This window comes from Nocardia spumae, from assembly GCF_020733635.1.
Taxonomy (GTDB): Bacteria; Actinomycetota; Actinomycetes; order Mycobacteriales; family Mycobacteriaceae; genus Nocardia; species Nocardia spumae.
The window spans coordinates 114,721-345,406 of record NZ_JAJFZL010000001.1 but is presented as its reverse complement, the minus strand read 5'-3'; the positions used below and the strand labels follow the sequence as shown (position 1 = coordinate 345,406).

Below are 230,686 nucleotides of genomic sequence, written 5' to 3'. Positions count from 1 at the left end.
AGAAGTAATCCCCCTGGCGAGAAGCTCTGCCGGAAAGCCGCACTTGTCGTTGCCTGACTCTAGGCTCTAGCGCAACAGGCGAGTGCACAGCTGATCGCACCGAAGACCAGGAGGAACCATGGCAGGCGACACCGTAATCACCGTCATCGGCAATCTGACGGCAGATCCGGAACTTCGATTCACGCCCGCGGGCGCGGCGGTGGCCAACTTCACCGTCGCATCGACTCCCCGGGTGTTCGACCGCAACGCCAACGAATGGAAAGACGGCGAGGCACTGTTCCTGCGCTGCAACATTTGGCGTGAGGCCGCGGAGAATGTCGCCGAGAGCCTGACCCGAGGCGCTCGCGTCATCGTGAGCGGACGACTCAAGCAGCGCTCCTACGAAACCCGCGAGGGTGAGAAGCGCACAGTCGTCGAACTCGAGGTCGACGAGGTCGGTCCCTCCCTGCGCTACGCGACCGCGAAGGTCAACAAGACCTCGCGCGGTGGCGGCGGCGGTGGTGGTGGTTTCAACAGCGGTGGCGGCAATTCCGGCGGCAGTGGTGGGGGCTTCGGCGGCTCCAACGGTGGCGGTCGCGGCGGACAGGGTTCCGCAGGCGACGATCCGTGGGGCAGCGCTCCCGCGGCCGGCTCCTTCGGGGGCGGCCAGATGGACGACGAACCGCCGTTCTGAGACGGCTTACATATCGGGGCCCGCGAATGCGGCTCCCAGGCAAACGGAGTGAAGACCCATGGCCAAAGCACCGGCACGCGAAAAGGTGCTGAAGAAGAAGGCTTGCGCGTTCTGCAAGGACGACAAGAAGGCGAAGAAGGACGGCTCGGGCACCGGCGCCGTCATCGACTACAAGGACACGGCGTTGCTGCGCAAGTTCGTCAGCGACCGCGGCAAGATCCGCGCCCGCCGTGTCACCGGAAACTGCGTGCAGCACCAGCGCGACGTCGCCGTCGCGGTGAAGAACTCTCGCGAGGTCGCGCTGCTGCCCTACGTGTCCACGGCTCGCTGAGAACGGGAGGCAGACAATGAAGCTGATTCTGACTGCTGATGTGGACAACCTCGGTGCGCCCGGCGACACCGTGGAGGTCAAGGACGGCTACGGCCGCAACTACCTGCTGCCCCGCGGCCTGGCGATCGTCGCCACCCGTGGCGCCCAGAAGCAGGTCGAGGGCATTCGCCGGGCGCAGGACGCCCGCCGTGTGCGCGACCTGGGCCACGCCCAGGAGCTCAAGGCCGCTATCGAGGGCCTCGAGTCGGTATCGCTGTCGGTGAAGACCGCCGGCACCGGCAAGCTGTTCGGCTCGGTCACCGCCGCCGATGTCGCCGGTGCGGTGAAGACCGCCGGTGGCCCGGTGCTGGACAAGCGCAGCATCGAGCTGCCGAAGTCGCACATCAAGAGCACCGGCAAGCACACCGTCTCGGTGCACCTGCACCCCGACGTGGTTGCCAAGTTCGATCTGCAGGTTGCTGCCGCGGAGTGATCCTCCGCCCGTCGCCCTCGCGGGCAGCGGACGACAGCTCGTCGAAGACCATCCCCACGGTTCGTCCGCGGGGATGGTCTTCGCCTGCGCGCGTGTCGGCCGGTCGGGGGATGTGTTCACGGGTCTTGTCGCGTTCCGGACACAAATCGAAGTCGGCCAGATAGAGTTGCGAGAGATTTGCTCCAGCGCGACGGCGACTGTGCGTTCCCGCCGCCGAAGGTATCCGCGCGTTTTCTACCCAGCTCTCTGGGGATTTGTGGACAACTCGAAAAACCGACCGACGCTTATGTGATCTGTGTCATATCGCGCGAGAGCAGTGTTTACCCAACACGCCCGGCTGTTCACGTTCCGGGACACGCCGACACCATTTCAATCCACATGTGGGTAACTGGAAAAAGGCGTGTCTACCTGGTTATAGCCTTCTCGCATACCTAGTTGTCCCCAGGTGATGCACAGGGCCTACACAACAGCAGGTGAACTGTACCCAGTTTATCCACAGCTGTTTCCACAGGGCGGTTTGGCGATCCCCAGTTCGGTCCCTTAGGTTCATGTCCGCACCGTGACCGCGCGCCGGTAGCGCCGTGATTACGACGCTCCGACATCGTTAGCTGCAGACCCGGTGACGTCCGGTGTGACATGTCCCAACGTGTCGGTGCCCGGGCGTACAACAAGTCATCAATAAGGTCGAACCGGGTGCGCATGATGGGGCCGGTGCGATGAGAGAGGACGGTCGGTTCGAGTGGCAGTCGTCGACGATCGCGGGCACTCGGACTACAACGACCAGCCGGGTGAGGATTTCGGCCGGCAACCCCCGCACGATATGGCGGCCGAACAGTCGGTACTCGGCGGCATGCTGCTCAGCAAGGACGCCATCGCCGACGTGGTCGAGGTCATCCGGCCCGGCGATTTCTACCGTCCGGCCCACCAGGCCGTCTACGACGCCGTCCTCGATCTCTACGGCCGCGGCGAACCGGCCGACCCCGTCACCGTCGCCGCCACCCTGGACCGGCGCGGTGAACTCAAACGCATCGGCGGCGCCCCCTACCTGGTCACCCTGACCCAAACCGTCCCCACCGCCGCCAACGCCTCGTTCTACGCCGAAATCGTTGCGGAGAAGGCGATTCTGCGCCGCCTGGTCGAGGCCGGAACCCGCATCGTCCAATTCGGCTACGCCGGCGCCGACGGCCAGGACGTCGCCGAGGTGGTGGACCGCGCCCAGGCCGAGATCTACGAGGTCACCGAGCGCCGCTCCAGCGAAGACTTCATGCCCCTGGAGGAACTCCTCCAGCCCACGATGGACGAGATCGACTCCATCGCCAGCCGCGGCGGCATCTCCCTCGGCGTGCCAACCGGTTTCACCGAACTCGACGAGGTCACCAACGGCCTGCACCCGGGCCAGATGATCATCGTCGCGGCGCGTCCCGGTGTGGGTAAGGCATTGGCCCTGGACACCCCGCTGCCGACGCCTTCGGGCTGGACGACGATGGGTGCGGTCGCTGTCGGCGACGAGTTGCTCGACGCGCACGGGCAGTCCACTCGGGTACTCGCGGCAACGGAGACGATGACCGAACGCCCGTGCTACGAGGTCGAGTTCTCGGACGGGGCGGTACTTGTCGCCGATGCCGAACATCAGTGGCTGACGATGGCTCGATCGGGCGCGACGCGGCCCAGGGTCCGAACCACCCTCGAGATCGAATCCACCCTGCGCGATATGGCCGGCCAGCTCGATCACCGGATCCCGGCGACCCCGGGACGGCCGGAACGCCAGATCGTCGACGTCCGCAAAGTCGATACGGTTCCGGTGCGGTGCGTCGAGGTCGACAACGCCGACCATCTCTACCTCGCCGGTCGCTCCATGATTCCTACCCACAACTCCACTCTCGGTATGGATTTCATGCGGAGTTGCTCGATCAAGCATGGTCTGGCCAGCGTCATCTTCTCGCTGGAGATGAGCCGGACCGAGATCGTGATGCGTCTGCTGTCGGCCGAGGCGAAGATCAAACTCGGCGATATGCGCGCCGGGCGGATGAGCGACGACGACTGGACGAAACTCGCGCGGCGGATGAGCGAGATCAGTGAAGCTCCGCTGTTCGTGGACGATTCACCGAACCTGACCATGATGGAGATCCGGGCCAAGGCACGTCGCCTCAAACAGCGCCATGACCTGCGGCTCGTGATCGTCGACTATCTGCAGCTGATGACCTCCGGCAAGAAGGTCGAATCCCGGCAGCAGGAAGTCTCGGAATTCTCCCGAAGCCTGAAGCTGCTGGCCAAGGAATTGGAAGTGCCGGTGGTCGCGATCAGTCAGCTGAACCGTGGTCCGGAACAGCGAACCGATAAGCGCCCCATGGTGTCCGACCTGCGCGAGTCGGGCTCGCTCGAACAGGATGCGGACATGGTTATCCTGCTGCACCGGCCCGATGCCTTCGAACGTGACGATCCGCGCGGCGGCGAAGCCGATCTTATTCTCGGTAAACACCGCAATGGACCCACCGCCACGATTACCGTTGCGCACCAGCTGCATTTGAGCCGTTTCGTGGATATGGCGCGCGGCTGAACTCCGCCGACCTTCGGGTGGCACTCACATGGGCGCGTGGACACCGAGCCCGCGTTCCTGGGCGACGCTGAGTACCAGCGCCGCCGCGGCGGCGTCCTGAACCGCCACACCGACGGATTTGTAGAGGGTGAGCTGCCGATCGTCGGTGCGGCCGACAGCCGTGCCCGCCACCAGTTCGCCCAGTTCGGCGCGGATATCGGCGGCGGAGATGAGGCCGCGCTGGAGAGGTTCGGCCAGATCCCGGTTGGGTGGGATCGCTTGCAGTGCGGCGTCGCGGGATTCGACGAACAACAGGGCCTCGGCGATCGTCTCGTCGTCCACTTCGCGGCCGCTGGGGTGGTAGCCGACAGAGGTCACATGGGTGCCCGGCGCCAGCCAGGCCCGGCGGATCGCCGGTTCTGCGGCGAAAGTGGCGCCACAGACGACATCCGCGCCGTCGAGCGCCTCCTGGTAGAAGGGTGCCGCCGCCACCTCGACGTCGAGTTCGGCGGCCAGCGCCGCCGCCGCGGCAGCGGTCCGATCGCGATCGCTGCCCGCCACGCGAACCTGCCGGAACGGCCGCACCCGGGATACGAAGCGGGCGTGGGCGCGGGCCTGTACACCGGTACCCAGGATCGCAAGAATCTCCGAATCCGCGCGTGCCAGTAACCGGGCCGACAAGGCCGAGCACGCGGCGGTCCGGGCTGCGGTGAGCGAGGTGCCGTCCAGGACCGCCGCCGGAGTACCGGTCCGGGGATCGAACACCACGACGATCGCTTGCCGGACTGGGTGTTCGGTTCCGGTGTTACCTGGGAAGACGCTCACCAACTTGCTGGTCAGGGCTCCGGAGGAGGGGACATAGGCCGGCATGTCGAGCAATCCGGTGAAGGTTTCACCCGCAGCTACGACAGTCGCCGTCCGGTTCGGCGCGGACACCCGATCCGCGCTCAGATCGGCCATCGCTGGGCCCATCGCATCGATCAACGTGTCCGCATCCAGTGCCGATTCGACATCCGCGCGCCCCAGAACCAACATGCGGTCAAGGTAATCCGGAGGGGGGACATAAACCAGGCGTGGATCACATGACCACCCCGGCCGGCAACTCTTCGCGAGTCCTCTCCGCGGTACCGGATCTCGATGATCGCCGCCGGCCGGGGGGATGTGCCGAAAGTGATCGGCCCCGGCGTCGCGTCCTGTTCTTCGATCTCGCACCGACATATTTCGCTGCGGGGCAGAGAATCCCGCTCGAGTCGATGCGCTACTGCCACCTGGATCACACTCTTCGAGCACGCGTCGATCGCACGCGTTCTTCAGGCCGATCACAGCACGGAGTCCAGCATGACCGAGTCACTCATCCAGCTGCCCACCGCTGGAGAACCAGTTATCGACACTTTCGACCGCATGATCCGGACCGGGCCCATAGTGCCCTACGAACTGCCAGGTGGAATTCAGGCCTGGATGGCGGTCAGCCACCAGGCGGTCGGTGAGATCCTCGCCGGTGATGGCACTCTATTCAGCCATAGCGCGAAGAACTGCCCGGCGATGCAGGACGGCACCGTCCCCGCCGACTGGCCGCTCCGAGTCCTGACCGACGCCGATCACCTGCTCAACAAAGACGGCGCCGAGCACATGCGGATGCGCCGGGCCATCGCCCGCGCCTTCACCCCCGCCCGGGTCGCCCAACTCGAACCACGTATCCAGCAGCTGACCGACGATCTCATCGACAGATTCGCCGACCAGCCGGAAGTCGATCTCGTCGAGCACTTCACCATGCCACTGCCCGTTGGGGTGATCTGCGAACTTTTCGGCGTACCGGCCGCCGACCGGGGGAAGTTCCGCGGCTGGACCGCCACGCTGATCTCGCACACCAGCACCGGTGAGCAGACCCGGGCCGCCATGCAGGAGATGGTCGGCTACCTGACCGGGCTGGTCGCGGACAAACACAGCGCACCCGATGACGACCTCACCTCGGACCTGGTGCAGACCCAGCCCGAGCACGGAATCACCGATGCCGAACTGGTCGAAATGCTGTGGATCATCATCGTGGCCGGACACGAGACCACGATGCACCTGCTTGGTAATGCGGTGGTGGCCCTCTACACCTATCCCGATCAGCTCGCGGCGGCCAAGGATGGGGATCGCTGGGCCGACGTCGTCGAGGAGACATTGCGCTACCGGAACGCGGCTTGCGCCATGTTCAACCGGTATGCCTTGCAGGATGTCCGGATCGCCGGTGTCGATATCCCCGCGGGTGCGATCGTGGGCTGGTTCGCGGGGGCTGGACGTGATCCACGGAAGTATTCGAATGCCGATGTCTTCGATATCGATCGCGATGACATCGATCAGCTCGGATTCGGCCGCGGTCCGCACTTCTGCCTCGGCGCGCATCTGGCCCGGCTGGAATCCCGGATCGCGCTGGCCACCCTGTTCGGCCGGTTCCCGGAGATGCGCCTGGCATGTGATCCGGCGGCGGTGCCGTACGCGCCACAGTTCATGACCAACGGACCCCTCTGCGTGCCGGTGGAGCTCGGATCCCGCGACTGATCCGGCCCGAATCCCGGGCGGGGAGCTGTGAGAATATCGGGGGCCCACGATATTCCGTGGCCCACAGTCGAGCGGATACGCAGAGATGAGCACCAGACCGACAGAACAATCACCATGCGGTTCTCCCAGCTGACCGTCGCAAGCGCAGCGGAGTGGAGCGAGGTCACGGACCATCTCTTGACGGCGGATCATCGCTACCGTGATCCGGACAACTGGCGGGCCCGGATCACGGTTCAGCAGTCCTCGGGCTACACCCTGATGTATGCGCAGCAGAGCGGTGATCATCTGATGCACCGCGGCCGCTCCCACATCCGAAACAGTCCGACCGACGTGTGCTGGATCGCGTTCCCGATGCAGGGCGAATACGTGATCCGACAGCAGGACCGGCTCACCCGGGTACCGCCGCATCACGGGTTCCTCCTCGAGCTGGACGTGGCATGCCGGATACTGCAACCCGGTTCGACGACTTACGGGCTGCGCGTGCCCCGCAGGTACATCGAGCATCTGCTGCCCGCCCCCGGCGCGCATACGGTGCTCGATATGTCATCGGGTCTGGGCCGGGTCGTGCAGGGCATGCTCGCCACCACCCTCGCCGGACAGTCGAATCTGACGACGCCGCAATTCGATGCCGTATGCGATCGAATCACCGAACTGCTGTGTCTCATGCTCGTCGACGACATCGGGCCACAGCCCGACCATCTGGCCGAAACCGTCGAGGCCATAAGGAAGTTCGTACGAGAGCACATCGGGTCCGGTGATGTGCGGCTGCCCGCGGTGGCTCGTGAGCTCGGGTGGTCTCCCCGGCAACTCCGATCCGTACTGCACCAGTCCGGTACTACCTATCGGGAGCTGCGTCGTACCGAATCATTGCGCGCCGCACGCGATCTGCTGGCCCGTCCGGAACCCCGGTCCATCGCGGAAGTGGCTGCACGCTGCGGCTTCACGAGCACGGGGTTCTCCACCGCGTTCAAAGCCGAATACGGCGAGACACCCAGGGATTTTCAGCGCCGCCGGTCCGGAACCTCCTCCGCGGAGTCGCACCGCTCCTGACGCGAGACGTCGCCGAGGAATCGATCGCGCGCGGCAGGCGCACGAATTCAATTGGGGCGGTAGCGAGCTCGCAGGTGGAAGCGCTCGCCCTGCGGGCCCAGGATGCTCAGGAACTCCACCGGGCGATCGTCGGCGTTGCCGAACCAGTGTGGGAGGTGGGTGTCGAATTCGGCGACCTCCCCCGTGCTCAGTACGAGGTCGCGGTCGCCGAGCACCACTCGCAGCCGGCCGGTGAGGACGTAGAGCCAGTGGTAGCCCTGGTGGGAGCGAGGCGCCGGATCGCGGTGATCACCGCAGGCCGGGAGGATCTGGCGGAAGACCTGTAATCCGCCGGGATTGCGGGTGAGCGGGATGACGGTCATGCCGTCGCGGTCGAAGGGGCGCGGATATACCCGGGGGTCGCCGCTGGCGGGGGCGCCGACGAGTTCGTCCAGTGGAATCCGGTGGGCCTTGGCCAGCGCCAGCAACTGTTCCAGCCCGGGCTTGCGCTGTCCCGATTCCAGCCGCGACAGCGTGCTGACCGGAATGCCCGTCGCGGTGGACAGGGCGGTCAGCGTCCGCCCGCGACGACCGCGCAGCTCACGCAGCCGGGGCCCGATATCGGCCAACACGGCCTCGAACTCATCACTCACCATGTCACGGTGCCGGTCCCTTTCCCGGAGTGGCAACAGAATTTGCCGGATCGTCAAGCATGGGCGGAAGTGGCGCCTCGTCGTGTTTCCGGTCACGGGGTTCTTCCGGCTGGTAACACTCTGGGGCCGGTTCACGACACTGTCGGTGACAAACAACACGGCCCGTCGGGGGGCCTGTCCGTCTTCTTGTCGGATCGGAAATGGGGATCAGGACATGGCTCTTCGCGAGTTCATTTCGCGGCACCGCATCGCCTCGGCGGCGGCCGCACCAGCGGCTTTGGGGGTGGCCGCGATCGTGGCGGCCTCCTGGGGCCTGATGGCGACACCGGAGAGCAGGGATACCCGGCTCACCTCGTCGGTCACCGAGTGCCACGACATGGTGACCATCTCGGTGGCCGGGCGCAACGACAGTCCGGACCCGAAGAGCACCGCCATGTTGCTCGACGCGAACGGCAATCCGCTGCCCGCGGCGCTGTCGGGCGATTACAACAGCCACTGGGTCGATCCGGTGGTGAACGCGCCCGCCGACAAGGTCGATCCGGGCTCCTACGCCGCGGTGTACGTCGCCTATCCGGCGAATATGAACTCCTACGAGGACGCGGTGAACACCGGTGTCTCCAACGCCGAGCAGGTGATGCACGACATCGCCCAGGCGTGCCCGGACACCAAGTTCTCGATCGTCGGATACAGCGAGGGCGCCGATGTCGCGCGCCGGGTGGCGATGGGCATCGGCCATGACGAGCCCGGAGCCGACGGCAAATACGATGTCGTCGATCCGAAAAACGTACTGGGCGTGGTGATTCTGGCCGATGCGGGCCGCACCGCCGGTGAGGGCCCGTTCCCGGGCGCCCAGAATCCCTACGGCCACCCCGATGGATTCGATCAGAACTATCAGAACGGCAAGACCCCGATCTCGGGTCAGGGCGCACTGCCGGATCAGGCCGGTGACTTCGGTGCGCTGAACGGCAAGATCGCCTCCTTCTGCTCCGAGGGAGATCTGACCTGCGCCGCGCCGCAGAATATTTCGCTGCTCCAGCTGGCAGCCAACGTCGGCCGACAGCTGAATGTCGACGCACTGCAGAACGAGGGCCTGACCCCGGCGACCGGCCAGGACGTGGCCGTCGTACTCGGACAGATCGCGATGAACGCCTTCTCCTACATCGCCACTCAGCCGAACTGGATGGCCAGCGACGAGACCTTCCTGCAGGTGTTGCTGCGAGTCTCGGACCCTGCCTACAAGCCGGGGCAGACGCCGCCGAATCCAGCTCCGGCGCAGTCTATTTCGACCAACCAGATGGCTCCGCTGGCGTACCTTCCGCAGAAGGTGCTCAACGAGCTGATCGGCCTGATCGTGACCAACCAGAACACCATTCCGGTGATCATGAGCGACCCGTACCAGCTGACCCTGGGCCCGAACGGCACCGGCCATCACTTCGACTACTGGCGTGATTCCAACGCCGCCGACGGTAAGCCGCTGACCTCGGCGGAGTACGCGGCCGCCTGGCTGACCCACCTGGCGCAGCAGGCGCAGGCCGGTCAGCCGGTGGATACCAAGGCTCAGCCGACCGATGCCGATGTGGCCGCCGCCTACAAGACGGTGGCCGAGACCCAGGCCGCGCCGACCACGACGCCGACCAAGGCACCGACGGCGACGAAAGATCCCGCGGCGACCACGGATTCGACAGCGACCACGGATTCGAAGGCGACCAGCACGACGAGCCCGGCCCCCACGACGACGGATCCGGCGCCGACGACCACCGCTCGGAGTGAGACCACGACCCCCGCCGCACCGACCACCACTGTCGCACCGGCGGAGCCTCCGGCCCGCACTCAGGTCGCGGCGCCGGCGCCGACCACGGAGCCGGAGCGGCAGCACCAGCCGCAGCCGACCGTCACGCATCCGACGACGACCGCGCCGACCACCACCACACCGGAGCCGGTCGCCGCGGCGAAGTAGCTCGATCCACCGGCGGGGCTCGATCCATCAGCGGGGCAACGGCTTCGGCGAGTCGGCTCAGCTTCCGTCGCCCGGCAACCGGGGCATGATCCACTCCCCGTGCCCCGGTGCCGGAATCGCGGCGGCGTCCATGGTGAAGGTGACCGCGATGTGGCCGGGCCCCGGGTAGAACCGGGGCTCGGCCCCGTAGTGGTGGTAGCCGGGGCCGGTGATCTCCTGGCTGACCGAACCGCTGCGCCCGTTGTCGGTATTGGTCCAGTCGGCGGTGATGGTCACCCGGCAGTCGCCGACACCCCAGAGGGTGGCCTGGAAGTTGAGCAGCGCCGCGCCGCCGGGCAGCCCGCCGTACCCGACGCTGGGATCGATTCGGCCGACACACAATCCGGATCTGGACGTGGTGAAGATCGTATCCCAGGACTGCCCGGCCGGTGCGGCCGTGGCCGCGGGTGCGGTGGCCGTGATCGGTACCGTGGTCAGCGCGGCTGCCGCCAGCAGCCCGAAGATGTTGATAGCGCGCACGATTCTCCCCTCGTCGGGCGAACGGCGGCTCGCGCCCCGGTTCGCCGTGATCGGACGATCCTTCCGATCATCGCCGACCGACAGCGACGACACCCGGACAACCGCCGTGATCGGTCTCGGGCTCGGCGCGTCGGCCGCCGTTACGCGGTCGTGCGGTCGAGGACGGCGGCGGCGGTCAGCTCGACCGAGCGCACCCGGTCGGCGATCTCGGTGGCGTGGTGCACCGTGATCAGTTCGTCGGCACCGATCGCACCGGCGAATTCGTCGAGGTGGGACCGCACTTCCTCGGCCGTTCCGGCCGCGGTGTAGCGAGTCATCGAGGACAGTTGCGCACCGTTGGGTGAGGCGAGGAACGCGTCGATCTCCTGATCGGTGAAGGTGGCGGTCCCCGTGCCGCGCGAGATCATCATGCGGGCGCGCGCGCGGTAGGAGACGGTCTTCTGGGCGATCGCCTCGTCGTGGGTGTCGGCGGCGAAGACGTTCACCCCGGCCATCACGTAGGGCTGCGCCAGCTGCTCGGAGGGCTGGAACTTGTCGCGGTACACCTCGATCGCCTGATGCAGCGCATCGGGGGCGAAATGCGAGGCGAAGGCGTAGGGCAGGCCGAGATGGGCGGCCAGCTGCGCACCGAACAGTGAGGACCCCAGAATGTAGAGCGGCACAATACCTTCGGCGCGCGGCACCGCCTCGACACCGGGGATGCGGGACTGCCCGCTCAGATAGCCCTGGAGTTCGAGTACGTCCTGCGGGAACGAGTCGGCCGAATGCGGATCGCGGCGCAGCGCGAGCATGGTCTTCTGATCACTGCCGGGCGCGCGTCCGAGACCGAGATCGATGCGCCCGGGGAAGAGGGTTTCCAGGGTACCGAACTGTTCGGCGATCACCAGCGGGGAATGGTTGGGCAGCATGATGCCGCCGGCGCCGAGACGGATGGTGTCGGTCTGTGCGGCGACATGGCCGATGAGCACGCTGGTAGCGCTCGAGGCGATGGAGCGCATGTTGTGGTGTTCGGCGTACCAGACCCGCCGATATCCGCCGCGTTCGGCGGCGCGTGCCAGGGCCACACTGTGGGCGAAACTGTCGCGCGCGGTCGCGCCGGGAGCGACCGAAGCCAGGTCGAGGATGGACAGTGCGGTGGGCATTATGTCGCCGCCTTTCGTACGAGCGCGTGGTTCAGAGCACGCGGTGGAGTTGGTCGGTGAAGTGACCGATGCGGGCTTCATCGCGGCGGTAGAAGGTCCATTGCCCGCGGCGGGTGGCGATGAGGAATCCGGCACGCTGCAGCACCGCCAGATGCGCCGAGATGGTCGAGGCGGAGGTCCCGGCCTTGCGCTGGATCAGCCCGACACACACCCCGAGTTCGGCCGTCTCCGATTCCAGCTCGGGAAAATTCGCCCGCGGCTCCTTCAACCAGCCCAGTATCAGCAGCCTGGTCCGATTGGCCAGCGCCTTGCATTCGTCGAGTACCGCGCAGCCGGCCTCGCTCACCTCGAGCGGATCGCCGTCGGCGGGCGGGCCCTCGGCCCGCACGGGAGCGCCTCGCACAACCACCATCCTTCGGTATTTCGCTAATTAACGAATTTAGGCTCCGAGCGGCGGTCCGGCACTATGGCACTGGTCACTCCGACCTCAGCGGTTACGCGGCAGGACGGTCAGCACCCGCATGATGTGGTCGCGGAATTCCTTCATATAGCCCCGCAGGAAATCGGCGGTGCTCGCATCGGAGACGGAGCCGTCGGGCTGATAGATCTCGGGCCGGAACTGGATGTATGCCTCGGGCGCGGTCATCTGGCGCGCGTTCGTGAAGCTGAGGACCGCGCGCAGGCTCTGTTGTCCGACCGCGGTCCCGATCGCCCCGGGTGAGGCCCCGATGACCGCCGCGGGCAGGTGATCGAACGAATTCTGCCCCCAGGGCCGTGAGGCCCAGTCGATGGCGTTCTTGAGTGCGCCGGGTATCGAGCGGTTGTATTCGGGTGTGACGAACAGGATGGCGTCGACGGCCTCGATCGCCGCCTTCAGGGCACGGCCGGCGGGCGGATAGTCGTCGTCGTAATCGCGGTTGTACAGCGGCAGATCGCCGATCGGGATCTCGATGAAGTCGAGGTCATCGGGTGCGAGTTCGATCAGCGCCTTGGCGAGCACGCGGTTGATGGAGGAGGCGGACAGACTTCCGACGATGTAGCCGACGACATAGGTTCGCACCGGTCTTCCTTCCGGGTAGGCGGATCACGGTTCGCCCTCGCCGACGACCACCTGCCGCGCTTCCCGGTCGCTCGGCGATTGCTGTACCAGCTCATCAGTGACTGTAACCTGCTGCGATCCAGGATTGCCCCGGATCAGCAGCACCGGCGTCGCCAGCAGCAGCACCCCGGCCACCGCCAGCGCCGCCCGCGGACCGGCGAGCTGCGCCAGCAGTCCCCACCCTCCGGTGAGCAACGCGGTCGTGGCATTTCCGGTAACCGTCCACGCCGTCAGCACCCGGGCTACCCGATCGGATGCGGTCTGTCGCAGCCGATAGGTGGCCATCACCGGCATGAAGACGCCGATACACGCGATCAGACCGGATTCGACGACGATGACCACCAGCAGGCCCGGCAGTCCCGGCACGATGGCGGCCAGGCCGATCGGCCAGCAGGCCCGCAGCGTGCCCATGACGAGGAAGATCCGCCGCTGCCCGAACCGCCGCACCAGCGGTGCCGACGATCGCGAGCCGATAAGCCCTGCGATACAGGGAATTCCGAATGCCAGGCCATACTGCCACGGCGTGAATCCGAGGTGACCGAGCAGCAGCACCGAGAGCACCGGCGCATTCGCCATGATCAGCCCGTTGACCAGAATCGAATTGAGGAACAACGGCCGCAGGGTGGGGTGGCCGAGCAGATAGCGCCAGCCGGCCAGGATGTCGGCCAGGCGGGTGCCGGTCGTGGTCCGGCGCGGTTGCGGCTCGTGGGCGCGGATGCTGCTCAGCGTCACCGCGGACAGCAGATAGCTGCCCATATCCGCGATCACCGTGGTCACCGGGCCCAGCACGGTGATCGCGAAGCCGCCCAGCGGCGGGCCGAGTGCCGTCGTGGTCCAGGTGGTGGCTTCGAACCGGCCGTTCGCGACGAGCAGATCATCGTGTGGCACAAGCATTTTCAGATAGGCGCCGCTGGCGGCCCGGAATACGATCCCGGCGGCCGCGACCACGATCGACACGATCAGCAACTGCGCGAAGCCGAGCAGGCCGAGCGCGAAGGCGATCGGCACGCTGAGCAGGGCCACACACCGCACGACATCGGTCGCGATCATCACCGGCCGTTTGCGGTGGTAGTCCACCCAGGGCCCGAGCGGTATCGCGGCCACCGCCCCCACCGCCGATCCGGCCGCGGCCAGGGCCGATACCGCACCCGGACCGGCATGCAGCACGACGATCGCGATCAGGGGAAAGGCGTCGAGCGCCAGACTGGTGCCCAGCGCGCTCACCGCGTAGGCCGACCAGAGCCGCTCGAACTGCGGACCCAGCGAACGATTGACCACCCGAATTCCTTTGCGCATCGCACGGCTACCGGCCGAAGGCATCGAAACAATCCGCGACGGCGAGATCAAACAACCGCCTGCGCGGTGCCCACAACGAACGGTTGTGGGCATCGGATATCGCCGGAATTCCTGACCAGCGGGACGACATCTGCCGCGGGGGTCCTCGATCACCTACCGTCGAGCGCAGACGAACGCTGGGAGTGTGCGGTGACGAACTGGGACGAAGAGGTCGATGTACTGGTGGCCGGCTCGGGTGGCGGCCTGGCCGGTGCCTATACCGCTGCGCGAGAGGGGCTCTCGGTCGCGGTGGTGGAGGCGACCGAGCAGTTCGGCGGCACCACGGCGTACTCGGGCGGCGGCGGGGTCTGGTTCCCGTGCAATCCGGTGCTGCGCCGCGAAGGCGTCGACGACAGCATCGAGGACGCCCTCACCTACTACCGCGCGGTGGTCGGCGACCGGACCCCCGCCGAACTGCAAGAAGCCTACGTACGCGGCGGCGCGGGGCTGATCGAATACCTCGAGGCCGACGACGCCTTCGCCTTCCAGATGTTCCCGTGGCCGGACTATTTCGGTGCGGCGCCGCAGGCGCGCAACGACGGGAAGCGGCATATCGTGCCGAAACCGTTGCAGGCCTCCGCCTTGGGCGAGCTGTCGGCGGCGGTGCGCGGCCCGCTGGCCACCGATCGGCGGGGTGATCCGCAGCCGGAGTACCTGATCGGCGGGCGCGCACTGGTCGGCCGGTTCCTGCTCGGACTGTCCCGATTCCCGAACGTCGCACTACATCTGAATTCCCCACTGCTCGAATTGGTGACCGAGGACGGCGGCGTCGTGGGCGCGATCGTCGAACGCGACGGCCGGCGCGTCACGATCCGCGCTCGTCGCGGTGTGTTGCTGGCCGCGGGTGGATTCGAGCAGAACGACGAGATGCGGGCCCGCCACGGCGTACCCGGCCGGGCCCGGGACACCATGGGGCCCTGGGGAAATCAGGGCTGGGCGCATACCGCGGCGATCAGCGTCGGCGCCGATACCGATCTGATGGATCAGGCCTGGTGGTCACCGGGAATGATCCATCCGGACGGCCGGGCGGCCTTCGCGCTGTGGTTCACCGGCGGAATCTTCGTCGATCGCGACGGGCGGCGGTTCGTCAACGAATCCGCGCCCTACGACCGGCTCGGGCGGCGGATCATCGAGCGGCTGAACGATGCGGCGATGTCGCTGCCGTACTGGATGATCTACGACGACAGTGCCGGTCCGGTGCCGCCGGTGCAGGCCACCAATGTGCCCATGGGCGAACCCGAGGAGTACGTGCGGGCGGGGCTGCGGCACAGCGCCGCCACGCTCGAGGAGCTGGCCGAGGCGATCGGCGTCCCGCCGCAGGCACTGGTCGACACGGTCGAGCGGTTCAACGCACTGGCCGACCGCGGCGTCGACGAGGATTTCGGCCGTGGCGACGAGGCCTACGATCGGTCCTTCACCGAGGGGAAGTCACCGCTGATCCCGATCCGCAAGGGTCCGTTCCACGCGGCCGCGTTCGGTATCTCCGATCTGGGGACCAAGGGCGGATTGCGCACCGACGGCGCCGGGCGGGTCCTGGACGAATCCGGGACACCCATCGCCGGGCTGTACGCGGCGGGCAACACGATGGCCGCGGTGAGTGGAACGGTCTACCCGGGCGGCGGCAATCCGATCGGCGCGTCCATGCTGTTCAGTCACCTGGCCGCGCTGAACATGGCCGGCCGCTGAGCTACCGCTGATCGTCGTTCGCGGTGGGACGCGCCCGCACATGGGCGCGTTCCCCCTGCTTGCCGAACAGGCTCAGGAATTCGACGGAACGATCGTCGGCGGGACCGAACCAGTGCGGCACCCGGGTATCGAATTCGGCGGCCTCGCCGGGAGCCAGCGCGATGTCGTGTTCGCCCAGGATCAGGCGGAGGCGGCCGTTGAGGACATACAGCCATTCGTAGCCCTCGTGGGTCTGCGGATCGGGCTCGCCGCGGCGGTGTTCGGGATGGATGATCATCTTGTAGGCCTGGATGCCGCCCGCCCGGCGGGTCAACGGCAGCATCGTCATGCCGTTCCGGGTGATCGGGCGCATATGGATGCGCGGATCGCCGGTCGGCGGCGCGTCCACCAGTTCGTCGAGGGTCACCCCGTGCGCGCGGGCCAACGGTAGCAGCAGTTCGAGGGTGGGTTTGCGGTCGCCCGATTCGAGCCGCGACAGCGTGCTCACCGAGATTCCGGTCGTCGCCGACAGGTCGGCGAGTGTGGTCCGGCGTTGCCGGCGCAGTGCCCGCAGTCTCGGGCCCACGGCGTCGAGCGCTCGGTCCAGTTGATCGTCCATCGGTTCATTTTGCCATTTCGGCAAAGTTGTTTGCCGCCATTCGAGACCTTCGGGCACGGTGATCGCAGGAGGTGGTCAGGGTGACCGATGAGTTGAAGAGCAACTATGACGTGGTGGTGATCGGTGGCGGCGCGGCCGGGCTGAACGGGGCGCTGATGCTGGCGCGGGCGCGCCGATCGGTAGTGGTGATCGATTCCGGCGACCCGCGCAACGCACCGGCCGACGGGGTACACGGACTGCTCGGCCGGGAGGGTATGCCGCCCGCCGAACTGCTCGCGCGCGGCCGCGCCGAGGTCGGCGGCTACGGCGGCGAGATCGTTACCGGCGAGGTCACCGCGGCGATCCGCGACGACGGCGGATTCCTCGTCGAACTCGCCGACGGACAGACCACCCGGGCCCGCCGACTGCTCGTCACCACCGGATTGGTGGACGATATTCCGGATATCGCGGGCCTGCGCGAACGCTGGGGCCGCGATGTCGTGCACTGCCCGTACTGCCACGGCTGGGAGGTGCGGGACCGGCCGATCGGGGTGATCGCCAACGGGCCGATGTCCGTCCACGGCGCCCTGCTGTTCCGGCAGTGGACCGACGATGTCGTGCTGTTCACCCACACCTCGGACGCGCCGGCCGGGGAGGCCGCGGAGAAGCTCGCCGCCCGCGGGATACCGGTCGTCACCGGTGCGGTGGCATCGATAGATCTCACCGACGACCACATCTCCGGAGTGCGGCTGACCGACGGCACCGTGGTGGCCCGCGAGGTCGTCACCGTCGGGCCGCGAATGGTGGCGCGTTCGGAACTGTTGCGCAAGCTCGGCATCGCACCGGTCGAACATCCCTCCGGCGCGGGCGAATACGTGGCCACCGACGCGATGGGCCGGACCGATGCGCCGGGTGTGTGGGCAGCGGGCAATGTCACCGATCTGAGCGCACAGGTCGGGGCGGCCGCGGCGGGCGGGGCGTTCGCGGCAGCGCAGATCAACGCCGATCTGGTCGAGGAGGAGACTCGGCAGGCAGTAGCGGATCAGCGGGAATCGAAGGAGGCGTAGTGCACGAGGGCAACCACGATCACCACGGCACGGGGCACCCCGGCGGCTCCCCCGCAGCGGTCGACGGCGAGTTCACCCGGCACTATTGGGAGCAGCGCTATCACGGCGGCCAGTCGGCCTCGGAATCCGGGCCCAACGCCCATGTCGTCGCCGAATTGTCCGACCTCGTCCCCGGTACGGCATTGGACGCCGGCTGTGGTGAGGGCGCGGTATCGGTCTGGCTGGCCGAACTGGGCTGGCGAGTCACGGCCGTCGATATCGCCGCCTCGGCGGTGGCGCGCGGACGGGAGCGCGCGGACCGGGCCGGCGGACCGGTCGCGGCTCGAATCGACTGGCTCACCGAGGATTTGACGCGGTGGGATCCCGGCGTGGACTCGTTCGATCTGGTGTGCGCGTGCTACGTGCATCCGGTCGATTCCAACGATGCGCTGTTCGAACGACTGGCCGTCGCGGTGGCACCCGGTGGCACCCTGTTCATCGTCGGGCACGCCCCCGGTGATGAACACTCGGCCGCGCACAGCGAGGCGGCACACGTGCAGGTGACGGCCGAGGAGGTCGCCGCCGGACTGGATCCGCGGCACTGGGACATCCAGCTGACCGAAACGCGGACCCGTTCCGCGACTCGGGCCGACGGGGCGGTGATGACCATGCGCGACAGTGTGTTCCGGGCCCGCAAACGCTGAACCTGGGCCCCGCTGGACGGTCAGCTCGCGAACCGCTCGTGGAGCAGCAGTAGCCCGTAGGCGGCGATGGTCTGGGAATCGGTGATCGCGCCGTTGCGGATCATCCGCTCGACTGCGGTGCGCTCGAACCACTGCGAGCGCATGTCCTGCTCCTCGAGTTCCCGCTCGGGCTCGCCCGCGCTGATGCCGGTCGCCAGGTAAGCGTGCCCGCGCTGGGTCAGCGTGGCCGGGGCCGCGTCGAGCACACCCAGATGGGTGAGGTGGCGGGCGCGCAATCCGGTCTCCTCACGCAGTTCCCGGTGCGCCAACTCGGTCGGCGTACCGGTCTCCCCCGCGGGCAGCGCTCCGGCCGGGAATTCCCAGCAGCGTTGTCCGCGTGGGTATCTGAACTGTTCGACCAGATGCAACCGATCATCGTCGGACGGGATGATCACCGCGAAGTCCGAGCGATGCACCACGCCGTAGATTCCGGTGGAGCCGTCGGCACGGCGAATACTGTCCTCGCGCACCTCGATCCACGGATTCCGATACACGATTCGGGATGCGAGCGTTCTCACCTGTCCGCCTCCGGTTCCTGGATCACCTCGACGCCCCACCGAGCCTACGCGCCGCGCGCCGCGCGGCGCTCAGGACCCGCGAGCGCCGCGCGGCGCTCGGGACCCGCGCCCGAATCGGTACTAGCCTGGCCGGGTGAGCGCAGCGAATACCGCAGCCGTGGCCGCCGCCTACGACGACGTGGCCGAGCTGTATACGAATATGTTCCGCGACGCGATGGTCCAACGGCCTTTCGATCGCGCCTTTCTCGCACTGTTCGCGGATCTGGTGCGGGAGGGCACACCCGGCGTAGTCGCGGACGTCGGGTGTGGCCCGGGGCGGATCACGGGGCACCTGGACGGTCTGGGACTCCGGACCTTCGGACTCGACGCCTCCGCGGAGATGATCCGGATGGCCCGGGACGTCCATCCGCACTTGCGCTTCGACCATGCGCCCATGGAACGGATCGACGTCGCCGACGGCGAGCTGGCCGCGATCGTGGCCTGGTACAGCATCATCCACATGCCGCCGGAGCAGTTGCCGGATGTGTTCGCCGAATTCGCGCGCGCCATCGCCCCCGAAGGGCTGCTGCTGCTGGCATTCCAGGCGGCCGACGACGGTATCGCGTCACAGCCCTACGACCACCGGGTGGCGCCGGTCGTGCGATGGTCGCCGGTCCGGCTCACCGAATTGCTGCGCCCGGCCGGATTCGCGCCGGTGACGCACATGGTCTGCGCCCCCGGCCCGGACGAACGCACCCCGCAGGGATATCTCCTGGTCCGCAAGTCCGCCGGAACGGAGGCGGGCGCCGGCGATTCGTGATAGGCAGGCCTGATGCGCGACTCCCACGATGTCGTCATCGTCGGCGGCGGCCACAACGGCCTCGTCGCCGCCGCCTATCTGGCCCGGGCCGGGGTATCGGTCCTGCTGCTGGAGCAGCGCGATCGAACCGGCGGCGCGGCGGTGTCGGAGCGGCTCTTTCCCGGAATCGACGCGCGACTGTCGCGCTACTCGTATCTGGTGAGCCTGCTACCGGATCGGATCGTCCACGACCTGGGCCTGAGCTTCCGCACCCTCGGCCGCCGCATCTCGTCGTACACGCCCGTCGGTGACACCGGGCTCCTGGTCGATACCGCCGATCCGGACCGCACCCGGGAAAGCTTCCGCGCCGTCACCGGGTCGGATGCGGATTATGCTGCCTGGCAACAGTTCTACGGCCTGACCGCCCGTGCGGCCGAGCGCATATTCCCCACCCTGCTGGAACCGCTGCCCACCCGCCCGGAGCTACAGCGCGCGCTCGACGATTCCGAGGCATGGGAGCTGCTGTTCGATCGGCCGCTCGGCGAGACCATCGAGGCCCGATTCGGCAGCGACACCGTCCGCGGCGTCGTACTGACCGATGCCCTGATCGGCACCTTCACCCACGCCCACGATCCGTCGCTGCGGCAGAACCGCTGCTTCCTGTATCACGTGATCGGCGGCGGATCCGGCGACTGGAACGTGCCGGTCGGCGGCATGGGGGCGTTGACCGACGCGCTGGCCGCCGCCGCCCGCCGCGCCGGTGCCCACCTGCGCACCGGCGCCACCGTGACCGGAATCGAAACCGACGGCGGCACAGCGGAAGTGCGCTTCGACACCGCCGACGGCGCCGAGGTGGTGGCCGCACGGCACGTCCTGGTGAACGCCGCGCCGCACACTCTGGCCCGACTGCTCGGCGAATCGAACGGGCCTGCTCCCGAAGGCAGCCAGCTCAAGGTGAACATGGTGCTGCGCCGGCTGCCGCGACTGCGCGCGGATATCGATCCGGCCGACGCGTTCTCCGGCACCTTCCACATCGCCGAGGGGTACGACCAGCTGGAACGCGCCTACGGCGAAGCGGCGAACGGCCTCGTCCCCAGCGCGCCGCCCTCGGAGATCTACTGCCACACCCTGACCGATCCGTCGATTCTCGGCCCGGAAGCCGCCGCGCAGGGCATGCACACCCTCACCCTCTTCGGACTGCACACTCCCGCAAGTCTTTTCGACTCCGACCACAGCCGAATCCGGACGCGACTGCTCAACGCCACGCTGTCGGAATTGAATGCTGTTCTCGCCGAGCCGATTCAGGACTGCCTGGCCGTCGACGCCAACGGTGATCTCTGCCTCGAGGCGAAAACCCCCGTGGAACTCGACTCGGATCTGGGCCTGCCCCGCGGCCATATCTTCCACCGCGATCTGACCTTCCCGATCCGCACCGACGCCGACCCCGCTCCGGCCGCCCGCTGGGGTGTGCGCACCGGCCACGACAATATTTTCCTGTGCGGCGCGGGCTCGGTACGCGGTGGCGGTGTCAGCGGGATCGGCGGCCACAATGCGGCCATGGCGGTCCTGGAATCCAGGCGCCTCAGCTGACCACCGGAAGCCGGGTGCCCGGTTCGGACAGCCAGCGCAGCCAGTGCGGTCCGATGAGCGAGGCGATCTGCTCGTAGCCGGGCGCGTCGGGATGGTAGCCGTCACCTGCCCGCAATTCCCGCATCCAGATGTCGTTGTGCCGCAGGGGCTGATGGATACGCAGATAGGAAACCCGCTCCCGATCACAGATTTCGGTGAACCGATCATCCAGTTCCACGGTGCGACTGTTGTGTTCCGCGTCGGCACACGGTGGTGGCGCCACCACCAGCACGGTCCAGCCGAGTTCGGCGGACCGCCGGAGTAATCGGCGCAGATTGGCCGCCGACTCCTCCACCGGAACCCGGACGGCGCCGTTCTCCCACAGCGTGTCGTTGATTCCGAAGGAGAAGACCACGCGCGCGTCGGTCCCGGCGGTCAGCCGCTGGGCGCATTCGGCCTCCCAGCGGGCGGCGATATCGGAGGAGGTCTGCCGGCGCACCCCGAGGTTGTAATAGGTCAGCGGCACCCCCGCCGCGGCCGCGCGCCCGGCCAGCCGACCGGCCCAGCCCAGACACCCTCGGTCACCGACACCGGCGACCAGAGAATCCCCCACGAAACAGACCCGGACATCGCCTACCACCGTGTGATCCTGGCACAGACCGGGACGAACTCGGCGCGGTACCGGACAGGCAATAAGATCGGCACGGTTGGTCCGGGAGGGAGTTCGTATGTTGTCCGAGGCGCCGCTGCCACGGTGGTTCGTCGATCTGCTGGCGCATCGGCGCTGGATCCGCCGCACTCGTCCGTTTCCCCACGTCTATGTGCGCGATGTCTTCGCCACCGAGTTCTACGAGCGGCTGGCCGCGGAATTCGAACGGGTCCGCACCGATCGGGAGGAGCTGTTCGGTCCGGTTGCCGAGGGGTACGGCGCCTCCGGCGTGAGCCTGACCCGGTTGCGCAACGGGCCGCTCGAGGTCTTTCTGTCGCGGGCGTGGCACGACCTGATCGAACGAGTCGCGGGCGTACCGGTCACCGGCGATGTGGAGGGATCGCTGCACCATCACCCGCCGGGCAGTACCCGGGGCTGGCCGCACCACGATCTGGCCCCCGCCTGGTTTCCGGCGGCCGTGCCCGGTCCGGAGGAAGTCGGCCTGCCCGGCACCGATATCGATGTGAAGTCCGGCGATCGGCCCGCGGGAGTTCCGGCCCGCGAACTGGTGCGGGCCGTCGCGGTGCTGTTCTATCTCGGCAACAGCCCGTGGCAGATCGGCGACGGCGGGGAGACGGGGCTGTTCGGCGATATCGCGGGCGCCCAGGCGGCACCGGCGATGGTGGTTCCGCCACTGAACAATTCGATGCTCGTGTTCGAATGCACGCCGCGGTCCTGGCATACCTTCCTCGGCGCGAACACCGCCGCCCGCAACAGTGTGGTGATGTGGCTGCATCGGCCGAAGGAGCAGGCGGCGAGCCGCTGGGGAGGAGAGCGCATTGTCAACTGGTGAGACCACACGCCGGGTCTGTCTGCTGACCGGCGCCGGCGGACGCCTCGGGGACGCGTTCTGCCGCGCCTACTACAACAGCTACGACATCGTGGCGGTCTGCCGCAACCGGGTGCCCGCCGCGCCGTCGCAGGACGAGTGGTTCATCGATCCGCTGGAGCCGTGGAATCCGGTTCCGGAGAACGACTCCCGGATCTTCGTCGTCCGCGCCGATCTGAGCCGGCCGGGCGAGGCCGACCGGGTCGTCGATATCGCGCTGGCGAAGTACGGCGCGGTGGACCTGCTGGTGAACAACGCGGCACAGATGACGTTGCATCCGAACGGCCTCGTCGACGGCGAAGTCGCCCTCGACGGACTGGCTCCGGCGTTCACCATGAATGTCGAGGTGCCGTTGCGGCTGGCGACACGGCTGGCGCAGCGGTGCTGGCTGCACCGCGGGGACGAGAACCGGGCCCGCAATCGCAACATCGTGAACGTCTCGAGTCTGTCCGGCTCCCGGGTGTATACCGGCGGCCAGGCGATCTACGCCGCGTCCAAGGCCGCGCTCGATCATCTGACCAGGCATATCGCCGTCGAATTCGCCGAATTCGGGGTGCGCGCGAATGGCATCGCGCCCACCGCGTTTCCCGCACTCGTACCGACCGAGGTCGTCGCGGCGGCGATCGCCGAACTCGATTCCGGATATCTCAACGGCGGCATCTACGGCGTCGGCGACGACGACGCCGCGATCTCCCTCCCGCTCGAGCCCGCCGCGCCCAGTCCGGGACCGCCCGGGTGACGATGCGCCCGGTCGGTAGGCGAAGGGCCGGATTCCGAGGTGATCGGAGCTCCGGCCCCCGGGCAAGAACCACGCGACGGCGTCCGGCTCGCGTGGAGCGCACGCGTGCCCACCTGGGGGAACCCGGCAAACGGCGTGTTGCCGACGGGCGCTCCGGCGGGCTCCTGCATACTCACACCCGAGCCGACCCAGGGACCGACGCAGCTCCCTCGATCCGAAAGTTCCGATACGACATGCGAGTAGACGGGCGGGAGATCCCCGTCTCCGGCAGTCTGCTGCAGCCACGGATCCGGCGTACCAGCGACATCATTCGCGTGGCGCTCTCGGCCCTGCTGGTCGCGGTGGTGGTGGCCGGATCGCTGATCACCCGGCCGCGCTGGGAGGCATTGGAACGGTCGGTGTCCGATATCGTCGGCTTCCTCACACCCGAGCAGTCCAATCTGGTCTATCTGCTCTTCGGCATCGCGATCCTGGCGTTGCCGTTCGCGATTCTGGTGCGGCTGATCCTGCGCTGTCAATGGAAACTGCTCAGTGGCTACCTCGCGGCCGGGTTGATCGCGGTGCTCGCGCTGTCGATCACCGAGAGCGGAATCTCGGCGCCGCAATGGCATCTGGCGGTGCCCCGGCAGCTCGACACGTTCCTGTCCCAGTTCCTCGACGATCCCCGCTGGATCGCGATGCTCGCGGCGGGCCTGACCGTGGCCAGCCCGTGGCTGCCGGTGTCGTGGCGGCGCTGGTGGTGGACACTGCTGGGCGCGTTCGTCCCACTGCATCTGTTCGTGAGCCTGGTGGTGCCCTCGCGCGCGATGTTCGGGCTGGCCGTCGGCTGGTTCGTGGGTGCGGTGTTCGTGCTGGTCGTCGGCACGCCCGCGCTCGAGGTTCCGCTCGAGGCGGCCGTGCGAGTGCTGGCCGGACGCGGATATACCGTCACCGCCTTCACCGTGCTGCGCCCGGCCGGACCCGGACCACTGCTACTGAGCGCCGACACCGGACCGCACCGCCGGCTGGTGGTGGAGATGTACGGCCAGAACCAGCGCAGCTGGGGCATGCTGCGTCAGCTGCGGCGCTGGCTGACCTTCCGCAGCAGCGAGCGCACCCCCGCCTTCGCCTCGATGCGCCGCGCGGTCGAGCATCGCGCGCTGATGGGCATCGCGATCGGCGATCTGGATCTGGCCAGCAACAAACCGCTGACCGTGGCCGCGCTGAGCCGCGGCTGGACACTGTATGCCCACACCACCCCGAAGGGCCGCGGCCTGGCCGGCACCGACAGCGCGGTGGTCCTGACCAATGTCTGGCGCTCGCTGCAGCGAATGCACCGCGCCCAGATCTCGCACGGTGATCTGCGGGCCGAGGAGATTCACATCGCCGAGGGCCGGGTGCTGTTCGGCGGTTTCATGGCCGCCGAGTTCGGCGCCTACGAGGCGCGTTTCGCCACCGATATCGCGCAGTTGCTGCTGACCACGAGCGCGCTGTTCGGTGCGGACTCCGCGGTCCGCACCGCGATCGATGTGCTCGGCGAACAGTGTGTACTCGACGCCTCGCGGCGACTCACCAAAACCGGAATCGGCACCCAGGTGCGCAAATCGGTGCCCGAGGCCGGCGAACTCATGAAGACCGTGCGGGCGCAGGTCCTGCAGCAGACCGGGAAGGATCGCATCGAGGCCGCGCGGATCACCCGGTACTCGCGCAATCAGCTCATCCAGCTGGTGCTGCTGATCGGCCTGGTCTACGTGGCCTACCCCTACATCAGCCAGGTGCCGACGTTCTTCACCGAACTGCGCACCGCGAACTGGTGGTGGGCACTGCTCGGCCTGGTGATCTCGGCATCCACCTATGTCGGTGCGGCGATGGCGCTGTGGGGATGCGCCGGCGGATCGATCAACTTCCGCAACCTGCTGGGTATGCAGGTGGCCAACACCTTCGCCGCGACCACCACCCCGGCCGGCGTGGGCGGTCTGGCCCTGAGTGTGCGTTTCCTGCAGCGCAGCGGCCTGGGCGCGGTGAAGGCGACCGCCGCGGTGGCGCTGCAGCAGACGGTGCAGGTGATCACCCATGTGGCGCTGCTGATCCTGTTCAGTGTGGCCGCGGGTGTCTCGGCGAATCTGTCGCATTTCGTACCGAGTGCGACGGTGCTGTATCTGCTGGCCGGTGGTCTGCTCGGGGCGATCGGCGCGGCCATGTTCGTCCCCACTGTGCGGCGCTGGCTGCGCACCGAGGTCCGGCCGCAGCTGGCGGAGGTGGTGGGCGAACTGCGGACGCTGGCCCACCATCCGACCCGGCTGCTGATGATCGTCGGCGGTTGCGCGACGACCACTCTCGGCGCGGCGGGCGCACTGTGGGCGGCCATCGAGGCCTTCGGCGGTACCACCACCTTCGTGACCGTCACGGTGGTGACCATGATCGGCGGCACGCTGGCCTCGGCCGCGCCCACTCCCGGCGGCGTGGGCGCGGTGGAGGCCGCGCTGATCGGCGGGCTCGCCGCATTCGGGGTGCCGGCGGCGATCGGCGTGCCCGCGGTGCTGCTCTATCGGGTACTGACCTGCTGGCTGCCGGTGTTCTGCGGCTGGCCGATGATGCGCTGGCTCACCAGGCACGAGATGATCTGATCCCGCGCGCAGCGGGGACGGCGAGGGCCGCCGGGCGGAACCCGGCGGCCCTGTCTGGAGCGGTGTCGCGTGTGGTGCGCGCGAGTGGCTCCGATCCGGGCGGAGCGAGTCAGCCCGCGTACTCCTTGCGCAGCTGCACCTTCACGACCTTGCCGCTGGCGTTGCGCGGCAGCTCGGGCACGATCACCAGATCCTTCGGGTGCTTGTACCGGGCGAGATTGTCGTTGAGGAACGCCGAGAGCTCCTCGAGGGTGAGCGTTTCACCGTCGAGCAGTGCGACCACGGCCACCGGCACCTCGCCCCACTTCTCGTGCGAACGGCCGACGACCGCCGCCTCGTGGATCTTCGGATGCGCGAACAGCACATTCTCCACTTCGGCACAGTAGATGTTCTCGCCGCCGGAGATGATCATGTCCTTCTTGCGGTCGACCACCCAGACGAAGCCCTCCTCGTCTTGGCGCACCAGGTCGCCGGAGTGGAACCAGCCGCCGGCGAAGGCCTCGGCGGTCGCCTCGGGCTTGTTCCAGTAACCCTGCATCATGGTCGGGCCGCGGTAGACGATCTCACCGATCTCCCCCGGGGCGACATCGTTCATCTCGTCGTCGACGACGCGGGTCTGGATCGTCGGGATCGGCTGACCGACCGAGCCCAGTTTGCGCAGCGCGTCCTTTCCCTCGAGCACACAGGTGATCGGCGACATCTCGGTCTGGCCGAAGACCGCGACATTCTGTGCGTCCGGGAAACATTCGGCCATCGCCCGCAACACCGTCTCCGAGGCCGGAGCCGCACCCCAGCTGAGGGTCTCCAAGGCCAGCTTGCGCTGCTTCACGGTCGGGTCCTCACAGATCAGCTGCCATTGTGCGGGAACGCAGAAGGCGGTGGTGGCCTGTTCGGCCTCGATCGCATCGAGGAATTCGGTGGCGTCGAACGCGCCGAGCGGATGCAGCACGGTCTTGGAGCCGAGCATGAACGCCGGTGCGAGACTGCCCAATCCGGCGATGTGGAACAGCGGCGAGGTGCAGAAGCCGATGCTGTCCGGCGTCGCGTTCAGCGCCCGGATGCAGGTCAGCGCCTGGGCATTGAGATTGGCGTAGGACAGGATCGCGCCCTTGGGACTGCCCGTGGTGCCCGAGGTGTACATGATCAGCGCCGGAGTGTCCTCCGGAATGTCCTGCGGCACATGGGAGGCGCCGGTCTCGGCCAGGAAGTCGTCGTAGCCGATGACCCCCTCACCCGTGGTCCCGCCGATGACGATGCAGGTCCGCAGCTGTTCGCTCTGCCCCATGACGCCGGTGGCCAGCGGCTGCAGCAGGGCGTCGGTGACGATGGCGGAGGCGCCGGAATCGGCCACGATGTAGGCGACTTCGGGCGGAGTGAGCCGGAAGTTGACCGGCACCGCGATCGCGCCGAGGGCATTGATACCGAAGACGGCCTCGAGGTATTCGGTGTAGTTGAGGGCCAGAATCAGCACTCGGTCGCCGAAGCCGACGCCGCGACGCGACAGGGAGTCGGCGAATTTCCCGGACCGCTCGTGCAACTGCTTCCAGGTGGTGTCCTGCCCGCGGAACCGGAGCGCCACGGCGTCCGGACGCATCAGCGCATGGGTGGCGATCTGGTTGTTCCAGTGATTGCGCCGCGACCGGATCGGTTCGTCGGTCTGGACACCGGTGGTCATGCAGGAACTCCTCTCGGCCCGTCACAGTTCGCCCACCGGATGGCCCGATGGCGTCGTCGACGGCTGAACCAACTGCGAGAATAGCAACTAACTTTTTCCCGTGACAAGGGTTACATAGGAGAATCCCGGTTCACCGACGGACCTCGACATTCAGTCATTATTGGGCCATAACCAGGGCATTTCACCGGCAGTCCGGTCACACCTTCCGAACGCGAGACTTCCGGAAATGAGCAAACTGCCGCTCACATCCTGTTGTCTCCGGCGCGGTCGGCGTGCCAGTATCGACGCATCCGGGCAGGCCCGGCGCGCACGCGGCCGGGCACCCGAGGGGCGGCAGTCTGCGCAGATACCGGCATCGCGTCGTGCCGGAGATGCCGGGCGCGCGCGGCCCCGAGTCGTACCGCGGCCAGGAGGACAATCAGATGTTGCGCACCAGATTCACCGAGATGTTCGGTATCGAGCACCCGATCGTGCAGGGCGGCATGATGCACGTCGGCCGGGCCGAACTCGTGGCGGCGGTCGCCAACGCCGGCGGACTCGGTTTCATCACCGCGCTCACCCAGCCCACCCCCGACGATCTGCGGCGCGAGATCGAACGCACCCGCGAGCTCACCGACAAGCCGTTCGGTGTCAACGTCACGATCCTGCCCTCGATCAACCCGCCGCCGTACGAGGAGTACGCCAAGGCGATCATCGACTCCGGCGTGAAGATCGTCGAGACCGCCGGTAGCAACCCCGAACCCTTCCTGCCCCACTACAAGGCGGCCGGAATCAAGGTGCTGCACAAGTGCACCAGCGTGCGGCACGCGCTCAAGGCGCAGAAGATCGGCGTCGACGGCGTCAGCATCGACGGCTTCGAATGTGCCGGACATCCCGGTGAGGACGATGTGCCCGGCCTGATCCTGATCCCCGCCGCCGCCAAGGCCCTGGAGATCCCGATCGTCGCCTCGGGTGGCTTCGCCGACGCCCGCGGTCTGGTCGCCGCGCTGGCGCTGGGCGCGGACGGCGTGAACATGGGCACCCGCTTCCTGTGCACCGCGGAATCGCCCGTGCACCAGAAGGTCAAGGAGCAGATCGTCGCGCATACCGAACGCGACACCCAGCTCATCTTCCGCACCATGCGCAACACCGCGCGGGTGGCGAACAACGAGATCAGCCGCAAGGTGGTCGAAATCGAGGCCGCCGGCGGCGTTTTCGAGGATGTGCGCGATCTGGTCGCCGGCGCGCGCGGCCGCCGGGTCTTCGACGAGGGCGACCTCGACGCCGGCATCTGGTCCGCCGGTCAGGTGCAGGGTCTGATCGACGACATCCCCACCTGCGCCGAGCTGATCTCGCGCATCGTGGAGGAGGCCGAGACGCTGATCAACGCGCGGCTGACCTCCCTGATCGCCTGACGATCCACGTCGCGACGACGCGAGCCACGGCCGACGCACGGTCGTGGCTCGCCCGCGCCGCGCCGGTCGCCCCTTCACCCGATGTCGAGTTCTCGGCATAATCGCATCCGAACCCGGGCGTCGTGCGGGTGAGCACCGGATGCGGGGAGGAAGTTGTGGTGGGGCACCGGGAGCGGATCGGCACCATGACGGATGCGGCAGTGGCGGCGGTCGCCCGGTTGCTCGGCACCGGACCCGAATCAGTCTCGGCCACAGTTCCTTTCACCGATCTGGGGTTGACCTCCGCCCAGCTCGCCCGCCTCACCGCCGTTCTGGAAGACGCACTCGGCGTGGAGATTTCGCTGACCGATCTCTACGACCACCCCGATATCGACCGACTCGTCGACCATCTCGAGTTGCGATGACGATATCCGGACATCGCATGCCGCCGATTTCGATCATCGGAATCGGCTGCCGGCTTCCCGGCGCGTCCGGGGTGAACGAGTTGTGGCGGCTGCTGATCGAGGGCCGCGACGGTACCGGCGCGCCACCGCCGGATCGCGACGGCGCCGGCCGGGGCGGCTATCTGCCCGCGATCGCCGACTTCGACAACGACTGGTTCGCGATCTCCGATCGCGAAGCGGCACTGATGGATCCGCAGCAGCGGCTCGCCCTCGAGGTGGCCGTCGAGGCGATCGACGACGCCGGAATCGGATATCGCCTCGGTGGCTCGAATGCGGCGGTGCTGTTCGGCGCCTGCGGATTCGACCACGGCGCCGTCGTCCTGGGCGCCGGCGGCCGGGACGCGCCCTACGCGGTCACCGGCTCGGCGCTGAGCATCATCGCCAATCGGCTCTCCTACACCCTGGATCTGCACGGGCCCAGTGTGGTTCTCGACAGCGCCTGCTCGTCGTCGCTGGCGGCGGTGGATCTCGCGATCCGGCTGCTGGCCGACGAATCGGTGCCCTTCGCCATCGTCGGCGGGGTGAATCTGGCACTGCTGCCGCATACTTCGCACTATCTGGCCCAGGGCGGCTTTCTCGCACCCGACGGCCGATGCAAACCGTTCGACGCCGCCGCCGACGGCTATGTGCGCGCCGACGGCGCCACCGTGCTGGTCCTGCAGCGCACCGCCGACGCGCAGCGCGAGGGCAACCGCTGCTACGCCGATATCCTCGGCGCCGCAGTGGGTTCCGATGGCCGGTCGAACGGTCTGTACGCGCCCAACGGGCGTGCCCAGCAGCAGGTCATCCGCGCGGCCTGGGCGCGGGCCGATCTCGACATCCGCTCCGCGGGATACTTCGAATGCCACGGCACCGGCACTCCGGTCGGCGACGCCGTGGAGGTCGACGCCCTGGCCACGGCACTGGGTCCCGCCGACGGTGCGGTGAAGCCGTTCATCGGCTCGATCAAAGCGAATATCGGCCACCTGGAGGCGGCGGCCGGTGTCACCGGGCTGGCCAAGGTCGCGCTGAGCCTGCGGCACGGAATCATCGTGCCCACCATCAACTTTCAGCGGGAGAATCCGCTGCTCCGGCTGTCCGAGCGCGGATTGCGGGTACCCACCGAACCGATGGACTGGACCGCCGATCCGGGTGTGCTGCGCTGCGCGGGAGTCAGCTCGTTCGGATTCGGCGGCACCAACGCGCATGTGGTCGTGCGGGAATCGGCGCCCGCGCCCGTGCGCGATCTCGCGACGCCGGTGCTGATCGGCCTCACCGGGCGCGACGATGCCGAACTGCGCGCCACCGCCGATCGGTGGGCGTGTGAACTGGCGGCCGAGGCGCTGCCGTTGGCGGCGCTCGCCGGGGCCGGGCGCGCACTGCCCCAACCGATCCGGGGCGCGGTACTCGCCGACGATGCCGACGAGGCAGCCGATGCGCTGCGCACCCTCGCTCGCGGATCCGGGTCCGCACCCGCCGTACTCGGCGTCGGCGGCCGACGGCGTGGCCGGGTGTTGTTCCTGTTCTCCGGGCAGGGCGGGCAACATGCCCGAATGGGCCGGGAGCTGGCGGCTCGCTATCCCGAATTCGCCCGGGCGCTGGCGGAGGCCACCGATGCCGTCGTCGCCGCCGGTGGCCCGCGGGTGTGGACGCCGCGGCACGGATTCTCCGAGAGCGTGGCGGCCACCGACACCGTGCAACCGGCGTTGTTCGTCTATCAGGTCGCCCTGGCGCGCCTGCTGGCGGCGTGGGGGATCGAACCCGATGGGGTGACCGGGCACAGTCTCGGCGAAATCGCCGCCGCCGTGACCGCCGGGGCGCTGTCGCTGGGCGATGCCGCACATCTGGTCACCGAACGCGCGCGGCTGCTCGGCCGGCTCGATGGCCAGGGGACCATGGCGTTGCTCGAGGCGACACCGGAGCAGGCGCGGCGCCTGGTCGAGCCGCTACGCGCGGAGGTCGCGGTCGCCGCGGTGAACGGTCCACGCGCAGTGGTGGTTTCGGGCAGCACGCGCTATATGGAGACGCTGCTGCGCCGGGCCGAGCGGCGGCGCTACTACACCCGGCAGGTGCCGGTGGATTTCGCCGCGCACAGCCCGCAGGTGGAATCGCTGCTCGACGACTTCACCCGCATCGTGCGCCCGCCGGTCCCCCGGACGCCCCGCGTTCCGGTGTTCTCCACCGCACGTGCGGGCGCGATCATCGAATCCGACGCCATGGATATCGGATACTGGATCGACAATCTGCGCGGAACCGTGGAATTGGATGCCGCCGTCGACGCCGCCCTGGACCGCGGCTATACCGCGATCGTGGAGATCTCCCCGCATCCGGTGCTGGCCCCGGCGGTGCGCGAATATCCGGAGCTGGCCGATGCGGTCTTCCCGGCCGCCGATCGCGACGGCGAGGCCACCACGCTGCTGCGCACGGTGGGCGCGATGTACGTGCGGGGCCGGACCGTCGACTGGTCGGTGCAGGGGCCGGCCGCCGAGCCGGTCTTCGAGCGTATCTGGCGGCGGAAGACCTTCCCCCTGCTCACCCGTACCGCCGCCGACCCCGCGATCGAACGGCTGGACGACCACGTGGTGGACGGTGTGCCCACCGTACCTGCGGTGTATTGGGCACGGCGACTGCTGAATTCGGTACCGGGAACGACTCGGCTGGCGGACTTCTCCCTCGCGGAGCGAACGGATATCGCCGACCTGGCGGAGGTCGGCTACCAGGTCGGAGCCGACCTACGGGTGGTTCTCGGACCGGTGACGGTGGCCACCGCCCGGGTCGGCGCCGCGGCCACTCCGGCCGAGATACTGGCCTGGATGCGGCTGGTCGATCACCATCGCGCGGCCACCGACCGGCCGGCCGTCGATGTCGACGGGTTCTATTCGGATCTGCGACGGCGCGGCCTCGAATACGGTCCCGGATTTCGCCTGCTGCGCACCATCCGGGCCGGAAACTCCGCGGCTGTCGGTGCTTTCACCGCCACTCCGGTGACGACCGCCGCCCTCGACGGCTGCCTGCAGTTGATCGCCGCGGCGGCACGGGATCTGCTGCCCCCCGACGGTCCGGCCCTGCCCATCGGCATCGGGTCGGTGTGGATCTCCGATGTCCCACAGGTCCTGCTCACCGAGGCCTGCGCGGTCGTGCGGGAGCGCGCGGATACCGAGTTGGTCTGCGACGTGATCGCACTCGATCAGCAGGACGCACCGGCCGTGGCCCTGCTCGGTGTGCGAATCCGATTCGCCGGAAGGACTTCCGGTGCCGCGGCGCAGCAGCCGGCCGACCTCCCGCGAGCGATCGGCACCATCCCGTTTCCACAGCTCGCACCCTCGGCGCGAACGGCGACCTACGACCCCACGGTGGCGACCGCACCCGAGTGGGCCGCCTCGATTCTCCGCGAGGAGTACTGGGTTCCGATCACGGAAGAGGGTCCCGCGGTTGCGCATGCGCCCATCGCCCGCGCGCTCGTGGTCGGCGAATCGGATCTGGCCACCGCCGTGACCCGTGTCCTCGACCGCCGGGTGCCGACCCAGCGGGTCGCCCGCGAACCCGGCGCCGCCGCCGCACTACTGGAGGCGGCCGCCACCGGGCACGCCGATACCGCGATCGTGCTCGTCTGGCCACAGCCGTCCGGAAACCGCCACGGCAGTACCGCACCGGCCGCCGATACCGGGCGGGCCCTGCAGGTGCTGCAGCGCGCTGTCGCGGCCCGCGCCACCACGTCGGTGACAGTCGTACTGCGGGATCCGGCGACCTCGGAACAGAGTGCGGTCGCAGCCCTGGTGCGCAGCGTGCAGCTGGAGTCGGGCCGGGCGATACGCCTGGTGTGGTCGGACGGGGACGATCCCGGCGTCCTGGGTGATCTGGTGCTCGGCCGGTCCGGTCCCGATGAGGTGCGTGTCGAGGGAGCGACCGTCCACAGTCGCCGCTTCCGTCCGCTGGGCGGGGAACCCGCCAGCGTCCCGATTTCACCCGAAGGCACCTACGTGGTCACCGGCGGGCTGGGAGCATTGGGAGCGGCGGCGGTGCGCTGGCTGCTCGATCAGGATGCCCGTGATGTGGTGGTGCTGACGCGCACGCCCCGGCCGCTGCCGCCGTTGCTCGAGGGCGCCGAGGATCGAGTCGTCGTGGTGCGCTGCGATGTCGCCGACCGCGCCGATCTGGCCAACGCGCTCAACGACATTCGGGCCTGCGGGTCGACCGTCCGCGGCCTGATCCACGCCGCCGGCACGCTACAGGACGCCGAATTCGACGCTGTCACACCGGAATTACTGGCCCGGAATTTCGAACCGAAGGTCGATGCGGCGATCTCCCTGCTGGCGTTGACCGCCTGCGATCCCATCGACTTCACCCTGCTGTTCTCCTCGGCCACCGGACTGCTCGGCGCTCCCGGGCAGGCGGCCTACGCGGCGGCGAATGCGGCGGTGGACGCTGCGGCACGGGGGGCGCGTGGTCGTCCGGTGATCAGCATCGCCTGGGGCAGTTGGGATTCGGGGCTGGCCCGCGTGGCCGGCGGTGCCGACCATCTCCGCGATGCCGGAATCACACCGTTCGATGTCGCGCGGGGTCTGGCCGTGCTGTCGGCGGTGGTCGGCCGCCCGCGGTCGGTCGTGCTGGCGCTCGACTACACCGCCACCGGAGATACGTCCCCGGTGGGCTCGAGGCTACGGACCGTGCTGTCCCCCGATTCGATACCGGCGGTCCCGGCCCGTCCCGGTGCCGATACGGTCGCCGGCCCCGAGTCGCTGCCCGAGTCGGCGACGCCGCCGATCGGCGACGATATCCACCGAATCGTGCGGGCCACCGTCGCGGGCACGCTGGCCCGCCCGGTCGAATCCGTCGATCCGAACGCGGATTTCGCGACTCTGGACCTCTCCTCGCTGCTCGCCATCGATCTGCGCCGGCGCTTGGAGAGCCGGCTCGGGATCCGCATCGCGACCACCGAACTGTTCGAAAACCCCTCCGTCACCGCTTTGTCGGCAGCCCTCGCCGTGAAGGTGCCGCGGCAGGAGACACCATGATCGATGTCCTGGCGGCGGCCGTCGCCGACCGCGCCGTACTCGCCCCCGACGATCCGGCGGTCACCGCACTGTCCTATCCGGGTGGGAGATGTACCGGGGCGACGCTGTCGACGGCGGAGTTGCACAGTGCCGCCGGTGATCTGGCGGCCGCGATCCGCGAGCGCACCGCACCCGGCGATCGAGTCGCGATTCTGTGCGAGCACGGCCTCGACTATGTCATCGCATTTCTCGCCTGTCTCTACAGTGCCCGCACGGCGGTGCCGCTGTTTCCGGTCACGACGGGCCGTCACGAACAGCGGCTGCACGCGATCCTGAACGACGCTCGCCCACGCCTGAGCCTGGTCTCCTACGGCGCGCGCCTCCCCCACACCGAAGACCTGCCGATGCTCGGTGAACTACTCGCCGTCGATGTGCACGCCCGCTCCGACAGTGTCGTGCTGGATCGGATCGGCCCGCATCCCGCCTATCTGCAGTACACCTCGGGCTCCACCACGTCACCGGCGGGCGTGGAGATCTCGCACGCCAATCTGCGGGCGGCGCTGGATCAGTTGCGGGGCAGCCTGGAGGTGGTCAACCATCGTCCGTTGGTGAACTGGCTGCCGTTCTTCCACGATATGGGTCTGGTCTTCGCGCTCGCGCTGCCGCTGTACACCGGTGTGCACGCGATCACGCTGCCGCCGGCGGAGTTCGCCAAACGCCCGATCCGCTGGTTGCGCGCCTGCAGCGACTACCGCGCCGGCGCCACGGCAAGTCCGAATTTCGGCCTGGCACTGGCGGTGTCGGGCACCAGCGCGGAGCAGCGCGCGGAACTCGACCTGTCCGGCCTGGATCTGCTGCTCAACGGCGCCGAACCGATCCGGGCCGCCGCTCTCGCCGCGTTCACCAACACCTTCGGACCGCACGGCTTCCGGCATCGCGCCCATACCGCCGGCTATGGATTGGCGGAGGCGACCCTGGCGGTCACCATCTCCGCGGCGCACGCCTCGCCGATCTGTCTCGAATTCGACCGGACCGAGTTGAGCCGTGGCCGGGCGGTGCCCTCGGCGCCCGACGGTGACGGCGTCGCCCTGGTCGACTGCGGTATGCCGGCGGGGCAGACGATGCGCATCGTCGATATCGAGACGCTCCACCCACTACCCGACGATCGGGTGGGGGAGATCTGGGTGCAGGGTCCGAATATCGGCGCCGGCTACGCCGGGCTGCCCGCCCGGACCGAAGCCACCTTCGGCGCGGTACCGGCCGGGGAGTCCGGATCGTGGTTGCGCACTGGCGATCTGGGTTTCGTCCACGACGACGGGCTGTTCATCGCCGGGCGACTGCGGGACACGATCGTCATCGACGGCGGCAATCACTTCCCCGCCGATATCGAGGCGACCGCCGCGGGCGCGGCACCCGAATTGCGGACCGGGCATATCGCGGCCTTCGGTATCGATACCGGCGAGCGCGAAATCCTGGTGGTCGTGGCCGAGGCCCGGCCCGGCCAGATCGATGCGGCCGATATCGCCCGTCGGATCCGGACGGCGGTATCGAGCGGTCACGGGATCACCCCGGCGGAAGTCCTGATCGTGGCGCGCGGTGCGATTCCGAAGACATCGAGTGGAAAGGTGCGACGCGGAGCGTGTCGCGACCACTACCGCGCCGGAGGCTTCACGACGGTGACGACGAACGACAGCCGGGCATCCCTATTCGGGATCCCGGCCGAGTAGCCGATCGGTCTCGCGCCGTTCCCGTTTGGTGGGCCGACCCGAGCCACGGTCGCGCTTGGGCATAGCGGCGACGATCTCGGGGGAGGGCGGCGGCGGACTCTTATCGATGAAGCATTGCGTCGCAATCGAAGCGCCGACGCGTTTGGCGACCAATCGGACCACGACGACGATGCGCTCGATTCCGGCATTGCGGACCCGCACCTCATCACCAGGCTTGATCTGATGAGCGGGTTTGACGGCTGTACCGTTGACACGCACATGACCGCCGCGACATGCGGTGGCCGCAGCGGATCTCGTCTTGAACAGTCGGACAGCCCAAATCCAGGAATCGACCCGGACCGAAGCTGGTTCTGCCTGTGTCAGTTTCGCTCCTCACACTAGGCCCGGTGGATCACCACCGGGCCGTGCGTGGGCGTGAGCGTGAAACGACTCAGGAAACGCGACGTGCGGTGACGATCGAATCGGGATCCAGATGCGCGTAGCTGACGGTCTCACCCGACTGCGGCGCCTGAAGGATCTTGCCATCTCCGGCGTACATGGCCACATGGCCGCCGCCGTTCTGGATGACGAGGTCGCCGGGCTGCAGTTCCTGGAACGCCACCGGCTTGCCGACGTGCGACTGCTCGAAGCTCGTCCGCGGCAGCGCAATTCCGGCCTGCTTGTACGCCCACTGCACCAGACCGGAGCAGTCGAAGTTCGACGGACCGGAGGCGCCCCAGACGTAGTCGGAGCCGATCTTGCTGCGAGCCGCATCGAGCGCGACGTCGCCGATGCCGTGCTGCTGTTGCTGCGGCTGGCTGAAAAGCCCACCCATGGGGTTCGGCGCGGCGTTGGGGAGGCCGGGCGCGATAGCCTGCGAGCTCAGCGCCTTCTGAGCCCCTTTGATCTGGTCGGCGTGATCGGCGAGGGCCTGGTTGACCTGGCCCACCTGCTGATCGAACTCCGGGGCTACCGGAACGTCGAAGTTGCCGATGCCGGGAACATTGATCGTGGCCGCCATCGCCGGAATCGCCGGGATCGCACCGGTAGTCGCCGCGACCGCGCCGAAGACCATTGCACCCTTGACGGAATTCGGCAGCCGAGATTCCCGTTGCAGACTGTGTTTACCCACCGAGCTGAGTCTCCTGTTTCTTCCTTGCCCACGCGCCGACCGAGTTAGCTGACGGGTTCGGACCGGGAAGATCGGCCCTACCCCATCGACCTTGCGACCGAAGAGGATTCACCCCAGAAACCTGGGTCCCCGGTTCAGCGATCGAGCTGCCCACCCGATTGCTGATTAGGCGGTGACTATACGGGCCGCCCCTCCAATGAAGCGACATACTCCGCGAAGTCACGAAGAGATTACGACGGCACGGGGATGTTGTCCACCCCACAGCGCGGCGTGTCCGCCCGCGTGTCACCAAAAGGCCAGGACCACCCCCGATTACCGGCCGGCGAACCCAGTCTGCTACAGCAGGTCACAGGTCGACATCCGGCACGCTGCCCTGTTATCGAATCGAGTCGCCGCGGCGTTACACCCGAATCGGTCATTCCGCCGCCCCGCGACGAGCGACCACCTGCTCCAACGCCTCGATGCGCCGATGCGCCTCGGCCAGTTCGGCTTCCAGCCGGCCCAGCGCGATCACCAGCGGACCGACCGCCAGATCGGCCACCAGCTGCGGATCGTCGTATCCCTGCGCGATCGCGCCGAGGATATTGTCTCGAATGCGCAATGCGACCGGAGCGTCCTCGGGCACCTCCCAGGACCCGACCACGGCGGCCACCGTGGGATCCGACCGGTCCCCGGACTGCTGATCTCCCGAATCGGTGGACATGACCCTCCTGCGGACAATCCGGACTCCGAACAGTGACCAGCCTAGAGATCTCACCGGCGTCCCACCGATTCCGCGGGCAACCCCATTCGACTGGATAGCGCAATCTAGGACATCCCGTATATATCCCGAGATTTCGGGGAGAACGGGCTACGGTGTCAGGGCATGGACCCCGTGCGGAATCCGTATGCCCCGGGCGCCGGTCAGCGCCCACCCGAACTCGCCGGGCGTGACAAGCAGCTCGACACTTTCGATGTCGTCCTCGAGCGGATCTCCCGAGGCCGGCCCGAACGCAGCGTGATGCTCACCGGTCTGCGGGGCGTCGGAAAGACGGTGCTGCTCAATCAACTCCGTTCCACGGCGCGCTCACGCGGCTGGGGTACCGGAAAGCTGGAGGCCCGGCCCGACCAGGAGTTGCGGCGGCCGCTGGCCTCGGCACTGCACATGGCCGTACGCCAGATCGCGGTCGCGCATCGCAATCCCGAGATGGTCGACGATTTCCTCGGCATCCTGAAGGCGTTCGCGCTGCGCGCGACGGCCGACAAGGGCATGCGCGAGCGCTGGCAGCCTGGTATCGACGTGCCGGCCGTCACCGGACGCGCGGACTCCGGCGATATCGAGATCGATCTGGTGGAGTTGCTGCTGGAGGCCGCGCAGCTGGCCCGCGATATCGGCGTCGGCATCGCCGTGTTCATCGACGAGATGCAGGATCTCGGCCCCGCCGATGTCTCCGCCGTGTGCGGCGCCTGCCACGAATTGAGCCAGGAGACAGCGCCTCTGATCGTGGTCGGCGCGGGCCTCCCCCATCTGCCGGCGGTCCTCTCCGCCTCCAAGAGCTATTCCGAGCGACTATTCGGCTATCACCGCATCGACCGACTCGATCGCGATTCCGCGGACCGCGCGCTGATCGCGCCGGCCGAGCGCGAGGCCGTGGAATTCACCGAGGAAGCACTGAAGTCCTTATACGACAAGGCAGATGGATACCCCTATTTCGTTCAGGCCTACGGTAAGGCCACCTGGGATGTCGCGGCCCGCAGTCCGATCGGCGCCGACGATGTCGAGTTGGCGGCGCCGGCGGCCGAGGAGGAACTAGCGGTGGGATTCTTCGGCTCCCGCTATGAGCGAGCAACACCAGCCGAGCGGGAGTACATGCGCGCGATGGCCGATCTGGCCGGAGATGACGGACCAGTGCCGACCGCGGCCGTCGCGAAGGAACTGGGGCGCAAACCGGCCTCCCTGTCCCCGGCGCGGGACGGCCTGATCAAGAAGGGGCTGATCTACTCCGCCGAGCGGGGCACGATCGGCTTCACAGTGCCGCATTTCGGACGATATCTCCGCGGTGTGCAGTAGTCGGCCCGATTTCCTCACCGCCAAGGGCTACCGGCGAGTAACTCAGACTCCTACACTTTAATGTGATCCCGGTCACGTTCTAGGAGGTCTCATGGCGACAGCAGCGAAAGTCCACGCCACCGAAGAACAAGCCCGCGCACTGGTCGAGGAGTCGCGCGAAAGCACCTGGGCCAAACCGTCGTTCGCCAAGCAGATGTTCCTCGGGCGGTTCCGGCTCGATCTGATCCATCCATACCCCCGGCCGGGCGCCGAGGACGCCGAACGGACCGAGGCGTTCCTGCGCCGATTACGGGCCTACTGCGAGACCCTCGACGGCTCGGTGATCGAAGCCGAGGCGAAGGTCCCCGCCGACTACGTGCGCGGACTGGCCGAACTCGGCTGCTTCGGCCTCAAGATTCCGCCCGAATACGGCGGGCAGGGCCTGTCGCAGGTCGGGTACAACCGGGCCCTGATGCTGGTCGGTTCGGTACATCCGAGCCTGGGCGTCCTGCTGTCGGCCCATCAATCGATCGGGGTGCCGGAACCGCTGAAGCTGGCGGGTACCGAGGAGCAGAAGCGCGAGTTCCTGCCGCGCTGCGCGCGGGGCGCGATCAGCGCGTTCCTGCTCACCGAGCCGGACGTGGGCTCGGATCCGGCCCGGATGGCGAGTACCGCCACGCCCACCGCGGACGGAACGGCCTATGAGCTCGACGGGGTCAAGTTGTGGACCACCAACGGCGTGGTCGCCGAACTGCTGGTGGTGATGGCGCGGGTACCCAAGGGCCCCGGACATCGCGGCGGTATCTCCGCCTTCGTGGTCGAGGCGGATTCGGCCGGTATCACCGTCGAGCGACGCAATTCCTTCATGGGACTGCGCGGTATCGAGAACGGCGTCACCCGGATGCATCGGGTCCGGGTCCCCGCGGGCAATCTGATCGGCCGCGAGGGCGATGGCCTGAAGATCGCGCTGACCACCCTCAACGCCGGACGTCTCGCGATTCCTGCACTGTGCGCGGCGGCGGCGAAATGGTCGTTGAAGATCAGCCGCGGCTGGTCGGCCGCACGGGTGCAGTGGGGCCGCCCGGTCGGCGAGCACGAGGCGGTGGCGTCGAAGATATCGTTCATCGCCGCGACGACATTCGCCCTCGAGGCGGTGCTCGAGCTGTCCGGGACCATGTGCGACGAGGGGCGCAACGATATCCGCATCGAGGCCGCGCTGGCCAAGCTGTGGGCCTCGGAGATGAGCTGCCGGATCGCCGATGAACTGGTGCAGATCCGCGGGGGTCGCGGCTACGAAACGGCTGCCTCCCTGCGTAATCGGGGCGAGCGTGCGGTACCGGCCGAACAGTTGGTGCGCGATCTGCGCATCAATCGGATCTTCGAGGGCTCCAGCGAGATCATGCGCCTGTTGATCGCCCGGGAGATGGCCGATGCGCACATGGCCGCGGCCGGTGCGCTCGTGGATCGCCATGCGGCGCTGAAGGACAAGGCCGCCGCCGCGGTCGGCGCGAGCGGTTTCTACGCGAAATGGTTCCCGCAATTGGCGGTCGGCCGCGGTTCGCTGCCGGTGGGCTATGCCGAATTCGGCCCGCTGGCAACGCATCTGCGCTTCATCGATCGGGCGGCCCGCAAACAGGCCCGCGAACTGATGTACGCGATGGCGCGCTGGCAGGCCAAACTCGAATACCGGCAGGGCTTCCTGGGCCGCATCGTCGACATCGGCGCGGAACTGTTCGCGATGTCGGCGGCCTGTATGCGCGCCCAGGCCATGCGGGCCGACCACACCGCCGAGTCCGAAGCGGCCACGGAACTGGCCGATGCCTTCTGCCGGCAGTCCCGGCTGCGGATCGAGGCGGCGTTCGCCGCGCTGTGGGACAACACCGACGATGTCGATACCGCGCTGACCCGCAAGGTGCTCGAAGGCCGCTACGAATGGCTGGAGTCGGGGGTTCTGGACCCCAGCGAGGACACCGGTCCCTGGATCGCGGAGTGGGAGTTCGGCCCCTCGACCGAGGACAATCTGCTCGCCCCGTTCCTGCCCTCCACCCGCGCGGCGGCCGGAACCTGACCGTCGATCGGGAAATCTAGCGGTATCTAGTCAGCATTCTCGATATCGCTAGATTTCCCGATGGAAATTACCTCAGACCAGGTCGCCGAAGAAGATGCGCAGGTCGGCCGCATAGGCCTCGGCCTGATCCATGGCGATGAAGTGATGCCCCGCCGGATTGCCCTCGGGCCAGTGCACGATCTTCGCGGTGCGCTCGGCGAGCCGGCGGATACCGGGAGCACCGCTGTAGACACCGGTCGGGACCACATCCGACCCGGTGGGCCACGCGAATCCGGAGCTGTCGTAGTAGGACCAGGCGGAGCTGCCGAAACTCTGCGTGAACCAGTACAGACTCACGGTGGTCAGCAGCGTGTCCCGGTCGATGGCGTCGCCGAGCGGGCCGGACGCGCTGAAGTCGGTGTATTTCTGCACCATCCAGGCCAGCGCCGCGGCCGGTGAATCGTTCCAGCCGATCGCGAACGTCTGCGGTGCGCTGCGCAGCAGTGCGTGGTGATCCACTCCGTTGACCCAGTCCGCGGACATCATGGCCTCGTAGCCCGCGCGCTCGGCATCGGTCAGGAGCGGCACATCGGCCTCGGTGGGGAAGCCGAGTCCAGCGGTGATGTAGAGACCGCTGACCCGATCCGGGACCGCCTGCGCCATCGCGGTCCCCACATAGGTACCGAAGTCACCACCCTGCACCCCGAAGTGTCGATAACCGAGGCGATCCATCAGTTCCACCCACATCCGGCCGACCCGCTCGGCGCTCCACCCGGTCTCGCTCGGCGCGGCCGAGAAGCCGTACCCGGGCACCGACGGCACGACCACATGGAAAGCGCGGGCGGGATCGCCGCCGTGTGCGCGCGGATCGGCGAGGAGGTCGATGACCTCCGCGAATTCGGCGAACGTATTCGGCCAACCGTGGTTGAGCACCAGCGGCAGGGCATCGGGTTCGGGGGAGCGGACGTGGAGGAAGTGCACGTCCAGACCGTCGATCTCGGTCAGGTACTGCGGAAAGCGATTGAGTTTCGCTTCCTGTGCCCGCCAATCGAATGCACCGCGCCAGTAGTCGGCCAGTTCGCGTACCCGCGCGACCGGCACCCCGCGCCGATCCGCACCGGGCAGTTGCGGCGCCCACCGGGTCTCGGCCAGTCGCCGGTGCAGGTCGTCGAGGTCGCCCTGGGGGATGTCGATGCGGAACTCGCGGATTCGGTTGCTCATGACTCGAACACTATGCGCGCTGTAGGTCAGATCATGACCTAGTTCAGCATCGGATTTTCTATTGCCGTCTAGGAACTAGACTAGATATACGAATATTCACCTGCTCATACCCGCGCGGGGCAGTGCGCGCGACCTGGGATCCCCGTCCGCACAACAATCCGCAGCAGTTGTGCAACTTATGCATAACAGCAGGTTCCAGCGGCTAACACAGCGGCAATAACTAGCGAAATCCGGGCAGGAGCGGACTCTGCTAGGAGGACGTCATGTCCATTCCGATCGCCATCGCCGTCGATCATCGCGATCCGTCCCACGACGGCCACAGCCAGCGCGTCACCGTGTGCGCCGACGACGGCACGCCGTTGGCGGCCCGTGTCGTCGGCGCTCCGACCGCGGCGGTGACGGTGGTTTTCGTGCACGGCCACTGCCTGCGCACCGAATCCTGGTGGTTCCTGCGGGATCAGCTCCTGCGGCAGTGGGGGGCCGACACCCGCATGGTCTTCTACGACCATCGCGGACACGGCGGATCCGGCGCCGCCGATCCGGCGACCTACACCATCGATCAGCTCGGCCACGACCTCGACGCCGTCCTGCGCACTTTGGCGCCGGTCGGCCCGGTCGTACTGATCGGGCATTCGATGGGGGCAATGGTGGTTCTGGCCTATGCCCGGCTGTTCCCGGCAACGATCGGCACGCGCGTGGTCGGGGCCGGACTGATCGCCGGCGCCGCGGCGGGAATCACGACCGTGGGGCTGGGCCGGCTCCTCACCCGGCAGACGGTGACCTCGTTCCGGGTGGCCGTGCGGCGAGCGCCGCGCACGATGCGGGCCTCGAAGCGGCTGGGCCGGCGCCTGTTCGAACCGCTCGTGCGCGAGGCGAGTTTCGGCACCCGGCGGGTGAATCCGCGGATGGCCGCGCTGGCCACCGCCATGCTCAACGACACCCCGCTGCCGACCATGGCGCATTTCCTGGATTCGCTGATCCGCTTCGACGAGACCCCGACCCTGCGTCTGCTCGCCGATGTCCCGACCCTGGTCCTGGGCGGTTCGGCCGACATCCTGGTCCCGTTCGCCCACTCGGTGGTGCTGGCCGCCCAGCTCGGCAGCGCGGAACTGGTGCGACTCGACGGCGCCGGACACAGCGTGATCCTGGAACGCGCCGAGGAGGTGGCCGTGGCGATCGCGGCCCTGGTGGATCGAGCCACCGGAACCACGAGCGCCGCGGTCGCGATCACCTCATCGGTCACGACCGTCGCGCCCCTGGACGGACCCGCATCCGGTCCGCCGCTCGCCGCGGTCGGCTGACGGACGCGCCGACCGCTCGTCGGGACCACGAGGTGACGGACTCTTTTTCCGCTCCGACGAGCCAGAACGCAAAAGATCACGTACTGTGTTGTAGATCACGATGTGCGGTCCGTCACAGATTCGATCTTGCCGTTGGGCTCGACCGGATCACGGTGAACGGCCCGGAGGCACCAGGAGGTTTCGATGACACGCAGTGAGATCGAAGAGCTGCGCTTCGCGGTCGGGCAACTGCGGCAATGCGTCGGCGCGTTGCGAACCCACTACGGGGACGCCAACCCGGTTCGTCGCCTGGAGAACGACCTCGACCGATTGACCATCGATGCCGAGGAGTTCGAGAAGACCCCGCCGCCCGAGGTCGACGCCCGGCGCCAGCAGGAGGTCATCTACGTACCGGACAGCAAGTCCGACGAGGCCGCCTGGATGGGCGCCCAGGACGAGGGCCTGGGCTTCCATTCACGGCCGCGCACCAAGTAACCCAGGATTCACCAGGCGCAGCAGACCGTTGCGGCGGAGCGACTTTCGCCGCGGCGGTGCTGCCGCCCGCCGTGTCCACCCCTACCGCATTCGCGAAGAAGGTCCGAAGTAGCTCGTCATTCACTCACTGCCCAACCCCGGTAGGCGCCCAGAAAATGTGGCGCAAATCATAGGACGAGGCCCCGGTCGATCTTGCCGGGACCGGCCTCGAGTCATAGCTCAGGTGTCGTATGGTGCTCAGCATCACATTCGACGCCGGAGGTAACGATGACGTTCCACGGGGTAGACCAGCGAGGCAGCTTGCAGTGAGCGCAGCACCGACACGCGCCCCCGAGTCGGGCACGGGAGTTTTCAGCAAAGGCCGCGCGGCCATTTCGACACGCACCCTGCGAACCGACAGATGGTGGGTACCACCGCTGCTGACGGTGCTGGGACTGGCCGCATTCATCATCTACGCAACCGTCAGAGCCTTTGTGCGAACCGCATATTGGGTCGACGACTACCACTATCTGACGCCGTTCTACTCACCGTGCGTGAGTACGTCGTGCGTCGAGGGTTCGAGCCACTTCGGGCACTGGGTCGGCAATCTGCCGATGTGGATTCCGCTCGGTTTCCTGGTGTTGCCGTTCCTACTGCTGTTCCGTTTGACCTGCTACTACTACCGCAAGGCCTACTACCGGGCCGTCTGGTTCTCGCCGCCCGCGTGCGCGGTCGCCGAGCCCCATGCGAAATACACCGGGGAGACCCGGCTTCCGCTGATCATCCAGAACGTGCACCGCTACTTCTTCTACGTCGCGGTCATCGTCTCGCTGGTCAACACCTACGACGCGATCATGGCCTTCCACGGCCGGGACGGCGGCTTCGGCTTCGGGCTCGGCAACATCGTGCTGGTCGTGAATGTCGTACTGCTGTGGGCATATACGATCTCGTGCCACTCCTGCCGGCACATCACCGGCGGCCGTCTCAAACACTTCTCCGCACATCCGGTCCGCTACTGGATGTGGACGCAGGTGTCGAAGTTGAACACCCGGCACATGCAACTGGCGTGGACCACCCTGGCCACCCTGGCGATCACCGACTTCTACATCATGCTGGTCGCCAGCGGCACCATCTCCGATCCGCGTTTCATCGGCTGATATCGCCGAATGGCAACGCCTACAGAGCCCAATTCCTCAGTCTCTCAGGAGTATTCGTTTCATGCCTGAAGTCGAACGGCACAAGTACGACGTCGTCGTGATCGGTGCCGGTGGCGCCGGACTGCGTGCGGTGATCGAGGCCCGTGAACACGGTCTGTCGGTGGCGGTGGTGTGTAAATCGCTGTTCGGCAAGGCACATACGGTCATGGCCGAGGGCGGCTGCGCCGCCTCGATGGGCAACGCCAACGAAAAGGACAACTGGCAGACTCATTTCCGCGACACCATGCGCGGCGGCAAATTCCTCAACAACTGGCGGATGGCCGAACTGCACGCCCAGGAGGCTCCCGATCGGGTCTGGGAGCTGGAGACCTACGGTGCGCTGTTCGATCGGACGGCCGACGGCCGGATCAGCCAGCGCAACTTCGGCGGCCACACCTACCCCCGGCTCGCCCACGTCGGTGACCGCACCGGTCTGGAGATCATCCGGACCATGCAGCAGAAGATCGTCTCGCTGCAGCAGGAGGATTTCGCCGAGACCGGTGACTACGAGGCCCGGATCAAGGTGTTCGCCGAATGCACCATCACCGATCTACTCAAGGACGGTGACGCCATCTCCGGCGCCTTCGGGTACTGGCGGGAGTCGGGACGGTTCGTGCTGTTCGAGACACCGGCGGTGGTCCTGGCCACCGGCGGTGTCGGCAAGTCCTACAAGACGACCTCGAACTCCTGGGAGTACACCGGTGACGGGCACGCGCTGGCGCTGCGGGCCGGCGCCTCGCTGATCAACATGGAGTTCCTGCAGTTCCATCCGACCGGCATGGTCTGGCCGCCCAGCGTGAAGGGGATCCTCGTCACCGAAGGTGTCCGCGGTGACGGCGGGGTGCTCAAGAACACCGAGGGCAAGCGGTTCATGTTCGACTACATCCCCGCGGTGTTCAAGGGGCAGTACGCCGAAACCGAGGACGAGGCCGATCAGTGGTTGCGTGATAACGATTCCGCGCGCCGGACCCCGGATCTGCTGCCCCGTGACGAGGTGGCGCGGGCGATCAACGAGGAGGTCAAAGCCGGCCGCGGCACCGAACACGGTGGGGTGTATCTCGATATCGCGTCCCGACTGCCCGCCGACGAGATCCTCAAGCGGCTGCCGTCGATGCATCACCAGTTCAAGGAGCTGGCCGATGTGGACATCACCAAGGAGCCGATGGAGGTCGGGCCCACCTGTCACTACGTGATGGGCGGTATCGAGGTCGATCCCGATACGGGTGCGGCCACCGTGCCCGGATTGTTCGCCGCCGGTGAGTGTTCCGGCGGCATGCACGGATCGAACCGGCTGGGCGGCAACTCGCTGTCGGATCTGCTGGTCTTCGGCCGGCGGGCCGGGCTGGGCGCGGCGACCTACGTGGAAGGGCTGCCACAGCGTCCGGAAGTGTCGGACTCCGATATCGACGCCGCCGCGAAATCGGCACTGGCGCCGTTCGATCCGCCGGCCTCCGGTACCGGCGAGAATCCCTACACCCTGCACACCGATCTGCAGCAGACGATGAACGATCTGGTCGGCATCATCCGCAAGGAGCATGAACTCGAACAGGCCAACGGGCATCTGGGCGAGCTCCGCGATCGCTACGCCAACGTCACCGTCGAGGGGCACCGGCAGTTCAATCCGGGCTGGCATCTCGCACTCGATCTGCGGAACATGTTGCTGGTCAGTGAATGTGTCGCCCAGGCGGCGCTGCTGCGCACGGAGAGTCGCGGCGGGCACACCCGCGACGATCACCCGAAGATGGACGCGGATTGGCGCAACCGGCTGCTGGTCTGCCGGATCGAGCCCGGCAGCGCCGAGGAGACGGTGCCCTCGGTGGTGGTCACCTCGGAGGATCAGAAACCGATGCGCGAGGACCTGCTCGCCCTGTTCGACGTGGGCGAGCTGGAGAAGTACTACACCCCGGCGGAGATCGCCGCCCACCCCGCGGCCGCCGGATCATCCGCGAAAGGCGGTGAGTAACAATGGGTTACGATGCCCACTTCCGCGTATGGCGCGGTGACAACGACAAGGGCGAACTGCAGGACTTCACGGTCGAGGTGAACGAGGGCGAGGTCGTCCTCGACATCATCCATCGCCTGCAGGCCACCCAGGCACCGGATCTGGCAGTGCGCTGGAACTGCAAGGCCGGCAAATGCGGTTCGTGCTCGGCCGAGGTGAACGGCCGCCCGCGGCTGCTGTGCATGACCCGAATGTCGACCTTCACCACCGACGAAGTGGTCACGGTGACCCCGATGCGCACCTTCCCGGTCATCCGCGACCTCGTCACCGACGTGTCGTTCAACTACCAGAAGGCCAGGGAGATACCGTCTTTCACGCCTCCGGCGGATCTGAAACCGGGCGAATACCGGATGCAGCAGCGGGATGTGGAGCGGTCGCAGGAGTTCCGCAAGTGCATCGAATGCTTCCTGTGCCAGAACACATGTCACGTGGTGCGCGACCACGACGACAACAAGGAAGCCTTCTCCGGGCCCCGGTATCTGATGCGGGTGGCCGAGCTGGAGATGCATCCGCTGGACGTGGCCGATCGGCGGGAGGCGGCGCAGGAGGAGTTCGGGCTCGGCTACTGCAATATCACGAAATGCTGCACCGAGGTCTGCCCGGAACATATCAAGATTACCGACAATGCGCTCATTCCGATGAAGGAGCGGGTGGTGGATCGGAAATACGATCCGGTGGTTTGGCTGGGTAATAAATTGTTCCGGCGGTGAAATTACACACGGATATCGGATAACAGAAGATCAGGTAGCCGGTCGGTTCGCCGACCGGCTACAACATTGTCACGACACCGAGCGCGACTACCGCAACCAGTGCTCCTACCAGCAAGGATGAGAGCATGGCTCCGGTCAGCATGTACACCCCGACAGCCGATACCGCGAACAACATTCCAACGATGAGGCGTTCCACCCAGTCGCCCGGAAAGAGTCTGCGGTATCGAGGTGAGGTGTTTCTCAGCCCGCGGTCCACATCCCCCCGATTACCCACCGGCGGGAATCGTAAACATATGTTCGTTGCGTAACGGGTGTGGTTTCGTGATCTTCCGGTTCCACGAATTCGCCCACCGCCCGCGCCGGCCCCGGCCTCCGACGCGCCGAGGATCCGGACAGCTCCCGATCGCGCGCCGAGCCGAAGTGCCCGGCAGCGCAACCGGATTCACTGCTGGCGATTCGCCCGAATTCGACGCGGATCCGCGATTTCGGCCCGCGCGGGGCCGATCTGGAGGATGCTGGGAGTGTGCTCGCAGCGGGGCCCCGGAGTCGGCTCGCCGGGCACAGTCGGGTTATCGCATGCAGGAACGAGGAGTCATGGCTGTTCATGTCATCGGGTCGTCGTTGATGACCAGCGAGCTATCGCCCCGCCGCGGGCGCGGTATCGGCCACGGCCACGGCCACGGCCACGGGCGCGGTATCGGCCACGGGCGCCGGGCGTCGGCCACCTGGTCCGACCGTATCCCGGCCGGACCACACGATCCACCCGCACCACCACGCCGCCGGTCGGCGCCGGGTGTGGCGGAGGTGACCACATGCAGCTGACCAATCTGCACGTGCCGGTCGCCGGCCTGCTGCAATGCGGCGTCGATCCCGGCATCATGACGGCCGAACAGGCACATGCCGCCATGCAACTCCATCTGGACTGCACCGTCGACACCTGCGTGGTCCGGCGCCGGGCGCGCGCGGTGCTGGTCGCCCAGGGCCGCTGCGTCCTCGACGATCGGGCCATCCCGTGACCGCGGTACCGGGCGGGGCCCGCGCCGCGGTCCGATTACCCGGGGCCGGTCCCCGGCACGCCGCACACCGGCGAACGCGGCGCGGCGCCGCCTATATCTCCGCCACACCACCGCCGCAGACCGGGGGCGCACATCGTGCTCGACATTCGCGCAGATCCCGGCCGGACCGCTACGACCGCACCGTCATCGCGATTGCGGGATGGATGCTGGCAGTCCGGATCTCCCTGGTCGGAGAGCATGTGATCGACGAGATGTAGCGGTATGCGCCGGACGCTCGGGGATGACGCCCGGCGCATTCACCCTCGATTACCCCCTCAGCACTGGACGGACGGGGGGTTGCGGGCCACGCTGAGCCACCTATCCTTCTTCGGTAACGGGCGGGGTCCGCGTGATCAAGGTTCCTGCACGAACGTGAGAGGAACCGTATGGCCCCCAAGCAGTACGCGGAGGTCGAACGCTGGCCCGAGAGTCCGGAGGACGAGTACTGGCCCGATGAGCCGGGCGCACCGGACGATCGCTGGAATCCGGCGCCACCGCCACTGCGCCGCCGGCCACCCGACGCCCGGGTCACGGAACCTGCGGAGGAACGCTGGGAAACCACGCAGAGCCGAAGACGGGTGCCGCCGGCCGAACCCGACGAGGACCGCTGGGACAGCACTCCCACTCGGCGCCGCACCGGACGACTGCGGGTCGAGGTGCCACCCATCGTCAATCCCTATGCCGTCATCGCCCTCGTCGCGGCGCTACTCGGATTGTTCCCGGTGGCGATCGTCTTCGGGTTGATCGCCTTCAGTCATCCACGCGGCCGTGTGATGGCGATGTCGGCGCTGCTGCTGGGCCTGGCCGAGGTGCTGATTCTCGCGGCGGCACTGGTGTTGTCCGGTGTCACCTTGCCGCACACCACATTACGTACCGTACCGGCGGCGCTGAGCACCGAGACCGCGGGCTCGCATACGGAGAGTACCCGGGTCGTGGTGCCGACCACCGCCGCGGCTGTGCCGCCGGCCACCGCGTCCCCCACCACGACCGCGGCGGCCGGCCCGGTCTCGGCGGCCAAGGGCGAGGTGTGTACCCAGACGCAGGCCGGACTGCTCGGCGCCGCCTCGGACGGCAGCACGCTGCTGTGCCTTCACGGCGCCGGCGGCTACCGATGGACCGGGCCCTATCAAGTGTCGACGGCGGTCTTCGAGGGCGGCGCCAAATGCGATCCCACCCTGGACAAGACCGCCCGGACCCCGGACGGCCACGCGCTGGTCTGCGAAGGGCAGGGACGCAACAGCATCTGGTCGCTCTGGGTCGAATAGTGGCCGCGAGCCGACGCCCGGGACGAGGGCGTACCGTCCCTCACAGCGAATGTCCCGCGACATACAGGAGGACCGCCCAATGGCTGAACGCGTTGCCGTCGTTTCCGGCGCAGCACGGGGTATCGGAGCCGCGATCGCGACCCGGCTGGCACAGGACGGGCTGAAGGTCGGCGTGCTCGATCTGGACGCGGCGCACTGCGCCGATACCGTCCGGGCGATCACCGAGGCCGGTGGCCGGGCGCTGGCGCTGGGAGCCGACGTCTCCGACGAGACCTCGGTGGCCGCCGCGGTGACCCAGCTGGCCGAGGAGCTCGGCCCGCCCACGGTACTCGTCAACAACGCCGGCATCCTGCGCGACAACCTGCTGTTCAAGATGAGTGTCGACGACTGGGACGCGGTGATGAACGTGCACCTGCGTGGCGCCTTCCTGATGAGCCGCGCGGTGCAGAAGTACATGGTGGACGCCAAGTGGGGTCGCATCGTGAACATGTCGAGCAGCTCGGCCCAGGGCAATCGGGGCCAGGTCAACTACTCCGCGGCCAAGGCCGGTCTGCAGGGTTTCACCAAAACGCTTGCGCTGGAACTCGGTAAGTTCGGCGTCACGGCCAATGCCATCGCCCCCGGTTTCATCGTCACCGATATGACCGCCGCGACGGCCGAGCGTGTGGGCGTGCCGTTCGAGGACTTCCAGAAGGCGGCCGCATCCCAGATTCCGGTACAGCGCGTCGGTCGCCCGGAGGATATCGCACATACCGCGTCCTTCCTCGTCAGTGAGGGTGCGGGCTTCGTTTCCGGCCAGGTCGTGTACGTGGCCGGCGGCCCGCTGGACTGAGCGGCGCACACCGCCGGCCCGGTAGCGTTTTCCGATATGAACCGACGTGCGGTTCGTCGGGCCACGACGAGTTGGGTGCTGCTGGCCCCGAGCCTGCTCGGGATCGGCGTGTTCCTCGTACTGCCGATAGTGCTGGTCGCGTTGCTGAGTCTGTACAGCTGGAATCTGCTCGGCCCGCTGGAGTTCGTCGGCCTGCGCAACTGGCGCTCGGTCCTGACCGATGGCGAGTTCGGTCACGCCCTGCTGGTGACCGCCGCGCTGACCCTGCTGGTGGTGCCGGCGCAGACGGTGCTCGGCTTCGTGGTCGCGGCGCTGGTGGTGCGGCGGCGGGCCAGTGGTGGATTTCGGATGTTGTTCGCGCTGCCGTGGATGTGCGCCCCGGTGGTGGTGGGTGTGATCTGGCGATGGCTGTTCGCACCCACCGACGGTGCGCTCAACGCCGTGCTCGGCCGGCGCATCGATTGGCTGGCCGAGCCCGCCCTCGCGCTGCCCTCGGTTGCGGCGGTGAGTATCTGGTCGAACTTCGGCTATGTGGCGTTGTTCTTCGTCGCGGGGCTGCGCGCGATTCCGGAGGAGATCCATGAGGCCGGCGCCCTGGACGGCGCCACCGGCTGGCGGCGGATTCGCTGGCTCACGCTGCCACTGCTGCGGCCCACCCTGTTCTTCGTGCTGGTGACCGGGACGATCACCGCATTCCAGACCTTCGACACGGTGTACGCGCTGACCAGAGGCGGACCGGGGGACAGCACGAATGTGGTGGCCATGCAGATCTTCTCGGAGGCCTTCGACGCCGCGCGGCCCGGACGAGCGGCGGTGATGTCGATCGTCGTCTGCGTGATCATGGTGATCATCACCGTGGCGCAGCATCGGTACTTCCGCGGCAGGGCCGGGCATGACTTCTGAACCACGGCACCGGCGTTCGGCCGCACTGCGGTCGGTGTCGGCCTATCTGCTGTTGCTCGCCGGCGCGATGTGCACGGTCGCGCCGCTGGTCCTGGGCGCTCTCACCGCCGTGAAGACGCCGGGACAGTTCGCGGCCGAATCGCCCCTGGCCCTGCCGGATCCGGTCACCGGGGACAATTTCCGCGACGTCTTCGCGCACGGTTTCGGCCGCGCGGCACTGGTGACCGCGCTGATGACGGTGTTCATCACCGCCGGCCAGTTGCTCACCTCGATCCTCGCCGCATATGCCTTCGCCTGCACCGAATTCCGCGGGCGTGATCTGCTGTTCTGGATCTATCTGGCCACCATGATGGTGCCGCCGATCGTCACGCTGATTCCGCTGTATCTGATGTTCGCCCGGCTCGGTTGGCTCAATACCTTCTGGGCCCTGATCCTGCCGTTCGTCTTCGGCTCGCCCTACGCGATCTTCCTGCTGCGCCAGTACTTTCGCGGCATACCGGGGGAGATGCTCGGCGCGGCCCGGCTCGACGGCGCGAATACGCTCGATATCCTCGTCCATGTCGTGGTGCCGATGAGCCGGCCCATCCTGGCGACCCTGATGGTGATCACCGTCGTGACCCAGTGGAACAGCTTCATGTGGCCGCTGGTGGCGGGCTCGGGCCGCTGGCAGGTACTGACGGTCGCGACCGCCGATCTGCAGACCCGCTACAACGAGCAGTGGACGCTGGTGATGGCGGCGACCACACTCGCCATCGTGCCGCTGGTGGTCCTGTTCGTGGTGTTCCAGCGGCAGGTGCTGCGATCTCTCGCGTGGACGGGGCTGAAATGACGCCGAAGACCTCCACCCTGGCCGTGCTGTCCGTGGTTCTCGGCGCGGTACTGCTGGTGACGGCGGCGTTGTGGCTGGGCCGTGAGAGCGAGCCGTCGGGCCGCACTGTGGTGCGGATGCGCATCTGGGACGACGGTTTCGTATCGGCCTATCGCGGGGCGCTCGACGAATTCCAGCGGGCCAACCCGGATGTGGAGGTGCGGGTCACGGTGGTGCCCTGGGCGTCCTACCAGCAGAAGCTGCGTTTGGACGTGGCCGGTGGCACCGCCGACGACCTGTTCTGGGCGAACACGTACACCGACTACGCCGATGCCGGGAAGCTCACCGATATCGGCGCGCTACTCGGCCCGGACGCGGTGCGGCAATGGGATCCGAGCGCGGTCGAACAGTACACCCGGCACGGAAAGCTCTGGGCGGTACCGCAGTTCGTCGACGGCGGCACCGTGGTCTACTACAACCGCGATTTGCTCGCCGCCGCCGGAGTGGATCCCTCGGAACTGGGCGAGCTGACCTGGAACCCGCACGGACCGGATACCTTCCGGCCGCTGCTGCGGCGGCTCGCCACGGCCGCACCGTGGGCGTACAACGCCGCCAACGACTTCCAATCCATCGAACTGCCCTATCTGGGTTCGGCCGGCGGTCGATTCCAGGACGGCGATCGCTACGTCTTCGACAGTCCACAGGGTGTGGATGCCTTCGGGTATCTCACGGGACTGATCGATGCCCAGCTCACACCACCGGCCGCCGATACCCGCACCGGCAGCGATTTCGCGAAGAATGCCTTCCTGCAAGGCAAGTTGGCACTGTTCCAATCCGGTAGTTTCACGCTGGCCCAGATCGCGGAGCAGGCCCGGTTCCGCTGGGGTATCGCGATGATTCCGGCGGGACCGGCGGGTCGGGTCAGTACGAACAACGCGATCGGAGTCGCCGCCAACGCGAACAGCGCTCATCCCGAGGCGGTTCGACGCGTGCTGTCCTGGCTGGGCAGCCCCGCGGGTAACCGCTATCTGGCCGCCGGCGGGCAGACCATTCCGGCCGTGGTGTCCGATCAGCAGGTGTACCGAGACCATTGGTCCGCCAAAGGAATCGATGTCGCGCCGTTCTTCGACGTGCTGCGCGGACGGCGGATCGAATCCGGTGGCGGTCCCGGCTTCACGGCCGCGCTGCGAGCCGTCGACGCGATCTTCGACGAGATGTTCCTGGGCCGGATCCCGGTGCCGGAGGCGCTGTCTCGGGCCCAGGCGGCCGCGGAGGCCGCGGCCCACAGCTGAGCGGGAGGCGGTCAGATCCGGCTGTGGTCGACCAGTGGTGTGCGCGGACCGAAGGCGGGTTTGCGGGCCTGCCCCGAGATCTCGAGCAACCGGATCGCGCGATACCGGTGCGGCCGCAGCGGTTCCAGATATTCGACCATCGCATCGTCGTCCAACGGGCGGCCCAACAGGGTCCAGCCGACAATCGCGGACAGATGGTAATCCCCGACCGACAGGGCATCGGCGTCACCGAACGCGCGCTGCGCGATCTCCGCGGCGGTCCACACCCCGATCCCCGGCACCGTGCGCAGCCGCCGGGTCGCCTCCGCGGCGTCCATCGTCGCGGCGGCCTCCAGGCTCGCCGCCGTCCGGGCCGCGGTGACGAGCGTGCGGGAGCGCTGCGGATCGACATTGGCCCGGTGATAGACCCAGGACGGGATATAGCGCCAGGTCTCCGCGCTCGGCGGCACCCGCATCGGCGCCGGCGTCGGCCCGGGCGCGGGATCGCCGTACCGCCACACCAGCTTTCGCCATGAGGCACGCGCCGAGACGGTGTGTACCCGCTGTTCGAGCACCGCGGGCGCCAGTGCCTCGAAGACCAGTCCGGTCCGGAGCATGCGCAGACCGGGATGTCGGCGATGCGCTTCGGCGATGCGCGGATGGTCGGGTGCGAAGTCGCTGATGTCCTCGTCCACACACAGCATCCGCGGCAGCTGATCGAGGAATTCCGCGGCGCCCGGGCCCCAGGCCCGCGCGGCGACCCCCTGCGGACCGGACTGGATGAGGCGATAGGTCACCGGACCGGTGGGCATGCGCGACGCTCGCCAGTGCGCGCCGTCGGAGGTGACCCGATGACAGGGGTCGCCGTGGCCGCGGCGCAGCGGGGCCAGGGTGGGCGCGAGAGCGATGGTCCGCGGCGCCACGAGCGTGCGTCCGATGCCCTCGCTGTGTCCTGTCACCGCACCATTGTGCGCCGCGCCCGCGGCGAGGTCGCCGAGACGGGTCCGGACGGATCGGAGCAAGCGGTCGGCCCCGAGGGGCCGTCCCGGCGGTGGGAAGGTACGCCCGTGCCGGGTGCCTAGTCTGGAAAACGGTCACGCGTGGCAGGGGCGCGGAATTCTATGGTCTACGTCACGCGGACGAGCGGTCATGTAACGATATGATTAAGCACGCCGATTTCGCTGAAGAATGGTTTCAACAGCAATCGTTCGGCAATGCCACGACGGAGGTATACATGCTTACCAACATTCTGAATTGGCTGCTCGCTGCATGGGGCGGGGTTTCCGCCGGCAGCTCGGGCTACCAGATTCCTCCGGGCACCCTGCCGTTCGGCAGCTGAGCTCCGGCTTCCACCTGCGCCCGCCGCATCGAGTGCGACGGGCGTGCATGGTGATCCATCGTCCGACTGGCCAATGTGTGAATCAGGGTTCGGTCAGATATTGAGCCAGGTGGCGACCGGATCGACCGCCCAGCTGTTCGGCCTGGGTACGGCACGAGAATCCGTCCGCCAGTAGCGGACTCGCCGGATCCGCCGCGCGCAACGCCGGCAATAATTCGCCCTCGGCGACGGCCACCGAAATGTCGTAATGCCCGGATTGCATTCCGAAGTTCCCAGCAAGTCCACAGCATCCGCTAATTTCGGTGATATCCGCGCCGGTTCGCCGCAACAGTCGCCGATCGGCGTCGAAACCCGTCACCGCGTGCTGGTGGCAATGCGGCTGCACCACCACGGTGTCACCCGTGCGATCGGGCGGCGACCAGTCCGGCAGTTCCTCGAGGAATTCGGCGAGGGTGCGTACTGCCCCGGCGGTGGGCGCCGAGCGGGGATCGTCGGGCAGCAGTTCGGTCAGATCGGACCGCAGCACCGCGGTGCACGACGGCTCCAGGCCGATCACCGGACCGCCCTGCCGAATATGGTCGTCCAACGCATCGAGTCCGGCACGCAGGCGTTTTCGCGCACCGCCGAGCTGTCCGGTGGTGATCCAGGTGAGACCGCAGCACACCCGGCGATCCGGGATGCGCACCCGATATCCCGCCGATTCGACGAGTTCCACCGCCGCCCAGGCGATTTCGGGCGCGAAGGCATCGGTGAAGCTGTCGATCCACAACATCACCACCGGGCGCCGCCCGGGCTGCGCCGCACCGCCGCGCCGGGCCCATTGCCGCCGGAACGAGCGCGGCGCCAGGCGCGGCGCCGGCCGCCGCGGATCCATTCCGGCCACGCGCATCCCCGCCCGGCGCAGGCGTTCGTGTCCGCCGATCGCGTTGACGATTCGCGGCATCGCCGTCCCAGCGGCCAGCCAGCGCGGTAGTTGCCCGAGGACGTAATGGTCGATCGGGCGCGGGCGGCCCCGGTACTTTCGATACAGCGTCTCGGATTTGTAGGTCGCCATATCGACACCGGCCGGGCAGTCGGAGGCACACGCGCGACAGGACAGGCACAGATCCAGCGACTGGGCGACGGCCTCGTCGCGCCAATCCAGCGCACCCCGCACCACCTCCTGCAGTACCCGGGCCCGGCCCCGGGTGCTGTCGCGCTCATCGGCCGTCGCGAGGTAGGACGGGCACATGAACCCGCCGGTGGCGCGGGTATCGGCCCGGCATTTTCCGACGCCGACGCAGCGGTGCACGGCCGTGCCGATATCACCGTCCGCGCCGAAGGCGAATCCACCCGCGTCCGGGACCGGACGCAGACCGGCGACCCGCAGGTGCGCGTCCACCGGTTCGGGGCGGACCAGCACTCCGGGGTTGAGAATCTCGTCCGGATCGAAAAGGCCCTTGAATTCGGCGAATACACGCAGCGCGGCGGGAGAATACATGCGCGACAGCAGTTCCGAACGGGCACGGCCGTCCCCGTGCTCACCGGACGCCGATCCGCCGTATCGAACCACCAGATCGGTGGCGTCGTAGAGGAAGTCGCGGAAACGCTCGGGCGCCCGGGCGATCGGCAGATCCAGCCGGACGTGGATACAACCGTCGCCGATATGGCCATAGAGCAGGCCGTCCACCCGATGGTCCCGCATCAGGCGGTCGAAATCGCGCAGATAGTCACCGAGGCGTTCGGGCGGGACCGCGGCGTCCTCCCAGCCGGGCCAGGCCGGTGCACCGGCGGGTGTGCGCCCGGCGAGCCCGGCGCCGTCGGCACGGATTCGCCAGAGCCGGGCCGCCGTCGCCGCATCGGTGACGATCCGGGTGTCGAGTGCGGCGCAGGCCCGGATCCCAGCCGCCGCGGCCTCGTAGGCGAGTTCCCCGGTGTCTCCAGCGAATTCGACGAAGAGCCACGCGCCACCGGCGGGCAATTCGGGCACCGGCCGACCGTGGGCGCGCACCACGTCCACCAGACGCGCGTCCAACCCCTCGACCGCGACCGGCCGTCCTGCCATCACCGCGTTCACATCGTCTGCGGCAGTGGGCATATCGGGATAGCCGAGGACCGCGAGAGCCGTCGCCCCGGGCAGCGGCACCAGCTCGACGGTCGCGTCGAGGACCAGACCGCAGGTTCCCTCGGAACCCACGAACGCCTGCGCGATCGACGAGCCGCGCTCCGGCGTGAGGTACTGCAGGCCGTAGCCGGAGGCCTGCCGGTCGAACCGGCCCACGTCGGTACGCAGCACCGCCAGATTGCGACCGGTGAACTCCGCCAGCCCGGGTACTGCCGACAGCTCGGTACCGAGGCGGCGTTCAGCGCCCGTACCGTCGAGTATGCGCAGTTCACGCACGGTATCGGAGGTGCGGCCCCAGGACACCGCACGGGGTCCGCAGGCATTGTTGCCGATCATTCCGCCGAGAGTGCAGCGATTCTGCGTCGAGGGATCCGGGCCCAATCGCACCCCGTGGCGGGCCGCTTCCCGCTGCAGCCGGGACAGGACGACACCCGGTTGCACCCGGGCCCGGTGGCCGTCGATCGACAGCACGGCGTTCATGTACCGGCTGAAGTCGAGCACCAGGCCCGGCCCGATCGCATTGCCCGCCACCGAGGTTCCGCCACCACGCGCGGTGACCGGAACCCCCTCCTCGCGGGCCGCGCGCAACGCCTGCGCGACATCGTCGTCACCGCGCGGGAAGACCACCGCCGCCGGCCGCACCCGATAGTTGGACGCGTCCGAGGAGTACTCCGCACGCCGCCGCTCGTCGGCATCGACCTCGCCATCGATCCGGCCGCGCAGGTCCCGCACCCAGGAGTCGGTCATATCGCCAGCGTAGAACGCCGCGCTACCGCTCGGTTCAGGACGGGATCAGCACGATCTTGCCCAGACCGTGCCCGGACTCGCTCTCGGTCTGGGCCGCGGCGGCCGCGGCGAGCGGATACGTCCGGGCGGGGCCGGGCAGGCGGAACTCCCCGGCGGCGACCAGTCGCGCGACCTTCTCCACCACATCCAGCCCGTCCTTGCCCTGCCGGGAGAAGAACGCGACGCCCTTCTCGGCGGCGGCGCCGTCGGCGATGGTGATGACGCGCTCGGTGCCGCCGCGCAATTCGATTGCCGCGTCGAGGAATCCGTGTCCGGCGCAGTCGTACACCGCGTCGATGCCGTGCGGAGCCAGGGCCCGTACCCGGTCGGCCACTCCGGAGCCGTAGGTGGTCGGCGCCGCGCCGAGTGAGCGCACCAGCTCCTGATTGGCGGCCGACGCGGTGCCGATGACCGTGGCGCCGAAGGACCGGGCCAACTGCACCACGAACGATCCGACCGCACCGGAGGCCCCGTTCACCAGCAGCGTCTCTCCCGCCTTGATGTCGAGTTCGGCCAGACCACCACCGGCGGTGTTGGCGGCGACCGGAATCGCGGCCGCATCGGGAAAGGACAGGCCCGCGGGCTTGCCCACCAGCGGACCGCCGAGGGCGTAGTCGGCGTAACCGCCGCCCAGAGACCAGCCCAGCACCTCGTCCCCGGGCCGGAACGGGGCGTCGGGTCCGGCCGCGTCGACCACGCCGGCGATCTCGAATCCGGCACGACGGGGGAAGGCGCCCGGGCCGGGCATCAGACCGGCGCGCATCTTCCAGTCGGCCGGGTTGACCCCGGCCGCCCGGATCACGACCCGGACCTGGCCCGCCTCGGGCACCGGAATCGGGACCTCCACCTGTTCCAGCACCTCGGGCCCGCCCACGCGGTCGTATTGGATCGCTGTCATTCGATCGTTCGATGCCATGCTCACGACCCTAGGCCGGGTGGTCGCGGCACCGGCCGCGGCAGTGCGCGAGTCCTGGCAGAGAGGCCGGATTTCGCCCGTGGCGAACCGGGACTACTTGCTCTCAACCTTTGTTGAGGTCTTAATGTCGGTGGCTCGGAGTTGAATGGGGCTCCGACAGCGGAAGGAGATGCGGATGAGCATCGAATCGGTCGCGTGGAGTCAGCTGTACCGGCAGGCACATGCACCCCAGCAGCGGCGCGCTCTGCGTCGCGAGACGGCCGCGCGCATTCTGCGATTCGCTCGACCGCATCGCGCCCAGCTCATCGGGTTCCTGGTGTTCAGCATCGTGTCCGCCCTGCTCACCGTCGCGAATCCAGTCCTGGCCGGGCGCGTGGTCAACGACATCGTCGGACATGCCGCACCGCGTTCGGTTCTGACCCTCGCGGCGGTGATCGCGCTGGTGGCCGTCCTGGACGCGGCCCTGGGCATCGTCATCCGGTGGTTGTCGGCACGGATCGGGGAGGGATTGATCCTCGATCTGCGCACCGCGGTATTCGATCATGTCCAGCGGATGCCGGTCGCATTCTTCACCCGCACTCGTACCGGCGCGCTGGTCAGCCGGCTCAACAACGATGTGATCGGGGCGCAGCGCGCGTTCAGCACCACCCTGTCCGGCGTGGTGACCAATATCGTGACGCTGGTGCTCACCGTGGCGGTGATGGCCCGGCTGTCCTGGCAGATCACCCTGCTGGCACTGATCCTGTTGCCGCTGTTCATGCTTCCCGCGCGCCGGATGGGCACGCGGATCGCGAGTATTCAACGTGAGGCGGCTCAGCTCAACGCCTCGATGAGTACCCAGATGACCGAGCGCTTCTCCGCACCGGGCGCCACCCTGGTGAAACTGTTCGGACGCCCGGACCAGGAGTCGGCCGAATTCTTCGTGCGCGCCGGCCGGGTGCGCGATATCGGCGTGCGGACGGCGATGCTGCAGACGGTCTTCGTCACCGCGCTCACGCTGGTGTCGGCCTTGGCCGTGGCCCTGGTCTACGGACTGGGCGGCTGGTACGCGCTGCGCGGACAGCTCGACGCCGGCGCGGTGGTCGCGCTCTCGCTGCTGCTGACCCGGCTCTACACCCCATTGACCGCGCTGGCCAGCGCCCGAGTGGACATCATGTCGGCGCTGGTGAGTTTCGAGCGGGTCTTCGAAATCCTCGACCTGAAGCCGCTGATCGAGGACGCGCCGGACGCGGTCGAGGTGCCGGCGGGACCGGTCTCGGTGGAATTCGACGGCGTGGACTTCTCCTACCCGTCGGCGGACAAGGTGTCGCTGGCCTCGCTGGAGGATGTGTCCACTCTCGATCATCGGGGTGGTTCCACGGTGCTGCACGATATCTCGCTGCACGCCGAGCCGGGACGGATGATCGCTCTGGTCGGCTCGTCGGGCGCCGGTAAATCCACCATCGCGCAACTGGTTTCCCGGCTCTACGACGTGGACAGCGGTGCGGTGCGGCTCAACGGCGTCGATGTGCGCGACCTGAGCACCCGCTCCATTCAGGACACCGTCGGCCTGGTCACCCAGGACGGCCATCTGTTCCACGACACCATCCGCGCCAATCTGCTGCTGGCTCGGCCGCAGGCCGGTGAGGAGGAACTGTGGGATGCCTTGGAGCGGGCGCGGTTACGCGCCGTGATCGACCAACTGCCCGACGGTTTGGACACGGTGGTCGGTGAGCGCGGATACCGGCTGTCCGGCGGTGAGCGGCAACGGCTGACCATCGCTCGATTGCTGCTCAAGCAGCCGCGGGTGGTGATCCTCGACGAGGCCACCGCCTCCCTGGACTCCACGTCGGAGGCCGCGGTGCAGGAAGCCCTGACCGAGGCATTGGATGGGCGTACGGCGTTGGTGATCGCGCACCGGCTGTCCACGATTCGCAATGCCGACGAGATTCTGGTCGTCGAGGACGGGCGCATCGTCGAGCGGGGCGGCCACGCGGAGTTGCTCGGCGCGCAGGGACGCTACGCCGAGCTGTACCGCACCCAGTTCGCCGATGACGCGGCGGTCGTGGCGGCCTAGGGTCCGCGGGCGGCGAGGTCGAGCAGACCTCGCCGCCCGGCAGCGGAATCCGGTGTCACAGTTCGGCCGGAACTCCTTCCGGCACCTCGGTATCGGCCGTCCGCACGGACCGTTCGACCGATCGGCTCAGAAACACCGGTCCCAACGCCACCACACCGAGCAGTGCCCCGATCCACGCCACCGCCGGATAACCCATACCGCCGCCGATCGCCAGGCCGCCCAGCCAGGGGCCCAGCGTGATTCCCACATTGAACGACATCACATTGCCCGCAGCGCCCAGTGTGCCGGAACCGGGAGCCAGCCCGAACACCCGGCTGTTCAACACCGGATTCGTCCCGAAACCGAACGCTCCCAGCAGAAATGCCGATACCACCACCGCCGGCCAGTAGTGTGCGGTAGACGCGAGCAGTACCGAACTGAGCACCAGCCCCGAGAGTCCGATCACGAGATTGCGGGTCGGATGGGCGTCGGCGCTACGCCCACCGACGGCGATCCCGACCAATGAGCCGAATCCGTAGATGCCGAGAATCACCGGAACCCAGCTGTCGCCCACGCCGGTGGTCTCGGTCAGCAACGCGCCGAGATAACCGAAGGTGACCAGCAGTGCCGCCGTCGCCACCATGGTCGTCCCGTACAGCAGGGCAACCGGTCCGGTAGCCAACGCGCGCAGTTCTTTTCGCACCGATGTGACCTCGCCGGCCCGCTGATTCGGCACCGCCACCACGACCGCGATCAATACCAGGGCGCAGACGGCGGCCACTGCCCAGAACGCCGCGCGCCAGCCGAGTTGCTGGCCGATGAAGGTACCGGCCGGCAGGCCCAGAATGGTCGCGACGGTGAGACCGCCCGCCATCACACTCATCGCACGCCCGCGCGCGGTCGCCGGCACCAGCCCGATCACGGTGGCCGAGGCCACCGCCCAGAATCCCGCGTAGACGAAGGCGCCCACCACGCGGGTCGCGATCAGGATCCGGTAATCGGAGGTCAGCGCCGCGAGTGCATGGGTGACGATGAAGATCGCGAGAAAGGCCGTCAGGGCGGCGCGACGCGACCAGCACGTGGTGACGATCGCCGAAATCGGTGCGCCGATGAGCATTCCGACGGCGAACGCCGAGATCAACAGTCCCGCTTGCGGAACCGATACGCCGAGATCAGCGGACATCTCGGTGAGCAGACCCGACAACATCATCTCCGAGGTGCCCTGGGCGAAGATCGCCAGGCCCAATATGTATACCGCCGAGGGCATATCGTTTCCTTCCAATTTGGAACGGTCAGTTCAAAATGAGGGCGCGGTTCGGCCGCGGACGGCGTCGACAGCGGCCGACGACGCGGACAGAGGCCGGGCGCGCTAGGACATCAGAGACATCGCAGCGCGGTCTCGGCGATACCTCGCAGCGTTTCCCGCGTAGCGCCACCCCGGGCCGCCACCCGCATCCCGCCGATGGTCGCGATGACGAATTGCGTGAGATCGGCCGGATCGGCCCGGTCGTCGATATCGCCGGCGGACTGCCCGGCACGGACGACCGCGACCAGGGCAGCCGTGCGGCGATCCAGATCCGCACGCAGCAAGGCGGCGACCCCCGGATCGCGCGGCGCCATCTCGACAGTGGTGTTCACCACGAGACATCCCAGCGGATCGGCTTCGGGCGCGTCGACCACGCGCCACAGCACCGCGCGAATCTTGTCACGCGCGGTGTCCGGGCCGTCGAGCAGCGCGAAGGTGTCGGAGTTCTTGGACTCCATGTACTTTCGCAACGCACGCTCGAACAGATCGCGCTTACTACTGAAGGTGTTGTAGATGCTCGAACGGCCCAAACCTGTTGCCGCACAAAGGTCCTGGGTGGACGTGCCCTCGTAACCGGAACTCCAGAACGCCCGCATCGCCGCATCGACCGCGTCGGATTCTTCGAACTGCTTGGGTCGGGCCATGGAGCGACGGTAGCACATTTTGGATAGATCAGTACAGAATCGCCGCCGACGATCACCACGCGGTGGAGGCATGGTGATCGACCGGGATCAGAACTCGCCGGCGACAGCGAGAACGGTGCGACCGGAATGCTGTCCGCTTCGGATGGCATGCAGGACGGATTCGGCGGCGGTGACCGGGGCGATGTGCTCGAGCGCGGACAGATGTCCCGGCTTCAGATCCTTGCCCAGCCGTGCCCACAGTGCGCGGCGCTGTTCGATCGGGAAGTTCACCGAGTCGATACCCAGCAGGCTGACGCCACGCAGGATGAAGGGCATCACGGTGGTGGGCAATTCGGTGCCGCCGGTGAGACCGCTCACGGCCACCGAGCCGCCGTAGCGGATGGTGCTGAGGATGTGTGCCAGGGACTTCCCACCGACACTGTCCACCGCGGCCGACCATTGCGCCTTGCCCAGCGGGCGAGGTTTCGCATCGGGATCCTCCGGCAGGCGGCCGATGACCGCGGCGGCGCCCAGCGTCGACAACAGATCCCCGGCATCGGTCTTTCCGGTGGAGGCGGTGACCTCGAAACCGAGACCCGACAGGATATCGACCGCGACACTGCCGACACCACCGGTCGCGCCCGTCACCAGCACGGGGCCGTCCGCGGGTGTCAGCCCCCGATCCAGCAGCGCCTGCACACTCATGGCGGCGGTGAATCCGGCAGTGCCCAGCGCGGCGGCCTCACGGGTGCTGACTCCCTCGAGTTTCACCACCCACTCGGCGGGCACCCGGGCGTATTCGGCGTATCCACCGTTGTGCGCGACACCGATCTCGTAGCCGTGCGCGACGACCTCGTCACCGACCGCGAACGCGGGATCCTCCGAGGCGATCACCTCACCGGTGAGATCGATCCCCGGGATGATCGGGTAATTGCGCACCACACCGCCGCGCGGGGTGATGGCCAGCCCGTCTTTGAAGTTCGCACTCGAGTAGTGCACCTTGATCGTCACCGCGCCCGGGCCGAGGAAATCCTCGCCGACCTCCTCACGAGCCAGTGTGACGCCGTTCTCGGTCTCATGCGCAACCATCGCCTGGAACTGCATGCGTTCGAGCATAGGTGCCATCGATGCCCCGCGGCTATGGCGAAGATGATCTACGCACCCCGTGCCCGAGCCGGCCCCCACCGGCCGATCTCACCGCTCGAAGGCCGCGACGCCGACCGGCCCGACGCCGACGCAGACGTCCAGACCCGGTGTGCGCGAACCGATTCGCAGGACCTCACCGCTGCCCACCACGTGCACGAAGACGGTATGCACGCCCGCCCGCACCGGAGCGATCACCGGAGCGCCGTGTTCCATGGCGACCGTGATCCGGCCGTCCCGATCGGCGAAGTAGTTGATCTGCGCGGTCCAGCCGTGCTCGAGCATCGGACCGTCCAGCCACAACGCCATCGGCTGCGGGCCATCGATGCGATATCCGCACCCCGGCTCGGGCCCCGCGAGGATGCGACGGTTCCACCACACCGACGCGTCCACCAGCTCACCCTCGTCGGTGAGCATCCGCAGCCGCTCGGTGGCGACTCCGAACGCGTCCGGCCCGGCGATCGGCCCGAGGACCTGTGCCGCGAGATTCTGCGGATAGGTCATCGGGGTCAGGATCTCCCACGGCACCTCCTGCTCGAGCAGCGGTGCGCCGCCGGGCTCCGCGAATGCCGCTCGGGCGTTGGTGAGATAGGTGCGAGTCGGGCTCACCTGCCACGACCGGGTGAACGACACCGTGGTCCACATACTGCTGACGACGAACGCCACGATCAGCGCCACCGCGACCCGGCCGGGCCGGCGCGGCCACCTCGCCGATCGGTTCCCGCGCGGCGGGGCAGCCAGCAGTAGTGCGACCGCGGCGGCGAGCACCACCGCGACATCCGCCAGATAACGCAGCGATTGCATCAATTCCGCGGCCGTATTGGGCCCACCCCGGACCAGCACGATCGGAAGTTGCACGGCCAGTACGTATCCGGCCACCAGCAGCCACACCGGCAACACCCGGCGGCGCGTCCGCAGCGACAGCAGCACGACCAGTCCGACCAGCAGCCACGCGGGAACGACGGTCCATCCGGGAGGTGTGGCCCAGGGCGTCGACGGCAGCCAGCGCGCCCATACCCACGGCCCGCCCAACAGCGTCGGGACGATACCGAGCGACGTGGCGCTGTGCAGCAGCCGGCGCGTCCCCGCCAGACTCGTATCGAGCGCGGTGTGGTCGGCCAGGGTCAGATAGACCGCCACCCAGGCCGCCAGGATCGCCACCGAACCCAGCCACAGCCCCGCGCCCGCACGGGCGACCGACCGCACCGCCGCCGGACCACTGCACTCGGGTTCGCCCGTCGGCGGGCGCAGATACCGATCCAGCACCGCGACGGCGAAGGCGACGAACGGCACCACCACGGCCTTCTCGAAGAAGAGCAGACCCACGATCAACACCAGCACACCGGAGACGGCATAGCGCCCACGTCCGGTGCGCACCAGCAACACCGCGTCCGCGATCACCCAGGCCAGCGCGAACTGCAGCGGCAGCGCGTTCAACGACGCCGCCCACCACGCGAACGCCGGCAACGTCAGCGGACAGAACAGATAGCCGATCAGCGGGACCAGCACGACCCACCGCGGGGTCTGCCCGGGTCGCGCCGGGATCAGCACCAGCAGCATCCGCACCACCGCGATCGACGCGGCCAGCTGCAGGATCAGCATGGTGACCACCGGCCCGGCCCACTGCAGCGGCGCGATCTTCGTCACCACCCAGGCGGTGACGAAGGCCAGCGGCATGAAATGGCCGTCGTGGTCGTACAGCAGCAGGTCCGCCGACCACAGCGGATAGCGGTCCGCGCGGCCCACCAGGATGAGATCGTCCCAATAGAAGTAGCCCCGACCGGCCACCCGGCCGCGAAGCGCGATCTGCGCGACGACCAGCAGCGACGCCACCAGCAGGATCGACGACGAGCGGTGCGCGAACGACCGCGCGGCGCCGGTGGACCGGTCGCGCTGCGACGGATCCACCGCACTGTCGGCCACCGTCCGGGCGGTGATCACCCGGCCACCCGCGATCCTCGGGTGAGGCCGGGCGCGGAGAACATGACATCCCACCCTAGTGGCCACTGCGTCGCGGGCGGCGAGTCAGGAGGTCATTCGAAGGACGGTGCGCGTTTGCCGAGGAATGCGGCGATACCCTCGGCGCCGTCGGGGGAGTCGGCACAGGCGGCGATGAAGGCGGCCTCCCGCGCGGTCTGTTCCTCGAGCGTATGCGAGGAGCTGACCAGCAGCAGCTTCTTGACACTGGCATTGGAGTGCCGCGGTCCCGCCGCGAACTCCGCGACCAGTTCGTCGACGGCGGAGGCGAGCTCGGCATCGGGCACCACCCGGTGCAGCAGCCCCCAGTCCAGTGCGTCGGCGGCCGACAGCGTGCGGTTGGTGAACATCAGTTCCTGGGTGCGGCGCAGTCCGATCAGTCGCGGCAGGTAGTAGGAGGCGCCGCCGTCGGGGCTGAGTCCGGCCCGGGTGTAGGCCATGGTGAAGGCCGCGGATTCGCCCGCGAGCACCAGATCACCGGCCATCGCCAGGCTGAATCCGGCACCGGCGGCCACACCGTTGACCGCGACGATCAGCAGCGCGTCCATCCGGGCGAAGGAGGACAGCGCCTCGTGCAGATCGTCGGCCAGACCCTTGACGTACGCTCCGGCGCCACCGTCCTGGGCGGCCATCGCCTTGAGATCACCGCCGGCGGAGAAGAACTTGCCCGCGCCGGTCAGCACAACCGCCTTCAGAGCGGGATCGTCCACACACTGCCCCGCGATCTCGGCCAGTTCCCGGCCGAGGACGTGGTCGATACCGTTGGCGGCCTTGGGCCGGTTCAGGGTGATCCGGGCGACGGGGCCGGTCCGCTCGAAGGTGATCGTCTCGTACTCGCTCATGGGCTGCCTTTCGCTCGAGTCTGCGGGCCCAGCATGACAAACCGCCGCACGCCGTGCGACGCCGCCACCACCCAGGCATATCCGGCATCCGGGAACGGAAACGCCGGGCCGGTCATTGCGGAACGAGTTCGAGTCGTACCCCGAGCAGCCGGACCGGCCGATCGAGTTCGAAACGGTCGACGATCTCGAGGGCGACCGCCACGATCGCCTCGGCCTCGATCGTCGGTTCGGGCAGCTTCTTCTGCTTGGTACGGGTGTAGAAGGTGTTGGTACGCACGGTAACTCCCACCCGCACCCCGACCCGCCCCGCCGCGGCCATCTCCGCGGCGACCTCGCGGGCCAGTCGCGCCACCTGCGCCCGGACCTCCGCCCGCTCGGTGAGATCGTGCGGAAAGGTCTCGGATTTGCTGCGTCCCACCGGAATCCGGGGTTCGGTCACGACGTCGGTATCGCCCGCCCCGTGGCCCAGCACCCACAGGTAGGGACCCGTCGACGGGCCGAATTCCGCGGCCAGCACCCGGCGATCGGAAGCCGCCAGTTCGGCGACGGTGTTGATCCCCAGTGCCGACATCCGCTGTGCGATGCGCGTACCGATACCCCACAGCGCACTGGTCGGCCGATGTGCCATCAGCTCGTCCCAGTTCTCGGCGGTGAGCCGGAATATCCCGGCGCCTGGATGGGCGACGGCGACGGAATCGTTCCGGACATCCTCGTCCGTAACGGTATTCGGCTCCTCCCGCACACCCTTACCGACGGCCTTGGCGAATCCGGTGGCGAGCTTCGCGCGAAGTTTGTTGTCGCCGATGCCGATCGAGCAGGTGAGCCCCAACTCCGCTACGGCACGTCGGATCTCGCGGGCGAGCGCCTCCGGATCGTCGGTATCGGCGGCGAGAAAGGCCTCGTCCCAGCCCAGCACCTCGACCCGCACCGGGAAGCGCCGCAACACCTCCATCACGTCGTCGGAGGCCTCCTCGTAGGTCGTCATATCCAGCGGCAGGAAGACTCCCTCCGGACATTTGCGGAGTGCGGTGCGCAAGGGCATCCCGGCTCGCACGCCGAACGCCCGCGCCGGATACGACGCACAGGTCACGACTTTGCGAGGTTCGTTCGGATCACCGTTTCCGCCGACGATCACCTGCTGCCCGCGCAGCTCGGGATGACGGCGGAACTCCACCGCCGCCTGGAATTGGTCGAGGTCGACGTGTAACAGCCACCTGGCCACAGGTCCGTTCTTACCGCACCGGACCGACACCCGAGCGAACTTTCCCGGGCGCGCCTTGCACCCCTCGAAAAACAGAACTAAATTCTGGATATGAAGATTCGAGATCGGTTACTGCTCGCCGCCGAGCGGCAGTTCGCCGAACAGGGGGCGCTCGAAGCGACACTGAGCCGAATCCGGGAGGACGCCGGAGCCAGCGTCGGCGCGCTGTATCACCACTTCCCGGACAAGGCGGATCTGTACCGGCAGGTGTGGGCCCATGCGCTGGCCGACTATCAACAGTGTTTCTGGGCGAGCGTCGCCGACAGCGCCGATGCCCGGGAAGGAGTAGTCGCGGGGGTCACGGAGCACCTGCGCTGGGTCACCGACAACCGGTACCGCGCAACCATTCTCATGTCACCCCGGCCGCCCGGGGTGCGCGACAGCGACAGCAACCGCGACTTCCTGGTGTCGGTGGCGCGCTGGTGGCGTACCCACGCCCGCTACGGCGCGGTCCGCGACCTCGACTTCGACCTGCTGTACGCACTGTGGCTCGGCCCCGCCCAGGAGTACTCCCGGCAGTGGGTCGGCGGCGGTGTCACCGCGGCGCCGATCGATGTCGCGGAGGTGTTGGCGACGGCGGCGTGGACGACGCTGCGCCACGACGGACGCGCGTGACGACTTCTCGACCACCGAAGGCGGTACCCATGGATATTTCGACCCAGGACCGGGCGCGGGACGAACTCACCCTCGAGCAGGCGCGTGCGGTGCTGGCGGCGCAGCCGTTCGCCCGGCACGTCGGCACCGAGATCACCGAATTCGGAGGCGGTGTGGCGACATTGGTGGTCGGGCTACGGCCCGAGCATGCCCAGCAGTTCGGATTCGTCCACGGCGGCGTGCTGGCCTATCTGGCCGATAACGCGCTCACCTTCGCCGCCGGATCGGCCCTCGGCCCGAATGTGCTGACCGGGGGTTTCAGCATCACCTACCTGCGCCCGGCGCAGGGCGCGCGGTTACGCGCGCGGGCCGCCGTCACCGACGCCACCCGCCGCCAAGCCGTCACCCGCTGTGAGATCTATTGCGACACCGATGATTCCAGCACGCTGTGCGCATTGGCCCAGGGCACTGTCCGCACCGTCGACCGCACCGTGCGTGGCAACCGGCTGAGCCCTGTCCGCGATCGCACACCGGGGCGTCCCGGACCGGAGCACCGACCGTAGGATTTCGGCATCACGATCATAAGGATGAGCCGATGACCGACCCCTCGGACCGCCACCCGGACATCGCCCCCCAGAGCCCGGCACCCGCGGTACGCATCACCGACCACGAACGCGCCCAGGTGGCCCGCCAGCTACAACTGGCCCTCGGCGACGGCTCGCTCGATCTCGGCGAACTCGACCAGCGTCTGGCCGCCGTCTACGCCGCGCGCACCCGGGCGGATCTCGCGGCCGTGACCGCCGATCTGCCGGTGGCCGCCGCGACCGAACCCCTGGTGCTGAGCACCATCGCCGGGTCCATCCGCAAGGACGGCCAATGGGTCGCGCCCGCGGAGATCACCGCGACCGCGGCCTCCGGTTCGGTGCGACTCGACTTCTCCGAGGCGATCTGCCCGCATCCGGTCGTGGAACTGCACATCGGAATCGGCTCCGGCAGTGTCCGATTGACGGTTCCGCACGGCTGGCGAGTGGACCTCGACCGGGTGGCCCTGGCCAGCGGCCGCACGAAGAACAAGGTCACCGAGCCGCCGCTGCCCGGATATCCGACCCTGCGCGTCGACGGTTCGATCGGCTCCGGATCCATCCGCGCCCGCTATTCGAAACCGCCACGCCGCTCATTTCTGTCCTGGCTGCTGCGACGGTAAGGGCCGTACCCCTCGGGATACGGCCCTTCGGTCCGCGATCAGGCGGTCGCCGCGAACGCCTGGCCGGCGTAGGCCGGTTCGGCCACCGGTTCGATGGCGTAGGCCAGGATGTCGGCCACGTCGGCGACGGGGCGAACATCCAGGGCGGCCAGCACCTCCGCCGGGACCTCATCCAGATCCGGCTCGTTGCGGGCCGGAATGAACACGGTCTTCAGCCCGGCGCGCTGTGCGGCGAGCAGCTTCTGCTTCACGCCGCCGATCGGCAACACCCGTCCGTTCAGCGTGACCTCACCGGTCATACCGACATCGGCGCGCACCTGCCGATCCAGTGCCAGCGACACCAAGGCGGTGACCATGGTGACACCCGCGGACGGTCCGTCCTTGGGCACGGCGCCGGCCGGGAAGTGGATGTGGATATTGCGATCCAGCACCTTCGGCTCGATCCCGATCTCCTCCAGATGCGAGCGGACGTAGGTCAGCGCGATCTGTGCGGACTCCTTCATGACGTCGCCCAGCTGACCGGTCAGGGTCAGCGAACGCTCGCCCTCGGCGGCGTTGGCCTCGATGTAGAGGACATCACCACCGGCGCCGGTCACCGCCAATCCGGTCGCCACACCGGGGACCGAGGTGCGCTCGACCGAATCGGGGGTGAACCGCGGACGACCCAGGTAGTCCTTCAGATCGCCCAGACCGATGGTCAGCGACTCGGAAACCGCTGCGACATCGGACTTCTCGCGTCCGGAGCCATAACCCAGCGCGGGGTCGTAGCCCAGGTCGACGACGGTGGCATCACCGGTCGCGGCACCGAGTTCGTCTTGCGACAGCCGAGTTGCCGCCTTGCGCAGCGCCTTCGCGAGCAGCCGCTCCAGCTGGCGCACACCGGCTTCCCGGGTGTAGTTCGCCGCGATCTCCCGCAGTGCCTCGTCGGTGAACGAAACCTCCTCGGCGGTCAGCGCATTGCGCTCCAGCTGCCGGGGCACGAGGAAGTCACGAGCGATCGCGACCTTGTCGTCCTCGGTGTAGCCGTCGACGGTGATCAGCTCCATGCGGTCCAGCAGCGGGCCGGGAATGGTCTCCATGACATTCGCGGTCGCGATGAACAGCACATCGGACAGGTCCAGATCCAGATCCAGGTAGTGGTCGCGGAAGGTGTGGTTCTGCGCGGGGTCCAGCACCTCCAGCAGCGCGGCCGCCGGATCGCCCCGGAAGTCCGAGCCCACCTTGTCGATCTCGTCCAGCAGGACCACGGGATTCATCGAACCCGCCTCCTTGATCGCACGGACGATCCGGCCGGGCAGGGCGCCGACGTAGGTGCGGCGGTGACCGCGGATCTCGGCCTCGTCGCGCACACCGCCCAGGGCGACACGCACGAACTTGCGGCCCAGGGCACGAGCCACGCTCTCACCGAGCGAGGTCTTACCCACGCCGGGAGGGCCGGCCAGCACCATCACGGCGCCGGATCCGCGACCGCCGACGACCTCGAGACCGCGGGCGGCCCGCCGGGCGCGCACGGCCAGGTACTCGACCATGCGGTCCTTCACCTCGTCCAAGCCGTGGTGATCGGCGTCCAGGACGGCACGCGCGGCCGACACATCGGTGCTGTCGGTGGTTTTCACACTCCACGGCAGATCCAGCACGGTGTCGAGCCAGGTCCGGATCCAGCCCGATTCCGGGCTCTGATCGCTGCTGTGCTCGAGCCGGTCGACCTCGCGTAGCGCCGCCTCGCGGACATTGCCGGGCAGGTCCGCGTTCTCGACGCGGGTGCGGTAGTCGTCGGCGCCGTCGGGCTCGCCTTCGCCCAGCTCCTTGCGAATCGCGTTGAGCTGCTGGCGCAACAGGAATTCGCGCTGCGACTTCTCGAGCCCCTCGCGCACATCCTCGCTGATCTTCTCGGTGACCTCGGCCTCGGCGATGTGGTCCTTGGTCCAGCCGATCAGGGTGGTCAAACGGGCCGCGACATCGGGGGTGTCGAGCAGTTCACGCTTCTGCTCATCGGTCAGATACGGCGCGTAGCCGGCGGTATCGGCCAAGGCCGACGGGTCGGTCAGCCGGTTCACCATATCGATGACCTGCCAGGCCTCACGACGCTGCAGGACCGAGACGACCAGCTGCTTGTATTCGGCGGCCAGTTCCTTCGTCGCGGCATCGGGCGCGGGGGTGTCGACCGGTTCGGCCTCGACCCACAGCGCGGCGCCGGGTCCGGTGACACCGTGCCCGATCTTGGCGCGGCGTTCGGCGCGCAACACCGCGGCCGCGGCGCCACCGCGCATCCGGCCGACCTGTTCGATGGTCGCGATCACACCGTAGGCGGCGTAACCCTCGTCCAAGCGCGGCGCCAGCAGCACGGAATCCGAGTTCGCGGCCCGCGCGGCGTCGATGGCCGCCTGCGCCGATTCGTCGAGTTCGATCGGGACGACCATGCCCGGCAACACGACCGGGTCGGTCAGGAACAGCACCGGTAGACGTTGTGGGGTACTCACAGTTCTAGCCCCTTCCAAAGCATGCCCCGGATCCTTCGGTTTCTTCGCCTCCAGGGTTGAGCGTTACCTACTCAACTGCGAGCCCGTCCGAGTTGTTCCACCCCCACGTTCACCGGCAGCGAACGACGGAGCACGGCAGACAGCCAGGCCGTTCGACAGGAGATCACCGAACTCAACTATCGACCTGCGCGCTTCCGAGACGCAGGTAACAGGCCGATTCGGTACGGTTTCGACGAATACGCCCACCTATGTGCAGCGAGGTGCTCGATGCTCATCCGATTCGAGGTCGAGAATTTCCGCTCGATACTCGCGCCCGCAGAGCTGTCCATGGTGGCGGTGGACGAGCGACCCGAAGTGCGTGGCTATCCGAAAATTGGGGGTTTCCCTCGTGCCGGTCGCAGCCATCTTCGGGCCCAATGCCTCGGGGAAATCCAACGTGCTCGCAGCGCTGGCCTGGCTTCGAATGGCAGTTCAGAGCTCCCTGCACAGGTGGGATGAGGGCATCCCACCAAGCCAGTCGCGCGAGTATTGGTGCGCATGCCGGTCACGGAACAATCCACATCGAGTGGAACGACGCGGCGCCACACCATCTGAGCCGCCGCGTATTCGCCCACCGTTCACCCGGACGAGTGAGGTACCTCGCGCCGGCGGTACTCACCCACGGAGAATCCGTCCGGATCGGTATGCACGCCGAAGAATCGCCGGGTGGTGGCGTCCGCGGGCAGGTACGCCTCGACCGCGATTTCACCCAGCGCGATGTCGAAGGCCGCACCGAAGGTGGTGACGGTGTTGACGAAACACAGTTCGACTCCGCGGTGTTCGAGCCGGATGTGCAGTGCGACGTCGGCCGGGTCCGGTGCGGGATGGGCCGGCTCGAGACCGGCCAACTCCTCGTACAGTTCGTGCAGGTACGGATCTCCGCTGCTGTCGGCCTGATGGGCGAGGCGCGGCAACAGAAAGGCGCGAACCTGCGCCGGATTGCGCAACCGCGACATCAGTCCGTTCGGATGTAATCCCAGTCGCATCATATTGATCGGCGGTCGCAGCAGATCCGGCGCGGCTCGATCCAGGAACACCCGCACCGCGCTGTTGGCGAGGAGCAGGTTCCACCGCCTGTCCACGGCCAGCGCCGGATAGGGCTCATGTGCGAGCAGCACCTGCTGGACCGTCTCGCGAGCTCGCGCCAGATCCGGATCATCGAGCGGTCGGTCGTGGAACACCGGCGCGTATCCCGCGGCGACGAGCAACCGATTGCGTTCGCGCAGTGGCACATCCAGCCGGTCGGCCAGATGCAGCACCATCGCGCTGCTCGGCAATGTCCGGCCGGTCTCCACGAAGCTGATGTGCCGGGCCGACACATCGGCCTCGATCGCCAGGTCCAGTTGACTGAGGTTGCGGCGATGCCGCCACTCACGCAGCAGCCGTCCGACCGGGCGATCCGTACTCATCCGGACAGTGTGGGCGCACTACCCGAACGGGCGCTATTACATCCGATGTAATCGACAACCTCCGCGCGCACCACCGAGAGTCGGTCCATGACTGAGAACCGCAACCTGGTCGTCGACGGCTTCCGTGAATTCGCGGCCGGCAACACCGATATCCTGCGCGAACTGCTGCATGAGAACTTCATCGAGCACAGCCCGGGCAACCCCAGCGGTCGCGACGCGTTCATCGAGTTCATCGCCACCGCACCGGTCGCGGGGGCGCACCTCGACCTGAAGCGCGTGGTGGCCGAGGGCGATCTGGTCGTGCTGCACTACCACCTGGACTCGCCGGGCGATTCACGCGGCCTCGCCGTCGTCGATATCTGGCGGGTGGCGGACGGACAGATCGTGGAGCACTGGGATGTGGTGCAGCCGGTACCGGAACCCGCGCTGACGCCGCATGGGATGTTCTGAGCGACGATGTGGCGGCCCCGCTGATTTACACTCGATCGCGTGGCGACCTCCTCCGCGTCCGCACCGGTCCCGATCGGCGGCCGGCAGGCGCGATGGCAGCCGCACAACGATCGGCGTCGGGAGCTGATCGTGTCGGCGCTGATCGAACTGCTCGAGGAGTCCGCTTCCGGTGCCGAGGTGTCCATGCAGCAGATCGCGAATCGGTCCGGGCTGGCGAAATCCGTGGTGTATCGACAGTTCTCGGGTCGTGATGAGCTCGATCGGCGGGCCCGGAGCACGATCAGTGAGCAATTCGTCGACACCATCGACGCCGCCCTGGACGTCTGGGACGGCTCGATTCATCAGATCCTGCGCCGCACCGTCGCCGCGGTGGCGGACTGGATCACCGAACACGGCCGGCTCTACGACTTCGTCCGCGGCGGCCCGGCCGTCGGCGATCCCGACGATGTGGATGCGCTGAGCAGCGTCAAGGCCACCATCGCGGCCCGGACCCGGGCACTGGTCACCGGCCTGGCCGGGGTCGTGGGAGTGGTCGACGAAGCGGCGGCCGACACCATGACCTTCGCGATCGTGTCGATGACCGAGGCGACGGTGAGTCGCTGGGCCCGGGATCCGCGGCCGCTGCTGAACCGCGACCACCTGATAGCCGAGGTCGCGGGCTACGCCTGGAGTGTGCTCGATGGCGCGGCCCGCGTCCACGACCTGACGCTGGATCCGGAACTTCCGCTGATCGAGTTGATCGATCTGCTCGCGGGTGATCGTCCGGTCGACGATCAGGCCGCGAGCCAGCCCACCAGCGGTCCGACGATCGGCAGCTGAGCCACCGCGGCGGCCGGCCGTCGGCGCTCGGGTTCGCCCCGGTACCGCGAGTGTTCCCCGTCCACGTGGAGCAGCGACCACAGCATGCGCGTCACCGGATTCATCAGGCCCAACTCATCGGCCAGTTTCCGCATATCGCCGAAGTAGCCCGACAGGATCCGGCGCGAATGCGGTGAATTCCAGAAGGCCTCGTCGATGACTTCGCGCGGAATGTCGAATTCCCGTGCGAACGAGGCCGGGGGAGCCATGATCTGGCCGGCCAGCCAGCGCATGGTGATCGGAAACGCCAACCCGCACACGGCCGTTCCGACCGGGCCCATCCGCTCGATATGCGCCTTCAGGAATTCTCCGGCGAAGGAGATGTGGCGCGCCTCCTCGGCGATATGGATCTGCATGGTGCGCAGCACCGCCGGCGGCATCGTCGCACCCTCGCGGATCACGGCCTTCTGATAGTGGTCGATCGGTTCCTCACCGCCGAGGATGCCGATGAACAGAATGGTGTGCGCGTATCCGCCGAGCACTCCGATCAGTGGCGATGTCGCCCGGAACAGCGGCCGCATGCCGGGGACGTCCACGCCGATCCGGTTGATCAGTTCCTGGAACATCTGGATGTGGTTGCACTCTTCGGTCATCTCGTGCAGGCAGTACCGGAATTCCGGAGCTCCGTTGGGGAGCTTCATGATGTACTGCATCATTCCGCGGATCAGGATGCTCTCGAAGGCGGCGCCCACCTTGATCACGTTGGCGATACGCCATTTCCCGATCTCGATCCGACGATCCAGCGGCAGCGACCGATACCACTCGGTTCCACCGAGCGGATCGAGTTCCGGTGAGAGCACCCATCTCGGATCGTCGGGATCGATCGCCAGTTCCGGTGAATCCCAATCGATATCGAGATAGGGATCGAAATTGCGGTGGACCGACCCCTCCGACAGGATCGCCAGCGTTTCCCGGTACTCCGGGCCGAACGGATCGGTGCGATCCGATTGCGACAGCGTCATCGATGTCTCCTTGCTCTGCGGAACACCCGTTCCCGGCCGGGCCCGACAGCTGGGCTCGGCGGGTACCTCCTCGGTGACCGGCACCACAGTGGGTGATGACCTCCAGAATATATGGGACTCGCGGTCTCAGACAATCCCCTCGGCGCCGGAGATTCGCCGGGCGGCCGTCGGACGACACCCGGCCGCACCCCGATTTCCCGCGCCGACCTGGGCAAGTGCCGCCCCGCCGCATTGACACCACCTGGCCCCGGTGAGAATGTGGGGGACCCAGTCAACTCGCAAGTCCGCACGGCGCAAGGGGGATCCAGGATGGCGTTGGTCGCCGGCGGTGTGTTCATCGACTGGGAACAGCTGACCGGGCAGTCCAAACTCGTCGTGGATCTGATCACCTTCCCGATCTTCAGCGCGCTGGCCGGCTGGCTCACCAACTGGACCGGCGTGCTGATGCTGTTCTGGCCGTTGCAATTTCGCGGCGTACGCATTCCCGGTCTGCAGGTGCTCTATCCGTACTTCCCGCGCCGCGTCCAGGTGTTGCCCACCTTCTCCGGTGACGGCAAGCGGCTCGGCTTCCAGGGATTCATCCCGGCGCGCGCGGAGAAGATGGCCAGCATTTGCGTGGATATGGCGATCATGCGGATCGGCAGCCCGCGCGATTTCATCCACGAACTCGATCTGGAGGGAATCGCCGATTACATCGCCGACCGTGCGCACGAACAACTGCAGCAGATCGTCGACGATGTGATGTACCGGGAGAATCCGGAACTCTGGCGGGCCGTACCGCGCCCGGCGAAGCAGATTCTCTATCAGCGCATCGACCGGGAACTGCCCAAATTGTGCCGTCGCGGATTCGAACAACTCGGCGACAATGTCGACCAACTGATCGATATCAAGAGTTTCGTGATCCGCTATCTGCAGGCCAATCCCGAGATCCTCAAGGACCTGACCACCACGATCGCCGCGCCCGAGCTGCGGTTCATGGTGCGCATCGGCCTGCTGGGCGCACCGTTCGGCCTGTTGCTGGCCCTGTATATGCATGTGCACGACGACATTCCGGTGATCGGCTGGATCCCGGGATGGCTGGTGGTCCTGGCCGCGGCCGCGATGATCGGCGTCCTGGTGAACATGATCGCGATCAAGATGGTGTTCGAGCCCGGCGATCCACAGCCTCGCTACAAATATCTGTGGCGCCAGGCCCTGCTGGCCAAACGGCAGCCGCAGGCCGCCACCGATCTGGCCCACATCCTGGCCTACCAGGTGCTCACGCTGCCGAATCTGTCGGCGGAACTGCTCGACGGCCCCAATGGTGACAAAACTCGCCAGTTGGTGGAACATCTGATCGCCGATGAGATCCGCACCCAGCTGGGGCCGACCCGCTCGGTGGTGCGCGCGGCGTTCGGGGCACGCCAGTTCGACAATTTGCAGGTGGGCGCGGCCGGCGCCGCGGTGAGCCTGGCGCCGAGTCTGGTCGAGGACGAGGCCTTCGCCCTGGATCAGGCCCGCAAGATCGACGAGTTCGCCGCCCGCAAACTGAAGCAGCTCACGCCGGGTGAATTCATGGAGATGTTCTACGCATCGGTCGAACAGGACGCCTGGCTGCTGTATCTGCACGGCGCCGCGCTGGGACTGGTGGTAGGCGGGATCCATTTGCTGATCTTCGGCTGGTGAGAAATACAAGCACGCGTGCTTGCATTTTTTTCCACCCGTTGCCATGCTGTCGTCATGGCTGATCTGGAGGCGTTGCTCGGCGATTTCGAGGCCGAATGCGTGGATCTCGACCACCTGGTGGCTCCGCTGAGCCCGGCCGACTGGGCCCGGCCGACGCCGGCGGCGGGCTGGACCATCGCCCATCAGATCGCCCATCTGACCTGGACGGACGAGGTATCGACGATCGCGGCCACCGATGCCGGCGCCTTCGCCGAACTACTCCGCGAAGCCGCCGCGAAGATCGCGACCTTCGTCGACGACGCCGCCGCCGATATGGCCACCACGCCGCCGCCGGACCTGCTGGAACGGTGGCGCCGCGGCCGCCGGGGTCTCGCGGATGCCTTGCGAGCGGTTCCGGCCGGTACGAAACTGCCGTGGTTCGGACCACCGATGAGCCCGATGTCCATGGTCAGCGCCCGGCTGATGGAGACCTGGGCGCACGGCCAGGATGTGGCCGACGCGCTCGGCGCGGCCCGGACACCGACCGCGCGCCTGCGCAATATCGCCCATATCGGGGTGCGTACGCGCGATTTCGCGTACACCGTGCACGGTCGGCCGATACCGGCGGAGGCGTTCCGGGTCGAATTGACCGCCCCGGACGGCTCCCTGTGGAGCTGGGGGCCGGAGGAGGCCGGACAGCGGGTCACCGGATCCGCGGTGGATTTCTGCCTGCTGGTCACCCAACGTCGCCATCGTGACGATCTACCGCTCCATACCACCGGGAAGGATGCGGCCGAGTGGCTGACGATCGCCCAGGCGTTCGCCGGCCCGCCGGGAACAGGACGCGCGGTAGGGCAGTTCGCCTGAAACCGGATCGAATAAAGCGGGCGAGCGCCGCTCAGGGTGCGCCGTGCTTATGGCCGACCGGACGCCGTTGGCCGGAGGTCTTCGAGATCGCAGCTCGAAGCTGACGCTCGCCAGCGCCCGTTGATTACCCCTTCCACCCGGGGACAAACCCCGCTCGACGATCACCGCTGCTCGGACACCGCTGTGATCTTTACCGCACGGCATCGGCGTGGCGCGGCGCCGGCCAGTAACCTGGACGCACGTACGACTTTCAACGGTGCGGGTCGGCAACGAGGGGAACAGGGGAGAGGGAAGGACGCACCGATATGCCTCAGCAGTCCGCGCAGTCCCGGTCCACCGGACAAATTCTGCAACACACCGCCGTCGTGCTCGCCGGTATGGCGAGTATCGGCCTGACCGTCGCCGCCGGGACGTATATCGTCAATCAGATCGGCGAGACCCATCGCCCGGGCGTGATCAGCGCGCCCGAAGGCGCGAATGTCCCTGCGCCCGAACCTGATCGAGCCGAATCACCGGCGCCGACCACCACACCCGTCATCGGAACCTGGGGCCTGGCCGCCGATTCGCGGCCACTACAGGTCGTCGTCGCCGGGCCGGTGGCGGTGCCGTATCGGGTCGACACCGGCCCCGTCGTGCCTCCGACGTCGGCTACCGCGACCATGGCCGGCACCCATCCGGGCGGCGTCGGGGGCCGCCTGAATCTGACCGACGACACCTACGTCGGCGCGAATCTGGCCAGTTCACAACGCAATTCGCTGACGGTCACGCTGGATACCAATCTGCCCGCGGCACTGAGCACCACCGATACGCCGGAGGTCGAACCTCCCGGGGATTCGAGCTCGGTCACCGAATTCCGGACCGATGTCGATGTGCACCGAGGCGAGTTCAGCCTCGCGATGAGCGATCCGGTACTGGGGCGTCACGATATGCAGGTGCAACGGCACGCCCGCCCGGCGCCGATTCCGGTCGATCGACCGCAGCGGATCGCGCCGGAGGACGCCGCCGCACCGGTCGGTCACGCGGTCGTCGCCGGCGAGAGCGTCGCATCGGCGGATTCGGATACCGCATCGGCATAGCCGCACGACATCACACGGCCGGGTACCTACGGGTGCCCGGCCGTTGCCATCTCCGCTCCCGTCGAGCACACCCGAAACGTACTGGTCGTCTGCCGCATTCGCCCTTGTCAGCGGTTATTCGCCACCGCCGGCGCGGGCCACACGTTAATCCTCGGTAATCGTTTAATAAAGAGGATTTCTGTAGTACTTTTGTGGCAGTCGGGGCAACAGGGAGGGCCTATGGGCCACATCAGGTACGCGAGTGACGTCGGGGCTCCCGTGGAAGTCGCATTCACCTACGCCGACAACCATCTGTTCGTACCGGATTGGATGTTCGGTATCACGGCATTCGAACCCATCGGCGAGGCCGGCCACGGCCCGGGTGCGCTCTATGCCGCAACCCTTCGACTCGGACTGTGGCGCCCCACGGTCGAGTGTGAAATCACCGAATACCGCCGCAACGCGGTCATCGGATACACCCTGCGCAGGCGCCGGCCGGGGAAGGCGGCGCCTGCGCAGACCACCGCTTCCGATCCGGTAGGAGAAGCGGTCCCGCCGCAGGTCCCGGTGCTCGCCACGCTGACCCTGAGGTTCGATCCGCTCGGCTACGGACGCGCGGTCCTGACCTCGGAGGCCGACTATCCACCCCTGCACGGATGGCTGGCCCGACCTGCCGCGAAAGCGGTCGATGTGCTCGCCCAGGCGGCGGTCCGCCGCAGCGAGGCGCAATTGCGCAGGGAGATAGAGGAATTCCACGGCACGGATCTTGTCGGGCGGATTGCGTAGGGTACCGGTCATGATCATCGTGAGCACCGACGGATCCTGCCTGCGTAACCCCGGCGGCGCCATCGGCTGGGCGTGGGTCGATCATCAGGGCGGTTCGGCGAGTGCCGGTGCCGCTTCGGGCACCAATCAGGTCGCGGAGCTACGCGCCGTACTGGAAGCCATCCGGTCCCATCCGGGGCCGGAACCATTGTTCATCGAAAGTGATTCGCTGTACGCGATCAAATGCGCCTCCGAGTGGCTACCCGGCTGGCGGCGCAACGGTTGGCGCACCGCGACCGGCAGCCCGGTGAAGAACGTGGAACTGGTCCGCTGGATCGATCACGCGATCTCGACTCGTCCCGGGCCGGTGCGATTTCGCTGGGTCCGCGGACACGTCGGCAACTACTTCAACGAGCAGGCCGACCAACTCGCCGGTGCCGCGGCGCGCGCCGCGGCCGCGGCACCCGATCCGGCACCGAACGGCGTCGACGATCTACCCCCGCTACCGGCCGGCGCACCAGCGCTCGCGCCCCCGGCGCCTGCCGACACCATGACCGATTCCGCGGTGACCACACCGATCACGGTGGTCACCCCGGAGAAATCCGGCCCCCGCGCGAAGCGGGCCCGGGCGAGCGCCGACACCACGGACGCGCTCACTCTGTTCTGACCGGGCGACAGGCCAACCGAATGCTTCCGGCGGTGGTGGGTCGGCCCACCGCCGGAGGCGCCCGGTGCACTGCGAGCGCTGACGCTCGGCGACCGATCACGTGTGAGCGACGTAGTAACTGTTCATCGGATCACCGTCCACGTGATGCACCCGCACATCGGTGAATCCGGCATCGGCCAGCATCGACAACGCCCGTTGTTCGCCCCATACCGTGCCGAGACCGTCACCGCCCTGGCTCAGCGACACCGACATGCAGTGCATGGTCGATACCGCGTAGAGGAACGGACCCAGCGGCAGATCCAGGTTCTCTTCCAGTTTGCTGGAAGCGTGGATGTCGACCATCAGGAAGGTGCCCCCCGGGCGGAGCGCCTCGGCGATATTGCTCAGCACCCGAGCCGGATGTGCCTGATCGTGGATGGCGTCGAATACCGTGATCAGATCGTAGGTCTGCGGCCGGTGCAGTTCGGCGATATCCTGCACCTCGAAATTGGCGTTCGGCAGATCCAGTGCCGCGGCCTCGGCGCGCGCGGAGTCGATCGCCTCGGCGGTGAAGTCGTAGCCGGTGACCGTACTGGCCGGAAATGCGCGCGCCATCAGGTTCACCGCATGTCCGCGACCGCAACCGAGATCGGCCACGTCGATGCCGTCGCGCAACCGCTGCGACAGCCCCGGCGCGAGAGGCAGGATCACATCGATCAAGGCCGCGTCGAACACCGCGGCGCTCTCTTCGGCCATCAACGCGTGGAATCGGCCGTAATCGGCGTACGACAGGCCCCCGCCGGCCCGGAATCGCTCCACTACTTTCGGCTCCACCTCGCCCATCAAGCCGATGAACTGCATCACCCGTGCCAGATTGTCCGGACCGGCCGCCCGGGTGAGGCAGGCGGCATGCTCCGGCGGCAGGCGATAGCTGGCATGCTGCGGGTCGTAGGTGACGATCGCGGCGGTGGTCATCCCACCCAGCCATTCCCGGACATACCGCTCATCCAGGTCGGTAGCCGACGCGAGCTGCTCGCTGGTCGCTGCGGGCATCCCGGCCAGCGCATCGAACAGTCCGGTCTGATGGCCCATGCTGATCATGACCGCGGTACTGGCACGATCCAGTGTTTCCACCATCTCCCCGGCGAAGGCTTCGACGGCAGCCGGGTCGGGTTCGGATAGTCGGAGTGATTCCGAGGGTTGGAACGGTGCGGACATGACAGGTCTCCGGGACAGGCCCGCGACCCTGCATCGCAGGCTCTGTCCGGGGATCTTACGCGCCTGCGCTGCGCGGTCACCAGCGTGACCGCTGGACTCGACCTGCGCTTCGGCCCGCGGCGGAAAACCGTCGCGGGCCGAACAGTGCTGTGCGATAAGGGGATTCAGTTACCGGGCTGCGGAGCCGGCGCGGGCTGCTGATCGCCCCCGTTGGCCTGCGGACTGGTACCCGGCGCGGCCTGCGGCGTACCCGCTCCCGGCGCCGCGCCCATACCCTTGGCCACCGGCGAATCGAACTTGGCGACCAGCCACTTACCGTCGTGCTTCTCCATCTGGGCGACGCCCGGGATGGTCAGCTTGTCCGGCTGCGGCACCGCCTGGTTCGTCTGCTCCTGGGTGATCACCAGGACGACGTTGGCCTGGCTGTCGTTCCCGGACTCCCACGCGCAGTGGATCTCGTCCAACTTCGACTTGGCCTGGACGCTCACCATGGCCTTCTTCAGCGTGTCGGACGCGTCGCCGAAGAATTTGCCCCATTCACCGGTCGACTTGTCGTTGACGCTCTTGAAGTAGGCGTCGAGATCCTTCGAGTCGTAGCTGGCCACGGCCTTGCCGAAATCGCAGGCCGCCCGGGTGGAGTCGTCGCGAGCCGCGAGCTGATCCTCGCGATCGTCGGCTTTCATCCAGAAGACCACCACCGCGGTGACCGCCGCGACCAGTACGACACCGGCCGCGAAGGCCGAGACGATGGGCACCCACGGAGTGCTCTTGCCGGGCGGCGGTGGCGCGGCGGGCGCTTCGGCCCGCTTCGCCGCCGGAGCCGCGGCGGCGGCCGGGAGCTTCACCGTCGCGTCCGCGGCGGCCTTGTCGTTGGCGGAAGCGCTCTCAACCGACGAGTCCGATTCGAACTTGACCGTTGCGTCCGCGGCGGTGCTGTCTTGCGTCGTATCGACCCTCTCGGTCGATTCGGCATCCTTGTTCGCCTTGTCCTTGGCGGTGTCGTCATCGGACATGAATCGATCTATCACCTTCCCGGCATGGCCTGACCACGCCGTTTGTTTCGGGCCACTCTACTCATCGCACCGGGGGCGGCGTCCGATCGTTCGGATCGGCGCCGGACGGCATCTGAGCTCCGTTGTTCGGAACATCCGGCCGAGGTGCGTTCGCCGACCCACGGATCTGCTGGTCCGGCGGCGGGTTCGTGCAGTAGTTCCACTTCGGTACCGTCCCGTCCGTCACGACATACGGCGCGATCGGCGCATGCGAGTACTGGCAGAACGGGCGCGGCCAGATATCGAGGATCGTATAGAACTCCCCGTCGTGCGCGGGCACGCCCATGGCGGAACTACCGACTACCAGCGACGGGAACAGGGCCCGCAGAGCCGGCAGCCGCAACTGTGCGGCCCGGGTGATGGCCACGAAGTTGTTGGCCAGGCTGGTGATCGGATCGGCGGTCTTGTCCAGCGTCGCGCCCAGGGACTGCATCTGGGCCGGCGCCTGATCCAGCACCTTGCGCAACTCGTCGTTGGCGTTGTTGAACTGAATGAACAACGTCGACGAATTGTGAGTGAGGGTGCTGAGATCGGGCTGGGCGTTGGACGTGGTCGACGCGATCGTGCGCAGATTCTTCAGCAGATTGGTGGTCTGCGGCAGCAGACTGTCCAGACCGGCCGTCACCAGGCTCAGCGCATCGATCATGTTGCGCAGCTGATCCGGGCCTCCGCTCAAGGCGGTGTCCATCTCGGTGAGGATGGTGCTGAACCGATCGGGATCGATCTGATCGAAGAAGCCGCTGGCGTTCACCAGCACCTCCGACACCGGAGTCGGCGTCTGCACCTTCTGCGGATCGAACTGGATCACCGAGCCGTCCTTCAGGAACGGTCCCTGATCGGTGTCGGGCTGGAAGTCCACGTACTGCTCACCGGCCGCCGACAGCGCGTGCACCACGACCTGGGTCGCGACCGGAATCTTGTAGCGGGTGTCGATCTGGGCCTCGGCCGCGATCGAGGAACCCCGTCCGGCCAGCTTGATGGAATTCACCTTGCCGACGCGGAATCCGCGCAACGTGACATCGTTACCCGGCTGCAGGCCACCGGAGCGGTCCAGCGACACGGTGACGGTGTAGGTGCTGCGCAGCGGATTGATCCGCATGACGCTGATCGCCAGGTAACTCGCACCGATGACGAAGATCGCCACCAGACCGATCGCGGAGAGCAGTAGTTTGTGACGCAGTAGCCAACTCATCGGTGGCCCCCTGTCACTCGGCCGTAGACGATCTGCAGCACCTGGATCAAACTGCCCGCCATATCCTGCAGATCCCGCAGATCCCAGACCTTGCTGTGCGGCGGGTCGGTCAGCGCACCGACGTCCAGCTGGGTCAGGGTGGCCGCCACGGCGAGCGTATTGCCCTTGAACGACGCATCGACCTTGGGCCGGATTTCGTGCAGCGCGTCCAGAGCCGGTCCGAGAGTGTTACTGGTCTGCGCCAGCGCGGCCATGAGCTTGTGCACGTTGTCCAGCAGTCCGGCCAGCTGATCGTGGCTGGTGTCGGCGTAGTCCCCGAGTGCGGCGCTGGTCGTCGAGATCTTGCCGAGCAGATCACCGATCTGCTTGTTGTTCTCGGCGATGGCGCCGATCATCTGCGGCAGCGTGTCGGCGACCTGTCCCAGCTGGTTGTGATTGGCCTCGATGGTGTTGGCCAGTGCGTCGAATCCGTTGAGCACACCGTCGATTCGATCGCTGTTGGCGTGCAGGGTGGTGGTCACGCTCGTCATCTGCTTGATCAGGCTGGCGAGCTGATCGGGCCGGCCACCGACCACCGAATCGAGTTCCGAGGCCAGCTTGGTCAGCGCCGCGACACCGCCGCCGTTGAACAGCATCGAGACCGAGAGCAGCAGCTCCTCGACCGTGGCACCGGCGGAGGTGTGGTCGATACCGATGGTGTCGCCGTTCTTCAACGTCGCCGCACCGCCATCGGATTTCGGCCTCGACAGGGCGACGAACACATCGCCGAGTGGCGTGGCCTGCCGCAGTTCCGCGGTGGAATCGGTGGACAGGGCGATGTCCTTGCGGACCGACATGTCGACGATGGCCTGGAAGTTCTTGGTCTCGATGTGGGTGACCACCCCGACGTCGGAACCACCGATCTTCACCTTGGCCTGATCGGGCAGGTTGAGCGCATTGGAGAACACCGCGTGCAAGGTGTAGGTCTCCCCGGACTGTCCTGGTTTGGGCAGCGGCAGACTTTCCACCGTCAACCCGCAGCCGGAGGCCGCGAGCATCGTCGCCGACACCCCCATCGCCACGGACGTGCGCCGCAGGCGCTTCATTCCCATCATTTCGTCAGTCCCAACAGTGCGGCGGTCAACCCGAGGTCGGGCCCGAAGTCCTCGATCTTGCCGGTCCGGCAGCCGTCGGACTTCATCTGGATTCGTTCACAGAACAAGCTGACGATCTCACCGGAGAGGATGGTGCCGAGCACGGCGTGCAGGCGGACGAATCCACCGTTGCGATTCATCGACCGGTCCAGGTTCTGCAGCAGCAGCGGCGCCACGTCCACCGTCTCCACCACACCGGCGGCGTTCTGGCGCAGCTGGTCGGTGACCGCGGTGAGCCCGGTCAGGCTCTCCGACAACTGATTCTGATACTGACTGAACACTCCGCTGGTGTTGGCCAGGAAGTCGTTGAGCTGGTCCAGCGTGCCTTGCAGACCCGGCGCCTGCTCGGCCAGCAGCGACGACATCTGGGTGACCTTGTTGCTGAAGTCGCGCACCGACTGATCGTTGTCGGCCAGCATCGAGGTCAGCTCGTTGAGCTTGATGATGATGGTCGAGATCGCGTCCTTGTTGTCGACACCGACCTTCAGTGCGCCCGACAGCGCGTTGAGGGTGTCACGGATCTTCTCGCCCTGGCCGTTGACCATGTCGTAGAGCACCGTGCCCGACAGCGGCCCCTCGGTCTGGCCGGGCGCCGGCTTCAGCGCGGCGGTGAACTGGTCGATGGTCTTGATCATCGTGTCCAGTTCGACCGGGGTCCGGGTCTGCTGCACGGTCAGATGGGTGTTGTCCGGCAGCTTCGGGCCGCCGGTGTAGCGCGGGGTGAGCTCGATGTGGCGGTCCGTCACGATCGACGGCGAAATGATCGCCGCCATGACATTTTTCGGAATGTCGACATCGTGGTTCACGGTCATGTGAACCTCGACGTACTCGCCCTTGGGGATGATCTTGTCTACCTTGCCCACATCGAGGCCGAGCACCGTGATCGGATTCCCCTCGAAAATACCGGCGATATTGCGGAAGTCGGCAGTGATATGGGTGGACCCGCCCACCGCGTTCTGCACCGAACCACAGCTGCCGGCCACCAGCACGGCCGCGCCGATGGCCACCACCTTGGTGGCACGCGAGAGCCGGAGCCGGCCGAACGAACCTCGGATCGATGGTTTGGTCAGTTTCATCCCTGGCACCCCTCGATCACTCGGGCGAAGCACAACCAGTTGTCGGGGAACAGCCACGGCACGCCGACCTCACCATAGGGGCCGTTGCCGAACACATTGTTGAACTGCCGCAACGACACCGGCATGATCTGCAGCAGCCGGTCCAGGTTGTCCTTGTTCTTCTGCAGGCCCTGGGCCATCGTGTTGAGCTGTTCGATGGTCGGGCCCAGCTGATTGTTGTTCTCCGCGCCGATCTGCTGCAGCTGCTTGGTCAACGTCGCGACATTGTTGAGCAGCTGGGTGATCAGGGTCTGGCGTTCCATGACCCGGGAGGCGATCGCCTCACCCTGGGTGATCACCAGCAGCAGGCTGTTGCGGTTGTCGCCCAGGATGGTGGTGACCCGGTCGAGATCCTTCAGCAGTCCGTCGACCTGATCGCGGCGATCGTTGATGGTCTTGGCCAGCGCGCCGACACTGTCGAGGGCCTGGGCCGTCAGCTGCGGCGAACCGTCGATCTGATCACCGAGGACCTTCAGTGATTCGGAGAGCTTCTCGGTATCCAGGGCCTCGAACTTCGGGGTGCCGATCTGCACCACATCCGCCAGGTCGTAGGGGACCTTGGTGTTGGACTTGTGAATTCGGCTGCCGGGCAGGCCCTTACCGTTGCCCGGGTCGAGATCGACATACCGGGCGCCGAGCAGGGTCGCCATCTTGATCGAGGCGCGGGCGTCCGGGCCCAGCTTCACATCGTTGTTGACGTGCAGCGTGACCAGCACGTGATCGCCCTCGAGCTTCGCCCCGGACACGGTCCCGACCGGCACGCCGGCGACATTGACCTTGTCTCCGGACTTCACCCCGGCGGTCTGCACGAACTCCGCCTGCACATCGCGGGTGCCGACGCCCAGTTTCTTGTAGCTGCTGGAGACCACCAGCAGCACCACGATCAGCAGGGCGCCGATGACACCGAGCCAGAAGAAACGATTGCCCTGGAACCGATTCCGGATCCGTGTACCGAACTTCGTCATGGGCGGCACACCGCCGAATGTCCGGGTCCACCGATCTGGCTGAGCAGACCGCGCGGCAACAGCACTCCGTACAGCGAGATGTCCAGGCTGCACAGGTAGGCATTGGCGTAGGCGCCGTCGGAGGTGAACTTACCGACGTCGGCCAGGATGCCCGGCAGATCGACCGCGGCCTGATCCAGTTTTGCGCCGTCGTTGATCAGCAGGGTCAGCGCATCGGTGGTGGAGTTCTGCGCGGCGGCGATCTTCGGCTGCACCTGTTCGACCATATTCACCAGGGAGGTGGTGGCATTCGCGATCTGGACGGTCGACGCCTGCAGTGACTGGCCTTGGTCGTACAGGCCGCCGATCAGCGACCGAGTCTGAGTCACCAGAGTCTCCAATTCATCACCTCGTTTCGCCAGTCCCGCCATCACGGCCGACAGGTTGGTGATCACATCGGACAGGATCACGTCGCGTCGCTGGAAATCACCGGCCAGGGCGGCGGCCTGGGTGATGAACGAGCTGAGCGATACGCCGTCACCCTGCAGTGCCTGGATGAACGTGTTGGACAGGGTGTTGACCTGTTCCGGTTGCAGGGTTTCGAACAGCGGCGCGAATCCGTTGAGCAGACCCGAGATATCGAACGACGGCTCGGTCCGGTCCACCGGAATGGTGCTGCCGCTGTGCAGCGCCGAATTGTCACCCTTGTTGCCCGGGGCCAGCGCGACATAGCGCTGACCGATCAGATTCTGGTACCGGACAAGGGCTTTGGTGTTGCCGTACAGCGTCTGGTTGCGCTGCACGATGAACGACACCTTCGCGCTGTGCTGGCCCTCGAGCTGAATATCGGTGACCTTGCCGACGCGCACGCCGGCCATGCGGACATCGTCGCCGGCCCGCAGGCCCAGGACATCGGTGAAGACCGCCGAATAGCTGTTGGTGGAGCCGTTCACCGTGCGCGCCAAGGTATTCCAGATGACCACGGTCACCAGCACCGAGACGATGGCGAAGACACCGAAGCCGATCAGCGGTTTGCGAATACTCATCAGGCGGTACCGCTCTCGGACACTTGCAAGGTTCCACCCCTCAGGATCGAGCTCATCAGCAGGTATTCGGCGGAGTTGGGTTCCCGGCCGAGGATCTGGGCCATCGCGTCCCGGCCGGTGTAGTAGGCGACCGGGCCGGCGTGCGGCTTGGACGGATCCGCCGCGGGGGCGGCGGCGGGAGCCGGCTGTGGCGGCTGCGCCGGCGGCACGGGTGCGCCCGGCAGACCCGGCAGCTGCGGGAACAGACCCTCCAGCGGAGTCCCGGCGAACGGGTTCCCCGGCTTGGGCGCCTGCTCGGGCGCGGCCGTCTGCGCGGTGTCACCGGTGGTGACGCCCGGAATCGCGGGCAGGCCGGGCATCGGCGGCAACTTCGGCAGTCCCTGTGCCGAGTCCAGGGTGCGGGGCTTGAGCGCCGGGGTCGGCGCACCGAGATCCGCGACCTCCGGTGCGGTCACACAGCTCGGTGCGGCGAGGTCGCCGTAGTGCGGGCAGTCGGACCGGTCGTAGGGCTTGTACGGGGTGAAGGTCAGACCCGCATTCCAGATCATCTGCTGCTGCGGGCCCCAGTGGAAGGTGGTGCTCAGCGCGCGAACCGAGCTGTTCAGGTTCGCGATGGCCTGCGGGATCGCGGACGGATCCTCGGCCAGCGCACCGAACATATCGCCGGTACCCGAGGTCAGCTGCTTGCCGACATCGGGGTTGCGGGCGAACAGTCCGTTGACCTTGTCGACGGTCGCGGAGGTGCCGGTGATCAAGCCGGTCAGTTCACTGCGCTTGTCGGCGATGGTCTGGGCGGTCTTCACCGATTCCGACAGCGTCTGCATCAGATCGGGCGCCGACTGGTTGAGGGCGTGCATCGACGAGGACAGATCGTCCAACGTGCCTTGGGGATCCGGAACCGCGCCGCGGACCTGGGTGAACCAGTTGTCCAGCCGTTCCACGGTGGAACCGGGGACGCGGCTTCCGGGTTCGAGTGCGTAGGACAGGGTGCTCAGCACCCGGCCCAGCTGCATCGGGTCGATCTTGTCGAGGATCGTGCGGACCGTGGTCAGCGTGTCCTGCAGCGCGATGGTGCCTTGGCTGCGGTCCTCGGGAATCTCCGAACCCTCCTTCAACGCGACGTTGTCGGGACCGTTGTAGACCAGTTCCACGGAGGTGACGGCGAACAGGTTGCTCGGCACGACGCGGGCGGTGACATTGGCCGGGATATCGGAGATGTAGTCCGGCTTCATATCGATATGGACCTGCTGCAGCTGGCCCTTGTCGGCGACGGAGACATCCTTGACCTCGCCGACCAGGACACCGCGGAACTTGACGTCGGCGTTGGGTGGCAGTCCATCGCCGGTGGTGGTCAGATTCGCGGTGACGCCGACCTTCGGATTCAGGATGTAGCCCTTGTACCTGGCCATGAGGAAGGTCAGGGCGAGCGCGAAGACGATGAGCCCGCAGGCACCGGCGATGAGCAACTGCTTCATCGTCGGTCCGCGGCCACTCGGATCGATGATCATGCCCCGCCCCCTATCCCGAAATCCTGATGCCGGGGTTGACGCCCCAGACCGCCAGTGTGATGAACAGGTCGGCGAAGACGACCGCGATGATGCAGAGCTTGATCGCGCGGCCGGCGGCGACACCGACGCCCTCGGGGCCACCGGAGGCGAAGAAGCCGTAGTAGCACTGGATGAAGGTCGTGATCGCCACGAAGAGAATGGCTTTCAGCAGCGACCACAGCACGTCGTGCGGTACCAGGAATTGGTAGAAGTAGTGCTGGAAGGTGCCCGAGGCGGTGCCGCCGATCAGCCCGACGGTGATCGAGCAGGACAGGTAGGCCACCGGCAGGGCCAGGCAGTACAGCGGCACGATCGCGATCATCGCCGCGATCATGCGGGTGCTGACCAGATAGGGGAGCGGCCGGATCGCCTGCGATTCCAGCGCGTCGATCTCCTCGGCGATCCGCATCGAACCCAGCTGGGCCGTGAATCGACATCCCGCCTGGGTGGCGAAGGCCACCGTGGCCAGCATCGGGCCGAGCTCACGAGTCGTGGCGAAGGCCGACACGGCACCGGTCAGCGGACTCAAACCCAGCAGGTTCAGCGAGGTGTAGCCCTGGATGGCGACGGTCATACCGCCGAAGGCGCTCAGGATCAGCACGACGCCGATGGTGCCGCCACCGACGATGAGACTGCCGTTACCCCAGGTGACATCGGAGAGCAGGCGCCAGACTTCCTTCGGATAGTGCTTGAGCGCCAGCGGCATCGAGCCGATCGACCGCAGAAAGAAGAAGACCTGATGGCCGACCCGTGCGAGCCAGTCCCGCGGGGCGCCGGCGGAACTGCGGATCCGCTTCAGTGGCCGCAGTAGCGGCGGAACATATGTTGACGACACCGGCTCAAACCATCTGTGGGGGGAACAGGGCGTTGTAGATCTGCGTGATGATCAGATTCGTGCCGAACAGCATCAGCGCGGACAGCACCACCGCGGTGTTGACCGAGTTGGCGACACCGCCCGGGCCACCACGGGTGTTCAGCCCGGAATCACACGCGATGATCGCCGCCAGCAAACCGAAGATCAGCGACTTGATGAGCGCCACCAGCAAATCGGTGGTCACCGCGAAGGAGGCGAAGGTTCCGATATAGGAGCCGGGGGTGCCGTTCTGAGCGAAGATGTTGAAGATGTAGCCGGTCAGGAAGCCGACGAACACGACGAATCCACACAGCAGCACCGACACGAGCATGGCCGCGCCGAGCCGGGGCGCGACCAGCCGGCGCATCGGATCGACACCCATGACCTTCATCGCGTCGATCTCCTCGCGAATGGTGCGGGAGCCGAGGTCGGCGCAGATCGCCGAGCCGACGGCGCCGGCGATCATCAGCGAGGTGACCAGCGGGGCGCCCTGCTGAATGATGCCCAGACCGTTGGCCGCACCGATGAACGAGGTGGCGCCGACCTGCTGGGCTACCGATCCGACCTGAATGGATACGATGACGCCGATCGGAATTGCGACGAGCAGAGTGGGCGCGGCGGCCACGCTGGCCATGAATGCGCATTGCCGTACGAATTCACCGAAGGGGAAGCGCCTGCGGAAGATCGCGACAAACAGTTCGGCGACCGCCGAGACGCCCATCGTGATCTGTCGCCCGAAGGTCTCGAGCGATCGCTTGGGGTGATCCTGCCAGTACGCCTTCGTCCAGTCCGCCGCGGCATTCATTCTCGATGGTGAGCTAATTGCCCCCGACCCGTCCGGACCGTTGGTGACTTGCACTGGCTACCCCTCTCGACGCCGGTTACCCGCCCCGACGACTGTTTCGCTTGAGGCACCTTACTACGGAGTTAGGAAAAACACACCACAATGTGTGGCTGTGGTCATAGACCCAGATCACGTCGGTTGTGGAGCTGTGATCGGCGGCACTCGACTGGTATAGGTCACAAAGAACAGGGCGAAATTCTAGAACAGGTTCTAGTTTGTTGATCGAATGTCCAACTCGAGATCCAATACCTGTTTTCTCGGATTGAAATTCTCGTTATTAAGATTTGCCCTCGAATACCGACAAAGCCTATAGCGAGTAGCCACGAAACCGTGGATGGCAGGAGCCGGTGTCGTATCGCGGCCGTTCGAGCGCGTCGCCTCGCGACCTTGGCATCGATCCAGCAAACTGCTGCGACGTACCGGGCGCGTTCCGGCCCGATTACTGCAAGGATGTAGTACGACAAGGCTGATATCGTGCGGGCTTCCGACCTCTGGAGGGAAATGTTCAACACACTCGTCAGGGCGGCTCATGCCGCCTTCGCCGTAGCCCTGGGCGCAGCGCTGCTCGGGACTGGCGCGGGGGTCGCACAGGCCGATCCCGGTCCGGTCATCGGTGGCGGTTCCGGGATCATCATCGACCAGCAATTCGAATGCACCGTGACGACCATCGGTCACGACGCCGGCGGCCGGCTGGTCGGCCTGACCGCGGGCCACTGCGGCGAGGCGGGTTCCGAGGTCTGGTCCGAGCAGGATCGCGGCGCCGGTGTGATCGGACATTTCGTCTATTCCAACCACGACCTCGACTACGCGGTCATCCAGTTCGATCCGGGCCGGGTCACTCCGGTCAACCGCATCGGCAATGTGACGATCACCGGAGTCGGCGCGCCCGCGCAGTTCCCCAACATCGTCTGTAAGGAAGGACGCACCACCGGCAACACCTGCGGGCTGGCATGGGGCGACGTCTTCCAGACAGATGAGACCTGGACCCAGATGTGTGTCGTCGAGGGCGACTCCGGTGCGCCGGTCGTGATCGGATCGACCCTGGTCGGAATGGTCAACGCCTATCTGGCCGTGGCCTGCTTCGGTCCCGAGGTCGGCACCAACATGACGGCGATCACCAACGATATGAACGTCCGCGGTGGCGCCGGGGCGGGATTCGCCCCGATCTGATCGGCTGCGAGCGAGCTCGCGAAAACCCTTGCGATGGGCGGCGATTCGAGTACCGAACTCGAGTCGCCGCCCGTTTTCGTTATCCGCCCCGGGCTCGGTGGTCCGGCGCGGATGGGGCTGCCCGCCGCCCCGTGCGGTTAGGGTGAGGTCTGCCGGCCCGAAAGGAGCGTTCCATGAAGGTGATGACCGCGATCCTGAGCTCGGTCGTCGCAGCCGGGGCCGTGACATGCTGCTTCGGCACTGCTTCGGCAACCACCGTGCACTGCGCCGCCGACAGCAACCGTGACATCACAATTCTGGCCGGGACCACGGCATGCCGGGCGGCCGGTGATGATTCCGGCCACGCCGGATCGGCCGGGATAGATGGTGTCGGCTACGCCAAGGCAACAGCGGGGGCCATGGCCCTCGGTATGGGTACCGCCGGCGGGATCGGCGCCAGCGAAGGAGCGGCCGGACTCCCGGTCGCCGTCGGTATGGGGCCGGATGCCTTCGCCTTCACCTCGATCGCCCCGGATCCGGTTCCCGGCCGTATCGGCGTCTCGCTCGCGATGAACGGTTCGCAGGCGCAGGTGATCTCGGATCGGCGCACCACGATCTGCCTGGGGGCGGCGGCGCTGGCCTGGGATTCGCGCACCGGCGCGGCCTGCCTGGCGACTCCGTTCGGCCTGTGGCGGATCCCACCCACGCCTTGACGTCCTACGCTGACGTGGTCAGTTTCGACGCCGCGACCATGCGGCGGTAGGAGGTCGACAAGGTGGATTCGGCACCACGTTCCGAGCGGGCCGCCGAGGCGGATGCGGCGCAGATCGGTCCCGACGACACACCACAGATGATCATCGATCCGCGGTTCGTGCCGGTCGTGCACCGTTTCTTCCGGATGTTCCCGCGGCCCAACCGCGGTGGCGGCGCCTTCGCGGTCTTCCTGCACGGACGGCCCGTGGTCGATGTGTGGGCCGGATGGTCGGCCCCGGATCAGCGCTGGGGCTACGACACCGTGGCGCTGAGTTTCTCCACCGGTAAGGGCGTCGCGACGACGGTCCTGCATCGCGTCGCCGAGCGCGGGCTCATCGATTACGACGCACCGGTGGCCGCGTACTGGCCGGAATTCGGGGCCAACGGCAAACAGGACATCACCGTGCGGGAGGTGCTGTCGCACCGGGCCGGCCTGCACAAGGTCCGGGGCCTGGCCGAGACTCCGGACGGCATCCTCGACTACGACGCGATGATCGCCGCACTGGCCGCCGCCGAACCGGACCCGCGGCGACTGCAGTCATCGGGGTATCACGCGGTCACCTTCGGCTGGCTGGTCGCCGAAATCGTGCAGCGTGCGACCGGTACGGCGTTCACCGACGCGGTCCGGCAGGAGATCGCCGAACCCCTGCGAACCGCCGAATTCTGGTTCCGCGTGCCCGCGGCCGAACGGCACCGGATCGCCCGCACCTTCCCGCGGCTGAAGATCCCCGGCATGCGCTGGGACACCGCCTCGAAGGTGATCGCGCGCAGCCGCGCGGTGGGCGCGATCGCCGAGGCCGGGATGCCCGCCGGATTCGATGCGCTGATCGGCGATCCACGGGTGCACGACGCGGTGATGCCCGGCTTCAACGGGGTGTTCTCCGCACGCGCCCTGGCCCGGATGTACGGTGCGCTCGCCAACGACGGCCGGGTGTGGTTGCCGGACGGGACCTGGAGCGATCCACTGCTGCGGCCGGAGACCATCGCGACCGTCAACCAGGTACAACGCTCCGAACATCGCGATTATGTGATCGGCGTGCCGGTGCCGTTCACTCTCGGATATCACCGGCCCCCGATCGCCTCGCGGCGCCCGCTGCGTCGGGCATTCGGACATTACGGGGTCGGCGGTTCCGGCGCGTTCGCCGATCCGGAAACGGGAATGTCGGTCGCCTTCGTGACCAACCGGCTGGGGAATTCGCTGAACACCATCGGTGACGGCCGCTTGGCCCGATTGGCCGCCGACGCGCGGGCAGCCCTCGGCTGAGGGACGCGACGCCGGCCGAATCGACCGGCCACCGAATCGAACCGGCTGTCGAGTTGTCTCGTATCCCTGGGTATGGGCCCAGCGACAGCTTCCAGCGAATCGGTCGTGCCCCGGCCGCCGCGGTGGGTGACCGCCCATGCGGCGGCGGCCGGAATGGATTTCGACCGTTACTTTCGAATGCGCCGCGCACGCGACGGAGATCCGTTCACGGTCCGGTTTCCGGGATTCGGTTCGATATTGTTCACCGGGACTCCGGCCGGGGCAAAGGAATTATTTCGGGCACCGATCGAAATATTGCATCCGCCGCGACCGAATCCGATTGAACCGCTTATCGGTTCGGCCTCATTGATACTCGCTCGTGATCAACGACATCGCGGGGATCGCATCCTTTTGACGCCTGCATTTCATCGCGCCCGAATTGCGCAGTACGGCACGGTAATTCAGGACAGCACCCGAGATGAGCTCAGCGGCGCCGGAATCGGGCCGCCGTGGCGGCCGGGAACCACGATCGATGCGCGGGTGGCGGCGCGCGCACTGACCCTGCGGGTGATCCTCACGCTGATCTTCGGTGTGGACGATCCGGTCCGGCGGCGCGTCTACACTGCCGCGGTCGGCGATTTCCTCACCGCCTTCACCGGGCCGCTCATGCTCGTTCCGGCCTTGCGGCACAGCGCATTCGGATTCTCGCCCTGGGATCGGTTCGTCCGCGCCCGGGCCCGGGTGGACAGGTTGCTGGATACCGATATCGCGGCCCGGCGCGCGACCGGCGAAACCGGTGACGGCGCCCTGGGCGTACTGCTGAGCGCCCGCTACGACGACGGCAGCGGCGTCTGCGACGCCGATCTGCGAGAGCAGCTGCGCACCCTGCTTGTGGCCGGTCACGAAACGACGGCGACCAGCCTGGTGTGGGCGCTGTTCCAGCTGCACCGGGAACCCACCGTCCTGGAGCGACTGCGCTCGGAGCTGGACGCCGCCGGCGATATCGAACCCGAGGAACTGGCCCGGTTGCCCTACCTGGATGCCGTCTGCCAGGAAACACTGCGACTGCATCCGCCGGTACCGATCGTGCTGCGCCGGCTGACCGGGCCCTACACACTGTGCGGGGTCGACCTGGTCGCGGGCGACACCATGGGAATCGTGCTGCCACTGCTGCACTCCGATCCCGATTGCTGGGAGGAGCCGGAGCGGTTCCGGCCACAGCGGTTCCTCGATCGTCGGTACGGACCGTTCGAATTCGCGCCCTACGGTGGCGGGCATCGGCGTTGCCTCGGTGCCACTCTCGCCGACTTCGAATTGCGGATCGCCCTGGCGACGGTGCTGACCCGGGTCGAGTTGTCGCTGCCACCGCGCTATCGTGATGGCCGAATCCCGCGCTCGGTGCCACACAACATCGCTACCGGGCCGCATCGCGGAATCCGTTTCGCAGTAGAGGGAATCCGCCACCATTGAAGTGATTTGCCTCACAAGAGGGTTTGCTGAGTATCGAGAGCGCTCAGCCGAACCGGCCGTGGTCACTCATCCGACTCGCCGATCCGAACGGCGCTTTCGCCCCATCACTACGGCGTGGCGAATCAGCGGTGACACAGCACACTCCCCGTCCGAGTAGTTCATAACTGCCGGAACGCAATTGGCCGATGTCGGTGGGAGATGTAGTAATGGATGCCGGGCCGGGGCCTGAGAGACCATTCGCGCACACGCGCGCGATTTTTTCTGCGCGCTGTGATTGCGCGATCGGAGTTTGGAGAGGACGAAACGGCTGTGCGCACCACCCCTTGCCGGAAGCCCGTTCGGGACAAGACCAGCCTGTCCAAGCGGACCGGTCTGCTCACCCTCGCGGTGACTTCACTCGCGGTGACCGCCGCCGGCGCCATCACGATGGCGCCCGCCTCGGCGTCGCCGCTGTGGCCCGGGGGCCCCGATGTCCCCGGCGCCCCCGCCGTCGTCCAGTCTCCACAGCCGGAGCCGGGCGCCTCGCCGCTGCAGAACCCGCCGCCGCTGCCGCAGGCCAACTTCGCGCCGCCCAGCGTCAGCCCGGGTGACGGCGACGTGGTCGGCGTGGCTCAGCCGATCATCATCAACTTCAAGGATCCGGTGGGCGATCACGCCGCGGCCGAGAAGTCCATCCGGATCACCTCCAGCAACGCCACCCGCGGCCACTTCTACTGGCGCGGGGACAAGCAGGTGCGCTGGCGGCCGGAGGAGTTCTGGCCCGCCAACTCCGACATCACGGTCGAGGCCGGCGGCACCAAGGTCGCGTACAAGGTGGGCGACGCGGTCGTCACCACCGCCGACGACGCCACCCACACCATCACCATCACCCGCAACGGCGAGGTCATCAAGACCATGCCGACCTCGATGGGCAAGAAGGACCACGAAACCCCCAACGGCACGTACTACGTCGGGGAGAAGAATCGGAAGATGATCATGGACTCCTCCACCTACGGAGTTCCGGTCACCGATCCGCAGGGCTACAAGCTCGAGGTCGAGTACGCCACTCGCCTGTCCAACAGCGGCATCTTCGTCCACGCCGCGCCATGGTCGGTCGCTCAGCAGGGCGTATCGGACTCCAGCCACGGCTGCCTGAACGTCAGCACCGAGGACGCGCAGTGGTTCTTCGACAATGCCCAGAAGGGTGACCCGGTGGTCGTCACCAACTCCACCGGAAACCTCAGCGCCAACGACGGTATGGGCGACTGGAGCTAGAAGCGCCGGCTGCTCCGCCTCTTGCGCGGGCGGTATGGGTGCCGTTGACAGGTGTGCGTCCGTAGTGACGTCGAGGCCGAACCAATGCCATAGGATTCGGCCATGACCGGGGTGTCCGAGGATGGTGCGCGCCGGGATGTCAGGGGTTCGGCATCGGGGATTCGCCGGGCGTTCACGCGGAGCGGGCAGGATACGGCGGTGCGTAGCCGGCCGGAGCGGGTGCTGCCTCAGAATCGGGGGCGCGGGTCGCGGCGGCGGCCATGGGGGGATTACGGCCTGTTCTGCGTGCTCGTCGTCCCGAATCTGGTGCTGCTCGGGCTGTTCGTCTATCGGCCGCTGGTGGACAATATCCGGCTGTCGTTCACCGACTGGAATCTCGCCGAACCACTGGCGCATTTCATCGGCACCCGCAACTATCGCGAATGGTGGGGCCGCGACGACACCTGGCAGATCGTCGGGAACACCGTCGTCTTCACCGTCTTCGCGGTCGGTGGCAGTATGGCGCTCGGACTGGCGCTGGCCCTGCTGCTGGATCGGAAGCTGTTCGGCCGCAATGTGGTTCGGTCGGTGATCTTCGCTCCCTTCGTCATCTCGGGGGCCGCGGTCGGCGTGGCTTTCCAGTTCATCTTCGATCCCGGCTTCGGGTTGGTGCAGGATCTGCTGCACCGCATCGGCATCCAGAACGTCCCGGATTTCTACCAGGATCCGCACTGGGCGCTGTTCATGGTGACGATCACCTACATCTGGAAGAACCTCGGCTACACCTTCGTCATCTATCTGGCCGCACTGCAGGGAGTGCAACGCGAACTCCTGGAGGCCGCGGCCATCGACGGCGCCGGACGCTGGACCACCTTCAGCCGGGTGTTGCTCCCGCAGTTGCGGCCCACCACCTTCTTCCTATCGATCACCGTCATGCTCAACTCACTGCAGGTCTTCGACATCATCAACGTGATGACCCGCGGCGGACCGCTCGGCACCGGCACGACAACGATGGTCTACCAGGTCTACGACGAGACCTTCCGCAACTTCCGCGCCGGCTACGGGGCGACGGTGGCCAGCATCATGTTCGTGGTACTGCTGGTGATCACGCTCGTCCAGGTGCGCGTGATGGATCGAGACGAACGATGAACCCTGCCTATCGCCGACGTCGTCTGCTCGCAACGGTTTTCGGATATGCGGCGATGGTCTGCGTCCTGATCCTGGTGGGGGTGCCGCTGTACTGGATCCTGATCACCTCGTTCAAGGCCCGGCCCGACATCTACACCCAGCCGGCGGTGTGGTGGCCGCACAGCTGGCATCCGGAGAACTACCGCGAAGCGACGACCACACTGCCGTTCTGGACCTTCCTGCGCAATTCGCTGATCGTGACCACGGTCGTGGCGGCGGTGAAGTTCGCACTCGGGATCTTCAGCGCCTACGGGCTGGTCTTCCTGCGATTCCCCGGAAAGACCGTGATCTTCCTGGTGATCATCGCCGCGCTGATGGTCCCCAACCAGATCACGGTGATCTCCAACTATGCTTTGATCGCGCAGATCGGATGGCGAAACTCCCTGCAGGGCATCATTATTCCGCTGTGCGGGGTCGCGTTCGGCACTTTCCTGATGCGGAATCACTTTCTGTCGCTGCCGGTGTCGGTGATCGAGGCCGCGCGCATCGACGGCGCCAACTGGTGGCAACTACTGGTGCGGGTGGTCCTGCCGATGTCGGGACCCACGATGGTGGCCTTCGCGGTGGTCACTCTGGTCAACGAGTGGAACGAATACCTGTGGCCGTTCCTGATGGCCGATGATTCGTCGGTCGCGACCCTTCCGGTCGGTCTGACGTTGTTGCAGAACACCGAGAATCCCAGCGTCACCAACTGGGGGCCGGTGATGGCCGGAACCCTGCTGACCATGCTGCCGATCCTCGTGGTGTTCGTCGTACTGCAACGCCACATGATCAAGGGCCTGACCACCGGCGCCGTCAAGGGCTGACCCACGAGGAGAATGCCGTGCCCCGATCGACGACCGCACCTCCGCTGTCCCGCCGCGGCTTCCTCACCGCGGCAGCCGGTCTGAGCGTGTCGGCGTGCGCCGGAATGGGCGCGCGCAGTGCGGTCGAAGGGGATCCGAACACCATCGTGTTCTGGTCGAATCATCCGGGTACCTCCAAGAATCAGGAGACCGAGCTGATCAACCGTTTCCGGGTTCAGCATCCCGAGCTGACCGTGAAACTGGTGGACGCGGGCCGCAACTACGAAGAGGTGGCGCAGAAGTTCAATGCCGCCCTGACCGGTGGCGCCCTACCGGATGTGGTTGTGCTGTCCGATGTCTGGTGGTTCAACTACGCCCTCAACAAGGCGATCGAACCGCTCGACGCCGAAATCGCGGCAGCCGGTGTGCCACTGACGGACTACGTCGACTCCTTCGTCGAGGACTACCGCTTCGACAGCAAGCTCTGGGCACTGCCGTATGCGCGCTCCACCCAGATCTTCTGCTACAACCGCGGGCTGTGGGCGCGTGCCGGACTCCCCGATCGGGGGCCGCGGTCCTGGCAGGAATTCGACGAATGGGGTCCCGAACTGCAGCGTGCCATCGGCCCGGGCAAATGGGCGCACGGCTGGGGCGACGCGAAGAACTACCTGGCCTGGACCTTCCAGGGACCCAACTGGACCTTCGGCGGCGCCTACTCCGACCGATGGACGCTGACGTTCACCGATCCGCACACCGTCGAGGCCGGAAACTTCCTGCGCGACATGATCAATCGCAAGCGCTACGCCAATATCCGGCCCCAGCTGGCCGTCGATTTCGGCACCGGGGTGGTGGGATCGGCGATCACGTCCACCGGCGATATCAAGGGCATCACCGCGAATGCCGCGGGCACCCTGGACTTCGCCACCGCATTCCTCCCGCACCCGAACGGGCCCGGGTGTACCACCGGTGGTGCGGGCCTGGCGATTCCGGCCCGCATATCCGAGCGCCGCAAGGCCAACGCGCTGCGGTTCATCGCCTTCCTCACCGATCCGGTGAACACCGCCTACTTCTCGCAAGCCACCGGATACATCCCGGTGCGCAAGTCCGCGATCGATGAACCGTCCCAGCGGGAATTTCTCGCGGCGAACCGCAATTTCGCCACCGCGATCGAGCAGCTACCGCTGACTCGGTCGCAGGACTGGGGGCGGGTGTTCCTGCCCGGTGCCGATCAGATCATCGGCACCGGACTCGAACAGATCGGACTGCGCGATCGGGAGGTGACGGCGGCCTTCGCCGACGTCACCGAACGGCTACAGGGCATCTACGATCGGCAGATCGGCCCGAAACTCCCACGGTGACTACCAGATTCGCACGCGCTGTGCGGGATCCAGATATAGTTCGTCACCCGGCGTGACCTCGAACGCCTCGTGGAATCCGTCCAGGTTGCGCACGACGCCGTTGCAGCGGAACTCCGGCGGCGAATGCGGATCGACCGCCAGCCGGCGGAGGGCCTCCTCGTCCCGGGCCTTGGTGCGCCACACCTGGGCCCAGCCGAAGAAGACCCGCTGCAGACCGCTGAGTCCGTCGATGACCGGGGCCTCGGCACCGCCCAGCGCGATCTTGTAAGCCTCCAGCGCGATCGAGAGTCCGCCCAGATCACCGATGTTCTCACCGATCGTGAACTCACCGTTCACGGTGTGGCCGGGCAGCGCCTTGGGTTCGAAACTGTTGTACTGGTCGATCAAAGCCTTGGTGCGCTTGCCGAATTCGGTCCGATCCGTCTCGGTCCACCAGTCGACCATATTGCCGTCGCCGTCGTACTTGCTGCCCTGATCATCGAAACCGTGCCCGATCTCGTGACCGATCACCGCACCGATACCACCGTAGTTCGCCGCATCGTCGGCGTTCATATCGAAGAACGGCGGCTGCAGAATCGCGGCCGGGAACACGATCTCGTTCATGCCCGGGTTGTAGTAGGCGTTGACGGTCTGCGGGGTCATGAACCATTCGCCGCGATCGACCGGTCCGCCGAGCTTGTTGAGATCCCGGTCGTGGTCGGCGGCGTAACCACTGCGGTAGTTGCCGACCAGATCGGAGGGATCGACCCGCACCGCGGAGTAGTCGCGCCAGCTGTCCGGGTAGCCGATCTTCGGGGTGAAACGCTCGAGCTTCGCCAGCGCCGCCTCGCGGGTCTGCGGGCTCATCCACTCCAACTCTGTGATGTTGCGGCGGTATGCCTCGATCAGATTGGCGACCAGCTCCTGCATGCGCGCCTTGGCCTCGGGCGGGAAGTGCTCGGCCACATACAGTTTGGCCACCGCTTCGCCGAGGAGATCCTGTACCAGCGATACCGCGCGCTTCCAGCGCTCCCGGTTCTCCTGCGCACCGGTCAGAGTGCGGCCGTAGAAGTCGAAGCTCTCCTCGACGACGGCGGCGGTCAGATACGGTGCGCGCGAACGCAGGATCCGCCAGCTCGCCCACGCCTGCCAGTCCTCGATCGATTCCGAGGCCCACAACCGGGCGAAGGTGCTGGCGTAATCGGGCTGGCGCACAACGACTTCGGCCAGCAGCTCCGCACCGGCCCGGCCGGTACCCTCGGCCATGGCATCGGCCCACGCGTTCCAGTCGAATTCGGGGTTCTCGGCGGCGAGATCGGCGAACGTAGTGAGGTTGTAGCTCAGCTCGGCGTCCCGACGCCGCACCACATCCCAATGTCCCTCGGCCAGTTTGCGTTCGAGTTCGAAGACCCGCCGCGGGTCGGCGTCGAGCGCGGCGAGGGCGAACATCCGGCCCATGTGCTCGACGTACTTGGTACGAATCTCGGCATAATCGTCGCTGCGGTAATACGATTCGTCGGGTAGGCCGAGACCGGACTGGGTCAGGTTGACCAGATAGCGCTGCGAATTCTTGTCATCGGTATCGACATAGGCGCCCACCGCGCCACCGACACCGGTGCGCTGTAGCCGGCCCAGCAGCGTGGCGAAGGCGGCGCGATCACCGACCTCGCGCACAGCGGCCAATTCGTCGGCGATCGGAGTGAGCGCGGCCGCCTCCACGGCCTCGGCATCCATGAAGCTGTTGTAGAGGTCACCGATCTTGCGCGCCTCGTCGGCGTCGGGGACCGATGCCCTCGTACCGGCGGCCAGTTCCTGGATGATCTGCTTGACATCCAGTTCGGCCTGGTCGTAGAGGGTGCGGAAGGCACCGTCGACCGCGCGATCGGCGGGAATGTCGTAGGTTTCCAGCCATTTGCCGTTGACGTGCGCGAACAGGTCGTCCTGTACCCGCACAGCGTCGTCGCGATAGGTCAGATCGATGCCCGAGGGAGTCGTCACGTCGAAAGTCACGAACTCCAGTATGCCGACGATGGTGCCGTGCCGCCGCCGGCCGGCCGTGCTCAGCCGGTCGCCACCGGAATGCGGTCGAACTCGCCGTCGCGGACGCCGGCCACGAACGCCCACCACTCACCGGCCGTGAATCGCAGCTCGGTGTCGCCGTGCCACAGCACCGTGCCGCCCGCGCGATCCGGCCGGGTACGCACATGGGCGCTACCGCCGATGTCGTCGACCGTCCGCAGAAATTCCATCCACACCCCCGCGTCGACGATGATGACGGGCTCCCGCTCCGGTCTGTTCGCGGGATCGCGACGGTATTTGCTGTCACGAATCAGCACCGCCGGGCCGTCGAAACGCACCTCGACACATTGATTGCCGTTGTTGGTGCGGGTCGAGGTGAACCACTGCGTCACCTCTGGTTGATACCTCTCGGGGGTAGGCATGGGCAGGATGTTACACGCCGAGATATTTCTCGATCAGCGCCAATGTTTCTGTGCGACTGAGGGATTGATCGAGCGCACGCAAATATGCGAACGCCAGATCGTGAACTCGAGCGGGATTGTCGACCGGCCCGCCGAAAACGGCGCTCTCGGCCCAGCCGAACGTCGGCAGATACTCCGAGGCGAAATCGAGCAGATGGAAACTGGCCCCGCCCAGAATCGCCCCGGCGGTAGCGGCGAACGGAATGACCCGGATGTCGATGTTGTCGCGGGTGTGTAGTAATCCGGACAGATATTCCAGCTGGGTGCGCAGCACCTGGGGACCACCGATCTGCTGTACCAGGGTGGCCTCGCCGACCACCGCGGTGACCTCTGCGGGATCGGACCCGTGCAACCGCTTCCGCCGGCGCATCCGAATAGCGACGAGCTGCTCGACCTGAGCCGGGCGGATCATGACATCCGCGCTGATCAGCGCGCGCGCGTAGCCTTCGGTCTGGAGCAGACCCGGGATCACGAGACTGTCGTAGCTACGGATGCTCTGCGCGCCGTACTCCATGCCGTAGTAGCGCTGCAGTTCCGGGCCGATCAGGGCGGATCGGGTCCACCAGCCCCGCTCCTTACCGGCCGCCAGCAGCTCGAGCAGTTCCACACGCTCCTCGGCGGCGACCTCGAGCAGGTCCAGCACCGGGCCGATGGTCTTGCCGGTCAGCATCCGGCGGCCCTTCTCCACATGCGACCAGTTGGCCGGGGTGAACCCGACGCCGCGGGCGAAACCCGCCGAATCGAAGCCGCGCTGTTCGCGCAACTCCCGCAGTCTGCGAACCAGTTCCCACCGAGCGACGACAGGCGACGTTGGGGCCATGCGGGCCGATGCTACGCCGGTGTAGATGTAACCCGTGTTGACTATTGTCATTTCAACCATCCGGCGATACGGTCTGTGCATCGGTGGCATTGCACTCGACTACGAGACGAGGATCGCCATGAGCACGCCCGACCCGGTGGCCGGAGCGATCGAACCGAATAGCACCGCCATCCCGAGAGCGCACCGCGTGATCGCCCAGGAAGCGCTGGCTCGATGCCGTCGCTACCGCACGGAGAACGGCCTCTACGGCATCGTCGATGCGATCCAGGGCCGAATTCTGCTCGAAATCGGGGCCGTCGGCGCTGTCACGGTACCCGCCGCCCTCGGCTCCACCATCCGCGATTACCTGACCGAACGCGGACACCGCGGACCGATCATCGGCCATCCGCGTTCGGCGCGCTGGACCTTCCTCACCGGCCACGTCGACGAATCGACCCAGGATGCCGCGGTCGCCACCGATATGTTCCATCGCTGCGCGGCACTGGTCACACCGGGCACCACCATCGTGCTCCCCTCACCGGCCGACGAACGCACCGGCTATCGGGTGTGGATCGATTCGCCGCACTGCGATTACCGGCCGGATCTGCCGGAAGTCCTCTCGGCGGCCAGGCAGTGCCGCCCGGCCGTCTACTGACCGCGCTCGGCCCGAGGCGATTACGACGTCGGTCGCGGGCTGATCGTGACGCTGTACTTGTTCTCCAGCGTCTGATTCCAATCACGCTGGCACTGGTCGATTTTCGACTGATCGCCGTTGGCCTTGTTCACGCAGTCGAGGAAGTCCTTACCGCCGTTGTTGACGAAGAAGCTGACCCCGATCGCGGCGATCACGATGGCGGCGATCAGGCCCAGCAGCCCGAGGACCAGCCCGGCGATCGCCATACCGCCGCCCCCGGCCGTACCGCGACGCGATTTGACCGTGGCGATGATGCCGAAGATCAGCGCCAGCAGGCCGAACAGGATCCCGCCCAACACGGTCCAGCAGCTCAGCAACGCGATGATACCCAGGACCAGGGCGGTGATGGCCAAGCCCTTACTCTTCGGCTCCTCCCACGCGCCCTGCCCCGGCGGGCCGGGGTAGCCGCTCGGCGGCGGCGGGGGATATCCGCCGGGATACGGCTCCTGCTGTCGCGGATACGGCTCCTGCTGTCGCGGATACGGTTCCGGCTGCTGCGGGTACGCCGGCTGTTGTGGATACTCCCCGGAGCGCCCCGGATACTCTCCGGGTTGCTGCGGATACTCTCCGGGTTGCTGCGGATTCCGATCCGGCGGTGGATAGTTTCCGGGCGGTGGGTTCTCCGTCATGGCCGTCCTCTCCTTGACCGCACGTCTGCGCTGCAGCGTCTGCCGACTCTATTGCCCGCCGAGCCGGGCGTGCATCTCCCACACCAGGACCTCCGCCGGAACTTCGGCGACGATCCGCTGCCCGCCACTGCGCGTCATCCGCACCGCGTCACCCGCGTACAACGTCCCGACGCCTTCCATCTCCACCTCGCCGCGCGCGATGAATACATGCAGATAGGGGGCCTCGGGCAGACTGATCGCCTCGTGCGCACCGGCACCCGACAGACGCGCCACATGCAGGGCGGAATGGCTGCTGCTGATCGCGATCGCGGTGCGATCGCGATACCTCGGCATTCCGGTGGCGACGGTGATCAGACCGCCGCGTGCGAGTTCGTCGTCGATTTCGAGCTGCTGATATCCGGGGGTAATTCCGGGCTCGTCCGGAACAACCCACATCTGCACGAAATGCACCGGCTCGGAATGCGGTGACGTTCCGCCCTGCTCCGGCGGCAACCGCCAGGAATCGTTCTTTTCCGAATGGAGAATTCCGGTGCCGGCACTCATTCGTTGCGCCAATCCCGGATAGATGACACCGGCATGTCCGAGGGAATCCTGATGGACCAGAGACCCATTGAGAACCCAGGTGACGATTTCCATATCCCGATGCGGATGAGTTTCGAATCCCTCACCCGGAAGCACGATGTCGTCGTTGTTCACCAGCAACAGCCCATGGTGGGTGTTGTCGGGATCGTAATGCTCGCCGAAGGAGAACGAATGTTTCGAATCCAGCCATGCCACACGGGTTTTCATGCGATCGCCGGCGCGATGTATATCGATGTGTGGTGTCGTGAGTGTGGACAACAGGGGTCCTCCTCTCGGGCTGCTGTCGAGGCCGCCGGGTAGATTCTACCGTGGCGGCGCACCGCCCTCGCACATTGATCCGGAGGTGAACCGATAATGCGACCCGACGCTCAGCGGCGGGCCGCCGTGGCCGCCGCCGTCCGTCGGCCCGGAATGCCCCGGCTGGCCCTGATCCGGTTCGCCGGCCAGTTCGGCGACGGAATGTTTCAGGCCGCGCTGTCGGGTGCGATCCTGTTCAATCCCGAACGCGCCACCGATCCGCTGGCGGTCGCGGGTGGCTTCGCGGTGTTGCTGCTGCCGTATTCGGTCATCGGCCCCTATGCCGGAGCGCTACTGGACCGATGGGACCGGCGCATGGTGCTGCTGATCGCCAATGCGGTGCGGGCGGTACTGATCCTGGTGACCGCCGTCGGATTGTGGGCCGGCATCCGGGATACCCCGCTGTTGCTGCTGGCCCTCGCGGTGGTCGGCATCAGCCGATTCGTCCTGGCCGGTATCTCGGCCAGTCTGCCCCGGGTGCTGGAGCAGCGCTGGCTGGTGCCGATGAATTCCGTGCTCGCCACCGTCGCCTCGGGGTGCGCCGGGGCGGGGGCCGCGGCGGCCGTGACGATCATCGGGGCGCTGGGCGCCGGTGATTTCGCGGGCGGGGTCGCGGTGGCCGCCGGCGCCTGCGGATCGATCCTGTCGGTGGCGGCGGCGCTCGGATTCGCGCGTCACCAGCTGGGACCCGAACATCTGGGCCCGGCGTCCCCGGCGGAGGGCGCGCAACCCGAACCCGATTCGCCCGCCGCCACATCCGCGAGTCCGGCACCGGCGACTCGGCGCGACTCGGCACGGGAGTCCGTCCACGCGGTCCTCACCGGGTTGCGGACCGGTGCCCGCGCGGTCGCCGAATCCCGGGATTGCACGACGGCGATGATCGGCGTCGGCACCCACCGGATCGTATTCGGCGCGAACACCCTGCTCATGGTCCTGGTGCTGCGCCGGCCGAACGAATCCGGCATCTCGGCGAGTTCGGGACTCGTCGGGTTCGGGGTGGCGATCACGGCCGTGGCCGCCGGCATGCTGGCCGCCGCCGTGCTGACTCCATTGCTGATCCCACGGCTCGGCCGACCGCGCACCGTCGTCGCGGGACTGTCGCTCGCGCTGCTCGTGCAGGCGACGCTGGTACCGCCGATCACCATCGCCACCGGAGCCGCCGAACAACGCGCCCACCAACTGCTGCTGGCGGGTGCGTTTGCACTGGGCCTGGCCGGGCAGATGGTCAAACTGACCGGCGACGCCACCCTGCAGATCGATATGGACGACGATCGACGCGGACAGGTATTCGCGCTGCAGGACACCATCTTCAACATCACCTTCGTAGTCGCCGTCGCGATCACGGCGCTGGTGATCCCCGCCGACGGACGGTCGCTCGCCGTCGTGGCGGCCGGGGCCGTGCTCTACGCGCTGGGTATCGCGGCCATCGCGATCAACAGCAGGCGTTCCGCTACTCGGTGACCGACCAGATCGGCTGATCCCAGGTACCGAGATCGTCGCTGTCGGCGAAGAATCGGTCCAGAACGCCGTCGTCGTCGAGATCCAGCGCGGCGATATCGGCCGACCCGTCCCGATCCCAATCCCAGAGCGCGTCGTCGGCCCGACCGTCGCCGTCGAAGTCGAGCCGTACCGCATCGGGTGTGCCGTGACCGCCCAGGTCCAGATCCGCCCGCGTCGACCAGATATGTGCGCCACCGTCACCCGAGCCGAACAGGTACTCGATATTGGTCATATCCGTCCGACGCGACCGCCGCGCCCGGGGTTCCCGGTCCACCCACACGCACCCCGTCCAGTCGGTTAGATTGATACCCGCTGTGCTCGATCCCAAAGTTCGTGGCGACTGATGGTGCATGTCCCCGGTGATGCGAGCGGTTGTCCAGGAGAACGGTGAGCGGGAGCTACGTGGTGGGGAAGTATCGGGTCGGTACACCGGTCTCACGCGGATTGGTCTCCTCCGGAAGGCGCTGTGCGCCCGCGATCTTCGGGCCTGCCCTCACCGGACTGCTGCTGGCCGGCTCCCTGGTTCCCGCTCCGGCCGCCGCCGAACTCGCACCGTGGGCGCCGCCGCCGAAGAACGCCTGCGGGGAAACCGGATTCGACCCACTCGCCCGCAAGCCCGATCCGAACGCGCCTGCGCCGCCGATACTTCCGCCGCTGCCGCCGTCGATCGATATCCAGGTGCCGTACCCGGAGATCGTGCCGGTGCCGGTGCCGGGCCCGAAACCGGACAACACCCGGATCGTCCCACAGCCGCTACCGGCCGACCCGTGCCACAATCCGTGCCCGGATATCCGAGATACACCGAAGCCGCAGCCGCCCCCCACCGAGGATCCCGCCCAGCCCGCTGAACCCGCACCGCAGTCGGGGTCCGCATCGGGTTCGGGGACCGGCTCCGGGACCGGCTCGGGTACCGGATCGGGCTCGAACTCCGGGCCGTTCAATCTGCCGAACATCAACATCAACCCCGAACCGGAGCCGATTCCGATCCCGATTCCCGGGGGCGAACCGCCCGCACCGGAGACTCCGCCGCCGCCGGTGATCAACTCCGCCGAACCCGGTCCGGTCGCCGCACCGCCGGCACCCCGGCAGGTGGACGGCGTGAAACTGGTCGGCCAGGTGACCGGCCACGGTTCGGTCAATCGCACCGATATGCGCTGGCAGGTCGACGGAACCGACCTCGGCATCATGTGGGAGACCAAGCCCGGCGAGGTCGCCGTGCTGTTCGGCGACACCTTCGGCAAGGGCTGGCAGTCCGGTGGCGCCGGCGGGCCCGACTGGCGATCCAATGTGCTCGGTTTCAGTACCGAGCGGGATCTGTCGAAGGGACTGGTCATCGACAAGATGGTCCAGGACAGCCGATGCCACGCGGCCGAACTGCTGAGCAGTCGCAAGATCAAGAACTTCGAGACCACGGTCATCCCCACCTCGGGATTCGCCCTCGGTAACCGGCAGTACGTGAGCTACATGTCGGTCAATCGCTGGAGCCGGATTCCGGGGATGTGGTGGACCAACAACGGCGGCCTGGCCTACTCCGACGACGGCGGCAGCACCTGGGTCAAGGATCAATACGCCAAGTGGGACAACATGTTCGGCCTCGACCGCTTCCAGGTCGCCACGATGGTGCCGCACGGTGACTACGTCTACATGTTCGGCACGCCCAACGGGCGAGTCGGTGTCATCGGGCTGGCCCGGGTGCCGAAGAAGGATGTGCTGAACAAGGCGGCCTACCAATACTGGGTGAACGGCACCTGGGCACCGGCCCAGGAGAACCTCGCCACCCCGATCGTGCCGGGAATCGCGGGCGAGCTGTCGCTGCGCTACGACGACTCGAGCAAGCAGTGGCAGATGGTGTACCTGGATCCGGCACGGCACGCCATCGTGCTGCGCACAGCCGCCGAGCCCCAGGGCACCTGGACCGACGGGGTGGTGCTGGCCGATACCGACAACTACCCCAAGTCGTACGGCGGTTTCATCCACCCGTGGTCGACCGGCAAGGATCTCTACTTCACGATGTCGGCCTGGGACAGCTACAACGTGTACCTGATGCACGCGACACTCGACGCCCCGAAGCCCGCTGATCCCTGATCCGAGCACGCGAGGCGTCATCTGCACCACCTCGCGTATTCACCCGCGGCCAGTATTCTCGAATCAATCATGGCCACCTATTTCGATCCCAAGTCCTGGTCACCGTTGCGGGCAGTGGACCTCGGCCGTCGGTTGTTCGACCCGGAACTGCTGGATCAGTGGGCGGCCTTCACCACGGCCTGGCTGGATCCCGTCGCCGATCTGGGATCGGGAACGGTCACCGCGCTACTGCCCGATGTGCTGATGACCCTGCTCAGCGAGGGGATCCTGAGTCGTTTCGGCGGCCGAGAGGTCACCGCCACACTGCTCGGGCACGATCTGACCGCGATCCTGCGGACGTTGAAGGTTCGCCGCCGGGGCGCCCACTTCCAGACCAAGACGGTGTTGACCGAGCTGCGCTGGAACGGGCATCCGGTCGAGGAGATGACCGTCATCGCGCACGGGGTGCGGCTGATTCCCGGCGTGCCGACGAAGGTGCGCACAGCGGGCCTCGACGTCACCGGCGCCGTGACCACCGCGGCCCTGATGGAGTGGCTCAACGAGAAGCGCCTGGACTGGCATTTCGAGGTTCATCCGAGCGGATTGATCAGCGCGCGACATCGACAGCGCAGGTTCCGGGCACTGGCCGATGCCACCATCAGCGACAATCAACTGATCATCGCGATCCACGAAGTGTCCTGGGCCGGCGTGCGGGTACCCCGGCGCTGGGTGACGGTGGCGCCGGTGCCGCTGACCGATCTACCGAGCGACCTGCGGATCGTGCGCGCGGACCGGCAAGGGGACCGGGTGAACTTCCGGATCGAACTGCCCGCGGTCACCGGTTCGATCGACCTGGGTCAGATGCGCGCGGCGATCGTGGCCGGCACCACGCTCATCGTCTTCTGACCCCTTCCGACCGGCTACTGCCCGCCCGCGGCCCACCACTCCCGCAGTGCCGCCTCCGCTTCGTCGCGTGTCAGCGGGCCGCGATCCAGCCGCAATTCCTTCAGATAGCGCCAGGCGCGACCGACCTGGGGGCCCGGTTCCAGGCCCAGCAGCTCCATGATCGCGTTACCGTCCAGGTCCGGCCGCACCCGCTGCAGGTCCTCCTCCTGCTGCAACCGCTCGATCCGCGTTTCCAGATCGTCGTAGGTGGACCGCAGCAGAGCGGCACGGCGCTTGTTCCGGGTGGTGCAGTCCGCCCGCACCAGCTTGTGCAGGCGTGGTAGCAGCTCCCCACCATCGGTGACATAGCGGCGGACCGCGGAATCGGTCCACTGACCCTTGCCGTAGCCGTGGAACCGCAGATGCAGGTAGACCAGTCGCGCCACATCTTCGGTGAACTGCTTCGGATACTTCAAGGCGCGCATCCGCTTTCGCACCATCTTGGCGCCGACCACCTCGTGGTGATGGAAGCTGACACCGCCGCCGGGCTCGTTGCGTTTGGTCGGCGGCTTGCCGATGTCGTGCAGCAGCGCCGCCCAGCGCAGCACCAGGTCGGGATCGCCGTTTTCCTGGTCGATGGCCTGGCGCAGCACCGTCAGCGAATGCTGATAGACGTCCTTGTGCTGATGATGTTCGTCGATCTCGAGCTTCATCGCGGGCACCTCCGGCAGCACCCGCTCGGCCAGCCCGGTCTCGCACATGATGTCGATGCCCTCGGTCGGATATTCACCGCCGATCAACTTGTCCAGCTCGGTGCGCACCCGCTCGGCGGTGATGCGGCGGATCTCGTCCGCCATCAGCGCGATCGCCACCCGCACCCGCGGCGCCACCTCGAAACCGAGCTGGGAGACGAAGCGCGCGGCGCGCAACATCCGCAGCGGATCGTCGTTGAACGAATCCTCCGGCGCCGCCGGCGTATCCAGGACACCTTCGAGCAGATCGTCCATCCCGTCGAGCGGATCGACGAATTCCAGTTCGCCCGTCGCGCCGATCCGTACCGCCATCGCATTGGCGGTGAAGTCGCGGCGGATCAGATCACCCTCGAGGCTGTCACCGAAGGTGACCTCGGGATTGCGCGAGACACGGTCGTAGCTGTCGCTGCGGAAAGTGGTGATCTCGAGCTGCCAGCCCGATTTCGACGCGCTCACAGTCCCGAACGCCAAACCTCCGGTGTCCCACAGGTTGTCGGCCCAGCCGCGCAGAATCTCCTGGACGACCTCCGGTCGCGCATCGGTGGTGAAATCCAGATCGGTGCCGAGCCGGCCCAGGACCGCATCCCGCACACTGCCGCCGACCAGGTACAACATATGGCCCCGCGCCGCGAACAGCCCGCCCAGCGGAGTCAGGACATCCGAGAGCCGGCCCAGCGTGATCGCCGCCGCGGCCAGCAATCGCGTCCGTCGATCACCGGCGGGGTCGGACACGGCTCTTCCCTCCACTGCTGTGCCGCCCTCCACTTCTGCGTCAACGGACTTCGGCGAAACCACGGACACGCAGCTTAGTTGGTCCGCACCCACGCGCACTCGCCCGGACCTGCCGGGGCGGGGCGGGCGACTCGGCGCCGAACACGTTCAGCGCATCGATCCGGCGCGGCTAGACTGACGCAGTGTCTCCGGCCGATCGCGCGAACAGTCGACGCCGCCAGCCCCGGCGCCGCGGTTCGGCCGGTAATGCGGCGAAACCTCGCATGCGCACCGTCCGGGAAACCTCCGCGGGCGGATTGGTCGTCGACGGCCTGGACGGTCCGGCCGAGCAGCGCTGTGCCGCACTCATCGGCCGTACCGACCGTCGTGGCCGGCTCCTGTGGTCGTTGCCCAAGGGGCATATCGAGGAGGGGGAGACGGCCGAGCAGACGGCCGTCCGCGAGGTCGCCGAAGAGACCGGTATCAACGGCACGGTGGTCGCGGAGCTGGGGAGTATCGACTACTGGTTCGTCACCGAGGGCCGTCGGGTACACAAGACCGTGCACCATTATCTGATGCGGTCGTTGGGGGGTGAGCTCTCCGATGCCGACGTCGAGGTCACCAAGGTGGCCTGGGTGCCGTTGAGCGAACTCGATTCACGGCTCGCCTACGCCGATGAGCGGCGTCTGGCCGAAGTCGCGAATCGGCTGATCGATCGGATGGAGAGCGGCAGACAATGACGCGTGCGGGTGGCAGTAGGCGCCGGTGGGTGCTACTGCTCGTCTCGCTGGCGCTCGCCGTTTTGTGCGTGCCGTCGGCCGGATCGAGCAATGCGGAACCCTCCGGTTCGGGGGGTACGACGACCGCGCCGAAATTTCTCAAACTCACGCTGGATTCGGTCTCACCCAGCACGATCACCACGACCAGCGATTCGGTGCTCACGCTCACCGGGACCGTGACCAATATCGGCGACCGCGCGGTCGACGATGTGAGTGTCCGGGTGCAACGCGGGTCGGCGGTCGGCGAACCCAGCGAACTGCGCTCCACCCTGCGCCAGGATCAGTCCGGCTTCCCGATTACCGGACCGTTCCAGGATGTCACCGACGAATTGGCCCCCGGCCAGCGCAAACAGTTCACGCTGCGGATCGGTGTGCGGGAGGGGATGTACAACCAAGCCGCCGATCCGCCGGTGTCGTCCTCGCTCGGGATCACCGAGCCGGGGGTGTACCCGCTACTGCTCAATGTGAACGGCGAACCGGCCTACGGCAACCAGGCCCATCTCGACGATGCGCGGTTCCTGCTGCCGGTCGTGGGCCTGCCCGCGCTGCCGAGTAGTTCCGACGGCGCGCCCGAGGGCACCCAGCCGATTCCGGCGGCCCCGCAACCTCCGGTCGCGACCACCATGGTGTGGCCGCTGGCCGACCGTCCGCGGCTGGTGGCCGGAATTCCGGGGTCCGTCGACGGCAAGGCCCTGCTCACCGACGACGAACTGGCCGGTGAACTCGCGGCGGGCGGGCGGCTCGATCAACTGGTTTCGGCGCTGGAATCGGCGCTGCGGTCCGATCCATCTCGCGATTCCTCGCGATCGGGCCCCGGATTGGCGGGGTCGCTGTGCCTGGCCGTGGACCCCGATCTGCTGCTGACCGTGTCGAAGATGACCGATGGCTATCGCGTGCTGGCCAGTCCGTCCGATCCGGACGGCCCGACCCGCGACGGCACCGGCCCGCAGGCGGCGCGGTCGTGGCTGGATCGGCTGCGCGCGCTCGCGCCGACGATGTGCACCGTGGCACTGCCGTTCGCCCAAGTCGACCCGACCGCGCTGGCCGGGGTGCACGACGCGGACCTCACCGCCCGCGCACTCACCGCCCCCGCCGATATCGTCGATTCGCTGCTGTCGGTCAAATCCGTGCGCGGGGTGAGCCTGCCCGCGTCCGGCGCCATGGGTCCCGATGCCACGACCATGCTCACCGAGCGCGGTTTCACCAGCGCGGTCCTCGCCGACAATGCGATAGGTGAAGGCGATGCGGTCAGCGCCGCGACCGGTTCGATGCCCGCCGATGCCACCGTCCGCAGTACCGCCTCGGTCTCCGCGGAGACCCATGCCCCGGTGCCGGAGGTGGTACGCCTCCCGGCCGCGCCCGCGAAGCCCGACGCACCGGCACAACCCGATTCCGGATTGAAGGTCGCCACCTTCGATATGTGGTCGGCGACCGCGCTGGCGGCGGTCGGATCGAATCCGCCCACCCCGGCTTTCACCCCCGATCGGGTGCGCTACGCGGTGACCAACGACTCCCGTACCGCCCGGCTTCAGGATGCGCTCGGTGCGCTGGCCTGGCCGGCGTTGAGCACGACCGGGACCCGGCCGCGATCGACACTGCTGATGCCGCCACAACAGTGGGGTGCCGATCGCGACGAGGCGGGGGCGCTGCTCTCACAACTCGAATCGCTGTATCGGACCGGGCTGGCCACTCCGCGATCGTTCACCGATCTGCTCGCGCAACCGGCCGATCCCCGGCCGTTCGACCTCGACTATTCGGGTGACGCGGCCGCCCAGGCCGTGCCGGATCAGTTCATCGCCCCCGTCGGACAGCAGGAACACCGCATCGACGATCTGATGAGCGCCCTGGTCGAGATCCCCCAGCAGGAGCCGACCCCGCGCACTTTCCTGACGCCGCTGCGCGACGATCTGATCCGAGTGCTGACCCTCTCCGATCGCGGCGGTACCGACACGCAGGCCGACACCGCCGCACAACGCCGGCTCGAACAGACCACGCGGACCATGGACGGACTGTTCTCGTCGGTGAGCGTGCTGCCGCCGGGTGGGGTGTACACCCTGGCCTCGGAACAGAGTCCCCTGCTGCTGGTCGCGCGCAACGATCTGCCGGTCGCGATCCGGATCCGCTTCAAGATCGGCGCGCCCGCCGAGACGAATATCACCGATATCGGCGAACAGCAGCTTCCCGCGGAGGGCACCCGGTCGTTCCAGATTCCGACCAAGGTGAGCGACAGCCGTAACCTGGTCATTCCGATATCCCTTAGCACACCGGACGGGGTGCCTCTCGGCAATGCCACCTCGGTTTCGGTACGTTCGAACGCTTACGGTCAAGCGTTGGCGATAATTACCGCATGTGCCGGTGCACTGCTGTTCCTGCTCGCCGGTCGCCGCCTGTGGCGCCGCTTCCGGGGACAGCCGGATCCGGCCGACAAGGGATTGGACCCGGGGAAACGACGCAGGCTCAACCGGTACCTGCGCGCCCGCAAGCGAGTACTGCAGGAAGAGGAGGCACAGTGAGCGACAATCGCGCAGCGGCTCATTGTGCCGACCGGGTGCGGGTGTCCCGCAGGATCCCAGGCACAGTGAGCGACAATCGCGCAGCGGCTCATTGTGCCGACCGGGTGCGGGTGTCCCGCAGGACCCCAGGCACAGTGAGCGACAATCGCGCAGCGGCTCATTGTGCCGACCGGACCCGCGACCAGCACCCGCCTGTCCGCTCCGCCGATCGAATGCCCAGCAGCAGACCGGAGGTCCGGTGACCGAGTACGACGGCCCCGTCGTGCCCGATCAGGCCGACGACGAGCAGCATCCGCGACGAACTCCCGCCGCGCCGTGGGAGCGCGGACCGCGACGTCTCGGTCCCGACCAGTCGATGCCGCCGTCGGGCCCCAACGGTGTCGTGCCGAACGGCGCGGGACCCATCCGGCGCGCGCCGCACGATGCGCGCCCGGTCCCGCCCGCCGATCCGCGACGTCCTCTCAGCGGTCCCATTCCCCAGGTCCCGCCGGGCGCCCGGGCGCCGGGTGCGCCCGGACCCAACGGCCCGCGGCCGCAACCACCGAACCCGCCGCGACGGCAGACGCCCCCCAGCGCGCCCATGCGGCAGACACCCCCGGGTGCCGGTCCGGGGCCGCAGAATCCGCCCCGCCGGCAGGCCCCGCCGAGTGCGCCGCAGCGCCGGATGCCACCGCCGAGTGAGCCGTTCCGACAGATCCCACCCGCCGACCAGGGGGGCGGCCGACCGCCGCGCATGCCACCCCCGCCGCCGCAGCAGGGTCGTCCGCGGCCGCCGCAGTCCGGCCGCCCACCGGCGGATCAACCCCCGCAGCGGTCGTATCCGCCGGGCCCGCCGAGTGGCCCGATGGATCAGGTACCGCGTGGGCCCCGGCCCGAGCGGGCGATGCCGCGACATATTCCGCCGGGCGAACCCGCGGAACCGCGACGTCGCCCGGCCGGCGAACGGCCGGCGGGACCGAAGCCGGTATCCGGGCGCCCCGGCGCGGCGCGCCCGGGACCCGAACCCGCCCGTTCGAATCCACGCACCGCGCAGCAGGCGGTCGTGGAACGCGAACCGGAGATGTCGGCCAATGCGCGGTTGATCAGCGATTCGGGTTCCATCGCGGTCGCCACGCTGGTCAGCCGCATTACCGGCTTCGCCAAGCAGTTGTTGCTGGTCACCGTGCTCGGCCCGGCGATCGCCAGTGCCTTCACGGTTGCCAGCACGATTCCCACGATGATCTCCGAGTTGCTGCTCGGCGCGGTCCTGACGGCCATCGTCGTGCCGACCCTGGTACGAGCGGAGAAGGAGGACCCCGACCGCGGCGCCGCCTTCGTCCGCCGCCTGGTCACCGCCGCGTTCACCGTGCTGGCGATCGGAACGGTGCTCGCGGTGTCCGCGGCGCCGGTGATGACCACCCATATCTTCTTGTCCAACGACGGCAAGGTGAATACCGCGCTGACCACCGCGCTGGCCTTCCTGTTGTTGCCGGCCATCCTCTTCTACGGGATGTCCGGCCTGCTCATGGCGATTCTGAATACCCATCAGGTATTCAAGCCGGGTGCGTGGGCGCCGGTACTGAACAACCTGGTCGTCCTGACGATCCTGATTCTGTATGCCGTGACGCCGGGCGAGATCAGCCTGGATCCGGTCCGGATGGGCGATCCGAAACTGCTGGTACTGGGTGTCGGCGTGACGGTCGGCGTCATCGTGCAGATGGTCAGTCTGCTGCCCGCCATCCGGCGACTCGGCATCGATCTGCGCCCGCTGTGGGGTGTGGACGCCCGGCTGAAGCAGTTCGCGGGCATGGGTGCGGCCATCATCCTGTACGTGTTCATCAGCCAGATCGGCTGGACGATCGCCACCCGGGTGTCCTCTCACGCCGATGTCGCGGGGCCGACGATCTATCAGAACGCCTGGCTGCTGCTGCAACTCCCGTACGGCGTGCTCGGCGTGACACTGCTGACCGCGATCATGCCGCGGCTGAGCCGCAACGCCGCGGCCGACGACAATCCCGCCGTGGTCGACGACCTCGGCGATGCCACCCGGCTGACGATGATCTCGCTGGTACCGGTGGTCACCTTCCTCACCATCGCGGGCCCCCAGATCGGCCAGGCGCTCTACGGTTACGGCCATTTCGGCAGTTCGGACGCCGGTCGCCTGGGCGAGGCGGTGTCCTGGTCGGCCTTCACGCTGATCCCGTACGCGCTGGTGCTGATCCATCTGCGGGTGTTCTACGCGCGCGAGCAGGCCTGGACCCCGACCTGGATCATCCTCGGCATCACCGGCGTCAAGATCGTGCTGTCACTGCTCACGCCGGTGTTCTTCAGCGATGATCACGTCGTCATCGCCCTGGGTGTCGCCAACGGACTCGGTTTCGTGACCGGTGCGGTCATCGGTGGCTGGTTGCTGCACCGCAGTCTGGGTGATCTGCGGATGGCGAATGTCGGCCGCACCATCACCCGGGTGGTCCTGGCGTCGGTGGCCGGTGCTGCCGTGACGCTGATCGTGGACGAGGTGCTGGGCCTGTCCCGGCTCGACGCCGGACTCGGTTCGGTGATCCGCGTCGGCCTGGACGCGATCGTCATGTTCGGCGTGGCTTTCGGCCTGATGCGGCTGGCGGGTATTCCGGAGATCGTCGCCCTCACGGTCGCCGTGTCGCGCCGTCTCGGCTTCACCGCGCCGGCGCCGGACCTCGGCTTGGACGCGGTCGAGGCCGATATGCACGACACGATGGTCCTGCCTCGACCGGAGCTGGCGGCTCCTTATTACTACAGCTACGACCCGTATACCGATGCTCAGACCATGGTGTTGCCGGTAATCCGTCCTGGTGCGGTTGACCGCACCGGTCAGGCCGAGTTCCCGTACCCTGTTCGGCAGAGAAACGCAAATGCCGGTGCCACACCGGCACAACGGACTTCGACACAGCAGGGCGAAGGAGGAGCGAGGGTGAGCGACGACGCGGCGGAGGGTCAGCCCTCCGTCGAGGCTGCCCAGGCGGCAGGCGCAGTGCGCACCGACGACGTCCCGCCCGGGAAGGTTCCGCCGGTAGACCGCACTCGAGATCCCAGATCCGAGGATCCCCAGGAATCGAATGCCGAGGCGGTGTTCCAACCCGACCTCGACGAAGCAGAGCCCGGTTCGCCGGAATCGGGCGATCCGGCAGGCGCGATGGACGGTGTCGCGGGTGCGGCGCCCATTCCGTCCGGACCGGTACCGCCGCGCGATCCGGCCTACGACACCGGAATGTTGCCGGTCGTGTCGCCGGAGATGCCGCCGATGCGAGTCGAGCCGTCGGCGCGGCGAACGCCGCGCGGTCCCAAACTCATCGCCGGCGCTTCGGTGGCCGGTGGCCGTTACCGGCTGCTCGCCGATCACGGCGGCGCGCGCGGGCTGCGATTCTGGCAGGCACTGGATGTGAAGCTCGACCGTGAGGTCGCGCTGACCTTCGTCGATGCCGACCAGAAGGCCGGTGACAATCCCGGTCACGACGGCCCGCAGGCCATCCTTTCGCGCACGCTGCGGCTGGGGCGGATCAATTCCTCCGGCCTGGCCCGTGTGCTGGATGTGGTGCGCGGCAGCTCCGGCGGCATCGTGGTGGCCGAGTGGACTCCCGGGCGCTCACTGCGGGAGATGGCCGAGACCAGGCCGTCGCCCATCGGCGCAGCGCGGGCGATCCGCGCCCTGGCCGCCGCGGCCGAACTGGCCCATCGCGGTGGTGGTTCGCTGTCGATCGATCATCCGGACCGGATCCGGATCAGTGCTTCCGGCGATGCGGTGCTGGCGTTCCCCGGCACCCTGGCAGATTCCGATGCGCAATCGGATGTCCGTGGCCTCGGCGCCATGCTGTACGCACTGATCACCGCCCGCTGGCCGATTCGGACCGGCGGTGTGAGCGGCTCGGCGGCGACGGTCGGCGGGCTGCGGCTGGCCGATTTCGGCAGTGACGGTTCACCGGTGGAACCGCGCCAGATTCGCCCCGAGGTCCCGTTCGAGATCTCCGCGGTGGCGGTGCGCTCACTCGAGGCCGACAAGGGCGTCCGTACGGCGGCGACCGTGCAGCATGTGCTCGAGCAGGCCTCGGTCGTCGATCAGAAGACCGATTTCATACCTGTCCTGCGACTGGGGCAGCGCGCGGTGGCGAATCCGGACGAATCACTCGCGGATCCGGAGCTGCTGGCCGCCGAGCGGGAACGTTCCCAGCGCATGATGTGGATTCTGGTCGGCCTGGGTGTACTGGCGGCGCTGGTGGTCGGCGTGATCATCTGGTGGCTGCTGAGCATCTTCGCGCCCAGTGCCTCCGATGAGCCGCTCAACGAGCAGCGCAAGCTCGGTCTGACCACAGCCAGTGTCGCGCCACCGACATCGGCCACGCCGGCCGCCGGTGCCGCCCCGACGACTGCCGCGGGGATCCCCGTACAGGCGACGGGTGTCAGCGTGTACTCCCCGGAGGGCACCCCGGACAGTCCCGGCAACGCGTCGGCACTGCTGGACGGGAATCCGACCACCACCTGGCACACCGATCAGTACTTCCAGCAGTTCCCGGCTCTCAAGAAGGGGATCGGGGTCCTCGCGACGCTGCCCGGCCCCAGCAAACTGAGCAAGGTGGTCATCGATTCCGCATCGCCGGGCACGGTCGTCGAGGTGCGGACCTCGCCCACCGCCGTGCCCACTCTGGATCAAACTCAGCTCGTCGGCCAGGCCACCCTGGCCGACGGCACCACCTCGATCCCGGTTCAGTCCGACGCGCCTGCCCGCTACGTCCTCGTCTGGATCACTCAGCTGGCCAACAACGGCGGTCAATTCCAGACATCGATCGGCGACATTCACTTCGAAGCAGCGCCCTGATCCGGACTTTCCCGGCAAGTTCGGCGCTCGTTCCGTAATATCTCCTCGCCCTGGTTGCTACCGATTCGTAACCGACGATATGATTCACAGCGCGCTCTCAGCAGGGGAGCTTCCTGGGATCTGGTATCTCGGTCCTGGATGATGCGAAATTTGCGGCCTGTCCGGTGTAGGACGTCGGGCCGCCGTGAGCGCTGTCCAAGGGGTTTGTGTGTCGTTCGAAGCGATCACCGGTGGGGGGACATCCGAGCCGTCTGGTGTCCGCCGTCGCCCGATCGATCCGGATGAGGCCACCGATTTCGAGTTGCTGAGCGCCCACGTCGCGGGCGATCGCGACGCCTTCGGCATCCTGTTCCGCCGCCATTACCACCGGCTGTGGCAGCTGGCTCTGCGGACCTGCCGGACGCCGGAGGACGCCGCCGATTCACTCCAGGACGCCTTGCTGTCCGCGCACCGCAATGCCGCCTCGTTTCGCGGCGACGCCGAGGTGCGCAGCTGGCTGCATCGAATCGTGGTCAACGCGTGCCTGGACCGTATGCGGCGCAACAAATCTCGCATGAGCGCCTCACTGTCCGACGAATCGGTACCCGAGCCCGCGGTCGAGCGCGACGACATCGCCCAGCGAGAGGTGAAGATGGTGGTCGCCGCGGCCCTTTTCACACTGCCTCCCGATCAGCGAGCAGCGCTGGTTGCGATCGACATGGAAGGGTATACCGTAGCGGAAGCGGCGCAGTTGCTGGGCGTCGCCGAGGGGACGATCAAGAGTCGCTGTGCCCGCGGCCGGAAACGCTTGGAGCAGGAGTTGGAATTCTTGCGGAATCCAGGGAACCGGACGTAGTCGAGAAGCGTCATTACTAACAGACGAACAGATACCCGTCGTGCTTGCCACCGCATCGCCGCGATGCGTGACCAGGCGCTACATCATGAGGCCGGACCCGGAGAGGCGATGGACGACAAGGGCGAATTCGCCGCACGGCGACGCCGTTCCGGGGTGTGGGCCGACGATGGGGACACAGGAGGTGTGATGGCAGCCCGATCGGTGCCGCGACCTCCCTTCTCCACCGATCTGCTGGCCGATCTGCACGCCGACAACGTCCCACCGGACGAGGCCGAAGCGCTGTGGCCACAAGTTCGCCAGGACCCGGAGGCCGTCGATTTCCTGCACTCGCTGGACAGCGTCACCGCGGAGTTACGCGCGCTGAGCCTGGACGATCACATCCTGCATCCGATGCCGACCGAGGTCGCTGCCCGGCTGGATGCTCTGCTCGACGAGTTGTCCCGCGGTGAGGGGCCGGACCGGGTGGCCACCGTGCACCACCTCTACACCACGTCTCCCGGATCGGAACCGCCCTCCACCCGCCCGATGCCCGCGCTCGAGGCGATATCCGACGAGGTCGAGCCTTCCGACACCGAGGCCGACTGGGCATCGGACGAGGTCCCGCCGCCGGTCTCGCTGGACGGTCAGCGCGCCAAGCGGTGGCGCTGGTTCGCCGCGGCCGCGGCGGCGGTGGCCGTCGTCGCCGGAAGTTTGGTCGCCTTCGATGCACTGCGCGATCGCCCGGTGACACCGAATGCGTTGCCCGCCAAACAATCCACCCCTCTCGCGCTCGACGAGGACATGTCCTCGGGCGCGGTGCTGAACGTCCTCGGCCGTAACGACGTCAGCGGTCCGCTCGCCGGCCCCGGTGCCATCACCAGCTGTGTGAAGGCCGCCATACCCGACCGCACCGTCCTCGGCTCGACGAATGTCACATATCACGGTGAGTCGGCCGTCTTGATTCTTCTCACCGGTCCGCGGCCCCCGAAAATCACCGCACTGGTGGTCGGGAGCGGTTGCAGTCCTGCGGATCCGCAGATCCTCGAGATTCGCGACATCGGCTAGAAGCCCAGCCGGGCGGGGTCCTCCGACCACGGCCGGTCGGCTGCGGGAACAACTGCGTTTACGCTGTTGTTGACCGACACGCCTGTTCAACACTCCTCGGAAGGGCACCATGAGTACGCCTGTTCGCGATCTGATCATTGTCGGCTCCGGCCCCGCCGGCTACACCGCCGCGGTCTACGCTGCCCGGGCCGAACTCGAGCCGCTGCTGTTCGAGGGCACCCAGTTCGGTGGTGCGCTGATGACGACGACCGAGGTCGAGAACTTCCCCGGCTTCCGCGACGGCATCATGGGCCCGGACCTGATGGAGGAAATGCGCGAGCAGGCCAAGCGCTTCGGAGCCGATATCCGCACCGAGGACGTCGAGGCCATCGATCTCTCCGGTCCGATCAAGTCGGTCACCGTCGGTGGTGAGGTCTACCAGTCCTACGCGATCATCCTGGCCATGGGTTCGGCCGCACGGTATCTCGGCGTCCCGGGGGAGCAGGAGATGCTGGGCCGCGGCGTCAGCGCCTGCGCGACCTGCGACGGATTCTTCTTCAAGGGCCAGGACATCGTCGTGGTCGGTGGTGGCGATTCGGCGATGGAGGAAGCGACCTTCCTCACCAAGTTCGCCTCCAGCGTGACCATCGTGCACCGCCGCGAGGAGTTCCGTGCCTCGCGCATCATGCTCGAGCGGGCCAAGTCCAACGAGAAGATCCGCTTCCGCCTCAATTCCGAGGTCGTCGAGGTCCACGGCGATACCGCCGTGACCAGCCTCACCCTCCGCGATACCAAGACGGGGGAGACCTCCGAATTGGCCGCGACCGGTCTGTTCGTGGCGATCGGTCACGACCCGCGCAGCGAATTGGTCCGCGGTCAGGTCGACCTCGACGCCGAGGGCTACGTGCAGGTCCGTGAGCCCAGCACCGCCACCTCGGTCGACGGTGTCTTCGCGGCCGGCGATCTGGTCGATCACACCTACCGTCAGGCCATCACCGCCGCCGGAACCGGCTGCCGCTCGGCGATCGACGCCGAACGCTGGCTCGCCGAGAAGGGCGATATCACCAGCAACACCCTCGATCACGCCGGCAACCCGGTGGAAGTTACCGCCGGCTGATCACCCCGATCTCATCGAATATCGCGACACCGCACACCGCTAGGAGTTCCACCATGTCCGAATCCACCAAGACCGTCACCGACGCCACTTTCGAACAGGATGTGCTCGGCAGTGACAAGCCGGTGCTAGTCGACTTCTGGGCCTCCTGGTGCGGTCCGTGCAAGATGGTCGCCCCGGTGCTCGAGGAGATCGCCGCCGCGCACGCCGATAAGCTCACCATCGCGAAGGTGGATGCGGATGCCAATCCGACCAGCTCACGCGACTACGGCGTCATGGCTCTGCCGACGATGATCCTGTTCTCCGGCGGTAAGGAAGCCAAACGCATCGTGGGCGCCAAGGGTAAGGCCGCACTGCTGCGCGAGCTCGAAGGCATCATCTGAAAGACCCGTCGAGGCCCCGGCCGTGGCACGTCGCGAGCGTTGCCGAGGCCGGAGCCCGATCCGGTTTCACCGGCAGGCTGTCGGGGCCCCGATAGCTGTGTACTATTTCGGCACCCGGAGAATTGCCGAAATTCGGCTCGGGTCTGAGACAATCGACCGACCTCCGGGCATGCGAGGGTGTGCGCCGTCGCATCAGTGGGTACCCGGGTTGGCGGAAGGAAAGGGCTCTCACGCATGCACCGACTTCGTCACGGCGATACTGGTCCAGCCGTCGCTGAGGTCCGGAGCACCCTGGCAAGTCTGGGATTCCATCCACACCCGCACGGGACCGACCGGTCCGATGGACGCGGAGAGTATTGGAAGGATTCCGACGCCGTCTTCGATCGTCAACTCGATTCGGCGGTACGCGCTTTCCAGCAGCAACGGGGACTGCTCGTCGACGGTGTGGTCGGACCGGCCACCTATCGGGCGTTGAAAGAGGCCTCCTATCGCCTCGGTGCACGCACTCTCATCTATCAGCTCTCGGCTCCGCTGTACGGCGACGATGTGGCCACTCTGCAACGGCGCCTGCAGGATCTGGGCTTCTATGTTCACCGCATCGATGGCTACTTCGGCCCGCATACCCACGAGGCGCTGACCGCGTTCCAGCGCGAGATCGGTCTGGCCGCCGACGGTATCTGCGGCCCCGATACCCTCCGCTCGCTGGAGTTGCTGGGCGCTCGGGTGACGGGTGGTAATCCGCATCGCATCGCGGAGGAGGAAGTGGTCCACCGCGCGGGTCCGCAGTTGACCGGTAAGCGCATTGTCATCGATCCCGGAATGGGTGGCGAGGACAAGGGTTTGGCCGTACCCACGGAATTCGGCGATGTCTACGAGTCGGAGATTCTCTGGGATCTCGCGAGCCGGTTGGAGGGCCGGATGGCCGCCACCGGTATGGAGACATTCCTGTCCCGGCCGTGGGGCGCCAGCCCGACCGATGCCGAACGCGCGGAGACCTCCAACACCTTCGATGCCGACCTGATGATCTCGCTGCGCTGCGCCGCGAATCTCAGTTCCTCCGCCGGCGGCGTCGCCAGCTTCCATTTCGGCAATTCCCACGGCTCGGTGTCGATGATCGGCCAGGTGCTCGCCGGCTTCATCCAGCGCGAGATCGTGGCCCGGACCTCGCTGCAGGACTGCCGCACCCACGCCCGCACCTGGGATCTGCTCAGGCTGACGAAGATGCCGACGGTGCAGGTCGATATCGGCTACCTGACAAACGAATACGATGCGTCGGTCCTGACCAATCCGCGGATGCGCGATGTCATCGCGGAGGCCATTCTGATCTCGGTCAAGCGGTTGTATCTGCTGGGCCAGGACGATCAGCCCACCGGGACTTACACATTCGCCGAACTGCTGGCCGAGGAACTGGCCGCGGCCGACCGCATATAGACGGTCTTCGTACCCAACGACGGTGCCCCGGGTCGATTCCCGGGGCACCGTCGTTCGATTACAGGTCAGCGACAGGTGACACCCGGCTGGGTCTGCAGCGCGGCTGCCGCAAGCAGCTGATCGAGCGCGTGCTCGACATCTTCCTTCCACAGATGATCACTGTCGAGTTCGAGTCGCAGCCGGGGAAACCGATGGTGCGGTGCCACGACGGAGAATCCGACATCCTCCAAGAAGTCCGCATCGATCATGCAGCTCTCGGGCGAACAGGCGCTGTCGGCACGCTGCCGCGGTGCGGAGGCGATGCCCTGCGCCGGAGAGTCGATTCGTTCCATGAAGAACATCGACTTGATTCCGCGAGCGGGAAGCGCGGTGGCGGCCGGATCGGAGCGAATTCCGAATGCTTCGATCGCGCGCACACCGCGACGCATCAGATCGCCAACTACGGCCTGTATGAGCCGATGGGCAATATCCCCATCATTATGCGGCGGTTCGGCCCGCAGCGTGGTCAGCAGGACCGCGTCCGGGCTCACGGGGGAGGTGGGGAACAGTGCCGCGCGCGGCACCACGCTCGGTGGCGAATACAACGCGCATCCGGCCGATTGGCCATCGACGAGTGCGACCTGCCCGCAGGAACCCCATTCGAGCATGACCGTGGACAGCCATGCTTCCTTTTCGAAGACGGGATCGCTGAATTCACGGGAATCCGCCGCCACTGCCGGATCGATCTCCCAGAACACACATCGACGCGCATGCGCGGGGAGCTGATCGAGTCCGCCGAGGGTCAGTGCGGTCACGCTGGTCGACACCGCTCTACTCAGCCTCCAGCTTTCCGATTCATCTATGCTCACGCCGCATCAACATCTTCTCGCCAGCAAGAATATGCGATCAAAGCGAACGCCTCATTTCCCATCCCTTATCGATGGCGACACACCTCGGTTCGGCCCGAAAAACAGCGGCGTCACAGTGACGTTTCTAGCCGAGGCGCCGACATCTACCCGATCACGATGAATTTCGGCCCATAACTCTTGTCAGAGCTGCTGCTGCTCCATCAGCCCGACAATGCGTTCCAGATCATCGACCGAACCGAACTCGACAACGATTCGGCCCTTCTTCTTGCCCATGCTGACGGTCACCCGAGTGTCGAAAGAATTCGCCAGCCGTTCGGCAACCTTGTCGAGCCCCGGTGCGTAGATCGGCTTCCGCTTCGGAGCCGGCTTCGGTTCATCCTCGGGGTAGCGGTTGGCGAGGGTGACTGCCTCCTCGGTCGCTCGCACGGACAATCCCTCGGCGACGATGCGTTCGGCCAACCGCTCCTGAGCTTCGGCGCCCGCTTCCAGACCGAGCAGCGCACGCGCATGTCCGGCGGACAGCACACCGGCCGCGACGCGCCGCTGTACCGGAATCGGCAACTTCAACAGACGAATCATATTCGTGACGACCGGTCGGGATCGGCCGATTCGATTCGCCAGCTCCTCGTGGGTGACGCCGAACTCTTCGAGCAGCTGCTGATATGCCGCCGCCTCTTCGAGCGGATTCAGCTGGACCCGATGAATATTCTCCAGCAACGCATCGCGCAGCATGGCGTCGTCGGTGGTCTCGCGCACGATCGCCGGAATGGTTTCCAGCCCGGCTTCCTGACAAGCCCGCCAGCGCCGCTCGCCCATCACCAACTGGTAGCGCGGGGTAGGGGAGGACTCCAGCACGCGCACCACGATCGGCTGCATCAAGCCGAATTCCCGTACCGAGTGCACGAGCTCGGCGAGCGCATCCTCTTCGAAGACCTGCCGCGGCTGCTTGGGATTTCGCTCGATCTGATCCGGTGGAATCTCCCGATAGACAGCTCCGGCACCCGACTCCTCGGCTGCCTCGGGAACTCGATGCAGATAGGCCGATGCCGGATGGGGGCCGATCGGATCGAGTCCGATCACGGCATTGGCGGCCGCACTTCCCAAGCCCTGAACATCGGTCGGACCAGTCGGGATCAACGCGGCTAATCCGCGCCCCAATCCACCCTTCTTCGCCTGACTCATCGACCTACCGACCCCTTTCCTGTGCTGCACCAGCGGTACCGGCCGCGGCGCTCGGCTGGCTTTGCGTCGCGGACGACGAGCCGGGCTCTGTCACCACCGAACGAGCCGCAATCTCCCGGCCCGCATCGAGATAACTCATCGCACCACGGGAACCCGGATCGTAATCGAGGACGGTCATACCGAATCCCGGCGCCTCCGACACCTTCACACTGCGCGGGATCACGGACTTCAATACCGCATCACCGAAGTGGCCGCGAACCTCTTCGGCGACCTGGTCGGCCAATTTGGTCCGGCCGTCGTACATGGTCAGCACGACGGTCGAGACGTGCAGCTGCGGATTGAGATGCGCCTGCACCAATCCGATATTGCGCAACAGCTGGCCGACTCCCTCCAGTGCGTAGTACTCACACTGAATCGGGATCATCACTTCCTTGGCCGCCACCATCGCATTGACGGTCAACAGACCGAGCGACGGCGGGCAGTCGATCATCACGTAGTCGATTTCGTAGCCGGCCAGATTCGCTTCCTGAATGGCGGCCTTCAATCGCCCTTCCCGGGCAACCATCGAGACCAATTCGATCTCGGCACCGGCGAGGTCGATAGTGGCAGGGATACACAGCAGGCGATCGTTGTGCGGACTGCGCTGAATCGCGTCCTGCACCGAGATCTCACCAATGAGCAGTTCGTAGCTCGACGGGACGCCGGAGTGATGCTCCACTCCGAGTGCCGTGCTGGCATTGCCCTGGGGGTCGAGATCGATGACGAGCACCGTCATTCCCTGCAGCGCCAATGCGGCTGCGAGGTTCACAGCTGTAGTCGTCTTGCCGACGCCACCCTTCTGATTGGCGATCGTGATGATGCGCTGTTCTCGCGGTTTGGGGATACTCATCGATCCCGGGTGCAAGACCTGACTAGCTCGGTGCGCCTCGGCTGCGATCGGTGTCTCGGCTGCGGAGATGTTCCCGAATGCGGTCTTGGAGAAGTCATCTCCTCCAGCTCCGCCGCTGTCCAGCATTCCGGGCACTCGGGACGTTGTTTCCCGTGAAACATTCGCCGGACGGTTCGACATACAGGCTCCTAACCCCGAGAACTTCAAGACACGTGCCTAGGCAGCACCGGCGCCGCATGGCTCGAACAGCTGAACGTGGTCAGGTTCACGGCCAATCCCTCGGGAATGTCCCCGTTTTCGAGATATGGCCCTCACCGACGTGCTGTGTCCCAACCGAACGAGCCGCCGGGAACCGCGAATCCGCGCTCACGCTCGACGACAACTAGCTTGCCAGCACGCGGCACAATACGGAAGTTGAACCGCGGCAATCACTCTGCGACACGCTCGGAATCACTGATTCCAGTCGCACGAACGGCACCGCCGCGCCTTGTTTCCCGTGAAACATCGGGGGAAGTTACTGTGCGCGCCGGGCGCGTCGGCTCGCTTCCTTGTTCGCGCGCTTCTCCGCGCGTGGGACTCGCTCCACACTCAGCACGACGGTCGGGGGCGACACGACGCCGGCGCCACATTCGAGAATCTGGGCGTGGCCCGCACCCGCACGCGCCAACTCCATCCGATCGCGCTCGAGTTCCTCGACGACGCTCGATCCCTTGAGTGCCAACATGTGACCGTGTTCGCGCACCAGCGGCAGGGACCACTTCGCCAGCTTTCCGAGTGGAGCGACAGCACGCGACGTCACGAAGTCGGCGCCGCCCGCCTCCTTGCGAACATCCGGTTGCTCGGCACGCCCGCGAATGACGGTGATCTCCAACCCCGCCGATTCGATGAACTCGGCCAGGAACTTGGTCCGTCGCAGGAGTGGTTCGACGAGAGTGATCCGAAGATCCGGGCGGGCGATACCCAATGGGATTCCGGGAAGGCCGGCGCCACTGCCGATATCGACCACGGACGCTCCGACCGGAATCAGCTCACCCAGGACGGCGCAGTTGAGAATATGGCGATCCCACAGACGCGGAACCTCACGAGGTCCGATCAACCCCCGCTCGACTCCGGCGGTCGCTAGCGCGGAGCAGTACTGCACGGCGAGCGGAAGTCGCTCACCGAAAACCTCCATCGCCACCACGGGCGGTGTCAGGTCGACGGGCTCACCGTCACCGGGGGAGTGCTGGGGCGTCACACCCGCGCCTCGTTCCACGTGAAACATCCTTCCGGACCGATAGAGGATCCACGGCAGGCGGACGGCCAGCGCCCGCTCGAAACTCACCACAAAGCGTAGGGCCCCCGGTCCGATGAACCGGGGGCCCTACCTTACCCATTCACACCACTCAGGCCGGTATCACGACCACATGTCGATTGGGCTCCACACCTTCACTCTCACTCGCGACGCCGTCCACTGCCGCCACCGCATCGTGGACGATCTTGCGCTCGAACGGAGTCATCGCGGCGAGGGATTCGGGCTTGCCCGACTCGACCACGCGGTTGGCCGCATCGGTTCCGAGCGCGCTCAACTCCTCGCGCCGCTTCGCACGCCAGCCCGCGACATCGAGCATGAGGCGGCTGCGCACACCGGTCGCCTGCTGCACCGCCAAGCGGGTCAGCTCCTGCAGTGCGTCCAGCACCTCGCCGCGCCGACCCACCAACTTCGACAGATCGCGGCCGCCATCGATACTCACGATCGCGCGGTCACCTTCGACATCCAGATCGATATCGCCGTCGAAGTCGAGGACGTCCAGCAGCTGCTCGAGATAGTCGCCCGCGATCTCACCCTCCTCGATCAACGCCTCTTCGGCATCGGTCGGATCCGGCTCGGTCGCGTTCTCACGGTCGTCCACCGCAGCATCGTCCTGCACACCGAGGGCCACTGTGGCGTCCCCTCCATCGGTCTCAACAGTCATATGTCGTTTCCTTCAATCTGAATCATCCGTCGTATCCGGCGCGCACCGCACCGGGAAGCCGTAATCCGCGACCGTTAGCGACGTCGCTTCTGATTCGCTCGCCCCCTGTTGCCGGATCGCTTGCGATTACCCGGTCCGGAGGATTTGCCGGACGTCCCCGACTTCCCTGAGGCCGAACCCGACTTGGCCGATGCACCCGAACTCGACGAAGCCGCCGCGCCGGTACCATTCGTCTCCGCGTCCACGACGTTCTCCACGGCGTCGGCCGCGGCGTCGGCCGCCGATCCCGATTTCTTCTTGGCGGACGGCTTGGCGCCGGGCTTGGGTGCGTTCTGCGCCTTCCGCTCGATCGCCTCTTGCTTCTTCTGCTGTTCCTCTTTATCGATACGACCGAAGACCAGATGCTGCTGCCCATAGGTCCAGATGTTGTTGGACACCCAGTAGAGCAGGATGGCGATCGGCAGGAACGGACCACCGACGACGACACCGAGCGGGAACACCCACAGCGCCAACTTGTTCATCAGAGCGGCCTGCGGGTTCGCCGCAGCCTCCGCGCTCTGCCGTGCCACCGAGGCCCGTGCGTTGAAGTGGGTAGCGAGACCCGCGATGACCATCAGCGGAACGGCGACCGCGACCATATTCCAGACGTGGGGGATGCCGCCGTAATCGGCGTACGCGTCCAGGGTCGCCTTGGGGGAGGTGATAGCGGCAGAGATCGGCGCACCGAAGATTCGGGCCCGCAAGAACGACTGCACATCGTCCGCACTGAAGACGTAGTTCGGCGTCATCGCGTTCTGCGCCGGTGTCATGTGCAACTGGCCGATGCCGGAGCCGGTCCGGTTGAAGGACCGCAGCACGTGGTACAGACCGATGAAGACCGGAACCTGAGCCAGTACCGGCAGACAGCCCATCAGCGGGTTGAAGCCGTGTTCCTTCTGCAGCTTCTGCATCTCGACGGCCATCTTCTGGCGGTCGTTCTTGTACTTCCGCTGCAGTTCCTTGATCTGCGGCTGGAGCTCCTGCATCTGCCGCGTGGTGCGCACCTGCTTCACGAACGGCTTGTACAGCACAAGTCGCAACGTGAATACGAGGAATACCACGGCCAATGCCCAGGCGAATCCGTTACTGGCGCCCTTGTCGAAGTCTCCGAGTCCGAATATGAACCCGAAGATTCGGTGCCAGAACCATAAGATCCAGGACACCGGGTAATAGATGAAGTCGAGCACGGCTCTATGTACTCCCGTCGGTCGTGTCGCCGGTCACCGCACGCGGCGACCCTTTACAAGCCTCGTGTTCAGCCGCCTCGGCATTGGCTCGACTCCGCTCCGGAGCATGTGAGCACTCGGTATTCGACTCATCGGTGCTCGACTCGTCGGCGAGACTCGGCGGATCGGTTTCGGCGGCGGCCCGCTTCCTTTCGGGAACGGGATCCCACCCACCAGGGTGCCAGGGTGCGCATTTGGCCAGACGCACGGCCGTCAATACGAGGCCTACGAACAGTCCGCGGGTACGCAGCGCAGTCACCGCGTACTCACTGCAGGACGGGGTGAAACGGCAGACCGGCATGCGGGTGGGGGAGACGTAGGTCCGATACAGCTCGATCAGAAAGATCACGAGATCGGCCGGCCATCGCATCACCCTGCGCAGGCGGTTCATGACGCATCACTCGGCTCCACCCGCACAGCGGGGATATCGAACGACAGTTTCCGCAGGGCGGATCGCAGCTGGCGGTCCAGGTCCGCGGAGGTCGCCGTCGCCGCGCCGGGCAGGGCCCGAATCACGACATCGGCTTCGGCCGGGAGATCCGAGCGGACCCCGGCGCAGATATGACGCAGGCGGCGGGCGACGCGGTGTCGAATCACCGCGGTACCCACCGCCTTGCTGACAATCAAACCGAAACGAGGACCGCCGGACCGCGCGAGCGACCGCGACTCGATCTCGCCGATCGCGGCACTGCTCGACACCACATGCACCACGATGTCCCGCCTCCCGATTCTTCGGCCCTGTCGCACCGTCCGGGAGAAGTCGGCACGATGATGCAGCCGGTACGGCTCAGGCAACACCCGAGTGTCCGAGCACGTAGCGGGTGAACGGGGAGAATGGGACGAACGGCGAGCGAGGCATGGCGGCGATGCCGATGCCGATCGATCAGGCCGTCAGAGAGGCGCGGCCCTTACGACGGCGCGCCGACACGATCGCGCGCCCAGCACGGGTGCGCATCCGGAGACGGAAGCCGTGGACCCGCGCACGACGACGGTTGTTCGGCTGGAACGTCCGCTTGCCCTTGGCCACGGTCAACACTCCTCGAGTTGGTGGGCGCCAGGCGGCGCCCGAAGCTATTCGGTGAAACGATGTGGTCGCGATGAAAACAGGTCTTCATCGGCACAACGCCCATTGCGTGGTGGTCCCGCTGGATCGAAATTCGACCAGGCAGCAGGCACCGGACACCGCGTCAACGGGTGACTGTACGAGGGTACTGATCAGCCAGGAGAGGGTCAAACTCGGGGTACCCCATGAGACGCCCGCCACGGTCGCGGCGCGCCGAGCCGACCGGGGCTCGTGAACAACCCTTGTCACATCCCCGAGAAACCCACTAGCATCCATAGCTAGAAAATTGCTGCGGAAGCGCAGGTCCAGGCGCTGACCGGGGGGTTCGCGCAGCAAGCCACGTATCGCACCGGTTCTCCACATCTGTGGATAATTGTGTGGAAAGACCCCTGGAGTGGCATATTCGTATGGCTGACGGCCAGGCCGACCGTGGTGCTCCTATCGACTTTGCTCCGGGGAGGAAATATACGTGGACGATGAGCAGAACGTGTTGACCGCGGTCTGGCCCGAAGTGGTCGCCGAGCTCACCGCCGGCTCGACCGACGGTGCCATACCACCGGTGACCAACGCGCAGAAGGCGTGGCTGGGCCTGGTGAAGCCGCTGACGGTCGCACAAGGGTTCGCCCTGCTCTCGGTACCTTCTTCGCTGGCGCAGGAAGCGATCGAACGGGATCTGCGGGAGCCGATCCTGCGGTCGCTGGCCCGCCGCCTCGGCCCCCAGGTCGAAGGCCTCGGCGTGCGGATCGCGGCACCGACCAACCCGCCCCCGGACCGTCCCGGAACGAGTGCGCGACATGCCCGGCTGACCTCACGCCCCGACCGGATGCGCGACAAGCCCCGGGAGCCCGCCGGATTCCCGGCGCCGCCGCAGTACTCCGACCCTGGGGATTTCCCCACGCCGCGCTACCTTTCCCCAGCTGACTACCAGGCCCGTCCCGCATATCCCCAGGGTGAGTATCCGCCGGGGCCGATGGCCGGGGAATTGCCGGAGGTGCTCGGACCGCCGGCCACGCTGCGCCGGGACTCGGATCCGCAACTGCACGAGGACTCGTTGCGCCGCGACCCCGAGGGGGTGCGCGAACCCATGCGCCACGAGCCGGAGTCGCTGCGTCGCGAACACGAGCCGATGCATCATCCACAGGACGCGCTGCGCCGGGAGGCCGAGTCACTGCGGCACGAACAGGAACCGTTGCGGCGGGAGCCGGACCTGCCCCGACGAGAGCCGGACATGCCGCGGGCCGGCGGTCACCCCGGACAGGAGTCGCTGTTCACACCCGAGGCCGACATTGCGCCGGTGCCGCGGCCCGGTGCCGTCGAGGAGCCCGACGAGCCGGTGGTGAATGCGCGTAACTCCTGGCCGACGTACTTCACGAAGTCACCGGAACCGCCGCCGCCCACCCCCGCGACGTCCTCCGCCAGCCTGAACGCCAAGTACACCTTCGAGACGTTCGTCATCGGCGCCTCCAACCGGTTCGCCCATGCGGCGGCCGTGGCGATCGCGGAGGCCCCCGCTCGGGCCTACAACCCGTTGTTCGTCTGGGGTGCGTCGGGGCTGGGGAAGACCCACCTCCTGCACGCCGCCGGTCACTATGCCCAGCGGCTGTTCCCCGGGATGCGCGTCAAATACGTCTCGACCGAGGAATTCACCAACGACTTCATCAACAGTCTGCGGGACGACCGCAAGGTCGCGTTCAAGCGGCGGTATCGCGAAACCGACATCCTGCTGGTGGACGACATCCAGTTCATCGAGGGTAAGGAAGGCATCCAGGAGGAGTTCTTCCACACCTTCAACACCCTGCACAACGCGAACAAGCAGATCGTGGTGTCATCCGACCGCCCGCCCAAACAACTCGCGACACTCGAGGAGCGGCTGCGTACCCGGTTCGAGTGGGGGCTGATCACCGATGTCCAGCCGCCGGAACTCGAAACCCGCATCGCGATTCTGCGCAAGAAGGCGCGGATGGATCGGCTCGATGTGCCACACGACGTCCTGGAATTGATCGCCAGCCGGGTGGAACGCAATATCCGCGAACTCGAGGGTGCGCTGATCCGGGTGACGGCGTTCGCCTCGTTGAACGGGCAGCCACTGGATCTGTCCTTGGCCGAGGTCGTCCTGCGCGACCTCATGCCCGACACCACCACCATCGAGATCACGGCCTCGACGATCATGGCCGTGACCGCGGAGTACTTCAACACCACCCTGGAAGAGCTGACCGGTCCCGGTAAGGCTCGTCCGCTGGCTCAAGCCCGGCAGATCGCCATGTACCTGTGCCGGGAACTGACCGATCTGTCACTGCCGAAGATCGGTCAGGCATTCGGGCGCGACCACACCACGGTCATGTACGCGGAGAAGAAGGTGCGCAAGGAGATGACCGAGCGCCGCCGTGTGTACGACCAGGTTCAGGAACTCACAGCCAGAATCAAACAGCGTTCTCGCTGAATCTCTACACAAGCCGATCCACCCGGTTGACCTGGGTGGATCGGCTTTTTCGTGTTGTGGATTCCTCGAGGAGTCCTTGTGGAGTCCTCGAGGAATCCCCCGTTTGTCCTCGAGGTTGCGCACAGTCTCGGCCGGCGGCTGTGGACGGTTTCACTCACAGCCGTCGATACACAGTTCCCACAGCCTGATTCATCCACCGGCGCCGAACTGCGAAGACAGCCGAATCGGCATGTGGATTCCTCGAGGACTTCTTGTCAGGTCCTCGAGGAATCCCCCGGTAGTGCACCGATCGGCACACACGTGTGTACAACAGGCCGCAAGCCATGGAAGAACTCGAGGATGACTCGAGGATGACGGTTGAACAGATTTGTGGCCTCCACAGCGGTCCTCTGTTCATCCTCGAGTCACCCGCCGGACATCCCCACGCCGCCACGCCCCGTGAGCTGCGCAGACCGGCGGCGTCCACAGAATCCACAGTGCCTACTACTACTTCAGTTCTTCTTCTTTAGATTTCTTCTTGAAAACAGGGTGTGTGGAAACTCAGCTCGGGGACCGACGGAACGATCCGAACAACTCCACAACCGAACGAGGCAGGGAGAAGAGGGGAGCCCGGGGCAGCCGACGCGTCGGGGCGATCGGTCCTCGTTCGTGTTCCTGGTGGCCGACTCACCGGGTGAGGGGGTGACGTAGTCATCGGGCGCCTACGCGGGTACGGTTTGATGTCGGTCGGCTGTGCCACACTGCGGTGCGCTGCGGACGACCGTTGGACCACGTCGCTGCATGAACCACGCTGAGTTGCCGAGCAGATCACCACTGCGCCGAACAGATCACGACCGATCGAGACTGGGAGAGGACATACCGAGCGATGGAGCTTGCAAGTATGAAGTTTCGGGTCGCTCGCGAGGATTTCGCGGAATCCGTCGCTTGGGTGGCCCGTAGCCTGCCGTCTCGCCCGCCGGTGCCCGTCCTCGGCGGTGTCCTGCTGGTGGCCGACGAGGATGGTCTGACCGTCTCCGGATTCGACTACGAGGTCTCCGCGCAGATGCGGGTCGCGGCCGAGGTCGCCGGCCCCGGACAGGTCCTGGTTTCCGGTCGTCTCCTGGCCGACATCACCAAGGCGTTGTCCAACAAACCGGTCGATGTCTCCGTCGACGGCACCCGCGTGCTGATCGCTTGCGGCAGCGCCAAATTCTCGCTGCCGACCATGCCGGTCGAAGATTATCCCCAGCTGCCCGAACTTCCTCCGCAGACCGGTGAACTGGGTGTGGAACTGTTCTCCGAGGCGGTGAGCCAGGTGGCTGTTGCCGCCGGCCGCGACGACACCCTCCCCATGCTGACCGGTATTCGCGTCGAGATCGAGGGCCCCCAGGTCGTCCTGGCCGCCACCGACCGCTTTCGCCTGGCCGTCCGTCACCTGGAATGGCAGCCGGGCCGTTCGGATGTGGAGACGGCGGTGCTGGTGCCGGCCCGCACGCTCTCGGAGTCGGCCAAGACGCTCGGCGCCTCCGATGCGCCCGTACAGCTCGCCTTCGGCACCGGGACCGATGGCCTGCTGGGCATCGTCAACGGCGGTCGGCGCACCACCACCCGACTGCTCGACGCGGAATTCCCCAAGTTCCGCCAATTGCTCCCCAAGGAGCACACGTCGATCGCGACGCTGCAGGTCAGTGCGCTGATCGAAGCGATCAAGCGAGTTGCTCTCGTGGCCGAGCGCGGTGCACAGGTGCGGCTCGAGTTCTCCGATCAGGGGCTGCAGCTGTCCGCGGGTGGTGACGATGCCGGACGAGCCGAGGAGTGGCTCGAGGCGGAGTTCCGCGGTGAACCCCTGACCATCGCGTTCAACCCGAGCTACCTCAACGACGGGCTGTCGGCGCTGCATTCGGACCGGGTGACCTTCGGCTTCACCACACCCAGCCGTCCCGCGGTGATGTGCCCGACCGGCGAGGAGGAGCCGGAGCAGTCGGAGTCCGGCGCCTTCGCAGCGCTTGCGAGCAGCTACATCTACCTGTTGATGCCGGTCCGGTTGCCGGGCTGATCGTCTCGCTTCTCGGTCTCGTCCGCCTCGCCGGCCATCGTTCGGCCGGCGAGGCGGCATTCGTTCACCCCGACCTGTGGAGATGTTGATAAACCTGTGAAAAACTCCGGGCGCGTGGGCATTTCGAGCGGTCCGTCACAAAGTGCCTGGTGACGGCGGGTTCAGCTATGCACATTCGAACGCTCACACTGCGTGATTTCCGCTCCTGGGAGCATGTGGATCTCGAATTACCCACAGGCAGAACCGTTTTCCTGGGGGCCAACGGCAACGGCAAGACCAACCTCGTGGAGGCCGTCGGCTACCTGTCCACACTGGGTTCCCACCGGGTTGCCGGCGATGCGCCGCTGATCAGGTTGGGACAGCAGCGATCTCGGATCGGTGCCACCGTCGTCAACAGCGGACGAGAACTGCGCGTCGATGTGGAACTGAATCAGGGGGCCGCCAACCGCGCCCAGATCAACCGCTCCCCGGTGCGCCGACCCCGCGAGATCCTGGGCATCCTGCACACGGTGCTGTTCGCACCGGAGGACCTGGCGCTGGTCCGTGGCGATCCCTCCGAACGGCGCCGATTCCTCGATGAGCTGGCGACCGCGCGACTGCCACGGCTGGCCGGAGTTCGCTCGGATTACGAGCGGGTGCTGCGGCAGCGTTCGGCCCTGTTGAAAACCGCGGGACGGCAGGCTCGTTCGCGCTCTGGATCGCCCGCCGAACTCGGCACCCTCGATGTCTGGGACGGCCATCTGGCCGCGCACGGAGCACAACTGCTGGCCCAGCGGCTGCGGCTGGTACATGAGCTGGCGCCGTATCTCGAGCAGGCATATCGGTCCATCGCGCCGGAATCACGGACCGCGGCCATTCGCTACCGCTGCGCGGCGCTGCCCGAGGAATTCCTCGATCCACAGCGTTCTCCCCAGCCCGATGATGTCGAGGCGTTGGAAGCGAACATGTTGAGCGAGTTGGCTTCCGCGCGCTCGAAGGAACTCGAGCGCGGGGTGTGCCTGGTCGGCCCGCACCGCGACGATCTGGATCTGATGCTCGGTTCGGCGCCGGCCAAAGGCTTTGCCAGCCATGGTGAATCGTGGTCGTTCGCGCTGGCCCTGCGGTTGGGGGCGTTCGAACTGCTGCGCAACGCCGGCACCGATCCGGTGCTCCTGCTCGACGATGTGTTCGCGGAATTGGATCGCCGTCGCCGCACAGCGCTCGCCGCGGTCGCCGCCGGTGCCGAACAGGTGCTGATCACCGCGGCCGTACCCGAGGACGTACCGGCCGAACTCGAGGCCAATCCGATTCGGGTCGAAACCGACGGCGTCGCCGATGAGCGAACCTCCCGCATCGTCGTTCCGCCGGCGCCGGCCCAGGACCAGGACACGGCCTGATCTTCGGCCCGCGAGGGTGTTTTCGAACCGTCCGGTGGCGGCCACACAGGTTGTCGTACCCAGCGACTAGCCTTGCTGCAACGCCCGGTTCAGCGGAGTCGTCCACAACGGTACCGGGCTCGCGACGGACCGACAGCAGGCAGCAATCGGACGGGAGGAGTCGACCGTGGCCGCAGACACCGGACCAGAAGCCAACTCGGCGTCGTCACCCGCCGGTTCCGAACCGGAACTGCGCGGTGTGGACCTCGCCCGTCGAGCGCTGGAGGAGGCGCGCGCCGCCGCGCGCGCCAGCGGAAAGGCCGTCGGCCAGGGCCGGGCCTCGCCGCGCAAGGGCGGTGTGCGAGCCCTGCGTCGCCGGTCCGGCTGGTCCGGTGCACGGCCCGACGATCGGGATCCGCAACTGTTGTCGGCCGTGGCCGGGTCGCTGGCCAAGAGTCGTGGCTGGTCCGGAAAAGTCGCCGAGGGAACGGTTTTCGGTCGCTGGCCGGCGGTGGTCGGGGAAGATATCGCGGCGCATGCCGAGCCGGTATCGCTCACCGACGGGGTCCTGAGCATCCAGGCCGAATCCACCGCCTGGGCAACCCAGCTGCGTATGTTGCAGGCGCAGTTGCTGGCGAAGATCAATGCCGCGGTCGGTCAGGGCGTGGTCACCTCGTTGAAGATCAGCGGCCCGGCGGCGCCGAGCTGGCGTAAGGGTGAGCGGCATATCAAGGGCCGCGGCCCTCGCGATACCTACGGCTGATCCGCCCGACGTCGAGTTTCACGTGGAACGTGGGCCCGGATCGCGATCCGGTGGGTAGCTTCGGCGAACCACATCGGCGTAACTTCTCCGGCTCCGACTCAACTGCCCGTAGCTTCCCGCTGAGGCTCGCGGGAGCGGGTTCGCCTATAACCGGACCCGGCGGCGACCGATTTCACGCACTCACGACGCTCTCAGGGGTGTCATAGGTGCATCCTGTGCCGGGGGTACCAGTAAGATGGAGGAGTAACTAGCGGCGATACCTTCGGCGCGTTCCGTGCAGCACGCGCGAGGACCCGTAATTCTCGAGCAGTTCGACATCTCGAGCAGATGCCTTACGGGGCTCGGTTCGGTGTGTTGCTCGACGTCGCATCGAAGGATCAGCAAGTAAGGAGAGCTACCGAGCAGTGGCTGCCAACGACTCCAACGCAAGCGGCTCGTCCAAGGCGAAAGCGGGCAACAAGGACTACGGTGCCTCCAACATCAAGGTCCTCGAAGGACTCGAGGCGGTCCGCAAGCGCCCGGGTATGTACATCGGTTCCACCGGTGAGCGCGGTCTGCACCACCTGATCTGGGAGGTTGTGGACAACTCCGTCGACGAGGCGATGGCCGGCTACGCCAGTCGAGTCGATGTGACCCTGCTGGCCGACGGCGGCGTCGAGGTCGTCGACGACGGCCGCGGCATCCCGGTGGAAACGCACGCTTCGGGAGTGCCCACCGTCGAGGTCGTCATGACCCAGCTGCACGCCGGCGGCAAGTTCGATTCCGATGCCTACGCGGTCTCCGGTGGTCTGCACGGTGTCGGTATCTCCGTGGTGAACGCCCTCTCGACCAGGATGGTCGTCGATATCGATACCGACGGCTACCACTGGACGCAGGAGTACAAGGACGCCAAGCCCGGCAAGCTCGTCCGCGGGGAGCCGACCAAGCGCACCGGTACCACCCAGCGCTTCTGGGCGGATCCGGATGTCTTCGAGACCACGACGTACAACTTCGAGACGATCTCGCGTCGCCTGCAGGAGATGGCGTTCCTGAACAAGGGCCTGACCATCACCCTGACCGATGAGCGGGTCAGCGAGGCCGAGGTCACCGACGAGGTCGTCAGCGAGACCGCGGAAGCGCCCAAGCACGGCGAGGACCAGAACGCTACGCCGGAGGTGAAGGTCAAGACCCGGACGTATTACTACCCGGGCGGCCTCGAGGACTTCGTCAAGCACATCAATCGCACCAAGCAGCCGATCCACAACTCGGTCGTCTCGTTCACCAGCAAGGGCACCGGCCACGAACTCGAGGTCGCGATGCAGTGGAACTCGGGCTACTCCGAATCCGTCCACACCTTCGCCAACACCATCAACACTCATGAGGGCGGTACCCACGAAGAGGGTTTCCGCGCGGCCCTGACCACGGTGGTGAACCGGTACGCCAAGGACAAGAAGCTGCTCAAGGAGAAGGACGGCAACCTCACCGGTGACGACATCCGCGAGGGTCTGGCCGCCATTGTGAGCGTCAAGGTCAGCGAGCCGCAGTTCGAGGGCCAGACCAAGACCAAGCTCGGCAATACCGAGGTCAAGTCCTTCGTTCAGCGCACCTGCAACGAACATCTGGCGCACTGGTTCGAGGCGAATCCGGCCGATGCCAAGACCATCGTGCAGAAGGCGGTGTCCTCCGCACAGGCCCGCGTCGCCGCCCGCAAGGCCCGCGAGCTGGTGCGCCGCAAGAGCGCGACCGACCTCGGCGGCCTGCCCGGCAAGCTGGCCGACTGCCGGTCCAAGGATCCGAGCAAGTCCGAGATCTACATCGTCGAGGGTGACTCCGCCGGCGGCTCGGCCAAGTCCGGCCGGGACTCGATGTACCAGGCGATCCTGCCGCTGCGCGGAAAGATCATCAACGTCGAGAAGGCCCGCATCGACCGGGTGCTCAAGAACAACGAGGTCCAGTCGATCATCACCGCCTTCGGTACCGGTATTCACGACGAGTTCGACATCTCCAAGCTGCGGTATCACAAGATCGTGCTGATGGCCGACGCCGATGTCGACGGCCAGCACATCTCGACCCTGCTGCTGACCCTGCTGTTCCGCTTCATGCGGCCGCTGGTCGAACACGGTCACGTGTATCTGGCGCAGCCGCCGCTGTACAAGCTGAAGTGGCAGCGGTCGGATCCGGAATTCGCTTATTCCGACCGGGAACGCGACGGCCTGCTGGAGGCCGGTCTGGCGGCCGGCAAGAAGATCAACAAGGACGACGGCGTCCAGCGCTACAAGGGTCTGGGTGAGATGAACGCCAAGGAGCTGTGGGAAACGACCATGGATCCGTCGGTGCGGGTGCTTCGTCAGGTGACGTTGGACGACGCGGCCGCCGCCGATGAGCTGTTCTCCGTGCTGATGGGCGAGGACGTCGAGGCGCGTCGCAGCTTCATCACCCGCAATGCCAAGGACGTCCGCTTCCTCGACGTGTAGTCGGCGCTGCGCGGCCACCCGCGCGCCCGAGTACCCGCCAGGCCTTCTAAGGAGAGTTCATGACTGAGACCACCCTGCCGCCCAACGGTGGTGCGGGCGACCGGATCGAGCCGGTCGATATCCAGAACGAAATGCAGAGCAGCTACATCGATTACGCGATGAGCGTGATCGTGGGCCGTGCGCTGCCCGATGTGCGTGACGGCCTCAAGCCGGTGCATCGGCGCGTGCTCTACGCGATGTACGACAACGGATATCGGCCCGATCGCGGTTATGTGAAGTCCGCTCGCCCGGTCGCCGAGACCATGGGTAACTACCACCCGCACGGTGACGCCTCGATCTACGACACCCTGGTGCGTATGGCGCAGCCGTGGTCGCTGCGTTATCCGCTGGTCGACGGTCAGGGCAACTTCGGCTCCCGCGGCAACGACGGTGCGGCCGCCATGCGATACACCGAGTGCCGGCTCACCCCGCTGGCGATGGAGTTGCTGCGTGAGATCGACCACGAGACGGTCGATTTCACGCCCAACTACGACGGCCGCTCCCAGGAACCCGTAGTTCTCCCCAGCCGGGTGCCGAACCTGTTGATGAACGGGTCCAACGGCATCGCGGTCGGTATGGCGACCAACATCCCACCGCACAACCTCAACGAGCTGGCCGAGGCGATCTACTGGGCCCTGGACAACTACGACGCCGACGAGGAAACCACCCTCGCCGCGTGTATGGAGCGGGTCAAGGGTCCGGACTTCCCGACCTACGGCCTGATCGTCGGTGGTCAGGGCATTCACGACGCCTACACCACCGGCCGTGGCTCCATCCGGATGCGCGGTGTGGTCGAGATCGAGGAAGACAATCGCGGCCGCACCACGATCGTCATCACCGAACTGCCGTACCAGGTCAATACGGACAACTTCATCAACTCGATCGCCGAGCAGGTCAAGGACGGCAAGATCGCGGGTATCTCCGATATCCACGACGAGTCCTCCGACCGCGCGGGTATGCGGATCGTGGTCACGGTCAAGCGTGACGCCGTGGCGAAGGTGGTGCTGAACAACCTCTACAAGCACACCCAGCTGCAGACCAGTTTCGGCGCCAACATGCTGTCCATCGTCGACGGCGTGCCGCGCACCCTGCGCCTGGATCAGATGATCCGGCTCTACGTCGAACACCAGTTGGACGTCATCGTCCGGCGCACCCGCTACCTGCTGCGCAAGGCCGAGGAGCGGGCACACATCCTGCGCGGCCTGGTCAAGGCTCTGGACGCGCTCGACGAGGTCATCGCCCTGATCCGGCGTTCGGCCAACACCGACACCGCGCGGACCGGCCTGATGGAATTGCTGGAGATCGATGAGATCCAGGCGACCGCCATCCTCGATATGCAGCTGCGCCGCCTGTCCGCCCTGGAGCGGCAGAAGATCATCGACGAATTGGCCCGCATCGAGGCCGAGATCGCCGATTTGAAGGACATCCTGGAGAAGCCGCAACGGCAGCGCGCGATCGTGCGCGACGAGCTGGCGGAAATCGTCGAGAAATACGGCGACGACCGGCGGACCCGGATCGTCGCGGCCGACGGCGACGTCGCCGACGAGGATCTGATCGCCCGCGAGGACGTGGTCGTCACCATCACCGCCACGGGGTACGCCAAGCGCACCAAGACCGATCTGTACCGCAGCCAGAAGCGCGGTGGTAAGGGTGTGCAGGGCGCGGGTCTCAAGCAGGACGACCTGGTCAAGCACTTCTTCGTGACCTCGACCCACGACTGGTTGCTGTTCTTCACCAACCTCGGGCGGGTCTACCGGGCCAAGGCCTACGAGCTGCCCGAGGCCAATCGCACCGCGCGCGGTCAGCATGTCGCCAACCTCCTGGCGTTCCAGCCGGAGGAGAAGATCGCGCAGGTCATCCAGATCAAGACCTACGAGGATGCGCCGTATCTGGTGCTGGCCACCCGCAACGGCCTGGTCAAGAAGTCCCGGCTGACCGATTTCGATTCGAACCGCACCGGCGGCATCGTCGCGGTGAATCTTCGCGATACCGACGAATTGGTCGGCGCCGCACTGTGTTCGGCCGACGACGATCTGCTGCTGGTCTCGGCGCACGGACAGTCGATCCGTTTCGCGGCGAACGACGAGGTGCTGCGCCCCATGGGCCGCGCGACCTCCGGTGTGCAGGGCATGCGATTCAACACCGACGATGAACTGTTGTCGCTCAATGTCGTTCGTGACGGGACCTATCTGCTTGTCGCGACCGCGGGTGGGTACTCCAAGCGCACCGCCATCGAGGAATACACCGCCCAGGGCCGGGGCGGTAAAGGTGTGTTGACGCTTCAGTACGACCCGAAGCGTGGCAGCCTGGTGGGAGCGCTTATCGTCGACGATGACGACGAGCTCTACGCGATCACGTCCGGTGGCGGTGTCATCCGGACGGCGGCGAGGCAGGTGCGCAAGGCAGGTCGGCAGACCAAGGGTGTGCGGTTGATGAACCTCGGCGAGGGCGATACCTTGCTCGCGATCGCACGTAACGCCGATGAGCCCGACCAGGTTTCCGGGGAAGAAGAGGCCTGAGGCTCGGATTAGCGTTAGGTTCTGGAAGCGGTAATTTCTCCACAAGCAGCGGCGCCACGACGGATCGAAGGATTCTGCATTGACCACTCCGAATCAGCCGAACGACGAGCGAAACCACGCCAACGGTGTGACCGAGCGGATCGCACCGTCACCGATTCCGCCGCGGCCTGCGCCGCGGTCGGGGTCGTCGGCCGAGAACGGCTCGGGCAATTCGCCCGCATCGTCCGAGCCACATGGTGATTCCGCCAAGGTAGGTGGTTCGGCACCGGATCCCGCCGAGGGCGGTGATGGTCGTGGTGGGTCCCGCTTCGAGGAGGGCTGGTCGCAGTTGCCGCAGCGCGAGCCGCAGTCGAATCTGAACCGCCCGGGGCAGGCACCGGTGCAGGGTCGCAGTGCGCAGAGCGGTCTGGGTGGCGGTGTGAGCAACGCTCGCACCACCACCGACCTGGCCGCCAAGGCGGCGCGTAAGGAAGCGGCGATGGTGAAGTCGGTCGGAATCGATGGCCCGACTCGCAGTATCGCCCGGCCGGAGCTGATCAAGGACCTGCCCGATCTGTCGGATCTGCGGCATCCGCTGCCGCAGGCGGATGTCAATGCGGGACAGCAGGTTCCGATGGCGGTGAAGGCCCCGGCCCCGCACGTCTCGCCGTCCGCGCCCGCCGCGGTCGCGCAGGCCGTGCACAACGGCGAGCCACTGCGCGCGACGGTGCAGGTGCGTCATATCGACCCGTGGTCGACGTTGAAGGTGTCGCTGGTGATCAGCGTCGCGATGTTCTTCGTCTGGATGCTGGCGGTCGGATTCCTCTACATCGTGCTGTCCGGCATGGGTGTCTGGGATCGGTTGAACAGCACGTTCACCGATATGGTGAACGACAACAATTCCTCGGCGACGACCATCATCGACGCCGGCAGCGTCTTCGGATATGCGGCCGTGATCGGTCTGATCAACGTGGTCCTGTTCACCGCGTTGTCGACGGTCGGTGTATTCATCTACAACCAGTGCACCGATCTGGTGGGCGGTGTCCAGGTCACCCTCGCCGATCCGGACTGACGAAGCACTCGCGAGCGGCCGGTTCCGGGTTCTCCGGGACCGGCCGTTTGTCTCTCGGAGGATGCTTTGACCAGGCGTTTTGGAGAGGTATCGAGGTGTTGTGTACTCTCTACCGAGTCGAGTGAGACACCAGTTTCACCCACGGGCCTATAGCTCAGGCGGTTAGAGCGCTTCGCTGATAACGAAGAGGTCGGAGGTTCAAGTCCTCCTAGGCCCACATTTCCATATACCTGGTCGTATCGCACGGCCGAGGGGGCCTTAGCTCAATTGGCAGAGCACTGCCTTTGCAAGGCAGGGGTTAGGGGTTCGATTCCCCTAGGCTCCACTTCAACGGATGGACCGGTTCGGGGGATACCGTCATCTGCTCAGCACGTTGTTCGGTGATTCACCACTGTCGATGATCGCCGCCACGGGCCGCGATTCGCTTGTCCTTCCTCACGCCGGCGGCGCGCGAGTTCGGGTAATCCACACGCCTGCCGGAAGCTTCGGCGCGGCGAGCACAGTAGGGTGGACGGCATGAAACTTCTTCTGACGATCGGTGTCCTGGCCGCAGTTGTCTTCGCTGTCACCAAGGTTCGCAAGCGGAACGAGGCGGATGTGTGGCACGAGGTGACCACGCGCTGAGTCCGCGTACGCACCGGGGCCTTAGCTCAATTGGCAGAGCACTGCCTTTGCAAGGCAGGGGTTAGGGGTTCGATTCCCCTAGGCTCCACCACACGGACCGGCCGTTCGGGACGCGGGATCCGGATCCCGAACGGGCCGCAATGTCCGGACTGCGTTGCGTGCCGAACGGAAACAGGCACAGAAGTATTCACCGGACACCTCTCGGTCGCCCTACCTCTCATAGCCGACCGTGCGGCCCGCGAACAAAGCCGGCAGATGCCAGAAACGATGGTGGTGGCGTGATACCACATCACCCTCTGCGGTAGAGAAAATAAACCTATAAGTAGAGAAACTCTACTCCTCCCTGCGTATGCTGGTCGCATGCGAAGCTACGGTGAATACTGTTCGATCGCCCGAGCGCTCGACCTGGTCGGCGACCGGTGGACACTGCTGATCGTTCGCGAGCTGCTTGTGCAGGGGCCGTGCCGCTTCACCGATCTGAAGAACGGGCTGCCTTCCATCGCCGCCAACCTTTTGTCGACCCGGCTGGGCGAGCTGAAGGAGAGCGGGCTGATCGACACCGTTGACGCGCCACCTCCGGTCGCGACCACTCTCTACGAACTGACCGACACCGGGCGGGCGCTGGAACCCACACTGCGGACACTCGGCCTGTGGGGCATGCAGTTCATGGCCACCGAGCGGCCCGGCGACACGTTCCGGGCGCAGTGGCTCGCCTACGCGCCGGCGTGGTTCACCGCCGACACCGATCCCGACGGCCCACCGCTCACTATTCAACTGATCGCGTCCGGCGAACACGCGGTCGTCGAGCTCGGCGATGGCGGAGTACGCACGAGGGTCGGCCGCGCCGCCGACCCGGACCTCACCATCGAGGGACCACCCCGTGCCGTTCTCGGTCTGCTCACCGGGTTGATAGACCTCGACGGGGCCACCGCGCTCGGGCTCACCACGCACGGAAGGCTCGAGGCTCTCGATCGTCTGCGACCCGTCACCGAACCCGGCCCGCCCGAACCGATATCGAGCAGATACCAGTCCGTCAGCCGCGCTGATCGATGAAGGAAACCGATATGACACGTGCGCGTATCCCCTCCCACTACGAGACCGGCTCATCCCGGCTGGACATCGAACGAGCCCTCATCGCCGCGGGGAAGGACCTCGACCACCTGCGGGCTGCCGACCTCGGAATGCTCGAGGACTTCCACACCAGTGGACGTATCGCGACCGAGCAGCTCGCGGACCTGCTCGACATCGACCCCGGCAGCAACGTGCTCGATGCCGGTACCTCCATCGGCGGGACCGCGCGGTACCTCGCCGCGCGCTTCGAATGCACGGTGACGGCGATCGACCTGGCCGAGAGTTACTGCGATACGGCCCGCTGGCTCAACCGTCTGGTCGACCTGGACGACCGAATCATCGTCCGGCGGGCAGATGTCACCGACCTCCCGTTCACCGACTCGTCCTTCGATGTCGTCTTCAGCCAGCACGTCCAAATGAATGTGGCCGATAAAGACCTCCTGTATCGGGAGGCCTGCCGTGTCCTGACTAGCGGTGGCCGACTTGCCATGTGGGACATCACCTCCGGTGAACGCGGCGAACCGGACTACCCGGTGCCCTGGGCCGACCGACCCCACCAGGGTCACCTGCTGACTCCGGCCGCGCTGCGCGCCACCGTCGAAGGCGCGGGATTCACCATCGAGCACTGGGCAGACCTCACTGAACAGGCCGTGACCACGATGCGAACGGTGCGCGCGCTGCCCCCCGGCCCACTAGGACTCCATGCCTTCGTCCCCGACTTCGGCAGCCGCGTCGACAACCTCATCGAAGGCCTCGCTGACCGACGCCTCCGAGCGATCCGGGCCATTGCCCGGGCGGCCTAGCTGTAGCACTCGCCGTCGAAGTGCGCTTTCGAGCGCATCCTCACGGCCGGATGAGCAGGTCCACAACCCCCTGCACTTCCTCCGGGGTCGGGGTCGGCAGATTGTCGCGGCCGTGGATCAGCCCGATGCCCAGATACACCATCGCGCCGGCCCGCTGACGGGCCTGTACCGGATCGAAGCCGAGATCGAGCATGATCGTCTGCACCGTCCGGAAGATGCGCTGATCCAGTGCCCGCACCGCCTCCGCCACCGTCTCGTCGGTGCGTGACCATTCCCGTACCGAGGCCTCGACCATCCAGTGCCGCTGGTCCACCAGCATGGCGGCCATCTTCTCGATTCGCGCCTCGACCGGTATCGAATCCAGGGCGGCGAGGGCACGTACCGCCTCGCTTTGCGTTTCGCCCCATCGGTCGGCCATGGCCGCCATCAGTTGTTCGAGATCGTCGAAATGCCAATAGAAACTGCCCTTGGTGACGCCGAGGTCCTGGCACAGCCGGGGGATGCGGATCGCGGTCACGCCTTCGCGGGCCAGTAGATCCAGGGCGCCGTTCACCCAATCCTCGTAGGACAGGCGGGTGGTCTGGCGCCGGTTGCGATGTTGTGCCTCGGCCTTCTTGGACAGCGGGGCCTTCTTCGACGCCGTCATCGGCTCACCGCCGTACCGCCCAGGTGCATAACTCGATCGTAGGGGAGTCGATCACCTGCGGATCCGGTGTGCGCACGGCTCACCTCCGGCTTCACCATTCAATCAAGTACCGTTTACTGTACTAAATGGTATGGTCGCTGCGACGGGTGATGCTCGAATCACCCTCGGAAGGTGCGAGGGATGTATCGACCGATCGGCCGCCGCGCGATGTTGCGGGGTATCGGCACGGGTCTCACGGCGGCAGTGGCGGGCCGGATGACCGCCGCCGCCGATCCGCCCGGATTCGAGAGTCCGCTGCTGTTTCATTCCCCGCCCATGGCACGCTTCGTCGACGAGCTGCCGCGACCGCCGGTCGTCACCGGTGACCGGCTGGACCTGGTCGCACGCAGTGCCGCACATCGCTTCCACCGCGATATGCCGGCGGTGCCGGCCTTCGGCTACAACGATTCGACCTATCTCGGCCCGACCATCGAACACGAGGCGGGCCGACCGCTCACGGTGCGATTTCACAACCGTCTCGGCGCTCACCCGTTCGCCGCCGATATCGACACCAGCCTGCACGGGGTGCCGGAAAGCCATCGGACCGTGGTACCGGCCTCGCTGCACCTGCACGGTGGGGTGACCCCGCCCGCGTCCGACGGTCACCCGGAACAACTGGTGCTGCCCGGACAGCACCTCGATCACGAGTTCCCGCTGCGGCAATCGGCGGGGCACCTCTGGTACCACGATCACCCGATGGGGATCACCCGGGCCAACGTCTACGCCGGATTGACCGGAATGGTGTTGCTCCGCGACGAATTCGACACCGGGCAGCCGGGAAATCCGCTCGGTCTGCCCGCCGGTGACTTCGAGATGCCGTTGGTGCTGCAGGAGAAGTTGTTCACCCCGGAGGGACGCCAGAGTCTGCGCTCGACCGTCGTGGTGCCGCGAGGGCTGTGGGAGGGCGGTGCGGTCGGTGACGTCGGCGTGGTGAACGGGGTGGTGTGGCCGCAGCTGCCGGTGGCGCGCGGGCTGTACCGGTTCCGCGCGATCAACGCGGCCTCGTTCAGTACCTGGAATCTGTTCTTCGGCAATCACATGCGGTTCTGGGTGATCGGCAACGATCACGGCCTGCTCGATGCGCCGGTTCCGGTCCGGACGCTGCGGCTGGCTCCCGCCGAACGTGTCGACCTGCTGGTCGATTTCACCGAACTGGCACCGGGGGAGACGGTCGAGCTGTGCAATGACGAACCGCCGGTATTCCAGGCGGCCGTATTGGGTGAGGTGGCGATGGGCGTGTTCTGCCGTTTCCGCGCCGAGGATCGCACCGGATTTCGCGGCCCGGTCCCGTGGACTCTGCGTGGCGGTCCAGGGCAGCCGCCGGCGTTGCCCGCGATACCGGCGCCGGACCGCGCTCGTACCCTGACCGTCAGTCAGCCCTACGAGCCGCGCGTGCCGCCGGCGATCATGTCGCTCAACAACCTGCGCTACGCCGATCCGGATATCGAGATGCCGCGCCAGGGTGCGACCGAGGTGTGGAACATCGTCAACATCACCCCGGATCCCCATCCGATCCACATTCACCTGGTCAACTTCCGCATCCTCAGCCGTACTCCACTGCGAACGGTGGATTATCAACTGGCTCATCCACAACCGGCCGTCGGCGTGCGCTGGACACCGGATCCGGAGGGATTCCTCGCCGGCCCACCGCAGCCACCGGCTCCGTGGGAGAGTGGCTGGAAGGATGTGGTGCGCGTCGACGGCGGCACAGTGACCCGCGTCGTGATGCGCTTTCCGACCGCCGAGGAGCTCGGTTTCGATCCGGACGCGCCCTTCCCTCGACTGAATCCGCCGTCGGCCGCCATGGCCGGACATTCGGATGAACATGCCGCGCATCACGATTCGGAACTGCGCGGATTCGTATGGCACTGCCACCTGCTCGATCACGAGGACCACGACATGATGCTGCGATTCCGGACGGTTCGGTGAATGCGATGACTCAGACCCTGAAAATTCCCAGCGCCTTCCGATACTGGGAGGCCAAGCAGACGCCCGCCGTCCAGCGGCTGGACGCGGTGGTGCGAAAGGTGACCGGCGCCAGTCTCTTTCCGACCGATGAACAAGCGCGCGCGCTCACCGAGGATCTGTTCGCGGGCGATCCGGTTGCCGAGCGTTTCGTCGCCGACGTGATGCACGGTCCCGGTGGTTCGGCGGCGGGTCGCCGGCTGCTCGATCGGGCATTGTCCGACGGCATCGACGCGGTGCCCGAGGCCCCGGATTCCATGCGCGAGTTGTTCGCGGAGTTCGACACCGTGCCCGAATGGGTACGCCCGGAGCAGGTCGAACAGGGCGCGGCGATCTGGCGACGCTGGGGCACCATGCTGTTCAGCTTCGCCGGTGCCGAAACCCTGGAGATGTACACCGAATCCGCGGTGGCGACCCCGCTGTCGCTGGCGGGTGGATATGCCGGAAACAGCGCCCTGCGCAGGTATCTGGAAACGTGCCGGTTCTGGATGGACGTGTCGCAGCCGAACGCACTGCTGACTCCCGGTTCCACCGGCCGCGCCACCGCGCTGAAGGTGCGCGTCATGCATGTGTCGGTCCGGGCGAAGGTGGCCGGTCATCCGGAATGGGATATCGACAGGTGGGGGCTGCCGATCAGCCAGACCTATCAGCTGCTGACTCTGATCGCCGGAAGTGTCACACCGGGTCTCGGCCTGTGGGCCCTCGGGTATCAGACCACACCGTCGGAAATCCGCGCGCTGCTGCACTTTCAGCGGTACATGGGCTATCTGCTCGGGGTGCGCCTGCGATGGCATCCGGAAACCGTGGTGGATTCGCTGCGAGTGCTCGCCATGACCATCGCCTCGCGTTCCTACGATGCCGGTACCCATGGCGCCGAACTGATCGAGTCCTACCCCGCGGCCTTCGCACCGCGTCCGGAACACCGCGGCTGGAACAGGATTCGCGCCGCCTACAACTTCCGCATCAACTCGGTGTACTCGGCGATGTACATGGCGCCCGGCACCCGTCGGAAATACCGGATGCCCCCGGCGTTGCCGTGGCTGTTGATCCCGGTTCTCCGGTTTCCGCTGATCACCGCGATGGAGTTCATCCGGCGGGTGCCGCCGGTCGCGCGGGCGCACGAGCGGGTGATGGTCCGGCATCGCGAGAACTGGTACCGGGCCCAGATGCAGGGCAGGGAAGCGGAATTCGATGCCAGCGGCGCACTGCGCCGGTGAAGGGAACGGTAGCGATGAACAGTACGGAGATCGTCGAGGCATGGAACGGCCCCGGACGCCGGGACGGCGAACTGACCGTGGTCGAACCACGGCACAATGGCCTGCATCCCGCGACGAGCGCCCTGGCCTTCGAACACTGGTACTTCGACGCGCGTCTCGACAGCGGGCATACGGTGGTCGGATTTCTGACCAAGCGACGTCCCGAGGATTTCCCGCACTCCAGGCCGTGGGTCGAGCTGATGGTGTACGAGCCCGATGGCACCAGGCGCCAGATCTCGCGGAAGTATCCGCGGGACAGGGCGTCGTTCGATGCGCGGACATGCGATGTGCGGATCGGGGACAACCACGCCTACACCGAATTCCGGCCCGGCGGACTGCCGACGCATCATCTCCGGCTGGCCGAGGGCGGGCTGGAATTCGATCTGCGCTTCGACAACGAACTGCCGAGCTGGATGCCGGGCCGGGGCGAAACACATTTCGGCGGTGGCGATTCCTTCGGCTGGGTCGTCGGCGCGCCGCGGGCGCGGGTGAGCGGGACCGTCACCATCGACGGCGCCCGCTCGGAAGTCACCGGCCGCGGCTACGCCGACCACAATTGGGGCGTCGGCGATATGCGCAAGATCATCGAGCGCTGGCACTGGGGCCGGTTGTACGTCGAGGACTATTCGCTGTTGTTCGCCGATGTGCTGACCCAGCGGCGGCGCGGCGCACACGAGATCGCTCCGTTGATGCTGGCCCATCACGATCGCATCGTGCTCTCGACCGGTGAGATGCGGCTTCGGGAGGGGCCGGGGCGGTTCGACGCCACGGCGGGCCGGATGTATCCGGAATGGATCGAACTGGTGGTGCCGGACCGGGTCGAATTGCGCCTGACCGTGGAGCGGGTCATCCACGCCCACGATCTGCTCGACGACATCCCGCTGGTGCGGTCGCGGCTGCTGAAACCGTTGGCGTACAAGTTGATCGGCCATCCCGGTTATTTCCGCTTCGAATCGTCCTTCGAACTGACTGTGCACGATGACGGCGGCCCCGTCCGGCGCACGGGCACCACCTTGCACGAACTGGTGGCGCTGGCTTGACACTTGCGCGGGCCGAGAGCCCGCGCATTCGCGACGCAAGGGGGTTGCAAGCCGGTGCCGCCAGTCTGACTGTCATGAACGAGGCATTCGATGTGGTTGTCGCCGGTGCCGGCCCGGTCGGGCTGATGCTGGCATGTGAATTGCGCCTGGCCGGAGCCGAGGTGCTGGTCGTCGAGCGGCTGACCGAGATAGATACGACGATCAAGGCCGGTGCCATCAATGTGCCGACGGCCCAGGCCTTCGATCGCCGCGGGCTGCTGCCCGAACTGCTCGCCCGGCAGGAGGCGGCGATCGAGGCGATCCGGGCGTTCGCCGGCCCGTCGGCCGTCACCGCGGACCGGCCGCCGATCGCGGGTCATTTCGCGGGCATCATGCTGCCCTTCGATGTGATCGACGGTGAGGATCCGGCCTTCGACGGTGTCGGGCCGGCGGGCCGGGCCGTCCTGGTGAATCAGCAGGGTATCGAGGAGATTCTCGAGGCTCGGGCCGACGAGCTGGGTGTGGTGGTGCGCCGCGGCGTGGAGTTGACGGATCTGACCGATCACGGTGACGCGGTGACCGTGTGCTGCGGTGCCGAAATGATCCGCGCCGCCTGGCTGGTCGGATGCGACGGCGGCCGCAGTACCGTCCGTAAACTCGCCGGATTCGACTTTCCCGGCCTGGACCCGGAGATCACCGGCCGGCAGGCCGTGGTGGAGATGTCGGAAACCGAAGGATTGCGACGGGGTTGGCATGACACCGAACACGGGATCTACGTGTACGGTCCGACCCCGGGCCGCTTCCTGACCGTCGAACTCGACGGACCGCCGGTCGATCGCGACGCACCGATAACCGCCGCCGAGCTGGAGGCGAGTCTGCGCCGGGTCACCGGTGTACCGGTCCGCATCACGGCCGTCCATTCCGCCACCCGGTTCACCGACAACACCCGGCAGGTGCCCGACTATCGCAAGGGCCGGGTGCTGCTGGCCGGCGATGCGGCACATGTGCATTCACCGTTCGGCGGCCAGGGATTGAACCTCGGCATCGGTGACGCCGTCGACCTCGGCTGGAAGCTGGGTGCCGTCGCGCGCGGCAGGATGGGGGAGGAGTTGCTCGACACCTACACCGCGGAGCGCTATCCGATCGGGGCGTGGGTGCTGGAGTGGACCCGTGCGCAGGTGGCGTTGATGCGATTGGATCGTCGCAGTAAGGCCCTGCGTGAGGTGATGGCCGAGCTGCTCTCCACCGGTGACGGCGCGACCACGGTGTTCAAGCGGATATCCGGTGTCCTGCACCGCTACAACCTCGGCGGTGACCACCGGCTCGTCGGTGCGGTCGTGCCGGATCTGGATCTGTCCGACGGTTCACGGATCGCCGAACACTTCACCGGTGGAACGGGGGTGCTGTTCGATTTCGCCGACTCCCCGGAGCTGCGCTCCGTCGCGGCGGCGTGGCAGGACCGCATCCGTATCGTCACCGCGAAACCCCGCGAGTCCGTGGCATCGTCGGCTGTTCTGGTACGTCCGGACGGATATGTCGCCTGGGCCGCGGGCGAAGACGGTGTGGCAGCGGACCGTTCGGACCTCGTCGCGGCCCTGCACCGCTGGTTCGGGGCGCCCGCGCGGTAGTTCAGTCGGGTGCCCAGCCCGGTCCACGCAGCAGATATCCCCAGCGATCGCGCCAGGACCGGGCACGCAGCAGATCCGACCAGATGGCGGCGAATTCGTGGGTGGCCACGCGGACCGGATTGTAGGTGTGGATATTGGTGGTCAAGCCGTAGCGCACCCGTTCGGATTCGGGTTCGAAGGTGCTGAACAGTCGATCCCAGACGATCAGGATGCCGCCGTAATTGCGATCGAGATAGCGATCGTTGGAGCCGTGGTGTACCCGATGGTGGGACGGGGTGTTGAACATCCACTCGATCGGACGCCACAGCATGGTGACGCGCTCGGTGTGGATGAAGAACTGATACACCAGGCTGATCGACTGCTGCAGCAGAATCATCCAGGGCGGAAAGCCCAGCAGCGCCAGTGGAATCCAGTAGGGCAGCGAACTGAACGGCGTCCACGGCTGCCGGAGCGCGGTGGACAGGTTGTAGAACTCGCTGGAGTGGTGCACGACGTGGCTGGCCCAGAACAGCCGCACCGTGTGATGAGTGCGGTGGTACCAGTAGTAGGCGAAATCGTCGGCGACGAACAGGGAGATCCAGGTCAGCGGGTTGGCGGGTGACAGGCGCAGCGGCGTGATCAGATACGCCGCGGCGAAGACGGTGAGTACCACCAGTTTCCAGCCGATATTGACGACCACATTGCCCAGCCCCATCACCACACTGGTGGTGGCGTCGCGGAACCGATAACCGAGCTCGTCGTCATCGGGCAGGAAGTGGAACGAGACGGCCTCCGCGATCAGGCAGATGACGAAAACCGGTATGGCATGGGCGATCAGGTCGAACATGGTCAGTCTTTCGCACCCAGGGCCGCGGCGAAGCGGCCGAGAAATTCGCGGGCGAGCGTGTAGGCGCCGTCCGCGTCTCGCGCCGCGATCCGTCGCGCCAGTTCGCGATGGATCTCGGCGTCGATGTACTCCTTGTTGAGGCCCAACTCCGCGATCACCGGCATGCCGATATCGAAATAGCCGTTGACCAGTGTGTTCATTGCCAGGCGGTAGGCCACGTTTCCGGAGCCGTCGATGACGGCGGTCCAGAATTCCAGATCCGCGGTGGTCAGCTCGCTGAGATCCGCGGTCGCATCCGGGTAGTTCCGGGCGGCCTGTTCGATCGCCGCGATCTGGTCCGCATCCGCGGTGAGCGCACACAACCGGGCCGCGTCGGCGGCAACGGATCGGCGCATCACCGCGATATCGCGCAGCAGCCGCTGCGGTGGCAGCGCACCGGCCGCGGCCAGTGCGGACAGGACGTCGAGCCCGCTGTGTGCCCGCCAGTCCTGCACCCGGGTCTTGCCGCCCTGCGCGATCCTTACCAGGCCACCCTGTTGGACGCGCCGCAGCGCCTCGCGGACGGCGTGCCGGTTGACCTGGAAGGTTTCGGCGAGTTCGCGTTCCGAGGGCAGCGCGTCGCCGGGGGCGATACGACCGCTGAGAATCGCGTCGACCAACTGGCCGAAGACGGTGTCCGAGACGGCGGTGCGGGAGACAGCGGTGAACTCCATGCCGTTACCTTGACCGGTTCCCATCAACAAGTCAACTGGTTGTACCAGTAGCCGCGTGCCACGTGTTATATGTAACTTCGCGTAGCGGAAAAATGGTGGCCGCGAATACCATCGAGTGACTGTCGTCAGCAGGGTGTCGGCGTTGACCGGCGATGATGCCGCGGTTCGACCGCGGCCGGGATATGGGAGGTAGTCACCGGTGGTCGCCTTCGTCGCGGATCTGCCGCGCGCCGCGCGCAATATCTGGGAGGTGTCGTTCGGTGACGGCATCGAGCCCTATCGGCCGGCGCCGTCCACGCCGATCAGCGACGAGCCGCACAATCGGCTGCTGCGCTACGACCGTGCCGAACCGGCGACCGGAAATCCGGTCCTGCTGGTGCCGCCGCTCGCGGTCACCCCGGCCTGTTTCGACCTGCGCGACGGGCAGAGCCTGGTCCGCTATCTACTCGGAATCGGTAAACAGCCGTATGTGATCGATTACGGCGACTTCGACTACGGGGACCGGGATCTCGGGCTCGAACAGTGGACCCACGGCATCGTGCCGGACGCGGTGCGGCGGGTAGCCGCCGAACACGATCGGCCGGTCGATGTGATCGGCTGGTCGCTGGGCGGTGCGCTCGCCATGCTCGCCGCCGCGGCTCACGCGGATCTGCCCATCGCCTCGGTCACCGGCCTCGCGACCCCCTTCGATCAGCGCTGGACGCCTTTCCTGGTGCCGGTCCGCCTGGCCGGACGGATCACCGGCGGGCGCGGTGTCGCGATGGCGACGCGCCTGCTCGGTGGTGCCCCGCGGGAACTGGTCCGGTTGGGGTTCCGGCTGCAGGCCTTCGATCGCGAACTGACCAAGCCGTTGTTCATCGCCCGCAACGCCACTGATACCGAGGCGCTGGCCCGGATGGAGGCGGTCGACCGGTTCATGGCGACCATGCCCGGTTATCCGGGCCGGTCGCTCTGGCAGATCTATCGCAGTCTGGTGCTGCGAAACGAGTTGGCGGACGGCGTCGTTCGGTTGCGCTCGGATCTGGTGGTGGAACTGTCCAAACTCACCTGCCGGGTCCTGCTGATCGGCAGCCGTACCGATATGTTGGTGCCGGCCCGATCCACCGGCCGCGGGCCCGAGTTGCTGACCGGCGCGTCGGAGGTGCGATTCGTCGAGGTCACCGGTGGCCATCTGGGATTGATGGTGGGACCGAACGCCGCCACCTCGACCTGGCCCGCAATCGGAGAATTCCTGGGCGCCTGACGAATTCGGATCGTACCGAGTGGGGCTCAGATCAGGCCGAGTTCACGGGCGCGCGCGATCGCGGCGGCCCGGGAGCCGCTGCCGAGTTTGTGATAGATCCCTCGCAGATGGGTTTTGACGGTGTTGATCGAAACCCCCATGCCCTCGGCGATATTCAGGGTTGTCATCCCGGACGGCAACTGGCGCAGGACCGAGATCTCGGTCTCGGTCAGCCGCGGACTGTGTGCCGCGGTCCGGGCCAGCGGATGTGACCGGATCTGCTCGACCAGCCGGTCGTGATGTCCGAAGCGGCCCACCGAACCGTCCAGCAGCGCAACGATTCCGGGCACATCCACGAACGGCCGGACGATGCGGTCCCCGGCCGCGCGCCCCAGCGCATTCGACAGTGCCTCGTAGGCCTTGACCGGGCGGTCGAGGTGGTCGCAGGCCGAGGCATAGAGCAGCCACGCGGCGACCGCCGGGACCGGGCGCAGTTCCTCGCACCGGTTCAGTAGTGGCCGTAGTAGTTCCAGTGTCGTCGAAGACGTGTGCGCGTACTCCGACAGCGCCGCCTCCGCGACCACGACATCTGGCGTATGCCCCAGCACCGCGACCGCGCGCTCGACCAATGTCTGTGCGCTGACCCGAGATTGAATCCGCAGCAGCGCGAGCACCGCGTGCAGGATCAGATCGCCCGACTGCGCCGATGGGGTCCGATCGGCCAGTATCTCCAGCAGTTGCAGCCGCAGCGCATCGGCGATGGGGAAGCGGTCGGCGGTGGAATCGAATTCGAGCAGCCGGAAGACGGCATGCGCGTGCCGGTCGCCGACCGGCACCGGGGAGGACCGCACCGAGGTCGGCAGTTGCGCGGCGTGCGGATCGAGGGCAGCGCCCTGCAGATAGCGGACGTAGGCGATCATCGCCCGCGCGTGGGTGATCGCGGGATCGGTACGCAACCCGTATTTTCCGCCGAGTTCGACCGCGTACTCCGCACGTTCGCACATGACCGTGAGATGGCCGTCGAAGCCGCCGCACAGGGCCAGCCTGGTGGCGGCTTCGACGACGAAACGACCCAGTCCGGCCCGTTCGGCGAGGGCGAGCGCATGCCACAGGCCGGATTCGCCCGGGGCGATATCGCCGCGATGCAGATACGCGTTCGACAGTTGCAGCACGATGTAGCAGTCGAGTTCGGGGTGGCCGGTCGGGGTCAGCGTCGTCAGGTTGGGGGCCGCGGGTCTGTTACCCGTGGCCACCGCGACGTCGGCGGTCACCGCCTCGCGCAAGATCGTCAGCCACGAGGTGGGTACCAGCGCGGAGGCCGAATACGGTTCGGCCAGTAGCCGATCGAGATAGGCGGTGGCCGCCGCGATATCAGCGCGGCCCACCGCTTCGGCGATACGTAGCTGCTGGACGAATTGATCGTCGGCCAGTTCGCCGATGTCGTCGAGCCGAGCGAAGAAGGCCGGGCCGTCACCGCCGAACACCAGGCGCGGTCCGTGCTCGCGAAGGAATCGCGACAACTGCGGCCGGCCCGGTTCGGCCAGGACGTGATGGAGTGCGGCCGAGGGCATTCGGGTATCGATGAACCAGGTCGAGCAGGTGCGGTGGATCGGCTGCATCCGATCCGGCACCGAACGCGCGGCCTCCGCGAGTAGGTAGGCCCGCAACATGGGGTGGTAGCTGTGCCACAACTCGCCGTTTCGGGCGACGCATTTGATCGGCAGGTTGTTACGCAGCAGGTTCTCGAGTGTGGCCGCCGCGGAGTCACCGGCGAGTTCGGTGGCCAGATCGACGGTGAACTCCTCGGGAATCGCCGTGGTGAGCAGGAAGTGCAGCGCATCCTCCGACAGGGCGGTGAGCAGCTCACCCACCAGGAAGTCGCTGATCGCGTGGGGTGCGCAGGCCAGCGTCGCCAGTGCGGTCGGACGGTCTTGCGGATCGGCGGCGAGATAGATGGCGGCGATCCGCACGAGTGCGGCCCAGCCACACGTCAGCTGCTGAATCGTCGCGATCTCGTCGCCGTCCGGGTCGAGCCCGTGCTGATCGAGGAGTCGCGCGATGAGTACCTCGTCGAGGGCGAGTTCCCGTGCGCTCAGGCGGATCAGCCGGCCACTCAGTTCGAGGACGTGCCAGCGCATCGGCGGGTCGAATCGTCCGGTGACGATGATGGTCAGACCGGCCGGTGCGTTCGTGACGAGATAGTCCAGACCGGCCAGCGCGAGCGGATCGGTCAGCAGGTGGGCATCGTCGAGGACCAGTACCGTTCGCCCCGGCAGTTCTGCCAAACGGTCGACCAGCAGGGCCGGTTCGGCGAGCGGGGAGGTCAGGTCGGGACCGTTCACATCGTCGTCGGACAGACCTACTGATCCGGCGATCGCATGCCAGAGGTCGGCGGATTCTCCGCGGCGCCCGGTGAAGGTCAGCCAGCCGATACGGCAACCGGAACGACGCGCGACCCAATCCGCGGTCAGCACCGTCTTTCCGGTTCCCGCAGGGGCGCAGATCAATACGGTCCGGCCGCCACCGGCCATCGCCTCGTCGATGCGGGCCTGGGCTTCGGCGAGAGGGAGAGGCGTGAAGGACAGCTTCGGCATGCCGATTTGCAGGCCACCCCAAACTGTGGCAACTCTAGAGCTATCGACTATCGCGTGGGCTGAACCCGATGAATCATTCAACGCGCCTCCCGGAGCTTTGCCTTTGCTGAAGGCAGTTTCCTGAAGCCTTGAAGGTTCCAAATTGAAACGTACACCACTCATTTGCCGAACTCGGTCAAATTGTGACTTCCGTCATGGTTTCGAATCGGTCTCGGGTATGCCGAATCAGCCGTGGCGTAGGCCGTCCGCGGCGGGCTGTGGCGTTAGGGTCGCGCAGGAGAATTCAGAGGTGCTCTCCAGCGGCGAGGATATTCCCATGCTTTCGCGACGAGCTCGACCCACGCGTGCCGAATCTGCCGCGCCTCCACCTGCCTCCGGCGCGACCTGGTCGCTTCCGCGCGGACTGATCGTGGTGTTGTCCGCCGCGGGTGCGGTCGTGGTGATCATCGGAATGAAGACGTTCTCCGGGATATTGGGACCGACATTTCTGGCCCTGATGCTGACCATGGCCGTCCAGCCGGTGCAGACCTGGGTCCAGGGGCGCGGGTGGCGGCCGTGGATCGGAATGGTCGCCGCACTGGTGCTCGTCGTCCTGATTTTGCTCGGATTACTGGGCGCGCTGGTGCTCTCGGTCGCACAGCTGGCCTCCGAACTGCCCAAATACACCGATAAGTTGAACGACATGCTCGGCGGGGTGCGCCACTGGCTGTCCGATGCGGGAGTGGACACCGAGCAGATCCACAACACCCTCAACGGTATGGATGTGGGCAAGGTCGTCGACGTGCTGTCGGCCACCCTGAGCAACGCCCTGGGCATTTTCTCGAATCTGTTCTTCGTGCTCGCATTGCTGCTGTTCATGGCCATCGACGGCATGATGATCGATCGCAAACTCGTCGTTGTCGCCAAGGCGCGTCCCGAGATCGCGTACGCATTGAGCGCATTCGCCATCGGTACGCGGAAATACCTGGTGGTGTCGACGATCTTCGGTTTGATCGTCGCGATATTCGACGGTGGCGCGCTGTGGTTGATGGGCGTACCACTGCCGGTGCTGTGGGCGCTGCTGTCCTTCATCACCAACTACATCCCGAATATCGGATTCGTCATCGGACTGGTTCCGCCGGCGCTGCTAGCGCTGCTCGACAGCGGGCCGGTGCTGATGCTCTGGGTGATCGTCGTGTACTCGGTCATCAACTTCGTGATTCAGTCGATCATCCAGCCCAAGTTCGTCGGTGACGCGGTCGGGCTCAGCGTCACCGTGACATTTCTGTCGCTGGTTTTCTGGTCGTGGGTACTGGGGGCGCTCGGCGCTCTGCTGGCTATTCCGCTGACGCTGCTGATGAAGGCAGTGCTGCTCGATATCGACCCGACCACGCGCTGGGTCGGGGTGCTGATCCAGGATCGGGCGCCGCAACCGGACGAACAGACCTGAACCGCGCGATTCGCGCGGCGACCGGGGAACGACCCGGACCACACTCACCCGCCACGGGTGAAGCCAACGCCCCTTCCGCTGGGCACAGTCATGGCAAGGCCCCTCAGCTGGGAAGGAGTTCCGCCATGACAACAACCCCGCAACAACATCCAGTCCGTCAGGGCATCGCCGCCGGAACCTCGATCGCTGCGGCGATCCTGCTGATCACCGTCGGTGTTCTCTCGATTCTGGAGGGGATTTCGGCGGTCGCCAACGACGATCTGTTCGTCGTGGGCGTCGACTACGTCTACAAGTTCGACACCACAACCTGGGGATGGATCCATATCGTCCTGGGCATCCTCCTGGTGATCGCCGCCCTCGGCCTGATGGCAGGAACGGGCTGGGGCCGCGTCGCGGCGATAACCCTGGCCGCGCTATCGATTCTCGCGAATTTCCTGTGGCTGCCGTACTACCCGGCGTGGTCGATTCTGGTGATCGCGCTGAACGTGGTGGTGATCTGGGCCATCGCCACCTGGAAGCCGGGCGCCGAAGCCTGATCCTGGACGTGGATCGCGGTGGTCGGGTTCCACGTGGAACCCGACCACCGTTCTCGTGCGGACACGCACTGTGACAAATCACCACCGGCCGGTCGAGTTCTCGCCGGATCCGTATCGTCGAATCATGGCGTCCCCGGAGCTGTCGAAGCTGGTGCAGTCGGTTGTCGAGCCGTATCTCCTCGAAGGTCCGCGTCGCTACAAACGCGAAGAGGTGGCGGAACTCTCGGGTGTGCCCGCGGATCTGTCACGGCGACTGTGGGTTTCGCTCGGATTTCCCGCCAATCCCGATGACGAGGCCGTCGAATACACCGCCGGTGATGTACAGGCGGTGCGGAATTTCAAGAGCCTCGATGCGCTGGCGGGTGCCGAGGTACGGCGGCAGCAGGCGGCCGCGCGCACCCTCGGACAGTCGATGGCGCGATTGGCCGAATGGCAGGTGGATCTGGTCGCGGAGGAGATCGCGGATCGCATCCGCACGATCACCGCGAACGATCCCACGGTCGATGAGACGGAGGTCGCGCGGGAGGCGACGGCCGAGGTGGTGTCGGCTCTGCAGCAACTACAGGCCTATGCGTGGCGCCGCCATCTGGCTGCTGCCCTGGCACGGTCTCTGGCGGGCGACGGCACCGGAGAAACGTTGCGCGAGTTGGCTGTCGGATTCGCGGATATGGTCGGGTACACCCGGCTCACCCGTCATCTGGATCCCGATGAACTGACCGATCTCCTGGAATCCTTCGAAACCATCACCACCGAAGCGATCACCGAGAACGGCGGCTGGGTGATCAAGAACGTCGGTGACGAGGTGATGTTCGCGGCCGAGTCCGCGGTGGCGGGGTCGCGGATCGCGCTGGCCATTCAGGAGGCGACGTTCCAGGCCGGGACCACGCCGGAATTGCGGGTCGGCCTCGCCTATGGGCAGGTGCTGCAGCGATTCGGCGATCTGTACGGGTCGGTGGTGAATACCGCGGCTCGGCTGACGGGTGTGGCGCGGCCCGGCACCGTTCTGGTGGACGACGGTGTCGCAACACAATTGGGCAAGGAGTCGGAGTTCACCCTGCGGCACCTGCGCAGTGTGCGAGTCCGCGGCATCAATCGTCTGCGGTCGCACGTATTGCGCCGAAACGGGCGCTGAAGCCGAATGGGACGACGGGCCGAAGCTGTTGCCGTCCAGGTGTTTATCGATGCGAATGGCCGCCGGAACGATCGTGGCGGTGATGTGCGACCAGGACGGAAGTGCCCGGAAATTAGAAGCGGGCCTCGGCGAAGGGGGGGAGTTAGCCGAGGCCCGCGTAGGGTCGGCCCGGGGGGGAGGGGCCGACGTGAATGATCCTACGCGACGATTCTCGTTTGTGTATGCATGAGGGCCGCTAGTTTCCGAATTTTTTTCTCTGGCGTGTTGCGGGATGCTGGAAGCGGGTTGCCCGGCACTCGATTGCCGCCGACTGCGATTCACCGAATTATGTTGCGGTACAACGCAATAAACTGATTCCACTTGAAACGACCGGCGTGTTTCGGTGCCGTCGAATGTCGATGGAATCGGTAGCTGAGCGGGTGCCCAGACGGTCTACGGTGGGCGTTTTCACACCTTCGGGAGCCGCCGCGCGGGTAGTGAGTAGCCGTTGCGGGCGTACACAGGTAGCGCACTACTCACGACCGGGCGGCTGCGGCGGGAGAGTATCGAGTCGGTCGCATCCCGCCGGCACCCCCGAGCACCGCCGGATTCCGGGATGCGACCACCTCTTCTCTGTGGGGTGTGTCGCGTGCGGCACGCGGCGCGGCGGCGGCCGAAAGTCCGATTCGTACGTATTTAGGATGAACTTGTCGGTGGTCTGGGCAATACTGCACGGCAGTAGCGAAACCTCACGTCCACATCGAACGGCAGGGGAAGAGAATGCCCGACGCCATCATCGCCGAGGGTTTGGTCAAGAAGTACGGGAAGCTCGTCGCCTTGGACGGGCTGGATCTGGCCGTGCCCGAGGGGACGGTGACCGCACTGCTCGGCCCGAACGGCGCCGGGAAGACCACCACGGTCCGTGTGCTGACCACGCTGCTCACCCCCGACGCGGGCCGGGCCACGGTCGCTGGGATCGACGTACTGGCCGAACCGCAGCGGTTGCGGGCGCATATCGGCGCCTCAGGACAGTACGCGGCCGTCGACGAATACCTCACGGGTTTCGAGAACCTGGAGATGGTGGGGCGGCTGTACCACCTCGGTATCCAGCGCAGTAAACAGCGGGCGCGCGAACTGCTCGACCGCTTCCGGCTCAGCGAGGCGGCCGACCGGCCGGTGAAGGGCTACTCCGGCGGAATGCGGCGGCGGCTGGACCTGGCCGGCGCCCTCGTCGCGAATCCACCGGTCCTGTTCCTCGACGAGCCCACCACCGGACTGGATCCGCGCGCACGGCTGGATCTCTGGGATGTCATCGAGGAATTGGTCGCGGGCGGAACCACTCTGCTGCTGACCACCCAGTACATGGAGGAGGCCGATCGGCTGGCCGATGCCATCGCGGTGATCGACCACGGCACGGTCATCGCCCGCGGGACCGCCGACGAGTTGAAGGCACTGGTGGGCGGCGATCGCATCGAGTTGACCGTCGAACACGTCGACGGGCTCGCGGTGGCCCAGCAGGCGCTGACCGGTCTGGCCGTGGGAGATATCCACCTCGAACCCGGATTGCGCCGTCTCACCATTCCGGTCGACGACGGATCGCAGGCCCTCGTCGACACCATCGCGCGGTTGTCCACACACGGGGTGCGGATTCAGGACGTCGCACTGCGCCGGCCCTCGCTCGACGACGTCTTCCTCACCCTCACCGGTCACGAGGCCGCCGATTCCACCGACCCGGTCGATGCCGCACAGACCTTGGAACAAGCCACGGAAGGACGACTCGGATGATCACCGCGGTGAGTGATACCCAGCGGCCCGCATTGGCCGAACGCACTGCGATCGTGGTCAGCGACAGCATCACCATCGCCAAGCGCAACATCATCAAGATCAAGCGCGTACCCGATGTCCTGATCTTCTCGACCCTGTCGCCGATCATGTTCGTGCTGCTGTTCGCCTACATCTTCGGATCGGCGATCACGGTGCAGGGCACCTCCTACCGGGAATTCCTGATCGCCGGAATCTTCGCTCAGACATCGGTATTCGGCGCCACGTTCACCGGCACCAGCCTGGCCGAGGATATGCAGCGCGGCATCATCGACCGGTTCCGTTCGCTGCCGATGGCGCCGTCCGCGGTCCTGGTCGGCCGCACGGTCGCGGATGTCGCGATCAATGTGGTGAGCCTGGTAGTGATGTCGGTGACCGGTCTGATCGTGGGATGGCGCATTCACGGGTCGTTCCTGGAGGCCGTACTGGCTTATGCGCTGCTACTGCTGTTCGCCTACGCGATTTCGTGGATCATGGCCGTCGTCGGTTTGCTGGTGCGGGCACCGGAGGTGTTCAACAACGCCAGCTTCATGGTGATCTTCCCGCTCACCTTCATCGCCAATACCTTCGTTCCCAGCGATGTGCTGCCGACTCCGCTGCGGGTCATCGCGAATTGGAATCCGGTCTCGGCGGTGACCCAGGCGACGCGCGACCTGTTCGGCAACACGAGTCCGATGAATCCCACGCCCGACGTGTGGTCACTGCAACATCCGGTCACGACGACGCTGATCTGGGTGGTGGCGATTCTGGTGATCTTCGTGCCGCTCGCGCTGCGGCAATTCAAGCGGTCGGTCAGCCGCTGAGCCGTTCACCTGCGGCTACTGCGGACGGGCACGTGCTGTGACAGCATGGTGGCATGCAGTTGGGGACTTCCCGGAAAACAGGTCGGTTGCGTAATCGGCTCATCGTGGCCACCCTCGCCGCGGTCGCCGGTGGCGCCGCGTGGGCGGCGGCCGCGCGTCGCCCGCAACTGCCGCAGCCGGCCGCGGAACCGCCGCGGCTGGGGCATTCGGTCGCGGCGACAGGCCCGGAGGCGGCGGCACATCCCGCCACCTAGCCGACATGGCACGATATTCCGCGTGACCTCACCGAATCAGACCGCCGTGGCCGTGCTGCACACCAACCTCGGCGATATCAAGATCTCGCTCTTCGGTAACCACGCTCCGAAGACGGTGCGTAATTTCGTCGGCCTCGCCGACGGCAGTGCGTCCTACACGACGCAGAACGCGAGCGGCGGCACCTCCGGCCCCTTCTACGACGGCAGCGTGTTCCACCGTGTGATCGATGGCTTCATGATTCAGGGTGGTGACCCGACGGGCACCGGGCGTGGCGGACCGGGCTACGAATTCGCCGACGAGTTCCACCCCGAACTGCGTTTCGACCGGGGTTACCTGCTGGCGATGGCCAACGCCGGGCCGGGCACCAACGGTTCGCAGTTCTTCATCACCGTCGGTGCGCAGCCGCATCTGAACCGCCGCCACACCATCTTCGGTGAAGTGGTGGACGCGGATTCGCGCAAGATCGTCGACGCCATCGCGACCACCGCCACCGACCGCAACGATCGGCCCAAGGAGCCGGTCGTGATCTCGAGCATCACCCTGAACTGACCTCATCGGAGTCTCGTGAATCCGCAACCGCCCGCATCGACCTGTTACCGCCATCCCGATCGCAGCACCGGACTGGCATGCACCCGATGCGGGCGGGCGGCCTGCCCGCAATGCCTGCGCCCGGCCGCCGTCGGCCAGCACTGTGCCGAATGTGTGGCCACTGGGCGCAACGACGTCCGGCCGACGGTCGGCACCGCCGGCCGGACCGCCACCGCACGAACCACACCGGTGGTGACCTACGTGCTGATCGCGATCAACGTGGCGGTATTCGCCGTCACCGCGAGTCAGGCGCACAGCGTCTCCGACAACCACCTCTCACAGTTGTTCTACGACTGGGTGCTGTCGCCCCGCAAGGTCGCCGAGGGACAGTGGATTCGGGTGATCGGTTCCGGATTTCTGCACTACGGGCCGCTGCACCTGGTGGTCAACATGTTCGCGCTCTACATCCTGGGCCGCGACACCGAGCTGGTACTGGGCCGGGCGCGATTCCTCGCGGTCTACCTGACCTCGCTACTGGGAGGTTCGGCGGCGGTGATGTGGCTGGCCACCGGTACCGCCACGGCCGGCGCCTCCGGCGCTATCTACGGACTGTTCGGCGCGATGACCGTCATCCTGCTGCGCCTGAGGCAGAGTCCGGTGCAGATGCTGGTGCTGATCGCGATCAATCTGCTCATCAGTGTGTCGCTGCCCGGAATCTCGCTGTGGGGGCATCTCGGTGGTCTGCTGGCCGGAACGCTCGCCGCTGTCGGAATCCTGTTCGTCCCGCAATGGCTGCAGGCCCGGACCCGGGACTCGGTCCGGTGGATCGGATGGGCGTCGGTCGGCGGGATCGCCGTGTCGGCGCTGGTACTCATCGGCGCGGGCGCCGCGGTTCTCGCCTGACACGGAGGGGCGATTCCGGCCCGAGTGGATCGGGTGGGCTCAGCGCTGTCCCGGTTCGGCCGGGGCCAGACCGTGCACGCTCATGACGTCGAGCACATCCTGGGGATGGGTGCCCAGGTCCCAGCGACCGAAGATCAGTAGCCGCTCGTCACCCTTGTGCTCGACATCCAGTTCGAGGTTGGGAATGCTGCGGCCCAGCCGCCGGAAGCCGACCACTCGGGCCCGCAGGATCTGCTCGGGTCCGTACACCGCCGGGCCGAGCAGGCCTCGGATCACCAGTTGCGCCGGTGGTCCCGGGACCACCGTGAGCCGCGGACGCTGACGCAGGCCCAGCGCGGCCAAGCTCAGCATGAGGACCGCGGCCAGCCCGATCAACAGTCGGCTGGCGCCATCGGAGGCGAGGAACGCGGCGACCGCGAACGCCACACCTCCGAGCGCCACCACGGCCAGGGCGGGCGCCGGAGTGGACCATTCGAGCCGCGGCGCCGGGTCGGTGTCGCCCGACCACGGCTGCGAGTCGGACTCGGGGTGATCGGACTCGGGGTGATCGGACTCGGGGTGATCGGACTCGGGGTGATCGGACTCGGGGTGATCGGACTCGGGGTGATCGGACTCGGATGCGCTCACGGTCCCCAATTGCTCCTCGAGTTGTCCACAGAATCATCCACAGATGTGAATGAATAACACGTGTGTAATCACTACGACCTGTGTGGCACCACAATCAGCACCACCTGCGCGGAGCACATCCGGCGCCAACCGTGCGCGGGAGTCAGCGCCACCTCATGGTCATGATCAACCCGACGACCATGAGTCCGAAGCCGATCAGGAAGTTCCACGCGTTGAGATCGCTCATCCACTGGATGTGATCGGCGCCCAGGTAGTAGACGAGCAGCCACGCCAGCCCGGCCAGCATGAAGCCGAGCATGATCGACACATACCAGACCGGCGACGGGCCGCCTTTCACCTTCACCGGTGTGCGGCTGGTCGGATTGATCCTGTAGTCGGTCTTCTTGCGGACCTTCGACTTGGGCATGACGTCCTCGTATTCGGCGTGCAGGTCTGACTAAAGGCTATCTCAGCTGCGTATCGATGGCGTTGCCACGTACGCTCCTACCATGCGCATTCTGGTCGTCGACAATTACGACAGCTTCGTATTCAACCTGGTGCAGTACCTCGGGCAGCTGGGTGTCGAGGCGACGGTCTGGCGTAACGACGACCCCCGGCTGAATCCGGCCGACAGTGTTGTGACCGACTACGACGGGCTGCTCATCAGCCCCGGACCGGGTACGCCCGATCGTGCCGGCGCGAGTATCGAATTGGTCCGTGCCTGTGCCCGGCACAGTATCCCGCTGCTCGGTGTCTGTCTCGGACATCAGGCCATCGGTGAGGCGTTCGGCGCGACCGTGACCCGGGCGCCGGAGCTGCTGCACGGCAAGACGAGTTCGGTTTTCCACATCGGGTCCGGAGTTCTGGCCGGCCTGCCCGATCCGTTCACCGCCACCCGCTACCACTCGCTCACGGTGCTCGAGGACACGCTGCCCGCGGAGATCGAGGTGATCGGGCGGACCGAGAGCGGCATCGTCATGGCCATGCGCCACCGCGAGCTGCCGATCCACGGGGTGCAGTTCCATCCCGAGTCGGTCCTGACCCAGGGCGGGCATCGGATGCTGGCCAACTGGTTGGAGGTCTGCGGTCAGCGCCCCGCCGAGAGACTGATCGACACGCTCGAGGCCGAGGTCGCGGCGCTGGTCTGAGCGATCATGCCGCGACCGTATGTGGTGCTATCCGTGGCCACCAGCATCGACGGATATATCGACGATGCCGGACCGGAGCGGCTGCTGCTGTCCAATGCCGAGGATTTCGACCGCGTCGATCAGGTGCGCGCCGAATCCGACGCGATTCTGATCGGCGCGGAGACGCTGCGGCGGGACAATCCGCGGCTGCTCGTCGGCAGTGTGTCGCGACGACAGGCCCGGGTCGCGGCCGGGAAGCCGGAATTCCCGGTGCGGGTAATCGTCAGTGCGAGTGGTGACCTCGATCCCGGGCTGCGGCTCTGGCAGCAGGGCGGCGATCGGCTCGTCTACACGACCACCGCCGGTCGCGAACGGCTCGGCGACCGGCCGGCCGCATTCGCCGAGATCGTCACCCTGGGCGCCACCGTCGACTTCGGCGCCCTCCTCGACGACCTCGGTGCGCGCGGGATCGGGAGGCTGATGGTGGAGGGCGGCGGCCGAATCCACACCGCGTTCCTGGCCGCGGATCTGGCCGACGAATTGCTGCTGGCCGTCGCACCGGTACTCGTCGGCGACAGTGCCGCACCACGTTTCCTGCATCCGGCGGAGTTTCCGGGCGGTTCTCGGCGCAGAATGGTCTTGCGGGATGTCACCCGGCTGGGAGATATCGCGGTACTGCGCTACCTGCCCGGTGGCAGGCCGGCGGACGGGAGCCCGACGACGAGGGAAGGCCCACAGTGACAACCGAATCCGAGGCGTGGCGGACGAGCGAGTCGACCAGCCGGATCCCGGGTGCGCCGGGCGCACACCGATTCTGGATGCATCACGCGATCGGCTTGGCCCGGCTGTGCCCACCCAGTAGCACCGCCTTCTCCGTCGGTGCGGTCATCGTCGGACCGGACGGCGTGGAAATCGCCCACGGCTACTCCCGGGAAACCGATGCCAAGGTGCATGCGGAGGAATCGGCGCTGAACAAGCTCGGCGCCGACCCCCGGCTGGCGGAGGCCACCATCTACAGCAGTCTGGAGCCGTGTTCGATCCGCGCCTCGGCCGATCGCGCACCGTGCACCGATCGCATTCTGGCGGCCGGAATCCCACGGGTGGTCATCGCGTGGCGCGAACCCCGCACCTTCGTCGAGAACTGTGTCGGCGTGGAGAGTCTGCGCGACCACGGTGTCGAGGTGATCGAGATACCGGATCTGGCCGATGAGGCCATGTCGATGAATCGTCACCTCGACCTCTAGATCACGGCGGACCCAGCACCCCGGTGACGATCGTGATCGTCGAATCGCGCCCGACCGAGGCACCCGGACGGGGCTGCTGATCGATCACGCGGCCGACATTGCTCGCGTCGAACGTGCCCTGGGTGCTCTGGCTGATCTGGCCCACGCCACCGGTCCAGCCCACCGAACGCAACTTGTCCACCGCCTGCGACGGGGTCAGTCCGGTCAAGGACGGCATCGTGATCTGATCGCTGGACACCTGCACCGTGATGGTCGAGCCCTTGTCTGCCATGGAACCGCCGGCCGGATCCGTGGACAGCACCTCGCCGGCGGGCCGGGAGGAGCTGACCTTCTGGACGACCACCTTGAATCCGGCGCTGTCGGCCAGATTCGGCTCGGCGATATCGATGGACTGGCCCACCACATTCGGGACCCGGACCTGATCGGGACCCTTACCGAGGGTGATCGTCACCTTCGTTCCGGCGTCGATCCTGGTATCCGCGGTGGGGGACTGGCTGATCACCTTGTCCTTGTCCTCGGGACTCGACGGCCCGCGCTGGACCTGGGGATCCAGGATCAGTCCGGCGGCATTCAGATTCTGCTCGGCCTGCTGCTGGCTGAGTTTCGCCAGCTGCGGCACCGGGACCTGCTGTGGTCCGGTCGAAACCTGCAGGGTGACGGTCGATCCCTTGTCGACGCGCGCACCACCGAGCGGCTGAGTGGCGACCACATTCCCGCTCGCCACCTTGCCGTCCGGCTTCGGCTGTACCGCGACGTCGAACCCCAGCTTCTCCAGATCGTGCTGTGCCTGCTGCGCCGGCTGGTTCGACAGATCCGGAATCGCGACCTGATCGGGATGACTACCCGGTCCGATCAGAACCCAGAACAGCGCTATCAGCAACACGACCAGCGCACCCGCACCGATACCGATCCACATGCGGCGCGGATTGCGCCCGTCGGGTTCGGATTCGTCGTCGCCGTCGTTGCGTTCGACCGTGCGATAGCTGCGCGGCTCCGGATCCATGCTGCCGAGGAAGGTCGTGCGATCCTCTTCGGTCATCACCATCGGTGCGTGCGGCTTCTGACCGCCCAGCACCCGGATCAGGTCGGCGCGCATCTCGGCCGCGGTCTGATACCGGTTGGCCTGATTCTTGCTCATCGCCTTGAGCACCACGGAATCCAGTTCCCGCGGTACGCCCGGATGGACCAGAGAGGGAAGTTTCGGATCCTCGCGCACATGCTGATAGGCGACGGCCACCGGGGAATCGCCGGTGAAAGGCGGTTGCCCGGTGAGGATTTCGTACAGCACGCAGCCGACGGAGTACACATCGGAGCGGGCGTCGACCTGTTCGCCCCGCGCCTGCTCCGGTGACAGATACTGCGCGGTGCCGATCACCGCCGCGGTCTGGGTCATCGGGTTGGAGCTGTCCGCGATCGCACGCGCGATGCCGAAGTCCATCACCTTCACCGCGCCCTGGCGGTTGATCATGATGTTGGCCGGCTTCATATCGCGGTGCACGATGCCGTTCTTGTGGCTGAAGTCCAGCGCCGCGCAGACGTCGGCGATGACTTCCTCCGCGCGGCGCGGCGGCAGCGGACCCTTACCACGCACGATATCGCGCAGGGTCTCGCCGTCGACGTACTCCATGACGATGTAGGGCAGCGGGCCGCCGTCCACCTCGGCCTCGCCGGTGTCGTACACCGCCACGATCGCCGGATGGTTCAGCGCCGCCGCATTCTGCGCCTCACGTTTGAAGCGCAGATAGAACGTCGGGTCGCGGGCGAGGTCGGCGCGCAGCACCTTGATCGCCACATCCCGACCGAGCCGCAGGTCACGAGCCTTGTGGACCTCCGACATACCACCGAATCCGATGATCTCGCCCAGTTCGTAGCGAGAAGACAGATTCTTCGGGGTCGTCATGGCAGTCCTTGCGAGGAGGTGTCAGGGCTTCTGCTGCTGCTGTCGGCTTCGTGCGCACCGCCGACCCCCGGTAATGGTAGGTCGAGCGAGGGGTAGTACGGGATCGATGTCGGGCGTGTGGTGCGAGTCGGTCGCTGCCGGGTGGTCGTGCTCGTGGCCGGCGGCGTGGTGGTCGTGGTCGGCGGCTGAGTCGTGGTGGTGGTCGGTTCGGGTGTCGTCGTGACCACCGGCGGCGGCGCCGGCGCAGTGGTGGTCGTGGGTTCCTCGGTCGTGGTCCACACCGTTGTCGGCGGCGGTGGTGCCACCACCGAGGTGGTGGGTTTGCTCGGTGAGACCGTCGGAGCGGGCGCCTCGCCGCTCAGCAGCACCCAGGCGGCGAGTCCGCCCAGTAGCACCGCGCCGGCGCCGAGACCGGCCATCACCTTCTGACTGGTGGTGAATCGCGACGATTCCGGATCCTCGGGCGGCGTCGCGTCCCCGCGGTTCGGCATCATCGCGGTGGAACCGGCCTGCGCACCCACCCGAGCCGGTTCGGCGGCCGGATAGCGAACAGTGGCGCCGTCGTAGTCGCCGCGCGGGATCACCGCGGTCGGACCGGGCGGCGGCAGGATGCGCGCGGCACCGGTGGTGGTGGCTCCGCCGCCACGCGGTGGCGGTGGACGCCGGCCGGCTCGGACCGCGGCCACGGCATCGGCGAACTCGCCGCCACCGGCGTAGCGACGCGACGGATCCTTGGCCATCGTGATGTCGATCAGTTCGCGCACATTCGGCGGCAGATCGGCGGGCATCGGCGGCGGGGTCTCCCGCACATGCTTCATCGCGACGGTCAACGCGCCGTCACCGGTGAACGGCCGGTGCCCGGCCAACGCCTCGTAGCCCACGACGCCGAGGGAGTACACGTCACTGGCGGAGGTGGCGTCCTCACCGGTCGCCTGTTCGGGCGCGATGTACTGAGCGGTGCCCATCACCATGCCGGTCTTGGTGACCGGCGACGCGTCGACCGCCTTGGCGATGCCGAAGTCGGTGATCTTCACCTGCCCGGTCGGAGTGACCAGGATATTGCCGGGCTTCACATCGCGGTGCACCACACCGGCGGCATGGGCGACCTCGAGTGCGCGGCTGGTCTGCTCGAGCATGTCCAGCCCCTGGCCGACCGACAGCCGGCCGAGGCGGTTCAGCACCGCGTTGAGCGGTTCGCCCTGGACCAGTTCCATCACCAGGTAGGCGGTCTCACCGGCTTGCGGATCGTAGGTCTCGCCGTAGTCGTAGACCCCCGCGATACCGGGATGGTTGAGCTGGGCGGTCGTCTTGGCCTCGGTCTTGAACCGATGCCGGAACGTCGGGTCCGCGGAGAACTCGGCCTTGAGCACCTTCACCGCGACCCGGCGATCCAGCCGGGTGTCCAGCGCTTCCCACACCTGGCCCATACCGCCGGTGGCGATCAGTCGTTGCAGCCGATACCGGTCCGCGATCAAAGCACCGTTGTTCAGCATGGCCGCCCCCGTCGGTATGTCCGCAGAGCGCGACGTTGTTGCATATCCACCTGGGGTCCTGGTCCTCGCTTACTCATTGTCGTCAGCCCCCCTGCAATCCCGCATCGAGCACCGACCGCGCCACCGGCGCCGCTACCGAACCGCCGGTCGCGGCCAGTGCGCGATCGCCACCGTTCTCGACGATGACCGCGATGGCGATCTTCGGGTTCTGCGCCGGGGCGAACGCGATGTACCAGGCGTGCGGCGGCGTATTGCGCGGGTCGTTGCCGTGTTCGGCGGTGCCGGTCTTCGACGCGATCTGGTACGGGCGCGGCTGGGTGCCGCCGGCCGTGGCCTTCTCCGAGTCGATCATCAGTGCGGTCAGGTCGCTGGCCACCGGCGCGCTGATCGCCTGTCCGACCGAAACCGGTTTGGTGGTGGACAGCTCCCGCAGGTCGGGACCCTGGGTCTGATCGACCAGATGCGGTTCCATCCGCACCCCGCCATTGGCCACGGTAGCCGCGATGACCGCATCGTCGAGTGGGGTGAGAGCTACATCTCGCTGGCCGATGCTGGTCTGAGCCAGCGCGGCGTTGTCGGTGACCGAGCCGATCGTGCTGTCGGCGACCGGAATCGGGATGCCCGAGTGCGGGCCGATGCCGAACGCGGTGGCCAGATCCTTGAGCTTGGCCGCACCGACCTTCATGCCGATTTCGGCGAAGGCGGTATTGCACGAGAGCCGGAACGCATCGTGCATGGTCGCGGTCGCGCCGCCGCCGCACGGGGTGCCGTTGTAGTTCTCCAGCGTGGTGTTCGTGCCCGGCAGGGTGATGTTCGGCGCGGCGGTGAAGGTGTCGTCCGGCTTGATCCCCGCCGACAGCGCCGCCGCGGCGACGACGACCTTGAAGGTGGAACCGGGCGGATACGTCTGCGACACCGCACGATTCAACATCGGCTGACTGGGGTCCGCGCTCAGCGATTCCCAGGCCTGGGTGGCGCGGGCCCCGTCGTGGGTGGACAGCTGATTGGGGTCGTAGCTGGGCGTGGACACCATCGTCAGGATGCGTCCGGTGCTCGGTTCGATGGCTACCACCGAACCCGTATACCCCTTACTCGTGAGCTGATCGTAGGCGACTTTCTGCATCACCGGATTGATCGTGGTCACCACATTGCCGCCGCGCGGATCTCGGCCGGAGATCATATCGATCAGGCGCCGTCCGAACAGCGCGCTGTCGGATCCGTTGAGTACCGAATCCTCGGATCGTTCCAGTCCGGTGCTGCCGTACTGCATCGAATAGAAGCCGGTCACCGGTGCGTAGGCCGACGGATCGGTCGGATAGGTGCGCAGATACTTGTAGCGATCGTCGGTGGCGACCGAGGTGGCCAGCACCGTGCCCTCGGCGGAGATCTGACCGCGCTGGCGGCTGTACTCGTCGAGCAGCACTCGGGAGTTGCGCGGGTCGTTGCGCAGGTTGTCGGCCTTGATGACCTGGACGTAGGTGGCGTTCAGCAGCAGCGCGACGATCATGACCATGACGGCCATCGCGACCCGGCGGAGCGGGGTGTTCATGCCGGATCTCCCTTCTCCGGGCGGATCATCTCGGTCTGCGCTTCGGCGATCGGCGCGGCTTCCCGGCGGCGTGCCGGTGCCGGCGCGCGGGCCGCGTCGGAGATCTTGACCAGCAACGCCAGCAGGGCGTAATTCGCCAGCAGCGAGGAGCCGCCGTAGGACACGAAGGGGGTGGTGAGCCCGGTGAGCGGAATCAGCTTGGTGACGCCGCCCACGACCACGAATACCTGAACGGCGATGGTGAACGCCAATCCGGCCGCGAGCAGTTTGCCGAAACTGTCACGGACCGCCAGCGCCGTCCGAAGCCCGCGCAGCACGAAGACCGTGAACAGCATCAGCACGGCGGCGAGTCCGATCAGTCCCAACTCCTCGCCGATGGTGGCGACGATGAAATCCGTCTTGGCGAACGGCACCTGGGACGGCCGGCCGCTGCCCAGTCCGGTCCCGGCCACGCCGCCGGTCGCGAGGCCGAACAGCGACTGGGAGATCTGATACCCGGTGCTGTTGTAGTCGTCGAACGGGTGCAGCCAGGTCGAGACGCGGACCCGCACGTGGCCGAAGGCGTTGTAGGCGAGCACGAATCCGATCGCGAGCAGGCCGGCGCCGACGATCAGCCAGCCCACTCGTTCGGTCGCGATGTAGAGCATCGCCAGTACGGTCGCGAAGACCAGCAGCGAGGTGCCGAGATCCTTCTCGAAGAACAGTACGACCAGGCAGATGGCCCAGACCAGCAGGATCGGGCCGAGGTCGCGCGGGCGCGGCAGCTCCATCCCCAGGACGTGGCGGCCGGCCGCGGTGAACAGATCACGCTTGGCCACCAGTACGGAGGCGAAGAAGATGATCAGCAGGATCTTGGCGAATTCGCCCGGCTGCACGCTGAAACCCGGCAGCCGGATCCAGATCTTGGCGCCGTTGGTCTCCGAGAACTTGCCCGGCAGCAGGGCGGGAATCATCAACGCCACCAGGCCGATCAGGCCCAGCGTGTAGCTGTAGCGCGCCAGCGTCCGGTAATCGCGCAGCAGCACCAGCACCGCGATGAACAGTGTGATCCCCAGCGCCGTCCACAGGACCTGTTGATTGGCGTCGGGGGAGGGGATCGACCACGAGTTGTAGATCGCGGTCTGCTCGTCGGCCAGGTCGAGCCGGTGAATCAGCACCAGCCCCAACCCGTTCAGCAATGCCGCGATCGGGAGCAGCAGCGGATCGGCGAACGGCGCGAACCGCCGCACCGCCAGATGGGCGATACCGAACAAAGCCAGATAGGCGAAACCCAATTTGGCCAGATCCCAGGTGATTTCCTGATCCTGACTGGCCTCTACCAGCACCAGCGCCACCGTGGTGATGACCACCGCGAAACCCAGCAGCAACAGTTCGACGTTGCGGCGGGTCGACGGTGGCGGCGCGGGAGCGAACCCGCCCGGCGGACTGGGGAACGCTCCAGCGGACGGCGGTGCCGGTGCGGACATCAGTCCGCCTTCCTGCAGTTCTCCCCCGGAGTCTGAGGGGCCGGTGCCGCAGTCGTGGGCTGCTCGGAGTGGGCGGGGGCATTGGTCGGGGCCGGTGCGGGAGCACTCGAGGGCGCCGGCGGCGCGGGGCTACCGGGCGCCGGAGTGCCGGAGCCGGCGGAGCCTTCGGCCGGCGGCGGTGTCACCGGGGCGGCCGGCTTCGCGCAGACCGGCAGCAGATCGGTGGCGGCCAGCTTCTCGACCTGTCCACGGGTGGAGTCGAATGCGCCCGGGGGCAGCAGCCCGTTGTTGACCTTGTCGCGGCCCGTCTGCTGCAGATCGGTCACCTGCAGCTGCCGGCAGCCGCTGGGGGTACCGGCACCCGGACGGATGAGCGATACCTTGTTGCGCTTGTCGACGCAGACCAGCTGGTCCACATCCTGAATCGAATAGCCGAGGACCGAGCCCGGGAGTCCGCGCATGATCACCACGTTGCCGTTGTCGGCGCCGACGTAGTAGTTGCTGCGAATCATCTTGTAGCCCACGACCAGTCCGACCACCACCGCCACGACCAGTGCTACGGCGAGCGCGATCCAGCGCCCCTTGTGGCTCTTGCGCGGCGTCGGCGGTTCGGCGGTGACCGTGGCCCGGCGGGGTGCGGCCCGCGGCGGGCGCATGGCGGCGGCCCGGCCGGCGGCGGTGTTGGGCGGGGGTGTGTCCTCGTCCTCACCGGAGGCGGCGCCGGCCACGATGGGGTGGCTCTGGCCGTAGTCGAGATCGATCACATCGGCGACGACGACTGTGACATTGTCGGGACCGCCACTGCGCAAGGCCAATTCGATGAGCCGGTCCGCGGCCTCGTCGGTGTTGCCCTCACGCATGGTGTTGGCGATGGTCTCGTCACTGACGACATCCGAGAGCCCGTCGGAGCACAGCAGATAGCGGTCACCGGCGTGCGCTTCCCGGACGACGAGGGTGGGCTCGATCTCGTTACCGGTGAGCGCGCGCATGATCAGCGACCGCTGCGGATGAGTGTGGGCCTGTTCCGGCGTGATTCGACCCTCGTCGACGAGCGACTGGACGAAGGTGTCGTCGCGGGTGATCTGGGCGAGTTCGCCGTTTCGGAGTAGATACGCCCGGGAATCACCGATGTGGGCCAAGCCGAGTTTCTTCCCCGCGAACAGGATGGTGGTGAGCGTGGTGCCCATACCGTCGAGTTCGGGCTCCTCCTCGACCTGGTCGGCGATCGCCGCGTTGCCTTCGCGGATCGCCCGATCGAGTTTGCCGAGTAGATCGTCGCCCGGTTCGTCGTCGTCGAGATGCGCCAGCGCGGCGATCATCAACTGCGAGGCCACCTCACCGGCGGCGTGCCCACCCATACCGTCCGCGAGAGCCAGCAGACGTGCGCCGGCGTAGACGGAATCCTCGTTGTTCGCCCGGACGAGACCACGGTCGCTACGCGCTGCGTAGCGGAGAACTTGAGTCACGATCGCAGCTCGATCACAGTCTTACCGACACGGACAGGTGTGCCCAGCGGAACTCGGACGGGGGTCGTGACCTTGCCTCTGTCGAGGTAGGTCCCGTTGGTCGAACCTAAGTCTTCGACGTACCAGTCCTCGCCGCGCGGCGATAAGCGCGCATGCCGGGTCGAGGCGTAGTCGTCGGTCAAAACCAGCGTGGAATCGTCTGCCCGGCCGATGAGCACCGGTTGGGTGCCGAGCGTGATTCGAGTGCCGGCGAGTGAACCTTGAGTCACCACTAGATACTTGGCGCCCTTCTGGCCACGGCTGAAGGATGGCAGTACCGCCGAACCACGGGGGGGGCGGGGCTGGATCCGGATGCCTGATGCCGCGTAGATGTCGCTGCGCAAGGTCCGAAGCACCGCCCACACGAACAGCCACAACAACAAGAGGAACCCCGCACGGGTCAACTGCAGGATCAGTCCCTGCACGGCGCTCCACCTCCTGTTCGACCGGTCCCGTAGTAGCGTTTCGTCCCCCAACCGGCGTGCTGGTCAGCACAGCCCGGCTGCCGAGCGAATGTTGGCAGCATAATAGGGCCGATGACCGGTTGCGATCACGACAGGGGCGAGGGATTTCGCGCCATATCGTGACCTGCACCGGCAGCTTACGGGATCAGACGATTCGGATCAGGATCTCGGAATGCCCGGCGCGGATGACATCCCCGTCGGCGAGCTGCCAATCCTGGACGGGCGAGCCGTTGACCAGCGTCCCGTTGGTGGAACCGAGGTCCGAGAGCATCGCGACCTGGCCGTCCCAGCGAACTTCGATGTGCCGGCGGGACACCCCGGTGTCGGGAAGCCGGAAATGGGCGTCCTGGCCACGCCCGATGATGTTGCTGCCTTCGCGCAACGCGTACGTGCGGCCGCTGCCGTCGTCGAGGTGCAGCGTCGCGGAGTATCCGGACCCGCTGCGCGGCGGCTGTGGGGCGGCGCCGTAGCCGGGCTGCTGGCCATAAGCCTGCTGCTGACCGTAGGCCTGCTCCTCGGGTGCGTAACCGCCCTGGTCGGCGTATCCCGGATCGGCGTAACCCTGGTCGGCGTAGCCCTGCTGGCCGTACCCGCCCGGGGCCTGGGCCGGGTAGCCCTGGTCGTATCCCGGCGCTTGGCCGTAGCCTTGCTGCTGGCCGTAGTTCTGCTCCGGATAACCCTGCTGTTGCCCGTAGCCCTGGTCGGCGTAGCCCTGCTGCCCGTAACCCTGGTCGTAGCCGCCCTGTTCGTAGCCGCCCTGTTCGTAGGACTGCTGCTGGCCGTAGCCCTGGTCGGCGTAGGCCTGCTGGCCGTAACCCTGGTCGTAACTACCTTGGTCGTAGCTGCCCTGTTCGTAGGCCTGCTGACCGTAGGCCGCACCACCCTGCTGCTGGTAGCCCGCACCACCCTGCTGGTAGTCGTAGCCGTTCTGGTAGTCGCCGCCGTACCCGCCCTGTTCCGGAGCGGCGTACTCACCGGCACCGGGGTACTGACCGCCCCGGCCGTAGTCGTCCTGATATTGCGGCGCAGGGCGGCCCCCCGGCGGGGGTGCGTACCCGCGATTGCGTGGATCGGACTCCGCGGGCTCTCGGCTGGGGTCGTAGCCTGAGTTCTGCGTCATGGGGCCAGCTCCTGGTTGCGGGTGTGCGGGTCGTTGTGGGGGTCGTCCAGGTCTATCGGGCGGGCGGTGCGGAGCCGGTGGGTTCCGGCGACCCGCATCCGGGTCCACCCGGCCGTGCGTCCTGAACTGCCCGGTGTGCAGCGTAGGGGATGTCTCGAATTCGACGTGCACTTCACCGTAGGTCTGCCACCCTTGTTCGCGGATGTAGTCCTGTAAATGTCTGGCGAACGCGCGTGTGGTCAACTCATGGTCTGCATCGAGTTCCTGCAGGTCCGTGGGGTTGACGGTGATCACGTAGACATTCGGGGCGAGCAGATGTCCGCCGTCGAGTTCGGCCAATCGATCCGAGGCCTCGCGCTGCAGCGCCGCTTCCACCTCCTGGGGAACGACACTGCCACCGAAGACCCGGGCGAAGGCATCGCCGACAGCACCCTGCAAGCGTCGTTCGAAACGCGAGACGATGCCCATTCCGGCCTCCCTTCGATGCCCGCCCTCGTAATTCCTGCGCTGTATGTCTACGTCAGCTGATCGGTGTGTGCCGTCCGGTAGTCACGATCCCGCGACACGACATGCCAATAGGGCGTGTCGTCGAACGGACACGGTCATTGCATGATATCCACGATCCTCCACACCTGTAACTCACGACCGTCCTCCGCGGTTCCCGCGCGTCGGAAAATTCGCACAGAAATTGTCTTGACCAGGCGATTTCATATGTGTCCCGACCGCGTGCTACTGTCTTCCAGTCGCTCGGGCGAGTGGCGGAATGGCAGACGCGCTGGCTTCAGGTGCCAGTGTCCTTCGGGACGTGGGGGTTCAAGTCCCCCTTCGCCCACAGATGAAGAGCCGCAGATCGAATCCGATCTGCGGCTCTTGTCGTCGGTGGGGAACAGTGCGTACGCGGTGGACCGGAAGCGGTACTGATATCCACTGGGAGAGATGCCGATTCGGGCGATCGCCCCGTGTCGAGCGAGACCCGCCCGTGGCGCGGGCCGACGCGGTGTCGGCCTATGGCGGCGGCTGCTCAGCGGCGATTGCGACGGCGAACCGTCAGTACACCGGCGATCCAGCCGACGACGAAGGTCGCCAGCAATACCAGCCACATCGGTGAGGTGATGTCGATCAGCAGGAATTCGATCGACACCCGGCCGCGGTTCTCGGCGACGAAGATGATCGCCAGCACGATCAGAACCAGCGCCACCCACTGGGTCGGCGAGACGCGAGCGAGGAGGGAACGCTTCTGTGGTGCGGTCATGCTGTCTCCCTTCGCCGTGGGCGGGAGCCGTTCCGTCGGACTCCTTGGTGCCGAACGGAAATGCCCTAACTCTACCGCCGATGATGTGACCCAGGTCATGACCGGAATGGTCGTCGCCGACGCCGTCAGCCCCGCTGGGTCCGCACGTAGTCGACCGCGTCCTGGGTCACCGGATCGGTGATGTCGGCGAATTCCTCGTGCTTCTGGAGGAATCCGGCGACGAAGGGACAGATCGGCACGATGTGCAGCCCGGCCTCCCGGGTTCGCGCCAGCGCCTGCGAGACCAGGGCTCCGGCGAGGCCGCGTCCGGCGAAGTCGGAGTCGATTTCGGTGTGGTAGAAGATCCGCTGCCGGTCGCGGTCGAGGTATTCGGTGAATCCGGCGAGCCGATCGTCCACGCTGATTTCGAACCGTTCCGCGGTTTGCGTGACGACCGGGTCTGCTTGCTGTTCGGCGGTCATGGTCACAGTATTGCGGTCTCGACGGGCGTAATCGGGCAGGTGGCGGGGGAGACGCGCGGGTCGGTGTGATCTTCGCCGCATTCCTGAAGTGCGCCGGAGTGCGATGCGACTCGGATATCCGGGGTCGAAACATTGTTATTCGGGTTCGCTGCCGAAATATTCCGACTTTTCAGTAGAAGTGGATACGTGATATTCCCGTGAGTCCCTAACTTCTGGATCGAATTTCGCAGCTATAACCGACTTTGAGTTTGTTTTTCTGGTCCACCCGTGGACGTCGACCGATACCGAAGTGTCACTCGAGCTCTCTACCTGCGGTGATGACATTCGGGTGAGCATTGGGCGACATGCCGGGAAACGGCCGAGGTCAGCGATCTCGGGGGGCCGGTAACGGTCGAATTAGCAGGAAATATCCCAGCAACCCGGGTGTTGCGGTCCGAGTCCGCCAGGTATTTCCGACCAGCCGCCAGGTATTTGCGAGTGGTCTCCGGAAGTGTCACCCGGCTGCGGGTTTCGGCTCGGTTACGGCCAGGCAGACGGAGTGTGCAGGAGGTTGCGTAGGGATAACGATTGTGTAGAGTCGACGGTAACGCTGGCCGCAGCTGAGCTGGACTCGCTGCGGCCAGTGGATCTCAAATCAGGACTCGATCATCGTCCGCATCCCCCGTTCCTCTCAAGGGATTTTCTCGGCTCGAGCGTATTCCGCGCGAAGTTAGCCGAATATGCGCTCGCCCTCGGCCGCTGCCGACCGCCAGGCCGCCTGTTCCTGCGCGGCCCGCCGTCCGGGGCCGAAGACATAGGCCAGAAATCCGAGTTCGGCAACCAGCCCGATACCGATCCGCACCGGTGCGGGCCAGCCGCTCGGGGTGATGAAGCCCTCGATCAGGCCCGAAACGAGCAGCACCCCCACGAGTCCCAGTGCGATCGCCGCCGTCGCCCGGCCCTGCCGGGCGAGCGCCTCGGCTCGCGGCGCGCGACCCGGATCGATCAGTGTCCAGCCGAGTTTCAGCCCGGCGCCTCCGGCCACGAAAACCGCGGTGAGCTCCAGCATGCCGTGCGGCAGCAGGAATCCGAAGAAGGACTCGAGCCGCCCGGCATCGGCCATCAGACCGGCCGAGACCCCGACGTTCAGGGCATTCATGAACAGCAGGTAGGCGGCCGGGAGAATCAGGATTCCGGTGAACAGCGCGATGGCCGACACCCACGCGTTGTTGGTCCACACCTGCGCGGCGAAGGCATCGTGCGGATGTTCGGAGTAGTAGGACTCGAAGCGGCCACCCGGGGCGGTCAGCGACTCCGCGTTCGCCGGTATTCCCAATGTCTTTCGGGCCGTGGCGGATCCGGACACCCAGATGCCGATACTCGTCGCCACCACCAGGAACGCGCCCGCCACACCGGCCCACCAGAGCCAGGCCCGATAGACCGCGGCCGGGAACCGATGGGTGAAGAAGTAGCCGATCTGGGACCAGGTATCGCTGCGGGCGCCCAGCAGACGGCCGCGGGCTCGGGCCAGGACCGCACTCAAGCCGTTGATCAGCTCCGGGTCGGGCGAATGCGACTGCAGCCGCGCCAGCTGTTGTGAGCTGCGGCGATACAGTGCCACGAACTCGTCCACCTCGGCGCCGGTGAGGCGCCGCCGAGCGGTCAGATAATCGAGCCGGTCCCAATGACGCCGCTGCGCGAACGAATAGGCGTCGACGTCCATCGGATCCTCCTCCTACCGCCGCGGGACCTCCGCCACCGAAGGCTAGTTCGTGGGCGGCCGATTCGGGATACTGGAACGATCATGGCGGAGTTCACCACCGGGGAGGCCGTCTCCCTGCAATTGCCGATCGCGCGGATCCCGACCCGGGCCGCCGCGTTCGCGATCGATCTGCTGCTGCAGCTCGTGCTCGGCCTGATGCTGCTGCTGGTGGTCTTCCTGGTGCTCTTCCAATTCGACCCCGACGAGGCATGGCTGCAAACCTCCGCCCTGGTCGTCATGGTGATCGTGCTGGCCGGCTATCCGATCGTCAGCGAAACCCTGCTGCGGGGCCGGACGGTGGGGAAGATGGCGCTGGGTCTGCGGGTGGTGCGCAGCGACGGCGGTCCCGTCGACTTCCGGCACGCGCTCACCCGAGGCCTCGCCGCGGCCCTGGTCGACTTCTGGAATCTCGGTGGGTTCGGTCTGGTCGCCGTCGTCACCTCACTGTGCTCGCCACGCGCCCGCCGGGTCGGCGATATCCTCGCCGGCACCGTCGTGGTGTCCGATCGCGCGCCGATCCCGATGCCCGCTCTGGCCGTCGCGCCGCCGTGGTTGGTCGACTGGGTCGCGCGACTCGATCTGTCGGGCCTTACCGAGGAGCTGGCACTGCCGGTGCGGCAGTACCTGACCCGCTACGCCGGACTGACCCCCGAGGTGCAGGCGAATCTCGGTGCGGCACTGGTGATCGCGGTGTGTGAGCAGCTGCGGGTCGCACCGCCGGCCGGTTACCCACCGTTGCAGATTCTGGGCGCGGTGATCGGGGAGCGGCAACGCCGGACGCTGCCGCCGCCGCGGCTGCCGTTCTGGCCGATGCCCGCCGTGCGGGCTACAGCGCACCCGATCGCTTGAGTTCCAGATATTCGTCGGCCAGTGCCTCAGGCAGCCGGTCGGGGGCAGCGGCCACCACATCGATCCCCAGGCGCTGCAACGTTTCCCGGACGATCGCGCGTTCGGTGAGCAGATGTTCAGCGGCCGCGGCGGCGTAGACCTCGGCGGAACTGTCGCGGCGCGTCGCCGTCGCCGCGATCTCCGGATCGGTGACCGACACCAGCAGCACCCGATGCCGTTTACTCAGCACGGGTAGCACCGGCAGCAGATTCTCCTCGACCATCGCACCGTCCAGGCTGGTGAACCACACCACCAGACTGCGGCGCCGGGTATGCCGCAGCGCCGTCCGCACCATCGCCGCGGTATCGGTATCCGTCAGCGCGGGCACGATGCCGGACAGGGCGTGCATCACAGTGGGCTGCAAGGCTTTTCCGCGGACCCCGCGCACCTCGGCGCGAATCTCCCGATCGAATGCCAGCAGGTCGACGGTGTCACCGGCGGCGGCCGCGAGCCCGGCCAGCAGGAGCGCGGCCTCGATGCCGATATCCAGCCTGGTCTGCGCACCGAGCCGGGCGGCACTGATGCGTCCGGTATCCATCAGTATCACCACGTGCCGATTGCGTTCGGGTCGCCAGGTGCGCACCAGCACATCGGTGGCCCGAGCGGTAGCCCGCCAGTCGATCGAGCGGACGTCGTCACCGGCCACGTATTCGCGGAACGAATCGAATTCCGAACCCGGGCCGCGGATATTCGCCACCGAACGGCCGTCGAGGTGCTGAAGTCGTTTGACCTTCGCCGCCAGAATTCGCTCCGAACGGAACGGCGGCAGGGCACGGACTCCGGCCGGAACCACTCGCTGGAACTGGCGTCCGGCCAGTCCGAGCGGACCCAGCAGCCGGACCGTCACCGGCCCGGCGACCCGATCACCGCGACGAGTGGGACAGACCGTGGTGCGCACTGTGGTCCTGGTGTTGGCCGGCAGTCGCAGCCGGTGGGTGAGCGCCGGGGCGTGCGCACTGGGCGGCCAGTCGTCCCACAGCAGCGCGCGCACCGGCCGGGCGCCGCGATTGAACACCACCAGCTCGACGGTCGCGGTGCGCCCGACCCGGACGGTGGTAAGCGGTACCCGGCTCAACTCGAGATCATCGGTGCCGCACGCGAGGACATCGATGACGACGAGCACGACGAGCACCCCCGTGCACACCACGACGCCGATCCACGACGGCAGTGCGACGGCCACCAATACGGCGGCCACGGCCGCGCCGAGGGCGAGCCGACCGGTGACGATCATCGCTCTACACCGGGACCGGGACCGAGGCCAGCAACGACGCCATCACAGCTTCACCTGTCACACCGTCCAGCTCGGCCTCCGGACGCAATTGCAGCCGATGCCGCAGCGCCGGCACCGCCACGGCTTTCACATCGTCGGGGGTGACGAACGCCCGGCCGTTGAGCCATGCCAGGGCCCGCGCCGCCGCCAGTACCGCGGTGGCGCCGCGCGGGGAGGCGCCGTGCTGTACGGCGGGTGACGTGCGGGTCGCCCGGCACAGATCCACGATGTAGGCCAGCACCTCCGGATTGATGTTCACCTGCGCGATCGCGGCCCGGGCAGCGGCGATATGGGCTGCTCCGGCCACCGCCCGCACCCCCGCGGCGCCGAGATCGCGCGGATCGAATCCGGCGGCATGGCGTTGCAGGATGCGGAATTCGTCGTCCCGTCCGGGCAGCTGGATATCGACCTTGAACAGGAACCGGTCCAGCTGCGCCTCGGGCAGCGGATAGGTGCCCTCCTGTTCGATCGGATTCTGGGTCGCGATCACCACGAACGGGTCGGGCAGTGGCTGCGGCACCCCGGCCACCGAAACCTGGCGCTCCTCCATGGATTCCAACAGTGCCGACTGGGTCTTGGGCGGGGTGCGATTGATTTCGTCGGCGAGCAGCAGATTGGTGAAGACCGGTCCGCGGCGGAAGGTGAATTCGGTGGTGTGCGGATCGTAGATCTGCGAACCGGTCACATCGCCGGGCATCAGATCCGGGGTGAACTGCACCCGGGTGTGCTCGAGGTCCAGCGCTTCGGCGAGGGCCCGCACCAGCAGCGTTTTCGCCACGCCCGGAACGCCTTCCAACAGCACGTGACCACGGCAGAGCAGGGCGAGCACCAGGAACATCACCGCGTGGTCGTTACCGACGACCGCCTTGCCGATCTCGACCCGCACATCACCGAGCGCCCGCAGCGCCGTGTCGGCGGTGGGGGTGTGGTTGGTCTGCGCCGTTGTCATCCGCTCTCCGTCATCCGATTTCCGATTCGATCCAGTCCAGTTGTGCGGCAACGTATTCCAGTGTCATGTCATCGGGAACCGGGCCGTGGAACGCGGTGGCGATCCGGTGGGGGTCGATGCCGATCCGGGCTCCGATCACCGCGCTCACCTGCTCGGGGGCGGCATCGGTGCGCAGCTCCAGCCGACCGCGGATCCGCCGCAGCGTGGCCGCGCGTAGTTTCGCCGCGACGTGCTCGCGATCCTTCGACCGGCGGTAGAGGGCGGCCTGACCGGCCAGCAGTTCACCGGCCGCCACCTGGACCGGGCGTGGTTCGCCCACCACGGTGCCGCGGCGGCGGCCGCGCCACCACACCACGATCGCCGCGAAGATCAGCGCTTGCAGTCCACCGAAGGCCAGCCACGGCGGTAAACGCTCGAAGATCGAATCGTCGCCCGCGCCGAGTTCCGGCGGCGGGATGTCCTCGCGGTCGGGCGGGGGCGGCGGCTGATGCGTCGGCTGGGGCGGCGCCGTCGGTGCGGCGGACAGCCGCAACAGCAGGTAGACGATCAACGCGATCACCACGACGCCGAGGACCACTGCCCAGAAGCGCTTGTCGCGCAGCAACTGTGGCAGCGGCGGCAGCCGCGGTCGCCGGGGCGCACGCGGCGGCGAGTCCGCCTGATCGACGGGATCCGGTGGTGGCGGCGGTGCGAGGGAGTAGCGGTCGGCCGCGCTGAGCCGCTGGTATTCGTCCGGGCTCGCGGCCCGGCCGCCGTACACGATCTCCTCGAAACTACGGGTGGCGCCGTCGAATTCGTCGGTGGTGCCGGGCAGTGCGCGCGAGGCGGCCCGGGCGGTCTCGCGTGCGGTGCGGGAACGTTCGACCTCGAGTACGCCTCCTTGTTCCAGCCCTCGGACCACCGCGCGAAAACGCTCCCGCAGCGCGGTGTCGAAATCGTGGTGCCCGGCGGCGGATTCGGCCGCGGCCCGGTGCTGGGCGGCCGGGCCCAGCACGGGTGGCGGCGGAGCCGCGGGCCGGCCGGCCGCCGGGTCGGGTGGCGGTGGGAGCTGTTCGCCGGTCACCGCACGGCCTGCCCGGCAGGTATCCGGATATCCGCGCCCTCACGCCCGCAGCGCCGGTCGAGATGGACCACGACCCCGGTGGCGGCGTCCACGGCCGCGGCGAAGGCCGAGATGAGCAGTGCCGCACCGGACAGCAGTGTGACCACCGCCCAGCGATGGGTGCCGGAGATATCGGAGAGGTACCCCAGCAGCCCGCCGACCGGAACGGCCAGTACCAGCAGTACCGCGCGCAGATAGATCCACAGTCCGGCCAGCGGCATGACCCGCCCCGCGGCGAGCAGCTTCGACCGTGCCACGGCGGTGGAGTACGGCACGGATTCGGCGAACAGGATCGGCGCCACCGACCAGCGCCGGCCACGGACCCGGCCCAGCCAGATCGTCGCCGGGATGAGGGTGACCACCAGCGGTGCGCCCAGTGCCAGGATGCCGAAACCGATGAGGGTGGAGATCAGCCGATCAGCCAGCAGCGGTGCCGCGACCGCGGGCAGCCGGGCGACGGCGGTACGCGCGGTGATCGGCTGCCGGTACACCACCGCCAGGCCGATCGGGACCGTGACCGCGACTATCCACAATCGCAGCGCCCATGCACAGCAGGCTGTGGAAAGAACTGCCGCCCAGGCATTTCCGGTGCTCGATCCGTCGGTCAGGGCGGTGACCAGCGCCGTGACGCCGAGGACGATGCCGAGCGCGACGACGAACCCGCCGCCCGCCGGCCCAGCCACCGTACGAATCCGGTGTTGGAGCACCGCGAAGGGCAGATCGGCCAGTTCCCGCCAGGCCAGCGGCCGGATCGGAATCCGTTCACCCTCGCCGCTGCCGGCTGTGGGCAGCGCGACCGGACCGGGTGCGGGAAGCACCTCGGCGGCGGACGCCCGCCTCGTCCGATCGGCTACGGCTGGAAACACGGGCCGAGTCTATCCAGCGAGGCGGCCGCACGACGGGTATCGAACGGCCACCGTCACCGCCGCTATCGGCGGCCGGAACCGGGTGGGAGTTCGCGCGGGGCGCGGTAGCCGAGCTCGGTCGCCTCGTGCGCGGGCAGTGCGCCGTACCGATCGGCGGCGGCGAGTCCGGGGTGACCCGCGCCGGGATGCTGGGGCAGCGCCGCGTATCGCGGATCCTGCGGATGGGCGAGCTGGGAGTACTGGCTCACCGCGGGCGCCGGCGCCTGGCCCGGGACCATCGATACCGACGGATCGTGCGAATCCTCGGAGTTCACCGTGACCTTGCGGGTGCGCTTGAGGGTGAAGGTGATCTCCTCGGCCTCTTCGAACACCTGACGGACCGTGCGCAGTGGTGAGGTGGCCGTATCGATGGCCTGATCCAGGGCGCTGGTGACGAAGCCGGGGACCAGCGGCCGGATCCAGCGCGCCGCGGTATCGGTGAACGGCACCGTGCCGATCACCGGAAGTTCCAGTCCACCGCCCTTTTTCGGGCCGTCCGCCGGGGCGGGAAGTCCGGCCGGATCGTTCGCGGCGAGCGCGGTCGACGGGAGAGGTGCGGGCAGATTCCGCGGTGCGGTCACGGTCGCCTCCTGAGTGGGATGGGTGCGGTCGGCGGACTGTGCGGCGGGAAGTGCGGCCAGCGCTTCGAATTCGGCCACCGCCCGGCGCTGCGGTTCGGTGATGCCGATCTCCAGATTGCCGATGGCCGCGATCACCCGGGTGCGCTGGTGCTCGCGATCGATGACCGTATCGGCGTGCCGGGCCAGCTGCGCGGACGCCAATTCCTGTTCGGCGCGCAGATTTTCGGTTTCGGCGTGGATCTGTGCCCGCTTGACCGCGACGGCGGTGTCGGCGGCCCGTGCCGCGCGATCGGTTTCGGCGCGGGCGGCGACGGCCCGATCGAACGAGGATTCGCCGCGCCAGGTGCGCAGCAGCAGCGGCAGCAGCGCCGTCATCACCGCGATGACGATGACCAGCAGGCGCAACAGCATTGCGCCCGCGTGTCCGGTGGTGTAGTCGTTCATCGCCAGCCAGCGCGCGCCCAGTCCGCGATCACCGGTGTGGAATGCGGCGGCCCGGGTCTGATCCAGGGCGGTCTGCCGGGCGGCGATCTGTTCGTCCAGCGGCTGGACCCGGCCCTGTGCGTTGTTGAGACGGCCGCGGGCGTCCTCGAGCATGGAGTTGGCCGTCTGCGATTCCGGCCCGCGTCCCGGCACACCCGTGATCTTGGTCTGCGGGCACTGCGGGGTCGGGTTGAACTCGCAGCGGGCGATGACCAGTGCCTGGTCCATATCGGTCTGCGCCTGGGTGATGGTCTGCGCGAGGGCGCCGCGTTCGGCGGTGGCCCGGTCGAGTTCGTTGCGGGCGGTGACCACTGTCGCCGCCGCGTCGGCGTCCCGGCGGGCCCGGTCGTCGAGTGTCCGGTCGACCGATCCGCCGAGTATCACGGTGGTCGCCAGCTCGGCGACGACCACGCCGGTGAGTACCGCGACCGCGATCCGCCCCATGCGTTCGACCCGGCCGCGACCATCCGTCCGTCCGGACAGCGGCGCCATCGCCAGGGCTCGCGATACCGCGCCGACCAGCAGGGCCGCGAGTATCGCGGTGACGGCGACGACCGCGGCCGGCCAGTGGGCGGATGCCCCGGCCAGTGCGACCACGACTCCGGAGGCCACCGCGAACAGCACGACGACCGCGCCGGTGACGGCGTAGGCCGATCGCTCGTGCCGGTCACCGTCTCCGGCTTCGGCGCCACCCAGCCAGGTCAGTAGGGCGGTGGCGGATTTCGGCGTCACCACCGTGCCGGAGGACGGGGCGGTGGGCGGTCCGGGGACATGGGGAGCGGTCAACGGATTTCACATCCTCTGGGTCCCAGTCGTTCTCGCACCAGGCGAAACGGTCGCTGCATCGTGGTCCGGGCGGGTGGTGGGGGGAGTTCGCGCAGATGGCAGTGCCACCTGCCGAGCGCCCCGGCCACGCGCGATCAGGTTCAGAGTGACAGGCCGACCGGGTATCCACCGAGTGCGGCGGCATCGATGTGGTAAGCCTCACAGTCGCCGGCGGCGGCGGGTTCCTACGCGTAAGTAGGGATGCCGTGGTCTTCGGTGCGATGGTGGATCTGTGGCAGGAGGGCTGAACGTGCGTCCGGATTCGGATATCCATTCGACGGAGGTCGGGGGAACGGCTGATGGCGGGAACGACACGGCGACCGGAAGTAGCCGCGCCCGTCGCCCGTCGCTGCGCACCGCGGCGGTCGCACTGCTCCTGGCGGCCTGTGGATCGGTCCTGCCCATGACCGCCGAACCCACGTCGCCGGTCGTCGCGGCCGCTCCCGTGCCGGCGCCGTCTCGCGGCGCGCAGGTCTCCGAGCTGAGTCCGCTGGTCGAGCAGGTGCTGCGGCGGCTGAACACCGCTGACGCGGTGGCCGCCGCCAAATGGGAGACGTCGCAGCGCGCCGGGCAGCCCCCGGTCGTGGACGATCCGGTACGCGAAGCGCAGGTCTACGACGCGATGGCCGCGGCCGGGGTCCGATCGGGTCTGCCGCAGGATTGGGTGCGGCAGGTCTTCGCCGGTCAGATCGAGGCCAACAAGACCGTGCAGTACGGCCTGCTCACCCGCTGGCGCTTCGATCCGGCCGCGGCGCCCGTCCCGGGATCATCCGATCTGGCCGCGGTCCGGCCGGTCATCGACGAGGTGAACGGGGAGATCCTGGCCCAGCTGGCCGCCCAACGAGCCGTATTGACCGGGCCGGACTGTGCGCAACGGCTCGCGGCGGCCGTCTTTCCGGTGCTGACCTCGGGTCGGGCGGATGCGCTGCATTCCGCCGCGCTCGTGCGGGCGACCGTAACGCTTTGTCCCGCAACGCATGTGAAATAAACCACAGTCGCACCGGAGTTTGGTTTGCCGAGAATGTGCTGAACTCCACAATCGGAAACGATGCCGTACGGTCCGCACATTGGCGTGGCTTGTCGCTCCGTATCCGGAATGTCTCCTCCGGGTGTCCGGAGAGTTAGCCGTCTTACAACCCGGTTTGCCATCGGGTCATCCTGGGAAATCTGTTCCGACGCAGGTGAGAGCGTTACGCAGGACTTGGCTCCCAGCTCGTGGCCGATGTTCAGGTGCTATCGGCGGCAGTGGCGAACGCGACTCAGCGATCGGCGCTGCCTGCTTTACACTGGAGAACGCGCAGGTAGTGGAGGACCGATGAAGATGCCCAGGTAGACGGAGTATTTAGCACAACCTAAGTTGGTTGGGCACCGGTCCTGACTTATCGTTTGCTCTAGGTGTCGGACGCGAAATGTCCGACTCATCGCCCGGACTCGGCCACGAGCCGCAAGCACCAGCCTAACGGGCGAGCACGGCGCGGTGGGTAGCGAACTCCTCGAGTTCGGCTACCGCCGAGCACCCGACTACGAAACCGAAGCGGGTGGACAACTGGAGAGTTCGACTGCACGGGATGACCATCAGCGCCGCTGGTCGCCACAACGTCCGGACGCAGTCTAGGCGGAGGCGTTTCGACGAAGGCACCGAACTCGGAGGCCTCTTCATTGAAGGCGCCTATTTCTTGAAGGCAGAGGCATGACGCAACTTCCTGGCCACAGGTCACCTGGAAACACCGGGCTCTACGACCCGGCGAACGAACACGACTCCTGCGGTGTCGCGTTCGTCGTCGATATGCATGGCCGCCGTAGCCGCGACATCGTCGACAAGGCTATTACGGCACTGCTGAACCTGGAGCACCGTGGTGCTGCGGGTGCGGAGCCCAACTCCGGTGACGGTGCGGGCATCTTGATCCAGCTTCCGGACACGTTCTTCCGGGCTGCATTGTCCGAAGCCGGGGCCTCCTTCGAGTTGCCGCCGGAAGGCTCCTACGCCACCGGTATCGCATTCCTGCCGCAGGCCCGCCGTGAGGCCGCCCGCGCTTGCTACCGCGTCGAGAAGATCGTCAAGGAAGAGGGCCTGTCGGTCCTCGGCTGGCGCGAGGTTCCGATCGACGAGTCCTCGCTCGGCGCGCTCTCGCGCGACGCGATGCCGACGTTCCGGCAGTTGTTCATCGCCTCGGCCGCCGATTCGGGCGAGCAGCTCACCGGAATGGATCTGGAGCGGCGTGCCTACGTCGTGCGCAAGCGGGTCGAGCACGAGCTCGGCAAGCAGGGCGCCGGCGAGGGCGCGGTCGGCCGCGAGACCGTCTACTTCCCGAGCCTGTCCAGCCAGACCTTCGTCTACAAGGGCATGTTCACCACCCCGCAGCTGCGGGCGTTCTACCTCGATCTGCAGGACGATCGGGTGGAGTCGGCGCTGGGCATCGTGCACTCGCGCTTCTCGACCAACACCTTCCCGTCCTGGCCGCTGGCCCATCCGTTCCGTCGCGTGGCCCACAACGGTGAGATCAACACCGTCACCGGCAACGAGAACTGGATGCGCGCCCGTGAGGCGCTGCTGAACTCCGAGATCTTCGGTACCGACAACGAGGGCAACAACCGGTTGGAGAAGATCTTCCCGGTCTGCACCCCCGGCGCCTCGGACACCGCCCGTTTCGACGAGGTGCTCGAACTGCTGCACCTCGGTGGCCGGAGCCTGCCGCACGCCGTGCTGATGATGATCCCGGAGGCCTGGGAGCGACACGAGTCGATGGATCCGGCGCAGCGCGCCTTCTACCGCTACCACTCGATGCTGATGGAGCCGTGGGACGGCCCGGCATCGGTGTGCTTCACCGACGGCACGGTCGTCGGCGCGGTGCTGGACCGCAACGGTCTGCGCCCCTCGCGCGTCTGGGTCACCGAGGACGGCTTGGTCGTCATGGCCTCCGAGGTCGGCGTGCTCGACATCGAGCCGTCGAAGGTGGTCCGCAAGGTCCGCCTGCAGCCCGGCCGCATGTTCCTGGTCGACACCTCGCAGGGCCGCATCATCAGCGACGACGAGGTCAAGTCGCAGCTGGCCGCCGAGCATCCGTATCAGGAATGGCTCGACGAGGGCATCATCAAGATCGCCGATCTGCCCGATCGCCCGCACGAGCACATGTCGCACGACCGGGTGCTGATCCGCCAGCAGATCTTCGGATACTCCATCGAGGAACTGAACCTGCTGATCTCGCCGATGGCCAAGACCGGTGGCGAAGCACTGGGCTCGATGGGCACCGACACCCCGATCGCCGTGCTGTCCGCGCGGCCACGGCTGCTGTTCGACTACTTCGCCCAGCAGTTCGCGCAGGTCACCAACCCGCCGCTGGATGCCATCCGCGAGGAGATCGTCACCAGCCTGCGCAGCACCATCGGTCCCGAGGCCGATCTGCTGCATCCGGGTCCGGAGTCCTGTCGTCACATCACGCTGACCCAGCCGATTCTCGACAACGACGAGCTGGCCAAGCTCGTCCACATCAACGACGACGGTTCGCGGCCCGAGCTGCGGTCGGTGGTCGTCCGCGGCCTCTACCCGGTGAAGAAGGGCGGCAAGGGCCTGCGCAAGGCGCTCGAGGCCATCAACGCCCAGGTGTCGGCCGCGATCGACGGTGGCGCGCGGATCATCGTGCTGTCCGATCGCGAATCCAACGAGAAGCTGGCGCCGATCCCGTCGCTGCTGCTCACCGCGTCGGTGCACCACCATCTGGTGCGCGAGCGGACCCGCACCAAGGTCGGCCTGGTCATCGAGGCCGGTGACGCCCGCGAGGTGCACCACATGGCCATGCTGGTCGGCTTCGGCGCTGCCGCGATCAATCCGTACATGGCCTTCGAGTCCATCGAGGACATGCTCGACCGAGGTGCCCTGGAGATGCCGGGCAGCACCGGCGACAAGGCCGCCGATTTCGCCGCCGCGGTGAAGAACTACAACAAGGCCGCCGGTAAGGGTGTGCTGAAGGTGATGTCCAAGATGGGCATCTCCACGGTCGCCTCCTACCGCGGCGCCCAGCTGTTCCAGGTCATCGGCCTGTCGCAGGAGCTCTGCGATCAGTACTTCACCGGGCTGAACTCGCCGCTGGACGGTATCGGCCTCGACGAGATCGCCGCTGAGGTCGCCGCCCGACATCGGGTCGCCTACCTGGAGAACCGCAACGAGCGCGCACATCGCGAGCTCGAGATCGGCGGCGAGTACCAGTGGCGCCGCGAGGGCGAGTACCACCTGTTCAACCCGGACACGGTGTTCAAGCTGCAGCACGCGACCCGCTCGGGTCAGTACTCGATCTTCAAGGAGTACACGAAGCTGGTCGACGACCAGTCCGAGCGGCTGGCCTCGCTGCGCGGCCTGTTCAAGTTCAAGACCGAGAATCGGCACGCGATTCCGATCGACGAGGTCGAGCCGGCCAGCGAGATCGTCAAGCGGTTCTCGACCGGCGCGATGAGCTACGGCTCCATCTCGGCCGAGGCGCACGAAACCCTCGCCATCGCGATGAACCGTCTCGGCGGCCGCTCCAACTCCGGTGAGGGCGGCGAGTCGGTGACCCGCTTCGAGCCGGAGGAGAACGGCGACTGGCGGCGCAGTGCGATCAAGCAGGTGGCCTCGGGCCGCTTCGGCGTGACCGCGCACTACCTGACCAACTGCACCGATATCCAGATCAAGATGGCCCAGGGCGCCAAGCCGGGTGAGGGCGGCCAGCTGCCCGCGCACAAGGTGTACCCGTGGGTCGCCGAGGTGCGGCACTCGACGCCGGGTGTCGGCCTGATCTCGCCGCCACCGCATCATGACATCTACTCGATCGAGGATCTGGCGCAGCTGATCCACGACCTGAAGAACGCGAATCCGCAGGCTCGGATTCACGTGAAACTTGTCGCGGAGCCGGGCGTCGGCACCGTGGCCGCGGGTGTCTCCAAGGCCCACGCCGATGTCGTGCTGATCTCCGGTCACGACGGTGGTACCGGTGCCTCGCCGCTGACCTCGCTCAAGCACGCGGGTGGCCCCTGGGAGCTCGGCCTGGCCGAGACCCAGCAGACCCTGCTGCTCAACGGTCTGCGTGACCGCATCGTGGTGCAGGTCGACGGCCAGATGAAGACCGGCCGCGACGTGCTGATCGGCGCCTTGCTCGGTGCCGAGGAGTACGGTTTCGCGACCGCTCCGCTGGTGGTCTCCGGCTGCGTCATGATGCGCGTCTGCCACCTCGACACCTGCCCGGTCGGCGTCGCCACCCAGAACCCGGTGCTGCGCCAGCGCTTCAACGGCAAGCCCGAATTCGTCGAGAACTTCTTCATGTTCATCGCCGAGGAGGTGCGGGAGCTGCTGGCTTCGCTGGGTCTGCGCTCGCTCGACGAGGCCATCGGCCGGGTCGACCTGCTCGACACCACCAAGGCCAAGGAGCACTGGAAGGCGGCCAAGCTGGACCTGTCGCCGATCCTCGACGATGTCGAGACGGCCTTCATGTTCCAGGACCGCCGCTGCACCACGACCCAGGACCACGGCCTGGACAAGGCGCTGGACAATCAGCTCATCGCCCAGTCCGCCGATGCCCTCGAGCGCGGTAAGCCGGTCAAGTTCGAGACCAAGATCACCAACGTGAACCGCACGGTCGGCACCATGCTCGGCCACGAGGTGACCAAGCTCTACGGTGGCGCCGGCCTGCCCGACGACACCATCGACATCACCTTCACCGGTTCGGCGGGCAACAGCTTCGGCGCCTTCGTCCCCGCCGGTATCACGCTGCGTGTCTTCGGTGATGCCAACGACTATGTGGGTAAGGGCCTTTCGGGCGGCCACCTGGTGGTGCGCCCGTCGCTCAACGCGCCGGAGTCGTTCGTCGCCGAGGAGAACATCATCGCGGGCAACGTGATCCTGTTCGGCGCCACCAGCGGTGAGGCTTTCATCCGCGGTGTGGTCGGCGAGCGGTTCTGCGTGCGCAACTCCGGTGCCACCGCGGTGGTCGAGGGCGTGGGTGACCACGGCTGTGAGTACATGACCGGTGGCCGGGTGGTCATCCTCGGTGAGACCGGTCGCAACTTCGGCGCCGGTATGTCGGGCGGTATCGCCTACCTCTACAACCCGAACGGCACGTTCGAAGCCAACCTCAATACCGAGCTGGTCGATATCGAGCAGCTCGAGGGCGAGGACTTCACCTGGCTGCGCGACGTGGTCGCAAGCCATCGCGATGCGACGGGTTCGGCGGTCGCCGAACGCATCCTCAGCGATTGGTCGCAGCAGGTGAACCACTTCGTGAAGGTTATGCCTCGCGACTACAAGAAGGTATTGCTGGCTATCTCCGAGGCTGAGAAGGCCGGCCGGGATGTCGACGAGGCGATCATGGAGGCCGCTCGTGGGTAATGAGAGAGTTCTGCAGTGGCGTCGACGAGGCGCTGTGATTATTCGAGGGCCGCTCGTGGGTAATGAGAGAGTTCTGCAGGTGGCGTCGACGAGGCGCTGTGACTATTCGAGGGCCGCTCGTGGGTGACGCACAGGGATTTCTGAAGCACACGAGCAGGGAACTGCCCCAGCGCCGTCCGGTGCCGTTGCGCCTCATGGACTGGAAAGAGGTCTACGAGGAGAACTTCTCCCACGAGACCCTGCAGACCCAGGCCAGCCGGTGTATGGACTGTGGTATTCCGTTCTGTCACAACGGCTGCCCGCTCGGGAACCTGATCCCGGAGTGGAACGACCTGGTCTACCGCGATCGCTGGCGCGAGGGCATCGACCGGCTGCACGCGACCAACAACTTCCCGGAGTTCACCGGGCGGCTGTGCCCGGCGCCGTGTGAGGCGTCGTGTGTGCTCGGCATCAACCAGGATCCGGTCACCATCAAGCAGGTCGAGGTCGAGCTCATCGAGAACGCCTTCGACGAGGGCTGGGTGCAGCCGATCTACCCGACTCGGCTGACCGGTAAGAAGGTCGCGGTCGTGGGTTCGGGTCCGGCCGGTCTGGCCGCGGCCCAGCAGCTGACCCGCGCCGGTCACACCGTCACGGTGTTCGAGCGCGACGACCGCATCGGCGGTCTGCTGCGCTACGGCATTCCGGAATTCAAGATGGAGAAGCGCTTCATCGACCGCCGCCTGGCACAGATGGAGGCCGAGGGCACCATCTTCAAGGCCGGCGTGAACGTCGGTGTGGATATCACCGCCGAGCAGCTGCGCGAGCGGTTCGACGCGGTCGTGCTGGCCGGGGGCGCCACCATCGCTCGTGATCTGCCGATTCCGGGTCGCGATCTGGACGGCATCCATCAGGCGATGGAGTTCCTGCCGCTGGCCAACCGGGTGCAGCTCGGTGACGCGATCGCCGACGAGGACGGTCTGCCGCGGATTCACGCCAAGGGCAAGAAGGTCGTCATCATCGGTGGCGGTGACACCGGCGCCGACTGCCTGGGCACCTCGCACCGGCAGGGCGCGGCCAGCATCCACCAGTTCGAGATCATGCCGAAGCCGCCGGCCGAGCGCGCCGAGTCGACCCCGTGGCCGACGTACCCGCTGATGTTCCGGATCTCCTCCGCGCACGAGGAGGGTGGTGAGCGCGTCTTCTCGGTGAACACCGAGCGGTTCACCGGCGCGGACGGCAAGGTCACCGGTCTGCAGGCGCACGAGGTGCAGAACGTCAACGGCCGCTTCGAGAAGGTCGAGGGCACCGACTTCACGCTGGAGGCCGACTTGGTCCTGCTGGCGATGGGTTTCGTCGGCCCGCAGAAGCCGGGGCTGCTCGAGGATCTGGGCGTGGGCTACGACCAGCGTGGCAACGTCAAGCGCGGTAAGGACTTCCAGACCACCGTCCCCGGCGTCTTCGTCGCCGGCGATATGGGTCGTGGCCAGTCGCTGATCGTGTGGGCCATCGCCGAGGGCCGCGCCGCCGCGTCCGCGGTGGATCAGCATCTGGAGGGTGAGACCGCGCTACCGGCGCCGATCGCTCCGACGACGGCTCCGCAGCGCTGATTCGCTCATCGAATACCTGAGGCGCCCACGGACTTTCGAGTCCGTGGGCGCCTCACTTTTCCGGGTTGCCCTGCGGAAATGTCGATCGACGTCTCAAACATCGGAAATCGGACGGGTTTTCGCGCTCGGATGGCAGTTCGCGGTTGTCACCGTTATCCTGAGGACCGATATGTCGTCGACACCTGTCCGTGATCGGCGCTTTGCTTCGCCGGGAGTTAACCGCACGGCAATCCGGCGACGGCATCATCATCGGCGGAGAATTTTGGAATGCCCTGCGAGGGCTGACTGAAACTGGAGCAGCATGCGGTTGAAAAAGGTTGTCGCGGCCGCGGGTGCGGCAGTGGCGGTACTGGCTGGGATGACGGTGTCGGGTACCGCTCTCGGAAGTGGCTCCGCGGCGGCGTCTCCCGGGTGCCCGAGTCTGTATGTCGTGGCGATCCCCGGCACCTGGGAGACCGGTGATCACAAGCCCGATCACATGGTCGGCCCCGGGATGCTGTCCGGTGTGACCCGCGGGCTGCCGAGTTCGGCCGACAGCGACTACGTCAGCTACGCCGCGACCGCTTTCCCTTGGGAGGGCGATGTTTACGGTGCCTCGAAGAAGGAGGCGACCGATAACGCGCGCGGCCTGATCCAGGCGATGGCCGCCCGGTGCGCGGGTACCCACTACGCCCTCGTGGGCTACAGCCAGGGTGCCGACGCCGCGGGTGACCTGGCCGCCGAGATCGGCACCGGACTCGGTGTGGTGCCTCCGGATCGGGTGTCGGGCGTCGGCCTCATCTCCGATCCGCGGCGTTCGCCCACCGATGTCCAGGTCGGCCCGGTGGTCGGCGGCGCCGGCGCCGGTGGCCCGCGCGTCGGTGGCTTCGGTTTCGTCAGCGACCGAGTGCGCACCATCTGCGCGGCGGGCGACCTGTACTGCTCCACCGAGGACACCGACTACGTCACCCGGTTCGCGGGCTTCCTGGCCCAGGCCTCCGGTGCCAGCGCGACCAATCTGTGGCGCTACCAGCTCGAGGCCGGTTCCATCGTTGGGGACCTGATGGCGCACGGCGGTATCGGGACCCTGCAGAACCAGCTCACCGAGGGGGCGAACCAGGCACGCGTCCATCAGCTCGAGGACTTCTACAGCTCGGGCACCCACACCTCCTACGGCAACTACGGTGTCGGCGGTGGTCAGACCGCGATCTCGTGGATGCACAACTGGATCGCCGGCATGGCCTGATGCTCCGCTGATCTCGACTCGTCGAGGGCCGCTCCCGATCGGGAGCGGCCCTCTGTCGTTGCGGGCCGGAAAGCTTCGCACACCCCTGTCACATCCTGGGCTCGCGCGGCGTCTTGTGGTCGCAACCTCGAACGAAGGAGAGACCATGACCGGGAACATCGAAGTGGTCGTCATCGGTGGTGGATACGCCGGGGTGATGGCCGCCAACCGTCTGACACAGCGCGACGATGTCGCGGTGACGCTGATCAATCCCCGGTCGGCCTTCGTCGAGCGGATCCGGCTGCATCAGCTGGCGGCGGGCACCCACGACACCGTCGCGGACTACGACACGATGCTCAACGACCGGGTCCGCCTGGTAGTCGACGTCGTGAACCGGATCGACGCGGCCGAGCACCGGGTGACACTGGAGACCGGCGCTACCCTCGGCTACGACTACCTGATCTACGCGGTGGGCAGCCATGGCGCCGACCCTCAGGTGCCGGGATCCGCCGAATTCGCCTATCCGATCGCGACTCTCGAGGATGCGCGGCGACTGCGCGGCGCCCTCGACGCTGTCGGTGACACCGCCCCGGTGGTCGTGGTCGGCGCCGGACCGGCCGGGATCGAGACGGCCGCCGAGCTGGCCGAACGAGGCCACCGGGTGACGCTGATCTGCGGCGCGGTGCTGGGGCCGTATCTGCACGCCCGGGCCCGCCGTGCGGTCGGCAAGCGCCTGGCCCGCCTCGGCGTGACCGTGCTCGCCGGGCCCGAGGCCGTGGCCGTCGCGGTGACTCGCGATATCGTCCGGCTCAGCGGCGGCCATACCCTGCACAGCGCGGTGACGATCTGGACGACGGGGTTCGGTGTGCCCGATCTGGCCGCGCGCAGTGGGCTGAGCACCGATGCCCTCGGCCGCCTGCGTACCGATGAGACGCTGACCAGCGTGGACGACGAGCGGATCATCGCCGCCGGTGATGCGGCGGCACCATCGGACCTGCCGTTCCGCATGGGATGTCAGTCCGCGGTGCAACTGGGCCCGCAGGCCGCCGAAACCGTCCTCGCCCGGATCGCGGGCGGACAGCCGGCGGCCATCGAGGTGGGATTCGCCGGACAGTGCATCAGCCTGGGCCGTCGCTTCGGCATCTTCCAATTCTCCGACCGGCACGACACCGCCAAGCCATACCACCTCGGCGGCCGTCCCGGTGCGGTGCTGAAGGAGGCCATCTGCCGCAGTACCGTCTGGCAGTTGCGCTACGAGGCGCGTCAACCCGGCGTGCGGACCTGGTGGACCGAAGATGCCCGGCGCAGCGACCTGCTCGCGGCGCGGCGGCCGGCGCCCGCCACATCCGAGCAGATCTGACGGAACGGTCTGTGCGGCCGCCGATTTCCCGGGACCGAGGCCACACCCGCCGCGAGGTGGCCTCGATGCGCGGTCCTACCGCTTGCTCACGCGCTGCGGCGGCACCAGCAGAATCCAGCGGTGACCGAACGGGTCGACGATGACCGACCCGCGACCGTAGGGCTGATCCCGCGGCGGCCGCTCCACGGCGGCGCCGTGTTCGGCTGCCGCCCGGGTGAGCTCGTCCACCTCGTCGACCCGCAGGTGCAGCGAATGGCTGTGCTGGGTTCCGGTCGGCGCCGCGACCGGCACCTCGGGCCACAGATCGGACGGTTCGGCGAGCATCAGCACAGAACCGCCGATGTCGAGTTCGGCATGCCCGATCGTGCCGTCGGCGTTGACCTTCGGATCACCGCGGCGGGTGGCGCCGAGCACCGTGACGTACCAGTCCAGCGCACGTCTGGCGTCGTTCACCACCAGGTACGGGGTCAGGACCGGGTAGTCGGTCGCCGCCGCGGCGGCCGTGGTCGGAGCATCGGTTTCGGTCATGTTCGCACCTCCGGTGTGCACTACGGCGTCGAGCAGTCGCTCCCGCAGCCGCTCGGCGAATGTCGGATCCGGGTCCACGGGTTCGGATCGTGCGCGAAGGGCATCCAACGGATCGGTCATCTCAGCCCTCCTCTCCCGCATAGGCCCGGCGAAAGGCGTTGCGCGCCCGGACCAGCAGTGCCTCGGTCGCGTGTACGGTGCGGCCGAGATGGGCGGCCACCTCACCCACCGGCAGGCCGTCCATATAGCGCAGCGTCAAAGCGGCCCGATGGTGCGCGCCCAACTGCGTGAGCACATCCCGCGCCCGGATCGCGTCGATCTCGCCGTCCCAGGGATCGGCGCTGGTGGGTTCGTCGTCGAGCGCCCGCAGACCGCGTTGTTCGCGTTCGACTCGCCGCCAGTGATCGGCCAGCTTGTGGCGCGCCACTCCGATCAGCCATGCCACCGACAGCGCGGGTGCGCCGGGTTTGCGCACCGCGTCGACGGCGGCGAGGAAAGTCTCCGCGGTGAGATCCTCGGCCAGCGGGCGCTGTCCGCACCGGGCGAGCAGATAGCCGTAGACGTGTGGCAATGCCTCGTCGTACAGCTCCAGCAACCCGAACGCCGGATCGGGTCGCACGCGCGGTGTCGTGCTCACATCCTCATAGTCGTCCGAGGACCCGGATCTCCGACGCCCGACGCGATATTTTTTCGGGGTGGCACCGCGTACGGCACGAAGGCCACCCCGGAGATCGGGAGTGGCCTTCGTCGGTGATCGGCGATCAGCCGAAGGAGCCGGTGGGCGGCGGGCCGGGCAGGAAACCGCCCGGCAGGAAACCACCCGGAAGGAAGCCGCCGGGGCCGCCGGGGCCGTTCCAGTCGTCGTGATCGTGGTGGTGATGACGCCACCCGTCGTGGTCGTGGTCGTGCCAGTCCACCGGCGCGGCGGAGGGTGTGTCGGCGAAAGCGGGTACTGCGACCGCCGCCACCGGAGCGGCGGCAACCGCACCGGCGACCGCGATGCGCGCGATCAGCCGGCGGCGGGAAGAACTCTTCGAGGAGAGCAACGGACTACCTTTCTCTCGGAACATGAGCCGTCGTGCGCGGGGCTCATGCTGCCCATCGAACGATCCGTACCTGGGATCGGCAAGCGATGGCGCTGGTAATCGCCTGTGAGTTTTCAGGCCCAAGGTGTGCCAGCGGAGTGGTTGCGCGGCAGCAACTCCCAGACGTGGCTGTTCTCGTTGATGGTGGCGGCGGTGCGCGTTCCGGTGCGTGAGAACAGGACACGGGTGATCGAGCAGTAGTCGATGGGGAAGGTCAGCGGGCGCTCGAGCCCCAGCACATCCTGCAGCAGCACGTTTATCACCCCGCCATGCGCGAAAGCGACCACGGTATCGGTGGGTTCGGCCGCGGCCACGATCTCGGAGACGGTGGTGAGCACCCGTTCGACGAACAGCGGGCCGTCGATCTGCTCCGGTAGATGTCCGGCCTTGATCCGCTCGTAGGTCTCCCGGAAATCCCGCTTGGCATCCTCGATCGGAATGTAGGCGGGCAGGTCTCGATCGTATTCGGCGAGTCCGTCGAGAATCTCGACCGGCAGCCCGAGTTTCTCGGCGGTGGGCGCGGCGGTATCGCGGGCCCGCCGTTGCGGACTGCTGACCACCCGCGCGATCCGATGTTCCCCGCCGGCGAACCGCGTGATCACGGCCGGAACCCGTCCGGCCTGCTCCACCCCCAGCTCGGTGAGTTCGGGATCGGCCGGACCGGATGTGGTCAGCACCCGCCCGGGCTGGGCGTGGCGCACGAGAACAAGCTGCACGGATCTACTGTGCCGGACCGATATCGCCGACCTGCGAACGGGTGCCGTCCGGCGGTGGCGCAGGGCCACCGATCAGCGCGATTCCCCCTGTCCGGTGCGTGGTTTGACCAGCGGGAACGGCAGGGTTTCGCGGATGCTGCGGCCGGTGATCAGCATGACCACCCGGTCCACGCCCACGCCCAGGCCACCGGTCGGCGGCATCGCGAACTCCAGCGCCTCGAGGAAGTTCTCGTCCAGTTCCATGGCCTCCGGGTCACCACCGGCGGCCAGCAGCGACTGTTCGGTCAGCCGGCGGCGCTGTTCGATCGGATTGGTCAATTCGCTGTAGGCGGTACCCAGTTCCACTCCCCAGGCCACCAGATCCCAGCGTTCGGCGACACCGTCGATACTGCGGTGGGCCCGGGTCAGCGGGGAGACCGAGGTCGGGAAGTCGATGTAGAAGGTCGGTTCCCGGGTGCGGTCCTCCACCAGGTGCTCGTACATCTCCAGCACGATCTGACCGGCGTCCCAGCCCGGCTGATAGGGCACCTCGGCCTTGTCGCACAGCAGGCGCAGCCGGTCCACGTCGGTATCGGGTGTGACGGTTTCGCCGATCGCGTCGGAGATGGCGCCGTGCACGGTGCGCACCGGCCAGTCACCGGAGATGTCGACCTCGGTGAGGCCGCCGTCGGAGTCCGGGCGCAGTGCCACACAGGAACCGTTGGCCGCGATCGCGGCGTTCTGGATCAGCTGGCGGCAGGCGTGCATCATGCGTTCGTAATCGCTGTGCGCCTCATAGGCTTCCAGGATCGTGAATTCCGGATTATGGCTGTAGTCCACACCCTCGTTGCGGAACACCCGGCCCAGCTCGAAAACCTTCTCCATTCCGCCGACGCACAGTCGTTTGAGATACAGCTCGGGCGCGATCCGCAGATACAGGTCCAGGTCGTAGGCGTTGATGTGGGTGCTGAACGGTGCGGCATTGGCGCCGCCGTGCACCTGCTGCAGCACCGGGGTCTCGACCTCGAGGAAACCCCAGCCGTTCAACGTATCGCGCAGCGACCGCACCACGGCACTGCGTTTGGCCAGCACCTCCCGGGCCTCGACGTTGATCGCCATGTCCACGTAGCGCTGCCGCACCCGAGCCTCGGGGTCGGCGAGGCCGCGCCACTTGTCCGGTAGCGGATGCAGGCATTTGCCGATCATCCGCCAGTCCTGGGCCAGCAGGGACAACTCACCGCGGCGGCTGGCGCCGATCTGTCCGCTGACCTCGATCAGATCACCGAGGTCGAAGTATTCGTCGAACGAGCGCGAGCGATGCGCGCCGACCCGGTCGCGGTCGATGAGGATCTGGACGTCGCCGGACCAGTCCCGCAGCACGGCGAAGGTGACGCCTCCGTAATCGCGGATACGCAACAGCCGCCCGCACACGCGCACCGTGGTGCCCTTGGGGGACCGGCGGGCGTCGGCGATGGAATGGGTCGGGGCGTAGGCGACCGGATAGGCGTCGACGCCCGCTTCCGCCAGGCGCGCCACCTTGTCCATGCGGACTCGCACCTGCTCCGGCCGGCGCGCGGCGGCCTGCTCGAGCGCGGACGGCGGGGCCTCGGGCGGACTGCCGTCGGCATGCAGGCCGGTGATCGTGTCCGGTACCGCGGAATGCAGACCGGTGTGCGCCATGGCATCCGGCTGTTTGCCGAAGCGGGGGACGAAGCCTTCGGCCAGGGCACTGGCGAGGGCGACGCGGGGGAGCTGGCGACGTTCCTCGAAGATGAAGAATCGGGGCACCCACTGCGGCTGATACTTCACATTGGACCGGTACAGCGCTTCCAGCTGCCACCAGCGGCTGAAGAACATCAGCACACTGCGCCACAGCCGCAGCACCGGACCGGCGCCGATTCGGGCGCCCTCCTCGAACACCGAGCGGAACACCGCGAAATTCAGCGACACCCGGGTGATCCCGTACTGTTCGGAGCTCAGCGCCAGCTGGGAGATCATGAATTCCATGATCCCGTTGGGGCCCTTGGGGTCTCGGCGCATCACGTCGAGCGATACTCCGGCGCGACCCCACGGCACCAGCGACAGCATGCCCCAGACCCGGCCGGTGTGATCGAGGGCCTCGACCAGCAGGCTGCAGCCGTCGAGGCGATCGCCGAGGCGGCCCAGCGCCATCGAGAATCCGCGTTCGGTTTCGGTATCGCGCCATGCGTCGGCGCGCGCGATCATCTGCGCCATCTCGTCCGGCGTCAATTCGCTGTGGCGGCGAATCCGCGTGGTGAAACCCTGCTTGCGCAGGCGGTTCGCGGCTTGGCGGACCTGCTTCATATCCGGTCCGGCCAGGGAGAAGGAGCGAGTGTCGAGGATCGCCTCGTCGCCCAGGCGCAGCGCCGACAGTCCGGCCCGGCGATAGGCGGTGGCGCCGAGTTCACCGGCGCCCATCACCGCGGGGGCCCAGCCGTATCGGTCGGCCAGCCGCAGCCAGGCGTCGATGGCCTGCGGCCACGCCTCGCGCACCCCGATCGGATCGCCGGAGGCCAGGCACACCCCGAGTTCGACGCGGAAGGTGATCGCGGCCTTGCCGCTGGGTGCGAAGACCACCGCCTTGTCGCGTCGGGTCGCGAAGTAGCCCAGGGAATCCTCGACATCGGAGCGATCGAGCAGTCCGCGTATAGCGGATTCGTCGAGTGGGGTCATGGCATTGGACGCCTGCTGCGAGCGGAACAGCACCAGCGCCGCCGCCAGCAGCGCCACCGCGCCGAACAGGCCGAGCAGCAGATTCACCACATGCGGCGGATGCCCGTCGAAGTTGTTGTCCGCGACCAGGATCGTCGCCGTGACCCGAGACAGCGCCCACAGCGGACGTTCGGCGCCGCGCGGCAGGCTGCCGGGGAACAGCTCCACCAGGCCCCAACCGAGCAGACTGCCGACCACCAAGCCGCTGACCAGCACGCCCAGCGCCTTCCAGACCGCGCCACGACGCACCCGGGTGTAGAACTCGGGCCAGGCGGCGATCATCAGACCGATCACCGCGAGGTGGACGATCAGCGCGGCCAGTGCGTGCGGATCCTGTTCCTCGGCGAAATCCAGGCCGTTGGCCACCGCGAACAGCGCCATGTAGCCGGCGAGCAGCCACCAGGCGATCCGTTTTCGGGAGGCCGTCGCACCGGCGAGCAGGCCGATGATGACCGCCCACATCAGGTTGGTGTCGGGCGCGTCGAAATAGTAGGCGTCCAGATAGTGCCGCGGGGCCGAGGTCAGAAAACGCAGGCCGGGCGAAATACTCCACAGCGCACACAGAATCGAGAAGACACCGAGTACCAGGCCGATCAGATGGGGTACTTCGCTCAGCCGACCGTGGGCGCGATGCGGAACCGGTGAGGAGGGAGATCTGCGATCGCGGTCGTGGAGCCGGTCTTGCTCGGAAGTCACCGAACCAGTGTGCGTGCCGGGACCGCTCGAGGGGAGAAGGCCGCCGGGCGAGTCCTGCTCGTGCACGGTCATATTCGATCCTTTCGCCGGACACCGGCGGGATTCCCTTGCCGGACAGCGCCGGCGGTCACGACCCGACGCGAGTTCGATTGGCGCACATCGGCGGAGTCCGTCGGCCGGGTGCCGGCCGAGTTCGAACGCCGGGTACCGGCGGGGGCGGCGTGCGGCCCGTCGATCGCGGCGGTAAAGATGTAACCCATGTCGGATCCAGTCGATGTGCCGATCGAAGACGAAGTCATTCGACTCGGGCAGTTCCTGAAGCTGGCCAATCTCATCGACAGCGGGTCGGAGGCGAAGACCGTGATCGCCGCCGGACTCGTGCGTGTCAACGATGAGGTGGAACTACGGCGGGGCCGCCAGCTCCACGCCGGTGACGTCGTCGCACTGGCCGGCCACCGCGTCCGCGTCGCGGGGGGATAACCCGCCGCTGGCGGGTGCTCCGGCGGCGATCGGTGGGTCATTCCGCGCGGACGACGATCCCGTCGTGATCGCTGTAGAGCACCTCGCCGGGGACGAAGGTCACCCCGCCGAATTCCACCGGCACGTCACGTTCGCCGGAGCCGGTTTGCGTGCTCTTGCGCGGATTGGTTCCCAGCGCCTTGATGCCGATATTCAGGGTGCGCAGGATCGCGGAGTCGCGTACGCCGCCGTTCACGACGACGCCGGACCAGCCGTTGTCGACACCGCGGCCGGCGATGATGTCGCCCACGAGGGCGGTGTGCACACTCGCGCCGCCGTCCACGACGAGCACTCGGCCCTCACCGGGTTCGCTGAGAGTCTGCTTGACCAACAGGTTGTCCTGGAAGCAGCGAATGGTGACAATCCGGCCACTGAACACCGGATGGCCGCCGAACTGCGTGAACTGTGTGTCACAGCTGCGGATCTCGGGGCCGATCTCATCGGCGAGGTCGGCGGTTGCCACTTGGTTTGCTGAATCGGTCACCGGACTAGCTTGCCATGACGGGGCCTCGGAGATCCTGAGACCTTCCTGGCAGGAACGGCTAGCGGTCCTGCCCGTACTCCGCGATTCTGGTCGTCAGATTGTGCGCGGTGTGCTTGACCGACATCTTCACGAACGGCTCGATCGTCTTCCCCAGTACTTTGCCCGCGATACCGCCCGGGACCCGGTATTCGACGATGGCGTCCACCGTGCAGGCGTGTTCGTCACGCGGATGGAACAGGAAGGTGGATTCGATCTCGAATCCGGTGACGGCCTTCACGGCGATCGCGACGTTCTTCTCCCAGCGCACGATCTGCAGCCGCGAGGTCAGCGAGGCCGGGCCCAGTTTGATCTCGGTGTCGAAACTGGCGCCCAGTCCGGCCACCTGATCGGTGACCGGGCGGAAGGAATGGACCTCGGTGACGAATTCCGGCAGATGCCGGTAATCGTTGACATAGTCGAACGCGGTCTCGGCGGAGGCGGCGCACTCGGCGACGATCTTCACTGCGGTCATGACAGTAAATGTAACGTGTTTCAGATCGTCCCGGATCGGATGTAATTGCTATCACTCCAGTTCGGAGGCCCTATCCAGCGGCCGACCGGCTCAGGCCGTCACCGATAACGTCGCCGCCAATCCGAACACCGAACCCATCACCGCGACCTCGATCAGCGCCCGCCGCAGCGAGGAGTCGGCGCTCATCCGATGGTCGGTCGCCCGTGGCACCCAACTGCGCCGCCACCACCAGCCCAGTACGAGCAGGGCGAGCACCATCACCGTCTTGGCCAGCAGGATGCGCCCGTAGCCGCTGTCGATCAAGGCCGCCGGATCGCCGATCCGGACCAGCCCGTTGCATACCCCGGTGACCGTGACCGCCCCGATCGCGGGCAGTGCCCAGCCGGAATACCGCGGCAGGATCACCGCCCATTCACCGCGGGTGCGCACGACCAGAGCCAGGGCCAGCAGGACGCCGAACCAGGCCGCCGCGGCGAGGGCGTGGACCGCGGCCAGCACCGAACCCAGCGTCTGTTGCGACATATGGCCGGTGATCGGCCGCAACACCAGCGTCACCGCGGCGAAGACGAGCACCAGATCGGCGGTCGCGTGGTCCGGTCGGCGATAGGCCAGGGTGCTGTAGCCGGCCACGGCGGCGGTACCGATCAACACGGCGATACCGATCTGACCCCCGCTGACATGGGCGAGGTAGTCACCGAAATCGCGCGCCCGCAATCGGCCCACCGAAACGCCCACCACCTCGGCCGCCTCGGTGGCCAGCAGGACGAATTCGGTGACGGCCCACAGCCCGCCGAAGACGGCCAGCATGCGCCACGCGGGCCGCAGTCGGTCGTGCAGGCGGGGGAGGGCGGCCAGGCCCACCACGGTGGCGCCCAGCCCGTCGGCGAGGGTGCGCACCGGCGCCTCGGCCTGCACCGGATCCGGCGCGGCCAGGGCCCAACCGGCGACGACGCCCACCAGGGCGGCCGGGACGACCAGGAGCAACGCGTATCGCAGCGCGCTCGAACTACCGCCGGTCGTCCCCGATCTCATGGTGTGCCGCCGCTACCCGAACGCCGGGAGCGACCGCCGAACAAGGCGAAAGCCAATCCGCCGCCGAACAGGATGACCGCCGCGACGATGAAGACCCACAGCGGAACACCGCCGGAATCGCCACCACCGCCGGAGTTGCTCGCCGCGTCGGCCTTCGGACCGGGTGTGCCCTGACCGGGTTTCGTCAGCTCGAAAGTGCGGGTACCGCTGACCGGATGCCCGTCGGCCGAGGTGACCCGGAAGGCCATGGTGTAGGTCCCGGCCGGGCCGAGGTCCCCGACCTCGACACTGACGGTCGGGCCGTCCACCACGGGCTTACCCTTCGACCACAGATTCTTGTCGGGACCGACGACGGTCAGCGACGGGAAACTCGGCTGCAGGTTCTCGTTGAAGGTGAAGCTCACCCGGGCCGGGCCGGTCTCGAGCTTCGCGCCGTCGGCGGGGTCGGAGGAGACCACCGACGAATGCGCACCGGCCGGACCGGCCACCGTGATCGCGAGGCCGCCCAGCGCCAGCACGGTGGCGAGGGAGAGCAGGAGGCGCCGCATCATGCGCGCCGGCTCCGGATCAGGCTGCCCAGTCCCAGCGCGGCGCCCAGTGCGCCCAGTGCGAGCCCGATCCCGCCGAGCCAGCGAGCGGTGTCGTCGGATTCGGAGCCGGTGCCGGAATCACTGTCGGCGGCCGCCGTGCCGCCGTGCTCGTCGTGGGATCCGGCGGCGCCCAGCGAGACCGACGGCGCGGGATGTTCGGGTTCGGCGCCGTCGGCGGGCATGGGCTCGTTCCAGTTGACGACCTTGCCGTCGCTGTAGGTCTGGGTGGCCGGGAAGCTGATCTTGTCCTGCTTCGGCAGCGGGCCGACCGCGAGGGTGAAGCGCTGGAACTGCTCCGCGGTGATACCCGGGTTGCCGGGATCGGCGGTCCAGGTGACGGAGGTGAACTGGTTCTTGTCGTTCTTCTCGGTGCGGGCCGTCCAGCCCGGCAGCGGTTCGGTGCGGGCCGAGGACAGCTGCGGCAGCGCGACGGTCAGCTTGGTGGTCGATGCGGTCGCCGATTCGGTCGGCACCCGGAAGGTGACGACGGCGTAGCCGCCCTGTGCCGCGCCCGGGGCGTCGGCCGTGACGTGCGCGGCCGCGGTTCCGGTGGCGAGCAGGGCGAAGCCGGCGGCGGCGCCGGTGGCGAGCAGGGTGCGCGACACCGCGGTGGGCATGCGTGAACTCACGATGGATGACTTTCTCGGTACGTGGCGAAATGCCTGAGGTGTGGGATCGGATCAGGCGAGTACCGGTGGTGCGCGGGAGCCCGCCGCGCGACCGCTGAGCCGCTGCCACTGCCGCGAAGCGGAGGGACGCCACCGTGCGGTGGTGATGCCGGGCAATGCCCGGGGCCGGCTGGTGACCGCTCGGACCGAGCGGGACACCGCGGCGTACAACCGTTCGGCGGCCACGATGAGCAGTGCGCAGACGACGGTGGCGACCGTATGTGCCACCGCCATCCAGCCACCCGGGACGCCGATGGCGAAAAGACCCTCACCACACGCTGTGTCGCCGCCGCCGTGAGCGGGTAGCAGACTCAGCGCGAGATGTGCGGCGGTTTGTCCCGCGCCGAGGACGGCGACCACCGTCGCCCGCCCCCGCATACCGCCGATCGCGGGCAGCCACGCCGCCGCGGCGCCGGTGGCCACCGCGCTCAGCAGCAGTAACGCCAGCGCCGACGAGTCGGGAGATCCGCCTCCGGCCCAGCCGTGCGCCGCCACCGCGAGCACGACCGTGGCCGCGCCGACCAGTCCACCGCGCACCGCGTCCGTGCCGGGCCGGCGGATCACGCGCCGCGAGGGCGCGGATCTCCCGGTCGGCCGATCACGGTGGGGCATGGCGGATATCGGCGGTCAGTGCACGCCGAGGCGCGCGAGAATATCGGCTTCGACGCCGGAGAGTTCGTTGGAGATGGAGGCGTGCACCGCGCGCCGCCGCGGCGCCGGCATCTGCTCGGAGGTCCGCACCGCGGCCGACAGACTGCTCAGCCGGTCCCGGGTGGCGGCCACGAACTTCTGGTTATCACCGGAGTGGCCGCCGCTGTCCGCGATCCCGTCCAGGGTCGATTCGACTCCGGAGATGCGGGCCTGCAGCCGAGCGCCGTGGCCGGTGAAATTACCCAGATCGCCGATGCCGACACCGAGCTGGTGGGCCCGGCGGGTGTCGATCTGTCCGCGAATGAAGGTGGCGGCTCGATAGGCCAGCGGCGCCAGCACCGGTACCAGCACCCGCGCGACGCCCAGATACTTCTTCACCTGACTGGCGCTGAACGGATCCCGCTCGGCGCGCTCGGCTGTCTTGGCGGCCGCCTTCTCCTCCGCCTTCAACGCCGCGATCTGGGCCTTGGCCACCTCGCGCTGGGTCCGGAGTTCGGCACGGTTGCGCTTGCGTTCGTTGCGGGCGCCGAGTTTGGCCTCCATCGCGGCCTTGTGCTTGAGAGCTTTCGCCTCGGCTTTACGGTCGGCACGACGCTTGCGCTTGGTGAACAACCCCATCGAAAGGCCCTCCGTCACGAAGTTTCCGTCATGCGGATGTACCCACATGCCACACGGTTTGCGCCAACTGTAGCGGGAGAGACGCATGATGCGGTTGGCGAGGTTGTCGGGGGGAGGGACCATACTGCATAGCGTGTATTCGGGCAGCGGCGACCAGGACGGTCACGAAGACGACGGCGGTGGCGACGAGCGACAGGTGTCTGCGTCGAGAACCGTCGCGGCTGCCGAGGGCGTGGTCACCGCCACGAATTCGGAGTCCGCCGCCCCGCGAATCGCCTATGTGGACGCGCGCGCACTGGTCGGGTGCCGCCACCGGCTGCATCTGGATGCCACCCACCCCGAGCGGTTGCTCGGCATCTCCGAGGACGCCGGGGTCAGACAGCGCCGCGAGGCCGCCACCGCCCATCGGGCCGAGGTGCGCGACACCCTCGTCGCCGCCGATCCGGAGCAGTGGGTGGTCATCGATCCCGATCAGCCCGCGAGTGTCCGTGCGGCGGCGACACTGCGGGCATGTGCCGAAGGGGCGCAACGAATCTGGGGTGCGGTCCTGCCGCAGGAGCCCGATACCGGCCGGCGCGGCGGGTGCGAGATCCTGCTGCGCGACCCGGACCGGGGCGGTTATATCCCGATCATCGTGGTCAACCACAAGGTGACCGATCCGCGTCAGCCCGATCCGGCCGATTTCCATCCCACGACCTCGGATCTGTACCACTGGAATCCGCAGCCGGACCGGCATGTGCGTATCCGGACCCAGCCGCGCGATCAGCAACGCCTCGCACATCTGTACCGGATGCTGCAGCGCCACGGCTTCGCCGGCCCGGCCCTGGTGGGCGGGGCGATCGGCTATCACTTCGACCGGATTCTGGTCCACGATCTGACGCTCGTGCTCGAGGAGTACGACCGCCGCTACGCCGATCGGATCGCGGTGGTCCGCGGTGAGCTGCCGACCGTTCCGTCCAAGGTGCCCGAATGCCGTCAGTGCCCGTGGTGGTCGCGAGCGCCCCAGAGCGAGGACCCGGACCGGCCGCCCGCCTTGAGCTGCGAAGGGTGGTTGGCCGCGTACCGCGATGTCAGTCTCGTCGCCCCGGGTTCGCGGGCCGAACTGCTGCGCCGGCACGGCGTGCAGACCATCGACGATCTCGCGGCCTGGACCGGTCCCGAGCCCGAGGATTGGCAGTACGAGCCGTTCGGTGAAACGGTCGTCACCGCGCGTGCCTGGATTTCGGGCGCTCCGCTGGTCCGGCGGGTGGACCGGGTCCGGGTGCAGCGCGCCGATGTGGAGGTCGACGTCGACCTGGAGAGCTATCAGGAATACGGCGCTTATCTGTGGGGCACGCTGCTCGACGGCGTCTATCGCCCCTTCTTGACCTGGGATCCGCTGCCCACCGTCGACGAGGGGCGGTCGTTCGCCGAATTCTGGACGTGGCTGATGGGCGTGCGCGCCGCCGCGGCCGCCGCGGGCAAGACCTTCGCCGCCTACTGCTACTCCCGGACGGCCGAGGACAAATGGCTCTACGAATCGGCCCGCCGATTCGCCGGAATGCCGGGGGTGCCCACCGAGGCCGAGGTGCGCGCCTTCGTCGACGGTCCGCAGTGGGTGGATATGTTCCAGGCGGTATCGGAACAGTTCATCTGCCCGAACGGCAAAGGACTGAAGAAGATCGCGCCGGTGGCCGGCTTCGGCTGGCGTGATCCCGAGGCCGGCGGTGAGGCGTCGATGAGCTGGTACCGGCTGGCGGTCGGCTACGACGGCGACCCCGATCAGTCCCAGCGGATCCGCCTGCTCGAATACAACGAGGACGATGTGCGCGCCACTCAGGTGCTGCGGGATTGGATGTCGCCCGCGACCCCCGGCCCGCACAGCGCCGATGCCGAGGTGCCCGCGATGACCGACTTTCGCGAGCCGAGCCCGGTCCGTCGTAATATCTGCACGTGACCGATCACGTCGAACAACTGGAGTTTCAGGCCGAGACCCATCAGCTTCTGGAACTGATGATCCACTCGGTCTACTCGAACAAGGACACATTCCTCCGCGAGTTGATCTCGAACGCCTCCGACGCCCTCGACAAGCTGCGGCTCGAGTCGTACCGGGACAAGGATCTCGAGGTCGATACCTCGGATCTGCACATCGAGCTAGAGGTGGATACGGACGCCCGGGTGCTGACCGTGCGCGACAACGGTGTGGGTATGTCGCGCGCCGAGGTCGTCGATCTGATCGGCACCCTGGCCAAATCCGGCACCGGCGAACTGCGCCGGCAGCTACTGGAAATGAACGGAGCCGACGCCGAGTCTTCGGGTCGCTCCGCGGGCTCCGCTCCCGCGGACCTGATCGGCCAGTTCGGTATCGGCTTCTACTCGACCTTCATGGTGGCCGACAAGGTCACCCTGACCACTCGCCGCGCCGGCGAAACCGAGGGCACCCGCTGGGAGTCCGCCGCCGGCAGTTCCACCTACACCATCGAAACCCTCGACGACGCGCCCCAGGGCACCGCGGTATCGCTGCATCTCAAGAGCGCCGATGAGGATGATCACCTCTTCGACTACACGCAGGAGTGGAAGCTCCGCGAGATCGTCAAGAAGTACTCGGACTTCATCTCCTGGCCCATCCGGATGCAGGTGGAGCGCACCGTCACCGAGGGGGAGGGTGAGGAGAAGACCGAGCAGACCATCCTCGAGGAGCAGACACTCAATTCGCAGAAGGCGCTGTGGACGCGCCCGCGCAGCGATGTGTCCGACGAGGAGTACAAGGAGTTCTACAAGCACGTCTCGCACGCCTGGGACGATCCGCTCGAGATCATCCCGCTCAAGGCCGAGGGCACCTTCGAATATCAAGCGCTGCTGTTCATTCCGTCGCAGGCTCCGTTCGATCTGTTCATGCGTGAGCACAAGCGCGGTGTGCAGCTGTATGTGCGCCGGGTGTTCATCATGGACAACTGCGAAGAACTCATGCCGGAGTACTTGCGTTTCGTCAAGGGTGTGGTGGACGCGCAGGATCTGTCGCTGAACGTCTCGCGCGAGATCCTGCAGCAGGACCGGCAGATTCAGATGATCCGCAAGCGCCTGGTGCGCAAGGTGCTCTCGACGATCAAGGATCTGCAGGGCGCGGGCGCAGCCGAGGGCGACGCCGCGGACGCCGGCGCGGACAGCAAGTACCGCACGTTCTGGAACGAATTCGGCCGGGTCCTCAAGGAGGGCCTGCTGTCGGACTTCGACAATCGCGACACCATTCTGCAGGTCTCGTCGTTCGCGTCGACCCATTCCGAGTCGGAGCCGACCACGCTGGCGCAGTACATCGAGCGGATGGCCGAGGGCCAGGACAAGATCTACTACATGACCGGCGAGAGCCGGCAGCAGATCGAGAACTCTCCGCATATGGAGGCCTTCAAGGCCAAGGGACTCGAGGTGCTGGTTCTCACCGATCCGGTCGACGAGATGTGGGTCGGCTCGGTGCCGGAGTTCGACGGCAAGGCTTTCCAGTCCATCGCCAAGGGCGAGGTGGATCTGGAGACCGAAGAGGAGAAGAAGGCCTCCGAACAGCTGCGCGAGCAGCAGGAGAAGGATTTCGGCGAGGTGCTGAAGTTCTTGCAGGAGACGCTGGACGACAGCGTCAAGGAGGTCCGCCTGACCTCGCGCCTGACCACCTCCCCGGCCTGCATCGTCGGTGACGTCTTCGACTTCACCCCGCAGCTCGAGCGGATGTACCGCGCCTCCGGCCAGGCGCTGCCGGAATCCAAGCGGATCCTGGAACTCAATCCGGAGCATCCCCTGGTCACCGGGCTGCGCGATGCGTACGCCAAGGACCGGAAATCCGAGGACCTCGGCGCGACCGCGCAGTTGCTCTACGGCACAGCGGTGCTCGCCGAGGGCGGCGAACTGAAGGATCCGGCGCACTTCGCCCAGCTGCTGGCGGATCGGCTCACCAAGACCGTCTGATCCGCATCGCCGCGAATACGTAAGGCTCGCACGGAAGTCCGTGCGAGCCTTACGTATCGGACGCCGCAGGCCGATCCGTTCCCGGTGTCAGCGCGGCGCCATGCGCAGCGCACCGTCCATGCGGAAGGTCTCGCCGTTGAGGTAGTCGTGCTCGGTGATGTACTGCGCGAGCTGCGCGTACTCGTCCGGACGGCCCAGGCGCGACGGGAACGGCACACCGGCCTCGAGGCCCTTGCGGTACTCCTCGGTGACGCCGGCCAGCATCGGGGTGTCGATGATGCCGGGGGCGATGGTGTTGACGCGAATGCCGAACTGCGCCAGGTCACGTGCGGCCGGCACGGTCATACCGGCGACGCCGCCCTTCGAGGCCGAGTAGGCGATCTGGCCGACCTGGCCCTCGAACGCCGCCACCGACGCGGTGTTGATGACGACGCCGCGCTGGCCGTACTCGTCGACCGGCTCGGTCTTGGCGATGGCATCGGCGGCCAGTCGCATCACATTGAAGCTGCCCAGCAGGTTCACGGTGATCACGGTGCGGAACAGCTCCAGATCGTGCGGGCCGTTCTTGGACAGGATGCGTCCCGCCCAGCCCACACCGGCGCAGTTGACCACGATCCGCGGCGGCACACCGGATTCGACGACCTTCGCGACCGCGGCCGCGACCTCGTCGTTGCTGGTCACGTCGGTCGGGATCAGGGTGACGCCAGCGGGAACGCTGTCGCCGGCCCGTTCGATCGACTGCGCGAGGTCGAGACCGAATACGGTCGCACCCTGGTCGGCGAAGCGTTTTGCGGTAGCGGCGCCCAGACCGGATGCGGCTCCGGTGATGATCGCGGCGGAGCCCGAAATCTCCACGGTGATGGTCCTCTCGTCAGTGACGGCCCTATGGGTACTGGCCTTCCGTCAACAGCACCATATCGGGCGGAACGGTCGCCACGGCCGGGGGTGTGCGCCGCGGGACGACCGATTCCGCGCAGAATGGAAGGTAACCAGCTAGTTTGCTTCGCGAAGCATTCGCGATCGATCGATGGAGTTGCCACATGACCACCTCGGCCGCCGCGGACCGCAGGTTACCTCGGGGCCGGCACGGGATACCGCGTGAAACGGTGGTTCGTGCGCAGCGCGACCGCATCCTCACCGCCATGGCCGATGCGATGGCCGCCAACGGGTACGTCGGCACCTCGGTGGCGGCCGTGCTCAAACGCGCGGGGGTGTCGCGGGAGACGTTCTACGAGCAGTTCCGGTCCAAGGAGGACTGTTTCGAGGCGGCCTACGAGCGTGCGGTGGAACTGCTGCTCGCGCACATCCAGGAGTCGTTGCGGGCAGTCGCCGCGCGGGAGTCGTCCCCGCCCATCGGCACCCTGCTCGACGCGTACCTGGACGGGCTGGCCGCCGAGCCTGCTTATGCCCGGCTGTTCCTGGTCGAGGTCTACGCCGCCGGACCGAAGGCGATCGCGCGCCGGGGCGAACTCCAGGAAGCATTCGTCTCCCTGGTCGCCGACATCCTCGACGCCCGGACCGATCAGCAACGCTTCGCCTGCCGCACCATGGTCGCGGCCCTCAGCGCCATGGTCACGACCCATGTCGCCGCCGATGACCTCAACGGCCTGCGCGCGCTGCGGGAACCCATGCTGGACCTGGTCCGCCGCAGCGGTGACCTCTTCGGTGCCGCGACCGCCGAGTCGCGGCACCGCTGATCAGTCGAGGCAGAATTCGTTGCCCTCGGGATCGGCCATCACGATGTGCCCGGCGCCGAGCGGGGGAGCGGGTTCGTGCCGCCGCAGCCGGGTGGCGCCGTGCGAGATCAGCCGTGCGGCCTCGTCCTCCAACGCGGCCATGCGCGCGGCACCGGTCAGGCCGGGTGCCGCCCGCACATCCAGGTGAACGCGGTTCTTGACCTGTTTGCCCTCGGGCACCTTCTGGAAGAACAGCCGCGGACCGGAGCCCTCGGGGTCGATCACCGCCGACGCGTCGTTGCGGTTCTCCGGCGGCACCCCCATCGCCTCCAGCGCCTGCTCCCACGTCTCGAATCCGGTCGGCGGATCCTGCAGCCGGTAGCCCAGGGCCTCGGCCCAGAACGCCGCGGTGGCGGCCGGATCGGCGCTGTCGAAGGTGATCTGGATATCGCGGGCCATCTCAGTCGGTCTCCTGTCGGTTTCGATCGGTATGCAGGTAGAGATCGCGGAGCAGACACACCTCGGAAAGATGATGGATCAGCTCGCGGTTGATGTGCAGCACCAACGCGGACATCGGGTATTCGGCGTAGGGTCCTTCCGCGGCACCGGCCGCTCGGGAGAGTCCGTCCGCGCCGAGGGCCGCGACCCCGGCATCCCAGCGGGCGTATTCGGTATCGAGCCGGTCCAGGGCCGCCGCGGCGGTCTCGGGGTACTCGAACGACTCGTAGTCGGTGGGCGGACCTCCGAAATGCCAGGCATTGCGCATCGCGAGCACGCCCACGATCACATGTCCCAGGCGCCAGGCGATCGTGGTGAACGGTGGCGGATCGGGCGGCGGCCAGGCGAAGTCGATGGTCATCGCGCCTGCGCCGGCCTGGATGGGGGCGGTACCGGTGCCGCGCCGGCGCACATTCCAGCAGTCAGGCGTCGGTTCCCAGAAGTATTCGTCGTCGGTGAGCCCGGTCAGGCGTGGACGTACTTGTTCGGTCCAGTGCCAGGCGATCTGCTCACGGAGCAGGGAATTCCAGGTCTGGTCGGTCATGGGCAACAGCCTGCCGCATATCGCGGACAGAATCGTTCCGTGATCCGTGCGACGATGAATCGATGACCGTCGAGGGCACGACCGAGCGGGTGCTGCGACTGCTGGCGCTCCTGCAACGCAGGCCGTCGTGGACCGCTGCCGAACTGGCCGCCGAACTCGCGGTGACCGACCGCTGCGTGCGTCGCGATGTCGAGCGGCTGCGCGCGATCGGATATCCGGTTCATGCCACGGCCGGCGTCGGCGGCGGCTATCAGCTGGGCGCGGGTACCCGGCTGCCACCGCTGCTGCTCGACGACGAGGAGGCCATCGCGACCGCGGTCTCGCTGCGGCTCGCGGCCGGTGGCACGGTGGCCGGCGCCGGTGCGGCGGCACTGCGCGCACTGGCCAAACTGGATCAGGTGATGCCGCCTCGACTACGGGCCGAGGTGCGCGCCGTCCACGACGCCACCGAGACGCTGGTCGGTCCGGGAATCGAGATAGACGCCGAATTGCTGGTCGTCCTCGCCCGTGCCTGCCGCGACGCGGTGCGGGTGCGATTCCGCTACGCCGGACGCGACGGCGCGGAACGGGAACGCACGGTCGAACCGGTCCGGATGGTCACCACCGGGCGTCGCTGGTATCTGATGGCTCGCGATGTCGACCGTGCCGACTGGCGCACCTTCCGCCTGGACCGGATGCGTGAGGTGACGGCCACGACCTGGCGTTTCCGGTTCACCGAGTATCCGGACCCGGTCGAATACGTGCAACGTGCGGTGACCGCGGCGCCCTATCGCCATATCGCGCGGGTGCGGGTGCGCGCCCGGCCCGAACAGGTGCGGGAGCTGATCCCGCCCCAGGTGGGACGGGTCGAGGACGATCGGGACGGCTGGTGTGTCCTCGCCCTCGGCGGGGACGATCTGGACTGGCTCGCGGTGCACGTGGCCCAGCTGGCCTTCGACACGCAGGTGCTGGAGCCACCGGAATTGCGTGCGGCCGCCGGCCGACTGGCCCGCCGCATCGCGGCGATGGCCGAGGGTGAGCCGCCCGCTCAGAGCTGATTCAGCGACTGCGGTTCGGTCGGCTGCTCGACCTGATCGGCGCCCGATCGGCCGCGAAACCACCGGATGGCGCCGGCGACGGCCGGCACGATCGCGGCGATCGAGTATTCGCCCACCGCGCCGAGGTCCGGGGCGAGGGCACCGAGCAGGGTGGCGGCGCCGATGTAGAGGAACAACAGTCCGGATGCGACGGCGATCGCCTGCTCGGGAATGTGCTTGCCGACCGAGATACCGATCGCGATGGCCAGACCACCGGCGGCGACCATGCCCGCGACCGAGCCGATCCAGACCGCGGGCCAGCTGTGATTGGAGGCCAGCGCGATGGTCGCGAACATGGTCCGGTCACCCAGTTCGGCGAGCAGAAAGGCCGAGATCACGATGAAGAATGCCCGGCCCGGACCCGCGGGACCGGTGTCGGCGGGTTCCTCGTCGGAGTCCTCGTGCCGGCTCGCCCACAACGTCCAGATACCAACGCCCAGCAGGATGACGCCGGTGCACAGCGCGATCACATCCGTGGGCAGTGCCGCACCGAGGAAGTGCCCGACGCCGACGGCGATGAGATTGACGGCGATGCTGGCCACGGTGATCCCGCCCAGTACCACCCACCAGCGATACCGCAGGGCGAAGGTCAGGGCCATCAACTGTGATTTATCGCCGAGTTCGGCGAGGAACAGGACGCCGAAACTCAAGACGATGGCGGCGATCATGGTTGGCTCCCTCCGGCCTGTCGGCCGAAGACCGGAGCCTTCAGCCGACAACGTGCCCGAAAAATTCGGTCTTTGTCATCGGCCGAAGGTCTCGCCCACCGGTACAACCGGTTCGGATGGCCGGATCTGCCGGATTCGGCGGATCAGTATGTCGACCATGCGATTGCGGGCTACTCCCCTTCGCTGTCTTACACAGCCTACCCTTACCGCCCCGTGGCCGTAAAGCCGGTGTAGCCGAAATCGCAATGCGCACAATAAGTTTGGCGATGCGACCGGAAATTTTCGGGTACCCGTCGATGTGGATTCGACGAGGCTTCGCCCGCCGTTCGGACATCCGTGGGTGATGCGCCGCGCCGCCGTCTTCGGGCTCGGATCCGTCAGGCGGCGAGCAGCATCGCCAGCACAGCGGTATCGGGATCGGAGATCGGATCCACGCCGACCCGGCTCACCATCGAGGTGACCGTGCCGTCGAGTTCGGCCTCCACCCAAGCCGCCCGATGCGCCAGTCCGAGATGTGGAATACCCGGCAGCAGTACACATCCCGATGCCGCACCGACGCATTCGGGCAGCGACGGATTGGTCTCCGACGGGGGATGCAACATCATCAGCGCGGGTGGCACATGCTCGGCGAAGCGGCCCGGCTCCACGGCCTCCTCACCCAGCACCGGCCCCTCGGCCATCACCAGGCCGACGGTGCCCGGATGCGGATCGTCGGGCAGCTCCTCGCGGGCGCCGAAGACGGTGCTGGTGGCCAGCAGGCCCGGCAGGCTCGCCACCCGTACCGCCAGCGCCAGCAGTTGTGCCCATTCCTTCGTCGTATCGGGCCATCGACCGGATATCACGAAACCTCGCAGTGATCCGTGCGCCTGAAACGGCGTGACTCCGACCGGATTGTTCGTACGCATCGTGTGCCTCCCGAACTTCTGACGGGGGCGGCTGCTACGTCGGAATGAGCGAGCCCGTCCTCGACCTATCGTTGAGATAGGAGTACCCGAGAATGCCTCGAAAAATGTCTGGCACACAAGTACCAGAGAGTGCTAAGTCGCAGGTAACGCGCCTGAAACACGAAACCGGGTCCGCAGACCACTGTCTGCGGACCCGGCTGCCGGAGAACTCTCAGCCGAAGATGAGGCCCTTGCCCTGAGCGACGGCCTTGGCGAAGCGGTCCTGCACGTCGGCCCAGTTGACGACGTTCCAGAACGCCTTCACGTAGTCGGCCTTGACGTTCTTGTACTGCAGGTAGAAGGCGTGCTCCCACATGTCGACCTGCAGCAGCGGAACGATGCCGAGCGGCACGTTGGCCTGCTGGTCGTACAGCTGGAAGGTCAGCAGCTTCTGGCCGAGGGTGTCGTAGCCCAGCACGGCCCAGCCCGAACCCTGCAGACCGTTGGCGGCCGCGGTGAACTGCGCGCGGAACTTGTCGAACGAACCGAACTGGTCGTCGATGGCCGCGGCCAGCTCGCCGACCGGCTTGTCGCCACCGTTGGGGGACAGGTTCTTCCACCAGATGGAGTGGTTGACGTGACCACCCAGGTGGAACGCGAGGTTCTTCTCGTTCAGGAAGATCGCGCCGTGGTCGCCGGCCTCGCGAGCGGCTTCCAGCTTCTCGAGTGCCGTGTTGACACCCGCGACATAGGCGGCGTGATGCTTCGAGTGGTGGATCTCGTTGATCTGCCCGGAGATGTGAGGCTCCAAGGCGCCGTAGTCGTAATCCAGATCTGGCAGCGTGTACTCAGCCACGATGTCCCTTCCTCATGATGTCGGCGCGTGTACCCGGTGTTGTCGAGCACACCAACCTTCATTCGTACACCCGCTCGATGCAACCGGGTCCGGTCCACCCTAGATTCCCACGATCGGAAATCGACCTTGCGACCAGGACCCGGCGGGCACATGCACGCGAAATGGTCGGGCCGGGAACGAACGCCGAGATTTATTCACGCCGAATACATCTCGGCGCGGTGATACCGATCCGCTGCGCTACATCGGCGGTGCGACATCGGGCAGCATCGTGCGCGGATCGCACGAGTCGTGCGCTTTCCACCAGCGCCGCGCACCGGCCACGAACTCCTCGAGGCCGATCCGGCGTCCGGCGGCGGTCTCGATGGTGATGTCCTCGAACCAGATCCGCACATCCAGTTCGCGCGGATCGGTGCCTTCCTGCTGGGAGAACTCGAGGACGTGGGCTGCTGGGCGATCGCTGACGGTGGTGTCGAAGCTCAGCAACTCCCGCCACAGCGCCCAGCCGCTGTCGTCGACGTCGATGAAATCCCAGCCGTGGAGGGCGCCGCCGCCGAATCCGGAGATGGCGTCCCCGAGGGTGTCGAGCGTCAGCGGAAAGATGTGCGGTTCCAAATCGTCCCAGCGCTGCTGGCGCAGCGACGCCGCGACCCGGCTGACTCCGGACAGCGTCAGGAGCACTCGGCCGTCGGCGGATTGTCCCTCCCCTGGGAGGGTGAGCACCTCCAGTTCGATTCGAAGTCGTGCGTCCGCGACATCTACCGCGAGCCCGAGGCAGGTCGCCTCGGCGAGTGCGGTGTTGAGCCCGGCCGTATCCAATCCGTCGAGTAACGCCCTGCTCGCGTCCATAGCGCCAGGCTACCGATTCCGCGCCGTCAAACGCGGTATTTCGGTTTCTCGCTAGTGTTGTCGGTTTTTTCGGGAACGGAGGGAACCGAAAGGACGTATCGCCCGTCCAAGTAGTTGTCGGGATCTCGTGGCCGCCGGTGGGAGCACCGTTCGGCCGGTGCGGGAGGCCCGCAGGCGGCGGCGGGGGCCGCTCCGGGACGAGGAGGGGAGTCCCGGAGCGGCCCCCGTTCCGTTTTCACCCCTCCTTGTTGCGTACCGACCGGTCTGCCAAGTCGCAACCTGTGGATGAGGTTGTGGATTATGTGGATAACTGGGGGTGAGATATTCACAGGCGGGTTTGCTCGGGGTGTGCGGCAGGGTATCGGCGGGCGGAACAGACCGGAAGTTCACCGGGGCGCCCCACTGCCGGGACTCCACGCCGATCCGGGGTACATGGCAGGATCGTCAATTGTGACGAGCTCCGAAATCCCCTCGGTGCCGATTCAGGACCTGCCCGCCGAATTCGACGCCGTACCATCGGCGGGTGCCGGATCCGGTGCCGTCTCCGCGATCCTGCTCGATGTGCGCGAGGACGACGAATGGCAGCTCGGTCACGCGCCGGCCGCGCGGCACATCCCGATGGTGGATGTTCCGGCACGGCTGGACGAATTGGACTACGACGCCGAGATCTACGTCGTCTGCCGCCAGGGCGGGCGCTCGATCGAGGTCGCGAAATATCTGGCCTACGTCGGGTTCGAGGTCTTCCAGGTCGTCGGCGGCATGGTGGCCTGGCAGCAGGCCGGTCGCCCGCTGCACGGCGAAGGTGACCACGAGGCCAAGATCTACTGAGGATCTACTGAGGATCCACCGCGATCGGCGGTCCACCGACCCCGATCACCCGCACAACCCGATGAAGAAGGTCGACTGGATGGAAGGGGGAGCAGCCCGTGAGTAGTACGGTCGTGCAACCCTGCGCCCGGTGCGGCGCCCGCTGGGCGGTGCACGGTACGCCGATGCACTGGTGCCCGCGGTGCCGCGGTGTCCTGCTGTCGCCGGCGCCGGTCGACGCGCCTCCGGAGCGTCGCAACTATCGCTGGGTGGCCCGGCCGCCCGGCCGCGGCCCCCGATCCGAACAGCCGCGCACCACCGCTCCGATCGATCCGGCCACCCCGCACTACACCGAGACGCCGCGCTGGGGTCTGCTGGACCGGCCGCGTCGGGTCGCCGTCGGTCCGCGCACGCGGGTACAGGTGGCGCTGCACTGGGTCACCGAACGGGTCGCCGGGCTGCTGCTCGCCACCACCATCCTGTTCGCGCTGTCGGCGGTCGCGGAATTCGGCCGATACCTGATTCTGCTGCGCAACCGGACCCGGCTGATCCAGCAGATCGTGCTCTGGCTGTCCGATCTGACGGTGTACGCGACATCGGTCGCCGCCCTGGTCTGCGCCCTGGTGACCGCCGTGGGCCTGATCGGCTGGCTGGTGCGCGCTCGTGCCACCGCCTACGCCGACAACGGCAGCCGTGATCCCCGCTCGCTGCGCGCGCTGCTGTGCGGCGGCCTCGTTCCGCTGGTGAACCTGATCTGGCCCGGGGTCTTCCTCACCGAACTGGTACGTCAGCTCGGCGGCGATCCGCGGACGTTGCGGGCGGTGCGGATCTGGTGGTGCGTGTGGGTGCTCAACGGTGTGATGGTGGTCGCGGCGCTGGTCTGGCGTACAGCCGATACGCTTCAGGGCCAGGCCAACGGCGTGATCTTCGCGGTGTACACCGATCTGGTCGCGGCGGCCGCGGCGGTCTTGTCGCTGTGGGTGCTGCGCATGTGCGAGGGTCGTGATCTGCGCGGTGAGATCCGGATGCCCAAGCGCTGGCTGCCCGCACCCGGCCCGGCGGTTCAGGTCATCGAGCCGGTGCACCCGGTCCCCGCGCCCGATGCCGAGCGCATCGAACAGGAGGAGGTCATGGCCAAGTGAGCCAGGGCAATCGCGCACCGTTCGTGGTCGCGCATCGGGGTGCGTCCGGGACCCGTCCCGAACACACCCTCGCCGCCTACGAACTGGCGTTGGAGGAGGGTGCGGACGGTGTCGAATGCGATGTCCGGCTGACCCGGGACGGCCATCTGGTCTGCGTCCACGACCGCACCGTGGACCGGACGTCCTCCGGTACCGGCCTGGTCAGCGAGATGACGCTGGACGAGCTGCGGGAACTCGATTTCGGTGGCAACGGCGCCTCCTCACCGGTGCTGACCCTCAGTGAGCTGATCACGCTGGTTCTGGATTGGCGCAGCCGTCCGACGAAACTGTTCATCGAGACCAAACATCCGGTCCGCTACGGCGCGCTGGTCGAGAACAAGGTGCTGGCCGAGTTGCAGCGCTTCGGTATCGCCACCCCCGCCTCGGCCGATCACTCGCGCGCGGTCGTGATGTCGTTCGCCGCCACCGCGGTCTGGCGGATTCGCCGGGCGGCGCCGCTGTTGCCGACCGTGCTGCTGGGCGAGTCGTCGCGGTATCTCGGTGGCAGTGCCGCCACCACGGTCGGCGCCACCGCGGTGGGCCCGTCGGTGAAGACACTGCGCGAGCACCCCGAACTCGTCGACAAGGCCGCGGCCGCCGGGCGCGCCACCTACTGCTGGACGGTCGACGATCCCGAGGATCTGAAGCTGTGCGCCGAATTGGGTGTCAGCTGGGTCGCCACCAACCACCCCGGCCGGACCAAAACCGTGCTGGACGGCATCTGAATCAGGGCGTCCGAGCGGAACATCCACGCTCGCGTACGCGCGCCCCTGCGCAGTGCGGACCCGATGACCCGGTAGGTTCTGCGTTCGTGGGTAAGAGCAAGCGCAACAGTCCCAAGCCCGACAGTAATCGGGCCCAGCGCCTCGCCGAACGTCGTGCGGCGCAGGAACAGGCCGCAGCGGTCGTCACGCGTCCGTTCGCGGGCCTCGCCGCCGAATGCGATCTCGTCGCACTCCGTGAATTCGTGCCGTCGGCGACCGCGACGCTGACCTTGGCGCCGGCCGTCGGCGCGGAACGTCCGGTCACCCTGGCGACCGTGCTACCCGGCGCCGTCGCCGCGCTGGTCCGTGTCGGCGAGCAGCCGACGGGCTTCGTCGGCGCCCAGGTGCAGTTCCACTCCGAGGATCCGGCCTCCGACCTGGCCGCGGCCATTCTGTGGACCCAGGGCGCCGAGCCGGGCGAGTCGCTCACCGCCGCGAGTGAGGCCGCGCAGCCGGCCGTGCCCGCGTTGGCGGAGGTGATCGATGCGAAGGCGGAGCTGGATCTGACCGTGCATCAGAACTTCCAGTGGTGGATCCCGGAGGGCGTGCAGCCGGATCCGCAGGTCGCCGCGACCATCGAACAGGCCGATCAAGCGATCATGCCGTCGGACCGGCTCGCGCTGGGCGCGGACTCGGTCGGTGCGGCCTGGTGGGTCGATGCCGGGGAGAAGGCGCACCTGCGCTGGGTCCGGCCCGAGGACGAGGACGACCTGATGCTGGCGCTGGCTCGCGTTCACGCCGCCGGTGGTCTGCATCTCGGTGACGGTTCCCGGTTCGCGGGTTCGTTCCGCACGCACGGTCTGCTGGTGCCGGTCTTCGATCTGGACCGGGAGCGCCACCCCGACGAATGGGTCGCGCCCGCAAACGAATTCGGTGCCCGGCTGGCCGAGGCCCTGGCCTCCGACGTACCGCTGACCTCCGATGAGCGCCGGTCCCGCGACGGGCTGCGGTCCCGCCAGGTCACCCTGCGCTAGCAGCGCGCACGAATGCGAGTTCGGCCCGTCCCCGATGGGCCGAACTCGCGATCGTCGTCCGGGCGTGGCACGCCCGGACCACGTCAGATATTGCCGCCGGCGGCAGACGGTGAGCCGGACGCGTCGGCGGGACCGCTCATCTCGCGCGAGACGAAGTACTCGAGATCGAACAGATTCGATCCCGCCCGGTCGGCGACGGTCAGCAGAGTGGTCATCCGCGCGACCTCCTCGACCTGTTCCTTCAGGAACCACTGCATGAACTGCTCACCCAGGTAGTCGCCCTCTTCGCGCGCGGTGCTGGCCAGCTGGATGATCTGGTCGGTGACGGTCTTCTCCTGCTGCAGCGCCAACTGAATCGGGTCGCGCGCCGTGTCGAATTGCGAACGTGCGGCGTCCACCCCGGAGAGCTCGACACTCATATCTCGATCGAGGAAGTACTGCACGATCATCATCGCGTGATTGCGTTCCTCGATGGCCTGGGCATAGAAGTGTTTCGCGAGCACCGGAAGATCGGCATTGTCGAACCACACGGCGATTGCGATGTACTGATGTTCGGCATTGAATTCGTGCCGAATCTGATCGTGGAGCAGGGCGTGAAATTTGCTGTGTGAAGAATCGTGGTGGTTGGACATGTTCTCGACATTAGTGCTGGTCAAGTGTGCTTGTCATCCAAGTACACCCTTATTGAGGCAAGTATTGCCTTAGTTACCGACACCTTACTTACGGGCGCCTCCTCGATATTCCACCGCCATCTTCCTGCGTTATTCCCGGAGTATCCGGTGGAATTTGTGATTTCAGCGAATCCGCGCGATTCCAGCGGGTCTCGGCGCTGCTGCCCGGGGCTTGTCGGTGGCGGGAACCTCCCGCGCCACGAACTCCTCGATATCGAACAGATTCCCGGCCGCTCGCGCACAGACCGCGGTCAGAGTGGTGAGCCGGGCCACTTCTTCGGTCTGATCCTCGAGGAACCAGCGGATGAATTGCTCGCCGAGATAATCCCCGGCATCCCGCGCGGTCCGAGTGAGGTCGGTGATCCGCTCGGTCAGTTCGCGTTCTCGCGCGAGCAGGAATTCGACGACGGCGGCCGGCGATTCGAATTCCGATTCCACCTCATCGGTTCCGGTGACCGTCACCACACTGTCGCGATCGAGCAGATACTGCACCATGCGCAGCGCGTGCGTCCGTTTGTCCTCCGCGCCGAGATAGCAGATCCGCGCCAATTGCGGCAGTCGCTGCGTATCGAAGTAGACGGCGGCGGCGAGATATTGCTGCGAGGCGGTGAATTCGTGCCGGATCTGCGCTCGCAGCATCTCGGGAAAGGGACCGGACATACCTCGACGCTACCGGGTGAGCAGGTCGTCGGGGATTGTCCGGTCGTGTGCGAGGTCGTCGAAGAAGCGGCTCGCGCGATCCTTGTCCCACAGCAGCACATTGCCACTGCCCGATTCGTCCTCGAAACCGCCGATCGGCACCGTGGTCGCGATCGTGCCACCGCGCAGTGCCCAGCCCAGCCGTCCGAGATCCCAGATGTGGTCGCCGTTGTCGACCTGCAGGGAGGAGGCGATACCGCTGGCGAGCGGCCAGAGTTTGAGCGGATTGACCAGTGTCGACGTACTGGTGGCCTTGTCCAGCAGGGCGGAGAGGAACAGCCGCTGATTGTTCATCCGGTCCAGGTCGGCGCGCGGTGTGGCGCGGGTGCGGACGAATCCCAGGGCCTGGGCGCCGGTGAGGCGCTGACATCCGGCCGGAAGGTCGATACCGGCCTTCGGATCGTCGATCGCGTCGGGCAGGCACATATCGATACCGCCCAGTGAATCCACCATTCCGGCGAAGCCGCCGAATCCGATCTCGGCGAAATGGTCGATATGCAGTCCGGTCGCGGTTTCGACCGTCTGCACCAGCAGTTTCGGACCGCCGGCCGAGAACGCCGCGTTGAGTTTGTCCTTGCCGACGCCCGGAATGCTCACATAGGAGTCGCGCGGCAGGCTGATCACGGTCGCCTGACCCGACTTCGGGATGTGGACCAGCATGATCGTGTCGCTGCGCTCACCACCGGCATCGGAGGAGTCGCCGGTCGACAGCTGTTGTTCCTGCTCCTGGGTCAATCCCACGCGGGTGTCGGAACCGGTGAGCAGCCAATTCGTGCCTGCGGTCTGCCCGACTCGGCCCGAATAATCGGACAGGGCGTCGACGCGATGCAGCGCGCGGTCCAGATAGATCACCCCGGCCACCGGCAACAGGATGATGATCAACACCAGGATCAGCAGCCATCGCCCCGGACGGCGCCGGCGACGGGCCCGCGGCTCCCGCGGTTCGCGGGGCGGGCGCTCGGCACGGCGGGGCCGGGCCGGGGGCGGCGGCGGTGGCGCCTCCCGGTAGGGGACCGGGCGCTGGGTCGGCGCGTGCGCGGGTGGTTCCCGGTGTCCGTCGGGCATCGGATTGCCGCGCCGGCGAGGTGGGCTGTCCGGAACCTGTGACCAGGCCAGAGCCTGGGGATTGCCGCCGTCGCGCCGCATCACCTGAGTCGGTTCGATCGGCGGCCCACCCGGTGGCATCGGCCGTCCCGAGCCGGGCGGCAGTGGTCGTCCCGACCCGGGCGGCAGGCCGGATCCGGGCACTTCGGGCCGTCCCGAGCCCGGGGGTTGCGGCCGTCCCGATCCAGGGGGTTGCGGCCGTCCCGATCCGGGGGGAATCCGCTGGTCGGGTGGCATGCGTCGGGGGTCGGGTCCTGCAGGCGGCGGCACCCGGCGGGTCCGCGGATACTGCTGGGGGTCGTCGCCGTTCACCACCGCGATGGTACTTATTCCGGCGTCACCCGGGTCGGCACCCGGTGACTCCGGTGCCGACCTGGCGAATTTCCGCAGGTGTTGATTCCTACGGTAACCAGGAAACGTGTTCGTGGAGGGCGGTATAGCCGATATAGGCGATCGAGTCGATCGTCGCGTGCGCGAGGATCAGCGGCCACAGCCGCCCGGTCCGCTGCCAGTACCGGCCGAAGATCACCCCCATCACCACATTGCCGAGCCCGCCGCCCAGTCCCTGATAGAGGTGGTAGCTGCCGCGCAGCAGCGCCGAGGCCGCCAGCGAACGATTCTCCGACCAGCCGAGGGCGCGCAGCCGGCTGATCAGGTACCCGACCACCACGATCTCCTCGGCCACCGCGTTCGCGATCGCCGACAGCACCAGCACGGGCAGTCGCCACCAGTGGTCGTGCAGTGAGCTGGGGACGATGGTGACGCTCATCCCCAGTGCGTGCGCCGCCAGATACAGCCCCAATCCCGGCAGGCCGATCACGGTCGCGAGGACGAGGGACGGCAGCACATCCCCGCGCAGCCGGATCCGTGCCAGCCCGAGCAGCCGCGGCCCGATCCCGCTGCGCCACAACAGGTAGAGACCCAGCGCGCCCCAGGCCACCAGCCGCGCCACGCTCAGCAGCTGTAACAGCAGATCGATGGTCGATTGCGCGGCGCGCGAAGGGTTCAGCGCGACTTCGCGATTGGCGATACCACCCGGTGCGAGTGCACTCTCGAGGAGTGACAGCGCCGCACCGACACCGCTCGAACCGAAGGTGATGACCAGGACGATCGCGATCTCGACCCGGATCGCGAACCGCTCGCGTTCCGGAGCGGGCGCGGGCCATGAAGGCACGGAACGGGCAGCCGAAAGCATAAGCCCAATCTAGGGGTGTCCGGTGGGCACCGGACGGACGCCGCGGGTCAGGCGGGGCGGTCGGATCCGTGCAGGCGATCGAAGAACGGGCACCCGGCGAGGATCCGCACCGCGCGGCTCAGCGCTTGCACATCGTCGACCGGTGAGTGGAACGGCAGGCGCACATCGTGATCGGTATCGGGGCCCTCGACGCGCAGCGT

The 230,686-nt window shown here is 67.0% G+C and carries 205 protein-coding genes, 4 tRNA genes and 1 riboswitch (2 of these 210 running past the window's edge); of the genes, 111 read left to right on the top strand and 98 right to left on the bottom strand.

Going from position 1 to position 230,686, the window contains the following annotated elements; translation table 11 throughout:
* The 5 genes from rpsF to dnaB all read left to right on the top strand — a co-directional run.
* On the top strand, positions 1–8 hold the 3' end of the coding sequence (rpsF, locus tag LKD76_RS01530; protein ID WP_227979115.1) for a 30S ribosomal protein S6. The gene continues 283 nt to the left of window position 1, outside the view; the window shows 8 of its 291 coding nt (coding positions 284–291); its start codon lies beyond the left edge, outside the window; its stop codon occupies positions 6–8.
* A gap of 110 nt (positions 9–118) precedes the next feature.
* Positions 119–673, top strand: coding sequence for a single-stranded DNA-binding protein (locus tag LKD76_RS01525; protein ID WP_227979114.1), 555 nt, complete (start codon positions 119–121; stop codon positions 671–673).
* 58 nt (positions 674–731) lie between these two features.
* The gene (gene rpsR, locus LKD76_RS01520; RefSeq protein WP_227979113.1) at positions 732–1,004 is read left to right on the top strand and encodes a 30S ribosomal protein S18; all 273 of its coding nucleotides are present in this window, start codon (positions 732–734) and stop codon (positions 1,002–1,004) included.
* A gap of 16 nt (positions 1,005–1,020) precedes the next feature.
* A complete protein-coding gene (gene rplI / locus LKD76_RS01515; RefSeq protein ID WP_227979112.1) occupies positions 1,021–1,476 on the top strand; it encodes a 50S ribosomal protein L9 in 456 nt (151 codons plus the stop codon).
* A gap of 739 nt (positions 1,477–2,215) precedes the next feature.
* A complete protein-coding gene (gene dnaB / locus LKD76_RS01510; protein ID WP_227979111.1) occupies positions 2,216–4,033 on the top strand; it encodes a replicative DNA helicase in 1,818 nt (605 codons plus the stop codon).
* 24 nt (positions 4,034–4,057) lie between these two features.
* Here dnaB and LKD76_RS01505 read toward each other — a convergent pair whose 3' ends face one another.
* Positions 4,058–5,047 (bottom strand): ornithine cyclodeaminase family protein, encoded by a 990-nt coding sequence (locus LKD76_RS01505; protein ID WP_227979110.1) that lies wholly within the window; start codon positions 5,045–5,047, stop codon positions 4,058–4,060.
* Positions 5,048–5,350: 303 nt separating this feature from the next.
* Between LKD76_RS01505 and LKD76_RS01500 the strand changes: the two genes are divergently transcribed.
* Both LKD76_RS01500 and LKD76_RS01495 read left to right on the top strand, forming a co-directional pair.
* A complete protein-coding gene (locus LKD76_RS01500; protein ID WP_227979109.1) occupies positions 5,351–6,556 on the top strand; it encodes a cytochrome P450 family protein in 1,206 nt (401 codons plus the stop codon).
* A gap of 114 nt (positions 6,557–6,670) precedes the next feature.
* Entirely contained in the window at positions 6,671–7,606 is a 936-nt protein-coding gene (locus LKD76_RS01495; protein WP_227979108.1) for a helix-turn-helix domain-containing protein, read from the top strand.
* Positions 7,607–7,653: 47 nt separating this feature from the next.
* On the opposite strand, the gene LKD76_RS01490 is transcribed toward LKD76_RS01495, so the two are convergent.
* A complete protein-coding gene (locus tag LKD76_RS01490; RefSeq protein ID WP_227979107.1) occupies positions 7,654–8,241 on the bottom strand; it encodes a helix-turn-helix domain-containing protein in 588 nt (195 codons plus the stop codon).
* A gap of 211 nt (positions 8,242–8,452) precedes the next feature.
* Between LKD76_RS01490 and LKD76_RS01485 the strand changes: the two genes are divergently transcribed.
* On the top strand, positions 8,453–10,195 hold the full coding sequence (locus LKD76_RS01485) for a cutinase family protein (protein WP_227979106.1): 1,743 nt from the start codon (positions 8,453–8,455) through the stop codon (positions 10,193–10,195).
* Between the two features lie 57 nt (positions 10,196–10,252).
* Here the strand turns inward: LKD76_RS01485 and LKD76_RS01480 are convergent, their stop codons facing one another.
* From LKD76_RS01480 to LKD76_RS01460, 5 genes are all read right to left on the bottom strand, one after another.
* Positions 10,253–10,714, bottom strand: a complete 462-nt coding sequence (locus tag LKD76_RS01480; protein ID WP_227979105.1) for a hypothetical protein — start codon at positions 10,712–10,714, stop codon at positions 10,253–10,255.
* Positions 10,715–10,854: 140 nt separating this feature from the next.
* The gene (locus LKD76_RS01475; RefSeq protein WP_227979104.1) at positions 10,855–11,856 is read right to left on the bottom strand and encodes an LLM class flavin-dependent oxidoreductase; all 1,002 of its coding nucleotides are present in this window, start codon (positions 11,854–11,856) and stop codon (positions 10,855–10,857) included.
* A gap of 31 nt (positions 11,857–11,887) precedes the next feature.
* The gene (locus LKD76_RS01470) at positions 11,888–12,259 is read right to left on the bottom strand and encodes an ArsR/SmtB family transcription factor (protein WP_308188502.1); all 372 of its coding nucleotides are present in this window, start codon (positions 12,257–12,259) and stop codon (positions 11,888–11,890) included.
* Positions 12,260–12,343: 84 nt separating this feature from the next.
* The gene (locus LKD76_RS01465; RefSeq protein ID WP_227979103.1) at positions 12,344–12,916 is read right to left on the bottom strand and encodes an NADPH-dependent FMN reductase; all 573 of its coding nucleotides are present in this window, start codon (positions 12,914–12,916) and stop codon (positions 12,344–12,346) included.
* Positions 12,917–12,940: 24 nt separating this feature from the next.
* Positions 12,941–14,233 (bottom strand): MFS transporter, encoded by a 1,293-nt coding sequence (locus LKD76_RS01460; protein WP_227979102.1) that lies wholly within the window; start codon positions 14,231–14,233, stop codon positions 12,941–12,943.
* Between the two features lie 207 nt (positions 14,234–14,440).
* Between LKD76_RS01460 and LKD76_RS01455 the strand changes: the two genes are divergently transcribed.
* Positions 14,441–15,976, top strand: a complete 1,536-nt coding sequence (locus tag LKD76_RS01455) for an FAD-binding protein (RefSeq protein ID WP_227979101.1) — start codon at positions 14,441–14,443, stop codon at positions 15,974–15,976.
* A 1-nt stretch (position 15,977) separates the two neighbouring features.
* Here LKD76_RS01455 and LKD76_RS01450 read toward each other — a convergent pair whose 3' ends face one another.
* Complete coding sequence (locus tag LKD76_RS01450; RefSeq protein WP_227979100.1) at positions 15,978–16,574, bottom strand: helix-turn-helix domain-containing protein; 597 nt, start codon at positions 16,572–16,574, stop codon at positions 15,978–15,980.
* An 80-nt stretch (positions 16,575–16,654) separates the two neighbouring features.
* Between LKD76_RS01450 and LKD76_RS01445 the strand changes: the two genes are divergently transcribed.
* Positions 16,655–17,620: an NAD(P)/FAD-dependent oxidoreductase gene (locus LKD76_RS01445; RefSeq protein WP_227979099.1), complete on the top strand. Its 966-nt coding sequence runs from the start codon at positions 16,655–16,657 to the stop codon at positions 17,618–17,620.
* The gene (locus tag LKD76_RS01440; RefSeq protein ID WP_227979098.1) at positions 17,620–18,303 is read left to right on the top strand and encodes a class I SAM-dependent methyltransferase; all 684 of its coding nucleotides are present in this window, start codon (positions 17,620–17,622) and stop codon (positions 18,301–18,303) included. The genes LKD76_RS01445 and LKD76_RS01440 overlap by 1 nt, the downstream gene beginning before the upstream one ends.
* A gap of 20 nt (positions 18,304–18,323) precedes the next feature.
* Here LKD76_RS01440 and LKD76_RS01435 read toward each other — a convergent pair whose 3' ends face one another.
* Positions 18,324–18,860, bottom strand: a complete 537-nt coding sequence (locus LKD76_RS01435) for an NUDIX domain-containing protein (protein WP_227979097.1) — start codon at positions 18,858–18,860, stop codon at positions 18,324–18,326.
* 133 nt (positions 18,861–18,993) lie between these two features.
* Between LKD76_RS01435 and LKD76_RS01430 the strand changes: the two genes are divergently transcribed.
* Both LKD76_RS01430 and LKD76_RS01425 read left to right on the top strand, forming a co-directional pair.
* Positions 18,994–19,659 carry a class I SAM-dependent methyltransferase gene (locus LKD76_RS01430; protein ID WP_227979096.1) on the top strand — a complete coding sequence of 222 codons (666 nt, stop codon included), beginning with the start codon at positions 18,994–18,996 and terminating at the stop codon, positions 19,657–19,659.
* Between the two features lie 12 nt (positions 19,660–19,671).
* Complete coding sequence (locus LKD76_RS01425; RefSeq protein ID WP_227979095.1) at positions 19,672–21,228, top strand: phytoene desaturase family protein; 1,557 nt, start codon at positions 19,672–19,674, stop codon at positions 21,226–21,228.
* Here the strand turns inward: LKD76_RS01425 and LKD76_RS01420 are convergent.
* Complete coding sequence (locus LKD76_RS01420; protein WP_227979094.1) at positions 21,221–21,847, bottom strand: GDSL-type esterase/lipase family protein; 627 nt, start codon at positions 21,845–21,847, stop codon at positions 21,221–21,223. The two genes, LKD76_RS01425 and LKD76_RS01420, sit on opposite strands and share 8 nt — an antisense overlap.
* 88 nt (positions 21,848–21,935) lie before the next feature.
* Here LKD76_RS01420 and LKD76_RS01415 point away from each other — a divergent pair, with 88 nt between their 5' ends.
* The 3 genes from LKD76_RS01415 to LKD76_RS01405 all read left to right on the top strand — a co-directional run bounded on the left by LKD76_RS01415 (position 21,936) and on the right by LKD76_RS01405 (position 26,090).
* Complete coding sequence (locus tag LKD76_RS01415; protein WP_227979093.1) at positions 21,936–22,709, top strand: 2OG-Fe(II) oxygenase; 774 nt, start codon at positions 21,936–21,938, stop codon at positions 22,707–22,709.
* Positions 22,696–23,484 (top strand): SDR family NAD(P)-dependent oxidoreductase, encoded by a 789-nt coding sequence (locus LKD76_RS01410; protein WP_227979092.1) that lies wholly within the window; start codon positions 22,696–22,698, stop codon positions 23,482–23,484. Before LKD76_RS01415 ends, LKD76_RS01410 begins: the two co-directional genes overlap by 14 nt.
* Before the next feature lie 233 nt (positions 23,485–23,717).
* Positions 23,718–26,090, top strand: coding sequence for a lysylphosphatidylglycerol synthase transmembrane domain-containing protein (locus LKD76_RS01405; RefSeq protein ID WP_227979091.1), 2,373 nt, complete (start codon positions 23,718–23,720; stop codon positions 26,088–26,090).
* Positions 26,091–26,199: 109 nt separating this feature from the next.
* Here LKD76_RS01405 and fadD5 read toward each other — a convergent pair whose 3' ends face one another.
* Positions 26,200–27,765 carry a fatty-acid--CoA ligase FadD5 gene (gene fadD5, locus LKD76_RS01400; protein ID WP_227979090.1) on the bottom strand — a complete coding sequence of 522 codons (1,566 nt, stop codon included), beginning with the start codon at positions 27,763–27,765 and terminating at the stop codon, positions 26,200–26,202.
* Positions 27,766–28,187: 422 nt separating this feature from the next.
* On the opposite strand from fadD5, the gene LKD76_RS01395 reads away from it, so the two are divergent.
* The 4 genes from LKD76_RS01395 (at position 28,188) to LKD76_RS01380 (ending at position 36,302) form a co-directional block, all read left to right on the top strand.
* The gene (locus tag LKD76_RS01395; protein ID WP_227979089.1) at positions 28,188–29,159 is read left to right on the top strand and encodes an NAD(P)H-dependent flavin oxidoreductase; all 972 of its coding nucleotides are present in this window, start codon (positions 28,188–28,190) and stop codon (positions 29,157–29,159) included.
* Between the two features lie 185 nt (positions 29,160–29,344).
* Complete coding sequence (locus tag LKD76_RS01390) at positions 29,345–29,563, top strand: acyl carrier protein (RefSeq protein ID WP_227979088.1); 219 nt, start codon at positions 29,345–29,347, stop codon at positions 29,561–29,563.
* Positions 29,560–34,596, top strand: coding sequence for a type I polyketide synthase (locus LKD76_RS01385; RefSeq protein ID WP_227979087.1), 5,037 nt, complete (start codon positions 29,560–29,562; stop codon positions 34,594–34,596). The genes LKD76_RS01390 and LKD76_RS01385 overlap by 4 nt, the downstream gene beginning before the upstream one ends.
* Positions 34,593–36,302 carry a fatty acyl-AMP ligase gene (locus LKD76_RS01380; RefSeq protein ID WP_227979086.1) on the top strand — a complete coding sequence of 570 codons (1,710 nt, stop codon included), beginning with the start codon at positions 34,593–34,595 and terminating at the stop codon, positions 36,300–36,302. Before LKD76_RS01385 ends, LKD76_RS01380 begins: the two co-directional genes overlap by 4 nt.
* Here LKD76_RS01380 and LKD76_RS01375 read toward each other — a convergent pair.
* The 3 genes from LKD76_RS01375 to LKD76_RS01365 form a co-directional block, all read right to left on the bottom strand.
* Entirely contained in the window at positions 36,279–36,665 is a 387-nt protein-coding gene (locus tag LKD76_RS01375; protein WP_227985045.1) for an RNA-binding S4 domain-containing protein, read from the bottom strand. The genes LKD76_RS01380 and LKD76_RS01375 overlap by 24 nt on opposite strands.
* A gap of 67 nt (positions 36,666–36,732) precedes the next feature.
* Positions 36,733–37,356 (bottom strand): C40 family peptidase, encoded by a 624-nt coding sequence (locus LKD76_RS01370; protein ID WP_227979085.1) that lies wholly within the window; start codon positions 37,354–37,356, stop codon positions 36,733–36,735.
* Between the two features lie 75 nt (positions 37,357–37,431).
* Positions 37,432–37,595, bottom strand: a riboswitch (cyclic di-AMP (ydaO/yuaA leader).
* 233 nt (positions 37,596–37,828) lie between these two features.
* On the bottom strand, positions 37,829–38,116 hold the full coding sequence (locus LKD76_RS01365) for a hypothetical protein (protein ID WP_227979084.1): 288 nt from the start codon (positions 38,114–38,116) through the stop codon (positions 37,829–37,831).
* A gap of 162 nt (positions 38,117–38,278) precedes the next feature.
* On the opposite strand from LKD76_RS01365, the gene LKD76_RS01360 reads away from it, so the two are divergent.
* Together LKD76_RS01360 and LKD76_RS01355 are read left to right on the top strand one after the other, a co-directional pair.
* Positions 38,279–39,463: an ATP-binding protein gene (locus LKD76_RS01360; protein WP_227979083.1), complete on the top strand. Its 1,185-nt coding sequence runs from the start codon at positions 38,279–38,281 to the stop codon at positions 39,461–39,463.
* A 91-nt stretch (positions 39,464–39,554) separates the two neighbouring features.
* A complete protein-coding gene (locus LKD76_RS01355) occupies positions 39,555–41,510 on the top strand; it encodes an acyl-CoA dehydrogenase family protein (RefSeq protein ID WP_227979082.1) in 1,956 nt (651 codons plus the stop codon).
* A gap of 72 nt (positions 41,511–41,582) precedes the next feature.
* On the opposite strand, the gene LKD76_RS01350 is transcribed toward LKD76_RS01355, so the two are convergent.
* Positions 41,583–42,710, bottom strand: a complete 1,128-nt coding sequence (locus LKD76_RS01350; protein ID WP_227979081.1) for an epoxide hydrolase family protein — start codon at positions 42,708–42,710, stop codon at positions 41,583–41,585.
* A gap of 263 nt (positions 42,711–42,973) precedes the next feature.
* On the opposite strand from LKD76_RS01350, the gene LKD76_RS01345 reads away from it, so the two are divergent.
* From LKD76_RS01345 to LKD76_RS01290, 12 genes are all read left to right on the top strand, one after another.
* On the top strand, positions 42,974–44,011 hold the full coding sequence (locus LKD76_RS01345) for an alpha/beta fold hydrolase (RefSeq protein ID WP_227979080.1): 1,038 nt from the start codon (positions 42,974–42,976) through the stop codon (positions 44,009–44,011).
* A gap of 183 nt (positions 44,012–44,194) precedes the next feature.
* The gene (locus LKD76_RS01340) at positions 44,195–44,485 is read left to right on the top strand and encodes an Rv0250c family protein (protein WP_227979079.1); all 291 of its coding nucleotides are present in this window, start codon (positions 44,195–44,197) and stop codon (positions 44,483–44,485) included.
* A 305-nt stretch (positions 44,486–44,790) separates the two neighbouring features.
* Positions 44,791–45,621, top strand: a complete 831-nt coding sequence (gene sdhC / locus LKD76_RS01335) for a succinate dehydrogenase subunit SdhC (RefSeq protein WP_227979078.1) — start codon at positions 44,791–44,793, stop codon at positions 45,619–45,621.
* A 61-nt stretch (positions 45,622–45,682) separates the two neighbouring features.
* A complete protein-coding gene (locus tag LKD76_RS01330; RefSeq protein WP_227979077.1) occupies positions 45,683–47,623 on the top strand; it encodes a fumarate reductase/succinate dehydrogenase flavoprotein subunit in 1,941 nt (646 codons plus the stop codon).
* Between the two features lie 2 nt (positions 47,624–47,625).
* Complete coding sequence (locus LKD76_RS01325; RefSeq protein ID WP_227979076.1) at positions 47,626–48,372, top strand: succinate dehydrogenase/fumarate reductase iron-sulfur subunit; 747 nt, start codon at positions 47,626–47,628, stop codon at positions 48,370–48,372.
* Positions 48,373–48,966: 594 nt separating this feature from the next.
* On the top strand, positions 48,967–49,194 hold the full coding sequence (locus tag LKD76_RS01320) for a hypothetical protein (RefSeq protein WP_227979075.1): 228 nt from the start codon (positions 48,967–48,969) through the stop codon (positions 49,192–49,194).
* Positions 49,185–49,388, top strand: coding sequence for a hypothetical protein (locus LKD76_RS01315; RefSeq protein WP_227979074.1), 204 nt, complete (start codon positions 49,185–49,187; stop codon positions 49,386–49,388). The genes LKD76_RS01320 and LKD76_RS01315 overlap by 10 nt, the downstream gene beginning before the upstream one ends.
* A 425-nt stretch (positions 49,389–49,813) precedes the next feature.
* Positions 49,814–50,692 carry a DUF4190 domain-containing protein gene (locus LKD76_RS01310; RefSeq protein ID WP_227979073.1) on the top strand — a complete coding sequence of 293 codons (879 nt, stop codon included), beginning with the start codon at positions 49,814–49,816 and terminating at the stop codon, positions 50,690–50,692.
* A gap of 79 nt (positions 50,693–50,771) precedes the next feature.
* Complete coding sequence (gene fabG, locus LKD76_RS01305; RefSeq protein ID WP_227979072.1) at positions 50,772–51,524, top strand: 3-oxoacyl-ACP reductase FabG; 753 nt, start codon at positions 50,772–50,774, stop codon at positions 51,522–51,524.
* A 36-nt stretch (positions 51,525–51,560) separates the two neighbouring features.
* Positions 51,561–52,427 (top strand): carbohydrate ABC transporter permease, encoded by an 867-nt coding sequence (locus LKD76_RS01300; protein ID WP_227979071.1) that lies wholly within the window; start codon positions 51,561–51,563, stop codon positions 52,425–52,427.
* Positions 52,417–53,256 carry a carbohydrate ABC transporter permease gene (locus LKD76_RS01295; RefSeq protein WP_227979070.1) on the top strand — a complete coding sequence of 280 codons (840 nt, stop codon included), beginning with the start codon at positions 52,417–52,419 and terminating at the stop codon, positions 53,254–53,256. The genes LKD76_RS01300 and LKD76_RS01295 overlap by 11 nt, the downstream gene beginning before the upstream one ends.
* A complete protein-coding gene (locus LKD76_RS01290; protein WP_227985044.1) occupies positions 53,253–54,527 on the top strand; it encodes an ABC transporter substrate-binding protein in 1,275 nt (424 codons plus the stop codon). The genes LKD76_RS01295 and LKD76_RS01290 overlap by 4 nt, the downstream gene beginning before the upstream one ends.
* 11 nt (positions 54,528–54,538) lie before the next feature.
* Here the strand turns inward: LKD76_RS01290 and LKD76_RS01285 are convergent, their stop codons facing one another.
* On the bottom strand, positions 54,539–55,465 hold the full coding sequence (locus LKD76_RS01285; protein ID WP_227979069.1) for a DNA-3-methyladenine glycosylase family protein: 927 nt from the start codon (positions 55,463–55,465) through the stop codon (positions 54,539–54,541).
* Positions 55,466–55,665: 200 nt separating this feature from the next.
* Here LKD76_RS01285 and LKD76_RS01280 point away from each other — a divergent pair, with 200 nt between their 5' ends.
* A complete protein-coding gene (locus LKD76_RS01280) occupies positions 55,666–55,845 on the top strand; it encodes a hypothetical protein (protein ID WP_227979068.1) in 180 nt (59 codons plus the stop codon).
* A gap of 82 nt (positions 55,846–55,927) precedes the next feature.
* Here the strand turns inward: LKD76_RS01280 and LKD76_RS01275 are convergent, their stop codons facing one another.
* The gene (locus LKD76_RS01275) at positions 55,928–58,696 is read right to left on the bottom strand and encodes an FAD-binding and (Fe-S)-binding domain-containing protein (protein ID WP_227979067.1); all 2,769 of its coding nucleotides are present in this window, start codon (positions 58,694–58,696) and stop codon (positions 55,928–55,930) included.
* Between the two features lie 34 nt (positions 58,697–58,730).
* Positions 58,731–59,651 (bottom strand): NADP-dependent oxidoreductase, encoded by a 921-nt coding sequence (locus tag LKD76_RS01270; RefSeq protein ID WP_227979066.1) that lies wholly within the window; start codon positions 59,649–59,651, stop codon positions 58,731–58,733.
* Between the two features lie 175 nt (positions 59,652–59,826).
* Between LKD76_RS01270 and LKD76_RS01265 the strand changes: the two genes are divergently transcribed.
* On the top strand, positions 59,827–61,707 hold the full coding sequence (locus LKD76_RS01265) for an ABC transporter ATP-binding protein (protein WP_227979065.1): 1,881 nt from the start codon (positions 59,827–59,829) through the stop codon (positions 61,705–61,707).
* A 55-nt stretch (positions 61,708–61,762) separates the two neighbouring features.
* Here the strand turns inward: LKD76_RS01265 and LKD76_RS01260 are convergent, their stop codons facing one another.
* The 6 genes from LKD76_RS01260 to LKD76_RS01235 all read right to left on the bottom strand — a co-directional run bounded on the left by LKD76_RS01260 (position 61,763) and on the right by LKD76_RS01235 (position 68,799).
* Entirely contained in the window at positions 61,763–62,953 is a 1,191-nt protein-coding gene (locus LKD76_RS01260) for a Cmx/CmrA family chloramphenicol efflux MFS transporter (protein WP_227979064.1), read from the bottom strand.
* A gap of 110 nt (positions 62,954–63,063) precedes the next feature.
* Positions 63,064–63,636, bottom strand: coding sequence for a TetR/AcrR family transcriptional regulator (locus tag LKD76_RS01255; RefSeq protein WP_227979063.1), 573 nt, complete (start codon positions 63,634–63,636; stop codon positions 63,064–63,066).
* Positions 63,637–63,723: 87 nt separating this feature from the next.
* Complete coding sequence (locus tag LKD76_RS01250; protein WP_227979062.1) at positions 63,724–64,719, bottom strand: oxidoreductase; 996 nt, start codon at positions 64,717–64,719, stop codon at positions 63,724–63,726.
* 90 nt (positions 64,720–64,809) lie between these two features.
* Positions 64,810–66,699 (bottom strand): hypothetical protein, encoded by a 1,890-nt coding sequence (locus LKD76_RS01245; protein WP_227979061.1) that lies wholly within the window; start codon positions 66,697–66,699, stop codon positions 64,810–64,812.
* A gap of 92 nt (positions 66,700–66,791) precedes the next feature.
* A complete protein-coding gene (locus tag LKD76_RS01240; protein ID WP_227979060.1) occupies positions 66,792–67,577 on the bottom strand; it encodes an enoyl-CoA hydratase/isomerase family protein in 786 nt (261 codons plus the stop codon).
* A gap of 112 nt (positions 67,578–67,689) precedes the next feature.
* Positions 67,690–68,799, bottom strand: coding sequence for a DNA polymerase IV (locus LKD76_RS01235; RefSeq protein ID WP_227979059.1), 1,110 nt, complete (start codon positions 68,797–68,799; stop codon positions 67,690–67,692).
* A gap of 90 nt (positions 68,800–68,889) precedes the next feature.
* Between LKD76_RS01235 and LKD76_RS01230 the strand changes: the two genes are divergently transcribed.
* Genes LKD76_RS01230 through LKD76_RS01220 form a run of 3 tightly spaced genes read left to right on the top strand, consistent with a single transcriptional unit; the run spans position 68,890 to position 70,636 of the window.
* Entirely contained in the window at positions 68,890–69,453 is a 564-nt protein-coding gene (locus LKD76_RS01230; RefSeq protein ID WP_227979058.1) for a TetR/AcrR family transcriptional regulator, read from the top strand.
* Between the two features lie 29 nt (positions 69,454–69,482).
* Entirely contained in the window at positions 69,483–69,995 is a 513-nt protein-coding gene (locus tag LKD76_RS01225; RefSeq protein ID WP_227979057.1) for a PaaI family thioesterase, read from the top strand.
* A 32-nt stretch (positions 69,996–70,027) separates the two neighbouring features.
* Positions 70,028–70,636 (top strand): DUF1707 SHOCT-like domain-containing protein, encoded by a 609-nt coding sequence (locus tag LKD76_RS01220; RefSeq protein ID WP_227979056.1) that lies wholly within the window; start codon positions 70,028–70,030, stop codon positions 70,634–70,636.
* Between the two features lie 38 nt (positions 70,637–70,674).
* On the opposite strand, the gene lon is transcribed toward LKD76_RS01220, so the two are convergent.
* Together lon and LKD76_RS01210 are read right to left on the bottom strand one after the other, a co-directional pair.
* A complete protein-coding gene (gene lon / locus LKD76_RS01215; RefSeq protein WP_372465962.1) occupies positions 70,675–73,056 on the bottom strand; it encodes an endopeptidase La in 2,382 nt (793 codons plus the stop codon).
* A 677-nt stretch (positions 73,057–73,733) separates the two neighbouring features.
* Positions 73,734–74,564, bottom strand: coding sequence for a helix-turn-helix domain-containing protein (locus LKD76_RS01210; RefSeq protein ID WP_227979054.1), 831 nt, complete (start codon positions 74,562–74,564; stop codon positions 73,734–73,736).
* Between the two features lie 87 nt (positions 74,565–74,651).
* Here LKD76_RS01210 and LKD76_RS01205 point away from each other — a divergent pair, with 87 nt between their 5' ends.
* Both LKD76_RS01205 and LKD76_RS01200 read left to right on the top strand, forming a co-directional pair.
* Positions 74,652–75,014, top strand: a complete 363-nt coding sequence (locus LKD76_RS01205; protein ID WP_227979053.1) for a nuclear transport factor 2 family protein — start codon at positions 74,652–74,654, stop codon at positions 75,012–75,014.
* A 39-nt stretch (positions 75,015–75,053) separates the two neighbouring features.
* Positions 75,054–75,833: a TetR/AcrR family transcriptional regulator gene (locus LKD76_RS01200; RefSeq protein ID WP_227979052.1), complete on the top strand. Its 780-nt coding sequence runs from the start codon at positions 75,054–75,056 to the stop codon at positions 75,831–75,833.
* Here the strand turns inward: LKD76_RS01200 and LKD76_RS01195 are convergent.
* Entirely contained in the window at positions 75,788–76,834 is a 1,047-nt protein-coding gene (locus LKD76_RS01195; protein ID WP_227979051.1) for an AurF N-oxygenase family protein, read from the bottom strand. The two genes, LKD76_RS01200 and LKD76_RS01195, sit on opposite strands and share 46 nt — an antisense overlap.
* Before the next feature lie 309 nt (positions 76,835–77,143).
* Here LKD76_RS01195 and LKD76_RS01190 point away from each other — a divergent pair, with 309 nt between their 5' ends.
* The 5 genes from LKD76_RS01190 (at position 77,144) to LKD76_RS01170 (ending at position 81,832) form a co-directional block, all read left to right on the top strand.
* Positions 77,144–78,499, top strand: coding sequence for a DUF445 domain-containing protein (locus tag LKD76_RS01190; RefSeq protein ID WP_227979050.1), 1,356 nt, complete (start codon positions 77,144–77,146; stop codon positions 78,497–78,499).
* Positions 78,500–78,553: 54 nt separating this feature from the next.
* Entirely contained in the window at positions 78,554–79,345 is a 792-nt protein-coding gene (locus LKD76_RS01185) for a TIGR03084 family metal-binding protein (RefSeq protein WP_227979049.1), read from the top strand.
* A gap of 305 nt (positions 79,346–79,650) precedes the next feature.
* The gene (locus LKD76_RS01180; protein ID WP_227979048.1) at positions 79,651–80,421 is read left to right on the top strand and encodes a hypothetical protein; all 771 of its coding nucleotides are present in this window, start codon (positions 79,651–79,653) and stop codon (positions 80,419–80,421) included.
* Between the two features lie 219 nt (positions 80,422–80,640).
* Positions 80,641–81,186 (top strand): SRPBCC family protein, encoded by a 546-nt coding sequence (locus tag LKD76_RS01175; RefSeq protein ID WP_227979047.1) that lies wholly within the window; start codon positions 80,641–80,643, stop codon positions 81,184–81,186.
* A 10-nt stretch (positions 81,187–81,196) separates the two neighbouring features.
* Positions 81,197–81,832 (top strand): ribonuclease H family protein, encoded by a 636-nt coding sequence (locus LKD76_RS01170; protein WP_227979046.1) that lies wholly within the window; start codon positions 81,197–81,199, stop codon positions 81,830–81,832.
* Between the two features lie 96 nt (positions 81,833–81,928).
* Here LKD76_RS01170 and LKD76_RS01165 read toward each other — a convergent pair whose 3' ends face one another.
* The 10 genes from LKD76_RS01165 to LKD76_RS01120 form a co-directional block, all read right to left on the bottom strand.
* Complete coding sequence (locus LKD76_RS01165; RefSeq protein WP_372465684.1) at positions 81,929–83,029, bottom strand: methyltransferase domain-containing protein; 1,101 nt, start codon at positions 83,027–83,029, stop codon at positions 81,929–81,931.
* 164 nt (positions 83,030–83,193) lie between these two features.
* Positions 83,194–84,042, bottom strand: coding sequence for a hypothetical protein (locus LKD76_RS01160; RefSeq protein WP_227979045.1), 849 nt, complete (start codon positions 84,040–84,042; stop codon positions 83,194–83,196).
* A 61-nt stretch (positions 84,043–84,103) separates the two neighbouring features.
* On the bottom strand, positions 84,104–85,273 hold the full coding sequence (locus LKD76_RS01155) for an MlaD family protein (RefSeq protein WP_227979044.1): 1,170 nt from the start codon (positions 85,271–85,273) through the stop codon (positions 84,104–84,106).
* Positions 85,270–86,358: an MCE family protein gene (locus LKD76_RS01150; RefSeq protein ID WP_227979043.1), complete on the bottom strand. Its 1,089-nt coding sequence runs from the start codon at positions 86,356–86,358 to the stop codon at positions 85,270–85,272. Before LKD76_RS01150 ends, LKD76_RS01155 begins: the two co-directional genes overlap by 4 nt.
* Positions 86,359–86,363: 5 nt before the next feature.
* Positions 86,364–87,482: an MCE family protein gene (locus LKD76_RS01145; RefSeq protein WP_227979042.1), complete on the bottom strand. Its 1,119-nt coding sequence runs from the start codon at positions 87,480–87,482 to the stop codon at positions 86,364–86,366.
* Complete coding sequence (locus tag LKD76_RS01140) at positions 87,479–88,486, bottom strand: MCE family protein (RefSeq protein ID WP_227979041.1); 1,008 nt, start codon at positions 88,484–88,486, stop codon at positions 87,479–87,481. The genes LKD76_RS01145 and LKD76_RS01140 overlap by 4 nt, the downstream gene beginning before the upstream one ends.
* Positions 88,483–89,511 (bottom strand): MCE family protein, encoded by a 1,029-nt coding sequence (locus tag LKD76_RS01135; RefSeq protein ID WP_227979040.1) that lies wholly within the window; start codon positions 89,509–89,511, stop codon positions 88,483–88,485. Before LKD76_RS01135 ends, LKD76_RS01140 begins: the two co-directional genes overlap by 4 nt.
* Positions 89,511–91,019: an MlaD family protein gene (locus LKD76_RS01130; RefSeq protein WP_227979039.1), complete on the bottom strand. Its 1,509-nt coding sequence runs from the start codon at positions 91,017–91,019 to the stop codon at positions 89,511–89,513. Before LKD76_RS01130 ends, LKD76_RS01135 begins: the two co-directional genes overlap by 1 nt.
* 10 nt (positions 91,020–91,029) lie before the next feature.
* Positions 91,030–91,893 carry an ABC transporter permease gene (locus LKD76_RS01125; RefSeq protein ID WP_227979038.1) on the bottom strand — a complete coding sequence of 288 codons (864 nt, stop codon included), beginning with the start codon at positions 91,891–91,893 and terminating at the stop codon, positions 91,030–91,032.
* Between the two features lie 4 nt (positions 91,894–91,897).
* On the bottom strand, positions 91,898–92,716 hold the full coding sequence (locus tag LKD76_RS01120) for an MlaE family ABC transporter permease (protein ID WP_227979037.1): 819 nt from the start codon (positions 92,714–92,716) through the stop codon (positions 91,898–91,900).
* Positions 92,717–93,256: 540 nt separating this feature from the next.
* Between LKD76_RS01120 and LKD76_RS01115 the strand changes: the two genes are divergently transcribed.
* The 8 genes from LKD76_RS01115 (at position 93,257) to LKD76_RS01080 (ending at position 101,934) form a co-directional block, all read left to right on the top strand.
* Positions 93,257–93,925, top strand: coding sequence for a chymotrypsin family serine protease (locus LKD76_RS01115; protein WP_227979036.1), 669 nt, complete (start codon positions 93,257–93,259; stop codon positions 93,923–93,925).
* A gap of 173 nt (positions 93,926–94,098) precedes the next feature.
* Positions 94,099–94,617: a DUF6764 family protein gene (locus LKD76_RS01110; protein ID WP_227979035.1), complete on the top strand. Its 519-nt coding sequence runs from the start codon at positions 94,099–94,101 to the stop codon at positions 94,615–94,617.
* Positions 94,618–94,754: 137 nt separating this feature from the next.
* Positions 94,755–95,921 (top strand): serine hydrolase domain-containing protein, encoded by a 1,167-nt coding sequence (locus LKD76_RS01105; RefSeq protein WP_227985042.1) that lies wholly within the window; start codon positions 94,755–94,757, stop codon positions 95,919–95,921.
* 72 nt (positions 95,922–95,993) lie between these two features.
* Positions 95,994–97,370 (top strand): cytochrome P450, encoded by a 1,377-nt coding sequence (locus LKD76_RS01100; protein ID WP_227979034.1) that lies wholly within the window; start codon positions 95,994–95,996, stop codon positions 97,368–97,370.
* A gap of 426 nt (positions 97,371–97,796) precedes the next feature.
* Positions 97,797–98,624 (top strand): L,D-transpeptidase, encoded by an 828-nt coding sequence (locus LKD76_RS01095; RefSeq protein ID WP_372465961.1) that lies wholly within the window; start codon positions 97,797–97,799, stop codon positions 98,622–98,624.
* 198 nt (positions 98,625–98,822) lie between these two features.
* Positions 98,823–99,752 carry a carbohydrate ABC transporter permease gene (locus tag LKD76_RS01090; RefSeq protein WP_227979033.1) on the top strand — a complete coding sequence of 310 codons (930 nt, stop codon included), beginning with the start codon at positions 98,823–98,825 and terminating at the stop codon, positions 99,750–99,752.
* Positions 99,749–100,597, top strand: a complete 849-nt coding sequence (locus tag LKD76_RS01085; protein ID WP_227979032.1) for a carbohydrate ABC transporter permease — start codon at positions 99,749–99,751, stop codon at positions 100,595–100,597. The genes LKD76_RS01090 and LKD76_RS01085 overlap by 4 nt, the downstream gene beginning before the upstream one ends.
* Positions 100,598–100,614: 17 nt before the next feature.
* Complete coding sequence (locus LKD76_RS01080) at positions 100,615–101,934, top strand: ABC transporter substrate-binding protein (RefSeq protein ID WP_227979031.1); 1,320 nt, start codon at positions 100,615–100,617, stop codon at positions 101,932–101,934.
* Here the strand turns inward: LKD76_RS01080 and LKD76_RS01075 are convergent, their stop codons facing one another.
* The 3 genes from LKD76_RS01075 to LKD76_RS01065 are packed head-to-tail and all read right to left on the bottom strand — an operon-like array spanning position 101,935 to position 105,213.
* Positions 101,935–103,923: a M13 family metallopeptidase gene (locus LKD76_RS01075; RefSeq protein ID WP_372465682.1), complete on the bottom strand. Its 1,989-nt coding sequence runs from the start codon at positions 103,921–103,923 to the stop codon at positions 101,935–101,937. It abuts the gene before it with no gap.
* A 50-nt stretch (positions 103,924–103,973) separates the two neighbouring features.
* Complete coding sequence (locus LKD76_RS01070; RefSeq protein ID WP_227979030.1) at positions 103,974–104,354, bottom strand: DUF397 domain-containing protein; 381 nt, start codon at positions 104,352–104,354, stop codon at positions 103,974–103,976.
* 10 nt (positions 104,355–104,364) lie between these two features.
* Entirely contained in the window at positions 104,365–105,213 is an 849-nt protein-coding gene (locus LKD76_RS01065) for a DUF5753 domain-containing protein (protein ID WP_227979029.1), read from the bottom strand.
* Positions 105,214–105,331: 118 nt separating this feature from the next.
* On the opposite strand from LKD76_RS01065, the gene LKD76_RS01060 reads away from it, so the two are divergent.
* Positions 105,332–105,847, top strand: a complete 516-nt coding sequence (locus LKD76_RS01060) for a hypothetical protein (protein WP_227979028.1) — start codon at positions 105,332–105,334, stop codon at positions 105,845–105,847.
* Between the two features lie 20 nt (positions 105,848–105,867).
* On the opposite strand, the gene LKD76_RS01055 is transcribed toward LKD76_RS01060, so the two are convergent.
* Together LKD76_RS01055 and LKD76_RS01050 are read right to left on the bottom strand one after the other, a co-directional pair.
* Complete coding sequence (locus LKD76_RS01055) at positions 105,868–106,515, bottom strand: DUF4190 domain-containing protein (RefSeq protein ID WP_227979027.1); 648 nt, start codon at positions 106,513–106,515, stop codon at positions 105,868–105,870.
* Positions 106,516–106,563: 48 nt separating this feature from the next.
* Positions 106,564–107,355 (bottom strand): pirin family protein, encoded by a 792-nt coding sequence (locus LKD76_RS01050; RefSeq protein ID WP_227979026.1) that lies wholly within the window; start codon positions 107,353–107,355, stop codon positions 106,564–106,566.
* 96 nt (positions 107,356–107,451) lie between these two features.
* On the opposite strand from LKD76_RS01050, the gene LKD76_RS01045 reads away from it, so the two are divergent.
* On the top strand, positions 107,452–108,855 hold the full coding sequence (locus LKD76_RS01045; protein WP_227979025.1) for an MFS transporter: 1,404 nt from the start codon (positions 107,452–107,454) through the stop codon (positions 108,853–108,855).
* Here the strand turns inward: LKD76_RS01045 and LKD76_RS01040 are convergent.
* Positions 108,845–109,126: a hypothetical protein gene (locus LKD76_RS01040; protein ID WP_308188501.1), complete on the bottom strand. Its 282-nt coding sequence runs from the start codon at positions 109,124–109,126 to the stop codon at positions 108,845–108,847. The genes LKD76_RS01045 and LKD76_RS01040 overlap by 11 nt on opposite strands.
* A 245-nt stretch (positions 109,127–109,371) precedes the next feature.
* Here LKD76_RS01040 and LKD76_RS01035 point away from each other — a divergent pair, with 245 nt between their 5' ends.
* The gene (locus tag LKD76_RS01035) at positions 109,372–110,979 is read left to right on the top strand and encodes a DUF4185 domain-containing protein (protein WP_372465960.1); all 1,608 of its coding nucleotides are present in this window, start codon (positions 109,372–109,374) and stop codon (positions 110,977–110,979) included.
* Positions 110,980–111,048: 69 nt separating this feature from the next.
* A complete protein-coding gene (locus tag LKD76_RS01030; protein WP_227979024.1) occupies positions 111,049–111,864 on the top strand; it encodes a hypothetical protein in 816 nt (271 codons plus the stop codon).
* A gap of 14 nt (positions 111,865–111,878) precedes the next feature.
* On the opposite strand, the gene LKD76_RS01025 is transcribed toward LKD76_RS01030, so the two are convergent.
* Complete coding sequence (locus tag LKD76_RS01025) at positions 111,879–113,327, bottom strand: CCA tRNA nucleotidyltransferase (protein WP_227979023.1); 1,449 nt, start codon at positions 113,325–113,327, stop codon at positions 111,879–111,881.
* 182 nt (positions 113,328–113,509) lie between these two features.
* On the opposite strand from LKD76_RS01025, the gene LKD76_RS01020 reads away from it, so the two are divergent.
* The 8 genes from LKD76_RS01020 (at position 113,510) to LKD76_RS00985 (ending at position 126,212) form a co-directional block, all read left to right on the top strand.
* Positions 113,510–114,046, top strand: a complete 537-nt coding sequence (locus LKD76_RS01020; RefSeq protein ID WP_227979022.1) for an NUDIX hydrolase — start codon at positions 113,510–113,512, stop codon at positions 114,044–114,046.
* On the top strand, positions 114,043–116,598 hold the full coding sequence (locus LKD76_RS01015) for a DUF6049 family protein (RefSeq protein WP_227979021.1): 2,556 nt from the start codon (positions 114,043–114,045) through the stop codon (positions 116,596–116,598). The genes LKD76_RS01020 and LKD76_RS01015 overlap by 4 nt, the downstream gene beginning before the upstream one ends.
* 883 nt (positions 116,599–117,481) lie before the next feature.
* The gene (gene murJ, locus LKD76_RS01010; RefSeq protein ID WP_372465959.1) at positions 117,482–121,426 is read left to right on the top strand and encodes a murein biosynthesis integral membrane protein MurJ; all 3,945 of its coding nucleotides are present in this window, start codon (positions 117,482–117,484) and stop codon (positions 121,424–121,426) included.
* 271 nt (positions 121,427–121,697) lie between these two features.
* Positions 121,698–122,261, top strand: a complete 564-nt coding sequence (sigM, locus tag LKD76_RS01005; RefSeq protein WP_227985037.1) for an RNA polymerase sigma factor SigM — start codon at positions 121,698–121,700, stop codon at positions 122,259–122,261.
* Positions 122,262–122,447: 186 nt separating this feature from the next.
* Positions 122,448–123,305 carry an RsmA family anti-sigma factor gene (locus tag LKD76_RS01000; RefSeq protein WP_227979020.1) on the top strand — a complete coding sequence of 286 codons (858 nt, stop codon included), beginning with the start codon at positions 122,448–122,450 and terminating at the stop codon, positions 123,303–123,305.
* 109 nt (positions 123,306–123,414) lie between these two features.
* Positions 123,415–124,401 (top strand): thioredoxin-disulfide reductase, encoded by a 987-nt coding sequence (gene trxB / locus LKD76_RS00995; protein WP_227979019.1) that lies wholly within the window; start codon positions 123,415–123,417, stop codon positions 124,399–124,401.
* A gap of 53 nt (positions 124,402–124,454) precedes the next feature.
* A complete protein-coding gene (trxA, locus tag LKD76_RS00990) occupies positions 124,455–124,781 on the top strand; it encodes a thioredoxin (protein WP_227979018.1) in 327 nt (108 codons plus the stop codon).
* 234 nt (positions 124,782–125,015) lie between these two features.
* On the top strand, positions 125,016–126,212 hold the full coding sequence (locus LKD76_RS00985; RefSeq protein ID WP_227979017.1) for an N-acetylmuramoyl-L-alanine amidase: 1,197 nt from the start codon (positions 125,016–125,018) through the stop codon (positions 126,210–126,212).
* Between the two features lie 65 nt (positions 126,213–126,277).
* Here LKD76_RS00985 and LKD76_RS00980 read toward each other — a convergent pair whose 3' ends face one another.
* The 9 genes from LKD76_RS00980 to rpmH all read right to left on the bottom strand — a co-directional run bounded on the left by LKD76_RS00980 (position 126,278) and on the right by rpmH (position 133,378).
* Positions 126,278–127,018 (bottom strand): GNAT family N-acetyltransferase, encoded by a 741-nt coding sequence (locus LKD76_RS00980; RefSeq protein ID WP_227979016.1) that lies wholly within the window; start codon positions 127,016–127,018, stop codon positions 126,278–126,280.
* Between the two features lie 222 nt (positions 127,019–127,240).
* Complete coding sequence (locus LKD76_RS00975) at positions 127,241–128,242, bottom strand: ParB/RepB/Spo0J family partition protein (RefSeq protein ID WP_227979015.1); 1,002 nt, start codon at positions 128,240–128,242, stop codon at positions 127,241–127,243.
* Positions 128,243–128,246: 4 nt separating this feature from the next.
* Positions 128,247–129,311, bottom strand: coding sequence for a ParA family protein (locus tag LKD76_RS00970; RefSeq protein WP_305082759.1), 1,065 nt, complete (start codon positions 129,309–129,311; stop codon positions 128,247–128,249).
* Between the two features lie 334 nt (positions 129,312–129,645).
* The gene (gene rsmG, locus LKD76_RS00965; RefSeq protein ID WP_372465958.1) at positions 129,646–130,395 is read right to left on the bottom strand and encodes a 16S rRNA (guanine(527)-N(7))-methyltransferase RsmG; all 750 of its coding nucleotides are present in this window, start codon (positions 130,393–130,395) and stop codon (positions 129,646–129,648) included.
* Positions 130,396–130,516: 121 nt separating this feature from the next.
* On the bottom strand, positions 130,517–131,086 hold the full coding sequence (locus LKD76_RS00960; RefSeq protein ID WP_227979014.1) for a Jag family protein: 570 nt from the start codon (positions 131,084–131,086) through the stop codon (positions 130,517–130,519).
* Between the two features lie 74 nt (positions 131,087–131,160).
* Positions 131,161–132,312, bottom strand: a complete 1,152-nt coding sequence (gene yidC / locus LKD76_RS00955; RefSeq protein WP_227979013.1) for a membrane protein insertase YidC — start codon at positions 132,310–132,312, stop codon at positions 131,161–131,163.
* 4 nt (positions 132,313–132,316) lie between these two features.
* Positions 132,317–132,742, bottom strand: coding sequence for a membrane protein insertion efficiency factor YidD (yidD, locus tag LKD76_RS00950; protein WP_227979012.1), 426 nt, complete (start codon positions 132,740–132,742; stop codon positions 132,317–132,319).
* The gene (gene rnpA / locus LKD76_RS00945) at positions 132,739–133,149 is read right to left on the bottom strand and encodes a ribonuclease P protein component (protein ID WP_227979011.1); all 411 of its coding nucleotides are present in this window, start codon (positions 133,147–133,149) and stop codon (positions 132,739–132,741) included. The genes yidD and rnpA overlap by 4 nt, the downstream gene beginning before the upstream one ends.
* Positions 133,150–133,234: 85 nt before the next feature.
* Positions 133,235–133,378, bottom strand: a complete 144-nt coding sequence (gene rpmH / locus LKD76_RS00940; RefSeq protein WP_006550910.1) for a 50S ribosomal protein L34 — start codon at positions 133,376–133,378, stop codon at positions 133,235–133,237.
* Between the two features lie 505 nt (positions 133,379–133,883).
* On the opposite strand from rpmH, the gene dnaA reads away from it, so the two are divergent.
* From dnaA to LKD76_RS00875, 13 genes are all read left to right on the top strand, one after another.
* Positions 133,884–135,854, top strand: a complete 1,971-nt coding sequence (gene dnaA / locus LKD76_RS00935) for a chromosomal replication initiator protein DnaA (protein ID WP_227979010.1) — start codon at positions 133,884–133,886, stop codon at positions 135,852–135,854.
* An 865-nt stretch (positions 135,855–136,719) separates the two neighbouring features.
* Complete coding sequence (gene dnaN, locus LKD76_RS00930) at positions 136,720–137,889, top strand: DNA polymerase III subunit beta (RefSeq protein ID WP_227979009.1); 1,170 nt, start codon at positions 136,720–136,722, stop codon at positions 137,887–137,889.
* Between the two features lie 167 nt (positions 137,890–138,056).
* Positions 138,057–139,265, top strand: a complete 1,209-nt coding sequence (recF, locus tag LKD76_RS00925) for a DNA replication/repair protein RecF (protein WP_227979008.1) — start codon at positions 138,057–138,059, stop codon at positions 139,263–139,265.
* 166 nt (positions 139,266–139,431) lie between these two features.
* Entirely contained in the window at positions 139,432–140,007 is a 576-nt protein-coding gene (locus tag LKD76_RS00920) for a DUF721 family protein (protein ID WP_227979007.1), read from the top strand.
* 404 nt (positions 140,008–140,411) lie between these two features.
* Positions 140,412–142,460 (top strand): DNA topoisomerase (ATP-hydrolyzing) subunit B, encoded by a 2,049-nt coding sequence (gyrB, locus tag LKD76_RS00915; protein ID WP_227979006.1) that lies wholly within the window; start codon positions 140,412–140,414, stop codon positions 142,458–142,460.
* 59 nt (positions 142,461–142,519) lie between these two features.
* Positions 142,520–145,018: a DNA gyrase subunit A gene (gene gyrA / locus LKD76_RS00910; protein WP_227979005.1), complete on the top strand. Its 2,499-nt coding sequence runs from the start codon at positions 142,520–142,522 to the stop codon at positions 145,016–145,018.
* 79 nt (positions 145,019–145,097) lie between these two features.
* Positions 145,098–146,069 (top strand): DUF3566 domain-containing protein, encoded by a 972-nt coding sequence (locus LKD76_RS00905; protein WP_227979004.1) that lies wholly within the window; start codon positions 145,098–145,100, stop codon positions 146,067–146,069.
* A 143-nt stretch (positions 146,070–146,212) separates the two neighbouring features.
* Positions 146,213–146,286, top strand: a tRNA-Ile gene (locus tag LKD76_RS00900).
* Positions 146,287–146,321: 35 nt separating this feature from the next.
* A tRNA-Ala gene (locus LKD76_RS00895) sits at positions 146,322–146,394 on the top strand.
* Positions 146,395–146,585: 191 nt separating this feature from the next.
* Positions 146,586–146,693 (top strand): DLW-39 family protein, encoded by a 108-nt coding sequence (locus tag LKD76_RS00890; protein WP_227979003.1) that lies wholly within the window; start codon positions 146,586–146,588, stop codon positions 146,691–146,693.
* Positions 146,694–146,708: 15 nt separating this feature from the next.
* Positions 146,709–146,784 (top strand) — tRNA-Ala (locus LKD76_RS00885).
* Between the two features lie 269 nt (positions 146,785–147,053).
* Positions 147,054–147,746, top strand: a complete 693-nt coding sequence (locus tag LKD76_RS00880; RefSeq protein WP_227979002.1) for a winged helix-turn-helix transcriptional regulator — start codon at positions 147,054–147,056, stop codon at positions 147,744–147,746.
* Between the two features lie 11 nt (positions 147,747–147,757).
* Positions 147,758–148,567 (top strand): class I SAM-dependent methyltransferase, encoded by an 810-nt coding sequence (locus LKD76_RS00875; RefSeq protein ID WP_227979001.1) that lies wholly within the window; start codon positions 147,758–147,760, stop codon positions 148,565–148,567.
* Positions 148,568–148,607: 40 nt separating this feature from the next.
* Here LKD76_RS00875 and LKD76_RS00870 read toward each other — a convergent pair whose 3' ends face one another.
* Entirely contained in the window at positions 148,608–149,213 is a 606-nt protein-coding gene (locus LKD76_RS00870) for a TetR/AcrR family transcriptional regulator (RefSeq protein WP_227979000.1), read from the bottom strand.
* Positions 149,214–149,393: 180 nt separating this feature from the next.
* Between LKD76_RS00870 and LKD76_RS00865 the strand changes: the two genes are divergently transcribed.
* The 4 genes from LKD76_RS00865 (at position 149,394) to LKD76_RS00850 (ending at position 155,120) form a co-directional block, all read left to right on the top strand.
* Complete coding sequence (locus tag LKD76_RS00865; protein ID WP_227978999.1) at positions 149,394–151,181, top strand: multicopper oxidase family protein; 1,788 nt, start codon at positions 149,394–149,396, stop codon at positions 151,179–151,181.
* 5 nt (positions 151,182–151,186) lie between these two features.
* A complete protein-coding gene (locus LKD76_RS00860) occupies positions 151,187–152,434 on the top strand; it encodes an oxygenase MpaB family protein (protein WP_227978998.1) in 1,248 nt (415 codons plus the stop codon).
* A gap of 14 nt (positions 152,435–152,448) precedes the next feature.
* Positions 152,449–153,513, top strand: coding sequence for a lipocalin-like domain-containing protein (locus LKD76_RS00855; RefSeq protein ID WP_227978997.1), 1,065 nt, complete (start codon positions 152,449–152,451; stop codon positions 153,511–153,513).
* Between the two features lie 74 nt (positions 153,514–153,587).
* The gene (locus tag LKD76_RS00850; protein ID WP_227978996.1) at positions 153,588–155,120 is read left to right on the top strand and encodes an FAD-dependent monooxygenase; all 1,533 of its coding nucleotides are present in this window, start codon (positions 153,588–153,590) and stop codon (positions 155,118–155,120) included.
* Position 155,121: 1 nt separating this feature from the next.
* On the opposite strand, the gene LKD76_RS00845 is transcribed toward LKD76_RS00850, so the two are convergent.
* Both LKD76_RS00845 and LKD76_RS00840 read right to left on the bottom strand, forming a co-directional pair.
* Positions 155,122–155,946 carry a sterol desaturase family protein gene (locus LKD76_RS00845; RefSeq protein WP_227978995.1) on the bottom strand — a complete coding sequence of 275 codons (825 nt, stop codon included), beginning with the start codon at positions 155,944–155,946 and terminating at the stop codon, positions 155,122–155,124.
* 2 nt (positions 155,947–155,948) lie between these two features.
* Entirely contained in the window at positions 155,949–156,659 is a 711-nt protein-coding gene (locus LKD76_RS00840; protein WP_227978994.1) for a FadR/GntR family transcriptional regulator, read from the bottom strand.
* A gap of 199 nt (positions 156,660–156,858) precedes the next feature.
* Between LKD76_RS00840 and LKD76_RS00835 the strand changes: the two genes are divergently transcribed.
* Positions 156,859–157,902, top strand: a complete 1,044-nt coding sequence (locus LKD76_RS00835; RefSeq protein WP_227978993.1) for an alpha/beta fold hydrolase — start codon at positions 156,859–156,861, stop codon at positions 157,900–157,902.
* Between the two features lie 26 nt (positions 157,903–157,928).
* Here the strand turns inward: LKD76_RS00835 and LKD76_RS00830 are convergent, their stop codons facing one another.
* Positions 157,929–160,475 (bottom strand): winged helix-turn-helix domain-containing protein, encoded by a 2,547-nt coding sequence (locus tag LKD76_RS00830; protein ID WP_227978992.1) that lies wholly within the window; start codon positions 160,473–160,475, stop codon positions 157,929–157,931.
* 316 nt (positions 160,476–160,791) lie between these two features.
* On the opposite strand from LKD76_RS00830, the gene LKD76_RS00825 reads away from it, so the two are divergent.
* The 8 genes from LKD76_RS00825 to LKD76_RS00790 all read left to right on the top strand — a co-directional run bounded on the left by LKD76_RS00825 (position 160,792) and on the right by LKD76_RS00790 (position 167,861).
* A complete protein-coding gene (locus LKD76_RS00825; RefSeq protein ID WP_255659553.1) occupies positions 160,792–161,904 on the top strand; it encodes an AI-2E family transporter in 1,113 nt (370 codons plus the stop codon).
* A 125-nt stretch (positions 161,905–162,029) separates the two neighbouring features.
* Positions 162,030–162,440, top strand: a complete 411-nt coding sequence (locus LKD76_RS00820) for a DUF7144 family membrane protein (RefSeq protein ID WP_227978990.1) — start codon at positions 162,030–162,032, stop codon at positions 162,438–162,440.
* A 124-nt stretch (positions 162,441–162,564) separates the two neighbouring features.
* Positions 162,565–163,572, top strand: a complete 1,008-nt coding sequence (locus tag LKD76_RS00815) for an adenylate/guanylate cyclase domain-containing protein (RefSeq protein WP_255659552.1) — start codon at positions 162,565–162,567, stop codon at positions 163,570–163,572.
* A 759-nt stretch (positions 163,573–164,331) separates the two neighbouring features.
* Positions 164,332–165,336: an ATP-binding cassette domain-containing protein gene (locus tag LKD76_RS00810; protein WP_227978989.1), complete on the top strand. Its 1,005-nt coding sequence runs from the start codon at positions 164,332–164,334 to the stop codon at positions 165,334–165,336.
* Positions 165,333–166,175, top strand: coding sequence for an ABC transporter permease (locus LKD76_RS00805; protein ID WP_227978988.1), 843 nt, complete (start codon positions 165,333–165,335; stop codon positions 166,173–166,175). Before LKD76_RS00810 ends, LKD76_RS00805 begins: the two co-directional genes overlap by 4 nt.
* Before the next feature lie 53 nt (positions 166,176–166,228).
* On the top strand, positions 166,229–166,429 hold the full coding sequence (locus LKD76_RS00800; protein ID WP_227978987.1) for a hypothetical protein: 201 nt from the start codon (positions 166,229–166,231) through the stop codon (positions 166,427–166,429).
* 22 nt (positions 166,430–166,451) lie between these two features.
* The gene (locus LKD76_RS00795; protein WP_227978986.1) at positions 166,452–166,979 is read left to right on the top strand and encodes a peptidylprolyl isomerase; all 528 of its coding nucleotides are present in this window, start codon (positions 166,452–166,454) and stop codon (positions 166,977–166,979) included.
* A gap of 15 nt (positions 166,980–166,994) precedes the next feature.
* Positions 166,995–167,861, top strand: a complete 867-nt coding sequence (locus LKD76_RS00790; RefSeq protein WP_227978985.1) for a rhomboid family intramembrane serine protease — start codon at positions 166,995–166,997, stop codon at positions 167,859–167,861.
* Positions 167,862–167,900: 39 nt separating this feature from the next.
* Here LKD76_RS00790 and LKD76_RS00785 read toward each other — a convergent pair whose 3' ends face one another.
* Together LKD76_RS00785 and crgA are read right to left on the bottom strand one after the other, a co-directional pair.
* On the bottom strand, positions 167,901–168,488 hold the full coding sequence (locus LKD76_RS00785) for a PH domain-containing protein (protein WP_308188500.1): 588 nt from the start codon (positions 168,486–168,488) through the stop codon (positions 167,901–167,903).
* A 142-nt stretch (positions 168,489–168,630) separates the two neighbouring features.
* Positions 168,631–168,894, bottom strand: a complete 264-nt coding sequence (gene crgA / locus LKD76_RS00780; protein ID WP_227978984.1) for a cell division protein CrgA — start codon at positions 168,892–168,894, stop codon at positions 168,631–168,633.
* An 82-nt stretch (positions 168,895–168,976) separates the two neighbouring features.
* Here crgA and LKD76_RS00775 point away from each other — a divergent pair, with 82 nt between their 5' ends.
* Genes LKD76_RS00775 through LKD76_RS00765 form a run of 3 tightly spaced genes read left to right on the top strand, consistent with a single transcriptional unit; the run spans position 168,977 to position 170,838 of the window.
* Positions 168,977–169,615 (top strand): aminodeoxychorismate/anthranilate synthase component II, encoded by a 639-nt coding sequence (locus LKD76_RS00775; RefSeq protein WP_227978983.1) that lies wholly within the window; start codon positions 168,977–168,979, stop codon positions 169,613–169,615.
* 33 nt (positions 169,616–169,648) lie between these two features.
* A complete protein-coding gene (locus LKD76_RS00770; protein ID WP_372465678.1) occupies positions 169,649–170,335 on the top strand; it encodes a RibD family protein in 687 nt (228 codons plus the stop codon).
* On the top strand, positions 170,332–170,838 hold the full coding sequence (locus LKD76_RS00765; RefSeq protein WP_227978981.1) for a dCMP deaminase: 507 nt from the start codon (positions 170,332–170,334) through the stop codon (positions 170,836–170,838). Before LKD76_RS00770 ends, LKD76_RS00765 begins: the two co-directional genes overlap by 4 nt.
* Position 170,839: 1 nt before the next feature.
* Here the strand turns inward: LKD76_RS00765 and pknB are convergent, their stop codons facing one another.
* The 7 genes from pknB to LKD76_RS00730 all read right to left on the bottom strand — a co-directional run bounded on the left by pknB (position 170,840) and on the right by LKD76_RS00730 (position 180,803).
* Positions 170,840–172,738, bottom strand: coding sequence for a Stk1 family PASTA domain-containing Ser/Thr kinase (pknB, locus tag LKD76_RS00760; protein WP_227978980.1), 1,899 nt, complete (start codon positions 172,736–172,738; stop codon positions 170,840–170,842).
* The gene (locus LKD76_RS00755; protein WP_227978979.1) at positions 172,735–174,231 is read right to left on the bottom strand and encodes a protein kinase domain-containing protein; all 1,497 of its coding nucleotides are present in this window, start codon (positions 174,229–174,231) and stop codon (positions 172,735–172,737) included. The genes pknB and LKD76_RS00755 overlap by 4 nt, the downstream gene beginning before the upstream one ends.
* A gap of 82 nt (positions 174,232–174,313) precedes the next feature.
* The gene (locus LKD76_RS00750; RefSeq protein WP_227978978.1) at positions 174,314–175,780 is read right to left on the bottom strand and encodes a peptidoglycan D,D-transpeptidase FtsI family protein; all 1,467 of its coding nucleotides are present in this window, start codon (positions 175,778–175,780) and stop codon (positions 174,314–174,316) included.
* Positions 175,777–177,246 carry an FtsW/RodA/SpoVE family cell cycle protein gene (locus tag LKD76_RS00745; RefSeq protein ID WP_227978977.1) on the bottom strand — a complete coding sequence of 490 codons (1,470 nt, stop codon included), beginning with the start codon at positions 177,244–177,246 and terminating at the stop codon, positions 175,777–175,779. Before LKD76_RS00745 ends, LKD76_RS00750 begins: the two co-directional genes overlap by 4 nt.
* On the bottom strand, positions 177,246–178,712 hold the full coding sequence (locus LKD76_RS00740) for a PP2C family protein-serine/threonine phosphatase (RefSeq protein ID WP_227978976.1): 1,467 nt from the start codon (positions 178,710–178,712) through the stop codon (positions 177,246–177,248). Before LKD76_RS00740 ends, LKD76_RS00745 begins: the two co-directional genes overlap by 1 nt.
* A complete protein-coding gene (locus LKD76_RS00735) occupies positions 178,709–179,176 on the bottom strand; it encodes an FHA domain-containing protein FhaB/FipA (RefSeq protein ID WP_227978975.1) in 468 nt (155 codons plus the stop codon). Before LKD76_RS00735 ends, LKD76_RS00740 begins: the two co-directional genes overlap by 4 nt.
* 184 nt (positions 179,177–179,360) lie before the next feature.
* Entirely contained in the window at positions 179,361–180,803 is a 1,443-nt protein-coding gene (locus LKD76_RS00730) for an FHA domain-containing protein (protein ID WP_227978974.1), read from the bottom strand.
* A 281-nt stretch (positions 180,804–181,084) separates the two neighbouring features.
* Here LKD76_RS00730 and LKD76_RS00725 point away from each other — a divergent pair.
* A tRNA-Leu gene (locus tag LKD76_RS00725) sits at positions 181,085–181,167 on the top strand.
* 189 nt (positions 181,168–181,356) lie between these two features.
* On the opposite strand, the gene LKD76_RS00720 is transcribed toward LKD76_RS00725, so the two are convergent.
* The 3 genes from LKD76_RS00720 to LKD76_RS00710 form a co-directional block, all read right to left on the bottom strand.
* Positions 181,357–181,587: a LapA family protein gene (locus LKD76_RS00720; protein WP_227978973.1), complete on the bottom strand. Its 231-nt coding sequence runs from the start codon at positions 181,585–181,587 to the stop codon at positions 181,357–181,359.
* 125 nt (positions 181,588–181,712) lie between these two features.
* The gene (locus LKD76_RS00715) at positions 181,713–182,048 is read right to left on the bottom strand and encodes a GNAT family N-acetyltransferase (RefSeq protein ID WP_227978972.1); all 336 of its coding nucleotides are present in this window, start codon (positions 182,046–182,048) and stop codon (positions 181,713–181,715) included.
* Positions 182,049–182,757: 709 nt separating this feature from the next.
* On the bottom strand, positions 182,758–183,750 hold the full coding sequence (locus LKD76_RS00710; protein ID WP_227978971.1) for a stage II sporulation protein M: 993 nt from the start codon (positions 183,748–183,750) through the stop codon (positions 182,758–182,760).
* Between the two features lie 81 nt (positions 183,751–183,831).
* On the opposite strand from LKD76_RS00710, the gene LKD76_RS00705 reads away from it, so the two are divergent.
* Positions 183,832–184,638, top strand: coding sequence for an RDD family protein (locus tag LKD76_RS00705; RefSeq protein WP_227978970.1), 807 nt, complete (start codon positions 183,832–183,834; stop codon positions 184,636–184,638).
* Here LKD76_RS00705 and LKD76_RS00700 read toward each other — a convergent pair.
* The 5 genes from LKD76_RS00700 to LKD76_RS00680 form a co-directional block, all read right to left on the bottom strand.
* Positions 184,616–185,908: a DUF58 domain-containing protein gene (locus LKD76_RS00700; protein ID WP_227978969.1), complete on the bottom strand. Its 1,293-nt coding sequence runs from the start codon at positions 185,906–185,908 to the stop codon at positions 184,616–184,618. The genes LKD76_RS00705 and LKD76_RS00700 overlap by 23 nt on opposite strands.
* Positions 185,909–185,912: 4 nt before the next feature.
* The gene (locus tag LKD76_RS00695) at positions 185,913–186,896 is read right to left on the bottom strand and encodes an AAA family ATPase (protein ID WP_227978968.1); all 984 of its coding nucleotides are present in this window, start codon (positions 186,894–186,896) and stop codon (positions 185,913–185,915) included.
* Between the two features lie 10 nt (positions 186,897–186,906).
* On the bottom strand, positions 186,907–187,959 hold the full coding sequence (locus LKD76_RS00690) for a DUF4129 domain-containing protein (RefSeq protein ID WP_227978967.1): 1,053 nt from the start codon (positions 187,957–187,959) through the stop codon (positions 186,907–186,909).
* Positions 187,956–188,864 carry a hypothetical protein gene (locus LKD76_RS00685; RefSeq protein WP_227978966.1) on the bottom strand — a complete coding sequence of 303 codons (909 nt, stop codon included), beginning with the start codon at positions 188,862–188,864 and terminating at the stop codon, positions 187,956–187,958. The genes LKD76_RS00690 and LKD76_RS00685 overlap by 4 nt, the downstream gene beginning before the upstream one ends.
* 62 nt (positions 188,865–188,926) lie before the next feature.
* A complete protein-coding gene (locus LKD76_RS00680; RefSeq protein WP_227978965.1) occupies positions 188,927–190,753 on the bottom strand; it encodes a DUF4407 domain-containing protein in 1,827 nt (608 codons plus the stop codon).
* Between the two features lie 271 nt (positions 190,754–191,024).
* Here LKD76_RS00680 and aroQ point away from each other — a divergent pair, with 271 nt between their 5' ends.
* The 5 genes from aroQ (at position 191,025) to LKD76_RS00655 (ending at position 201,300) form a co-directional block, all read left to right on the top strand.
* A complete protein-coding gene (aroQ, locus tag LKD76_RS00675) occupies positions 191,025–191,780 on the top strand; it encodes a gamma subclass chorismate mutase AroQ (protein WP_227978964.1) in 756 nt (251 codons plus the stop codon).
* Positions 191,781–192,482: 702 nt separating this feature from the next.
* Positions 192,483–197,147: a glutamate synthase large subunit gene (gene gltB, locus LKD76_RS00670; protein WP_227978963.1), complete on the top strand. Its 4,665-nt coding sequence runs from the start codon at positions 192,483–192,485 to the stop codon at positions 197,145–197,147.
* A gap of 119 nt (positions 197,148–197,266) precedes the next feature.
* The gene (locus LKD76_RS00665; RefSeq protein WP_227985033.1) at positions 197,267–198,736 is read left to right on the top strand and encodes a glutamate synthase subunit beta; all 1,470 of its coding nucleotides are present in this window, start codon (positions 197,267–197,269) and stop codon (positions 198,734–198,736) included.
* 301 nt (positions 198,737–199,037) lie between these two features.
* Positions 199,038–199,961: a cutinase family protein gene (locus tag LKD76_RS00660; RefSeq protein WP_227978962.1), complete on the top strand. Its 924-nt coding sequence runs from the start codon at positions 199,038–199,040 to the stop codon at positions 199,959–199,961.
* A 145-nt stretch (positions 199,962–200,106) separates the two neighbouring features.
* A complete protein-coding gene (locus tag LKD76_RS00655; protein WP_227978961.1) occupies positions 200,107–201,300 on the top strand; it encodes an NAD(P)/FAD-dependent oxidoreductase in 1,194 nt (397 codons plus the stop codon).
* 75 nt (positions 201,301–201,375) lie between these two features.
* On the opposite strand, the gene LKD76_RS00650 is transcribed toward LKD76_RS00655, so the two are convergent.
* From LKD76_RS00650 to lysX, 5 genes are all read right to left on the bottom strand, one after another.
* Positions 201,376–201,948, bottom strand: coding sequence for a VOC family protein (locus tag LKD76_RS00650; RefSeq protein ID WP_227978960.1), 573 nt, complete (start codon positions 201,946–201,948; stop codon positions 201,376–201,378).
* A 1-nt stretch (position 201,949) separates the two neighbouring features.
* Positions 201,950–202,465: an RNA polymerase sigma factor gene (locus tag LKD76_RS00645; RefSeq protein WP_227978959.1), complete on the bottom strand. Its 516-nt coding sequence runs from the start codon at positions 202,463–202,465 to the stop codon at positions 201,950–201,952.
* A 124-nt stretch (positions 202,466–202,589) separates the two neighbouring features.
* Positions 202,590–202,874 (bottom strand): hypothetical protein, encoded by a 285-nt coding sequence (locus LKD76_RS00640; RefSeq protein WP_227978958.1) that lies wholly within the window; start codon positions 202,872–202,874, stop codon positions 202,590–202,592.
* Between the two features lie 113 nt (positions 202,875–202,987).
* Entirely contained in the window at positions 202,988–203,629 is a 642-nt protein-coding gene (locus LKD76_RS00635; RefSeq protein WP_227978957.1) for a histidine phosphatase family protein, read from the bottom strand.
* A gap of 72 nt (positions 203,630–203,701) precedes the next feature.
* Entirely contained in the window at positions 203,702–207,037 is a 3,336-nt protein-coding gene (lysX, locus tag LKD76_RS00630; RefSeq protein WP_308188499.1) for a bifunctional lysylphosphatidylglycerol synthetase/lysine--tRNA ligase LysX, read from the bottom strand.
* A 258-nt stretch (positions 207,038–207,295) separates the two neighbouring features.
* Here lysX and LKD76_RS00625 point away from each other — a divergent pair, with 258 nt between their 5' ends.
* The gene (locus tag LKD76_RS00625; RefSeq protein ID WP_030516732.1) at positions 207,296–207,517 is read left to right on the top strand and encodes an RNA-binding S4 domain-containing protein; all 222 of its coding nucleotides are present in this window, start codon (positions 207,296–207,298) and stop codon (positions 207,515–207,517) included.
* A gap of 37 nt (positions 207,518–207,554) precedes the next feature.
* On the opposite strand, the gene rraA is transcribed toward LKD76_RS00625, so the two are convergent.
* The 7 genes from rraA to LKD76_RS00590 form a co-directional block, all read right to left on the bottom strand.
* Positions 207,555–208,040 (bottom strand): ribonuclease E activity regulator RraA, encoded by a 486-nt coding sequence (gene rraA / locus LKD76_RS00620; protein ID WP_227978956.1) that lies wholly within the window; start codon positions 208,038–208,040, stop codon positions 207,555–207,557.
* 58 nt (positions 208,041–208,098) lie between these two features.
* Positions 208,099–208,551, bottom strand: a complete 453-nt coding sequence (locus LKD76_RS00615) for an SRPBCC family protein (RefSeq protein WP_227978955.1) — start codon at positions 208,549–208,551, stop codon at positions 208,099–208,101.
* Between the two features lie 90 nt (positions 208,552–208,641).
* Positions 208,642–209,583: a CopD family protein gene (locus LKD76_RS00610; RefSeq protein ID WP_227978954.1), complete on the bottom strand. Its 942-nt coding sequence runs from the start codon at positions 209,581–209,583 to the stop codon at positions 208,642–208,644.
* Complete coding sequence (locus tag LKD76_RS00605; RefSeq protein WP_227978953.1) at positions 209,580–210,134, bottom strand: copper resistance CopC family protein; 555 nt, start codon at positions 210,132–210,134, stop codon at positions 209,580–209,582. The genes LKD76_RS00610 and LKD76_RS00605 overlap by 4 nt, the downstream gene beginning before the upstream one ends.
* Positions 210,131–210,790, bottom strand: coding sequence for a YcnI family copper-binding membrane protein (locus tag LKD76_RS00600; protein WP_227985031.1), 660 nt, complete (start codon positions 210,788–210,790; stop codon positions 210,131–210,133). The genes LKD76_RS00605 and LKD76_RS00600 overlap by 4 nt, the downstream gene beginning before the upstream one ends.
* A 63-nt stretch (positions 210,791–210,853) precedes the next feature.
* Positions 210,854–211,405 (bottom strand): hypothetical protein, encoded by a 552-nt coding sequence (locus LKD76_RS00595; protein WP_227978952.1) that lies wholly within the window; start codon positions 211,403–211,405, stop codon positions 210,854–210,856.
* A gap of 63 nt (positions 211,406–211,468) precedes the next feature.
* Complete coding sequence (locus LKD76_RS00590) at positions 211,469–212,110, bottom strand: DUF6474 family protein (RefSeq protein WP_227985030.1); 642 nt, start codon at positions 212,108–212,110, stop codon at positions 211,469–211,471.
* 133 nt (positions 212,111–212,243) lie between these two features.
* Here LKD76_RS00590 and LKD76_RS00585 point away from each other — a divergent pair, with 133 nt between their 5' ends.
* Both LKD76_RS00585 and htpG read left to right on the top strand, forming a co-directional pair.
* Complete coding sequence (locus tag LKD76_RS00585) at positions 212,244–214,046, top strand: TM0106 family RecB-like putative nuclease (protein WP_227978951.1); 1,803 nt, start codon at positions 212,244–212,246, stop codon at positions 214,044–214,046.
* Entirely contained in the window at positions 214,043–216,043 is a 2,001-nt protein-coding gene (gene htpG, locus LKD76_RS00580) for a molecular chaperone HtpG (protein ID WP_227978950.1), read from the top strand. Before LKD76_RS00585 ends, htpG begins: the two co-directional genes overlap by 4 nt.
* Positions 216,044–216,130: 87 nt before the next feature.
* Here htpG and LKD76_RS00575 read toward each other — a convergent pair whose 3' ends face one another.
* Positions 216,131–216,898: an SDR family NAD(P)-dependent oxidoreductase gene (locus LKD76_RS00575; RefSeq protein WP_227978949.1), complete on the bottom strand. Its 768-nt coding sequence runs from the start codon at positions 216,896–216,898 to the stop codon at positions 216,131–216,133.
* A gap of 185 nt (positions 216,899–217,083) precedes the next feature.
* Between LKD76_RS00575 and LKD76_RS00570 the strand changes: the two genes are divergently transcribed.
* Positions 217,084–217,740 carry a TetR/AcrR family transcriptional regulator gene (locus LKD76_RS00570; protein ID WP_227978948.1) on the top strand — a complete coding sequence of 219 codons (657 nt, stop codon included), beginning with the start codon at positions 217,084–217,086 and terminating at the stop codon, positions 217,738–217,740.
* Here the strand turns inward: LKD76_RS00570 and LKD76_RS00565 are convergent, their stop codons facing one another.
* Both LKD76_RS00565 and LKD76_RS00560 read right to left on the bottom strand, forming a co-directional pair.
* Positions 217,741–218,178, bottom strand: a complete 438-nt coding sequence (locus LKD76_RS00565) for a VOC family protein (protein WP_227978947.1) — start codon at positions 218,176–218,178, stop codon at positions 217,741–217,743.
* A gap of 1 nt (position 218,179) precedes the next feature.
* On the bottom strand, positions 218,180–218,761 hold the full coding sequence (locus tag LKD76_RS00560; RefSeq protein ID WP_227978946.1) for a DinB family protein: 582 nt from the start codon (positions 218,759–218,761) through the stop codon (positions 218,180–218,182).
* Positions 218,762–218,823: 62 nt separating this feature from the next.
* Between LKD76_RS00560 and LKD76_RS00555 the strand changes: the two genes are divergently transcribed.
* Entirely contained in the window at positions 218,824–219,798 is a 975-nt protein-coding gene (locus LKD76_RS00555; protein WP_227978945.1) for a helix-turn-helix transcriptional regulator, read from the top strand.
* Here LKD76_RS00555 and LKD76_RS00550 read toward each other — a convergent pair.
* The 4 genes from LKD76_RS00550 to LKD76_RS00535 all read right to left on the bottom strand — a co-directional run bounded on the left by LKD76_RS00550 (position 219,789) and on the right by LKD76_RS00535 (position 223,091).
* Positions 219,789–220,505, bottom strand: coding sequence for a TMEM165/GDT1 family protein (locus LKD76_RS00550; RefSeq protein ID WP_227978944.1), 717 nt, complete (start codon positions 220,503–220,505; stop codon positions 219,789–219,791). The two genes, LKD76_RS00555 and LKD76_RS00550, sit on opposite strands and share 10 nt — an antisense overlap.
* Positions 220,506–220,882: 377 nt before the next feature.
* Positions 220,883–221,410: a peptidase gene (locus tag LKD76_RS00545; protein WP_227978943.1), complete on the bottom strand. Its 528-nt coding sequence runs from the start codon at positions 221,408–221,410 to the stop codon at positions 220,883–220,885.
* A 211-nt stretch (positions 221,411–221,621) separates the two neighbouring features.
* Positions 221,622–222,245, bottom strand: a complete 624-nt coding sequence (locus tag LKD76_RS00540; protein ID WP_227978942.1) for a superoxide dismutase — start codon at positions 222,243–222,245, stop codon at positions 221,622–221,624.
* A gap of 237 nt (positions 222,246–222,482) precedes the next feature.
* A complete protein-coding gene (locus tag LKD76_RS00535; protein ID WP_227978941.1) occupies positions 222,483–223,091 on the bottom strand; it encodes a hypothetical protein in 609 nt (202 codons plus the stop codon).
* A 450-nt stretch (positions 223,092–223,541) separates the two neighbouring features.
* Here LKD76_RS00535 and LKD76_RS00530 point away from each other — a divergent pair, with 450 nt between their 5' ends.
* From LKD76_RS00530 to LKD76_RS00515, 4 genes are all read left to right on the top strand, one after another.
* Positions 223,542–223,919, top strand: coding sequence for a rhodanese-like domain-containing protein (locus LKD76_RS00530; protein ID WP_372465676.1), 378 nt, complete (start codon positions 223,542–223,544; stop codon positions 223,917–223,919).
* Between the two features lie 98 nt (positions 223,920–224,017).
* Positions 224,018–225,040 carry a DUF4328 domain-containing protein gene (locus tag LKD76_RS00525; protein WP_227978940.1) on the top strand — a complete coding sequence of 341 codons (1,023 nt, stop codon included), beginning with the start codon at positions 224,018–224,020 and terminating at the stop codon, positions 225,038–225,040.
* Positions 225,037–225,804, top strand: coding sequence for a glycerophosphodiester phosphodiesterase (locus LKD76_RS00520; protein WP_227978939.1), 768 nt, complete (start codon positions 225,037–225,039; stop codon positions 225,802–225,804). The genes LKD76_RS00525 and LKD76_RS00520 overlap by 4 nt, the downstream gene beginning before the upstream one ends.
* Before the next feature lie 86 nt (positions 225,805–225,890).
* Positions 225,891–226,817, top strand: a complete 927-nt coding sequence (locus LKD76_RS00515; protein ID WP_227978938.1) for a DUF5926 family protein — start codon at positions 225,891–225,893, stop codon at positions 226,815–226,817.
* Positions 226,818–226,900: 83 nt separating this feature from the next.
* Here the strand turns inward: LKD76_RS00515 and LKD76_RS00510 are convergent, their stop codons facing one another.
* The 5 genes from LKD76_RS00510 to LKD76_RS00490 all read right to left on the bottom strand — a co-directional run.
* Positions 226,901–227,449 carry a ferritin gene (locus LKD76_RS00510; protein ID WP_227978937.1) on the bottom strand — a complete coding sequence of 183 codons (549 nt, stop codon included), beginning with the start codon at positions 227,447–227,449 and terminating at the stop codon, positions 226,901–226,903.
* A gap of 162 nt (positions 227,450–227,611) precedes the next feature.
* Entirely contained in the window at positions 227,612–228,148 is a 537-nt protein-coding gene (locus LKD76_RS00505; RefSeq protein ID WP_227978936.1) for a ferritin, read from the bottom strand.
* A 9-nt stretch (positions 228,149–228,157) separates the two neighbouring features.
* Positions 228,158–229,372, bottom strand: coding sequence for an LCP family protein (locus LKD76_RS00500; protein WP_227978935.1), 1,215 nt, complete (start codon positions 229,370–229,372; stop codon positions 228,158–228,160).
* A 319-nt stretch (positions 229,373–229,691) separates the two neighbouring features.
* A complete protein-coding gene (locus LKD76_RS00495) occupies positions 229,692–230,486 on the bottom strand; it encodes a CPBP family intramembrane glutamic endopeptidase (RefSeq protein ID WP_227978934.1) in 795 nt (264 codons plus the stop codon).
* 47 nt (positions 230,487–230,533) lie between these two features.
* Positions 230,534–230,686, bottom strand: the end of a protein-coding gene (locus tag LKD76_RS00490; protein ID WP_227978933.1) for a DUF2470 domain-containing protein. 621 nt of this gene lie beyond the right edge of the window; the window shows 153 of its 774 coding nt (coding positions 622–774); the start codon falls outside the window, past its right edge — the gene reads right to left on this strand; its stop codon occupies positions 230,534–230,536.

Coding starts and splice junctions, on each gene's coding strand:
- LKD76_RS01070 (WP_227979030.1), bottom strand. CDS start 104,354: ATGCCTACCCCCGAGAGGTATCAACCAGAGGTGACGCAGTGGTTCACC.
- LKD76_RS01490 (WP_227979107.1), bottom strand. CDS start 8,241: ATGGTGAGTGATGAGTTCGAGGCCGTGTTGGCCGATATCGGGCCCCGG.
- LKD76_RS01280 (WP_227979068.1), top strand. CDS start 55,666: ATGATTAAGCACGCCGATTTCGCTGAAGAATGGTTTCAACAGCAATCG.
- LKD76_RS01300 (WP_227979071.1), top strand. CDS start 51,561: ATGAACCGACGTGCGGTTCGTCGGGCCACGACGAGTTGGGTGCTGCTG.
- yidD (WP_227979012.1), bottom strand. CDS start 132,742: ATGAACCGCCTGCGCAGGGTGATGCGATGGCCGGCCGATCTCGTGATC.
- LKD76_RS01405 (WP_227979091.1), top strand. CDS start 23,718: ATGCGAGTAGACGGGCGGGAGATCCCCGTCTCCGGCAGTCTGCTGCAG.
- LKD76_RS00755 (WP_227978979.1), bottom strand. CDS start 174,231: ATGCTGAACAACGGTGCTTTGATCGCGGACCGGTATCGGCTGCAACGA.
- LKD76_RS00975 (WP_227979015.1), bottom strand. CDS start 128,242: ATGAGTCAGGCGAAGAAGGGTGGATTGGGGCGCGGATTAGCCGCGTTG.
- LKD76_RS01260 (WP_227979064.1), bottom strand. CDS start 62,953: ATGCCCTCGGCGGTATACATATTGGGCCTGGCGATCTTCGCCCAGGGC.
- LKD76_RS00805 (WP_227978988.1), top strand. CDS start 165,333: ATGATCACCGCGGTGAGTGATACCCAGCGGCCCGCATTGGCCGAACGC.
- LKD76_RS01145 (WP_227979042.1), bottom strand. CDS start 87,482: ATGAAACTGACCAAACCATCGATCCGAGGTTCGTTCGGCCGGCTCCGG.
- LKD76_RS01345 (WP_227979080.1), top strand. CDS start 42,974: ATGTCCATTCCGATCGCCATCGCCGTCGATCATCGCGATCCGTCCCAC.
- LKD76_RS01045 (WP_227979025.1), top strand. CDS start 107,452: ATGCGACCCGACGCTCAGCGGCGGGCCGCCGTGGCCGCCGCCGTCCGT.
- LKD76_RS01295 (WP_227979070.1), top strand. CDS start 52,417: ATGACTTCTGAACCACGGCACCGGCGTTCGGCCGCACTGCGGTCGGTG.
- LKD76_RS01180 (WP_227979048.1), top strand. CDS start 79,651: ATGCCTCAGCAGTCCGCGCAGTCCCGGTCCACCGGACAAATTCTGCAA.
- rplI (WP_227979112.1), top strand. CDS start 1,021: ATGAAGCTGATTCTGACTGCTGATGTGGACAACCTCGGTGCGCCCGGC.
- LKD76_RS01105 (WP_227985042.1), top strand. CDS start 94,755: ATGATCATCGATCCGCGGTTCGTGCCGGTCGTGCACCGTTTCTTCCGG.
- LKD76_RS01495 (WP_227979108.1), top strand. CDS start 6,671: ATGCGGTTCTCCCAGCTGACCGTCGCAAGCGCAGCGGAGTGGAGCGAG.
- crgA (WP_227978984.1), bottom strand. CDS start 168,894: ATGCCCAAGTCGAAGGTCCGCAAGAAGACCGACTACAGGATCAATCCG.
- LKD76_RS01095 (WP_372465961.1), top strand. CDS start 97,797: ATGGCGCCCGCCTCGGCGTCGCCGCTGTGGCCCGGGGGCCCCGATGTC.
- LKD76_RS00720 (WP_227978973.1), bottom strand. CDS start 181,587: ATGACCGCACCACAGAAGCGTTCCCTCCTCGCTCGCGTCTCGCCGACC.
- LKD76_RS01385 (WP_227979087.1), top strand. CDS start 29,560: ATGACGATATCCGGACATCGCATGCCGCCGATTTCGATCATCGGAATC.
- LKD76_RS01030 (WP_227979024.1), top strand. CDS start 111,049: ATGGCCACCTATTTCGATCCCAAGTCCTGGTCACCGTTGCGGGCAGTG.
- LKD76_RS00615 (WP_227978955.1), bottom strand. CDS start 208,551: ATGACCGCAGTGAAGATCGTCGCCGAGTGCGCCGCCTCCGCCGAGACC.
- LKD76_RS00850 (WP_227978996.1), top strand. CDS start 153,588: ATGAACGAGGCATTCGATGTGGTTGTCGCCGGTGCCGGCCCGGTCGGG.
- LKD76_RS01310 (WP_227979073.1), top strand. CDS start 49,814: ATGGCCCCCAAGCAGTACGCGGAGGTCGAACGCTGGCCCGAGAGTCCG.
- LKD76_RS01150 (WP_227979043.1), bottom strand. CDS start 86,358: ATGAAGCGCCTGCGGCGCACGTCCGTGGCGATGGGGGTGTCGGCGACG.
- LKD76_RS01170 (WP_227979046.1), top strand. CDS start 81,197: ATGATCATCGTGAGCACCGACGGATCCTGCCTGCGTAACCCCGGCGGC.
- LKD76_RS00815 (WP_255659552.1), top strand. CDS start 162,565: ATGGCGTCCCCGGAGCTGTCGAAGCTGGTGCAGTCGGTTGTCGAGCCG.
- LKD76_RS00865 (WP_227978999.1), top strand. CDS start 149,394: ATGTATCGACCGATCGGCCGCCGCGCGATGTTGCGGGGTATCGGCACG.
- LKD76_RS01350 (WP_227979081.1), bottom strand. CDS start 42,710: ATGAGCAACCGAATCCGCGAGTTCCGCATCGACATCCCCCAGGGCGAC.
- dnaN (WP_227979009.1), top strand. CDS start 136,720: ATGGAGCTTGCAAGTATGAAGTTTCGGGTCGCTCGCGAGGATTTCGCG.
- LKD76_RS00550 (WP_227978944.1), bottom strand. CDS start 220,505: ATGATCGCCGCCATCGTCTTGAGTTTCGGCGTCCTGTTCCTCGCCGAA.
- LKD76_RS00555 (WP_227978945.1), top strand. CDS start 218,824: ATGACCGTCGAGGGCACGACCGAGCGGGTGCTGCGACTGCTGGCGCTC.
- LKD76_RS01055 (WP_227979027.1), bottom strand. CDS start 106,515: ATGACGGAGAACCCACCGCCCGGAAACTATCCACCGCCGGATCGGAAT.
- LKD76_RS01220 (WP_227979056.1), top strand. CDS start 70,028: ATGACCGACCCCTCGGACCGCCACCCGGACATCGCCCCCCAGAGCCCG.
- LKD76_RS01165 (WP_372465684.1), bottom strand. CDS start 83,029: ATGTCCGCACCGTTCCAACCCTCGGAATCACTCCGACTATCCGAACCC.
- pknB (WP_227978980.1), bottom strand. CDS start 172,738: ATGACGACCCCGAAGAATCTGTCTTCTCGCTACGAACTGGGCGAGATC.
- LKD76_RS00730 (WP_227978974.1), bottom strand. CDS start 180,803: ATGGGCATCGTCTCGCGTTTCGAACGACGCTTGCAGGGTGCTGTCGGC.
- gyrA (WP_227979005.1), top strand. CDS start 142,520: ATGACTGAGACCACCCTGCCGCCCAACGGTGGTGCGGGCGACCGGATC.
- LKD76_RS01395 (WP_227979089.1), top strand. CDS start 28,188: ATGTTGCGCACCAGATTCACCGAGATGTTCGGTATCGAGCACCCGATC.
- LKD76_RS00535 (WP_227978941.1), bottom strand. CDS start 223,091: ATGGACGCGAGCAGGGCGTTACTCGACGGATTGGATACGGCCGGGCTC.
- LKD76_RS01485 (WP_227979106.1), top strand. CDS start 8,453: ATGGCTCTTCGCGAGTTCATTTCGCGGCACCGCATCGCCTCGGCGGCG.
- LKD76_RS01330 (WP_227979077.1), top strand. CDS start 45,683: ATGCCTGAAGTCGAACGGCACAAGTACGACGTCGTCGTGATCGGTGCC.
- LKD76_RS01085 (WP_227979032.1), top strand. CDS start 99,749: ATGAACCCTGCCTATCGCCGACGTCGTCTGCTCGCAACGGTTTTCGGA.
- LKD76_RS01450 (WP_227979100.1), bottom strand. CDS start 16,574: ATGGACGATCAACTGGACCGAGCGCTCGACGCCGTGGGCCCGAGACTG.
- LKD76_RS01100 (WP_227979034.1), top strand. CDS start 95,994: ATGGGCCCAGCGACAGCTTCCAGCGAATCGGTCGTGCCCCGGCCGCCG.
- lon (WP_372465962.1), bottom strand. CDS start 73,056: ATGGTCGTCCCGATCGAACTCGACGAATCGGCGCAGGCGGCCATCGAC.
- LKD76_RS01290 (WP_227985044.1), top strand. CDS start 53,253: ATGACGCCGAAGACCTCCACCCTGGCCGTGCTGTCCGTGGTTCTCGGC.
- LKD76_RS01160 (WP_227979045.1), bottom strand. CDS start 84,042: ATGTCCGATGACGACACCGCCAAGGACAAGGCGAACAAGGATGCCGAA.
- LKD76_RS01475 (WP_227979104.1), bottom strand. CDS start 11,856: ATGCCCACCGCACTGTCCATCCTCGACCTGGCTTCGGTCGCTCCCGGC.
- LKD76_RS00810 (WP_227978989.1), top strand. CDS start 164,332: ATGCCCGACGCCATCATCGCCGAGGGTTTGGTCAAGAAGTACGGGAAG.
- LKD76_RS01130 (WP_227979039.1), bottom strand. CDS start 91,019: ATGATCATCGATCCGAGTGGCCGCGGACCGACGATGAAGCAGTTGCTC.
- LKD76_RS01065 (WP_227979029.1), bottom strand. CDS start 105,213: ATGGCCCCAACGTCGCCTGTCGTCGCTCGGTGGGAACTGGTTCGCAGA.
- LKD76_RS01110 (WP_227979035.1), top strand. CDS start 94,099: ATGAAGGTGATGACCGCGATCCTGAGCTCGGTCGTCGCAGCCGGGGCC.
- trxB (WP_227979019.1), top strand. CDS start 123,415: ATGAGTACGCCTGTTCGCGATCTGATCATTGTCGGCTCCGGCCCCGCC.
- LKD76_RS00845 (WP_227978995.1), bottom strand. CDS start 155,946: ATGTTCGACCTGATCGCCCATGCCATACCGGTTTTCGTCATCTGCCTG.
- LKD76_RS00500 (WP_227978935.1), bottom strand. CDS start 229,372: ATGCCACCGGGTGGGCCGCCGATCGAACCGACTCAGGTGATGCGGCGC.
- LKD76_RS00700 (WP_227978969.1), bottom strand. CDS start 185,908: ATGATCGTCACCGGTCGGCTCGCCCTCGGCGCGGCCGTGGCCGCCGTA.
- LKD76_RS01340 (WP_227979079.1), top strand. CDS start 44,195: ATGACACGCAGTGAGATCGAAGAGCTGCGCTTCGCGGTCGGGCAACTG.
- LKD76_RS01265 (WP_227979065.1), top strand. CDS start 59,827: ATGAGCATCGAATCGGTCGCGTGGAGTCAGCTGTACCGGCAGGCACAT.
- LKD76_RS00800 (WP_227978987.1), top strand. CDS start 166,229: ATGCAGTTGGGGACTTCCCGGAAAACAGGTCGGTTGCGTAATCGGCTC.
- LKD76_RS01175 (WP_227979047.1), top strand. CDS start 80,641: ATGGGCCACATCAGGTACGCGAGTGACGTCGGGGCTCCCGTGGAAGTC.
- LKD76_RS01500 (WP_227979109.1), top strand. CDS start 5,351: ATGACCGAGTCACTCATCCAGCTGCCCACCGCTGGAGAACCAGTTATC.
- LKD76_RS00590 (WP_227985030.1), bottom strand. CDS start 212,110: ATGGGGTTGTTCACCAAGCGCAAGCGTCGTGCCGACCGTAAAGCCGAG.
- LKD76_RS00745 (WP_227978977.1), bottom strand. CDS start 177,246: ATGTCCGCACCGGCACCGCCGTCCGCTGGAGCGTTCCCCAGTCCGCCG.
- LKD76_RS01240 (WP_227979060.1), bottom strand. CDS start 67,577: ATGAGCGAGTACGAGACGATCACCTTCGAGCGGACCGGCCCCGTCGCC.
- LKD76_RS01000 (WP_227979020.1), top strand. CDS start 122,448: ATGGCAGCCCGATCGGTGCCGCGACCTCCCTTCTCCACCGATCTGCTG.
- LKD76_RS00650 (WP_227978960.1), bottom strand. CDS start 201,948: ATGACCGATCCGTTGGATGCCCTTCGCGCACGATCCGAACCCGTGGAC.
- LKD76_RS00870 (WP_227979000.1), bottom strand. CDS start 149,213: ATGACGGCGTCGAAGAAGGCCCCGCTGTCCAAGAAGGCCGAGGCACAA.
- rpsR (WP_227979113.1), top strand. CDS start 732: ATGGCCAAAGCACCGGCACGCGAAAAGGTGCTGAAGAAGAAGGCTTGC.
- LKD76_RS01325 (WP_227979076.1), top strand. CDS start 47,626: ATGGGTTACGATGCCCACTTCCGCGTATGGCGCGGTGACAACGACAAG.
- LKD76_RS00495 (WP_227978934.1), bottom strand. CDS start 230,486: ATGCTTTCGGCTGCCCGTTCCGTGCCTTCATGGCCCGCGCCCGCTCCG.
- LKD76_RS01390 (WP_227979088.1), top strand. CDS start 29,345: ATGACGGATGCGGCAGTGGCGGCGGTCGCCCGGTTGCTCGGCACCGGA.
- LKD76_RS00960 (WP_227979014.1), bottom strand. CDS start 131,086: ATGACTGTTGAGACCGATGGAGGGGACGCCACAGTGGCCCTCGGTGTG.
- LKD76_RS00825 (WP_255659553.1), top strand. CDS start 160,792: ATGCTTTCGCGACGAGCTCGACCCACGCGTGCCGAATCTGCCGCGCCT.
- LKD76_RS01115 (WP_227979036.1), top strand. CDS start 93,257: ATGTTCAACACACTCGTCAGGGCGGCTCATGCCGCCTTCGCCGTAGCC.
- LKD76_RS01225 (WP_227979057.1), top strand. CDS start 69,483: ATGGATATTTCGACCCAGGACCGGGCGCGGGACGAACTCACCCTCGAG.
- LKD76_RS01190 (WP_227979050.1), top strand. CDS start 77,144: ATGGCGTTGGTCGCCGGCGGTGTGTTCATCGACTGGGAACAGCTGACC.
- LKD76_RS00565 (WP_227978947.1), bottom strand. CDS start 218,178: ATGGCCCGCGATATCCAGATCACCTTCGACAGCGCCGATCCGGCCGCC.
- LKD76_RS00775 (WP_227978983.1), top strand. CDS start 168,977: ATGCGCATTCTGGTCGTCGACAATTACGACAGCTTCGTATTCAACCTG.
- LKD76_RS00605 (WP_227978953.1), bottom strand. CDS start 210,134: ATGATGCGGCGCCTCCTGCTCTCCCTCGCCACCGTGCTGGCGCTGGGC.
- LKD76_RS01425 (WP_227979095.1), top strand. CDS start 19,672: ATGCGCGACTCCCACGATGTCGTCATCGTCGGCGGCGGCCACAACGGC.
- LKD76_RS00510 (WP_227978937.1), bottom strand. CDS start 227,449: ATGTCCAACCACCACGATTCTTCACACAGCAAATTTCACGCCCTGCTC.
- fadD5 (WP_227979090.1), bottom strand. CDS start 27,765: ATGACCACCGGTGTCCAGACCGACGAACCGATCCGGTCGCGGCGCAAT.
- LKD76_RS00600 (WP_227985031.1), bottom strand. CDS start 210,790: ATGCCCACCGCGGTGTCGCGCACCCTGCTCGCCACCGGCGCCGCCGCC.
- LKD76_RS00830 (WP_227978992.1), bottom strand. CDS start 160,475: ATGCCGAAGCTGTCCTTCACGCCTCTCCCTCTCGCCGAAGCCCAGGCC.
- fabG (WP_227979072.1), top strand. CDS start 50,772: ATGGCTGAACGCGTTGCCGTCGTTTCCGGCGCAGCACGGGGTATCGGA.
- LKD76_RS00695 (WP_227978968.1), bottom strand. CDS start 186,896: ATGACAACGGCGCAGACCAACCACACCCCCACCGCCGACACGGCGCTG.
- LKD76_RS01360 (WP_227979083.1), top strand. CDS start 38,279: ATGGACCCCGTGCGGAATCCGTATGCCCCGGGCGCCGGTCAGCGCCCA.
- LKD76_RS01135 (WP_227979040.1), bottom strand. CDS start 89,511: ATGAGTATTCGCAAACCGCTGATCGGCTTCGGTGTCTTCGCCATCGTC.
- LKD76_RS00750 (WP_227978978.1), bottom strand. CDS start 175,780: ATGAACACCCCGCTCCGCCGGGTCGCGATGGCCGTCATGGTCATGATC.
- LKD76_RS01365 (WP_227979084.1), bottom strand. CDS start 38,116: ATGTCCACCGATTCGGGAGATCAGCAGTCCGGGGACCGGTCGGATCCC.
- rsmG (WP_372465958.1), bottom strand. CDS start 130,395: ATGTTTCACGTGGAACGAGGCGCGGGTGTGACGCCCCAGCACTCCCCC.
- LKD76_RS01230 (WP_227979058.1), top strand. CDS start 68,890: ATGAAGATTCGAGATCGGTTACTGCTCGCCGCCGAGCGGCAGTTCGCC.
- LKD76_RS01060 (WP_227979028.1), top strand. CDS start 105,332: ATGAGCACGCCCGACCCGGTGGCCGGAGCGATCGAACCGAATAGCACC.
- LKD76_RS00560 (WP_227978946.1), bottom strand. CDS start 218,761: ATGACCGACCAGACCTGGAATTCCCTGCTCCGTGAGCAGATCGCCTGG.
- LKD76_RS01015 (WP_227979021.1), top strand. CDS start 114,043: ATGACGCGTGCGGGTGGCAGTAGGCGCCGGTGGGTGCTACTGCTCGTC.
- LKD76_RS01205 (WP_227979053.1), top strand. CDS start 74,652: ATGACTGAGAACCGCAACCTGGTCGTCGACGGCTTCCGTGAATTCGCG.
- LKD76_RS00840 (WP_227978994.1), bottom strand. CDS start 156,659: ATGGAGTTCACCGCTGTCTCCCGCACCGCCGTCTCGGACACCGTCTTC.
- LKD76_RS00505 (WP_227978936.1), bottom strand. CDS start 228,148: ATGTCCGGTCCCTTTCCCGAGATGCTGCGAGCGCAGATCCGGCACGAA.
- LKD76_RS01155 (WP_227979044.1), bottom strand. CDS start 85,273: ATGAGTTGGCTACTGCGTCACAAACTACTGCTCTCCGCGATCGGTCTG.
- LKD76_RS01210 (WP_227979054.1), bottom strand. CDS start 74,564: ATGAGTACGGATCGCCCGGTCGGACGGCTGCTGCGTGAGTGGCGGCAT.
- LKD76_RS01320 (WP_227979075.1), top strand. CDS start 48,967: ATGGCTGTTCATGTCATCGGGTCGTCGTTGATGACCAGCGAGCTATCG.
- LKD76_RS01255 (WP_227979063.1), bottom strand. CDS start 63,636: ATGGCCCGACCCAAGCAGTTCGAAGAATCCGACGCGGTCGATGCGGCG.
- trxA (WP_227979018.1), top strand. CDS start 124,455: ATGTCCGAATCCACCAAGACCGTCACCGACGCCACTTTCGAACAGGAT.
- LKD76_RS00875 (WP_227979001.1), top strand. CDS start 147,758: ATGACACGTGCGCGTATCCCCTCCCACTACGAGACCGGCTCATCCCGG.
- LKD76_RS01315 (WP_227979074.1), top strand. CDS start 49,185: ATGCAGCTGACCAATCTGCACGTGCCGGTCGCCGGCCTGCTGCAATGC.
- LKD76_RS01040 (WP_308188501.1), bottom strand. CDS start 109,126: ATGACCAATATCGAGTACCTGTTCGGCTCGGGTGACGGTGGCGCACAT.
- LKD76_RS00705 (WP_227978970.1), top strand. CDS start 183,832: ATGGCGGAGTTCACCACCGGGGAGGCCGTCTCCCTGCAATTGCCGATC.
- LKD76_RS01525 (WP_227979114.1), top strand. CDS start 119: ATGGCAGGCGACACCGTAATCACCGTCATCGGCAATCTGACGGCAGAT.
- LKD76_RS01380 (WP_227979086.1), top strand. CDS start 34,593: ATGATCGATGTCCTGGCGGCGGCCGTCGCCGACCGCGCCGTACTCGCC.
- LKD76_RS01415 (WP_227979093.1), top strand. CDS start 21,936: ATGTTGTCCGAGGCGCCGCTGCCACGGTGGTTCGTCGATCTGCTGGCG.
- LKD76_RS00655 (WP_227978961.1), top strand. CDS start 200,107: ATGACCGGGAACATCGAAGTGGTCGTCATCGGTGGTGGATACGCCGGG.
- LKD76_RS01140 (WP_227979041.1), bottom strand. CDS start 88,486: ATGACGAAGTTCGGTACACGGATCCGGAATCGGTTCCAGGGCAATCGT.
- LKD76_RS00855 (WP_227978997.1), top strand. CDS start 152,449: ATGAACAGTACGGAGATCGTCGAGGCATGGAACGGCCCCGGACGCCGG.
- LKD76_RS00660 (WP_227978962.1), top strand. CDS start 199,038: ATGCGGTTGAAAAAGGTTGTCGCGGCCGCGGGTGCGGCAGTGGCGGTA.
- LKD76_RS00715 (WP_227978972.1), bottom strand. CDS start 182,048: ATGACCGCCGAACAGCAAGCAGACCCGGTCGTCACGCAAACCGCGGAA.
- LKD76_RS01505 (WP_227979110.1), bottom strand. CDS start 5,047: ATGTTGGTTCTGGGGCGCGCGGATGTCGAATCGGCACTGGATGCGGAC.
- LKD76_RS01270 (WP_227979066.1), bottom strand. CDS start 59,651: ATGGCATCGAACGATCGAATGACAGCGATCCAATACGACCGCGTGGGC.
- LKD76_RS00970 (WP_305082759.1), bottom strand. CDS start 129,311: ATGTCGAACCGTCCGGCGAATGTTTCACGGGAAACAACGTCCCGAGTG.
- LKD76_RS01370 (WP_227979085.1), bottom strand. CDS start 37,356: ATGGTCTTCGGCGCGGTCGCGGCGACTACCGGTGCGATCCCGGCGATT.
- LKD76_RS00610 (WP_227978954.1), bottom strand. CDS start 209,583: ATGAGATCGGGGACGACCGGCGGTAGTTCGAGCGCGCTGCGATACGCG.
- LKD76_RS00985 (WP_227979017.1), top strand. CDS start 125,016: ATGCACCGACTTCGTCACGGCGATACTGGTCCAGCCGTCGCTGAGGTC.
- LKD76_RS00545 (WP_227978943.1), bottom strand. CDS start 221,410: ATGCGTACGAACAATCCGGTCGGAGTCACGCCGTTTCAGGCGCACGGA.
- LKD76_RS01185 (WP_227979049.1), top strand. CDS start 78,554: ATGGCTGATCTGGAGGCGTTGCTCGGCGATTTCGAGGCCGAATGCGTG.
- LKD76_RS00710 (WP_227978971.1), bottom strand. CDS start 183,750: ATGGACGTCGACGCCTATTCGTTCGCGCAGCGGCGTCATTGGGACCGG.
- LKD76_RS01195 (WP_227979051.1), bottom strand. CDS start 76,834: ATGACGCTGTCGCAATCGGATCGCACCGATCCGTTCGGCCCGGAGTAC.
- LKD76_RS00880 (WP_227979002.1), top strand. CDS start 147,054: ATGCGAAGCTACGGTGAATACTGTTCGATCGCCCGAGCGCTCGACCTG.
- LKD76_RS00820 (WP_227978990.1), top strand. CDS start 162,030: ATGACAACAACCCCGCAACAACATCCAGTCCGTCAGGGCATCGCCGCC.
- recF (WP_227979008.1), top strand. CDS start 138,057: ATGCACATTCGAACGCTCACACTGCGTGATTTCCGCTCCTGGGAGCAT.
- LKD76_RS01250 (WP_227979062.1), bottom strand. CDS start 64,719: ATGCAGTTCCAGGCGATGGTTGCGCATGAGACCGAGAACGGCGTCACA.
- LKD76_RS00570 (WP_227978948.1), top strand. CDS start 217,084: ATGACCACCTCGGCCGCCGCGGACCGCAGGTTACCTCGGGGCCGGCAC.
- LKD76_RS01275 (WP_227979067.1), bottom strand. CDS start 58,696: ATGACCGACTCCTGGGTGCGGGACCTGCGCGGCCGGATCGATGGCGAG.
- murJ (WP_372465959.1), top strand. CDS start 117,482: ATGCCGCGACATATTCCGCCGGGCGAACCCGCGGAACCGCGACGTCGC.
- LKD76_RS00890 (WP_227979003.1), top strand. CDS start 146,586: ATGAAACTTCTTCTGACGATCGGTGTCCTGGCCGCAGTTGTCTTCGCT.
- LKD76_RS00860 (WP_227978998.1), top strand. CDS start 151,187: ATGACTCAGACCCTGAAAATTCCCAGCGCCTTCCGATACTGGGAGGCC.
- LKD76_RS00625 (WP_030516732.1), top strand. CDS start 207,296: ATGTCGGATCCAGTCGATGTGCCGATCGAAGACGAAGTCATTCGACTC.
- LKD76_RS01120 (WP_227979037.1), bottom strand. CDS start 92,716: ATGAATGCCGCGGCGGACTGGACGAAGGCGTACTGGCAGGATCACCCC.
- gltB (WP_227978963.1), top strand. CDS start 192,483: ATGACGCAACTTCCTGGCCACAGGTCACCTGGAAACACCGGGCTCTAC.
- LKD76_RS01355 (WP_227979082.1), top strand. CDS start 39,555: ATGGCGACAGCAGCGAAAGTCCACGCCACCGAAGAACAAGCCCGCGCA.